Source organism: Pseudomonas sp. NC02 (assembly GCF_002874965.1).
Taxonomy (GTDB): domain Bacteria; phylum Pseudomonadota; class Gammaproteobacteria; order Pseudomonadales; family Pseudomonadaceae; genus Aquipseudomonas.
Map to the genome: position 1 here is coordinate 2,227,896 of NZ_CP025624.1, position 225,930 is coordinate 2,453,825.

Here is a 225,930-nt window from a genome sequence, read left to right on the forward strand (position 1 = left end):
GCGCAGCGGCCCGAAGCTCAGCACGTAAATCACCATCGAAGACCACTTGGGAGCCATGAGAAAGTGGATCCTGCGGGGAGGGCAGGTCTCGTAGACCACCAGGGGGTGACCTGGATTTAGAGAAGTAGGGATGCTCATGGTTACCTTTTGGTACCTACGTTACTAAATAGTGCCTAGTAGACAGAGTTGACCTATTCCCCCAATCTTAACTCATACTTTCCTTTAAGTCCTACCCATCTCAAGGAGGCACTCTCGTGTCCACGCCGCTGACTATGCATGCCCAGGTTCTAAAAGATTACACCGATGGAACCCTACACCTTACATCTGTAGTAAAGCCTACCGCTGGCCCCGGCCAAGTTCTCGTCCGCGTCGTTGCCAGCGGCCTAAATCCAATTGATACCAAGATCAGAGCTGGCGTCGCCCCGTATGCAATGCCCGAATTGCCCGCGATTCTCGGCACGGATTTAGCCGGTGTGGTTGAGCTCGTCGGTGAAGGGGTTAGTCGCTTCAAAGTAGGGGATGAGGTCTATGGGCTGACCGGGGGCGTACGTGGGCTTCCCGGCACATTGGCTGAATATTCAGCGGTAGATGCAGACCTACTGGCGCTCAAACCAGAAAATCTGAGCATGCGTGAAGCTGCTGCTCTGCCACTTGTATTCCTCACCGCCTGGGAAGGCCTCGTAGATCGCGCAAATGTCCAGCGGGGGCAGCGGGTATTTGTGCAAGGTGGCGCAGGTGGCGTTGGGCACGTCGCAGTCCAGATCGCAATCGCTCACGGAGCACACGTCTTCGCAACAGCTTCTTCGCAAAAGGCTGATATCGTTAAAGCATATGGCGCGACCCCCATTGACTACCGCAGCACAACCATCGAACAGATCGTGAGTGAATACGCGGACGGGGTTGGCTTCGATTTGGCATATGACACCGTGGGCGGGTCGAGCCTAGACGATGCTCTGATTAGCGTTAAACCTTATGGACACGTTGTCAGCTGCGCGGCTTTTGGTGTGCATAACCTGGCGGCAGGCTCACTCCGGTGCGTAACCCTTTCAGGAGTGTTCGTCCTTCTACCTATGCTCAGTGGTAATGGCCGCGCACATCATGGTGAAATCCTGGAATTCGCAACCCGCTTGGCGGAGGAGGGCAAACTCAAGCCTTTGGTAGATGAGCACGTCTATTCGCTAGAGGAGGCCCAAAATGCACACTCACTGGTTGAGTCCGGTCAGGCTGTAGGTAAGGTGGTGGTCAACGTAGGGTCTTGAACTCCTACCAAGCAGGCCAGATGGCGACCCTTGAGCCAGATTCGCTCACAAGCGCCAGCCGTTGATCATTCCAAACTAGGTCTGCTCAAACAACATCTGGAGAAGTAGGGCACGCACTGCCGAGCTCTACTTCAAACTTTTGATTTCTTCAGGCTGACTGAGTCGCCCCGGATTTCGTAGCCACTCCTAGTTGTCCGCTTTTGGCCGAAACCAGCCCTTTAATTTCCATACCGGTCTACCATGGCCCCCCCGGCAGTGGTTCCACGCGCTACCGACCTCAATCTCAAGGTATCGCCCATGACCTCGTTCACCCGCACCACCCCATCCCGCATCTCATCCGAGGCATCCCAATGAGCATCGACCAAATCAGCCTCCCAAAAGGCGTAGGCCCGCAGGCCATCAAACTCCTCGACGCCATCACCGGTGCTGACACCAAAGAAGACCTGAACCGCGCAGGCGGCAAGGCCGAAGGTTTTGTATTGGGTCTGGAAAGCGCCAAGGCCATCAAAAGCCAAATCGCCGAGTCGTTGTATGTGGCATACGACGACGCGGCGAGTAATCGGTTGGGTGAGTTGAAGGGCTAGTCCCGCAGGGCCGCGTTGGGCTCTACGCCCGAGGTGTTTCGCGGTCCATCAGTTTGCCGATCAGCAGCACACTCAATTCGCTCAGTTGGTGTATGGCCAATGCCACGTCGCGGTCTTTGCCGGTCAGTTCGTCGGACAGGTCGAGCAGCAGGGCGCTGACGGAGGTAACGGTTTCGTAGCTGTTGGCGATCAGGATTTCGCTGCTGACGCCGGAGGTGACGCTGAAGAGGGCGGTTGCCTCTGGGACTGTCTCGGCATCAGTGCCGGGATTGAGGTAGTGATCAATGGCGCGCTGGGCAGCCTGGTGGAGTTTTTGATCAGGCGTGTTAGGAGGATTCGGCGTTACTTTGAACATGGTGCAATTCCTGAATGGGGCCGACACCCTTTCGCTACTACACAATAGGGTGGCAGCTGTACGCAGGTTAGTAGACCGGGGAATTACACAAAGCCGGCGCACCCGAAGGCGCCCTACGCACAGCCACCATCAAGCACAGACAGGAACGTCTGATAGATGCAGCTCATGCACTATGTGTAATTGACCCTAGGGCTACTAAACCCGATCACTGAGTTTTCAGCGACCGAGCAACCTTAGAGATGGCCACCCAGGTGCACAAGCCGGCGGATTCTGACGTAAGCGTAGGCAATGGAGCAAGGTGGTGTTGTCTTTCAAAATGACGGATTTACCCCGTTGCCCCGCGTTAGCGTTGACGTTTTTCGCGAGCAAGCTTGCTCCTACAGGGCCGTGTGAACTTTTACCGGTGTGTAGGGCGTCCAAGCTGTAACGAACCCTGAGCCAAGGACACGCGATGATCACCTTCCTTATTTTTCTTCTGGCCTGCGGTGCTGCTGCGAGCACCGGCATTATCTTCAAACCGGGCGACTGGTACGCCACCCTGGTCAAACCCAGCTTCACGCCTCCCAACTGGCTGTTCCCGGTCGCCTGGACCATCATCTACCTGCTGCTGGCTTGGGCTGGCTATCGCTTGACCCTGATTCCCGGCAGCGAAATCGTGCTGGCTCTATGGGCCGCACAGATCGCCCTCAACACCCTGTGGACGCCCGTGTTCTTCGGCGCCCACCGGATTTTCGCCGGGATGGTGATCATCACGCTGCTGTGGCTGGTAGTGGCGGCCATGGTGCTGCTGACGGTGCGCCTGGATTTGATCACCGGGCTGATCCTGTTCCCGTACCTGGTGTGGCTCAGCGTTGCGGCTGCGTTGAATTTCTCCATCCTGCGCAATAACCGCTGAGCCTGGCGGCGTGGGCAGAGGGCGGAAACATCATTGCCATGATGCCCACGCACACTGGCCAAGGTGAACATCTCTTTTAGAGATAGAGGGAATATCGAATTGGGAACTCACACGCTGTGGCCTGCTGAAGAACATGAACTGGCGCAAATGCAGCGCTTTAACCAGAAGCTCGCCTGGATGCCGCGCTTTCGCATCCGCAACCGCGTGACGCCCCGGGTGATCCAGGCGCTGTTGCGCTCCAGCCAGATGGTGGCCGGCAACAAGTTGCTCAAGCATGGCCTGCACGCTGAAAGCCGGCGGGTGGGCTCGGTGCCGGTGCGCATCATCCGGCCGAAGGGCAAGGCCAGGGGCGTGGTGCTGGATATCCATGGCGGCGGCTGGGTGATCGGCAATGCGCAGATGAATGACGACCTCAACGTGGCCATGGTGAATGCGTGCGAGGTGGCGGTGGTGTCGGTGGATTACCGGCTGGCGGTGAATACACCGGTCGAAGGGATTCTGGAAGACTGCCTGGCCACGGCGCGCTGGTTGCTGGCGGACTGTGAGGAGTTCGCCGGCCTGCCGGTGATCGTTGTCGGCGAGTCTGCCGGGGGGCATCTGGCGGCGGCCACGCTGCTGGCGCTGAAGCAATCGCCCGAATTGCTGGCGCGGGTGAGCGGGGCGGTGCTGTATTACGGCGTCTACGATTTGACCGGTACACCGAGCGTGCGCACGGCGGGATGCGAAACGCTGTTGCTGGACGGGCCGGGCATGGTGGAGGCGCTGCGCTTGCTGACGCCGGGCCTGAGTGACGAGCAGCGTCGGCAGCCGCCGTTGTCACCGTTGTATGGCGACCTTGCCGGGCTGCCGCCGGCACTGATGTTTGTGGGGGAGCTGGACCCGTTGCTGGACGACACGCTACAGATGGCCGAGCGATGGGCGGGGTCCGAGGTGTTTTTGTTACCGCAGGCGGCTCATGGGTTTATTCATTTTCCGACGGCGATGTCGGGCCGCGTGCTGGCTTACAGTCGCGAGTGGATAACGGGTCGTTTACGCTCGGTTGGTTGATATTGGATTTTTACAACAAGGCCACATGGAAAGATGAAAATAAGAAAGTCGTTCATCGCGTCGCTGGGGATTTTATCGCTGGTTCAAACGTCACTGTCCTTTGCGGACAACGCTAACGGGAAAAACATTTATCTGCAGCGCTGCGCCATGTGCCACGGCGCGGATATCAAAGGCACGGGACCCTTGGCGAATAAAAGCAATCCGCCTACGCCTGACCTGACAACGGCTACTTTCAAAAAACGCTTGAGTGATTATCCGGGCGTTATCGTGTCGTCCGTCATTCTTCGTCCAAATGGCGACCTGATTCCCAGAACGTTGCGGGAGAACGGTGTGAGGTTGTCACCGTTCACCTGGAAAGTTCAGGACTTCCGCGACTTGAATCAGTACATGAGTGGAGTGATTTCAAAAAGCCGATGATGCTGCTCGTTCCCACGCTCTGCGTGGGAATGCATCCCGTGACGCTCCGCGTCACCAACAGCGGGACGCAGAGCGTCCCCGGCGGCATTCCCACGCGGAGTGTGGGAACGATCAGTCAGCAACCGCTCAACGCTACCTGCGGACGCTCACCTGCAAAGAAGAACGGCCGCAACCGCACGCCCACGCTATTGCCGATAAACGCCGCCACCAACCACACCCAGCCATGCAGGCTGCCCGAGGCAATCCCGCTGAAGTACGCGCCGATGTTGCAGCCGTACGCCAGTCGCGAGCCGTAACCCAACAGCAACCCACCGATCACCGCGGCGAACAGCGAGCGTGCCGGAATTTTGAGGCTTGGAGCGAAACGCCCGGCCAATCCCGCAGCCAACAGCGCACCGAGGATGATGCCGACGTCCATCACACTGGTGACGTCTTCCCACACCGGCGCCGCCAGGGCATTGGCATTGCCCGGCATTTGCCAGAACGCCCAGCTGCCTACGTCCACGCCCAACCCGCCGGCAACCTTGGCGCCCCACAGGGCGAACGCCGAAGTGATACCCCATGGCCGCCCGGCCAGTGCCAGGGTGGCGTAGTTGAGCAGGGCCAGGCCAATTGCGCCCCACACCAATGGCCATGGCCCGCGCAGGAAGCGGCGCAGGCCCTGGTGCTGGCTAGTGACGCCGGCTTCGAGTTGCCCGTGACGGCCTTTTTCCAGGCGCACGGTAACTGCTGCGATGACCCCGAACACGGCCAGGCTCGCGAGCAATGCCGGCATTACACCGAAGCTTTTGACGATGGAGATCGCCGGGAACGAGGGCAGGGCAAACCACCATTCGATGTGGTGAGTCGCAATCAACGAACCACAGATAAAGAAGAACAGCGTCACCAGCATGCGCGCGTTACCACCGCCCACAGTGAACAGGGTGCCGGACGCACAACCGCCGCCCAGCTGCATGCCGATGCCGAAAATGAATGCCCCGAACACCACCGAAACCCCGGCCGGTGCCACCAGCCCGACCACGGGCTGGCCGAACAGGGTGCCGGCCCCCAGCGCGGGGAAGAACAGCACCACGGCAATCGCCAGCATCACCATCTGCGCACGCAAGCCCGCGCCACGCCGGTCGGTGATGAACACCCGCCAGGCCGAGGTGAAGCCGAAGGCAGCGTGGTACAGCGTCAGGCCCAGTGCGGCGCCGACCACCAGCAACAGCACCTGGCGCGAGCCGACGCTGTTTTGCAGGAAGACGGCGCCGAACAGCAGGATGGCAAACGCCAGCAATGGCGCGACCGGCTTGCGCGCTGGGGTTGTGGACAGGGAAAGGCTCATCGGGAATCTCGGGTGATGTGGGTTAAGGGCGAGGTGGCGAAGTATAAACCTCGCGCTCCGCCACTGGCGCCTTGAAAAGCAACGCCAGCGCCACGATCACCGACAGCGCCACGGCCACTGCGCCCGCCAGGTACACCGATGCCACTCCGGCCACGCCGGCCAAGGCGCCGATCAGCGGGGTGCTGACCCCCAGCGAAATATCCAGGAACGCCACATACGCACCCATCGCCAGGCTGCGGGATTGGGGCGGCGCGCGCTTTATCGCCTCCACCCCAAAGCCGGGAAACGCCAGGGAGTAGCCGAAACCGGTCAGCGCCGCGCCCAGGTAGGCAGTCAACGCACTGTCCGCGCCCCAGATCAACAGCTGCCCGGCGGCTTCGATTATCACGCACACCAGCGCGACCTTGGCACCGCCGATCTTGTCGGGCAGGTGCCCGAAGAAAATCCGCGCGCCGATAAACGCCAGACCAAAGGCGGTAAACGCCAATGACGCATTGCCCCAGGCCTTGGTGGCAAACAGCAGCGCGATAAACGCGGTAATCACGCCAAACCCGACGCTTGCAAAGGCCAGGCCCAACCCCGGTACCCACACCGAGCGCAGCACCTTGAAAAACGAGGTGCGCCGCTGGCTGGTCGGCGCAACGCCTTGCGCTCCGGCGACGATGGCCAGTGCCAGCAGCGGAATCACCATGGTCCCGACGGCGATCCCGCTGAAACCCCACTGGCTATTCACCGTCACTCCTAGGGGCGCCCCCAGGGCAAACGCGGCGTAGATTGCGATGCCGATCCAGGCCATGACCTTGCCGGTATTTTGCGGCCCCACCAACCCGACACCCCAGCCCATCGAGCCGGTCACGATCAGGCTTTCCCCCAGCGCCAGCACCACGCGCCCGGCGAGCAACACCCACACCGAGACCACCGGTGATGCCACAAACGCCAGGGACGCGAGGTAGATCAAGCCGGAGCTGGCCGCCACCAGCATGCCCACAAGCATGGCGCGCTTGGGGCCGCGCATATCGGCAAAATTGCCGGCCCAGGACCGCGACAACAATGCCCCGGCAAACTGCGCACCGATCACCACGCCCACCACCAGCGGGTCCATGCCCAAGGTGTTGTGCAGGTGCAGCGGCAGCACCGGCAGTTGCATGCCGATGATCAGGAACCCGACAAACACCGCCAGGGTGATAGGCAGTAATTTCAGTACCACTGGGCTTACCAATCCAGACATGAGTTGAATCCTCTGACGGGCATCAGCCCAGGCGAACGGAAAGCTCGACGTCGTCACCGATCGGCACCGACAGGTAGCCGTTTGCTGGCGAACGCACCCGGGCCAGGTAGTCGGGGCAGTAGTCGGTGTTGTCGGCGATGATCAGCGCGCCGGGCTTGAGGCGGCTTTCCACCAGGTTCAACACGTCGCCATACAGCGCCTTGGCGCCGTCGAGCAGCAGCAGGTCGACGCTGTCGGGCAGGCCGGTGGCCAGGGTAACCAGGGCATCGCCTTGGCGGATCTCCACGAGGTCGCTCACGCCGCCTTGTTCCAGGTGTTGCCGGGCGAGGGCGATCTTCGAGGGCTCGAACTCGCTGCTGATCAGCGCGCCGCCGCCGTTGTCCCGCAGGGCGGCCGCCAGGTGCAGGGTGGACAGGCCGAACGAAGTACCGAACTCGACGATGGCCTGCGCTTTGCTGCTGCGTGCGAGCATGTACAGCAGGGTGCCGGTGTCGCGGGAGACGGGCAACCACAGGTCTTTCAGCATTCCGTAGAGTGCCAGGTAGTCGGTCTTGCTGCGCATCAGGCGGTCGCGTTCTTCGTGGGTCACTGTGTTGATGATGGGGCTGGTGGCGGCATCGGCCTGTGTGTACAGCCGTTCAATCAGGGCCGCCATCGGGGCCGAGGTAAGCGTATTCATGGGGATGTCCTGCTGCAGGTTGAGCGCCGTGAGGCGCCGGGCTAGTATGCGAATGATTCGTCGCATTTAAAGTATGCGAACAATTCGTCACATTCGCTATTCGCATTCCAACGGCAGCAGGAACGCCCCATGACCGATCGCCAGACCTCGCAGATTTCCTCACGCAAAGAGCCCAAACAGGCGCGATCCACCGGGTTGGTGTCGGCCATTCTCGAAGCGGCTATTCAGGTTTTGGCCAAGGAAGGTGCCAGCCGTTTCACCACCGCACGAGTCGCGGAAAAGGCCGGTGTCAGCGTGGGGTCGGTGTACCAGTACTTTCCCAACAAGGCGGCCATCCTGTTTCGGCTGCAGACCGATGAGTGGCAGCAAACCTCGCAGATGCTCAGCCGCATTCTGCAGGACGTCAGCCAGCCGGCCCTTGAGCGGTTGCGGGCGTTGGTGCATGCGTTTATTCGTTCGGAATGTGAAGAGGCGCAGATGCGCGTCGCCCTGAGCGACGCCGCGCCGCTGTACCGTGATGCGCCCGAAGCCCATGAGGTTCGCGCAGAAGGGCAACAGATTTTCCAGGCGTTCATGCTGGAACTGCTGCCGCAGGTGCCTGAAGCCACCCGCGCTTTGGCTTGCGATTTGATCGCCACCACCTTCAGTTCGGTGGCAAAGGAATTCTCGGGAAGCCCGCGCACTGAGGCGCAAATCACCGCCTATGCGGATGCCATGGCGGATATGTTCAGTGCCTACGTGACGGTGCTGAACCAGACAGCACGATGACCCGCAGGGCGGGCCATCGCTTGCAGCGCTTGCCTTAGCGGCGGTTCAGCCACACGGTCTGCGCGTTGCAGAATTCCCGCACACCGAAGTGCGACAACTCCCGCCCGAAGCCGCTCTTTTTCACACCACCAAACGAGACCCGGGGATCGGACACGCTGTAGGCGTTGATAAAGATCCCGCCGGTTTCCAGTTGGTTGGCGATGCTGCGTGCCTTCTCTGGGTCGGTGGTGAACACACTGGCGGTCAGGCCGAACTCACTGTCGTTGGCGAGGGCCACGGCGTGGTCCGCATCGCGGGCGGTGATGATGGAGGCGACCGGGCCGAACAGTTCCTGTTTGAACGAGGTCATCTGGTCGGTGACGTTGGCCAGCACGGTGGGGGCGTAGTAGTTGCCCGCGCCTTCGACTTTGCTGCCGCCCAGCAGCAGGGTGGCGCCTTCGGCCAGGGTGGCCTGGACCTGGCCGTCGAGTTCGTCCCGCAGGTCGAAGCGGGCCATCGGCCCGATGTAGGTCTCGGTAGCGGTCGGGTCGCCCATCACCAGGTTGCGGCTGGCTTCGAGGAATTTGGCGGTGAAGGCTTCCACCACGCCTTCTTCGATGATCAGGCGCTTGGCGGCGGCGCACACCTGGCCGGAGTTCTGGAAACGGCCGATCAGGGCGGCTTGCACGGCTTCGTCGAGGTTGGCGTCGTTGAGCACAATGAACGGGTCGGAGCCGCCCAGCTCCAGTACGCATTTTTTCAGCGCGGCCCCGGCCTGGGAACCGATGGCCATGCCGGCGCGCACGCTGCCGGTGAGGGTCACGGCGGCGATGCGCGGGTCGGCGATGGCTTTGGACACGCCGTCCTGGGTGACGTTGATCACTTCGAACAGGCCATCGGCAAAGCCGGCGCGCTGGAAGGCTTGTTTCATCAGGTACGCGCTGCCCATCACGTTAGGCGCGTGCTTGAGCACGTAGGTGTTGCCGCTGAGCATGGTTGGCACCGCGCCGCGCAGCACTTGCCACACCGGGAAGTTCCACGGCATTACAGCGAGGATCGGGCCCAGCGGGCGGTATTCGATCTGGGCGGTGCCGTTGTCCACCAGGGTGGCTTCCGGGGCCAGCATGGCCGGGCCGTGGGCGGCGTACCACTCGGCGAGTTGCGCGCATTTTTCGATTTCGCCACGGGCCTGGGCGATCGGTTTGCCCATTTCCAGGGTGATCATCTGGGCCATTTCTTCGGCTTGGTCGCGCAGGGTGCTGGCCAGGGCCAGCAGTAATTCGGCGCGCTGGGCGACGGGGGTATTGCGCCCGTTGCGGAAGGCGTTGATCGAGCGGGTCAGGGCGGCATCCAGCTGCGCCTCGGTTTCGTACGGGTAGCTGGCGACCGTTTCACCGTTGGCGGGGTTGATCGACAACGCGTGGGTCTGGGAGGAAATGGAGTTCATGGCACCGTCCTGCGCAGTGAATGGGATGGAGGCCAGCGTACGGGGCTGTATCTTTTTCGGAAACTGAATAATATTAAGCAATACGTTCACGTTTGGAGAATGACTTGGATCTGGTCCAGCTGGAAATTTTCAAAGCCGTTGCCGAGCAAGGCAGCATCAGCGCCGCCGCGCAGCTGATCCATCGGGTGCCGTCGAACCTGACCACGCGGATCAAGCAATTGGAGCGGGACCTGGGCGTGGACTTGTTTATTCGCGAGAAGAGCCGGCTGCGGTTATCGCCAGCCGGGTGGAATTTTCTCGGCTATGCCCGGCGCATTCTGGATCTGGTGCAAGAGGCCCGGGCGACGGTGGCGGGGGAGGAACCCCAGGGCGCGTTTGCGTTGGGCTCGCTGGAGAGTACGGCGGCGGTGCGCATCCCGGCGTTGCTCGCGGCGTATAACCAGAAGCACGCCAAGGTCGAGCTGGACCTGACCACCGGGCCGTCCGGCACGATGATCGAGGGTGTGTTGTCGGGGCGGCTGGCAGCGGCGTTTGTCGATGGGCCGGTGCTGCACGCGACGCTGGAGGGCGTGGCGGTGTTCGAGGAGGAGATGGTGGTGATTGCGCCGTTGCATCACGCGCCGATCACCCGGGGGCGGGATGTGAGTGGAGAGAGCATCTACACGTTTCGTTCGAACTGTTCGTACCGGCATCACTTCGAGCGCTGGTTTTCACAGGATGGCGCGGTGCCGGGGAAGATCTTTGAGATGGAGTCCTACCACGGGATGCTCGCGTGTGTGAGTGCCGGTGCCGGGTTGGCGCTGATGCCGCGGAGCATGCTGGAGAGCATGCCGGGGTTTACGGCGGTGAGTGTGTGGCCGCTGACCGATACGTTCCGGATTCTGAATACCTGGCTGATCTGGCGCCGGGGTACGGTGTCGCAGAGTCTGAACAGTTTTGTGCAGTTGCTGGAAGAGCGTGGCCTGGCCCTGGCATCGTCGCCGTAGCAGCTGTCGAGCTTCAGCGAGGCTGCGATGGCGTCGGCACAGTCGACATTTATGGTGCCTGACCCACCGCTATCGCGGCCTCGCTGAAGCTCGACGGCTCCCACATTTGATCTTTGTCAGCCGCCAAATTGCAGGGGGACTGCTTGGATCGAGTTGAACCAGCCACACGAGCGCGGACTGAAGGCGGGAGTAGATCCCCTGTGGGAGCTGTCGAGCTTCAGCGAGGCTGCGAAGGCGTCGGCACAGTCGACATTGAGGGTGCCTGACCCACCGCTATCGCGGCCTCGCTAAAGCTCGACGGCTCCCACATTTGATCTTTGTCAGCCGCCAAATTGCAGGTGTCTGCTTGCACGAGTTGCACCAACCATACGAGCGCGGACTGAAGGCGGGAGTAGATCCCCTGTGGGAGCTGTCGAGCTTCAGCGAGGCTGCGAAGGCGTCGGCACAGTCGACATTTATGGTGCCTGACCCACCGCTATCGCGGCCTCGCTGAAGCTCGACGGCTCCCACATTTGGTCTTTGTCAGCCGCCAAATTGCAGGTGTCTGCTTGCACGAGTTGCACCAACCATACGAGCGCGGACTGAAGGCGGGAGTAGATCTCCTGTGGGAGCTGTCGAGCTTCAGCGAGGCTGCGAAGGCGTCGGCACAGTCGACATTGAGGGTGCCTGACCCACCGCTATCGCGGCCTCGCTAAAGCTCGACGGCCCCCACATTTGATCTTTGTCAGCCGCCAAATTGCAGGGGGACTGCTTGGATCGAGTTGAACCAGCCACACGAGCGCGGACTGAAGGCGGGAGTAGATCTCCTGTGGGAGCTGTCGAGCTTCAGCGAGGCTGCGAAGGCGTCGGCACAGTCGATATTGAGGGTGCCTGACCCACCGCTATCGCGGCCTCGCTGAAGCTCGACGGCTCCCACATTTGGTCTTTGTCAGCCGCCAAATTGCAGGTGTCTGCTTGCACGAGTTGCACCAACCATACGAGCGCGGACTGAAGGCGGGAGTAGATCCCCTGTGGGAGCTGTCGAGCTTCAGCGACGCTGCGAAGGCGTCGGCACAGTCGATATTGAGGGTGCCTGATCCACCGCTATCGCGGCCTCGCTAAAGCTCGACGGCTCCCACATTTGATCTTTGTCAGCCGCCAAATTGCAGGTGTCTGCTTGCACGAGTTGCACCAACCACACGAGCGCGGACTGAAGGCGGGAGTAGATCCCCTGTGGGAGCTGTCGAGCTTCAGCGAGGCTGCGATGACGTCGGCACAGTCGACATTGATGGTGCCTGATCCACCACTATCGCGGCCTCGCTAAAGCTCGACGGCTCCCACATTTGATCTTTGTCAGCCGCCGAACTGGAAGGTGCCCATGGCCAGCTTGGCCATCAGGGCGCCGGCGCCCAGTTGCACCAGCCACAAGGCCAAACCACCGAGGAATACGCCAAGCGCGACTTGCAGCACCAGGCTTTTCTGGCGCTTGACGGGGGGTGGGCGCGGGGTGAAGTGGTCCAGTTCGTCGCGGTCGGCACGCAGGTCCAGGTCGTCGTTTCTCATAGGATACTCAAGGGGAAGGGACTGTCTTGCTGTCAGTCTAGGGGCAGCGGACTGAAAGCAGCGAATTTTTAGGGGCTGAACACCCGCTCTTGAAGGCAAACCACCCACCCTGTGGCGAGGGAGCTTGCTCCCGCTGGGCTGCGCAGCAGCCCCAGTTCAGGCACCGCATTCATTCATAAAGTTCACGGTGGCAGGTTTTGGGGCCGCTTCGCAGCCCAGTGGGAGCAGGCTCCCTCACCACAGGGGGCGCGGTTTTCAGAATGAAAAAGGGGAAGCCATTGGCTTCCCCTTTTTTTGCATCACAACAGGCTTACAGCACCTGAACGATGGCCTTGGTCACGGCATCGATGTTCTTCTGGTTCAACGCCGCCACACAGATACGACCGGTATCCAGCGCGTAGATACCAAACTCGTTGCGCAGGCGTGTCACTTGTTCAACGCTCAGGCCGGAGTAGGAGAACATCCCGCGCTGGCGACCGACGAAGCTGAAGTCGTGGCCCGGAGCAGCCTTGGCCAGGTCAGCCACCATCTGCTCGCGCATGCCGCGAATGCGCAGGCGCATTTCCGCCAGTTCGGCTTCCCACTGGGCACGCAGCTCAGGGTTGTTCAGCACCGCCGCCACAATCGCCGCGCCGTGGGTCGGCGGGTTGGAGTAGTTGGTGCGGATCACGCGCTTGACCTGGGACAGGATGCGGGCGCTTTCTTCCTTGGAGTCGGTGACGATGGACAGGGCGCCCACGCGCTCGCCGTACAGCGAGAACGACTTGGAGAACGAGCTGGACACAAAGAAGGTCAGGCCCGACTCGGCGAACAGGCGCACCGCAGCGGCGTCTTCGTCGATGCCGTCGCCAAAGCCCTGGTAGGCCATGTCGAGGAACGGCACGAGGTTTTTCGCCTTGACCACGTCCAGCACTTGTTGCCAGTCGGCCGGGCTCAGGTCGACGCCGGTCGGGTTGTGGCAGCAGGCGTGCAGCACGACGATGGACTGTGGCGGCAGGGCGTTGAGGTCTTCCAGCAGGCCGGCGCGGTTTACGTCGTGGGTGGCGGCGTCGTAGTAACGATAGGTTTGCACCGGGAAGCCGGCTTTTTCGAACAGCGCCTGGTGGTTTTCCCAGCTCGGGTCGCTGATGGCGACGACGGCGTTGGGCAGCAGTTGCTTGAGGAAGTCAGCGCCGATTTTCAGGGCGCCGGTGCCGCCGACCGCTTGGGCGGTGATGACGCGGCCGGAGCTGATCAGCGGCGATTGCGCGCCGAACAGCAGCTTTTGCACGGCCTGGTCGTAGGCGACAATACCGTCGATCGGCAAGTAGCCACGGGCGGCGTGTTGCGCCACGCGAATGGCTTCCGCTTCGGCAACGGCACGCAAGAGTGGAATCTTCCCCTCCTCGTTGCAGTAAACGCCCACGCCAAGGTTCACCTTGGTGGTTCGGGTATCGGCGTTGAATGCTTCGTTGAGGCCCAGGATTGGATCGCGTGGTGCCATTTCGACAGCGGAGAACAGGCTCATTTTTGCGGCAGCTCTATAGAGAGTGGAGGGACGTGTCGCGCTCCAGCCGAATGCACTAGAGCGGTGCACAAACGGGGAGCTAGTATAGAGGCCATCACTGCTCACGGCGACAGCCGAAACGGCTTTTCGGCCAAGTTTTTCGGTTTATTTACCGACCGTTAGTCTTATTGCAACATGGGTGACCAACGGCATGTAGGACGATTGCCTTGAAACCCGTCACATTCGCCTCCACTTCTACAGCTATCATGGTTTTTTCCTGCAACCTGCGCCGAACAGTCGCGGGTCGCGGTCTTTTTCGTCCCCGTTGCTGTTTCCGGCCCCGGGGTGACTCAAGAGGTACGTTATGTCGGATTTCCAGCTAGTCACCCGCTTCGAGCCCGCCGGCGATCAACCGGAAGCCATCCGCCTGATGGTCGAAGGCATTGAGGCCGGCCTCGCGCACCAGACCTTGCTCGGGGTGACCGGCTCCGGCAAGACTTTCAGCATCGCCAACGTGATCGCCCAGGTGAACCGCCCGACCCTGGTGCTGGCGCCGAACAAGACCCTGGCCGCGCAGTTGTATGGCGAGTTCAAGGCGTTCTTCCCGAACAACGCGGTGGAGTACTTCGTTTCCTACTACGACTACTACCAGCCGGAAGCCTACGTACCGTCGTCCGACACCTTTATCGAGAAAGACGCCTCGATCAACGACCACATCGAGCAGATGCGGCTCTCGGCGACCAAGGCGCTGCTGGAACGTAAAGACGCGATCATCGTCACCACGGTGTCGTGCATCTACGGCCTGGGCAGCCCGGAAACCTATTTGAAGATGGTGCTGCACGTCGACCGCGGCGACAAACTCGACCAGCGCGAACTGTTGCGTCGCCTGACGAGCCTGCAATACACCCGCAACGACATAGATTTCGCCCGGGCGAGCTTCCGCGTGCGCGGCGATGTGATCGACATCTACCCGGCGGAATCCGACCTGGAAGCGATCCGCATCGAGCTGTTCGACGATGAAGTCGAGAGCCTGTCGGCCTTCGACCCGTTGACCGGCGAAGTGATCCGCAAGCTGCCGCGCTTCACCTTCTACCCGAAAAGCCACTACGTGACCCCGCGCGAAACCCTGATGGGCGCCATCGAGGGCATCAAGGCTGAGCTGGTGGAGCGCCTGGAATACCTGCGTTCCAACAACAAGCTGGTGGAAGCCCAGCGCCTGGAACAGCGCACCCGCTTCGACCTGGAGATGATCCTCGAACTGGGCTACTGCAACGGCATCGAAAACTACTCGCGCTACCTCTCGGGCCGCGAGTCCGGGCAGGCGCCACCTACCTTGTTCGATTACCTGCCGGACGATGCCTTGCTGGTGATCGACGAGTCCCACGTCAGCGTGCCGCAGGTGGGCGCGATGTACAAAGGTGACCGTTCCCGTAAAGAGACCCTGGTGGAATACGGCTTCCGCCTGCCATCGGCGCTGGATAACCGGCCGATGCGTTTTGACGAGTTCGAAGGCATCAGCCCGCAGACGATTTTTGTCTCGGCCACGCCGGGTAACTACGAGGCCGAACATGCCGGGCGGGTAGTTGAGCAACTGGTGCGCCCGACCGGCCTGGTGGACCCGCAAATCGAAATCCGCCCGGCGCTGACCCAGGTGGATGACTTGCTCTCGGAAATCACCAAGCGCGTGGCCCTGGAGGAGCGGGTGCTGGTCACCACGCTGACCAAGCGCATGTCCGAAGACTTGACCGATTACCTGGCCGACCACGGCGTGCGCGTGCGTTATTTGCACTCGGACATCGACACCGTGGAGCGCGTGGAAATCATCCGCGACCTGCGCCTGGGCGCCTTTGATGTGCTGGTGGGGATCAACCTGCTGCGTGAAGGCCTGGATATGCCGGAAGTGTCCCTGGTGGCGATTCTGGATGCGGACAAGGAAGGCTTCCTGCGGTCTGAGCGTTCGTTGATCCAGACCATTGGCCGGGCGGCGCGCAACCTGAATGGCCGGGCGATTCTGTATGCGGACCGGATTACCGGTTCCATGGAACGGGCGATTGGCGAGACCGAGCGTCGTCGCGACAAGCAGATTGCCTACAACCTGGAGCATGGCATCACGCCGAAGGGTGTGTTCAAGGACGTGGCCGACATCATGGAAGGCGCCACCGTGCCGGGCTCGCGCAGCAAGAAGCGCAAGGGCATGGCCAAGGCTGCGGAGGAGAATGCCAAGTACGAAGCGGAATTGCGTTCGCCGAGCGAGATCACCAAGCGTATTCGCCAGCTGGAAGAGAAGATGTACCAGTTGGCGCGGGATCTGGAGTTTGAAGCGGCGGCGCAGATGCGCGATGAGATTGGCAAGTTGCGGGAGCGGTTACTGGCTGTGTGATTTGTAGCGACTGCCAAGGCCTCTTCGCGAGCAAGCCCGCTCCCACATTTTGACCGCGTTGATCGTTCCCACGCTCTGCGTGGGAAAGCAGCCCGGGACGCTCTGCGTCCCAAGAGCGGACGCGGAGCGTCCAGTGAGGCATTCCCACGCAGAGCGTGGGAACGATCTTCAAGCTCTTTGTGGCGAGGGAGCTTGCTCCCGCTGGAGTGCGAAGCGCTCCCAGAATTTTGGGGCCGCTTCGCAGCCCAGCGGGAGCAAGCTCCCTCGCCACAGGTTATTTCAGTGGGCTTCCCCAGCCTTAAGCCCCGCCGGCAACGCCTTGGTCAACAAGATCGCCACCATACTGATCCCCAACGCCAACCCTACAAAATGGAACGCATCGTTATAGGCCATGATCTGCGCCTGCTGATGCGCTATCTCACTCAACTTGCCCAACGCCGCCGTCTCACTGCCAAACGTCTCCGTCAGCCTGGCCATGCGCTCTGCCACCTGTGGATTGGTCGGCACAATCGCCTCACGCAGGTAATCAAAGTAGGTCTTGGTGCGTGCATCCAGCAGCGTCGCCAGCAACGCAATCCCGATCGCCCCGCCCAGGTTTCGCAGGATATTGAACAGGCTCGACGCCGACCCCGCGTCCTTCTGCATGATGTATGCCGTGGCAATCAGCGAAATTGTCACCATGATCAACGGCTGCCCCAGCGCACGGATGATCTGGATGCGGTTGAACTGGTCGCCGGCAAAGTCCGGGTTCAGCACCCCCGATGAAAAACTCGCCAACCCGAACAGCCCGAACCCCAGCGTACACAGCCATTTGGGCGACACGTACTTCATCAGCTTGGGCACCAGCGGAATCAAAAACAGCTGCGGAACCCCCATCCACATGATCACTTCGCCGATTTGCAGGGCGTTGTAGTTCTGGATCTGCGCCAGGTACAGCGGCAGCAGATAAATCGAGCCATACAACCCCACGCCCATCCCCAGGCTCGAAATACTCGACAGCCCGAAATTGCGATTGCCGAGGATCCGCAGGTTGATCAGCGGGTTGGGCTTGGACATCTGCACGATCACAAAGGTGATCAAGCTCAACAGGGCGACGGTGCCCAGGCTGACAATCAGGCTGGATTCCAGCCAATCCTTGCGATGGCCTTCTTCCAGAAACACCTGCAAACACCCAAGGCCTACGGCCATGGTTAGGATGCCGAGATAGTCGGTGCTTTTGAGCAAGTCCCAGTTGGAGTCCTTTTTCTCCAGGCCGTACAGCAGCCCGGCGATCATGATCAGGCCCGGTGGGATGTTGATGTAGAAGATGTATTCCCAACCCCAGTTTTCCGTGAGCCAGCCGCCAATGGTCGGGCCGATGGACGGGGCGAAGGTGGCGGTCATGGCGAACATGGCCATGCCTTTGGCGCGGTGATGTTCGGGCAGCTTGATCAGCGTGAGGGTGAACGCCAGGGGGATCAGCGCGCCGCCGGTAAAGCCCTGCAGCGCGCGGAATACGATCATGCTTTCCAGGCTCCAGGCCATGGAGCACATCAGCGAGGCGATCAGGAACCCGCCCGAGACCCACACCGCCAGCCGACGCGCCGACAGCAGCTGCACCAGCCAGGCGGTGAGGGGGATCATGATGATTTCGGCCACAAGGTAGGAGGTGGAAATCCACGAACCTTCTTCCAGGGTGGCCGACAGCGCGCCCTGGATGTCCTTGAGGGACGAGTTGGTGATCTGGATGTCGAGCACTGCCATGAAGGCGCCGAGCATCACGCTCATGACCGCGATCCAGTCGCGCCGGCTCGGTTCGCCTACCGGCGGCAGCAGTTGATCACCGGCCATCGTGCGGGTCTTGGATGTTCACTTTGACCGTCACCGACATGCCCGGGCGGATTTTGCCCTGCAGCGGGTTGTCGGTGGCGAAGGTCAGTTTGACCGGAATCCGTTGTACGACTTTGGTGAAGTTGCCCGTGGCATTGTCCGGCGGCAGCAGGCTGAATTGCGCGCCGGAAGCGCCGAACAGGTTGGCCACGCGGCCTTCGATTGGAGTATCGCTGTAGGCGTCGAATGTCAGCTCGGCTTTTTGCCCAGGCTGCATATGGCCGATCTGGGTTTCCTTGAAGTTGGCCTGCACCCAGATGTCCTGGTCCGGGACGATCGACAGCAGGTAGGCGCCGGCCTGTACGTATTGACCGTTGCGCGCGGCACGCTGGCCGATCAGGCCGCTGATGGGCGCGTGGATTTCGCTGCGGGTCAGGTTCAGTTCGGCCTGGGCCAGGTCAGTCCTGGCGTTGGCGATCATCGCGTCGAGGCGCTTGATCTCGGCGTTCAGGGCGTTGACCTGCTGGCGCTGGCCCTGCAGGTCGGCCTGGGCCATGGTCACCTGGGAGCGGGCGATGTGGTTGTCGGCGTCGAGGGTGGTGACCCGTTCTTCGGAGACATAGCCGGGTTTGCGCAGGGTTTGTGCGCGGTTCAGGTCGATCTGCGAGCGGCCGAGGGTGGCCTGGCTGGACGAGACCTTGGCTGCACCGGCGGCGATCAGGCTGGCTTGCTGGGTCAGTTTGCTCTGGGCCTGCACACGCTCGGCTTCGCGCATGGCCAGGGCGGCGTTGGCGCGGTCGACGGCGAGGTGGAAGTCGTCGCCTTCGAGCTTGACCAGCAGTTGGCCTTTTTCCACGTGCTCGTTGTCGCCCACCAGCACCTCGACGATGCGCGCACCCAGTTGGCTGGAGACCCGGGTGATCTCGCCCTGGACGTAGGCGTTGTCGGTGCTTTCATAAAAACGGCCCTTGAAGAACCACTGGGCGAAAAAGCCCGCGGCGATCAGGACCACGATAAACAGGAAGATAAACAGGCGGCGTTTGAGCGGGGCAGGCATGGCGATGATGTCGTCGACAAAAGGTAATGGAATATAGCCAGCGAACGGTCTGGCAAATAGCCATGTCGAGACTTGAGACCGGAGCTTGTCTCATATGCCCTTTGTTCGCCTCCCCACGCTGGAGCCCAAGGGCTTGGGGCTGTTACCATTCGCCCCTTGTTTCATTTTCAGTTTTATCGCCAATTCGAGACCCGCCATGACCACCGTCCGCACGCGCATCGCGCCATCGCCTACTGGGGATCCCCACGTAGGTACTGCTTACATCGCCTTGTTCAACTACTGCTTTGCCAAGCAGCATGGCGGTGAATTCATCCTGCGGATCGAAGATACCGATCAACTGCGCTCCACGCGCGAGTCGGAACAGCAGATTTTCGATGCCCTGCGCTGGTTGGGCATTACCTGGGCTGAAGGCCCGGACGTCGGCGGCCCCCACGGCCCGTATCGCCAGAGCGAGCGCAGCGACATCTACAAGCAGTACACCCAGCAACTGGTCGACATGGGCCACGCCTTCCCGTGCTTCTGCACCGCCGAAGAGCTGGACCAGATGCGCGCCGAGCAGCAGGCCCGTGGCGAAACCCCGCGCTATGACGGCCGCGCACTGCTGCTGTCGAAGGAGGAAGTGGCCCGGCGCCTGGCTGCCGGCGAGCCGCACGTTATCCGTATGAAGGTGCCGAGCGAAGGCGTGTGCGTGGTGCCGGACATGCTGCGCGGTGACGTCGAGATCCCGTGGGACCGCATGGACATGCAAGTGCTGATGAAGACCGACGGCCTGCCGACGTACTTCCTGGCCAACGTGGTGGACGACCACCTGATGGGCATCACCCACGTACTGCGTGGCGAAGAGTGGCTGCCATCGGCGCCGAAACTGATCCTGCTGTACGAGTACTTCGGCTGGGAACAACCGCAGCTGTGCTACATGCCGCTGCTGCGTAACCCGGACAAGAGCAAGCTGTCCAAGCGCAAGAACCCGACCTCGGTGACCTTCTACGAGCGCATGGGCTTCATGCCCGAAGCGATGCTCAACTACCTGGGCCGCATGGGCTGGTCGATGCCGGACGAGCGCGAGAAGTTCTCGTTGCAGGAAATGGTCGATCACTTCGACCTGTCCCGTGTGTCCCTGGGTGGGCCGATCTTCGACATCGAGAAACTGTCGTGGCTCAACGGCCAGTGGCTGCGTGACCTGCCGGTGGAAGAGTTCGCCAGCCGCGTGCAGCAGTGGGCGTTGAACCCCGAGTACATGATGAAGATCGCGCCGCTGGTGCAGGGCAGGGTGGAGACCTTCAGCCAGGTCGCACCGTTGGCGAGTTTCTTCTTTGCCGGTGGCGTGAACCCGGACGTGAAGCTGTTTGAGTCGAAGAAACTCTCGGGTGACCAGGTTCGCCAGTTGATGCAGTTGATCCTGTGGAAGCTCGAAAGCCTGCGCCAGTGGGAGAAGGATGCGATTACCGCGACTATCCAGGCGGTGGTTGAATCCCTGGAGCTGAAATTGCGCGATGCCATGCCGCTGATGTTTGCCGCGATCACCGGGCAGGCGAGTTCGGTGTCGGTGCTCGATGCGATGGAAATTCTGGGCCCGGACCTGACTCGCTTCCGTCTGCGCCAAGCCCTTGATTTGCTTGGTGGTGTGTCGAAGAAAGAAAACAAGGAATGGGAAAAGCTGCTGGGCGCTATCGCTTAAGCACGCTGTTGTAACGGCCAAACCCCGGTTTTCCGGGGTTTGCTCGGTAAGTGATTGTTATCTCGGCAAAAAATTTTGAAAATTGTTGAAAATAAATTTGACACGTTTCGAATACGCCATTAAGATTCGCCCCGTCCTCACCGACGAGGGGCTATAGCTCAGCTGGGAGAGCGCTTGCATGGCATGCAAGAGGTCAACGGTTCGATCCCGTTTAGCTCCACCAATTTACAGGTTCAAGGTCTGGCCACACCGTCCTTGAATTCGATCAGACTCAGCCTGATCACGTTGTATAGAAGGTTTGTGTCCCCTTCGTCTAGTGGCCTAGGACACCGCCCTTTCACGGCGGTAACAGGGGTTCGAGTCCCCTAGGGGACGCCAGTTTCAACAAGCAGTTCGAAAGGTCTGCTGCGCCGCGAGGCGAAAAATCCGGGGCTATAGCTCAGCTGGGAGAGCGCTTGCATGGCATGCAAGAGGTCAACGGTTCGATCCCGTTTAGCTCCACCAATTTACAGGTTCAAGGTCTGGCCACACCGTCCTTGAATTCGATCAGTCCTCAGCGCTGATCAGTTGTACAGAAGGTTTGTGTCCCCTTCGTCTAGTGGCCTAGGACACCGCCCTTTCACGGCGGTAACAGGGGTTCGAGTCCCCTAGGGGACGCCACGATTACCCGCTCTGCGGGATTTTTAAGGGTCATTCAATTATTGAATGGCCCTTTTGTTTGTCTGGCGTTTGGCCAATCCTCCTTCCTTTTTCCCTGAGTGTTCTTCTGACCAATGGTCATGCCTGTGGCTTGCGAAATATTATTATGGTAATAATATTCGAAGCATGAGATTCGGAGGCAACGATGAACGATAAAAAAGCGCAAACCCGCGAACGCATTCTGCAAGCTGCCGGCGCCGCCCTGGTACAACGCGGCCCGGCCGAGCCGAGTGTGGGCGAAGTCATGGGCGCGGCGGGGCTTACCGTCGGCGGTTTCTACGCGCACTTTGAAAGCAAGGACGCACTGATGCTGGAGGCCTTCACCGAGTTGCTGGCCCGGCGTCGCGCCGCCGTCGATGACATGGACTCCTCGCTGACCGGTGAAGAGCGTCGCGCGCTGGTCGCAGCGTTCTACCTGTCGCGTAAACACCGTGACTCCACCAGCCAGGCGTGCCCGATCCCGTCCACCGTGGGCGAGATGAGCCGCCTGCCGGACGAATTTCGCCAGGCCTTGAACGAACACTGCGAACTGATGGCAGCACAGCTGGCCGCCAGCCCGGAAGACACCGACAAGGCCCTGGCCGACATGGCACTGATGATCGGTGGCTTGTCGCTGGCCCGCGCCCTGGGCCCGGGTGAGTTATCGGATCGTGTATTGCGTGCGGCCAAGTCCGCAGTGCGTTAAGAACGGCTTCTGGCCTGAGGGATGAGCGATGGGCACGTTGAAATGGATTCGTGGCGTCAATGGCACCCTGGGCCGGCTGGCGCCGCAAACGGTGGCCAGCAAGATGCGTCGGGTGTTCATGACGCCTCGCGATTTGCCGCCCCGTGATTGGGAGCTGCCGCTGCTGGCGCAGTCCGAGCGCATCACTTTGCGTTTCGGCCTGTCGGCGCTGAAGTGGGGCCAGGGCCCTGCGGTGCTGTTGATGCACGGCTGGGAAGGGCGCCCGACGCAATTCGCCAGCCTGATCAGCGCATTGGTGGACGCGGGTTATTCGGTGGTTGCGCTGGACGGCCCGGCCCACGGGCGTTCGCCGGGGCGCGAAGCCCATGTGCTGCTGTTTGCCCGTGCCATGCTGGAAGCGGCTGCCGAACTGCCACCGCTGCATGCGGTTGTCGGTCACTCCATGGGTGGGGCCAGCGCGATGTTGGCGGTGCAGTTGGGCTTGCGCACCAAGGCGTTGGTCAGCATCGCCGCACCCTCGCGGTTTCTCGACGTACTGCGCGGCTTTGCCGGCATGGTCGGTTTGCCGGCGCGAGCGCGTTCGGCGTTTATCCAGGAGGTCGAGCTGACGATGGGCATGCCTCTCAAGCACCTCGATGTCGCCCACTATCAAATGAATATCCCGGGCCTGATCGTGCATGCCGAAGACGATACCTTCGTCTCGGTCAAGGCTTGCCAGGTCATCCATGACGCCTGGTTCGACAGCCGCCTGCTGCGCCTGGAGCAGGGCGGGCACCAGAAAGTGCTGGCGGATCCGCGTGTGATCGAAGGCGTGCTGGCGCTGCTGGCCGGCCGCCACGTGCCGGAGCGCCAAACCGCCTGAGCCATGGGTTACACTGCTCGCCGCCGACATTAATCGACCGGGAGCACCCCATGGGCTGGGATTTGGCAACGCCGTTTATCATCGATCTGCAGGTCGGTGCCGACGACATCGACGGTCTGGGGCACGCCAACAACGCCGTTTACGTGTCCTGGCTCGAACGCTGCGCCTGGCGCCATTCTCAGCGCTTGGGGCTGGACCTTAGCGAGTACCGCAGGCTGGATCGCGCGATGGCCGTGGTGCGTCATGAGATCGATTACCTCGCCGCCGGTTACGAGGGCGATGAGCTGCAGTTGGCGACCTGGATCGTCGACTGGGACCAGCGCCTGAAAATGACCCGACGCTTCCAGCTGGTACGCCCGCGTGATGGCGCTACCTTGCTGCGAGCGCAAACCACCTTTGTCTGCATCGAACTGTCCAGCGGCAAGCCCAAGCGCATGCCGTCGGAATTTCTTGAGGGTTATGGCCCTGCGCTGCAAGGCGAATTACCTGCCAGCGTCTGAAACCAGTAAACTGCGCCACGTTTTTCGTTGAGTGTTTTCCATGCAAATTGCTTTGGCGCCCATGGAGGGGTTGGTCGACAACATCCTGCGGGACGTGCTGACCCGGGTCGGTGGTATTGATTGGTGCGTGACCGAGTTCATCCGGGTCAACGACCGCCTGCTGACGCCTGCCTATTTCCACAAACTCGCCCCTGAGTTGCTGCACGGTGCCAAGACCGCTGCCGGCGTGCCGCTGCGTGTGCAGTTACTCGGTTCAGACCCGGTGTGTTTGGCGGAAAACGCCGCCCTGGCGTGTGAGCTGGGCTCTCAGGTGGTTGACCTCAACTTCGGTTGCCCGGCCAAGACCGTGAACAAGTCCCGTGGCGGTGCGGTGCTGCTCAAGGAGCCGGAGCTGCTTAACCAGATCGTCGAACACGTACGGCGTGCGGTGCCGGCACATATTCCCGTCACGGCCAAGATGCGCCTGGGCTTCGACAGCCCCGACGGTGCCCTGGTGTGCGCCACGGCCCTGGCCGAAGGCGGCGCAGCGCATATCGTGGTGCATGCCCGCACCAAGGCTGATGGCTACAAACCTCCGGCGCACTGGGAGTGGATCCCGCGTGTGCAAGAGGTGGTCAAGGTGCCAGTGTTCGCCAACGGTGATATCTGGAGCGTTGAAGACTGGCGGCGGTGTCGCGAAATCAGTGGTGTCGAAGACATCATGCTCGGTCGCGGCCTGGTGGCCCGTCCCGACCTGGCCCGGCAGATTGCTGCCGCGCGGGCCGGGGAAGAGGTGGTCGAGATGACTTGGGCGCAGATGCAACCCATGCTCCAGGAATTCTGGCGGCAATCCGTTGAGCAATTGACCGAGCGCCAGGCGCCGGGACGCTTGAAGCAATGGCTGGCGATGCTGACCCGCAACTATCCCGAAGCAGTTGAACTATTTACGCTGATGCGGCGGGAAACCGACCTGGAGCAGGTAGGACGATTGTTAGGGGTGCCTGATTCGGTTGCGCTGCAAAATTGAGTACATATATATAAGCGTTTCAATCCAGTAGGAAAGGGTGCCGTGGGCGCCCTTTTTTTTGCTTGAAATAAGGCCGCGGATCGTTAACAGCGAGTGTTTGTGGGCACGTGACTAGAGCTTTTTGATTGCTTTATATATGTGAGCAAGTTTCTTGTTTGCTACAGAGTCTTGCGGTGTCAGCGGCGCATATTTTTAAGTTTTGTTAGTTGGAGTATGAGGGGCGCGCGCAATAACACAGATATGAATGACTGGCGTGGGTGAGTGATTTCATCAATTTGCCTTAACGGCTGACTGTTGCCTGATATATCCATTTTGCCCACGGCGACCACCGGGTAAGCATGATGTTTTACGGAAAGTCCATAGGATAAAGTCTCTATTTTCATTTGATTTCCTTATGTGAAGGTCGATTTTCGGAACCCGATGCTCGCAACACCCACGAAAGTAGGGAGTGTGCAGCACTCGGGTTTGTTTCCAGTCCAGAACCTGGACGGTCTGTTTGCAGACCGCTGAAGGAGTTTTGGCAATCACTGAATAAGGATTTGTTTATGTCTAATTTGTCGGTCAATAATTTCCCTCGCTTGACTAATGACTTCAATCAGCAGAATGCAGACCTGCCAAAGTCTGTCGACAAGAGCGCCGGCGAAATCCGGGCGAATACGCCCGGCACAGTATTGAAAAACAATCCCGCCGTGGTGACGGATGGAACCGTCACCTTCAACAAGGATGCACTCGAGAAGTTGTTCGAGTTGTTTGAATATGCATTCAAGGCCATAAGGAACATGCTGTCCGGGCAGGGCGGGATGCCCAAGTTGGTACCCGATGCTGGCCCGCTGCCTAAACCCGAAAAGAGTAGCGATACTCCGGTGAAGGATAAGGCGGACAGTAAATCGAATGTGCCGGACACTGCGACCAAGGACAAGGCGGGGACTGACTCGCAAGTGCCGAACACTGTAGCCAAGGACAAAGCCGAGACCAACTCGCCGGTATTGAACACTGCACTCAAGGACAAGTCCGGGCCCAACCCTGAGGTGTCGGTACAGAAAGACAAGCCAGCAAACAATCCAGCGGTCCCGAGTTCCGAGGTTAAGGTAACGCCTAAACCTCTGCCAGAGCCCCGCAGGCCAGACCCCGCATCGGGCAAGGACGTGCAGCCGAACAGCCGGAGCAGTTCCGACGTGAACGTCACGGTCCAAGTGATGAACTGCCATTGTCCTCACCCGGATGCAACGAAGCCGGTCCCGCCTAAGCCCGATGCACCGGTCCCGCCGAAGCCGGACGTGCCGGTCCCGCCTAAGCCCGATGCACCGGTTCCGCCGAAGCCGGACGTGCCGGTTCCGCCGAAGCCCGATGCACCGGTCCCGCCGAAGCTGGACGTGCCGGTTCCGCCGAAGCCCGATGCACCGGTCCCGCCGAAGCCAGACGTGCCGGTTCCGCCGAAGCCCGATGCACCGGTTCCGCCGAAGCCGGACGTGCCGGTTCCGCCTAAGCCCGATGCACCGGTTCCGCCGAAGGCCGACGTGCCGGTTCCGCCTAAGCCCGATGCACCGGTTCCGCCGAAGGCAGACGTGCCAGTTCCGCCGAAGCCCGATGCACCGGTTCCGCCGAAGGCAGACGTGCCAGTCCCACCGAAGCCCGATGCCCCGGTCCCGCCGAAGCCAGACGCTCCGGTCCCACCGAAGCCGGATGCGCCTAAACCAGATGCTCCGAAGCCGGATAAGCCGGAGCCGGACATCACTTCGCCAGGGCCGTCTGAGGATTTCTTTGAGTTCGAAACCAGCGGCAGGCGTCGAGCGTTCGACAACGACTGGCGGTTTAATCCCGGCCGCCGGATAAGCAGGTAAGTCGGCCACTTCCTCAGTTTTTTTCAACAAGGCGCTCCCGATAAAAACCGTCGGGGGGCCCTTGATGAAGGATGGTTATATGTCTTGTTCAGAAATCAATAATGCGGGCGCGGTCAGAAACTATTATCAACATTCGCAAACCGGCAACACACCAGGACGATCGGTTCCCGTGCAGCCGGTATTCGTTAATAACCAAGTCCTCTCATCGTTCGGTAATAACGATCAAAGTACCGTTGGGAACACAGCCAGCGACACCCCGCTGTTAGCAAAGCTCCTCGAACTGTTCACCCAGTTTTTTACACAGTTGCAAGGCCTGCTGGCGGGCAAGGAACTGGCGAATACAGTGGCGACCAAGGTAACGCCTGCGCCCCCGCCGGCAGTGCTGCCCAAGCCGGATGCACCCCTGCCGGATCCAACACCGCAGCCGCTTCCTGATCTGTCCGATAAGCGCAACGGCGCCAAGCCGGCAAATATATGGAACGGTTTTCGCCAGGGCCCTGACGGTAATTGCGTGACCATTTCGGCGATCAAGGCGGCGATGGCGAAGTTCGGTCAAAGCCCGACCGATATCTTCAAGTCTGTTCAAGCCAAGGGTGATGGCTATCACATTGTCATGCGTGACGGGTACGCGCTGGATTTGAGCAAGGATGAATTGGCCCAAGCCAGGCGTGGCTCGAAGTTTGTCCCGATGCGCGATCCCGGCATGCTCAAGGATGCGCACTTTCTATTTGCCGTCAGCGCCAAGCGAGCGATGCTGGAAAACAATGACGGGACTGCAGGCAGGAGCTTTCAATCCGCGATAAACAGCCTCAACGACGGTGAGGACGAAACGGGGCCCGGGGAAGGCTTCAAGCGTCTGGGCTTGCGCCAGCATATGAAAGAAGTTCCGGTCAGTGCGTTTGCTGATAAATCATTGATCGGTATGGTCAACAGGAGCAGGCACTCTGTAGCAGTGGTTGATGGGTGTGAGGAGATGTATGGGACTAAAGCGGGAAGACCGCGGTTTGGACGGGCTATTGCATTGGTTGGCTAACGGGCCGTCCATAAAACAGTAAGAAGATGATCGTTGCTGCGCAACACGTTAAATCTATAACTAGATCTTGTTGAACTTATTATCTGACTGAGTGCAGTTCATCGCGTGCAGAAAATACTGTATGCCGTGTTCATGCACTTTCTTTTTATGCCTGAACGCAGTGCACAAGTGCCAGGTTACCACGGGCTGTTGTGTGTTCGCCCTTTAAAGGAGTGCTCCATGATTACGATGAATACGGGTTATGCAATGAGTACGGCGGTCCATCATCCTGCGCGTGTATACGGGGGCGAAAATAAATCCGTCGACAGTGTAAGTACTTTGAATTCTACCGAGCGACAGTTCGGTGAACATTTTGATACGAGCAGCCATTCTGCTGTTATCCAGATGATGATATCGACCTTCGGTCCTGCGCGCGCTGATCTATTTGATGAAGTAAAGCGCGTTGGCTCGGGGTATGACGTTACGCTGAAAGACGGTTATAAGTTGCATGTTTCCGATCATGAAGTGCATGGCACTGCGTCAGCGTCGAGATTTGTCGGTGGTGATGCCAGTACAGTGGAAAACGCGAATTTCGCATTGGCTGTCTTCGTCAAGCGCAAACAATTGTCCAGTTCCGACAGCCGTATCAGCAGCAGCTTTAACGCGGCCTTGACCACGTCCTTACAGGGTGAGACTGCATCGAACCTGCTCAAGGGCATGGGCATGGGCCGTTTTATGCAGCAGATCCCTTCGGAGCAACTCGTCGGCAGGAACTCCGTCGGCGTCATGGAGGCGCATAACTTCGGTGCCGCGTTGATTCGGGATGGGGTGGCGCATCGGTTTGACCGTCAATATCGCCCCGACCGTCCCTACGTCTACGTGCTGGACAAGGAGGGGCAAACGGCTAAGCCGGTCGAGCGAGATGTGCCGGTTGCTCCGGTCGATGTTCCCCGCGTCGATACGCCGTCCACCCGGCGTGGCCGCAAGCCCGTTGACATTCTCCGCGGATTTAACGCGGCCGAGCGAGGATTCGGTGAGGTTGTTGATGGCAGCAGCCATGCCTGCGTCATAAAAATGATGATGATGAGGTTTGGTCCAGACGCCACGGATATGTTCGAGAAAGTCAGCCCGGCGGGAGACGGTTATGACATCACGATGAAGGACGGTTTCGAACTGCATTTTTCCCGGCAAGAGTTGCAGCAAGCGACCACGGCCTCGCGTTTCGCTGGGAACAACCCCGACGCGGTGAAGCAGGCCAACTTCATGCTGGCGGCGTACACGAAGCGCAAGCAGATGACCCGCGGTGACCAGGACCCTGGGGCATCGTTTGAAAAGGTTTTATCGAACACGCTCAAAGGCGATACGGAATACCGCGTGTTGAAGGGCTTGGGCATGACTGGCTTCTTGCGCATCGTGCCACCCGCCAAGATGCAGGAGCAGGGCGCGGTGGGGGTGGTCAGTACTTTTGGCTATTCGAGTGCCTTGGTACTGGATGGCCTGCAGCACAGCAATGGTGACAAGCCATCTATCGTCAAATCTTATGGCTACATGCTCGCCGAGGAGGTACCGGACGGAGTGCCCGTTGGTTCAAGCACGCGGCCCCCACCTATTTCCAATGTACCGGTCGGGGTCAAGCCTGGGGATATCTGGCGTGGATTCTATCAAGGCGTCGAGGGGAACTGTGTCACGGTATCGGCGATCAAGGCGGCGATGATGAAGTATGGGCAAAGTCCCCGGGGCATCTATAAAAACATCACCGAGACCCGCGACGGTTACACCGTGACGATGCGCGATTCCAGCAAGGTCAGCTTGACCCATGCAGAACTGAAAACAGCCCGGGAACACTCGAATTTCAAAGGCACCGACGCCGGCCTGCTCAAGGATGCGAATTTCCTGTACGCCGTCAGCGCCAAGCGGGCGCAAATGGAGAACCACGAGTTTCGTGCCGGCGAGAGCTTTGAAGCGGCGATGAGCACGCTCAATGATGGCGAGACCCCTGGTGATGCACTGCGGCGTCTGGGTTTGTTCGCCTTTACCCGAAGCAGCAGCGTCCAGGCGCTGGCAGATGGTGCAACCGGCACGTTGGCGAACTTCATGCATTCTGTTGTCGTCGTTGATGGGGCTTTTGATGATTACGGGTATAAACACCCACTGAAATCATCAAGCTGGATGGATGAAGAGGGCACCGCGCTAACGCTGGTTTAGGTTTAAAGGTGCAGAGTTTGAGAAACACAGGCCACGAGATCTCGTGGTCTTTTTTCTGCGCGCAGAAAAGACAAGTCCGATGGTGGCCGGCTGCATATGCCTTGCAATCTGTGTCCGCATAGGTAGTTGGCCTCGGCTACTCTCATCGACTCTGGAACCTCCTGGTCATGGATGAAATTCAACAGCATTGGCTGTATGCCCTGTCTGCTCCCATGGTGTCCATCAACCCTGGCGCCGGTTATCTCGAGGCGCCGCCCAGCAGCGCCGGGGAGTGCTTTGCATCCTGCATGTTCGGTGCGTCCGAAAATGGAAAGCACTTGAACCTACAGGCTCAAAAAGCAGCTGCCCATCAGGAAAATCCGGTGCAACTTATTCCGATGAAGTGGCCTGGGGCATTCGCTTCAGTACCTGCCTGAACCCTTCCACCGGCAAGGGCCGACTGTGCAGATACCCCTGATACAAATGACACCCAAGCCCCTGCAAAAACGCCAGTTGCTCAGGGGTTTCCACTCCTTCGGCAATGACGTCCAGGTTCAAGCTGCGCGCCATGGCCACAATGGCACGGATGATCTCCGCATCGTTGGGGTCATGGGTGGCGTCGCGCACAAACGACTGGTCGATCTTCAGCGCATCCACCGGCAGGCGCTTGAGGTAGGTCAGCGACGAATAGCCGGTGCCGAAATCATCCATCGCAAAACTCACGCCGAGCTTTTTCAGGCGGCGCATTTTGCTGATGGTGTCGTCCAGATTCTGGATCACGATGCCTTCGGTGATCTCCAGCTTCAGCAGGGTATAAGGCAGGTGGTGGTTGCGCAGGCTGCGTTCTACCCGTTCGACAAAATCATTCTGGCGAAACTGCCGCGGGCTGATGTTGACGCACAGGCTGAAGTTCAGCGGGTCTACCAGCCCCTCGGCAATCAACTGCGCGAAGGTGCTGCAGGCTTCGTCGAGGATCCAGGTGCCCACTTCAAGGATCAGGCCGCTGTCTTCCAGGACCTTGATGAATTCCGTCGGGGACTGTGCGCCCAACTGCGGATGTTGCCAGCGCACCAGGGCCTCGGCGCCGACGATGGTGTTGCCGCGCGCATCCACCTGGGGTTGGTAATGCACGCTGAACTCACCGCGGGACAGGGCCAGGCGCAGGTCGGTTTCCATGCGCAGCCGCTCGCTGGCGGTTTTCTGCATGCTGTTGTGGAACATCTGGATGGTGTTGCGCCCTGAATCCTTGGCCCGGTACAGGGCGATGTCGGCACGCTTGAGCAAATCGGCCGGGGTTGAGCCGTGATCGGGGATCAGCGCCACGCCAATGCTCGGGGTGACTTGCAGGCGGTGGCCATCCAGGAACATCGGTTCGGATAACAGTTCGCGCAGGGTATCGGCCAGCTCCTGGACTTGAGTGCTGACTTGCGGGCGTGTGCCTTCCAGGCCGCTGAGCAGCACCACAAACTCATCGCCGCCCAGGCGTGCCACGGTGTCTTCCATGCGCACACTGGCTTCTAGGCGTGCAGTGACGATCTTCAGCACCGTGTCGCCGACCGGGTGGCCGAGGGAATCGTTGATGTGCTTGAAGTGGTCCAGGTCGAGAAACAGCAGGGCGCCCCGCAGGTTGTGGCGCTTGAGCAGGGCGATCTGCTGGCTCAGGCGGTCCATCAGCAGGGCGCGGTTGGGCAGGTTGGTCAGCGGGTCGTGATAGGCCAGGTGGCGAATCTGCGCCTGGGCGTTTTTCAGCAGGCTGACGTCCCGGGCGGTCAGCAACAGGCAGGGGGTTTCATTGAGGGTGATGGGCTCCACCGACACTTCAACCGCCAGCACTTCGCCGCGCTTGTTGTGCCAGAGCATTTCCAGGTGATGAATGCGGCCCTTGATCTGCAACTCGGCCAATAACGCCGCGCGCTGGTTTTCATCGGCCCAGATGCCGATCTGGTACAGCGTCAGGCCGATCGCTTCTTCGGCGCGGTAGCCGGTGAGGCGGCAGAAGCCGTCATTGACCTCCACGTAGCGCCCGGTATCGCGCTCGGTGATCGACACCGCATCGGGGCTGGAATGAAAGGCCTTGGCGAACTTCTCTTCGCTGGCCTTGAGCGCCGCTTCCGAGCGCTGTTGTTGGGTGATGTCCCGCAGGGTGGTGACGATGCAGGGTTGGTCGCTGACCTGGATCAGGCGGCTGGATATCACACAGTTCAGGGTCTGGCCGTTCTTGTGATGAACGGTGATTGCCACGTTGCTCAGGGATTGTTCGCGGATCACCTGCTCGATGCGCTGCAGGCGTTGGCTGGACTCCTCCCACAAGCCGATCTGCTCGGCGTTGTTGTTGAGCACCTCGGCGGCGGTCCAGCCGAAGGTCTGGGTGAAGGCCGGGTTGATCTCGATAAACTGGCCGGTCTCCAGGCGCGTCACGCAGATTGGGTCGGGGCTGGCGAGGAACAGGCTGGCGAATTTTTCTTCGGATGCGATCAGGCGCTGCTCACGTTCAACCTGGTCGGTGATGTCGAGCAGGGTCCCGGCCATTCGCAACGGTACGCCCGTGTCATCGCGATACAGGCGGGCGCGGCTTTCCAGGTAGCGCGAACTGCCGTCTTCCAGTTGCACGCGGTAGGTCAGTTGGTAGTTGCCCGCCGGGCCTTCGCGCAGGGTGCGGTAGGCGTTGCGCATGCTCTCGCGCTCTTCCTGGGGCATGCCTTCAAAGAAGGCCTCGAAGGATTCGTGGAACGGTTGGGGTTCCAGCCCGTGCAGTTGGGCGGCGCGGGCCGAGCCATAGAGCATGCCGCTGGGGATGTGCCAGTCCCAGGTGCCCAGTTGCGCCGAGTCCAGGGCAAGGTCCAGGCGTTCCTGGCTGTCCTTGAGGGCCTGCTCGGCATTCTTGCGCTCGGTGGTGTCGAGGAAGGTGCTGATCAGGTAGTCCTCGCCGTCCAGCTCGACTTTCTGGGCGCTGAGGGTGCCATCGTGGACCTGCCCGTTGCTGGCGCGAAACTGCACTTCCATGGTGATGGGGGCGCCTTTGCGCTGGGTGGCCTTGACCAGATGCGCGCGTTGTTCCGGGTGTACCCAGAGGCCCAGCTCCAATGTGCTGCGGCCAATGGCATCGGCCAACGGCCAGCCGAACAGGCTTTCGAAATACTGGTTGGCTTCGCTGATCAGGCCGTCCGCCTGGCGGGTCAGCAGGACCATCAGCGGGCACAAATGGAACAGGGTGGCGAAGCGCTTTTCCGAATGGCTGAGGGCGTGTTCGCGCTCGCGCTGGTGGGTGATTTCGCGGATCACCCCGATCATTCGCCGACGCCCGGCCTTGTCCGGTAGCAGGCTGCCGTTGATTTCCAGCCAGTGCAGGCTGCCATCGGGCCATTGGATGCGGTGGTGCATGGCCTGGACAGCGGGTTCGCCGGCCAGCACCGCATGAAAGGCCCGGACCACCTTGGCGCGGTCCTCGGGGGCCAGCAGGTCCAGGTACTCCAGGTCTTCAGGCAGCGGCTGGCGCGGGTCGAAGCCGAACAGGGCCTGAGTGCCTCGGGACCAGCTGATCCGGCCGGTATCGATTTCCCAGCTCCAGGCGCCCAGCCGGGCAGCGTTGAGCGCCGCCAGCAGTTGCGGCGCGCTGTCCCAGCTTTGCTCCGCCTCCTGTGGGTCCAGCGCGTAGATGCGGGGCAGGGGTGGCACGGTATCGACGGGGTTGCGCATTATCAAAGGGCCTTGGCTCGATGGGCGTTCGGCGCGGGTTCCACGGTCTACGGGCCACGGCGATTCAAGCCTGATTCCCTGGCAGATCGACCTGTGCATCCAATAGGCTCATGAAAGCCCGCGCAGCGTTCGACAGCGTCCTTTCGGTGTGCACGATATAGCCTAGCTGGCGACTGAGCTGTATGCCCGGCAAAGCGATGCGTGCCACCTGGTCATCGAGCATGGTGCGCGGCAATACGCTCCAGGCAAGGCCAATGGAGACCATCATCTTGATGGTTTCCAGGTAGTTGGTGCTCATGGCGATGTTTGGCGTCAGGCCCTGGGCCTCGAACAGCCGCTGCACGATATGGTGGGTAAAGGTGTTGCCGCCGGGAAACACCGCCGGGTGCCGGGCGATGTCCGCCAGGCTGACGCTGCCGTTGCTGATCAGGCTGTGTTCCGGCGCCACCACGAAATCCAGTGGGTCGTCCCACACCGGGGTGGCCCGCACCAGCGTGTGGGGTTCCGGCGCCAGGGTGATCACGGCCACTTCGGCGCGGCCATGGAGGATTTCTTCGTAGGCCACTTCCGAATCGAGAAACTGAATGTCCAGCGCGACATTCGGGTATTCCCGGGTGAACGTGCGCAGGACCGGTGGCAAGCGGTGCAGGCCGATGTGATGGCTGGTGGCCAGCGTCAGGCGCCCGCTGACTTCGCCGGTCAGGTTGGTCAGGGCGCGGCGGGTGTCGTCCAGTACATTGAGAATCTGATACGCCCGGGGCAGCAGCGCCCGTCCGGCTTCGGTGAGGCCGACTTCACGCCCCAGCCGGTCGAACAGGCGCACCTTTAATTGTTGCTCCAGGCCGGCGATGCGCTTGCTGATGGCCGGTTGGGTCAGGTGCAGGCGTTCACCGGCACCGGAGAAGCTGCCGGTCTCGGCGATGGCGATAAAGGCATTGAGGTTGGCCAGGTCCATTGTGCTATTCCAGTTGGTAATCCAAAGCATAAAAAATATGAATTTGAGTTATTTAATGTAGCGCCATACCATCAGCCTCACAAGCCAAAGGGTTATTGAATCGTTCAAGGCCCGGGGCATAGAAACACCTGATGAGGACCGCGTGATGGCCGGCAAAACGCTTTACGACAAGCTTTGGGATTCCCATGAAGTGAAACGGCGCGATGATGGGTCGTCGCTGATCTACATCGACCGTCACATCATCCATGAAGTGACCTCGCCCCAAGCGTTCGAAGGCCTGCGACTGGCCGGGCGCAAGCCTTGGCGCGTCGACTCGATCATCGCCACCCCGGACCACAACGTGCCGACCACCCCGGAGCGTAAAGGCGGGATCGACGCCATCGTCGACACCGTGTCGCGCCTCCAGGTGCAGACCCTCGATGATTACTGCGACGAATATGGCATCACCGAATTCAAGATGAATGACGTGCGCCAGGGGATCGTTCACGTGATCGGCCCGGAGCAGGGCGCCACCTTGCCTGGCATGACCGTGGTTTGCGGTGACTCCCACACCTCTACCCACGGGGCGTTTGGCGCCTTGGCTCATGGTATTGGTACCTCCGAGGTGGAGCACGTATTCGCCACCCAGTGCCTCGTCGCCAAGAAGATGAAGAACATGTTGGTGTCGGTGGAAGGTGAATTGCCTTTCGGCGTCACTGCCAAGGACATCGTCCTCGCCGTGATCGGCAAGATCGGCACCGCCGGCGGTAACGGCCACGCCATCGAATTCGCCGGCAGCGCGATTCGCGACCTGTCCATCGAAGGCCGCATGACCATCTGCAACATGTCCATCGAAGCCGGTGCCCGCGTGGGCATGGTGGCGGCGGACGAAAAGACCATTGCCTACGTCAAGGGTCGCCCGTTCGCACCTGCCGGTGCTGATTGGGACGCCGCTGTCGAAGCCTGGAAAGACCTGGTTTCCGACGCCGATGCGGTGTTCGACACCGTGGTTACCCTCGATGCCGCCCAGATCAAGCCGCAAGTCAGCTGGGGCACCTCGCCGGAAATGGTGTTGGCCGTTGACCAGAACGTGCCGGACCCGGCCAAGGAAACCGACCTGGTCAAGCGTGGTTCCATCGAGCGCGCCTTGAAGTACATGGGCTTGAAAGCCAATCAGGCGATTACCGACATCCAGCTGGATCGCGTGTTCATCGGCTCCTGCACCAACTCGCGGATCGAGGATTTGCGCGCTGCGGCGGTGATCGCCAAGGGCCGCAAAGTCGCCTCGACCATCAAGCAGGCGATCGTGGTGCCAGGTTCGGGCCTGGTCAAGGCCCAGGCTGAAGCCGAAGGCCTCGACAAGATTTTCCTCGAGGCCGGTTTTGAATGGCGTGAGCCGGGTTGCTCGATGTGCCTGGCGATGAACCCGGACCGTTTGGAGTCGGGCGAGCACTGCGCGTCCACCTCCAACCGTAACTTCGAAGGGCGTCAGGGCGCCGGTGGCCGTACCCACCTCGTCAGCCCGGCCATGGCTGCTGCGGCTGCCGTCAACGGTCGTTTCATCGACGTTCGCGAATTGATCTGAGGAATACCCGATGAAAGCTTTTACTCAACACACCGGTTTAGTCGCGCCGTTGGACCGTGCCAACGTGGACACCGACCAGATCATTCCCAAGCAGTTCTTGAAATCGATCAAGCGCACCGGTTTTGGTCCGAACCTGTTCGACGAGTGGCGCTACCTGGACGTGGGCTACGCCTACCAGGACAACTCCAAGCGCCCGCTGAACAAGGACTTTGTGCTCAACGCCGAGCGTTACCAGGGCGCCAGTGTATTGCTGGCCCGGGAAAACTTCGGTTGCGGCTCCAGCCGTGAGCACGCGCCGTGGGCCCTGGAAGAATATGGCTTTCGCAGCATCATCGCGCCGAGCTACGCCGACATCTTCTTCAACAACAGCTTCAAGAACGGCTTGCTGCCGATCATCTTGAGCGATGCCGAAGTGGATGAGTTGTTCCAGCAGGTGGAAGCCGATGTGGGCTACCAGTTGACCATCGACCTGGCGGCGCAGACCGTGACCCGTCCGGACGGCAAGGTGTATCACTTTGAAGTGGACGCCTTCCGCAAGCACTGCCTGATCAATGGCCTGGACGACATCGGCCTGACCTTGCAGGACGGCGATGCGATTGCCGCGTTTGAAACCAAACACCGGGCCAGCCAGCCTTGGTTGTTTCGCGACGCTTGATTCCATGTAGACCGGACTGGCCCCTTCGCGAGCAAGCCCGCTCCCACATTTGATTGCATTTCAACTGAAGGAACTCGGTCGAATGTGGGAGCGGGCTTGCTCGCGAAAGGGCCAGCAACAGCAACACAAAAACCAGGGACATCATCATGACCAGCACCGCCCACACCCAAGTCGTGCAAAAACAATTCGGCGAACAGGCCTCGGCCTACCTGAGCAGCGCAGTACATGCTCAAGGCACCGAGTTCGCGCTGCTCCAGGCCGAACTAGCCGGGCAGGGCGCTGCACGACTGCTGGACCTGGGTTGCGGCGCCGGTCACGTGAGTTTCAACGTGGCACCGTTGGTTAAAGAAGTGGTGGCGTACGACCTGTCCCAACAGATGCTTGACGTGGTCGCCGCCGCTGCCGTGGACCGTGGCCTGGACAACATCCGCACTGTGCACGGCGCCGCCGAGCGCCTGCCGTTTGCCGATGGCGAATTCGACTTCGTGTTCAGCCGCTACTCGGCGCACCATTGGAGCGACCTGGGCCTGGCCCTGCGTGAAGTGCGCCGGGTGCTCAAACCGGGTGGCGTGGCCGCTTTCGTGGACGTCTTGTCACCGGGCAGCCCGCTGTTGGACACTTACCTGCAAACCGTCGAAGTGCTGCGCGACACCAGCCACGTGCGTGACTATTCCGCCGGCGAGTGGATGCGCCAGCTCAGCGAAGCCGGTTTGCATGTGCGCAACAGCAGCCGCCAGCGCCTGCGCCTGGAATACACCTCGTGGGTCGAGCGCATGCGCACCCCAGAGGTATTGCGTGCTGCGATCCTGGAGCTGCAAAAGGCGATGGGCCAGGAAGTGCGCGATTACTTCGAGATTCAAGCCGACGGCACCTTCAGCACCGACGTGCTGGTGGTGTGGGCCGAACGCTGATTAATTTTTCCCGACCTGCCCACGGGCGGGTCGCTTGATGAAATGAGGAACGCATGAGCAAGCAGATTCTGATTCTCCCTGGCGACGGCATTGGTCCGGAAATCATGGCCGAAGCGGTCAAGGTGCTGGAAGTGGCTAACGCCAAGTACAGCCTGGGCTTCGAACTGAGCCACGACGTGATCGGCGGCGCGGCCATCGACAAGCACGGCGTGCCTCTGGCCGACGAAACCCTGGAGCGTGCCCGCGCAGCCGACGCCGTGCTGCTGGGCGCCGTGGGTGGCCCGAAGTGGGACAAGATCGAGCGTGACATCCGCCCTGAGCGCGGCCTGCTGAAGATCCGTGCGCAACTGGGCCTGTTCGGCAACCTGCGCCCGGCGATCCTTTACCCGCAACTGGCGGACGCTTCCAGCCTCAAGCCGGAAATCGTCGCGGGCCTGGACATCCTGATCGTCCGCGAACTGACCGGCGGTATCTACTTCGGCTCGCCACGGGGCGTGCGCGAGTTGGAGAATGGCGAGCGTCAGGCCTACGACACCCTGCCGTACAGCGAGAGTGAAATCCGCCGTATCGCCCGTGTCGGTTTCGACATGGCCCGTGTGCGTGGCAAGAAGGTCTGCTCGGTGGACAAGGCCAACGTATTGGCGTCCAGCCAGCTGTGGCGTGAAATCGTCGAGGAAGTCGCCAAGGACTACCCGGACGTCGAGCTGAGCCACATGTACGTCGACAACGCCGCCATGCAGCTGGTGCGTGCACCGAAGCAGTTCGACGTGATCGTCACCGACAACCTGTTCGGCGACATCCTGTCCGACCAGGCCTCGATGCTCACCGGTTCCATCGGCATGCTGCCGTCGGCCTCCCTGGATGCCAACAACAAGGGCATGTACGAGCCGTGCCACGGTTCGGCGCCGGACATCGCCGGGCAGGGCATTGCCAACCCGTTGGCGACCATTTTGTCGGTGTCGATGATGCTGCGTTACAGCTTCAACCTGACCGACGCCGCTGATGCCATCGAGCAGGCCGTGAGCCTGGTGCTCGACCAGGGCCTGCGCACTGGCGACATCTGGTCCCAGGGTTGCACCAAGGTCGGTACGCAAGAAATGGGCGACGCAGTAGTCGCCGCGCTGCGGAATCTGTAATCTCTCGGGCCCGCTTGCAGATGTTGCTGCAAGGCGGCCCACTTTTGAACAAGGTGTAGTTGCGATGAAACGTGTAGGTCTGATCGGTTGGCGCGGTATGGTCGGTTCCGTGCTCATGCAGCGGATGCTGGAAGAGCAGGATTTCGATCTTATTGAGCCGGTGTTTTTCACCACCTCCAATGTAGGTGGTCAAGGGCCGTCCGTGGGCAAGGACATTGCTCCGCTCAAGGACGCCTACAACATTGAAGAACTGAAGACCCTCGACGTCATTCTGACCTGCCAGGGTGGCGACTACACCAGCGAAGTCTTCCCCAAGCTGCGCGAAGCCGGCTGGCAGGGTTACTGGATCGACGCCGCTTCCAGCCTGCGCATGCAGGATGACGCGGTGATCGTGCTGGACCCGGTCAACCGCAAGGTGATCGACCAGCAACTGGACGCGGGCACCAGGAACTACATCGGCGGCAACTGCACCGTCAGCCTGATGCTGATGGGCCTGGGCGGCTTGTTCGAAGCCGGCCTGGTGGAGTGGATGAGCGCCATGACCTATCAGGCGGCCTCTGGTGCCGGCGCGCAGAACATGCGTGAACTGATCAAGCAAATGGGCGCGACTCACGCCGCTGTCGCCGATCAACTGGCTGACCCGGCCAGCGCGATCCTCGACATCGACCGCCGTGTGGCCGAGGCCATGCGCAGCGAGGCCTACCCGACCGAAAACTTCGGTGTGCCATTGGCCGGCAGCCTGATCCCGTGGATCGACAAGGAACTGCCTAACGGCCAGAGCCGTGAAGAGTGGAAGGCCCAGGCCGAGACCAACAAGATCCTCGGTCGCTTCAAGAGCCCGATCCCGGTGGACGGTATCTGCGTGCGCATCGGCGCCATGCGTTGCCACAGCCAGGCGTTGACCATCAAGCTGAACAAAGACGTGCCGATCGCCGATATCGAAGGGCTGATCAGCCAGCACAACCCTTGGGTCAAGCTGGTGCCGAACAACCGTGATATCAGCATCCAGGAACTGAGCCCGAACAAGGTGACCGGTACCCTGAATGTGCCGGTTGGCCGTCTGCGCAAGCTGAACATGGGGACGCAGTACCTGGGCGCGTTCACCGTCGGCGACCAACTGCTGTGGGGCGCGGCTGAGCCGTTGCGTCGCATGCTGCGGATCTTGCTGGAGCGGTAATCGCTGCTGGTCATTGGAAACCCGCGTTCTGGTGACAGGCGCGGGTTTTTTATTGCGCGCTCGGGCCTCTTCGCGAGCAAGCCCGCTCCCACATTCGAGCGAGTTTCTTCAGTTGAAATGCGATCAAATGTGGGAGCGGGCTTGCTCGCGAAGAGGCCATCAGCCACACCACAACCCCCAGGTTAATTGCCTCACCCCCAGCCACCCGGTAAAGTGCCGCTCCCCCCGCAATGCCCGAGGCAGCCCCCATGACCCAGACCTTTGATATTGCCGTGATCGGCGCCACCGGCACCGTTGGCGAAACCCTGGTGCAGATCCTCGAAGAGCAGGACTTCCCGGTAGGCAGCCTGCACCTGTTGGCCAGCAGCGAGTCGGCCGGGCATTCGGTGCCGTTTCGTGGCAAGAACGTGCGGGTGCGGGAAGTCGATGAATTCGATTTCAGCAAAGTCCAACTGGTGTTCTTCGCCGCCGGCCCTGCGGTCACCTTGAGTTTTGCCCCGCGCGCCACCGCTGCGGGCTGCACCCTGATCGACTTGTCCGGCGCCTTGCCGGCCGATCAGGCGCCGCAGGTAGTGCCGGAAGCCAACGCGCAGATCCTCGATGGCCTGAAAAAACCTTATCAGGTCAGCAGCCCAAGCCCGTCGGCGACTGCCCTGGCCGTGGTGCTGGCGCCACTGCGCGGCTTGCTGGACATTCAGCGCGTCAACGTCACCGCCAACCTCGCCGTTTCCGCCCAGGGCCGTGAGGCTGTCAGCGAACTCGCCCGGCAGACCGCCGAGTTGCTGAATGTGCGCCCGCTGGAGCCGAAGTTCTTCGACCGGCAAATGGCCTTTAACCTGCTGGCCCAGGTCGGCAAGCCTGACGCGCAAGGCCACACTGCCCTGGAAAAACGCCTGGTGCACGAATTGCGCGCCGTGCTGGAAATGCCTTTGCTAAAGATTTCCGTCACTTGCGTTCAAGCCCCGGTGTTTTTTGGCGATAGCCTGACTGTGTCACTGCAATTGGGGGCAGCGGTGGATCTCGCTGCCGTCAACCGTGCCCTGGACTCGGCACCGGGTGTCGAGTTGGTGGAAGAGGGCGATTACCCCACGGCTGTGGGCGATGCGGTCGGTCAGGACGTGGTCTACGTGGGCCGGGTTCGTGCCGGTGTTGATGACCCTGCGGAACTAAATATGTGGCTGGCGTCAGATAACGTACGCAAAGGGGCGGCACTGAACGCCGTACAGCTGGCGCAGTTGTTGATAAAAGGCCTTGTGTAAAAGATACTTGGCGGCAATTTGTAGATTGATTCTAGCCAAGCGCTATGCTTGGCCCCAAGCTGGAAAAATTGCGCGTCGGTGACCTATCGGCTCGCCATGCCTAATGGCAGCGGTTACCCACCTTCTCGCCGGCCGGGGAGTGTTCAAAAAGGATGAGGCTATGGTTCAAGTTCGCAAACTGGTGTTAGCAATAGCGGCCGCCTCGGCGCTGTCCTCCGGTATGGCGCAAGCACTGCAGCTTGGGGAGATGACCCTCAAGTCGAAGCTGAACCAGCCGCTGTCGGTGGAAATCGAGTTGCTCGATGTCGGTGGCCTGACCGCCTCCGAGATCACCCCCAGCCTCGCGTCGTCCCAGGCCTTTGTGGATGCGGGCGTCGATCGCCAGGCGTTCCTGAACGACCTGACCTTTACCCCGGTGGTCAATCCCAACGGCCGCAGTGTGGTGCGTGTCACCTCCAGCAAGCCGCTGCCGGATTCCTACGTGCGTTTCCTGCTGCAGGTGCAATGGCCCAACGGTCGCCTGATGCGCGACTACAGCGTGTTGCTGGACCCGGCCAAGTTCGACCAGTCGACCCCGGCCGCCGGTGCACCTGCACCCACGCCACGCTTGAGTGCGCCTGCGACGACGGCTCCGGCAGTCACCAAGGCCAAGGAACACACCACGACTTCCCGTGACACCTTGTGGGAAATCGCCGCGAAAAACCGCAATGGCGCCTCGGTGCAGCAGACCATGCTGGCCATTCAGGCGCTGAACCCTGACGCCTTTATCGACGGCAACATCAACCGCATGAAAACCGGCCAGGTCCTGCGCCTGCCGGATTCGGGGCAAAGCACCAGCCTGCCGCAGCCCGAGGCGATTGCTGAAGTGACGGCGCAAAACGCGGCGTGGCGCGAGGGCCGCCGTGGCGGCAATCAGCTCGCCGGCAAGGCGCAGCTGGATGCGACCAAGCGTACCCAGGCGGGTAATGCACCGTCGCAGACCAATACCAAGGACAATTTGAGCCTGGTCTCGGCCGAAGCGGCCAGGAAAGGCGGGAAGGGCGCGGCGGGCGACAGCCGGGCCTTGAACAACAAGCTGGCGGTGACCCAGGAAAGCCTGGATTCGACCCGTCGCGAGAACGAAGAACTGAAAAGCCGCATGGCTGACCTGCAAAGTCAGCTGGACAAGCTGCAGCGGCTGATCGAGCTCAAGAACAACCAGCTGGCCAAGTTGCAGACCCCGGGTGGCGCTGCGGCGCAGCCTGCTGCAACGGCGGCGATGCCGGCCGAGCTGGCTGCACAACCGGCGGCGCCGGCAACGGCAGCTCCGGCAGCAACCCCTGCGGCTGCGCCGGTCGAGACCCCGGTCAAGCCGGATGCGGCGCCTGCCAGCACTGAAGGTAAATTCAATGACCTGCTGACCAACCCGATCGTGCTGGGGGTGATCGGCGGCGCAGCGGGTTTGCTGGTGCTGTTGCTTCTGCTGCTGTGGGCCCGTCATCGCAATGCGCGCCTTGAAGAAGAAAAGCACCTGCGCATGGCGCGGGCCCTGGCTGAAGAGCCGGAATTTGCGCCGAACATTGATCACGACCTGCCATCTGACAGTTTCGAAGGCCTTGATGTACCGCCGCCGAACGTCAAGCTGGCTCCAGCTCCAGCTCCAGCTCCAGCCCCGGCGGCGGTGGTTGCCCCGGTGATTGCGCCGGTGGTCGCACCTGTTGCTGTGCAGCGTCCGACCGACGCCCTGGCGCAAGCCCAGTCGCATATCGACCGTGGCCACCTGAACCAGGCTGCGGAAGTGCTGGAAGATGCAATCAAGCAAGAGCCCGCCCGCAGTGACCTGCGTCTCAAGCTGATGGAAGTCCACGGCTTGCAGGGTAACAAGGACGGATTTGTCACCCAGGAGCGCCAGTTGGTCGCCAATGGCGACAACCATGCCCAGGTCGAACAGCTGAAAAGCCGCTTCCCGGCCATGGCCGTGTTCGCAGCAGGCGTCAGCGCTGCCGTTGCCGCTGCCGCTCTCGACGCCCAATACGTCAAGGACCTGCTCAAGGACGACCCGGCACCGCCTGCACCTGAGCCTGCGCCGGACGCGTTTGACACTGACTTCGACCTCAGCCTGGACGATCTGGAGGCTGCTTCGCCAGCTGTGGTCCGCCCGACGTCGGACGACGACCTGAGCTTTGAATCGGTGCTGCAACAGCAGACCGAGGCCAAGGCCAGCGCGGAAGACCTCTCGGATTTCGACCTGGACCTGCAACTCGATCCACCCTCGTCGACCCAGTCAGACGACGACTTCCTCTCCGGCCTTGAAGACCAGATGAAGGACCTGCCGCCGGTAGAGCCGCCGACACTGACGCCGGCCGACCTGGATGACCTCGACCTGCCTGAGGATTTCGACCTGTCCCTGGCCGACGAACCCGAGGCGCCTGCAGCGGCCAAGCCGGACGCGTTTGCGTCGGAGCTTGATGATGTCAACGCCGAGCTGGATCGCCTGTCGCAAAGCCTGGAACATCCGCCAATCGAACCGTCCTTCACCGCCGACGACGCGGCGTTGGGTGGCGATGAGCCGGAATTCGACTTCCTCTCGGGTACCGACGAAGTGGCCACCAAGCTCGACCTGGCGCAGGCCTACATCGACATGGGCGATGCCGACGGTGCGCGGGACATTCTTGGCGAGGTGCTCAAGGAAGGCGATGACGGTCAGAAGGGCGAGGCCAAGGAAATGCTCAGCCGGCTGGCTTGATACGCGCGGTAAATACAACGGCAGCCTTCGGGCTGCCGTTTTGCCATCCAGGCACCAAACCCATGGCGTCCCAGGCGCACGGCCTTATAATGGCCGCCTTTGCGCAACTCATCGGGCTCTCAGTTCTTGGCAAATATAGATAACGCGGCCGCCGAAATGGCGGCCGCAGGCTTTTTCAGAATCGCCCTGGGCGTGGAATACAAAGGCTCGCGCTATCGTGGCTGGCAACGCCAGGCCTCCGGTGTGCCGACGGTGCAGGAAACCCTGGAGAAGGCCCTGTCGAAAGTCGCCGACTCACCGGTGTCGCTGATGTGCGCCGGGCGGACCGATGCCGGCGTGCACGCTTGCGGGCAAGTGGTGCACTTTGACACTCAGGCCGAGCGCTCGATGAAGGCATGGGTGATGGGCGCCAATATCAACTTGCCCCACGACGTCAGCGTCAGTTGGGCCAAGGTAATGCCGGCGGACTTTCACGCGCGCTTCAAGGCCATCGCCCGGCGTTATCGCTATGTGATCTACAACGATCAGATCCGCCCGGCCCATCTCAACGAAGAAATCACCTGGAACCACCGCCCGCTGGACGCCGAGCGCATGGCCGAGGCGGCCCAGCATCTTGTAGGTATCCACGATTTCAGCGCGTTCCGTGCCGGCCAGTGCCAGGCCAAGTCGCCGATCAAGGAAGTCCATCACCTGCGGGTGACGCGCCACGGCAAGATGATCGTGCTGGATATCCGCGCCGGCGCGTTCCTGCACCATATGGTGCGCAATATCGCCGGGGTGCTGATGACCATCGGTACCGGCGAACGCCCGGTGGAATGGGCCAGGGAAGTCCTGGAAAGCCGGATTCGCCGTACCGGCGGCGTCACGGCGCATCCGTTCGGCCTGTACCTGGTGGATGTGGAGTACCGCGACGAGTTCGAATTGCCCCAGCGATTCATCGGGCCACACTTCCTCACAGGTTTCAGCGAACTTGGCGGCTGACGCCCTCAAAAGCATTTGTTACCATCCGGGACTTTCCCGGACACGCCCTGAGGTTTCATCGACATGTCTGCCGTTCGCAGCAAGATTTGCGGGATTACCCGCATAGAAGACGCGTTGGCGGCGGTCGAGGCGGGGGCCGATGCCATCGGTTTCGTGTTTTATGCCAAAAGCCCGCGGGCGGTGAATGTGTTGCGGGCGCGGGCGATCATTGCCGCGTTGCCGCCGTTCGTGACCACCGTGGGGTTGTTCGTCAACGCCAGCCGCTGCGAGCTCAATGAAACCCTCGACGCCGTGCAACTGGACATGCTGCAGTTCCATGGCGATGAGAGTCCGGACGAGTGCGAGAGCTACCAGCGCCCGTACATCAAGGCGCTGCGGGTCAAGGCCGGGGACGATATTGCTGCGGCATGCGCTGCCTATGGCGGGGCTCGCGGGATTCTTCTCGACACCTACGTCGAAGGCGTTCCCGGTGGTACGGGCGAGGCGTTTGACTGGTCGTTGATTCCCGAAGGGTTGAGCAAGCCGATTATCCTCGCGGGCGGCCTGAATCCGGACAACGTGGCCAGTGCCATCCAGCAGGTTCGGCCGTATGCCGTGGACGTCAGCGGTGGGGTAGAGCAGGGCAAGGGCATCAAGGATCACGCAAGGATTCGCGCATTCATGCAGGCCGTGCGCGACAGCAGCGGGACGATGTGACGGCTGGCAGTCTGCCGCCGTCCATAACTACCACTGTGTAAAACAGCCCGGCGCCGCCTGTGGGAGGCCCGGAAATGAAGTGGCAACCCTGCACGGCAGGTTGTCTGGAAGGCTGAGGGCACAGGCAGGAAATGGCTGGTCGAACGTCTGACCCCGTCCAGTTTGTGTCATCGCCACATATGAATTTAGCTCAAGGGCATACGCGGGGCTGTGTTCAAGCCACCGGTACTGGAGAAAGAAAGCATGAGCAACTGGTTAGTAGACAAACTGATCCCTTCGATCATGCGTTCCGAGGTGAAGAAAAGCTCGGTTCCTGAAGGTCTTTGGCACAAGTGCCCATCCTGCGACGCGGTGCTGTACCGCCCGGAGCTGGAAAAGACCCTGGACGTTTGCCCCAAGTGCAATCACCACATGCGTATCGGCGCCCGCGCCCGCATTGATATTTTCCTCGACGCCGATGGTCGCTCCGAACTGGGCGCTGACCTGGAGCCGGTTGACCGTTTGAAGTTCCGCGACGGCAAGAAGTACAAGGACCGCCTGACCGCGGCCCAGAAGCAGACCGGTGAAAAGGACGCGCTGATTTCCGTCAGCGGCAAGCTGCTAGGCATGCCGGTGGTGGTTTCGGCCTTCGAATTCTCCTTCATGGGCGGCTCGATGGGCGCCATCGTCGGTGAGCGTTTCGTACGTGCCGCCAACTACGCGCTGGAAAACCGTTGCCCGATGATCTGCTTCGCCGCCTCCGGTGGTGCGCGGATGCAGGAAGCACTGATCTCCCTGATGCAAATGGCCAAGACCTCCGCGGTACTGGCGCGTCTGCGCGAAGAAGGTATTCCGTTCATCTCCGTGCTGACCGACCCGGTCTACGGCGGTGTGTCCGCCAGCCTGGCGATGCTGGGTGACGTGATCGTCGGTGAGCCGAAGGCGCTGATCGGCTTTGCCGGCCCGCGTGTTATCGAGCAGACCGTTCGCGAAAAACTGCCGGAAGGTTTCCAGCGCAGCGAGTTCCTGCTTGAGCACGGCGCGATCGATCTGATCATTCCGCGCGGCGAACTGCGTCCGCGCCTGGGTAGCCTGCTGGCGCAAATGATGGGCCTGCCGACACCTGTGTACGTCGCGCCTAAAATCGAGCCGATTGTCGTGCCACCGGTGCCTGCAAACATATGACCCAACGTACCCTGGGCGAATGGCTCGCCTACCTTGAGCAGTTGCATCCGTCAGCCATCGACATGGGCCTGGAGCGCTCGCAACAGGTAGCGGCCCGCCTCGGGTTGGGCCGGCCGGCGCCGCGTGTGATCACGGTGACCGGCACCAACGGCAAGGGCTCTACCTGCGCCTTTGTCGCGGCCTTGCTGCAAGCCCAGGGCCTGAAGGTCGGCGTGTACAACTCGCCGCACCTGCTGCGCTACAACGAGCGGGTGCAGCTCAATGGCGTCGAAGCCACTGACGAGCAACTCTGCGAAGCCTTCGCCGCACTTGATGCCGGGCGTGGCGAGATTTCCCTGACCTATTTCGAGATGGGCACCCTGGCGGCGTTCTGGCTGTTCGAGCGTGCGCAGCTGGATGTAGTGGTGCTGGAAGTCGGCCTGGGTGGGCGTCTGGACACGGTCAACGTGGTGGATGCCGACCTGGCGCTGATTACCAGTATTGGCGTCGACCATGCGGACTACCTGGGTAACACCCGTGAGTCCGTGGCCTATGAAAAAGCCGGGATCTTCCGCCAGGGCAAGCCTGCACTGTGCGGCGACCTGGACCCGCCGCATACCTTGCTGGACAAGGTGCGCGAGCTGGATTGCCCGTTCTTCCTGCGCGGGCGTGATTTCAATCTCGAGATTGGCGACCAATTCTGGCAATGGCGCGGGCTTGACGCGCGTGGTCAAACTGTTGAGTTGCGCGACTTGCCACTGCTGAACCTGCCGATGGAAAACGCGGCGCTCGCGCTGCAAGCCTACCTGTTGCTGGATTTGCCCTGGCATGCCGAGCAGATTGCCGCTACGTTGCAGGCTACTCGCGTGGTGGGGCGCCTTGACCGGCGCACGTTCGACTGGGAGGGCAAGCGCCTGAACCTGCTGCTGGACGTGGGGCATAACCCTCACGCCGCTGAATACCTGGCCAGGCGCCTGGCACGCACGCCGCCCGCCGGTCGCCGCCTCGCGGTGTTCGGGTTGTTGTCCGACAAGGACCTGGACGGCGTGGTTGCACCCTTGCTGGGCGACGTCCAGGCCTGGGCGGTTGCACCGCTGGATACGTCCCGCAGTCGTCCTGCCATCGAGTTGCAGGTTGCCTTGCAGAACCTTGGCGCGTCCGTGACGTCCCATGCAAGCGTGACAGCCGCCCTGGAAGCCCAGTGCGCGGTTGCGACGCCTGAGGATGAGATTCTGTTGTTCGGATCATTTTATTGTGTTGCCGAGGCGCTCGAATGGTTGGCCCGGCGCTCCACGGAGGAAGCTGCACATGGCATTACTGGATAGCGCATACAAGCAGCGAATGGTTGGAGCCCTGGTCCTGGTGGCGTTGGCGGTGATTTTCCTGCCGATGCTGTTTTCCCGTCAGGATGAGCAGCGCCAAGTGACCGTTGAAGCGCCAGCTGCGCCCCAGGCGCCTGCGGTGCCTCAGGTTCAGGTTGAGCCGGTGGTGGTTCCCGAGCCGCAAGCGCTGCCGGAAGAAGAGCCGGTGCCGACCGATGACGAAGTGGCTGCACAGCAAGCGCCGTCGATGCCGGTGCAGCCGAGCGTGCCGGTGGTTAAGCCTGCGCCTGCTGCTCCTGCAGTTGCTGCGAAGCCTGCGGCGCCGGCGCCAGCACCAAAACCTGTGGCCCCGCAACCTGCGGCACCGGGCAAGCCGGACGTGGGCCAGAGCCGTATTGACCCGAATGGCTTGCCGATCAGCTGGTCGATCCAGCTGGCCAGCCTGGCTAACCGCGAAAGTGCTGATGCGTTGCAGAAGAAGCTGCGCACCCAGGGTTACAACGCCTATATCCGCAGCGCCGATGGCAAGAACCGGGTATTCATCGGGCCGCTGATCGAGCGGGCTGAAGCCGATCGCCTGCGGGACCTGTTGGATCGCCAGCAGAACCTCAAGGGTTTTGTGGTTCGCTTCCAGCCCGAAAAAGGCTGAGGCTGCAAGGATTCAAGCTGGGATGCGGTCAATGTGGGAGCGGGCTTGCTCGCGAAGCGGCGTATCAGTCAGCAGATTTATTGGCTGCCCCACCGCCTTCGCGAGCAGGCCCGCTCCCACAAGTGTTTTGGGTGTGCCGCAACAGGCCGGTTTCCCCTATAACTCATTGATTTCAAATGCACTGCCAATCACAGCTTACCGATAGCCCAGCGCTCTGCTAAAATGCGCCGCCTTATCCGTCTGTAGGCTGAACTGTGCCATTTACCTGGGTTGATTGGGCGATCGTTGCAATCGTCGCCATCTCCGCTTTGATCAGTCTGAGCCGCGGCTTCGTCAAAGAAGCATTGTCGCTGCTGACATGGATCATCGCAGGAGTTGTAGCCTGGATGTTCGGCGGTTCATTGTCTGTCTACCTGGCCGGATACATCGAGACACCTTCGGCTCGCGTCATCGCGGGCTGCGCCATCATGTTCATCGCCACGTTGTTGGTGGGGGCAATGGTCAATTATCTTATCGGCGAATTGATACGCGTCACCGGCCTCTCCGGGACCGATCGATTTCTCGGCATGGCCTTCGGCGCCGCGCGTGGCGGCTTGCTGGTGGTCGTGGCGGTCGGGCTGTTGAGCCTGGGGCCGGTACAGCAGGATTCGTGGTGGCAGGAGTCGGTACTCGTGCCAAAATTTCTATTGGTTGCAGATTGGTCCAAAAACCTCATTTTGGGGTGGAGCAGTCAGTGGCTGGCCAGCGGGATCAGCGTACCCGCTGATCTTCCGTTCAAGGAACACCTCTTGCCGGCCAAAACGCCTCAGTAAGTTGTGTTCAGTCAAGATTCATTAAGTAGGGGTTGCGTCGCATGTGTGGCATCGTCGGTATCGTCGGTAAGTCGAACGTGAATCAGGCGCTGTATGACGCGCTAACCGTCCTCCAGCACCGCGGCCAGGATGCTGCCGGTATTGTGACCAGCCACGACGGCCGGTTATTCCTGCGCAAGGACAATGGTCTGGTGCGTGACGTGTTCCATCAGCGCCACATGCAGCGCCTGGTCGGGCACATGGGCATTGGCCACGTGCGCTACCCGACAGCGGGCAGCTCGACCTCGGCCGAAGCCCAGCCGTTCTACGTCAACTCGCCCTATGGCATCACCCTGGCGCACAACGGCAACCTGACCAACGTTGAACAACTGGCCAAGGAGATTTACGAATCTGACCTGCGCCACGTCAACACCAACTCGGACTCCGAAGTACTGCTGAACGTGTTCGCCCACGAGCTGGCCCAGCGCGGCAAGCTGCAGCCGACCGAAGAAGACGTGTTCGCTGCCGTGACTGACGTGCACAACCGCTGCGTCGGTGGCTATGCGGTAGTGGCGATGGTGACCGGCTACGGTATCGTCGGTTTCCGCGACCCCCACGGCATCCGCCCGATCGTGTTCGGCCAGCGTCATACCGACGAAGGCGTCGAGTACATGATCGCTTCCGAAAGCGTGTCCCTGGACGTGCTGGGCTTTACCCTGATTCGCGACCTGGCGCCGGGCGAAGCGGTCTACATCACTGAAGACGGCAAGCTGCACACCCGTCAGTGCGCACTGAACCCGAAACTTACCCCGTGCATCTTCGAACACGTCTACCTGGCGCGTCCGGATTCGATCATCGACGGTGTTTCGGTGTACAAGGCGCGCCTGCGCATGGGCGAGAAGCTGGCGGACAAGATCCTGCGCGAGCGCCCGGATCACGACATCGACGTGGTTATCCCGATCCCGGACACCAGCCGCACCGCTGCGCTGGAGTTGGCGAACCACCTGGGCGTGAAATTCCGCGAAGGCTTCGTCAAGAACCGTTACATCGGCCGTACCTTCATCATGCCTGGCCAGGCTGCGCGCAAGAAGTCGGTGCGCCAGAAGCTCAACGCGATCGAGCTGGAGTTCCGCGGCAAGAACGTGATGCTGGTGGATGACTCCATCGTACGCGGCACCACCTGCAAGCAGATCATCCAGATGGCCCGCGAAGCCGGTGCGAAGAACGTTTACTTCTGTTCCGCCGCGCCTGCCGTGCGTTACCCGAACGTGTACGGCATCGACATGCCGAGCGCCCACGAACTGATCGCCCACAACCGTTCGACCCAGGACGTTGCGGACCTGATCGGCGCCGACTGGCTGATCTACCAGGACCTGCCGGATCTGATCGAAGCCGTCGGTGGTGGCAAGATCAAGATCGAGGAGTTCGATTGCGCGGTGTTCGACGGCAAGTACGTCACCGGCGATGTCGACGAGGCCTACCTGAACAAGATCGAGCAGGCCCGTAACGATTCCTCGAAGATCAAGACCCAGGCGGTCAGCGCGATCATCGACCTGTACAACAACTGAGTAGACACCGGCCCTGAGGGGCCGGTTTTGTATCTTTGATAAAGCATTCGAGTTGAGGAGTAGAGCATGAGTCAGGAATGGGATGCCGGTCGCTTGGACAGTGACCTCGATGGCGTAGCTTTCGATACCCTGGCTGTGCGCGCCGGCCAGCACCGCACCCCGGAAGGTGAGCACGGTGACCCGATGTTCTTTACCTCCAGCTATGTGTTCCGCACTGCGGCCGACGCCGCTGCGCGTTTTGCCGGTGAAGTGCCGGGCAACGTTTATTCGCGTTACACCAACCCGACCGTGCGCGCGTTCGAAGAGCGTATCGCCGCGCTGGAAGGCGCCGAGCAGGCTGTCGCCACTGCCACGGGCATGGCCGCGATTCTCGCGGTAGTCATGAGCCTGTGCAGTGCCGGCGACCACGTCCTGGTATCGCGCAGCGTGTTTGGTTCGACCATCAGCCTGTTCGAAAAGTACTTCAAGCGTTTTGGTATTGAAGTCGACTACGTGCCGCTGGCGGACCTGTCCGGCTGGGACGCGGCCATCAAGGCCAACACCAAATTGCTGTTCGTCGAGTCGCCGTCCAATCCATTGGCCGAGCTGGTGGACATTGCCGCATTGTCCGAAGTGGCCCACGCCAAGGGCGCGATGCTGATCGTCGACAACTGCTTCTGCACCCCTGCATTGCAGCAGCCGCTGAAGCTGGGCGCAGACATCGTTGTGCACTCGGCCACCAAGTTCATCGACGGCCAGGGCCGTTGCATGGGGGGCGTGGTTGCCGGCCGCAGCGAGCAGATGAAGGAAGTGGTGGGCTTCTTGCGCACCGCCGGCCCGACCCTGAGCCCGTTCAACGCCTGGATCTTCCTTAAAGGCCTGGAGACCTTGAGCCTGCGGATGAAGGCCCATTGTGCCAACGCCCAGGCCCTGGCCGAGTGGCTGGAGCAGCAGGACGGCATCGAGAAAGTCCACTACGCCGGGCTCAAGAGCCACCCGCAACACGAGTTGGCCCAGCGCCAGCAGCGTGGTTTCGGCGCCGTGGTGAGTTTCGAAGTCAAGGGCGGCAAAGAGGGCGCCTGGCGCTTTATCGATGCGACTCGCCTGATCTCCATCACCGCCAACCTGGGTGACAGCAAGACCACTATCACTCACCCGAGCACCACCTCCCACGGCCGCCTGGCGCCGCAGGAGCGTGAAGCTGCCGGGATTCGTGACAGCCTGATCCGCATTGCCGTGGGCCTGGAAGACGTCGCTGACCTGCAGGCCGACCTGGCCCGTGGGTTGGCTGCCCTGTGATCGAGTGGTCCATGGAGGCGGCGAGCGCCAGTAACGGGCGGGTCGCGCTGGTGACCGGCGCGGCGCGGGGCATCGGCCTGGGGATTGCCGCCTGGTTGATCAGCGAAGGCTGGCAGGTGGTATTGACGGACCTGGACCGTGAGCGCGGTTCCAAGGTGTCCAAGGTGCTCGGCGACAACGCCTGGTTTATTACCATGGACGTGGCCGATGAGCGGCAGGTTGCCCAGGGGGTGGCCGAGGTACTTGGCCAGTTCGGGCGCCTGGATGCGCTGGTGTGCAATGCCGCTGTGGCCGACCCGCGCAACATCACCCTGGAAAGTCTCGACCTGGCTTACTGGAATCGTGTACTGGCGGTGAACCTCAGTGGTCCCATGTTGCTGGCCAAGCACTGTGCGCCCTACCTGCGGGCCCACGGCGGCGCCATTGTCAACCTGGCGTCGACCCGGGCACGCCAGTCGGAACCGGACACCGAAGCCTATGCGGCGAGCAAGGGCGGTTTGCTGGCCCTGACCCACGCGTTGGCTATCAGCCTCGGGCCGGAAGTACGGGTCAATGCCGTCAGCCCGGGCTGGATCGATGCCCGTGACCCGGCTGCACGCCGTGCCGAGCCGCTGACGGATGCGGATCACGCCCAGCACCCGGCGGGCAGGGTAGGCACTGTGGAAGACGTAGCGGCGATGGTGGCGTGGTTGCTGTCGCGCAATGCCGGGTTTGTCACCGGGCAAGAGTTCGTCGTCGACGGCGGCATGAGCAAGAAGATGATTTACACCGAGTAGGGCGGGTCGCGGTCCTGAAGCCATTTTGTCTTTTTCAGAAAAACTTCAAGCAGGCTATTGACTTAGGTCCGCTACCTGCGTAAATTTCGCGGCCTCAACGAAGCAAAGGGTGATTAGCTCAGCTGGGAGAGCATCTGCCTTACAAGCAGAGGGTCGGCGGTTCGATCCCGTCATCACCCACCACTTCTTGAGAGTTTTGCCCTAGGGCAAGACGCAACGTTAAAGGTTGCACCGACGCGCAGCGGTAGTTCAGTCGGTTAGAATACCGGCCTGTCACGCCGGGGGTCGCGGGTTCGAGTCCCGTCCGCTGCGCCATATTTTCCAGGTCTGATGTTTCAGATTTGAGATTGAACAGCCAAGGCTGGTCAGTCAGATGTTTGAAGGCGGTTGAAGGTGACACTTCAGCAGTCTGAGCGATACGCAGCGGTAGTTCAGTCGGTTAGAATACCGGCCTGTCACGCCGGGGGTCGCGGGTTCGAGTCCCGTCCGCTGCGCCATATCTGTTCCAGGGCCCACTGAACGCCCTGAGACGCCAAAGCAAGCCGCTGGCTTGGTTGGATCGATAGCAAAGACCCTGGTCGAAAGACCGGGGTTTTTTGTGTCTGCGATTGGGTGCCGGCGCGGCAAGTACAGGGGCCGGCAAGCCAGCCCCGTGGTCCGGGGTCAGAATCCCAGCTTGTCCCGCAACCCGTAATACCAGGCCCCCAGCGCCGCAAACGGCGTGCGCAACAGTTGTCCGCCGGGGAAGGGGTAGTGCGGCAGGCCGGCAAACGCATCAAAACGTTCTGCCTGGCCTCTCAGCGCTTCCGCCAGTACCTTGCCCGCCAAGTGGGTATACGTCACGCCATGGCCGCTACAGCCCTGGGAGTAGTAGATGTTATCCCCCAGGCGACCGACCTGCGGCAGGCGCGACAAGGTCAGCAGGAAATTGCCGGTCCAGGCGTAGTCGATCTTCACGTCCTTGAGCTGCGGGAAGGCCTTGAGCATCTTCGGCCGGATGATCGCCTCGATATTCGCCGGGTCACGCGCGCCGTACACCACGCCACCGCCGAAGATCAGGCGCTTGTCGCTCGTCAGGCGGTAGTAGTCCAGCAGGTAATTGCAGTCCTCGACGCAGTAATCCTGTGGCAGCAGCGTCTTCGCCAGTTCATCGCCCAGTGGTGCGGTGGTAATCACCTGCGTACCACACGGCATCGACTTGGCCGCCAGTTCCGGAACCAGGTTCCCCAGATAGGCGTTGCCCGCGACAATAATGAACTTGGCCCTGACCTTGCCGTGCGCCGTATGCACCACCGGATTGGCGCCGCGCTCGATGCGAGTCGCCGCCGACTGCTCATAAATCGTGCCGCCCAGGGACTCCACGGCTGCCGCTTCGCCCAGCGCCAGGTTCAGCGGGTGAATGTGCCCGCCGCTCATGTCGAGCAGGCCGCCCACATAGTTGTCACAGGCGACCACTTCTCGAATGCGCCGCTCGTCCAGCAGCTCCAGCTGGGTGTGGCCGTAGCGCTCCCACAGGCGCTTCTGCGACTCCAGGTGGCCCATGTGCTTGCTGTTCAGTGCCGCAAATACACCGCCGTCCTTCAGATCGCACTGGATCTGATACTTGGCCACCCGCTCCCGAATGATCCTGCCGCCTTCAAATGCCATGTCGCCGAGTAATTTCGCCTGCTGGGGGCCGACACTGCGCTCGATCACATCGATATCACGGCTGTAGCTGTTGACGATCTGCCCACCATTACGGCCCGACGCGCCAAAGCCTACCTTGGCAGCTTCCAGCACTGTCACGCTAAAGCCGTTTTCCAGCAGGAACAGCGCACTGGACAGGCCGGTATAACCGGCGCCAATCACGCACACATCGGTTTCGACTTCACCTTGCAGCTCTGGGCGAGGAGGTACCGCATTCGCAGACGCGGCGTAATACGACTGGGGGTAGGGGGTGTTCGCCATCCTGGAACCTCTGTTTTATATTTTTTACGAGTGCGCCGATCCTACCTGAGTTGAAAATCCGCTGCCAGCCGCCGGAAAATACGGTTGTGCTGGCCACAAATAAAAAATTCGCATATTCATAGGCTTAGCTGCAAAAAAGGTGTTGACACCCCTCGGGAATTCCGTAGAATGCCGCCTCACAGCAGGCACGTAGCTCAGTTGGTTAGAGCACCACCTTGACATGGTGGGGGTCGTTGGTTCGAGTCCAATCGCGCCTACCAAACAAAATCCGCTCTGCTGGGCGGTCTAGAAGGGCTCACCGAAAGGTGGGCCCTTTTTTGTTGCGATTTGCGAAGCCTTTACAACCTACCCCCTCAGAATGACGATTCGGCGGCTCCTCCTGGCTTGTCGATTTTTGTCCCGTTGCGCCTTTCTGAGCGTGCTTCGGCATCTTCTTTTCCCGTCTCCCATGAGCCTTACTGAACGCGATAACGGCTTGATCACGCGTCCGGCGCGTGTGATGCGTATGTCGGTGTCTGTGGGCAATAAAGTGAGCATTGAGAGTGCTGCTTTTGTAGGATTTTTAGCTGTATGCATGTACAGTTGTTTCGCCGAAAAATGGCCATGGGAAATCAGGAGAAGTCATATGTCAATTTACATCGATACCCCTTATGTTTTTACCCCGAATCCTTCTGCGGATAACGGCCCTCAACTCCAGTCGGTGATGAAGGCCGGATACCGTTGGATTCAAATCAATGGCACTGACTGCCCGATCGGGACAACAGTCCTGCTAAACCGTGATGACAATTGGCCCTACAGTGGGCAGATCATCGAGCCAGCACCAGGGATCGATAAGGTCACTATCGACGTTTCAGGGATCGGTCGTAACCCGCTGGACCCAACAGATCCGAGTTATGCCGCCATCGACTACCAGGGTAATGTTCGCCCGGGCAGTTATCTGACCGCGCCGGCCTACGTCAATACGACCGAAATCTCCGTGGCTGATACCACTCCGTACACAAACGGTTCCTGGATCGTCATCTCGGATGCTTCAACCGATTTTGCAACCTACCCGATGCCACTCGACGGCCCGCTGGAGGTTCGCCAGGTTATTTATGTGCTGGCTAACTCATTGATTGTTAATCGCGTAATCAAACGTGATCATCCCCAGGGCGCAATCGTGGCTTTATGTGACCCGATTAAAAACGTGTACATCCGCAACCTTGAATTCACCGGGGACGCTGCGGTAGGGCTGCATCTGCACTACGCACAACACTGTGTGATCGAGAACATCACGTCGGTCGACTGGACTGGGCGCTGCATGCTGCTGCTGGACAACGGTGGTGAGTACAACACCATTCTTGATAGTTATTGCACGGCTACAGAGCCAGGTGTCGATCCTGAACAGACCGCCTGGGGTGTCGTCATCGAGGGGCAGGACTCTACCCGCGTGATTAATTCAGGTGGTGAAAATTGCGGCTTGGGGATGGGGATGAATTACAGCATTGATTGTGTGTCGATTAACGCAAGGGCTCGCCTCAATACAGTAAACGTTGGGGTCTATACCGCATCCATTCGTACGGGGTTCCTTCGACCTGCGACCGAATCCCCTCTGATCCTGGATAACGTCATCACTTCAGACTGCGTTGATTGCTATATGGTTGAACCCATACCTTTTTCCGGATAATCATGGAAAAAAAGCCCGCATTGAGCGGGCTTTTTTATTGGGAATATTTATTCCCAGGGTATAGGTTCGCGGCCAGCGCCGTTGCGACGCCCAGCAACAGAGCGGCCGCAATTGTCCCTTGGTAATCATTGGCCAACACAGAAGCACGGCCAGGTAGGGCAGATTCGAATGGGCGCTGAGTCGGCAGGATGCCGCGGACCTGTAAAGCGCCCGTCCAGACGCAGTTCTGCAGCCCTTGTCATGCACTCGATTTTCTCGTCTTGCCCCTTCAGATTGCGCTTCGCAAGTCTTTCGCCTGAATGTCCTGGGGATTCCGTTCGGCAACGTTAGGACTTTTCCGAGGTTAAAGATGGCGTCGTACTACTACTCTTCCTGTGTTGTTCCGAAGGATCGATAGGCCTGCCCCGATTCGTCATAAATAACTACAGAGAGCTGCCCCATGCTTCAACTCGACTTCTATTCAACGCTGGTCGCCGCCTCCCTGGTGCTTTTACTTGGGCGCGGGCTGGTCGCTCGAGTCGGTTTCCTGCGCACTTACAATATTCCGGAGCCGGTGGCCGGCGGTTTAGTGGTGGCGGTGCTGCTCCTGGTCCTGCGTATGCTCGCTGGCATTGAGGTCCGGTTTGATTCGTCGCTGCAGACGCCACTGATGTTGGCTTTCTTTGCCACCATTGGTTTGAATGCGGATTTCGCCAGCCTGAAGAAAGGCGGGCGGGTGCTGGGGATTTTCCTGCTGGTGGTGACGGCGCTCCTGGTGGTCCAGAACGCGATGGGGATTGCGCTGGCCAAGGCGCTGGGGCTCGATCCGTTGATGGGGTTGTTGGCGGGCTCCATTACGCTGTCGGGTGGGCACGGGACCGGCGCGGCCTGGGGCGCGGTGTTCAGCGAGAAGTATGGCGTGGCGTCGGCGTCCGAACTGGCCATTGCTTCCGCGACCTTTGGCCTGGTGCTCGGCGGCCTGATTGGCGGCCCGGTCGCTCGCCTGCTGATCAAGCGCGTCCAGACGCCCGCCCTGGCGCCGGTACAACCGCTAGGGCCAAAAGGATTCGAGCAGCCGAATCAAGAGCGCATGATCACCTCCTTCTCGTTTATCGAGACCCTGGCGCTGCTCGCCATCAGCCTGCAAGTGGGCACGTTCCTCAGCGGTTTTATCCAGGGCACGGCCTTTGAGCTGCCGACGTTTGTGTGTGTCTTGTTTGTCGGTGTGGTGTTGCGTAATGGCCTGTCGGCGCTGGGCTGGCACCAGGTATTCGAGCGCGAAGTCTCAGTGCTCGGGAATGTCAGCCTGTCGTTGTTCCTGGCGATTGCATTGATGTCGCTCAAGCTCTGGGACCTCGCCGCGCTGGCCCTGCCGATTTTCATCCTGCTGGCTGCGCAGGCGTTGATGATGGCGCTGTTTGCGATTTTCGTGACGTTCCGGGTGATGGGGAGCAACTATGACGCGGCGGTCCTGGCGGCGGGGCACTGCGGTTTCGGGCTCGGTGCCACGCCAACTGCCATTGCGAACATGCAGGCGGTGACCCAGCGTTTCGGGCCATCGCAGATTGCATTTCTGGTGGTGCCGATGGTGGGCGCCTTTTTCATCGATATCACCAATGCGATCGTGATCAAGTTGTACCTGGCGCTGCCGTTCCTGGGCGTCGCGGGATAAACGCGGTTTACCGGATTTGCCGTTTAATGACTCGCCAGGTCCTGCTTGCCCAGGACCTCGTCAATCACCCCAAGCTGCCAGGTGAAATACGGATTGAACGTCAACCGCGCGTGCATCTTGCCCGGCTCACGGTAGCCCCAGTCCGAATACCACACGTCGGCCCCTTGTTCGCAGGCGCGGGTTGCGTCGTCCGTCTGGCCGTTCCAGCAAAACCGCAGGCTGCCCTGTTCGCCATACAGAGCGTTGTCGGGTGAGAACAGCAACCCCATGTGGGAGAACTGGCTGATCCGCAACTCCGGCAGGTAGTCGGTACGCGCTTTTACACGGCGGGTATCCCAGGCGCTCTCTGGCAATGTGCCGTACCAGGCGAGGCGGCTATGGGGGTTGCTGAAGCGTTGCTGGAAGGTGTCCAGCACGTAGTGCGTATCGAGTACTGAGTCGTGGGCTGCGACGGCAATGAACACCGGCTTGTCATAGGGGCGCCGCTCCAGGTCCTGGCGGGCTAGCCGGCTGCTGCGGTAGAACTGGGCAAAACCGTTGGTGGGCACTGTCATGTAGCGCACCAGGCTCTGTTGTGGCCGGCTGGCGTCTGGCGCCAGCAGCCAGGGGCGCGCCCAACTGATCAGGGGTGTCAGCCAGTCGTAGGTCATGCTGGACTGGAACGCGGGAGAGAACAGCAGCAGCCCCGCGACGTCGTCGTGTTTGTAGGCGTAGTCGAGTACCAGGTTGGCGCCGGTGGAAAAGCCGCCGAGGTAGATTTCTCCTACCTCTGCGCGAAGGATCGCAGCCTGTTCGTCCACCACCCGGCGCCAGTCTTCCATGCGCACCTGCAGCATGTCGGCCGGTTGCGTGCCGTGGCCGGGCAGCAGCACGGTCCTGACCAGGAAGCCGCGGGCGGCCAGTGCGCTGCCGATATCGTGGAAAGACCAGGGTGAGTCGCCCAGGCCATGCACGAGAATGATCCCGCGCTTGGGGGCACCCGCCGGGCGCCATTCCTGCGGGGCGTTCCAGTTGAGTTCGGCAGCCTTGTCGATGCCCTGGAAGTCACGATGGTCCCGCAGCCATTGCAAGGTAGCGGCGCGATACGCTTCGAATGATTTCTGGCCAAGCGGCATGCCCGGTTCTGCGAGGGCTGTCGTGCAGAGCAATAGGGCGAGCATGCCGCAAGCAATGCTTCGGAGCGTTCTGCGCATCGATGGACGGGGCTGCATACAGGTTTGATCGTTCAAGGCAGGTTCTCAACGGAGCGTAACCGTAAGGTCATGCACGATAATGACCTGCCTTGTATCGCCGAAAGTGCGAAACAGTAGCAAGACGTTTCCGATGATCTCAGAATCGATCCAGCCGGTAGGGCCCAAGTGCCGGCAGCCCGTTGGACGCGGCCGCAGGCGATGCCAGCCGTGCAATCAACTCCGCCGTCACCGCAGCCTGCGTCAGGCCCAAATGCTGATGCCCAAAGGCAAGCAGCACCTTGCCCTCGCACACCTTGTCGATAATCGGCAGCGAGTCCGGCAGGGAAGGGCGAAACCCCATCCACGGCGTCGCGTCCTCGGCACTCAAGTCACGACGAAACAGCCCCTGGCTCAGTCGATGCAACTGCCACGCGCGTTCCATGTTCGGTGGGCGATCAAGGCCGGCGAACTCCACGGTACCTGCCAGCCGCAATCCGCCGTCCATGGGCGTCATGATGAACTTGCGCTCCAATGACGTGACCGCAAACGGCAACCGTCCATGCTCATGGGGCAACATCAGGTGATAGCCGCGCTCTGTATCCAGCGGGACCTTTTTGCCAGTCAGTGCGCCGGTCAGGCTGGCTGAGTGCGCACCGCATGCGATCAACACCTGGCGCGCGGCCACGGTGCCTTGGTCGGTCCGCAATGAAACACCGTGCTCGTCCAGCTTCCCGCCCACGACCTGGCGCTTGAGAAATTGCACCCCGCTGGCCTTGGCCGCTTCCATCAGCTCGCAAACCACCCCATAGGGATCGAGAAAATGCCCGGTGCGAGGAAAGAACAACCCGCCCTGAATCCCTTTGCTGAGTTGTGGCGCCGCGTCCTGCACCACGCTGGCGTGCCAGTGGTCCACCGGCACTTCCTGCTGACTCATGCGTGCCTGCAATGCATCAATGGCCTGTCGCGACTCGGCGCGCTCGAAGACCAGCAACGAGCCGTCTTCGCGCATCAGGTGCGGGCGCTCGATGCTGCCCAGCAGCCGGTGCCAGGCGCCCAGGCTGCCTTCATTGAGCGCGCGGATCCCGGCGACGGTGCGCTGGAAGGGCGCCGGGCGCAGGTTCAGCAGCAGCCGGGTAAACCACGGCAGTGCACGCGGCAGGTATTTCCAGTCCAGGCGCAGCGGGCCCATCGGGTCCATGAGCATGGCGGGCAAACGCGACAGGATCGACGCATCCGCGATGGGGAACACTTGCTCGGTCGCCAGGTGGCCGGCATTGCCGAACGAGGCGCCGTGGCCGGGTTCCTGCTGATCGATGATGACCACCCGCCGGCCCTGGCGCGCCAGTTGCAGCGCGCAGGCGACGCCGATGATGCCGGCGCCCACTACGGCGACGTCTGGCATGACGTTATCGGACATGTTCTAGGCTTCCCTCTGACCGTCGAGCAAGCGCCGCAGCAGCAATGGGTTGCCGTGTTGCAGGGCCGTCGGCAGCAAGCTATCCGGGAAATCCTGGTAGCACACCGGCCGCAGGAATCGCAGGATCGCGGCGGTGCCCACCGAGGTGGTGCGTGAGTCCGAGGTGGCCGGGAATGGTCCTCCGTGCACCATCGCATCACACACTTCAACGCCGGTCGGCCAGCCGTTGACCAGCAGGCGGCCGGCCTTGCGTTCCAGGGTCGGCAGCAGCGCGCGGGCAGTTGCCAGGTCGTCGTCATCCAGATGCAGGGTTGCGGTCAGTTGGCCCTCCAGGTGTTCGCTGACCTGGCGGACCTCATCGACGTTGGCACATTGCACGATCAATGACGTGGCGCCGAATATCTCGGCTTGCAGGCTGTGATTGGCGAGAAAGTCCCGGGCCTGGGTCACGAACAAATGGGCCTGTCCCTGGTTCGGCTCTTCTGCCGGCAGACCGGTACCTGCGAGCTGAGCATGCCGGGTCAGGGCGCTGACGCCGTCTTCGTAAGCCTTGAAGATCCCCGGTGTCAGCATGGTCTGGGCAGTGCTGTGTTGAAGCAGGTTGGCAGCCGTGCCGACGAAGTGGTCCAGCGCTTGCCCTGCAACGGCAATCACCAGCCCGGGGTTGGTGCAGAACTGGCCGGCACCCTGGGTCAGGGACGCGACAAAACCTTGTGCCAATGCTTCACCGCGTGCGCTCAACGCAGCGGGAAACAGGTAGACCGGATTGATCGAGCTCATCTCTGCATACACCGGGATCGGCTCGGGGCGCGCCTGGGCCGCCTGGCACAAGGCAATACCGCCGCTGCGCGAGCCGGTGAAACCCACGGCCTTGATGCGCGGATCGCAGACCAGCGCGATACCGACCTCGCGGCCCGAGCCATACAACAGCGAAAACACACCCTCAGGCAGGCCACATTGCTGAACGGCCCGGGCCACCGCGCGGCCCACCAGTTCGCTGGTGCCAGGATGCGCGCCGTGTGCCTTCACGATCACCGGGCAACCGGCCGCCAGTGCCGACGCGGTATCACCGCCCGCCACCGAGAATGCCAGCGGAAAATTGCTCGCGCCGAACACGGCCACCGGCCCCAGCGGTACGTGGCGTTGACGCAGGTCCGAGCGAGGCAGCGGCTGGCGTTCCGGTTGTGCAGTATCCACCCGCACATCCAGCCATTCACCCGCGCGCACGGTGCGGGCAAAGGTGCGCAATTGCTGGCAGGTGCGCCCGCGTTCGCCCTGGATGCGTGGGCGGGGCAGGCCGGTCTCGGCCATCGCCCGTTCAATCAGTTCATCGCCCAGGGCTTCGATTTCGTTGGCGATGGTTTCAAGGAATTCGGCGCGAGCCGCCAACGGCGTTTCGCGATAGTTATCGAAGGCGCTCCAGGCCAACGCACAGGCGTGTTCGACATGTTCGGCGGTGCCGCCGGCGTAGGCGGGTTCCAGCGCAAGGTTGGTGGCAGGATTGATCGCCCGGATGGCCTCGCGGCTGCCTGGAATGGAGTGCTGACCAATCAGCATGGTGCCCGTCAGAGTCATGGCGTAGTCCTGGAAAGTAAAGATTGGCTTGGCGAAGAGAATCCACTGTGGGAGCTGTCGAGCCCCAGCGAGGCTGCGATGCAGGCGCTGCGGTCTGGCAGGTACACCGCAGTGATCCCATCGCAGCCTCGCCGGAGCTCGACAGCTCCCACATTTGATTTTTGCTGCCTTGAATAGTGTTAAGCGACGTTCTGCTCGGCCGACCAGTTGGCGTACCACTGGCGGAACAGCGCGTACTGGTTCTCTGCATAACGACGCTGGGCATCGCTGAGGGCATCGGTCTCGTTGAAGTGCAGGGTGTATTCCTTGTCGCCGTTGAGCACCATCAGATGTTTGTAGAACAGCACCAGGTCGCAGCCTTCGTCGAAGGACGACAGCACCGCCAGCGCCGACTCCAACTCCCGCGCCTGGCGACGTGCAGTGGCGTCGCCCTTGGCGGCTTTCTTGCTCAAGGCCACCAGTTGCAGGACTTCCCGTGGCAGTGCATTGCCGATGCCGGTGATTGCGCCGGTGGCGTTGCAGTTGACGAAGCCGTGCACCACTTGGGTATCCACGCCGACCATCAAGGTCACGTCATCGTCCTTGGAGGTGATGTGTTCGGCCGCGTAGCGCAGGTCTGCAGCACCGCCGAATTCCTTGAAGCCGATCAGGTTCGGGTACTCGCGACGCAGTTCGAAGAATAGGTCGGCGCGGGTGGCGAAGCCGTAGTAAGGGCTGTTGTAGATCACCGCCGGCAGGTTTGGCGCCGCCTTGAGGATGGCTGCAAAGTGATCCTTTTGCGCCGTCGCCGATGCGCCACGGGACAGCACCCGCGGGATGACCATCAAACCATGGGCGCCGACCTTCGCCGCATGCGCTGCATGGGCCACGGCTTCACGGCTGTTGACCGCGCCGGTGCCGACGATGGTCGGCACACCGGCGGCCACCAGGCGCGCCACGCCTTCCTGGCGCTCGGCCTCGGTCAGCAACGGCCAGTCGCCCATGGAGCCGCAGTACACCACCGCGCTCATGCCGATATCGATCAGTTCGCGGCCCTTGGCGACCAGTGCGTCAAAGTCCGGTTTGCGCTGGGCGGTGCACGGCGTCATCAATGCAGGGATGCAACCGGTGAAGATAGTGGTATTCATTGTTTCAGCTCCAGTTTGATTGAAGGGGCGGGGGCGGTTCAGATGCCCCACGCGAAGGGGTCCTGTTCGTCGATCAGCAAGGTGCTGTCGGCGGTCATGTAGGCGCGGCCGGTGATGGAAGGGCGCACACGTTCGCCCTCCCATTCATAGCTGCCTTCGAATTGGCTGCCGGTGATGCTGGCTTGTATCCATGGCTCACCGGCGGCGAGTTTCCCGTCGGCCGCCAGGCATGCGAGCTTGGCGCTGGTGCCGGTGCCGCAGGGCGAGCGGTCGTAGGCCTTGCCTGGGCACATGACAAAGTTGCGGCTGTCGGCCTGGGGGTCGTCGGCGAACAGTTCGATATGGTCGATCAGGGCGCCGTCTTCGCCGTGGATGCCCTGGGCTTCGAGGGCCTTGAGCATTGTCCAGGTGTAGTCGGTCAGGGCTTCGACGTTGTTCATTTCCAGCGCTTGGCCATGATCGGAAACCAGGAAGAACCAATTGCCGCCCCAGGCGATATCGCCGTAGACCAAGCCATGTCCAGGCACTTGCACCGAGACATGCTGGCGATAGCGATAGGCGGGCACATTGCGCAACGTGACCGCGCCGTCGGCGTGCAACGTGGCGCTCACCGGGCCGACCGGCGTGTCGATCTTGTGCACCCCCGGCGCGATCTGCCCCAAGTGGTGCAACGAGGCAACCAGGCCGATGGTGCCGTGGCCGCACATGCCGAGGTAGCCGGCGTTATTGAAGAAAATCACGCCGCAGGTGGCATCGGCCGAGACCGGCGCGCAATACAGCGCGCCCACCAGTACATCGTTGCCACGGGGCTCCAGCAGGCACGCCCTGCGCCATTGGTCATGCCGGGTGCGCAGGTCGTCGAGTTTGTCGACCATGGTCTCGCCGGCCAGCGGCGGGAACCCCGTCATCACCAGGCGCGTGGGCTCGCCGCCGGTGTGGGAATCAATGATGTGCACTCGTTTCATAGAACAATCCATCCAGTGGTTGGCTGAGGCTCAGGAAGCAAGCTGCACTCGGCCGATGTCGGGCTCAGGGGCTTCGCTTTCGTCGTCTTCGGTTTCCAGGCGAACCAGGTGCGCCGGCACGCCGGTGGCCGCGCCCCAGTAATAAATCCCCAGCGCGCAAGCGGCGACGACCACGGTGTCGAAGGGATGGCCGAGGATGCCCAGGCCACCGAAGCTGCCGAGCTTCGACAGGATGATGGTCACGGCGTAGAAGCCGATCAGCCAGGCGGAGGAGCGAACCTGGCGGCCCAGGCTCAGGTGCAGGGTCGGCACAAAACGGCCGCACAGCAGGTACACCACGAACATCAGGATTTGCAGGCCGAGCAGCCACGACACGGTGCTCCAGCCGGACCAGTAGACGATCAGCGCGGCGATGATGAACGACAGGGGGCCGAGCAAGCCCATCCACTTGACCCGGAACGGGCGCGGCAGGTCAGGCGCATTGCGGCGCAGGGCGGCCACGGACACCGGCGCCACGGCGTAGCTCAACACCAGCGCGGCGGACACCACGTTGATCAGCGCTTCCCACGACGGGAAGGGCAGGGTCCAGAACACCGACAGGCCAAAGGTCAGCCACAGCGCCGGGCGCGGGATGCCGGACTTTTCGTCGATGCGGGTGAAGATCTTGAAGAAGGTTCCGGTTTGCGCCCAGCCGTAGATCACCCGTGGCGTGGCGTTCATGTAGATATTGCCGCAGCCGCTGGGGGAGATCACGGCATCGGCGACCACCAGGTACGCCAGCCAGCCCACGCCCAGGGCGAGCGCGATGTCGCGGTACGGCAGGGCCAGTTCCTTGGCGACGCCGGCCCAGCCGTTGGCGAGCATTTCGGTGGGAATGCCGCCGAGGAAAGCGGTCTGCAACAGCACGTAGATTGCAGTGGAGAGCAGCACCGACAGGATCAGTGCAATTGGAATGGTGCGTTGCGGGTTCTTCACTTCGCTGGCCACCGAGATGATCGGCGTCAGACCCAGGTAGGCGAAAATCACCCCGCCGGCAGACACGGCCATTTCAATCCCCGACAGGCCGAACGGCGCGAAGCCCTGGGCGTGGAAATTCTCCGGCTTGAAAAAGGTGAACAGCACGCCGATCACCAGCAGCGGCACGATGAACTTGAACACGCTGACCAGGTTATTGGCCATGGCGAAGGTCTTCACGCTGCGGTAGTTGAGGGCGAAAAACAGCGAGAGCAGCGCAAACTGCACGAACCAGCCGAGGACGGTGGGGTTGCTGGAACCCGCCTGCGTCAACTCGGGAAACCACGCCGCGGCGTATTGGCGCGAGGCGACCACTTCAATTGCCACCAGGCTTGAAAACGCGATCAGCGTGATAAAGCCCATCAGGTAGCCCAGCAGCGGGCCGTGGGAATAGACCGGGTAGCGCACCACGCCGCCGGCGCGGGGCAATGCCGCCCCCAGTTCGCAATACACAATGCCCAGCAGCAACACGGCGAAGCCGCCCAGCAACCAGGAAAAAATCCCCGCCGGTCCGGCGATGGCGGAGACGTGACTGGCCGCGAACAGCCAGCCCGAACCGAAGATCGCTCCCAGTCCGATAAAGGTGAGGTCGATCAATGAAAGCTGTTTCTTGAACTTGCCTTGGGCTGACATGGCGGCGCCTTCTTGTGGGTTATTGGATAGGCATGCAGTGGCCATACAGTGAACCCATCAACGGCGCCGCGATTGATGTTTTGCGCAGGCTGCGATGACGAAATCAGCACAATTGCGAGTGCTCGACAGGGCTACCGCCATGCGGCAATCTGCTCGCCAGGCACCGCCCGCCGGGCGCCTGGCCTGTCCGCAAAATGCAGGAGAGAGCGTCATGATGCAGAGCGCGTTCGCGACCCTATGCCAAGGGAGCGAGTCGAATCGTCCACAGACCATCGAAGAATTACTGGCCGGCGTGGGGTTGCTGTTGCCGATGCTGGACGTGATTCCCAATGCCGCGATCTTTATCAAGGACGTGCAGGCGCGCTACGTATTGGCCAACCGCACCCTGGTGCAGCGGTGCGGCTTGAAGGACTTGCAACCGCTGTTGGGAAAAACCAGCGCCGAGGTATTTCCCGCGCAGTTGGGGCCCGGCTATACCGAGCAGGATCGGCGGGTGCTGGAGCAGGGATTTGTCCTCGAAGACCAGCTGGAATTGCACCTCTACGGTACCCGCGAGCCGGGTTGGTGCCTGACCCACAAATGGCCGCTGTACAGCCGCGACGCTGCAATCATCGGCCTGGCGGGCATCTCGGTCGACCTGCAAACCGCCAGCGAAACCCACCCGGCCTATCAACGGCTGGCGGCGGTGGACGAGCACATCCGGGCGCATTTCAATCGGCGGGTCACGTTGGGTGAACTGACGCGGATCGCCGGGATTTCCGTGGCGCAGCTGGAGCGCTACTGCAAGCGCGTGTTCCACCTGACACCGCGCCAGATGATCCAGAAGGTACGCCTGGAACATGCGCACCGGCTGCTGCATACCGAGCTGCCGATCACTGAGGTGGCGTTGCAGTGCGGGTATACCGACCACAGTGCGTTTACCCGGCAGTTCAAGGCGTTGACCGGGTTTACGCCGCGCCAGTATCGGCAGGCGACCAGTGTGCGGTGATGTCTAATTGGATCTACGTGAATGTCATGAGCAGCGGTGGCGCCAACAAGGAGGGCGCCAACGCTCTTCGCAGTTGCGCAAACCTGGTCAGTTTTATCCCTGCCGTTGGTGCGACTTATCAAGTCGTCCAGTCCGTGCCGGTGAGTGGCTGCGTGGTGGATGTCACCGACAAAAGCACCGGGGGCTCTCCCGATTCGTTCAGAAGAGAAGCGGTTATCGGTGGGTGTTCGCCTTGACTCAGTAGGACGGCGTCACCTGGGTAATCACTGGCCGGCCTTCAACGTTTCAAGCATCGCCTGTGCTGCCAGCGCATGCACCTTGCGCGTCGGATGCCATTCATCCCAGTAGTAATGCGCATCCGGGTTTTCACACACCGGCTTCACGTCCGGATAGGTGTGTTGGCAGGGCGTATCCAGGTCTTTCAACCCCGCCACCTGGGGAGCTGCGCGCAGCTTGTCGCTGAACGCCACGTGGTCGAAGTAGCTGATGCTGACCTGATGCGCCTTAGCCAATGTGCTCAGCACAACCGGCAGTTTTTGTTCCAGTACCTGCTGGTAGTTTTTCGCGTTCTCGACTTGATTGCCCTGCACCACGGCTGGCACATGACTCAAATCCGTGGTGCCCACTACCATCACGTGTTTTGCGCCCGCTGTAATCAGTGTCTCGGTGGCTTTCTGAATATTTGCCACGCTGTTCTGGCTGAGTACGGCAACCGACTCTGGGTGCGAGAAGTCGGCCCATTCAAAAAAGTCGTTGGCCGAGATGAAAATGAAATACAGCGCCTTCGGGTCGGCTTTGTGTGCCTTGGCGGACTTCAGGTAGTCAGCGATCTGGCCTGAAACGCCGGTGTCGCGGGCGGGCTCCATCCAGGCGTAGTAGTTGCCATTGCCACTCTTGGCGCCGCCCACTGCGTAGTCGGTCAAGGGTGTTTTCAAGGCGTGGGCCAGGTTCTCGACGGCAGTCGGGCCATTGCTCCAGCGGCCCTTCCAGTACAACGAGCCGGGCAGTTCCTGGGCATCCTTGACCTTCAGAGTGGCCAGGGTCTTGGTGAAGCGTTCACCCGCACCGTTATCGGAGTAGCTATCGCCGAACGCATAGAGGTGATCGTAGCGGGGAGCGCCAAAGGCGGTGGAGGCGGTCAGTACCAATAGAGCGGCCAAGCAAGCGCGTAGAGTCATTGGAAATCTCCCGGGTGGTGCTCCAAGAGTACTGGCGGTGAAGTGCATGCCCGCGGGCGGTTGCGACCTGTGTGTAGCTGAGGGCGCAAAGACTGTCCTGTATGCGACAGGTGGCTATCGCTGGTAGTGTCCGCAGAATTGGGCATTCACATCAGGAAGATTGAGATGGCATCAGCGATAGAGTTGTCTTTTGAAGTTACGGCGCAAGAGCGCCAGGCCATCCTTCAGCCGCTGAGGGCATACAACATCAGCCAATGCGGCGAGAACCCGTTCGAAACGTTTGGGCTGTTACTGCGCGATCCCGCCAGCCAGGAAGTGGTGGGCGGCCTGTACGGGAAAATTTCCTATGGCTGGATGTTCATTGAGCTGTTGAGCGTGCCTGAGTCAATGCGCACTCAAGGCATGGGGTCGCGGCTGATGCGCGCGGCTGAGGAGCTGGCACGAGAGAAGGGCTGTGCGGGGATCTGGCTGGACACCTTCAGCTTCCAGGCGCCCGGGTTCTACCGGAAGCTGGGTTTCAGCGAGTTCGGGCATATCGCCGAGTACCCGTCAGGGCACACGCGCCACTTTTTCCAGAAGCACCTGGGCTGAGGTCTAGCGGGTCACCGATCGCCACGTGACCAAGCCGTCCAGCCCTTTATCGGACTTCAAGTACCTGAGCACGTTCTGCGCCTGGGCCTTCTCTTCAAACGGTCCGACAAATGCCCTCTAACGCTTCAAACACCCACAAACTTTATTGGATTGCAGCAACAATTTTTCTTGTTGGACACCTCCCTCCCCAAGCAGCAAAGATGCGGCCACTGACGCTCGACCTTCCAGGTCAACAATAAAAAATCGAGCCGGGCTGCACGCCGTTTTCTTGCAGTGAACCCTTTGTTCACTACCTGCTTTACTGGCGCCGCAGCGCGCACTTAAGGACCTCACCACCATGCAAACTGTTGTGAACCTATGGCCGCTGATTGGCGTACTCGTCATCGTGGTCGGCTTTGTGTTGCGCTTCAATCCGCTGCTGGTCGTCACGGCGGCAGCGATTGCCACCGGGTTTGCCGCCCACTTTCCACTGGAAAAGATCCTCGCCACCATGGGCGACGGCTTCCTCCAGACTCGCGCCTTGCAATTGATCCTGTTGTTGCCCCTGGCTGTCATCGGCTTGCTGGAGCGCCATGGCTTGCGCCTGCATGCGCAAAACTGGATCGCGCGCTTTGAGCGGGCCACGGTTGGGCGCTTGCTGATCATCTATCTCTTTGTGCGTGAATCCACAGCGGCCATGGGCCTGACGAGCCTGGGCGGGCACCCGCAGATGGTGCGCCCGTTGCTGGCGCCGATGGCGGAAGGCGCGGCGGAAAAACGCTATGGCAAACTCCCCGACAAGCTTCGCCACAAGGTCCTGGCCATGTGTGCCGCGACCGACAACGTAGGGCTGTTTTTTGGCGAGGATATCTTCGTCGCCTTTGGTGCGATTGCGTTGATGCACACGTTCCTGCTGGGTTCGGGGATTGATGTCGAGCCTCTGCACATTGCGGTCTGGGGCATCCCGACGGCGATCTGCGCCTTCATCATTCACGCGATTCGCTTGCACCGCTTTGACCGAATGCTGACCCGAGAGCTGTTGCCGGCCAACACAGCGGAGGCGGCGCAATGATCATTTCCATTCAATACCTGTACTGGCTGGCCGGCGTTCTGCTGGTGATCACCGCCGGGATGATCCTGATGGATCGCACCCACCCCAAGCGCTGGTCGAGTTCGTTGTTCTGGCTGCTGTTTGCCATTCCGTTCCTGGTGGGGGAGCGCCTGCCCTCGGTGGTGGTCGGCGTGGGCGTGGTGGTGATGGCACTCATCGCGGGCCTGGGCGGCGTAGGCCGCGGCGCGCATGCCCAGTTGCATGACAAGGCCGCACGGGCCAGCGCTGGTCGCCTGGGGCATAAATTGTTTATCCCGGCATTGGCCATTCCGTTGACCACGGTGATCGGCTCGGTATTGCTCAAACACACCGAGATCGGCGGCGTGCCGCTGCTGGACCCGAAGAACACCACCTTTGTTTCCCTGGGTATCGGCTGCCTGATTGCACTGGCGCTGGCCTGCTGGCTGACGCGGGACACCCCGGTGCAAGCCCTTCGCGAATCCCGGCGCCTCACCGAAGCGCTGGGCTGGGCGATGGTGCTGCCGCAGATGCTGGCGATGCTCGGGCTGTTGTTCAACGAAGCGGGCGTGGGCACAGCGGTGGCGCACATCACCACCACCTATATCAACCTGGATTACAAGCTGGTAGCGGTGATGGTGTATGTGTTGGGCATGGCACTGTTTACCGTGATCATGGGCAATGGCTTTGCCGCCTTCCCGGTGATGACCGGCGGCGTTGGCGTACCGGTGCTGGTAGGCATCTACGGCGGCAACCCGGCGGTGATGGCTGCCATCGGCATGTTCTCCGGTTACTGCGGTACGCTGATGACACCCATGGCGGCCAACTTCAATATTGTCCCGGCAGCGTTGCTGGAGCTGCCGGATAAAAACGCGGTCATCAAGGCACAGATGCCGACCGCGTTGATGATGCTGGTGGTCAATATTGTCCTGCTCTACCTGCTGATGTGAGGCTGAAATGCGCACTGTATTGCTGACGGGTTTCGAACCGTTTGACCAAGACCTTGTCAACCCGTCCTGGGAGGCGGTACGTCTGTTGGAGGGTGTGCAGCTGGGCGCTGATGTGCGGATTGTCGCGCGGCAGTTACCCTGTGCCTTTGCCACGGCGGGCGAGCGCCTGGCTCAGCTGTTGGCCGAACACCGCCCGCAGATGGTCATTGCTGTCGGGCTGGGCCCCGGGCGCAGTGATATTTCCATCGAGCGGGTCGCGATCAACCTCAATGACGCGCGGATTCCGGACAACCTGGGTGAGCAACCTGTCGACACGGAAGTGCTGCCCGGCGGCCCTGCGGCCTACTTCGGCACCTTGCCGAGCAAGGCCATGGTAAGGGCCGTGCGCGAGGCCGGCATTGGGGCCAGCGTGTCGCAAACCGCCGGCACTTTCGTGTGCAACCAGGTGTTCTATCTGTTGCAACACGCGCTCGCCGGGTCAGGGGTACGCAGCGGTTTCATCCATGTGCCGTGGCTGCCCGAGCAGGTGGTGGGCCGAATACCCGAGCCGGCCTCGATGGCGTTGCCGATGCAGGTCGAGGGCTTGCGGATTGCGCTGCTGACGGCCTGGAATACCCTGGTGGATATCACTGAAACGGGTGGGCAAGTCAGCTGAGGTTTTCGGCTTCGCGTCCCGGGAAAAACAACGCAAAGCATGTCACACCGTTCTCGCTGCTCACGCTGTATCGGCCGTTATGCAACTGCATGATGGTCGCGACAATCGACAGCCCCAATCCATTGGAATGCGCCGAACGCTCCCGTGATTCATCCACGCGATAAAACCGCTCGAACAACCTGGGCAAGTGCTCCGCCGGGATGGTCGCGCCGTGGTTGGTCACTGTCAGGTTGATGCCTTCGGCGCAGGGTGTGGCCTGGATCAGCAGTTCAGAGGCGGGCGCACCATATTTGATGGCGTTGGCGCACAGGTTGGCCAGGGCACGGCGCAGCAGCATCGGCTCGGCCCAGATCACACCGGCGCCCTGGGCGAGGATGCTGATGTCGACATCGCCCGCCAGGCCTTCGAAGTAGTCGGCCATGCGTTCCACTTCGTCGGCCGCGTCCAGTTCCTGGCGCTGGCGCAGCGCACTGGCCGGGTCGGTGCGGGCTAGGAACAGCATGTTGTCGAGCATGCGCGCCAGGCGTTCGAGTTCTTCGACGTTGGAGGCCAGCAGTTGCTGGTAGGCCTCGATGCTACGGTGTTGCTGCAGCGCCACCTGGGTTTCCCCGAGCAAGTTATTGATCGGCGTGCGCAGTTCGTGGGCCATGTCGGTGGAGACCTGGCCCAGTTGCACAAAACCCTTGGCCAGGCGTTCGAGCATGGTGTTGAACGAATCAATCATCGGCAGCAGTTCTTTGGGGGCGCCGTGGCTGTCGAGGCGCGCGGCGAGGTTGCCGACGCCGATGCCCTGGGCATGCACGGCCAAGCGCCGCAATGGCAGCAGGCCGCGATGCACCATCAGGTAACCGACCACCGCCAGTACCAATGCCGCGATGCTGGCGAGGATATAGACACTCAGCCGGTAGCTGGCGAGCACTGCGGTGCGCTCGGTCATCAACCGCCCGGTAGTGACTTGCAGGCTGCCCAGGTCGCCTGAATCGATGGTGGCGGCGAGGGTGGAGAAGGGGACGCCATTGACGCCGGGTAAATGCTGCACGTCGGCGAATTCCAGGGCGTGGTCCCGGGGCACCGGTGCAACGTCGGGCATGTCGATGTTGCCGGGGTTCACTTCCAGCAGCGGTTTCTGCCCGGGTGCGGCGATGCTCAGTACCGATTCGCGGTTGCCGAGCATATTCTGGAACAGTTCGGGCTTGGTCTTGATCAGGTCCAGGGTGTTGCTGTCGTTCAGCAGGTTGCGCAGTTGGTCGACGCGGTAGATCAGCGCAGCGTCGTCACGGTGGATCAGTTCGCGCTCAAGGTCGCGGTACAGCGCCACGCCGAGGGTTGCCAGCAGGGCGAACGCCAGCAGGGCGAAGATCAGCGCCAGGCGCAGCGTCAGGGAGTAATGCCGGGGCTTGCTCATGGTTGCGTATCGAAGCGATAGCCGATGCCGCGCACGCTATGGATCAGCTTGAGCTGGAACGGGTCGTCGATTTTCAGGCGCAGGCGGCGCACGGCCACGTCGACCACATTGGTGTCGCTGTCGAAATTCATGTCCCACACCCTTGAGGCGATCAGCGAGCGCGAGAGTACCTGGTCCTGATGGGTGGCGAACAAGTGCAACAAGGCGAACTCCTTGTTGGTCAGGGTGATGCGCACGCCGCCACGGCTGACGCGGCGCTTGAGCACGTCGATCTGCAGGTCGGCGATCTGCAAGTGTTCTTCTTCACGGCTTGGCCCGCGCCGGGTCAGGGTGCGCAGGCGCGCCACCAGTTCGGCGAAGGAAAACGGCTTGATCAGGTAATCGTCGGCGCCCAGTTCCAGGCCCTTGATGCGGTCGGCAATATCGTCCCGGGCGGTCAGGAACAGCACCGGCGTGTCGGCTTCCTTGCGCAGGCGACGCAGCACTTCCCAGCCGTCCATCTTCGGCATCATCACGTCCAGCACGATCACGTCGAACGGGGTTTCCAGGGCCTGGTGCAAACCGTCCACGCCATCGCGGGCAAGGCTCACGGAGTAACCCAGTTCCTGCAGGCCGTTAAGCAGGTAGTTGCCCGCCTTGGGCTCGTCTTCGACTACGAGGATATTCATGGGATTCGCCCTGGTGATGTGCAGTTCTTGCGTGGCGCAAGTGTAGCCCGATCAATTGTCATTGGGGCAGCCGATGCCCTGTACTTGATAGTCCAGCACGTGTTCGCGGCCCTGGCTGTCGAGGTAGTCGAGGCGCGCAGGGACAATGCCGCACTGGCCGTAGGTATCGGTGCTCGACAGTACTTTGGCCACGTCCATGTGCATGAAGAAGCCGGGGGTGTCATGGATCACCGAGGTGGTGGCGGTGGTATCGGCAAAGGCCGAGCCGGTGGCGAGGAGGGCAGCAAAGCCGAGGATAAACAGTTTCATGGCGGTATCTCTCTTTAAAGGTTGGCTGCCGGTATCCGGCAGTGAGTTCACAGTAACCAGGCGACACAAACAGCCAGCCAACAGGATGATGACAAGATCGTAATGAAGGGCTTAAGGCTGGCGGCCGGACGCTTCGAGGATCAGGTCGGTGATTTCCTTGGCGTGGGAAACCAGGGACAAGTGGCTCGATGGCACCTCGATGGTGGTGGCGTTCATGCGCTTGGCGAGAAAGCGTTCCAGGTCCGGGTTGATGGTCTGGTCATTGCTGGACACCGCATACCAGGACGGCTTGGTGTGCCACGCGGCGTTGACGGTGCGACCGCTGAACAGGGTCTTGGCGATCGGTTGTTGCACGGCGTACAGCTCCATGGCCTTGGCGTGGGGTACATCGGCGGCAAAGTACTTGAGGAAGGCGTCCTGATTCAGGGTCAGGTAACCGTCGTGCTCCACCACACCGGCCCGCACGGGTGTGCTTGGGTACTTGGCGGACAGGGCGACGAAGTCTTCGTTGGCGTCCGGAGCGCGGGCGGCGACGTATACCAGGGAGCTGACCTTGGGGTTGACCCCGGCGTCGCTGACCACGGTGCCGGCGTAGGAATGGCCGACCAGCACGGTAGGACCGTCCTGTTGATCGAGTACGCGATTGGTGGCAGCGACGTCATCCGCCACCGAGGTCAGCGGGTTTTGCACGGCGGTTACATGCAAGCCGGCGGCCTGCAGGCGGGTAATCACTTCGGACCAGCTGGAACCGTCGGCCCAGGAGCCGTGTACCAGCACTACGTTATTGGCTTTCACCGGTGCAATCGGGCCGGCCACGGCGGCGCCGGTCCCCAGCATCAACAGGCTGGCGGCGATCAGGCAGAGTTTGCTTGCAGGTTTCATGGGCGGGCTCGCTTCATTTTCAGTGGGAAGTTGGGTCACCCGCTGTGGGTGACTGACGACTTCACTGTATGAAGTGAGGGTGAGGGCAACACTGACAGCTTGATGACAAGTTTGTAATGCAATGGGCAGCCGGAAGGCTGCCCTGGTTGGACGGTGACCCATCAGACAGTACGGGCTGCTTGCAGGCGTTCAGCGCCGCCTTCCGCCAGGCCGCGTTCGTGCAGGCGATCTGCGCCGCCCTCGGCGAGCAGGTGGGATGACTGGTCTTTGACCGCGCCAGCGTGGGTGTCGGCCGACGCCATGGATGACAGCCCGAGGCCCGCGATGACAGTCAGGCCGAGTACCAGGGACGAAGCTTTCGAGAGATTGAACATGATGAGGCTCCTACGCGTGAGTCAGCCGGATTGGCTGGTGGTCGTAGTTAATCGCCGGGGTGTATCTGCCATGTGTGCCCAGGCGTGGCGAAATGCGGGTTCGCGTATCCAGGCGGGGTTCCCATACAGTCCGATACAAACCACGGGAAGGTTTACAGCGTTTGGGCCGATCCGTAGATTGCACCAGGCAAGTGGTTCGTCAGCGCCCAAGACCGGGTGACGAAAGCAAGAGGAAGCCGAGCAGTGTCCACCCGCGATTCAGCTGTATTCGCCCACCGTTACCGCGCCTTCCTGTTCGATATGGATGGCACACTCCTGAACTCCATTGCCGCCGCCGAGCGCGTATGGGCCACCTGGGCTGAACGCCATGGGCTGGATGTCGAGGCCTTTCTGAAGACCATCCATGGTGCCCGGGCCATCGATACCATCACCCGCCAGGCGTTGCCCGGTGTGGACGCGCAGGCTGAGGCGCAGTGGATTACCGAGGCTGAACTTGAGGATGTGGAAGGGGTGGTGGCGATTGCGGGCGCGGTGGAATTCCTCAACGCATTGCCCGGCGATCAATGGGCGCTGGTTACGTCTGCCCCCAAGGCACTGGCTCTGCGCCGTATGCAGGCGGCCGGGATCAACCCGCCGGCGGTGCTGGTCACCGCGGAGGATGTCGCCAGCGGCAAGCCGGATCCGGCCTGTTATGTGCTCGGTGCGCAACGGCTGGGAGTACCGGTACAGGACTGCCTGGTGTTTGAGGATGCCAGCGTCGGGATTCGCGCCGGCGAGGCGGCGGGGGCCGATGTGATGGTGGTGACGTCGACCCACCTTGTGCCCATGGTCACCGCGCATCCTTCGATTGACGGGTATGAGCGTCTACAGGTTCAGCGGGACGAAGCCGGGCTGTTGCATCTACAGCGCCTGGCGTAAAAAAAGGCCGACCCGGTTACCCGGATCGGCCTTCTTCGTATAGGGGCGGTTCAACGTTGGAGCCGTTTCCAGTCAGCGTCTGCAGGCGGTTGCCCTTGAGCCCCTGGCGGGACAAGACCATTTCCTTGAGGATTTCGCTGGCAAGCCTGGCAATCGCCTCCGGCCCTCGATGGTGGGCGCGGACGATGCCGGTCACCGCAAAGTGATCAGCTTCCGGGCCGCTGAGAATCGCGGAAAGCGTGCCATCGGCATGCAGGGTGCAGACGATTTTGTAGCTCGGCAGGCGCGCTGCCAGTGCTGATTCGATTTCGCTTTTACTCAGTGTGTCCATCAGCGCTACAACCTTTCACCGACCGTGCATGCCCAAGCATAGGTTGTGTCGCGCAGCTGTAAATACCGGCGATCTGATAGCAACTGCGGCGGCGGTTTCAACCCGCTTGCGGGATACACCGCGCTGGGGCAACGAACTTCAAGATGAAACCCAAAGCCGTCAGGATGAGGCTTTGCGGCGATCACTGTGAGGCGCGCGCCGGCACAGTCTGCGATGGACGGCGACCTGAATGGGCTTGAGGCAGAAGAAAAACAAGTACGCGCTCAGGAACAGCGTCAGGTCCAGCCATGAGTAGGCTTTGTCGGAGGAACCTTCGATTTCGAACTTGAGGCCATACTCCAGCGCCACAAACGCCACGCTGATCAGCGTGACAATCAACCAAGACTTGGATAAGTAAGGCTGTTTAACGGTACGCCTCATCAACGTGCTCCTTGGCGCGCTGCAGACTGTAGGGGATTTGTCACGAGATTCGGCCCTGGAAAACTCCACAAGTTCCCTTTGTTTGCAGGCTGTTTCATGCGTTGAACGCAGCCAGCGACTATTACTGAGAAGTGTTCCTGCCATGTGTCATACAAAAGGGAGTACGCCTTATGTTGGTTCAGTGGTTTCTTGCAGCAGTCCATTTACTGGCATTCGCCATGGCTTTGTCGGCCGTGCTTGCGCGTGGCAAGGCATTGCGCGGTGTATCTGATAGTGACCCATCCACCCTGCGCCGCGTATTGATCGCGGACAACATCTGGGGAATCAGTGCCCTGGTGTTATTGGTAACCGGTGGCCTGCGGGCCTTCGGCGGCTACGAAAAGGGCAGTGATTATTACCTGCACCAGCCGTTGTTTCACGTGAAGATGACGCTGCTTGTATTAATTTTGTTACTGGAGCTCGCGCCGATGATTCGCTTTATCAAATGGCGCATCGCGTTGGCGCGTGGCACGCGCCTCGATTTGCACCAGGCAGGTCTTTTTGCGCGCATCAGCCATGTGCAGGCGTTACTGCTGGTGCTGATGATGATTGCAGCGAGTGGCATGGCACGCGGTATCGGCCTGGGATGACGCTGGCCTGACGCTGGAACAAGGGAATAGGGCGCGCTGGCCGCGGGAAGCCGCGAACAGGCTGAAAGAGGTTTTCGCCAGCCGTTACAGTGAACGAAAGGGCTGGCTACTGGAGGCGCTTCAAGGTGTCTGGTTTTTATCCGGAGCCGTCAGGCCCGCCTGGATACGTTGGTAGATCTCCTCGCGATGCACGGCAACGTCCTTTGGAGCATTGATGCCGATTCTTACTTGCTGGCCGCTAACGCCCAGGATGGTGATCGTGATGTCATCACCGATGTTTATGCTTTCACCGACTTTGCGGGTGAGTATCAGCATGGACTTCTCCTTGATTGCTTTGAAGGACACATGTTTCAGACAGGGCAGATGTCGGATGTGTGTAGCTTACTGCGAAGCGCTTCCCTGTGGCTGCCTCTTTTAGGACGCATAGAGGCGGCATTAATTCCCATGCCGCCATCATACAGGTCTGCGATACATCATTCGCATTGTTTAAGCCAACGTTTATGACGGCCAGAATAGACAGTGAATGATAAAGTCGCCTCTTTGATCCTCTAAGGAGCAGGGTAGTGCGTAAAGTAGCGATGGCAATTGCGGTGTTGGCATTGGCCGGTTGCGGTGAAGGTAAAAGTGTCGACGCCCCCAAGGCCAGGCCTGCCGTTGCCGAGGCGCCCGCCCAGGCGCAACCTGCGGTCGGCGCGATCGCCTCTCAAGAGTGGGATGTATGGGTGGGGCCGCCGGATCACAAGCTGCAGGCGATGACTGACCTGACCGCGTGGTTGCTGGAACACGGTTTCAGTTTCTATCTGGCGAAGGAAGACGGTAAGGACCAGGTGCTGCTGGGCCCATTCAGCACCAAGGCCGAGGCCGAGGCGAAACAAGCGCAGTTGACCGAGAAACTGGCCACTGCGAAGAAGAATGACACGGTGTCCGAGGTCATCGAACACAAGGTTGCGCAGTAAAGAGTCGACAAGCGGGAGGCCATGGCGCTCCCGCTTTTTTCGTTCAGCCGCAGGCTTTCAAGTTCACCGGGCCGACAAATTCATTGCCGCGCCCCATCACGCACGCCACGGTTTGATTGCGCTGGCGTTCCCAGGGCTGTACCGGGTAGGTCTTGTTCCAGGCTTCATACAGCTGGCGATCCTGTTTCGACAAGCGCAGGCCATACTGCTTACTCATATAGAAATAGGTTCGGGCGATCATGCCGCGAATGGAAGGGCGGGGCATGACCTTCTTGGCCTTGAAGTCCACCTGGGTCAGGCATGATCCATATTGGCCGCTTTGTACCGGCAGCCAGCCAAAACTGAAATTGTTTCGGTCGCCATTCACCTCGCCGATGCTCGGCACCAGGTTGTGCAGGTCGGCTTCGGCCCGCTTGTAGACCGCGTCCTTGCGGGTGCAGTTCTTGCGCCCGCCATCCTGCCAGCACTGGCGCTGATGGCCGATCTGCCAGGCCGGAACAATGTGTTCCCATTCAATACGTGCCGCCCGGTTGGCGTTTTTGCGCGGGATATAGCCGCAGGCTTTCAGGTCTACCCGGTTGCCGTTGTATTTGCAGCCGCAATAGAACTCCGTGGATTGCGGTTCATACAGTTTCCAGGCGATTTTCTTGGCTTCGCTGAATGTCCTGGGGGCTTGGGCTTGAGCGGTAACAGCAAAAAACACACACAACAGACTGATAAAACGGACACTCATTGACTCAATCTTCCTTCGGCACAACCCAGAAAATCTGCACGCCACCGTCATCGCGATAGGCGAGGGTGACGTTGTCGTTTTCTGCGATCTCCTCCAGTAGTCGTGCCCACTCGTCTTCCGGTTCCTCCGGCAAACGGAAGATCAACGCCGCCTTGTTCTTCTGGGCGTTGGTGGAATTGATGATTTTTTGCACGCGAACGGCCAGTCGTTGGTAGGCATCAGGAGGTGTTGGTGCTGCGGAAGAGGGCTTTGCCACGGAGTATTCCTTATTAGGCTGTACGTGCATACAGTATTTAACTGTGGGCAATTTCGCAACTGCTTAAAATTCAAGAATTTCTTCTGACAGTGGTTTTGCCGATTTGGTGTAGGAACGCTTTGTTTTTCAAAGGTTTTTTGCGCGGGGGTAAAGCGGAGGAAATCAGACCCGCTCGCGGTACGCCACGAGCGGGATGGCCCAACCGTTGCCGGCCGGGCCCGGGAGCGATCAATATTCCCAGAACATCCGTTGCAGTTCCTTGCTGTCCTGGGTCTTGGTCAGGGCGACCATGGCCAGGATGCGGGCTTTCTGCGGGTTCAGGTCATGGGCAACTACCCAGTCGTATTTGTCGTCTGGTTGTTCGGCGTTACGCAGAACGAAACCACCGGCATTCACGTGGGAAGAGCGAATGATCTGTACGCCTTGCTTGCGCAGTTCCTGCAGGGCAGGCACCACCTTGGACGACACCGAACCATTGCCGGTACCGGCGTGGATGATGGCTTTCGCGCCGGCCTGGGCCAGGGCCTTGTAGGCGGTGTCGCTTACGTTGCCATAGGAATAGGCGATTTCGACGTCCGGCAGGCTTTTGATGGTCTTGATGTCGAATTCCGAGTTCATGGTGTGACGCTTGGCTGGCAGGCGGAACCAGTAGGATTTGCCTTCTACCACCATGCCCAGCGGGCCCCATGGGCTCTTGAACGCTTCAGTCTTGATGTTGATCATCTTGCTGACGTCGCGACCCGACTGGATCTCGTCGTTCATGGTCACCAGTACGCCTTTGCCGCGGGCGTCCTTGCTGCCGGCGACGGCAACGGCGTTGTACAGGTTGAGCATGCCATCAGCCGACATGGCGGTGCCTGGGCGCATCGAGCCGACCACGACGATTGGCTTGTCGGTCTTTTCCACCAGGTTGAGGAAGTAGGCAGTCTCTTCCAGGGTGTCGGTACCGTGGGTGATCACGATGCCGTCGACGTCCTTGCTGTCGGCCAGTTCGGCGACACGACGACCCAGTTGCAGGAGGTTTTCGTTGGTGATGCTTTCGGAGGCAATTTGCAATACTTGTTCGCCGCGGACATTGGCGATCTGGCTAAGCTCAGGAACACCGGCGATCAATTGTTCGATGCCGACCTTGGCGGCCTGGTAGGTCGCACTGTTGGCCGCGCTGGCGCCGGCGCCGGCGATGGTGCCGCCGGTGGCAAGGATCACCACGTTGGACAGTTTTTGCTGGGTTTCAGCTTCTTTTGCCTGAGCGGCAACGGGGAACAACAGCAGGAGGGCTAACGCGCCCGGTACGAAAGTTTTCAACGCAGATTTCATTATTCTTCTCTCTAGTTTTGATGAGTGCTGATGCAGGTTCATCTAGAAACACCCGGGCGGTTCTGAACGCCACGAGGTGCTGAGTAAGAGCAGGATTTGTACCAGCGGGATTTTGTTTGGCAATAGAATTTAACCTATTGATTTATATCTATATTTGTTTGATTTGTAAGTAAATGGCTTGGTCTTCTGTCCGGCTTTCCGAACAAAGCGGTGCGCGGGTGTTCGGTTGTCCGAAAAGGATGACGGAAAAGTTTGGTTTTAAACGCAGGAGGCACGCCGCGACCTGTCGTTTCAGAGAACGATCCAGCAACGCGGATGTTTAAAGGGGGTACCGGATGGCTTCGAGGGCAGGGCGTAAAGCGGATTCAACAAAAGGCTGTTTTCTCCCGTTGACAAATCTCGACAAGCTTCTCATAGTTTGACCTAACGCAAACGTTTGCGAGATGTTTCACGGGGTGCTCTTCGAGTGTCGTGAAAGCTCGTATCAGCCGCCCGGGTGGGTTGGCTGCCGAAGCGTTCTTCGGTGCAAGCGTTGCTCACAATAATCATAAGATCGGAGTGAACCCATGAAGCTGCCATTTGCTGGACGTCTTCTTGCTGTCGCTGTGCTTGCTGCCGCATCCGCTGCGCTGCCTCTTTCCTCTGCATTTGCTGCCGAGACCGCCGCCAAACCCAAGGTCGGCCTGGTCATGAAATCCCTCGCCAACGAATTCTTCGTCACCATGCAGGACGGTGCCAAGGAATACCAGAAAGCCCACGCCGCCGACTTCGACATGATCACCAACGGGATCAAGAACGAAACCGATACCAGTGCACAGATCGATATCGTCAATCAGATGATCCTGTCCAAGGTTGACGCGATCGTCATTGCTCCCGCCGATTCGAAAGCCTTGGTCACCGTGCTGAAAAAGGCCTCCGACAAAGGCATCAAGATCGTCAACATCGACAACCGTCTTGATGTGGATGTACTGAAAAGCAAAAACCTTGATATCCCGTTCGTAGGTCCAGACAACCGCAAGGGCGCGCGCCTGGTCGGTGAAGAACTGGCCAAGCACCTCACCAAGGGTGACCAGGTTGGCATCATCGAAGGTGTGTCCACCACCACCAACGCCCAGCAGCGTACCGCTGGCTTCAAGGACGCGATGGATGCCGCCGGCATGAAGATCGTCTCCACCCAATCCGGTGAGTGGGAAATCGACAAGGGCAACGCGATTGCCGCTGCCATGCTCCAGGCAAACCCGAACATCAAGGCACTGCTGGCCGGTAACGACAACATGGCACTGGGCGCAGTATCCGCCGTACGTGGCGCCGGCAAGGCTGGCAAGGTGCTGGTCGTAGGCTACGACAACATCGAGGCCATCAAGCCGATGCTGCAGGACGGCCGTGTCCTGGCCACCGCCGACCAGGCTGCTGCCCAGCAAGCCGTTTTCGGTATCCAGAACGCTCTGAAGCTGGTCAAGGGTGAAAAAGTCGATGCCGTGGATGGCATGATCGAAACCCCGGTCGAACTCATCCTCAAGAAGTAATTCCCCGGCAGCACAAAACAGCGTCCGCTCACCCGAGCGGACGCCTGGAGACGTTCCTATGTCATCTTCCGCACCGAACGCTGTCCTCTCGGTCAGCGGTATCGGCAAGACCTATGCCCAACCGGTTCTGTCCGACATCACCCTGACGCTCAATCGTGGGGAGGTGTTGGCGCTTACCGGTGAGAATGGCGCGGGGAAAAGCACCCTGTCGAAAATCATCGGCGGGCTGGTCACCCCGACCGACGGCCAGATGCAGTTCAATGGCCAGGCCTACACGCCAGGCAGCCGGACCCAGGCTGAAGAGCAGGGCATCCGCATGGTCATGCAGGAGCTTAACCTGCTGCCAACCCTGACGGTCGCTGAAAACCTGTTCCTCGATAACCTGCCCAGCCACGGTGGCTGGATCAGCCGCAAGCAACTGCGCAAGGCCGCCATTGAAGCCATGGCCCAGGTCGGCCTGGACGCTATCGACCCGGACACCCTGGTCGGCAGCCTCGGCATCGGCCACCAACAGATGGTCGAGATCGCCCGCAACCTGATTGGCGATTGCCACGTACTGATCCTCGACGAACCCACAGCGATGCTGACCGCCCGTGAAGTCGAGATGCTGTTCGAACAAATCACCCGCCTGCAGGCCCGGGGCGTGGCGATTATCTATATTTCCCACCGGCTCGAAGAACTGGCCCGGGTTGCCCAGCGCATTGCGGTGCTGCGCGACGGCAAGCTGGTGTGTGTCGAGCCGATGGCCAACTACAACAGTGAGCAACTGGTCACGCTGATGGTGGGCCGCGAACTGGGCGAGAAAATCGACCTGGGCCCGCGCACCATCGGCGCGCCGCTGTTGACGGTAAAAGGCCTGACCCGCTCGGACAAGGTCCGCGACGTGTCGTTTGAAGTGCGTGCCGGCGAAATCTACGGCATCTCCGGCCTGATCGGTGCGGGTCGTACGGAATTGCTGCGCCTGATCTTCGGCGCCGACCTGGCCGACAGCGGCACCGTGGCCCTGGGCACACCGGCGCAAGTCGTCAGCATTCGCTCGCCCGTCGACGCGGTTAGCCATGGCATCGCCCTGATCACTGAGGACCGCAAGGGCGAAGGCCTGCTGCTGACCCAATCCATCGGCGCCAACATTGCCTTGGGCAACATGCCGAAGGTGTCCAGCGGTGGCCTGGTGAACAGTCGTGACGAAACGGCCTTGGCCAAGCGCCAGGTCGACGCCATGCGTATCCGCAGTTCCAGTCCGGCGCAGCTGGTGTCCGAGCTGTCGGGTGGCAACCAGCAGAAGGTGGTGATTGGCCGCTGGCTGGAGCGCGATTGCGCGGTGATGCTGTTCGATGAACCGACCCGAGGCATCGACGTCGGCGCCAAATTCGATATCTATGCGTTGCTCGGCGACCTGACCCGCCAGGGCAAGGCGCTGGTGGTGGTGTCCAGCGACCTGCGTGAGTTGATGCTGATCTGCGACCGCATCGGTGTACTTTCCGCCGGGCGCCTGATCGAGACCTTCGAGCGCGACAGCTGGACCCAGGACGAATTGCTTGCCGCTGCTTTTGCCGGCTATCAGAAACGTGATGCGCTGCTCAACGACGCAGCGCCTAGGAATACCCCATGAAAACCACTTCCTCCCCCGCAAAACGTGGCGGCAACTTCTATGGCCTGGGCACCTACCTGGGCCTGGCCGGCGCCTTGCTGGCGATGATTGCGCTGTTCTCGTTCCTGAGCGACCACTTCCTCTCGTACGACACCTTCAGCACCCTGGCCAACCAGATTCCCGACCTGATGGTGTTGGCAGTCGGCATGACCTTCGTGCTGATCATCGGCGGCATCGACCTGTCGGTAGGCTCCGTGCTGGCCCTGGCCGCATCGGCCGTCAGCGTGGCGATTCTCGGCTGGGGCTGGAGTGTGTTGCCGGCAGCCGTACTGGGCATGGGCTGCGCCGCGTTGGCCGGGACCATTACCGGTTCGATCACAGTGGCCTGGCGGATCCCGTCGTTCATCGTGTCCCTCGGCGTGCTGGAAATGGCGCGCGGCGTGGCGTACCAGATGACCGGCTCGCGTACCGCATACATCGGTGATTCGTTTGCCTGGCTGTCCAACCCGGTGGCCTTCGGCATTTCACCTTCGTTCATCATCGCGTTGCTGGTGATCATCGCCGCGCAGCTGGTGCTGACCCGTACCGTGTTCGGTCGCTACCTGATCGGCATTGGCACCAACGAAGAGGCCGTGCGCCTGGCGGGTATCAATCCCAAGCCCTACAAGATCCTGGTGTTCAGCCTGATGGGCCTGCTGGCGGGTGTAGCGGCGCTGTTCCAGATTTCGCGCCTGGAAGCGGCCGATCCCAACGCCGGTTCCGGCCTGGAGCTGCAAGTGATCGCTGCGGTAGTGATCGGTGGCACCAGCCTGATGGGCGGGCGTGGCTCGGTCATCAGTACCTTCTTCGGCGTGCTGATCATCTCGGTACTGGCGGCAGGGCTGGCGCAGATTGGCGCCACCGAGCCGACCAAACGTATCATCACCGGTGCCGTGATCGTGATCGCGGTGGTGCTCGATACTTACCGCAGCCAGCGCGCCAGTCGGCGAGCCTGAGCCATGGCAACGATCAAGGATGTGGCCGCGCTGGCGGGGATTTCCTACACCACGGTGTCTCATGTGGTGAACAAGACGCGCCCGGTCAGCGAGCCGGTGCGGATCAAGGTCGAGGCGGCCATCAAGCAGCTCGACTATGTGCCCAGTGCGGTCGCGCGCTCGCTGAAGGCCAAGACCACAGCCACCATCGGCCTGTTGGTGCCCAACAGCCTCAACCCGTATTTTGCGGAACTGGCCCGGGGCATCGAGGATTACTGCGAGCGTAACGGCTATTGCGTGATCCTCTGCAACTCCGACGATAATGCCGAAAAGCAACGCAGCTACCTGAGGGTGCTGCTGGAAAAACGCATCGACGGCTTGATCGTGACCTCGGTGGGCGGCGACGACAGCGGCCTGGCGACAGGCCTCAAGGCGGTACGCACGCCGATGGTCATCGTCGACCGTGCATTGGACGGGATCGATGTCGACCTGGTGCGCATCGACCATGAACAGGGCGCTTACCTGGCGACCCGGCACTTGCTCGATCTGGGTCATCGCGACATTGCCTGCATTGGTGGCCCGAGTCATACCCGCGTGGCGCAAATGCGGATGGCGGGCTACTACCGCGCCCTGGCCGAGGCGGGGCTCGAAGTGCCGGCCGGCCGTGTGCTGGAAAGTGATTTCACCAGTACCGGTGGTTACGCGGCCGCGGCGCAATTGCTGGCGGATAATCCCCCCAGCGCGATTTTTGCCGGCAACGACATGATTGGCTTCGGCGTCTTGCGCGCCGCTGCCGAACGTAATATCCGGGTGCCCGGTGAGCTGTCGGTGATCGGGTTTGATGATATCCAGATGAGCCAGTACGTGTACCCGGCGCTGACCACCGTGGGCCAGTCGATCCTGCAGCTGGGAGAGATGGCGGCCGAGCTTTTACTGCGACGAATTGCGGCACCCCAATTGCCGATTGATCAACGCATCGTGACGCCGAGTATTGTCCTGCGCGAGTCGACGGCGCCGTTGGCCGGTGTGTTTGCCCAATACCGCTGAACCGAATTGATGAGTACTGATGTATGCCAGCAAAAGTAGTGGTAATAGGCAGCCTGAACATGGACCTGGTCACCCGGGCCAGTCGGCTGCCCCGCGCCGGTGAAACCCTGATCGGCCAATCGTTCTCCACCGTTCCCGGCGGCAAGGGCGCGAACCAGGCGGTCGCTTCGGCGCGCCTCGGGGCTGAGGTCGCCATGGTCGGCTGCGTGGGCACCGATGCCTATGGCGCGCAATTGCGCGACGCGCTGCTGGTGGAGGGCATTGATTGCCAGGCCGTCAGCACCGTCGACGGTTCCAGCGGGGTGGCGCTGATCGTGGTGGATGATAGCAGCCAGAATGCGATCGTTATTGTCGCCGGTAGCAATGGCGAGCTGACCCCAGCCAAATTACAGGCATTTGACAGTGTGCTGCAGGCTGCCGACGTGATTGTCTGCCAGCTGGAAACGCCGATGGAGACTGTCGGCCATGCCCTCAAGCGCGGTCGCGAGCTGGGCAAGACGGTGATCCTGAACCCGGCGCCGGCCAGTGGTCCGCTGCCCGAGGATTGGTACGCCGCCATCGACTACCTGATTCCCAATGAAAGCGAAGCCTCGGCCTTGAGCGGCGTGGTGGTCGACTCGCTGGACAGCGCCAAGGCCGCCGCCACACGCCTGATCAAGGCCGGTGCTGGCAAAGTGATCATTACCCTCGGCTCCGAAGGCGCGTTGTTTGCCGATGGCCAAGGCTTCGAGCACCTGGTCGCGCCCAAGGTCAAGGCGGTCGATACCACGGCTGCCGGTGACACCTTCGTCGGCGGTTTCGCAGCCGCGCTGGCCAACGGCAGGAGCGAGGCCGAGGCCATTCGTTTCGGCCAGGTAGCCGCCGCGCTGTCCGTGACCCGCGCGGGTGCGCAACCCTCTATTCCCACATTGCATGACGTCCAAGGTTTTGTGCCCTCATGAAAAAGACTCCCTTGCTCAATATCGCGCTGTCGCGGGTGATCGCATCCCTTGGCCATGGCGACATTCTGGTGATCGGTGATGCCGGCTTGCCGGTGCCGCCGGGTGTCGAGCTGATCGACCTGGCGCTGACCAAAGGCATTCCGGATTTCGTCAGTACCTTGCGCATCGTTCTCAGCGAGATGCAGGTGGAAAGCCACGTGCTCGCGGAAGAAATCCTGCTCAAGCAACCGCCGGCCCTGGCGGATCTCAATACCCTGACCGAACAGGCCGCCCTCGGCGAACGCCGCCTGGTCAGCCATGAAGAGTTCAAGCAGCTCAGCCGCAAGGCGAGGGCGGTGGTGCGCACCGGCGAGTGCCAGCCCTACTGCAATATCGCGCTGGTTTCCGGCGTAACGTTCTAGAATTCCCCAACGACAAGGAGTGCGTCATGCAACGTGGTACCCAAACCCTGCGACACCTGTTCCGGAGTGTGCTGCTTTTGTCCGTGCTAACTGCTGCAAGCGCCCACGCGGCGGAAAAAATCGACCTGATCATCGACACCGACCCCGGTGCCGACGACGTGGTTGCCTTGCTGTTCGCCATGGCTTCGCCCGATGAACTGCAGATCCGCGCGCTGACCACCGTTGCCGGTAACGTGCGCCTCGACAAGACCTCCCGCAACGCACGCCTGGCCCGCGAATGGGCAGGGCGCGAGGACATCCCGGTATATGCCGGTGCACCGAAACCGATGCTGCGCACGCCGATCTACGCTGAAAACATCCATGGCAAGGAAGGTATCTCCGGCGTCACCGTGCATGAGCCGAAAAAAGGCCTGGCCGAAGGCAATGCCGTTGATTACCTGATCAAGACCCTCAGCACCGCCAAGCCCCACAGCATCACCATCGCCATGCTCGGTCCGCAGACCAACCTGGCGCTGGCATTGACCCAGGCGCCGGAGATCACTCAAGGCATCAAGGAAGTGGTGGTGATGGGCGGCGCGCACTTCAACGGCGGCAATATCACGCCGGTGGCCGAGTTCAACCTGTTCGCCGACCCGATCGCGGCCGAGATCGTGCTCAAGAGCGGCGTCAAGCTGACCTACCTGCCGTTGGACGTGACCCACAAGGTCCTGACCAGCGACGCACGCCTGAAGCAAATCGCTGCGCTGAACAACAACGCGAGCAAGGTGGTGGGCGATATTCTCAATGAATACGTCAAGGGCGACATGGAGCACTACGGCATCCCGGGCGGCCCGGTGCATGACGCTACCGTCATTGCCTACCTGCTCAAGCCTGCGCTGTTCAGCGGCCGTGAGGTCAACGTGGTGGTGGACAGCCGTGAAGGCCCGACCTTCGGCCAGACCATCGTCGACTGGTACGATGGCCTGAAACAACCGAAGAACGCGTTCTGGGTTGAAAATGGCGATGCCCAGGGCTTCTTCGATCTGCTGACCGAACGCCTTGGTCGCCTGAAGTAAACAGCCTGCCGGTCGACGTTCGTCGGCCGGGTCTTATTCGCGCTCGGGGTCTGGCGCCCCCATGTGATCGGCCGGGTATTTCTCGAATACCTGGCCGATGAATGCCTGCGCGGCCTGTGTGCCCAGTTCCTTGACCAGCAGGTCGATACCGATGATTGCCAACTCCTCCGGGCTGCCCGGGCTATAGGAGCTTTGCCCTTGGGGCCACTTGGCTTTGATGTCGGCGTGGATCGTGACGATGGTCATGGGTGTCTCGCGAGGCTGAAAGGCGGTTAGTGCGTTCTGCGTGTGGAGTTAACCATTTTGCGCCGTGTTTGGCACTGCTACTTAGGCATGAGGGGAGGGCTGTGCGACACTGTCCGCTTGTTTAATTGCCAGGGCAAACCGCGTGCAGATCGACTTGAACAACCCCGTCAACCTGACGCTGGACGCTGTGCGGCAGCTGCTTGCGTCCGCCAGTGACAACGTTCACACCCAATTGCGCGTTACCAATGCCGGCATTGCCTACATTTCTTCGGGCGTGGTGGGTGGCGTCGATATCGACGGCCTTCTGTTCCGCCTGGAGACCTGGGCGGCGGGTTCGGGTTATGTCGGCAACGTCGCAGCCAGCGACGAGGTGTGGGTGATGCAGATTTTCAACGCGCTCAAGCAGAATTGGCCAACCCCGCCGTTTGATTACATCGACATCTACTGAGTGCGTTCATATCTGGTGACGATTGATTCGCCAGCGCCCGGTGTCGACTCAGGCAGACTGGCCCACAGCCAATTGTGACAATTCTGAAACCAATCGGCCAAACCACGGTCGCACGATCTCTGTCCATTTTTTCTCAAAGGAGGCTTCATGCCTTGGAAGCTCGCATCATTCGGTACTTTGTTGGCTGCGCTCGCCTTGTCGGGTTGCAGCACCCCGGGTACCTCTGAGCCAGCCAAAGACACTGCCGTGACCGATGCTGGTCATAGCCGCTGTGAGGCGAAGGCTGCCGAGTTCGCAATCGGCCAGAAAGCTTCGCCACAATTGCTGGAACAGGCCCGTAGCCGCGCCGGAGCGCAGAACGCACGCATTCTCAAGCCAGATGACATGGTCACGCTGGAATACCGCTCCGATCGCCTGAACCTCAATACCGATGACAACCTTGTGATCAATCGGGTCAATTGCGGCTGATTGCTCCAGCGCTTTTCTCCAGGCCATAAAAAACCCCGTCACATGGACGGGGTTTTTTTAGTTCGGCGCAGAATTACTCTGGGCGAACCTGTGCAGCTTGCATACCCTTTTGGCCTTTCTCAGCCACGAAGGAAACGGTTTGGCCTTCTTTCAGGCTTTTGAAACCGTCGCTTTCGATAGCTTTGAAGTGTACGAACAGGTCGTCACCGCCACCTTGAGGAGTGATGAAGCCGAAGCCTTTTTCATCGTTGAACCATTTAACGGTGCCGGTTTGGCGATTAGACATGGTGTATCTCCAAGAAACATATATTTTCAGTAGTGCTGTGCTGCTCAGGCCAACTGGGCACACCGAGCTATCATAGTCGAAATGTTCGGCTTGGGAGCCCCCCCAAGGCATTGTTTGCTAATCAATCGCGTTGTGTTTCATGCCTTGGTTGGCTGAAAGCCCCGATCTACGGGGCTTTCAGGCGAAATATCAGCTGTTAAAAAAAGCCGTAAAAGCTGCGTAATTTGTGAGAAATGGCAGTTTTCATAGCGATTTCTGGTCCTTCAGCCGGTCTGGCAGGGTGTAAAAATTACTTTTTCTTCACGACTTTGCAGGACGAAATAGCCGTCACAGCTTTGGTCTTGAGCGCAGGATCTGCGTTCTGGTTGGTCATGAGTTCCTTGATTTCGGCACTGCTCAATTCGGCATTGATTTTGTCCGCGCCACATTCACAGTGGTCTTTGGCGGTTTTGGCATCAACACTTTGCTGGGCGGCTGCGCTGCAATCCTTGATGAAGCTGTCCCGCGCACCGGCAGGCCAGTTCGACGGGGCTGCGGCGTGCGCACCCAGGGACATGAGGGTCAGGGATGCAGCAAGGGCGAAAGTCGAGGTAAAACGCATAATCAAATGCTCCTGGAGTCGTGGACGAACGGCGATTCTCGGTGTGTTTGAGGGTTGCCGTACAGTTCAAGTTCACTTTTGCCCTTAAAAGCCGGGAATTTTCGTTTCCTGAAGCGGCTTCGGCGCCATGACCGTTCATCTGTGCTAGCATCTTTCGCTTGGCTATTTTCCGGCGCGCCCTATGCCGCCTTGCCAAGGTCTTTTTTGTTTAACTCCAGTCACTCTGGTTCGATTATCGGTTGGCCGAAAGGCTCCTGCCGCTGTAAGGCAGGCGTTCATCACTGAACGGCCTGGTATTGGATCTTGTACTGGCTCATCCCAACCCACGTGACCTTTGGTAGGGGTCACCACTAGGAGAGGAGGCGCCATGCCAACTATTACTCTTCCCGACGGCAGTCAACGTTCATTCGATCATTCGGTTTCCGTAGCCGAGGTCGCCGCATCCATTGGTGCCGGCCTGGCCAAGGCCACCGTGGCCGGCAAGGTCGACGGCAAACTGGTCGACGCCAGCGACCTGATCACCGGCGATGCCAGCCTGCAAATCATCACGCCCAAGGATCAAGAGGGGCTGGAGATCATTCGCCACTCTTGCGCGCACCTGATTGGCCATGCGGTCAAGCAGCTGTACCCAACCGCGAAAATGGTCATCGGCCCGGTCATCGACGAAGGCTTCTATTACGACATCGCCTACGAGCGTCCTTTTACCCCGGACGATCTGGCGGCTATCGAGCAGCGCATGCAGGCGCTGATCGAAAAAGATTACGACGTCATCAAGAAAGTCACTCCGCGTGCCGAAGTGATCGACGTGTTCACCGCCCGCGGCGAAGACTACAAGCTGCGCCTGGTGGAAGACATGCCGGACGAGCAGGCCATGGGCCTGTATTACCACGAAGAATATGTCGACATGTGCCGTGGCCCGCATGTGCCGAACACACGCTTCCTCAAGTCGTTCAAGCTGACCAAGCTGTCCGGTGCCTACTGGCGCGGTGACGCGAAGAACGAACAACTGCAGCGGATCTACGGCACTGCCTGGGCTGACAAGAAGCAGCTGGCGGCCTACATCCAGCGCATCGAAGAAGCCGAAAAACGCGACCATCGCAAGATCGGCAAGCGCCTGAACCTGTTCCACCTCCAGGAAGAAGCGCCGGGCATGGTGTTCTGGCACCCGAACGGCTGGACCCTGTACCAGGTGCTCGAGCAGTACATGCGCAAGGTTCAGCGCGACAACGGCTACCTGGAGATCAAGACGCCGCAAGTCGTTGACCGCAGCCTGTGGGAGAAATCCGGGCACTGGGCCAACTACGCCGACAACATGTTCACCACCCAGTCGGAAAACCGCGACTACGCCATCAAGCCGATGAACTGCCCGTGCCACGTACAGGTGTTCAACCAGGGCCTGAAGAGCTACCGCGAGTTGCCGATGCGCCTGGCCGAGTTCGGTGCCTGCCACCGTAACGAGCCATCGGGTGCACTGCACGGCATCATGCGCGTGCGCGGCTTCACTCAGGATGACGCCCACATCTTCTGCACCGAAGAGCAGATGCAGGCCGAATCCGCTGCGTTCATCAAGCTGACCATGGACGTGTACCGCGATTTCGGTTTCACCGAAGTCGAGATGAAGCTGTCCACTCGTCCGGAAAAACGCGTCGGTTCCGACGAGCTGTGGGACCGAGCCGAAGCTGCACTGGCCGCAGCGCTGGACAGTGCGGGGCTTGCGTACGACTTGCAGCCGGGCGAGGGCGCGTTCTACGGTCCGAAGATCGAGTTCTCGCTGAAAGATTGCCTTGGTCGCGTCTGGCAGTGTGGTACCCTGCAGCTCGATTTTAACCTGCCGATCCGTCTGGGAGCCGAATACGTCTCCGAAGACAACAGCCGTAAACACCCGGTTATGCTGCACCGGGCGATCCTCGGCTCGTTCGAACGGTTCGTCGGGATCCTGATCGAGCACTACGAGGGTGCATTCCCTGCGTGGCTGGCTCCGACCCAGGCAGTGATCATGAATATCACTGATAAACAGGCAGATTTTGCCGCTGAAGTTGAAAAAACTCTCAATGAAAGCGGATTTCGTGCCAAGTCCGACTTGAGAAATGAAAAGATCGGCTTTAAAATCCGCGAGCATACTTTGCTCAAGGTTCCCTATCTTTTGGTTATCGGAGATCGGGAAGTCGAGATGCAGACTGTCGCTGTGCGTACTCGTGAAGGTGCTGACCTGGGCTCGATGCCCGTCGCCCAGTTCGCTGAGTTCCTCGCGCAAGCGGTTTCCCGGCGTGGTCGCCCAGATTCGGAGTAATTATTATTAAGCGTGAAATGAGACAAGATAAACGAGCTGCACCGAAAGCCCCGATCAACGAGAATATCTCGGCACGCGAGGTTCGGTTAATTGGCGCTGACGGCGAGCAGATTGGCATCGTCTCGATTGATGAAGCGCTTCGTATTGCTGAAGAGTCCAAATTGGACCTGGTGGAAATCTCCGCCGACGCAATCCCACCCGTTTGCCGGGTGATGGACTACGGCAAGTCGATCTTCGAGAAGAAGAAGCAGATTGCCGCGGCGAAGAAGAACCAGAAGCAGATTCAAGTAAAAGAAATCAAGTTTCGTCCAGGGACGGAGGAAGGGGATTACCAGGTAAAACTGCGCAACCTGGTACGTTTCCTGAGTGATGGGGACAGGGCCAAGGTATCCTTGCGATTCCGCGGCCGTGAGATGGCCCACCAGGAGCTGGGGATGGAACTCCTCAAGCGGGTTGAAGCTGACCTGCTCGAGTACGGTTCGGTCGAACAGCATCCTAAGATGGAAGGACGCCAGCTTATTATGGTCATCGCCCCGAAAAAGAAGAAGTAATCAATAGGGCACGGCAGGCCTTCTGATTATGTTTATCAACTGAATGCGGAGTACCGAACATGCCAAAGATGAAAACTAAAAGTGGTGCTGCTAAGCGGTTTCTGAAAACTGCTAACGGTATCAAGCACAAGCACGCTTTCAAGAGCCACATCCTGACTAAAATGTCGACCAAGCGTAAGCGTCAACTGCGCGGTAGCAGCTTGCTGCATCCGTCTGACGTGGCAAAAGTCGAGCGCATGCTGCGCCTTCGTTAATTTTAGTCAAGAATAGAGGAAGTAACTCATGGCTCGTGTAAAGCGTGGCGTCATGGCGCGTAAGCGCCACAAGAAAATTCTGAAACTTGCTAAAGGCTACTACGGCGCGCGTTCACGCGTATTCCGTGTTGCCAAGCAAGCGGTTATCAAGGCTGGCCAATACGCCTACCGTGACCGTCGTCAGAAAAAACGTCAGTTCCGCGCTCTGTGGATCGCTCGTATCAACGCTGGTGCACGTGTTAACGGTCTGTCCTACAGCCGTTTCATCGCTGGCCTGAAAAAAGCGTCCATCGAGATCGACCGTAAGGTTCTGGCTGATCTGGCAGTGAACGAAAAAGCGGCGTTTGCTGCGATTGTCGAGAAAGCTAAAGCCACCTTGGCTTAAGTACCCCCGACAGTCACCCTGGGTCGCTTCCGCGGCCCACGGTGTTAAACGTCTTAAATAGGGGAAGAGCCTTCAAGCTCTTCCCCTATTTTGTATCTGGAGTCTGTACATGGAAAACCTGGATGCGCTGGTCTCTCAAGCACTAGAGGCTGTGCAAAGCGCAGAAGATATCAATGCCCTGGAGCAAATCCGGGTTCACTACCTCGGCAAAAAGGGTGAATTGACTCAGGTGATGAAGACCCTGGGGAATTTGCCGGCTGAAGAGCGTCCGCAAGTCGGTGCGCTGATCAACGTGGCCAAGGAGCGTGTTACAGAGGTTCTCAATGCGCGCAAGGCGTCGCTCGAGGAGGCTGATCTTGCGGCCAAGCTCGCCGCCGAATCCATTGACGTGACCCTGCCTGGCCGTGGCCAGACCTCGGGCGGCCTGCATCCGATTACCCGGACTCTGGAACGTATCGAGCAGTTCTTCACCCACATCGGCTACGGCATTGCCGAAGGCCCTGAGGTCGAAGACGACTATCACAACTTCGAGGCGCTCAACATCCCAGGCCACCACCCGGCCCGGTCGATGCATGACACCTTCTATTTCAACGCGAACATGCTGCTGCGCACCCATACCTCGCCGGTACAGGTCCGCACCATGGAATCGCAGAAGCCGCCGATCCGCATCGTCTGCCCAGGCCGTGTGTATCGCAGCGACTCCGATATCACCCACTCGCCGATGTTCCACCAGGTCGAAGGCCTGCTGGTTGATCGCGACATCAACTTCGCCGACCTCAAAGGCACCATCGAAGAATTCCTGCGGGTGTTCTTCGAGAAGGAGCTGGCGGTACGTTTCCGTCCTTCATTCTTCCCGTTCACCGAGCCATCCGCTGAAGTCGATATGGAATGCGTGATGTGCAGCGGTAAAGGCTGCCGCGTCTGCAAACAGACCGGCTGGCTGGAAGTGATGGGTTGCGGCATGGTTCACCCCAACGTACTGCGCATGTCCGGGATCGACCCGGAAGAATTCTCGGGCTTTGCCTTCGGCATGGGCGTTGAGCGTCTGGCCATGCTGCGTTACGGCGTGAACGACTTGCGTCTGTTCTTCGACAACGACTTGCGGTTCCTCGCGCAATTTCGCTAGTCGTAACGGATCTTTAGGAGAGCAGGATGAAATTCAGTGAACAATGGCTGCGTGGCTGGGTAAGCCCGCAGGTAAGTCGCGACGAGCTGGTTGCTCGTCTGTCGATGGCCGGCCTTGAGGTCGATAGCGTTACGCCGGCCGCCGGTGTTTTCAGTGGTGTGGTTGTGGGTGAGGTGCTGAGCACCGAGCAACACCCGGACGCTGACAAGTTGCGTGTGTGCCAGGTCAGCAACGGCGCGGAAACCTTCCAGGTCGTGTGCGGAGCGCCAAACGTGCGCCCGGGCCTGAAAATCCCGTTCGCCATGATCGGTGCCGAGCTGCCAGGCGACTTCAAGATCAAGAAGGCCAAGCTGCGTGGCGTTGAGTCCAACGGCATGCTGTGCTCCCAGGCGGAACTGCAGGTCGGTGAAGGCAACGATGGCCTGATGGAACTGCCGGCCGATGCGCCAGTGGGCCAGGACATCCGTGTCTATCTGGAACTGGAAGACGCCAGCATCGAGGTCGACCTGACCCCGAACCGTGGCGACTGCCTGTCGCTGGCGGGCCTGGCGCGTGAAGTCGGCGCACTGTACGCCGCGAACGTGACCCGCCCGGTGGTTGCAGCGGTACCTGCCGTGCACGACGAAGTGCGTTCGATCGAAGTGCTCGCCCCCAATGCCTGCCCACGTTACCTGGGTCGCGTGATCCGTAACGTCGACCTGTCCAAGCCAACCCCGCTGTGGATGGTTGAGCGCCTGCGCCGTTCCGAAGTGCGCAGCATCGACGCTGCCGTCGACATCACCAACTACGTGATGCTGGAACTGGGCCAACCGCTGCACGCCTTCGATCTCGCCGAAATCAACGGCGGCATCCGCGTTCGCATGGCCGAAGAAGGCGAGAAGCTGGTACTGCTCGACGGCCAGGAAGTTAGCCTGCGTGCCGACACCCTGGTGATCGCTGACCATTCCCGCGCCCTGGCGATTGCCGGCGTGATGGGGGGTGAGCACAGTGGCGTGTCCGCAACCACTCGCGACATCTTTCTCGAAAGCGCTTTCTTCGATCAGATCGCCATCGCTGGCAAGGCCCGTTCCTATGGCCTGCACACCGACGCCTCGCACCGCTACGAGCGTGGCGTGGACTGGCAGCTGGCCCGTGAAGCCATGGAGCGCGCCACTGGCCTGCTGCTGGAAATCACTGGCGGCGAAGCCGGCCCGATCATCGAAACCGTCAGCGAACAGCACCTGCCGTCGGTTGCACCGATCATCCTGCGCGCCAAGGCCGTTGAGCAAATGCTCGGCCTGGTGATCGAGCCGGTTGAAATCGAGCGCCTGCTGTCGGCACTCGGCCTCGGCATCTCGGCCGGTGAAGCAGGGCAGTGGCACGTAGAAGTGCCAAGCCATCGCTTCGATATCAGCCTGGAAGTCGACCTGATCGAAGAACTGGCCCGCCTGTACGGCTACAACCGCCTGCCGGTTCGTTACCCGCAAGCGCGCCTGGCGCCGCAGCCGAAAGCCGAAGCCCGTGCACACCTGCCGGAACTGCGTCGCCTGCTGGTTGCCCGTGGTTATCAGGAAGCGGTGACCTACAGCTTCATCGATCCAAAGCAATTCGAACTGTTCAACCCGGGTGTCGAGCCGCTGTTGCTGGCTAACCCGATCTCCAACGACATGGCCGCCATGCGCTCGTCGCTGTGGCCGGGTCTGGTGAAGGCGCTGTCCCACAACCTGAACCGTCAGCAAGACCGCGTGCGCATGTTTGAAAGCGGCCTGCGTTTCGTCGGTCAGCTGGATGGCCTGAAGCAAGAGCCGATGCTGGCTGGCGTGGTTTGCGGCAGCCGTCTGCCGGAAGGCTGGGCACAAGGTCGCGACACTGTCGACTTCTTCGACGTCAAGGCCGATGTGGAAGCGGTGCTGGGCTTTGCCGGTGCGCTGGATGCCTTCACTTTCACCCCTGGCAAACACCCGGCGTTGCACCCGGGCCAGACCGCCCGTATCGAACGTGAAGGTCGCCTGGTGGGCTTCGTTGGCGCGATTCACCCCGAACTGTCGAAAACCTTGGGGCTGGACCGTCCAGTCTTCGTTTTTGAGCTAGTCTTGGCTGAAGTGGCCTCGGGCAAAATGCCTAAATTCAGCGAGTTGTCGCGTTTCCCTGAAGTACGACGTGATCTGGCGCTGATTGCCGATCAAGGTGTTGCGGCCAGTGCTGTTCTGGACGTAATCCGTGAAAATGCAGGGGAATGGCTGACAGACCTCAGGCTATTTGACGTCTATCAGGGTAAAGGCATTGATCCGCATAGAAAAAGCCTCGCAGTTGGCTTGACCTGGCAGCATCCATCGCGCACTCTTAATGACGATGAGGTGAATACGACGACGCAAAATATCCTCACCTCGCTCGAACAAAGGTTGAACGCCACGTTAAGGAAGTGACGTATGGGGGCTTTGACGAAAGCTGAGATGGCGGAACGTCTGTATGAAGAGCTGGGCCTGAACAAGCGCGAGGCCAAGGAATTGGTCGAGCTGTTCTTTGAAGAAATCAGGCACGCACTTGAAGACAACGAACAGGTCAAATTGTCCGGTTTCGGCAATTTTGACCTGCGGGACAAACGCCAGCGGCCTGGCCGCAATCCAAAAACGGGAGAAGAAATCCCGATCACGGCTCGCCGTGTGGTCACCTTTCGTCCAGGGCAGAAGTTGAAGGCCCGAGTTGAGGCTTATGCTGGAACCAAGTCATAACGACGAACTGCCCGTCATCCCAGGCAAACGCTACTTCACCATTGGTGAAGTCAGCGAGCTTTGTGCGGTAAAGCCGCACGTGCTGCGCTATTGGGAGCAGGAGTTTCCTCAACTCAACCCCGTCAAACGCACCGGGAACCGTCGGTATTATCAGCGCCAGGATGTGCTGATGATCCGACAGATCCGTGCGTTGCTGTACGACCAGGGGTTCACCATCAGCGGCGCGCGCCAGCGTATGTCCGGTGATGAAGCCAAAGACGACACCACCCAATACAAGCAAATGATCCGCCAGATGATCTCCGAACTCGAAGATGTGCTGGTGGTTTTGAAGAAGTAATTCCGGCTTTTAAAATACTTCCACATTTCAAAAGCTTGCGGTATATTCCTGATCGCTTCGTTGCGAAGCGAACCCAGTAACACGCCTAGTCGGGGCGTAGCGCAGTCCGGTAGCGCACTAGCATGGGGTGCTAGGGGTCGAGTGTTCGAATCACTCCGTCCCGACCATATTTCTCAGTAACTTAGCCGAACTCTAGCCAGTTCGGCTTTTTTACGCGTAGGGACTTTTGCGGGGGATCATCCCGTCTTCCTCCTCAATATCGTCAGCGCCGGCCCGCGAGAGTCAGTTGCCGATACTTTGTTCGCAGCCTCAATCAGGTGCTGCAGCTCCGGGGTAGAATAGTGGCTCGTAATGCTGCCGTTCTTGTGCCCCAACAATGCCTTCCGATCTTCCTCTGTCACACCTGCTGCACGTAGCCTTCTGCCAAAGGTGTGCTTTAGGTCGTGAATCCTGATCGATCTGAGTCCGGGGTGTGCTGGCGCCTGGTGGTCCTTCTCCCACTGGTCTGCAGCGCGCACCCTGGCTTTCTTCCAAGCCGTATCGTTCATCCGGTGGATAGCGGTGGCCCCGAACTGATCGGGCTGCCCATACGGAAAGACAAGCTCCCGGTGTCGACCGCGCTGTCCATCGATAATGGACATGGCCACCTTGTTCAGGATCACCAGGCGATCGTCACCATTCTTCACCCCGGCTTTATCACTTCGCCCGCCGAATCCGGCAGGTATCAGAAACACGCTGGTGTTGAGGTCTGGCACCCGTATCTCCCAATCCCACCGCAATTTGCAAACTTCCTGTTCCCGGCACCCGGTGTTCACCTTGTAGAGGGCCATCCTCAACAGGTGATCCGGTAGTTCAGCAAACAGCATGGATTGCTCTTCCCAGGACAGTGGGTAGGGTTTCCGGCTGGACTTCTTTTCCTCCATCATCGATATCATCGGCACGCTCTCCAGCCATGGCCGCTTTTCAGCATCGCGCCACTTGCGGTGGCACAGGTTCAAGATCCTGACGACGCGCTGCAGGGCGATGTTGACCGTCCTGTTCGATACGCCTGGTTTGGTTTTCCCCTTTGCCGTCTTGCCTGGCCGCTGCCGATCACGAATGAATGGGGCCAAGGCCCCGTCATCGATGTGCGTGATTGGCAGATCGCCAATGTACGGGTCAAGCTGCTCGATGTGCGAAGCGGAAAGACCGATCGATGCTTGGTCCTTGAACTCGACCAGGAACCGGGTGGCAGCTTCGCGCCAGGTCCGCACCTGGCGCACGCCGTAAATCTTTTCCTGCCGCAGCTTTTCCAGCCGATGAATCAGGTACTGCTCGGCTTCCTCCCTTTCGCTTGCTCCAGTGCTTTCTTGAAGTCGGCTACCTCTGACGACTTTGTCGATGTGCCAAATCCCGTTCCTCTGGTAGAGGCCCGACATTGTTTTTCGCGCCATTGTTTTGCTCCTTGGCGCCCACTGCGGGGCGAATTGTTGTCCTGATCGGTATGCTTTTCAATTGCCATGGCTTCGATGTAGGCGTCTGCCCACTGGTCCAGTTCATGACGGTCGAAGGCAACGCCCTGTTTTCCAATGGGGAATTCGCGGACGTGAGGGCGGACGGTGTTCTTGAATTCTTCCCGGCACATGCCGAGGTAAGCGGGTGCATCCGACGCCCGGAGGAAGCGCGGCATGATGTCTGCGGCCGGTGCCGCGTTTGTTCTGGCCATGGGAATGCCTCGCCACGCCGTTGCCGGGTGGATCGATTGGATGGGGTGATGGTTTGCGGTGTGGAGTACGGATGTACTCCTATCGGCACTTGGTATTTATTGTTGAAGCCCATCGTTCTGCATCAGCCATTCAAGACCGCCCGCAGTGAGCGGGTCTTGCCCGCGTGTTCTGCTTCTTGCAGAGCGGTGGGCAACGCAAAACGGCGAATTGGCACGCCTTGCAGAGTCGCAGCCGGGGCAGGCGCAAGGCTTGCCGTCACCATCTGCTGGCTTGAGCGCGCCCAAAAAATCGCGCATATCAGCCAGCACCTGGTCATGTTCCAGATCATTCGGCTCTACGTCTTCGTGATACTCAATCTCGGTGTCGAAGTTGGCAACGATGCGCCTGATCAGCGATGCGGCGGTGTCGGCCCGCTCATCCGCTGCGGTAAGCAGAGCCTGCAGGGCGTCACGCTCTCGGATCGCCTGGGTGTGCTTTCCGCGCCAGTGCAGTACGGCGTCCAGTTCTTCCTTGCCGGTGACGGCTTTTGCCAGTGCATCCAGCAACAGCTGCTGGCGCTGCTGCCCATCCAGGTACTGGCGCACGGCCCGGATAAATACCGTGTTCATGCTGGTGTCGCATTCGCCGGCGGTTCGCTCAATATCGGCGCGCAGGCCGTCTGGCAGGCGCACCACAAACTTGTCGGCGGTGCGCGAATCGTATTGTGTGTTCATTGAGTTTTCTCCCGTGCGCGCAGCTCGGCCATTTCCGCTTGCCGGGCCTTGCTGCATTTGTCGTGGTTGCCGTGGGCGCGGGACTTCCCGCACTGGTCACAGATGGTTTGCAGATCCAGCGGCCGCATCGGGGCGCCGCGGATCTTTACGGTTCGGCGGAGGGTGGTCATGGCTTTGGCTCCGGCAGGAAGCAATAGGCGATCTGCTTTTCCTGGCTGCAATGGCCGGAGAACTTGACCGCCTCGTCAAAGGTGTAGATGCCAGCCTCTGCCACATCGGTGGTGTACCCGCAGCCGTTTGCACGCCACCAGCACTGCCATTCACCAGACCAGATGCGCACAAGGTTTTTGCCTCGTTCGGTGCGCCACTTCGCCAGGGTGCCTTTGCTTTTCAGCCCTTGCAGAGTGCGGCGGAGTGTCATGGCACCACCTTCAGCGCCGACTTCCCCAGCATGCGAAGCGCACGGCGGGCGCTGCCCAGTTCCTGGCGAACGTCGCGACGCTCTTGAATCACCCGCCAGGCCGCATAGCAGTGTTCACAGCCGGTGTCTTCTTGGGCGAGATAGTCTTGCTGCTCTTCGCTATCCATGGATACCTGGTTGCCATAGTCGCTTTCGACCGTCTCGTTGAAGGCTTCCCACAAGTGGGTTTTAACCAGCATCTTTTCGTCGTACAGGTCTTTGGTTTGTTCGGCGCTTAGCGTCCAGTCACCGGCCTTCTTCATCACCGGGCATTCAGCTAGGTGCGCGCCGATCTGCTTCTTCATCTGGCCAACCCGTTGCAACAGGCGTTCGTGGTTGGCCAGGGCTGTGATGACACGAGTTTCAAACGGGATGGCCTGTTTCATCACGCCTCCTTCAGCATGTCGATGACGATCTTCACGCCGCTGGCCACGCTGGATGGCTGCGCGGCGGCGTAGCGGGTCAGGTCTGCGATGGCCTTTGTCCGTACTGGCTCGTGCCGTACTGATGCGCCCAGGCCCTGCACGAAGTCTGTGGCCCAGCGCTTGCCCTCCAGTTCCATGACGCGGTTGATGGGCCCGGTGATGACCAGGTCGGGCAGCGGCTCGTTGGCTAGGGCCGGCGGGAGAAGTTTGGAGGCGCGCGCGGGCGCCTGGCGGGCACGGTCAAGTGCCTGCTGTGCAATTAGGTGCATGTGGAGCCCCTGTTGAAGTAGAGTCAGAAAAAAAGGAGTGCGGCGATGAGCGAAGAAAAGGATCCGGTGAAGGATTTTCAACTAAATGAACTTGAAAGAATTAGGGAGCGCTCTAGGCCAGTGGACGCTTTTTCCATCGCGCTAGTTGGGGTTGTAGTTGTTGCTGTGGTTTTATCTCTGTATTACTACCGCACTGCATTCGCTGGTGGGCTTTCTCATCAAACGGATGATTGGTCCGCATTTGGTACGTTTATCGGTGGTGTGTTTGGCCCTCTTGTCTCATTCGTGACTCTCATTGCGATATTAAGAACTATATGGCTTCAGAGAGAGCTTTTGGAAACACAACGATATGAATTCGACGCGATGCAACAGTTGCAGACTAAGACGCTAGCATCGCAATTGACCCAAATCGAACGGGCGAACGCGGATGCGGATAGACGTGTCGTTGAGGAGACTCGCCTGAATATATTGAAAATTCTGGATAACTTTCATTCCGCATTAAACGCTGAGTACGAGACTAAACGCAGAGGGTACGAACAGTATTACCAATGGATCATGGATAAAAAGACAACCCCAAAAATTGACGAGGTAGAGGGTATGCGAAATAAGCTGCGCGACTATGAGAAGCGATTAGCCTCTCTCACTATGTTGTACAGCGATTTGTGTTTAGAGGAGTTTAGGGATGTCGCTACGATAAAAGCTCGTTATGAATCTGGGTTGCAAAAAATTTGGGCCGAATGGCCATCAAATACTTGTGATGACGTTCAGCCCTGAAGGCATTACTTAGTTGCACATTGTGAAACGCTCAGCGCCACCGCCACGGGTTGAACCCAGATCGGCATGCTGTTGAGCATGAAGGTTTCGCCGGCCTCGGCCAGCAACAGGGTGGTGCCCATCACGTGGGCGATTGCTTCAGCGGCTGCTGGTGGAACTGCGTTCCCGATACGCTCGCGCCACGCTTGGTCGCTCAGGCCATCCAGTTCAAACATTTCCTCTGGCTCGACCAGGCTTTGCAGCGCGGCCAGCTCCAGCGTGGTGAATGGCCGGTGCCAAGTACCGTCGAGGCTCTCGATAACGCAGGTCAGTCGCTCGTTGGCTTCCGGCATACGGGGATCTGCGACAGACCACCGGCCATTGTCCTGGCGGGCGCTGGCGGAAACGGCGCCGCACTGGTCGTTCCAGCGGGTGACGCCGTAGTGCCCGCCAGTGAGGTAGGCATCGCCCTTGGTGCGTTTCATGCCCGGGCGTGGATCCTGAACAGCGAAAGCCCCCTGGCCCGTGGTGCTGCCGGAGATAACTGTGCGTGACACTCCATCCCACTGGGCCACGTTGTACTTGGCGTGCCCAATGCCTGGGTCGCGCGGGTCAGCGATGCACTGGCCGCCGGCACTTGGCGACTGGCCGCCGGTGACGGTGCCCGCTGGGCCATCCATTTTGCACACCCGGTACACGTTGTTGTGGCGGACACCTGCAGGTCGAGGATCAGCAACGCTGAACGTGCCTTGCCCGGGCGACTTGACGCCGATCACTGCGCCGCTGGTTTCGTCCCAGCGCCGGACGCCGTATTGCTGGTATTGCAGGGCTCCAGCCCTGGCCCGTGGATCCGCTACCGAAAACTTGCCATTGGTTGGCCCGCTGCGCGCGGCTACGGTGCCGGCGCTTTCGTTCCAGTCGTGCACGCCAAGGAAGCCGTCCCGGAACTGCGGAACAATGACCAGGTCGCGCAGGTAGCCATCCTCGATCGCTAAATCATTCAGGCAGCGCCAGTCCTTGCCGGCTTCGACCAGGGCGAGTCGTACCCATGTTTTCCATTGCAGCGCCGGCACCCTGTGCATCGGGCCCGCGGCTTCGACGTCGCCGGCCATGGGCATGCGGCCCAGGATCGAACCGACGGACTTGAGGGTTTTCTTTTCCGGCTCGTACAGGAAGGGCGGCACCTTCTCGATGTGCCTGGCCACCAGCAAGAAGCGCTTGCGGCTCTGGGCCAGGCCACCGATGACGCCGCAGTCGTGGGTGGTTTCTGCCACGGCGTAGCCGTAGTGGTTCAGCAGCTTGTTGATCTGGTCCAACAGGTGCCGGCCACGGGTTGCCAGCCGGGGCACGTTCTCGAAAACGATCAACGATACCGGGTCATCCTTCCAGGCTTCGCACATCAGCCACACGCAGCGCAGCGTCAGTTCGTTCAGGGCCTGGTACTTCGGTGTGAGGCTCATTGTTTCAGACAGCAAGCCCGAAGCGCCTTTGCATGGGCTGCTGATGAAGACTGCGTCAGGGCGTTCGTAGCCGGCGGCGCGGCGCACATCGTCAGGGCCAGCCTCAACCCACCCTGGTGGTGGCTGCTTGCCGTGAAACGCGGTGTACATGCCGAGGGTGAACAGGTCCATCAGGGTGCCGGGTACTCCGGACAATCGTTGGAAGTCGCGCAACCCGGCCGGGTCTACGTCGATACCGCCAATGCATTGCCATTCGGCCTGCATGTTGCCCACCACGGGCTTGGCATTGTTGAACCCTTTGGCGCCGCCGCCGAGGCCGCAGCAGAAATGGAAGTGCTTAAAAATTCGCTTGAGCATCATGCGGCGATTCCTTGAAAGAGATGTGCGCCAGCGGACGCCGGCGCAAGGTGTGGCGGGGTCACGCCACCTGGCAGGTGCGTTTATGGGGGGCTTCGGGTTAATCGCCGCAGAAGCAGTCGATTGCCTCGTCGTGGTCGGCGAACATGTCGAATTGGGTGTCGGAGTAGTCAATCATTTGCTGATAGCTTGGGCGGTCGCTGCGGAAGCGGTCGCCGTCGCCGGTGAACTTGCCGCCGGACACCACTGAGCTTTCCATGCGCGCCCACCAATCTCCCTTGCGGATCGGTTCATCGCGGTCGCTGGCGATGATTGAATAGACCTGCTTGGCACCCTTCAGGAAGCAAAGGTCGCAGTTACCTTCGAGCGTGCGTCCGTTGATCGTCGGCAGCATCAGGTCGAATGTTTGGCTAGCCCAGAAGTCGGTCACGTCCTGAACGCCGACACCGGCATCAGCCAGCGGCATGGCCATCGAGGCCCATTTGCTTTCACTGGTGCTTTTGCGGGTTCGAATCTTCGCCACCCTGCGTGGCTCGTCGGCGCGAATGCCGGTCATCATGTCCACCGGCGACTCCTCGGTCGAAAGGCCCAGGCTGCGCAGGTACTTGTGGATGATGCGGATCTTCAGGTCGATGGTGCAGAATCTGGTCACAGGGTTGGGCAAGTACTTCCGTTTTCTGATCAGGGCTTCGAACGGCTCTCCCTGGCGGCTGGCGGTGTGGTAATCCACCACCGCAAACCCTGTGTCATCGTCGCGAAACTCCAGCCAGATAATGCGTACCGCCCACCGATCTGCGCACGCACGGACAAATTCCAGCGTGGCGGGATGCTCTTTGCCGGTGTTGGCAAAAATTATCAGCAGGTATTTAGCAATGTCCTCTGCCGTGTTATGCAGAAGCACCATGAACAGCATGTAGGCACTGGTCCGGCCGCCGGAGAAGCTGACAACGGTAGTCCCCCGAAGTCGGTAGTGATTCATGGGTTTTCTCCAGGCACAAGAAAGGCGCCCGTAGGCGCCTGGTGGTGTTGCTGGTTGCTGTGTCAGCCGGCTTTCTGCAACTGGACGTCGCCGCCGGCGGTGCCGTTCTCGATCCAGACCACCTGGAAGTCGGCGGGCAGCTTGGTGGGCTTCTCTTTCAGTGATCCGCATATGATTGCCTGTATGCCGTGGGCCTTGCTCAGGTTGAGCAGCATCCCCAGCAGTTGGGCGCGAACCGCCGGCAGCAGCACGTCGAAGCGATCCATCAGCACCAGGCTCAAACCGGAAGCCATGGCGATGGTGAGGGCGATCAGCGCGTCACAGCGCCACCGCTCCGACTCCGACAGCAGCGCGTACAGGCGGCCATTGGCGGTGATTGCCATATCGGTGCTGATGGCTACCTTTGGCCAGCCGGCGGTGGCCGACAGGGTGGCCAAGCTGGTGTTGATTGGCTCCAGGGCACCGGCCAGAATTTCGCCGGGGATGCCGTCCGGCGCCAGAGCTGCGGCGATCAGCGTCCAGTCCTTCACGTCCTGGTGGTGCTTGGCCGCCTCGGTACCGCGCTTGTGGGCGCCGGCGATCAAGTCCAGGCGCTCGGCCATCATTTCCACCTTGGCCTTGGCGCTGTCCCGCGTATTGCGCTGCACCAGCAATGCTTTCTCGACACGCTCTACCATGGCGTCGGTCACGTCTTCGCCGGCGGTGGCGTTCAGCGCTTCAAGGTCACGGCCAGCCTGTTCAGCCTTCTGCACCGCCGCCAAGTCGTTGATCTTGGTGCGGTCCATCAGGGCTTTTGCCTCGCGGGCCTTGCTCAGCTCTGACTGGGCTTCCGCCAGTTTCTTGCTGTCTGCCGTCTTTCCGGTGAACAACTCAACCGACTTGCCGGCCACCTTCAACTTGACGTGGCAGCTCGGGCATTCGCAGGACGCTTCACCGTCGTAGGCCTCGACCTTTTCGAACCCTTTCGCAATCGCCTCATCCCACTTTTTAAGCTCGGTTTCGGTGGTATCCAGCTTGGCCTGGGCCCGGGGCAGCAGCGCGAACGCTTCAGCCAGTTCAATTTTCCGCTTTGCCGCGCTGGCGGTGGCCTGGCGCTTGGCGTTCAAGCCACCCAGGTGCTGGTTGCCTTTCTCGATTTCAGCGGCAGCAGCGGCCAGATCCGCCTGGGCCTGGGTCAAATCATCCTGGGTGACTTCGGGCGTACCCTCGGGCAGTGGGTCGATGGTGACCATCCAGCCTTCGGCCTTTTCGCTGCCGTAGTTCTCGCCGGCGATGGCCTTCCAGGCGCCCCGGCTTTCGGCGGTGTAGGTCTTGGCCTCATCCATTGCAGCGCCGAAGCCCCGCAACAACAGGGGCTTGATCTTCTCGACCTTGGCAGCGTCGGCGCCCCGGGCGACCAGTTTTTCCACCACCACCTGCGGCTTGCCGCTGGACTTGGTCAGGGCGAACAGCAGGGACCGGCGCGCCTTATCGTCCAGGTTGGCGAAGGCTTCGGGGTTCAGCACGTAGGGCAGGTAATCCTGGCCCTCGATATCGTTGCGCTCAAGCGTGCCCTTGGGCAGCGTGATGCTGCTGGCCACGCCGTCGTGCCCGATGATGATCTGGGCTTTCTTTTCACCCTCGGTGATCAGTTGGCCGTAGTCCTTCTTGAGGGCGATCCGTGCAGACTCGCCCAGCGCCAGGCCAATGGCCTCTTTCAGGCTGGACTTACCGGCGCCGTTCAGGCCGCACACCATGGTGATGGGCGCGGTAGTCAGGTCCAGGTTTGCGCTGCGCAAGCCCTGGAAGTTCTCGACGTAGATGGTTTCGATACGCATGGCTTACTCCACACTCAGGTTTTGGCCGAGGTCTTCCAGGGAGGCAATGACCTTGTAGGTGTTTTCGGTCCAGGTGTCGCCCTCAGCGACCAGCTCGACCACTTCGTTGTCGATCAGGCGCAGCAGCAGGGTTTCAGCTTGCTGGCTGCTGATAGCGAGGCGGCTTTGCATCCAGTCGATGCCGAAGCCTTCGGCTGCCTTGAGGACGATCAGCTGGGCCGCGTCGTCGTAGGTGAACTCGCCGAATTCTTTTTCAAAGACCGCCGGGTTTTGCCCAACGTCGTGCACTTCGTCGAAGTCGCCGGGCTGGCCCGCATCGACAATATCGTCATCGCTTGGCGCGGCTTTCTGGGCCTGCGCCATTACTTCCCGACTGCCGTTAGAATTCATTTGCGTGACGATGCCCTGGGCTTCCATCCATTCGATCATGCGGGCGGCGCGGTTGTAGCCGATCTTGAGTTGGCGTTGAACCGCGCTGATGCTGGCGCGTCGTGTCTCGGTGACGTATTGCACGGCCTCGACATACAGAGGGTCTTGGTCGTGGCCGACGAACACTTCATCGCCATCCGGTTCATCTGGCCCGGTACCGCCGGCGGGGAACAGGCTGCCGGTCAGGTCACTGACGTGTAGGGGCAGGTCGTGCTGGTCGCGATCCGGCTGGATGAAGTCGAGGCCGTCGTTATAGTCATCCGGGGCCATCACCAACAGGCAGATCCGGCCGGCGCTGTCGATCAGGTCGTGCCGGTTCGGGTCTTTCGCATCAACGATCGATGTCAGCGTCAGCTGTTTGGAGTTGAACTTGACCTCTTTCATCGTGACTTCGATGGTCGAGACGTTGCGAGAGCTGATGATTGAAATGGCGTTGTGCACCGCCTTTTCAGCCGCTTCCGTCAGGCGGTCGATGACTTCCTGCTGCTGGCCTTCGTTCAGCTTGCCGTAAGGTGAGTGCAGGTTTTTCAGTTCAAACAGACCGGCTTCGACCAGGTCATGCACCAGCAGCTCATGCGCCAGGTAGGACGGCGGCAAACCCGCCAGGCGGGCACGGTCAATGATGTCGCGGTGTTCAGTCTTCATTGGAAACCCTCAGTGCTTGGCGATGCGCTCAAGCTTCGATTGTTGAGCGGGGCTCAGATTGGTGTGGGCGCCGTAACGCTTGAAGCTGGCGCGAATGTTCTCGACGAATTCCAGTTCCCAGCCGCCGCTGGCGTGCAGCTCAGCGGAGACCAGGATCGCGGCGAATTCCTCAATGCTGTCGTAGATATCCAGGACTGATTGAGAGGTCATGGTGGTTACTCCACCAGCAGGCCGCTGGTGTCGGCGGGAGTAACGGTTTCAGCGGTTTTTGTTGCGGTTTCGGCCTTATCTGTTGCGGAATCGGCCGGTTCTGTAACGTTTTCGGCGTTATCTGCTACATCGTCCTGGTCATCGTCGTCGTTGATGATCGCGGGCGCTTCGGGTTCTTTGTTGCGTAGGTCGTTCACGTCGACGGTGTAGTTGCCAGCTTCGTCGGGTGTCGCATCGATGAAGTCCCGCACTTCTTCCTGCGTCTGCAAACCCATCAGCAGCTCCGGTGCATACAGGCGTCCGAACAGGCTGGCCGCTCGATATCGCAGCATGATTTCCGGCATGGTCTGCCACTTGCTCCCGTTCTTGGTCAGCCAGCCTTCATCAATGGCCATTTGCATGGACACCGTTGGCCCGTCCAGGCGGTCACCTGTTTCTTTCTCGATCACCCAGGCGCGACAGGTGCGGTGCTGGATAGTGGTTTCGCGCTGTTCCTCGGTCTTTTTGTCGTTCTTCCAGACCACAGCCTTGTACTTCACCACTTCTTCTTTGCTGGGCTCGCTGATATCGAAACGCAGCGGGCTGAAACGGCCGCAACTGTTGATCGCGGCGATGATGAATTGGCTGGACCAGCTCGGCCGACCTTCGATGACGTACAGGTTCTGCATCACCATCAGTGGATCGGCGCCCATGCGCATCGCCATGTTCAGCGCTACCACACAGTTGGGCAGCCCGGCGGGGTTCGGCGTGTGGCCGGTGACCTTGCCGTATGACTTCACCTCAGTGAAAGCCCGGTACTGCGCAGGCACGAGGGTGGAGGCACACAGCGCCTTGGCAACACGCTGCAGTTGATCGAAGCCGGAGCCGGTTAGCAGCGACATAGGGGCGTCGGATTTTGGCGCGGCAACTGCACTGGTCTGCATCTTTGCCAGGGTGGTGGTCTCGCTCATGATTTCACCTTGCGGGAGGCCAGGTATTCGGCCTCGGTAGCGATGGAGACAAGGCGCTTGTCCGCCTCATTCTTGGGGTGTTCGTAGAACTTCACCTGCGCGGCGTGGAATTTCTCCCGGTCGTACACGCGGTGGCAGTTGATGACCGGGTCGTGCTTTCCGGTCGGGTCAGTGAGGCGCAAGTACAGGTCGCGCCCCAGCATCTTGTTGTTCACTGCTGGTGTGGTAGTCATGGTGGTTACTCGTGGTAGGGGCAAACGGACCAGCGCGGGCAGTACTTCGCGCTGCACAGGAAACTCTGCGGGTTGGGTGGGAACAGGCCGGTGCGGAACATTTCGGCGCCGATCTGGATCAGGCCGGGGAATTGCTCATTGCCGACCATCATTTCTTTGGCGCCGCGTATCTCGCCGATGCCTGTCTCGGGCTTGCCCCGGGTTTTCAGGCCGATGATGTGGGCCGGGGCGGTACAGGGCTCCCCGGTGGTGTGTTCTTCAAGGATTTCGTAGGTGCCGATCTGTGGGCTGTGGCCTTTGGTCTTGGCCACACCGTCAACGACCGCGGCGCCGCCGCTCTTTACGTCGGCGATGCCCTTGCCGTCACCGGTCTTGCAGATCCGCGCCCGGTCGAGCTGGCCGGTCAGCCGAATGACGATGCCGCCACCACAGTCGATATCTAGCGGCTTGGCGGTGCGCTCCACGGCAACGAACTCATAGCGCGGGCTGATTTCGTTGCAGTACCTGGTATGCAGGGGCAGGGCGATACGCTCGGCATCGTTCAGCGTCAGGCCGTCTGCCTTCCAGTTCACGTCGTATTCCGGATTGCGCAGCGTATGCAGCAGCATTTCGGCGGTGTCGTAGGCAGAAAGGTCGCTGCCGTTCATGCGGGAAACGTCGAACGCCGCGGTGCCGGCGTGGATCGCGGTGCCGAGGTGGGCACGGCCACTGCTCGGTGACCGGTGCCCGAGGATGTGTATCCACTCCCATTTATAGGCGCAGTCGAACAGCGAACCCCACGATGAGGCCCGCACGGTTGTGACGGACATGGCTTTTACCTATTGAGTGATCAGGCCGCCGATTGCGGGGCCCAAGAGAACGATGGTCAGGAAGGTCAGGCCAACGATGGCCGAGGTCCAGCGGATGGCGCGCCGCCGGTGCCGCTGGCGGGTGGTCACCCCGATGCCCCCATCATGTCGTCACCGAAGCACGCGCCGTTGCATGCCTCGCTGCCGCATTCCGGGCATTGATCAACGGGCTGCACGTCCTCTTGGCAGTTTTCGCCGCCGCAATGAGGGCATTTGGTGCCGGTTAGGTTGCCGTATGGGCCAACCCAGTGGATGCCGAACCTGTTGCACTTGCTGCAAATCATTGTCATGACACCCTCGCTATCAGCATGCCGCGCGGTGTGTGTTCCAGGCGGACGGGTTTAGGTAGATCAGCGACCAAAAAAAAGCCCTGAGCGAGCAGGGCTTTGGCAATGGCGGTGTGGCTGGTGGCGATGACTGCCACACATTTATTGGTCATAACGCTGCTCCAGCATGATTTGGCGTTCGTCTGAGCGGTAATCGCCAACAGGTTCAGGTTCGTAATCGACATCGATGTCGGCATCGATTAGTTCGTCTGGCTCGTCCGGCGGATCAAGCCATATGTCATAGGCGCTCATGCCGCCGATAACCGCTGTTCGCGAATCTCTTTCGCTGTCCGGTTGAGTCGCACAGCCTTGATGCTGTTGTTCAGTCGGGCGAATTCTTCGTGACCGATGTCACCCCGGATCAGCGCGTAACACGCCATCCCCTGGGCGTAGGCAAAGCAGATTTCAGCTTGATCTTTACTGCTGGCCGGCCACTTCTTTGCCGACTCGAGCTGTTCATCGAACATCTCTTTTGCGTGTTTATCGAACATGGCAGGCCTCCAGGGCGGTGATTACATCCGTCTGCCTACCCAGTGGAATGGGCAGAGGTGATGTGGTCAGCCTTCGCAACCCATCTGGTAGTTGCTGCCGTGTTCCTTGCTGCAAAACGGCAATTCGCGGGTGCGAAGCACTTGCCGGTTGCTGAATTGGCAGCGTGTGCGGTCATGAATCTCCCGCTTAACTACGGGATCCGCTGGCTTGCCGCAGTAGGTGCACTTGACTGGTTCTGCTGCTTGTTGCTCGTTCATGGCTATTGCTCCGGTTGATTTCCCAATGCACCCGTCGCCAGGTGCATCAGTGAAAGGTTCCGGTGTTGCTGGCCGCTGTTACACGCCACCTGCGGACTGGGCGATTACTTTCTCGGGGGCCTTCGGGGCCCGACAGTCAGCCTTCACTGACACTCCACTTACCGGCCCTGCCGCGCCGGACTGGGGGAGGCCCCCAGGGATCAGGGCTCGCTGTGCCTGATCGCGTAACAGTTGAAGCGGTGGGACTAAAGAGCGGGGTCGGATATGCAAGCCGACTTGCACTTATAAAAGCATGCTTGTATTCGATATGCAAGTTCACTTGTGTATTTTCCTGTCGGCGAAAAAAAACCCGCTCAGTGGCGGGTTTTTGATTTCGTGCCGTTTAATAGCTCAAATCGAGCAAAATGGCGGCGTCGTAGACGGTCTTTAATGGGTTATCGCGGCAGAATTTTTCAACGAAAGCGGTCATTGACTCGCTGTCTGGCTGAACCTTCATCGCTTTTTGAGATTCGATGTAGCGCTGAGTATTCGTCCCGCTGAGATACCCCTGTAACCAGGTGACGGTCAGAGCGTCTGAAAATTCTTTTTGGCCTTTCGGCGGTTTCATGAATTTCCCACAAGACGATGCACCAATACCGCTGATTGCAAACTTGGTTTCTGCTTGGGACGTTTGGGGGATGAGGGTTGCTGACGACAACGCCAGTGTAATCGCCAGTGGTTTCAATAGTTTTATCTGCATCGAGTTCATTCCATTTTTCGACCAGTGTCTCCAGCAGTTCCTGTTAGAGCTTTCTTGCGTTCCAGGCCAGCAGCACGCGGGCATGAATGATCATGCTTTCCAGTTCGGCGCCCTTGATGTCGTAAGGTGGGAATGTCTCGTTATCCGAAATCATGCGCAGCATCTTCGGCAGGCGTTGCAGGCGCTTGATGTAAAGCATGCCGTCCAGAGTGAACACGTAGACACCGTCAACCACGACTTCATTGATGCCCTGGTCAACGATCAGTGGGTCACCGCTGGAAAAGGTGGCACCCATGCTTTCGCCGAATCCAGTGATCACCGACAGGTTATCGCCATGGGTGTAGGTGATGCCCTGTTCACGTAGGTACTCAGTGCGAACGGTGATGTTGCGGACCGTCTCGATGTATTCCTTTGGCAGGACCTGGCCAGGCCCCATTGATCCCACCACGTCATATTGGGGGATATCAATCTCGTCGTCCCGTTGCTGTCGGGAGAAGTCGCCTATCACTACGTTATCCATGGCACGCCGCCTCGGTGGGTCGCCGGCACCATCCAGCAGCCAATCGACTGTGGTATCCAGTCCACGGGCCAGCGCCAGCAGGTTGTCATTTTTGATATTACCGGTATCCCCGGCGAACCATTGGCGCACAGCCTCGTAACTGACGCCGCAAGTAGTGGATATCAGCCTCTTTACGCCACGTACGCCGGTTTCAGGCTTCCGTGCCAGTACAAGTTTCGTCATTCGATCAGTGATGTTCATTTGCCCAATCTACAAGTTGGCTTGCCAAGCATGCTTGCTTATTAAATACAAGCATGCTTGAATTTGGCGTAAGAGCATTGGAGGTGCCCATGAAACGCCAAACAGCGATTGATTATTACGGCTCCATCCCCAAGCTCGCACGGGCTCTCAAAATCACGTATGAGGCCGTGCGGCAGTGGGGGGATGAAGTCCCCGAGTTGCGCCAGTACCAACTGGAAAAGCTCACAGATGGAGCACTGAAGGCCGGCCAAGAAAGCCGGTCTCAGTCGGTGGCCTAGCTATGTCGACGAGCCCATTGAGCCAAGAACAAACTGTATTGGCCCGCAAGAACAATCACGTCCTCATGCAGCGCCTTGCATCAGTCGGCAATGCGCCTGTTGCGTTTGCAGTAGGTTGCGACGAGGCGACTATCAGCCGCATGAAGCCGGAGAAGTTTGAGCAGTTCGCACTGATCCTTGCAGTCCTGGACTTGAAGATTGTCCCGACCAATATGCGGTGCTTCGACGTGCGCGATATCGAAGCGATCCTCTACCAGGCCAAGCGCTGGATGGAACACATCCAGAACGTTGACCAGTTGCAGGAGGATTGACCGTGGGTATCAAGCCTGAGCCACCAATTTCCGCCGACGTTGATCTTCGCGGCATGCCGTTTATGCCCCTGGACGTCAACAGATTGCGCGATAGCGATCTTGCAATTGAGGCAACTGGAGAAGAATTTCGCGCCGCCGTGATGCTTTGGTGTGCTTCTTGGAACCAAATTCCCGCGGGTTCTCTCCCGAATTCCGACACGGCGCTGGCTGCTTACGCCGGTTTTGGTCGTGATGTTAAGGGGTGGAAGAAGGTAAAAAACGGCGCGCTCCGTGGCTTTGTCGAATGCTCCGATGATCGCCTGTACCACTCTGTGGTGACCGAAAAAGCGATGGATGCTTGGGCCGAGCGAGTCGAGTACCGAGAGGTCAAGGACAACGAGAAGGCCCGCAAACAAAGGGAGAGAGACGACCGCAAGCGCATGTTTGAAGACCTGCGACAGGCTGGAATTGTCCTTCCTTGGAACATTCCAACCTCCGAACTCAGGTCACTGCACCTGTCACTCAACGAAGGTAAAGAGGGTGTGACAAGTCACGAACCTGTCACGGTGACAGGTCACGCACCTGACACGGCTAAGACAGGGACAGGGACAGGGACAGGGATTAAAGATCAAGAACCCCCCGTTACCCCCCTTTCTGAAAAACCGGAGCCGCCTGCACCGGCTCCAGCACCAGAGCCGAAACCCAAGCGCAAAGCCCGTTTGCCTGAACCGTTCAACGTCTCCGGCGACATGCGCAAGTGGGCAGTTGATCGTGCACCCGCCGTACACCTGGTCAACGAAACCGAAAAGTTCGTGAACTACTGGCGCGGTAACGGCGGCACCAAGGCCGATTGGCCAGCCACATGGCGAACCTGGTTTCTCAAGGCCCAGGACGACGCCAACCGCCGCATGACCGGACCGCAACGCCCCAGCAACCAACCGTTGGACATGACCAGCACTGACTGGGCACTGGAGCCGATCCTATGAAAACCGTTCAGGACATCACCAAAGGTCTCGACCCACAGCAGGCACTGGCGGGTGTTCCCGTTGCACAGCCGATCAAGGTCGACAAGCAAACCGCCGACATCGTGAACACCGTGTTCGACAAGCTCCAGGGCATATTCCCGGCATGGCGCCAGGCTTGGACCGACGACAAAGCGCTGTACAACGCCAAGCGCGAGTGGATCGCCGGTTTTATCCAGGGCGGTATCAACTCCGACGCGCAACTGGCCTTCGGCTTCCAGCAGGCCCGAAAGTCCTCCAGTCCGTTCCTGCCCAACGTCGGCCAGTTCGTTGCCTGGTGCAAACCGACCGCCGAAGACATGGGCCTTCCGCATGAGGCCGATGCATGGATTCAAGCCTTGCAGGGCAAGTACAGCCACCCAGCGGTGCGAATCGCTGCCGAGGCCACCAGCACGTTCGACCTGCGCTCAGCCCGGGCAGATGACAAGGCGCTGAAGCAACGCTTTGAGCGCAACTACGCAATCGTGATGCGCCGCGCACAGACCGGCCAGCCGCTGGAAGGGCGCATTTCCAAGGGAATCGGTCACGACAGCATGCGGCCACGTGAGCAGGTCCAGTTGGAACACAGCCGCCAGGAAGCCGAAGCGCTCGTTATCGCCCAAGGCATCCCAGCCAACCCCCAATCCGCCAGGGCAATGCTGCTGGCCAAGCTCGGTATCCGGAGAGACGACCATGTCTGATTTCAAGCCCGTGTCGTTCTTCGTGCCAGGCAAAGCGATAGGCAAGGGCCGCATGCGCCTGAGCACCATGCACGGTTTTGCTCGCATGCACCCAACTGACCAGACGATCAACTACGAGGGGCTTGTCGCCGTCATTGGAACTGAGGCAATGGCAGGGCGTGCGCTTCTGGCCGGCCCCGTGATGGTTGAGATGCGAATCGTCTGCGCCATCCCTCAATCCAAGTCGAAAAAGTGGAAGGCCATGGCGCTTGCCGGCGAGGTTCTGCCAACCAAGAAGCCCGATCTGGACAACGTTGTTAAATCCATATTCGACGGACTTAACGGCATCACCTGGAACGACGACGTGCAGGTTGTCGACCTCCACGTTCGCAAGCGCTTTGGTGAAACGCCGGGTGTTTCCGTACGGATCGTACCGCTGGTGGGGGAGTGCTCATGAACCGCTATCTGATCATCGCCATTGCAGCACTGGGCACCCTGGTGATGCTCGCCGTAAACCTGTACCTGCGACACGGAATGCCGCTGTGCAGCTGAAATACCGAACTACGCAAAACTACGCATCGAGGGGAGAACCATGAAACTGATCAGCGCGAGACAGGCCTGGCGGGACGCACTGCACGAAGGCCGTGATTCGGTTCTGGCGGCGGCGGCCGAGCGGGCAGCACTGGGCAAGAAGGGGCGTGTGGTCGGGGAGACCATGCCCTCGATGCTCGACAGCAACGGCCGGTGTGCGCACATGCTCGCCTCTGGCCTGGTGCAATCCGCCATCGCCACGCTGCCCAAGCCCCTGCAGCACTTCGGGCACGCGCTGTACTCGCCTGTCGCCAACGGTCAGGACATGGGCATAGCGCACGGACTGGTCTGGTTCACCGCTGAGTTGCCGGAGTGTTCCGAAAAGCGCCGGGAAATCGCCTACTGGATGGCCCTGGCCGCGATCAAGAGTCATCAGGCGTTCGTGTACGGGCGCGAAGGCTGGGGGCCTGGTCGCGTCTGTGAGTTCGTCCTCGACTGGTACGGCGCCAAACTCGACGTCAGCCACTGGGCCAGGGACTGGGCGCCGATCTGGTCGGCCATCGCCAAGGCCGTCGACATCCTCGACGCCAAAGCATTGCAGCCCGTCGCCGCCGTCATCGTGCGCATGGATGGCCGGCAGCATGACGGGTGGTGCCGGTGGGACCGCCACGATCGCGATGCAGTCGCCGACGCCCGGGCCGCCAGCTACTCAGCCCGCCGCACTGGTGCCGTCATCGCCCTACAGGTCCGCCTGGGCAAGATGGGAGAGCGGCAGTTGCGCCGCTGGTTCCGTCGAATGCTGGCCTACGCCGCTGCCTACCGGGATGAGTGGGGCCACGACGTGTTCGAGAACAAGCACCGGCACCAGCTCTACCTGGACCGTATCACCGAGTACTGGAGCCAACGCCAGCGGGTCGGTGACGTAACCAAACGCGTGGCGTAGTATTCATGGACTTGAACAGGAGGTGCAGAGTGAGTGACCAAGACGACGTGATCGGCGAGATTCTGGACGAGATAAACCGGATCACCGGCGAAGGAGGGAAGGTTTCAAGCATCGTTATTCATGACGCAGGCTTGTGGACGCGGCTTCAAGACCTGGCCGGGGGGAACCTGGAATATGTTGCTGGAGGCAAGAAGTTGTTTGGCGTTCCAGTAGGTCTTGGCGGTAAGAGCGACTCTGCGAAATTCTCGGTAAAGTCTGACGCTTGACCGTTTGGCGAGTGTTCTGATACCTTTTTCGCAAGTTGCAAAGTTACGCCCGGAGCGTAAATCCTCTCGAAACCCGGCCAAAGCGCCGGGTTTTTTGTGCGTGTCTGGAAGCTTTAGAAATCTTTCCTGGTAGCGGCCAAGAACGCCTTAATTGGAGCTTGATAGTTCGGGTGTTCCATGAAGCTTGTGCCTTCAGGTTTTTCAGGGTGTTTTGCCTGAACCCCCTCAAGGGCAACTTCAAAAAGCTTGGGGTGCAATTTTCCTTCATTCGTTAGCACTGCAATCAGCGCTGCAATAGCGTCCGTATGTGCCAGAAGCGTGGCGCCTAAAGCTAATTCATCCTTAGTCAAAATTGAAACTCCTGCTTGAATTAATTGAGCGCAAGTTATTCCGCTGAGTATTCATGAGCGGCCTTGCGATAACAGCCAAGTGACTTTAATCGCGATGGCGGCTAATAGCCATATATTTGGCCTCCCAACATGCGGCCCTTATTATTCCCCCGGAGTCCTCCAATGGCTGAGCCAGCAAGCACTGCCGCCAGCGTTGTGCTGGTGAAGTATGGCGTGGTCATGGCTGCTTTCATCGGCTCGATTCTGTCCCTCGGTTTCCTGAAAGACCTGACCCGGGGCCAGGCAGCGACCGCTGTAGCCACTGGCTTTCTTTTCTCGGTTTACCTGACTCAGCCGGTAACGATCTGGCTGGCCCCCAAGCTTGAGCTTGCGGTGACTGATGATCTGCTGTGCGGCGTAGCCTTCGTGCTGGGCCTGACGGCAATGAACATCATCCCGGGCATCAAGGCTGCTCTGGGGGCGTTCGTCACAGCGCGAGGTGTGTGACATGAACAGCATCCTTGTTTCCGCGCTGGGCGTCGTGGACGCGCTTCTGTGTGTCCTGGTCGCCCTGGCGGCCTGTGACTACCTTCGCCGCATTCGCCCCGTTGACCAGCCGTTGCTGTGCACCGCGTTTTACCTGGTGGCCATCGGTGCGTTCGGCGCTTTCGTAACTTCAATCCAAGGGCACTGGATCAACCCGTTCGGCGTCGTGTTGCACACAGGTGTGGTGGTTTATGCCTGGGCCAGGCGCGGTCATATCTTCGCTGCCCAGCCACCACAGAATCCTTGAGGTATCCCCATGGCGCTGACAGCTAAGCAGCGTCGATTCGTCGTTGAGTACCTGGTGGACCTGAACGCCACGCAGGCTGCCATCCGGGCCGGATACGCGGTCAAGGGCGCCAAGGACCAGGCCTGGCAGCTCATGCAGCGCCCCGACATCGTCGGCGCCATCGAGCAGGCCAAGGACGAGCGCAACAAGCGCGTGCAGGTCGATGCCGACTACGTGCTGCAGCGCCTCACCGACATTGATCAGATGGACCTGGCCGCGATCCATGGTGATGACGGCAAGCTGTTGCCAATCAGGCAATGGCCGCTGATCTGGCGCCAGATGGTCAAGGAAGTGGACATGAAGTCCGGCAAGGTGAAATTCCACGACAAGCTGCGAGCCCTGGAGCTGATCGGCAAGCACGTCAGTGTGAACGCCTTCCGCGACCAGATCGGAATCGGTGACCCGAGCGGCGGACCGATTCAAACCAACACAACCGTGGACTTGCGGAACCTCTCAGATGACCAACTTGAGCAGCTTGAGCGTATCGCCGCAGCTGCTCGACCTGTCGGCGATCAGAAATGAGCGCGCACGCCGTGGGCTGCTGCATTTCACCATGCGGACAAAACCTGACTTCGTTGAAGGTTGGTTCAACCGCGAGGTGGCCGCAGCGCTGCAACAGTTCTACTACGACGTCGAGCGCGGGCTACAGCCACGGCTGATGATCTTCGCACCACCCCGCAGCGGGAAGTCCGAACTGTTCAGCCGGCGGTTCCCGGCCTGGGCGCTGGGCCGCAATCCAGATTTACAGATGATCGCCTGTTCGTACGCGTCGGACCTGGCCAGCCGGATGAACCGGGATGTACAACGCATCATTGGCGATGACACCTACCACGGTATTTTCCCTGACACCTGCTTGAGCGGTAAGCGCGCGTCGTCAGGCAATGGCACTGCATTGCGCAACAGCGAGATTTTCGAGATTGTCGGCTACGCCGGTTCATACCGTAGCGCCGGCGTCGGCGCGGGCATCACCGGCATGGGTGCCGATATCGGCATCATTGATGACCCGGTAAAGGACGCCAAGGAAGCGAACAGCGAGACCGTCAGGAACGCGATTTGGGACTGGTACACCACCACGTTCTACACGCGGCTTTCGCCCAAGAGCGGGGTTCTTCTCGGCATGACCCGCTGGCACTCCGACGACTTGGCCGGGCGGCTGCTGGCTCAAATGGAAGATGGCGAGGGCGACAACTGGAAGGTTGTGAGCTTCCCGGCCGTTGCTGAAGAAGACGAAGCCTACCGCAAGGTCGGCGAGGCCCTGCACCCGGAACGCTATCCGCTGGAACGCCTGGCCAAGATCAAACAGGCCATTGGCTCGCACGCCTGGAACGCGCTCTACCAGCAGCGGCCAACCACCAAGGGCGGCGGCCTGATCCACTCGGCCTGGTTCATTCGCTACCGCGTCCTGCCACGTATTGAATACCGCGTGATTTATGCGGATACGGCGCAAAAGACCGGTGAGCGAAACGACTACACCGTGTTCCAGTGCTGGGGGCTTGGCGAAGATCGCCGGGTTTACCTGATCGATCAGCTGCGTGGGAAATGGGAAGCGCCGGACCTGCGCAAGCGCGCCACCGAGTTCTGGAACAAGCACAGTGCCGCGCATGACGTCGGCTATCTGCGTTCGTTCATGGTAGAGGACAAGGCCAGCGGCACCGGCCTCATCCAGGACATTCGAAGCCTGGGCGGTATCCCGATATCGGGCATCGAGCGGACCAAGGACAAGCTGACCAGGGTTATGGACGTGCTCGGCTACATCGAGTCCGGCAACGTCTGTATCCCCGAAGACGCACCGTTCACATCCGACTTCATCACCGAATGCGAGGCGTTCACCGCCGACGACAGCCACCTTCATGACGACCAAATAGACCCTATGTGTGACGCCATCAACGACATGCTGGGCAGCCAGAGCAGCCTTGCGATATGGGGACGACTATGAGCAAGCGGCACCAGATCAACGCCAGGGCCGCGAAGGTCAACCAGCAAACAGACGCCGCTCGAAAGTCCTTCATGACCGGCGACAGCTTCCAGAACTTCACCGCCCGGGTCGGCTTGGGCACCGCCAACCAGCATAGCGACAGCAGCTACGGGTTCAACTTCGTCAGTCGTAACCGGATCCGGATGGAGGCCGTGTATCGCTCCAGCTGGTTGGCAGGCCGTGCTGTGGACTGCCGGGCCAAGGACATGACCCGCGAGGGGATTGAATTCAACTCAATCATGCCGCCCGAGGAAAAGGACAAGCTTTCACGCGCATTTGAGCGCCTGCAGATCTGGAAGTCACTTGGCGACAACGAAAAGTGGTCGCGGCTCTATGGTGGTTCCATTGCTGTGATGTTGATCGATGGCCAACGACCTGAAACACCCCTGCGCTTGGATACGATCGGCCCGGGTCAATTCAAGGGGCTGCTGGTGCTGGACCGTTGGCTTGTGCAGCCGTCGCTGGAGAACCTAGTTACAGAATACGGGCCCGATATGGGCAAGCCTAAGTTCTATACCGTGGTGGCGGATGCCCAAGCACTGATCAACCAGAAGATTCACTACACCCGCGTGATCCGCCGCGAAGGCGTTGAACTGCCGTATTGGCAGCGCATTGCCGAAAACGGTTGGGGGCAGTCGGTGCTGGAACGGCTGTGGGATCGCCTGGTTGCGTTCGACAGCGTCACCTCCGGCACGGCCCAGTTGGTCTACAAAGCCCACTTGCGCACGTACAAGGTCGAGAAGCTGCGTGAACTGATCGCCATGGGCGGCAAGGCCCTGGAGGCGCTGCTCAAGAACATCGATATGATCCGCCAGTTCCAGAGCAATGAGGGGCTGACCCTCATGGATGCATCCGACGAGTTCGAAACGCACCAGTACAGTTTCAGCGGCCTGTCTGATGTCATCGATAAGTTCGGTGAGCAGGTGTGCGGCGCCGTAGAGACGCCCGACATCATCCTGTTCGGGCAGTCGCCGGGCGGCATCAGCAACGGCGATGACACGTCCGTGCGCATCTACTACGACAGCGTCAAGAGTGATCAGGATTCCAACCTGCGTCCTGGTGTAACGACGCTCTGCGATGTGATCAGTCGTTCCGAGCTGGGCAAGCCCTTACCCGAAGGCTTTGCGTTCGACTTCGTGCCGCTCTGGCAGCTCAGCGACACCGAAAAGGCCGAGATATCGAGCAAGGACACTACTTCGGTGGTGGAAGCGTTCGATGCGCAGATCATCGACCGCCCAACCGCGCTGAAAGAACTGCGTCAGTCCAGCAACACCACCGGCATGTGGTCGAACATCACCGACGACGACATTGCGGCGGCAGAGGCTGAACCTCCACCTGTTATCGGCGAAAAGGATCTGATTGATGCGCCTGATGACCCGGGACAAAAAGCGAAACCGGAACCCGGTCAGGGCGAGTAGAGCCGAACGGCAATACCAGTCCTCTCTGTCGCAGGTAGCGCGCCAGGTGGGAAGCATCATCAACGGCTTCCCGCCTGGTGATCCTGCAGCTGAACCGACCATCACCACCATGCTCGATCGCTACGCCGATCTGCTGAACGACTGGGCGGTCTCGACGGCAAGCAAGATGCTCGTCGAGGTCAACCAGCAGGACCGAAAGGCCTGGGCGGTGATGACCGAAAACATGTCCAAGGCGCTGCGCGAGGAAATCCGCAATGCGCCCACGGGCCGGGTCATGCAGGGATTGCTCGCCGAGCAGGTGACGTTGATCAAGAGCATCCCCCTCGACGCCGCCAAACGCGTGCACGAACTGACGCTGCAAGGTATTGAGGACGGCACCAGGGCCAGCGAAATCGCCAAGGAAATACAGCGCTCGGGCGAAGTGTCCGAGAGCAAGGCGAAGCTCATCGCTCGTACAGAGGTGGCCCGCACTGCCTCAACCCTTACCGAGGCCCGGGCCAGATCCGTGGGCAGTGAGGGCTATATCTGGCGGACCTCTGGTGACAGCGATGTTCGTCACTCGCACGCGGAAATGAACGGCAAGTTCGTTCGCTGGGACTCGCCGCCGACCCTGGACAAGATGACCGGCCATGCCGGGTGTTTCCCGAACTGCCGCTGCTACCCCGACCCCGTCATTCCCGAGTAACCCAACTATGAAAGTTAGAACCCAGGACGAGGCCGGGCGCTGGTTCGCGCCTGAGCGCTTGAGCGCCCGGCAAAGCATGACCCCTGAAGGCTTCTTGTTGTGCCAGGCGGTACCCATCGCCCGTACCGGCACGCTCGTTTATGACGAAAGCGAGCTGGTCAATGAGGACGGTCCGATAGTTCAGGGCGGCGCCGGTGGCATCGTGACCATCGAGCGTAACCCCGACGAGGTCTTCCGCGCCGAGACGATTGCCAGCTTCGAAGGCAAGCCGGTGACCATGAGTCACCCCGAAGACTTTGTAACCCCCGCCAACTGGCGCGAGCTGTCGATGGGTATCACCCAGAACGTGCGCCAGGGCGACGGTATTGAAAGCGACCTGGTGCTGGCTGATCTGCTGATCACCGATTCGGCGGCAATCGAAGAGGTGCGCAGCGGCTTGCGCCAAGTGTCCTGCGGCTATGACGCCGATTACGAACAACTGGCGGTCGGTCGCGGCCGCCAGATGAACATCGTGGGAAACCACGTAGCCCTGGTAGAGCGTGGCCGCTGTGGCCCGCGATGTGCAATTGGAGATTCTGAAGTGGCCAAGACGACTGATGCAAAAACGAAACGCACCTGGCGCGACCGGGTAATGACCGCATTCCGCGCTAAAGATGAAGCTGCGTTGGAAGAGGCGCTGGAAGGCGCCAAGACCGGCGACGAAGAGGAAGAAGAGGAAGGCAATGAGGGTGGCAAAGGCAAAACTGCCGACTCTGTCGCCCTAGCGTCCATCCTAAAAACCATGCGGTCCATGGATAAACGCATGTCCGATATGGAAGCCTCGGTGAAGAAAATCACCGAGGACGACGATGGCGACGATGAGCCGGGCGGCGAAACCGTCGATAACCTGCTCGAGCCGGAGCCCGTCAACAAGACCCCTGAAGCGTTGGGCACCGCCTACACCGGTGACGCCGCCGTCATGACTGATCTGCGTTCCCGGGCCGAAGTCTTGGTGCCAGGAATTTCGCTCGCCACCCGTGACGCCAAGGTCAAGACCTCTGACCACGTTTGCAACTGCCAGCGCGCTGCACTCACCACCGCCATGCAGACCGCCGACGGCAAGACCATCGTCGAGCCCTTCCTGGTGGGCCGCGATTTGTCGAAGCTCACCGCTGACCAGGTATCGGCAGTGTTCGTTGGTGCTTCCGAACTGGCAAAGGCACGCAATAACAATGTGGGCACCCGAAACTCCCACGTCACCAAAGACTTTGGCCGCGCTCCGCTGAGCGTGGATCAAATCAACAAGGCCAACAAAGAGTTCTGGAACCAAGGCCGCAACTGAGGATTGACCCGATGAGCAATGCATTTTTGTACCGGATGCCTGCGGGCATCCCCGGCGACGTCACGCGTACCAGCCAGGCAACGATTGAACCCGTCTTCCTGAATCCGGCACTGCCGTTCGCCGGTTATGGCCTGTTCGGCAAGATCGCCGGCGGCCAGTTCGTGCCTTTCGGCGCCGGTGATGCTGCTGGTGCTGAGTACGGCCTGTTCGTGCGCCCGTACCCAACAACCGGTGGCGCAGCCTCCGATCCGCTGGGCACTGCAACTCCGTTTACCAAGGGCGTTGCTGACGTTCTGCGTCGCGGCTACATGACCGTGAAGCTCAATGCCGGCACCGCCGCCAAGGATGGCGCCGTGTACGTGCGTGTCGCAGCAGCCGCTGCTGGCAAGCCAATCGGCGGTATCGAAGCAGCCGCAGACAGCACCAACACCGTCGCGATCACTACCGCGTCTTTCATGGGCGCCGCCGATGCCACTGGCGTTGTCGAAATCGCTTACAACATCTAAGGGGAACGCTCGATGAGCAAGTTGATTCTTCCGCGCCATATCAAGCGCGTACACACTCGCGACGGTCTCATGACGTTTGACGCCCAGACCATCGATTCCACTGGCGTGTTCCTGGTAGGCGAGCTGGAACGGCTCGACCAGACGCTGCATGGTCCGCTGGCCACCGTCACTTGGAGCCGCGACATTCAGCTGCGTGAGGACGTCAGCATTGCCGACGAAGTCTCCAGCTTCACCAACAGCACCTTTGCCGCTGTGGGTGGTACCAGCACCACCGGTAAGGCGTGGATCGGCAAGGACTCCACCTCGATCGCCAGCATGGCGCTGGATATCGGCAAGACGCCGAAGCCTTTGACCCTCTGGGGTATGGAAATTTCCTGGACCTTGCCTGAGCTGGCCTCGGCCATGCAGCTGGGCCGCCCGGTGGACAGTCAGAAGTTCACCGGCCTCCAGCTCAAGCACAACATGGACACCGACGAGCAGGTTTACATCGGTGACGCCGAGTTGGGCGAAACCGGCATGGTCAACTCCTCGGTGGTGACCAACGTCAGCAATGCCCTGACCGGTACCTGGTCGACTGCTACCGCGGACCAGATCCTGGCTGACGTGAACGACCTGCTGAACAGCACCTGGGCAGCATCGGCGTTTGCGGTTTGTCCCGCAGAGCTGCGCTTGCCCCCGGTTCAGTTCAGTCAGCTGGTAAGCCGTAAGGTTTCGGACGCCGGCAACATTTCGGTGCTGGAATATCTGCGCATCAACAGCCTGACCAACGCCTTGACCGGTCGCCCACTGAACATCCAGCCCCTGAAATGGCTGACCGGCCGTGGTGCCGCTGGCAAAGACCGCATGATGGCGTACACCAACGAGAAGGACCGCATTCGCTTCCCGCTGGTGCCGCTGCAACGCACGCCGCTGGAATATCGCGGCATTCGCCAGATCACCACCTACTACGGCCGCCTGGGCGTCACCGAAGTGGTTTACCCGGAAACTGTCGGCTACCGCGACGGCATCTAACTGGAGAGCGCCATGAAGTTTCTCAACGTGCTCCAAAGTTTCAAGCTGAACCTGGCCGATGGCATCCGCGACTTCGAAGCCGGCCTGCAAGAGGTCGAAGACGAAATCGCGGAGCACTGGTATGTGAAGGCCAACACCGAGGCGGTAACGGCTAAGCAGGCCAAGGCATTGCAGTCCAGCACCGGCGACGATGACCAGGCCAAAGCCGACGCGGATGCCAAAGCGAAGGCTGATGCCGACGCCAAGGCCAAAGCAGATGCCGATGCAAAAGCCGATGCAGACGCGAAGGCCAAAGCCGACGCGGATGCCAAAGCGAAGGCTTGATCATGGATGCCGCGCAGTTCCGCGCGGACTTCCCGGAGTTCGCCGACACCGCGAAATACCCTGATTCAACCGTGAACCTTTGGCTGAACCTGGGGCTTAAAACACTCGCGCCAGATCGCTGGTGCGACTACCTGGACGTGGGCCTTGAGCTGTTCATTGCCCACAACATCACGCTGGCTGCCAACAACCAGCTGGCGGAAATGGTTGGAGGCACGGCGGGCCAGGTGAAAGGCCCGCTGACCTCCAAGTCGGTGGACAAGGTCAGCGCGGGCTACGACACGGGGGCTGTGGCTCTGAATGACGGTGGGTTCTTCAATCTGACCACCTACGGCATCCAATTCCTGCAACTGGCCCGCATGATCGGTACTGGAGGGATTCAGCTGTGAGCATGAAGATCACCAAGGACGACGTGGCCAAGGTGTTGGCATCTATCCAGGACCTGGCTAAAAAGCAGGTTCTGGTGGGCATCCCGGCATCAAAGGCAGAGCGCCAGGAAGGCGATGAAGAGCCGATCAACAACGCACAGCTGGGTTATATCCACGAATTCGGTGCCCCAGCCTCCAATATCCCGGCGCGACCATTCCTGAACCCTGGGATCGCCCGGACGCAGGAAAGCATCAACAACCACCTCCAGAAGGCAGCCAAGGCTGCCATGGATGGCAACTCGGAAAAAGTGGATGTTGAGCTGAATGCTACGGGATTGATCGCCCAGGCGGGGGCCCGCAACGAAATCAACAGTGGAGCGTTCGAAGCCCTGGCGCCGGCGACCCTTGCTGCACGCCGTAGGCGCGGGCGCACGGGAGATAAGCCGCTGATCGATACAGGTCAGTTGCGCAACTCCATTACCTACGTGATTCGCGAGAAGGACTGACCATGGCCCAGCTCGATGTTTCAGAAATCTTGCTCGACCCCGACTTCATGGATCTCGGCCTGATCTGTACCAGGGCGGTGCAAACCGTCGGGGATAACGGGCGAGCCACCACAGCGGACACCAACACCCCGTTCGCCGGCGTGGTCACCAGTGATAAAGGCGACATCTTGGAGCGGTTGGCGGGGGCCGAGCGCAAAAAAGGCTCGATCACCATTCACACCATCTTCAGGCTGACGGCCGGCGAAGGCGATACCACCGCCGATATCGTCACTTGGAAGGGCAAGCGGTACACCGTATCCAACGTCAACGACTACAAGCACTTCGGGCGCGGCTTTGTCTGTGCCACCTGCGACCTTCTTCCTCTGGCGGGATAAACCATGGCGAACACATCAGCAACCGGCGGCTACCTTGCGCCGGCGGGCTCGCCTGCGCCTGCGGAAGACACCGACCTTGAAGACGTGTTGCAAGCCATGGTGGTCGGCATCAGTGGCTTGGCTGGGAAGTTTGTCCGGCCGCGCTGGCAGATCAAGCCACCAAAGCAGCCAGAACCAGATATCAACTGGTGTGCCGTCGGCGTGCACGAAACCAAGACCGTCGCCAATCCTGTTATCGATCACGACGGATCGAACGACGGGCATGACCAGTACCAGATGCACGAAGAGCTTCAGGTGCTGTGCACGTTCTACGGTCCGCAGGCCCAGGCCTACGCCTCGATCCTGCGCGACGGCATCTTCGTCCCGCAGAACAGCGAAGCGGTGAAGGCCTACCGGATGGCGTTCTACGGCGCTTCCGACATTCGCCCCGTGCCCGAGTTGGTCAACCAGCAATGGGTGCGCCGCTACGACCTCTTCATCTACATGCGCCGCCAAGTGGTGCGTGTTTACCCTGTCCTCAACATCCTGTCGGCGCCGATAACGTTCGTCGACTGATCCACCCCGGAGAAAGCAATGCAGACTCTTGCCATTTCGGACGTCGTGAACGTCCAGATCGTCATGTCTCCGAAGGCAGCTGCTGCGCGCGATTTTGGCGCGCTGCTGGTCCTCGGCTCGTCGCCCGTGATCGATGTCACTGAGCGAATCCGCCAATATTCCAGCCTCGATGGAGTGGTGAGTGACTTTGGCACCACCGCTCCGGAGTACCTGGCCGCCAATCTGTTTTTCAGTCAATCGCCGCAACCAGCCATCATGTTTGCTGGGCGCTGGGCGAAGACCGCGACTTCAGCATTGCTCAAGGGCGCTGTTCTTTCGGCCGCCCAGCAGACTATCGGCAACTTCACGGCGGTGACTGCCGGCGGCATGAAGATCACCATCGACGGCACGCTGAAAACGCTGGCTGCGATCGACCTTTCTGGAACGACCAACCTGAATGGCGTGGCCTCCATCATCACCACCAAGCTAGCCTCCGCTGGTACTTGCGTGTGGAACGCCACGCTCAGTCGATTCGAGGTCACCAGCGCTACCACCGGCGCTACCTCGACCATCAGCTACGCCGAAGCCCCGGCAAGCGGAGTAGATGTTTCCTCACTGCTTGGCCTGGTAACCGGTCAGGCTTCGGTACCGGTGAATGGCGTTGTGGCAGAAAGCCTGGTTGATGCAGTTTCTGCCTTGGCCAGTATCTCCAATGACTGGTACGGCCTTCTGGTTGCTGACGCTGCGCTGGTTGAGGCTGATGTACTGTCCGTGGCTGCGTTCATCGAAGGTTCTGGCCAAAGCCGAATCTTCGGCTACACCACCCAGAACTCGCTTGCTCTCGACCCGACCAGCACCACGGACATTGCCAGCAAGCTGAAAACGGCGAACTACAAGCGCACCTTTACCCAGTTCTCCAGCGCCACACCATTTGCCGCCGCATCTATGTTCGGTCGGGCTTTCACAGTCAACTTCCAAGGTAACAACACGACCATTACCCTCAAGTTCAAGCAGGAACCAGGGATCACCGCCGAAAGCCTGACGGAGGGGCAGGCCGCTGCGCTGAAGGCAAAAAACTGCAACGTGTTCGTCAACTACAACAACGACACGGCGATCATCCAGGAAGGAGTGATGTGTAACGGCTATTTCTTCGACGAGGTGCACGGGCTGGACTGGCTGCAAAACGATGTACAGACCGCCGTCTACAACCTGCTCTACACCGGCGCTACAAAGACCCCGCAAACGGACCCTGGTATTAACCGCATCGTTTCAACCATCGATAGCCGAATGGACCAAGGTGTTACCAACGGCCTGATGGCGCCTGGCCAATGGAATGGCCCGGCATTCGGCGCAATTACTACCGGACAGTTCTTGACCAAGGGCTACTACACCTACGCACCCCCTGTGGCAACCCAGGCCCAGGCAGACCGCGAGGCTCGTAAAGCGCCGGTTATTCAATGCGCCGTCAAGCTGGCGGGCGCCGTCCACTTCGCCGACGTCATCATCAACGTCAATCGCTGATCGGAGCTGATCAATGCCTACTTATAGTTTTCTCGATGTAAACGCCACCCTGGTGGGCGCCGGCGCGGTTATCGACCTTGGCGCAGGGTCTGCCAACGCCGAAGAGGGTATTTCTACCGCGATGGTGGACGACAAAAACACCATGCTCATTGGTGCTGATGGTGAGGGTATGCACTCATTGCACGCAGGCAAGTCCGGCACGGTCACGGTGCGCCTACTCAAGACATCGCCACAGAACGCCAAGCTGATGGCGCTTTATGACGCGCAGGGGCTCAGTTCTTCGCTATGGGGGATGAACGTCATCACCATCACCAACAGCGCGAGTGGCGATGCCATCGGGTGCCGCGGCTGCGCGTTCAAGAAGCGACCTGACCTGAACTACAAGAAGGACGGCGATATTGTTGAATGGGTCTTCGACTCGATCAAAATCGACGCGATCCTGGGGACCTACTGATGAGCGAGTTCGATTTAGGCGCCGATACCTACCGCATCAGCAAGTTGAATACCTTTCAGCAGTTCCACCTGTCGCGCAAGGTGGCACCGGTCATCCCGACGCTGATCCCGGTGTTCCTAAAGCTCAAAGGCTCCGCGAAAGCGTTGGCTGCTGCAGCTTCAGCAGACGACAACACGGAATCGGATGGGGCGCCACTCAGTGGCGATCTGGAGGGCCTTGCATCGCTGATGCAGCCCTTTGCTGACGGCATCGCCAACATGCCCGACGAAACTGCAGAGTTCATCCTTTCCACCTGCCTGGGCGTTGTTCAGCGCAAGCAGGGCACAGCCTGGTTCCCGGTGTGGAACGCCAGCCAGAAAGTCTGCATGTTCGATGACCTCGACCTGGGTGTGATGCTCAAGCTGTCCGTGCGTGTGATCACCGAGTCGCTGGGCCCTTTTTTACGCGGGATGCTTACCGGCCAGGGCACTCCCGTGGCCTGACGGTCGAACTTGAAAAGCTGCCCAACGGCGAGGATTGGCTGCTCATCCCGGTTCATGAGGGTATGTGCCTGTATGAGTCACTGCTGAACGGCACACTCGACCTTTCTGACATCGCAAAAATGAACGATTCACTGCTGATCCGCGCCGAAAACAGGGAGCGGATGCGCCAGGCCCTGGAGAATTAAATGGCTGATCAAGACGTCATCAAGGAGTTCTTGGTTGGCCTGGGCTTCAAGGTTGATCAGAAAGGTGCGAAGGATTTCAGCGCCGGCATCGACACTGCGACCAAGAGCGTCGTGCGCCTGGTGACTGTAATTGCCGGTGCGTCGCTGACAGTGGCGGCGGGGGTATCGGCGTTCGCCTCCAACCTTGAGGGGCTGTATTACGCCTCCCAGCGCGTGGGCTCTTCCGCTGAAAGCCTAAAATCCGCCGAGTATGCTGCCAGGGATCTGGGGGCATCGGCGGATGAAGCCCGTGGCTCCATAGAGGGCATGGCCAAGTTTCTGCGTGACAACCCTGGTGGTGAGGATTTCCTCAAGGGCATCGGGGTACAGACGCGGGACGCAAACGGCAATTTGCGTGACACCGCCGATCTGCTGGCCAACGTTGGGCAAAAACTGAAAGCCATGCCCTGGTACCAGGCAAACCAGTACGCCGGGGTGCTTGGCATTGATGAACGAACCCTGCGGGCGATCCAAGACGACAAGTTCGGCGCGAAGCTGGAGCAGAACCGCAAAAAACTTCGGGATAGCGGGCTGGACCAGGCCACCAAGGACGCCCATGCGTTCATGGAGACGCTGCGCGAAGTCGGGCTGCAGTTCGAAGTTTTTTCCGTTGAGGTTCAGTCGGCGCTCATGCGCAAGCTCGGCCCGGACCTGAAGCGTTTCGCGGAGTGGTTTCAACAGAACGGCCCAATGATCGCCGACCGTATTGCCGATATCGCTGTGAAGCTGATCGACTTCGCGGAGAAGTCCGGCCCATACCTTCAGAAAATATGGGACTTCTTCGTCAAGCTGGATGAGTCCACTGACGGGTGGAGTACGCGAATCATCGTGCTGCTGGGCTTGTTGAATGCGCTGGGCGCACTGTCGCTGGTAAGTGGCATCGCTCGCCTGGCTGGATCGTTCTTTACCTTGGGTGCTTCCATCGCCGGGCTGTCCGGCGCTGCTGCGATCCTGACGCCGCTCGCCGGCGCTACTGCGCTGCTGTACTCGCCAACGCTTAACGATGGTGAGGACGAGATAGTCCGGAAGATCAGGGAGCGGCAAGGGCTTTCGCCTGTTGAAGAGCAGACCCCCGACCAGGCAGCCAGGGAGCGGGCCCGGTCTGATGCCTGGCGCAAGAATCAGGACGTCGACAAGGACAAGTCCAACTTCGTTTCCGACTTTTTCGAGAACATGGGCTGGACCAAGGAGCAGGCCGCCGGTATCACCGCCAACCTGGCGGCAGAGAGCAACTTAGACCCGAAGGCGCGCGGCGACTGGGGGCGGGCTCGTGGCATTGCACAGTGGCACCGGGATCGGCAGGACAAGTTCGAAGAGTGGGCTGGATTCAACCTCATGGATGACCGGGCGGACCTGATCAAGCAGATGGAATTTGTTCAACACGAACTGACCGAGGGTGCTGAGCAGAAGGCGGGCAATCTGCTGAAGGCCACACAGAATGCCCAGGACGCCGGTGCCGTGGTCTCCAAGTACTACGAACGGCCCAGGGATACGGACCGTGAGGCAGCGGTGCGCGGTGAAATGGCCTCGCAGCTCATCCAGACGACCAACATCACGGTCAACGGGGCGACTGATCCTGCTGCAACCGCAAACGCTGTGGGCGGTGCACAGAGCCGGGTAAACCAGGAACTGACCCGCAATATGAATACGGCGGTGAACTGATATGCCCAACTTTGCAGGCTTCATCACCATCGACCCAAAGCGATCGATCGGCAGTATCGTGGCCCACGTCACCATGGAAGAGGTGGCCACGGACGAACTGCAGATCACGGAACACCCTGTTGAACTGGGCGCCAACGTAACTGACCACGCCTTCAAGAAGCCGGCCGACCTGGTGATCAGGTGTGGCTGGAGCAACGCAAGTCTTGGCGGCGTGCTCAATGGCGTCAAAGGCTTGGTATCGGCGCTGACAGGTGGCGATGCCTTCGGGTCCGACTACGTTTCAGGGGTCTATAACCAGCTGCTGGCCCTTCAGGAGTCGCGTATACCGTTCGACGTCTCAACCGGCAAGCGCCTCTACACCAACATGCTGATGCGCAGCTTGAGCCAGACCACGGACGAGAAGAGCGAATACACGCTGATGGTGACGGCCGTTTTCAAACAGGTCCTCATCGTTCAGACACAGGCCACAACCTTGCCGCCCAAGGATGACCAGGCACAGCCCGAATCAACTGCTGAAACCGCAGACGCGGGTACCAAGCAGGCGGTTGTGGGAGTTCCTGCGCCTGGCGGCTGGCAGCCACCAAACGGGTAAGCCCATGGCAAATTTTGAAATTCCGCTGAGTCCGGATCCGCAGACCTTCAGCATATCGCTGTCGGGCATTGATTACCGGCTCACGGTGCAATGGCGCAATGCGGATCAGGCTGGCTGGGTACTGGATATCGCCGACACCAGTGCGAACCCGATCATCCAGGGGATCCCTCTGGTGACCGGGGTCAACCTGTTGCAGCAGTACGCCTACCTTGGGTTCACCGGCGTGTTGTGGGTGCAGACCACAGCGGATCCCGATGCAGTGCCGACCTTCGACAATCTCGGGGTCGGCTCGCACCTTTACTGGTGGACTAGCGATTAGTCGTTCCCGTCGCGGATGAACGTGAATGGGTTGTTGTCCTTGCTTATGGAGCCCCCGCATTCGAAAACAACGCTAAAACTGCCGTTGGAACCTGAAAAGTGTGCTGTCCCAGCAGGTGGTGAAATTCTCGAGTAGTCGATCGAAAGAAAGAGCTTGCCGTCCTTGTTGTAGATGCGGTTAAGCCAGTACCGGATGATTTCATCAATGAAATCGCTAGGTTTTTTGTATCCCATTTCCTTGCCTCAATCCTTGTTGGTGACCCATGAGCGTACCCCAATACCTTCGTCAAATCAGCCTCAAGGTCGGCGATGCCGATGAGGCCCTTGATCTGTCAGACATGCGCATTCGATTCGTGGTGCGCCGTGGCGATATCAGCACACCCAACACCGCTGATATCCGGGTGTACAACCTCAGTGACGATACGATTAAGAAAATTCAAAGGGAGTTTGAGCGGGTCGTTCTCCAGGCTGGATATGCCGGTAACTACGGGACAATTTTCGATGGGACCATTAAGCAGGTCAGGCGTGGACGCGAAAGCCAGACGGACACCTACATCGATATAACTGCCGCCGATGGTGACAGCGCTTATAACTTTGGGGTCATGAACGTGACTCTTGCTGCAGGGTCGACCGCCCAAGATCACCTTGATCAGGCGCTGAAGTCCCTGGCATCTCGCGGTATCACCATGGGGGAAGCCCCGGAACTGTCTGCCGCCAAGCTGCCGCGCGGGAAGGTGTTCTACGGCATGACGCGAGACTTCCTCGATATTTTGGGGAAAACGCAGGACGTCAGCTGGAGCTTTCAGGATGGGAAGCTGACACTTATCCCGAACAACGCCTACCTTCCCGGCGAGGCCGTAGTTGTGACCTCTGCCACAGGGATGGTAGGGCTGCCGGAGCAAAACCAGAACGGAATAAATGTTAAGACGCTACTTAACCCAGGGATAAGAGTAGGGAAGCGGATAAAGCTGGACAATGCCAGCATCCAAAGACTGAGGCTTAACCCAGCGCCATTGGGGCAGGCATCTGTGGATTTAGCTCTTGTCCAGATCAGGACGGATTCGGACGGACTTTATAAGGTGCTTGTTGCCGACCACTATGGTGATAACCGCGGCAATGACTGGTACACCGAGACGATCTGCATTTCGGTTGATGCATCTGTTACAAATGGCTCAATGATAAAGGCCGGCACGGGCATTCCCGGTGTTATCGCTGCACCAGGTCCGGTGAAGCCATTCGGTTAATCTTGGCCTTTGTGGCACCACTGCCCTTTCTGGTAGGCGCGAGTGCAAGGCTCGTAGTTGGCTCTGTTGTAAATCGATTTTGTTACGGTCGCTGCTCCCGACTTGTCCACTTTGGCAGTGACGTATGCGTTCTCCGTGGCTTTTGAAACCAGGCCATTTTCGAATACCCGAACCACGCCCCCGCCAAGCGTCCTGCCCCAGCACGCCTTCATAGGTAACGCCACTCCGGTGGTGGTGTATTCGCGCATGTTCTTTGCCTCCGCAATAGGGAGCTTGCAAGGCCGATCCTCATAAAAGACCTCAATGGCGGATCGCGCATTGAATTGATCGCCCACGAACATGTGGTCGGCACCAGGATCAACAAGAACTGTTTCTGCAAAGGCGTTCGATGCGGAGGCAATAAGGATGACGGCTAGTATTTTTTTCAAGGTGACACCTCCATGAATGTGCTTGAACGGTTCGATGATCTTGTCGCAGCGCAGAAAGTCGCCCTCGGCGGGTGGCAGTCCAAGATACAGACTGCTATCCCCGGAATAATTCAGTCCTTCGACCCACAGTCTATGACCTGCACCGTACAGCCGGCAATCAATGGCCAGGTGCGGGATGAGACGGGCGCGTTGACTGGCGTTGAATTGCCGCTGCTCGTGGACTGCCCGGTGCAGTTCCCGGCCGGAGGCGGCTGCACGCTGACCTTTCCTGTGAAGGCCGGCGATGAGTGCCTGGTGGTGTTCTCGTCTCGCTGCATTGATGCCTGGTGGCAGTCGGGCGGCGTCCAGGTACAGCCCGAGTTGCGTATGCATGATCTGTCGGACGGGTTCGTCCTGCTGGGCTTTCGCTCTCAACCTCGGGTGATTAGCGGCATCAGCACCACTTCGGCGCAACTGCGTACAGACGACGGCGCCGCCTTCGTTGAAGTGAACTCAACCACTCACGCGATCAACGCCACGACTTCGGGGTCGGCTTCGGTCAGCGCCCAGGGTGGCATTACGCTCACTGCTCCGCTGGTGACCATCAATGGCGACGTGCAGGTGAACGGCAAGGTCACCACCAGCGGTGACGTGATGGCTGGAACCATCAGCCTGATGAACCACAAAACCAGCGGCGTGACACCTGGCAGCGGAACAAGCGGAGGACCTGTGCCATGAGATACCGAAAGCTCGACGCCAACGGCGATTACACATTCGGCAACCAGCAGGCGGACTTCCTTCGCGACTCTCCCGAGGCCGTGGCCCAGGCCGTGAATACGCGGCTCAAGCTCGATCAGGGCGAGTGGTTCCTCGACAAAACTGAGGGGATGCCATGGGGTACTGAAGTACTGGGTGAGCGCACCGCGGCGACCCGGGACTCTGCGGTGCAAAAGCGAATCCTCGGAACCCAAGGGATGGCCCAAATCGACAGCTACGAAAGTGTTGTTGATCCAGAAACCCGGAAATTCACACCGACTGCCGAAATCACAACGGTATACGGACAGACAACCATCACCGGGACACCATAAATGGCCTCTCCAACAGCAGCGGTTATCACGCCTACCGGTATCACTGCGCCTTCCTATGCGGAGGTCCTGGCTTACCTACAGTCGCAGTACAGATCAATTTACGGTGCGGACGTCTACCTTGAGCCCGACTCTCAGGATGGACAGTTTTTGGCGGTGCAGGCTCTGGCTATCAGCGATGCCAATGCCGCAACAATCGCCGCATACCTGTCGTTCTCACCGAGTACCGCGCAGAGTGCCGGTCTTTCTAACAACGTGAAGATCAACGGTATCGCCCGGGCTATCCCAACCAACTCACAGGTTGACCTGGTCATCATCGGGCAGGCGGGCACCGTCATCACCAGCGGCCTTGTCGAGGATCAAAACAGCAACAAATGGGCGTTACCGGCCTCAGTGACGATACCGCCCGCGGGAACCATCACGGTGACGGCAACCTGTACCGCACTCGGCGCCGTCTCCGCCGGCGTGGACCAGGTCAACAAAATCGTGACCTCCACCAGGGGCTGGCAAAGCGTCACCAACCCGGACATCGCAACAGTGGGCGCACCGGTCGAAACAGATCCAGCTCTACGCAGCCGGCAGAAGATATCGACAGCATTGCCATCCAGAACCGTGTTGGAAGGGACAATTGGCGCGGTGGCCAGTGTCTCCGGCGTAACGCGATATGTTGCTTACGACAATGACACCAGCGTCACCGACGCGAATGGCATCCCCGCGAACCACTTGGCAATGGTTGTCGAGGGCGGGGATATTTTTGCCATCGCATCAGCTATTGCTGCGAAAAAAGGGCCAGGCGGAGGAACGTACGGTACGACTTCGGCGACCGTGACGAACGTCTACGGCATGCCGATAACAATCAGTTTCTTCAGGCCCATCTATCAAGCAATCACGTCGGCTGCATCCATCAAGGCCTTGCCTGGCTATAACTCAACGATCGGCGAAGCGTTGAAAAAGGCGGTATCGGACTACGTAAACCAAGTGATGATCGGAGGTGGACCAAGCGGCACCGTTGAGTGGGCGGACGCTTTGACCGCTGCCAATAGCGTCCCAGGCAGTGGGACATTCAAGCTTACGGCTCTTTCGATATCAGGCCCTGGCGGCGCTGGAGCCCCCGACGTTCCACTGGCCTTCAACCAGGCCGCATCCTGCACGCCTGCGAGCGTCGTTCTCACGGTGACCTGACATGCCTGATATCACGGATTACACCGGCAAGATCACGAGCCAACACGCGGATAAGCCCAAGTTCATGGCGATGGTGCAAGTCATCGCTCAGTGTTTTCTTGATGCGAATTTGGCGTCCGCTGCACTGCATGCGGCCTTTGATCTGGATAGCGCGCTGGATGCGCAACTCGACAATGTTGGTGAGTGGGTAGGCATCACACGGAATGTCGACACACCGTTGACTAACGTCTATTTCGCCCTGGACACGGTCGGTCTTGGATTTGACCAGGGCGCATGGAAGGGCCCATTTGACCCAGATACCGGAATCACGGTGCTGGACAACGAAACGTACAGGACGTTGATCAGAGCCAAGATAGGCGCCAACAGGTGGGACGGCACCCTCGGGGAGTCAAAGGCCATTCTCGACCTGGTCTTCAACGGTGACACTTTCGTGTTCATCCAAGACAACCAGAACATGACGATAACGATCGGCGTTGTCGGTGATCAGCCCTCGGCGCTGGAGTTGGCGTTACTTACTGGCGGGCATATCCCAATCAAACCGCAAAGTGTCGATGTTGACTACTACATCGTGACTACGGGCGATGGCCCTCTGTTTGGGTTCGACGCAAAAAATCAATATGTCGCCGGCTTCGATGAAGGGAACTGGGGCACCGTATATTCATAAAATGAGGTTCATATGCCAACGAATGACTTCTTACCGTTCGGCTCTGCCGTGGGCGCGAATGTTATGTCCCAATCCGATTATGCCGCTCTCGATGCGCGTTCTGTGGGTTTTTCAGCAGGCACCGCAGTATCCAAACAGCTTAATAAGGCTTGGCGGCAATCGTCCGTAATGGCGGCTTCTTTAGCGCAGTTTATCGCCAACAGAAGTGGCAATGATGTGTTGGATAACGGCAACTTAACTACCATCCAAAACAATTTGGAACTAGCAGTAAAGGCAGCAGTGGCTGTATATGTCCCGTATGCCAGTCAAAGCGGAACGAATGACGGCACAGCCACTAACACAGTTGTATGCCCTGCAACTCTGGCCAGTTCCACAAGAATCCAAGCCCATACGGCATTCACCACAACCGGCACTGCCACTGCTCAAATTCTGACCCCGGCCCCGGGCATTGCTCTGTACGCAGCCAACCAACGTTTCTGCGTCAAGTTCAACGTTAATGCTGGCGCTGATCCCACTATAAACGTGTCGGGTTTGGGGCCAGTGTTCATCAAACAATACAACTCTCTTGGTGCCAAAGTCGCTGCGAAATTCACGGCCAACCAGATCGCCGATATTGTGTTCGACGGCACCGACTTTGTTATGATCGACCAATTGCCGTATGGCGATTTCGGCATGGGCCTGACAGACGGCGGTGCCGTCATCGCCAACGCCAATAACCTCACTGCCACGGGCGTGTATCGGGTCGGCCCTACTTGGGTTGGGTCCCCGTACTCGGGCACGGCCCCCGAAAACCAAGGCTCCATCTTTCACCGTAGTTGCTTTGATGACACGACATATGAACTCCAAATCTTTCAGAGCATGAATACTGATGATTTGCTGTTCCGCAAAAAGGCTTCTAACGTCTGGCAGCCTTGGAACACTGTAATCAGTTCCGCAAATATTCTAGGCAACCTGTATGGCATCGGTCAGACCGGCGGCGGCGTCGTAGTCACCGACGCTGATGTTCTAGTGCCTACCGGGGTATATACAGTCGGCCCATCGTGGACCGGATCGCCGTATTCTGGCGCCAACGGCTTGAACCAAGGGTCGGTGTTCCACCGTAGCAACTTCAGCGGCAACACTTATGCGACACAGATGTTCCAAGGGATGACATCTGATGACATCAAATTCCGCCGGAAGACGGCAGGGGCATGGCAGCCGTGGGTGACGGTATACCACACCGGAAACCTCGGCCCTGCTTTGGTGCCTACAGGTGCCGTGTCGTACATGGCCACCACCACCGTTCCGAACGGTTTCATCAAGCGCAATGGTGCCGCCGTATCCCGCACCACTTATGCGGCGCTGTTTGCAGTTATCGGCACCACTTTCGGCGCAGGCGACGGCTCTACGACGTTCAACGTTCCTGATGCCCGTGGCGAGTTTGACCGTGGCTGGGATGACTCTCGCGGCATTGACCCTGGTCGTGCGCTTGGTTCTTTTCAGGTCGATTCGTTCGCCAGCCACACTCACCCACAGGACAGCCGAACAGTGTTGGGTGTCACCGGCGCTGCTGCCCAACTGGGTGGCACCAACGGTATCAACGGCGGCACCACACAGGCTACTGGCGGAACTGAAACAAGGCCTCGTAACGTGGCCTATATGGCAGTCATTAAATATTAAGGCGGACCCCATGCAGATCTACAACTACAACCCCAATACCGGTGAATTCTTGTGCGTCGGGGAGGCGGATCCGGACCAGCTTGATGAAGGTAACTGGCTGATCCCTGCCTACGCCTGTACTGATGCCCCGCCAAAAACGGGAAAAAACAAAGTAGCTGTGCGCGACGGTGAAGAGTGGAAAGTCGCTGATGATTTTCGTGGCACCGTGTATTACACCGACAGCCCGGAGCCGCACACCATTGAAACCATCGGTGAGCTGGTCCCCGATGGAGCGACATCTACGCCGCCACCGCCTTCAGTCGAAGAGCTGACATTTCTGGCGTTCAACCGCCGTGACGGGCTTCTTACTACTGCTGCCATCCGTATCGACCCCCTGCAGGATGCGGTGGATGAGGAAGAGGCCACAGATGAGGACGTGGCCAGACTCAAGGCGTGGAAGCAATATCGCATTGCCCTGAATCGCATAGATCAACAGGCAGGCTTCCCGGCCACGATTGAGTGGCCTGTTACGCCAAGTTGATCTTTTTTGGAACGTCAGACGGCCGCCATTGAGCGGTATTTTTTTGCCTGGAGAAAAGCATGCCGATCACTGAGCAGCAATTGCTGCAGATCCTCCCGAACGCCGGCCGCCAAGCCGGCGTTTTCGTTCCCGTACTGAATACAGCCATGGCCAAGTACGGAATCGTCACTCGACTGCGAATCGCCGCCTTCATCGCCCAAGTCGGGCATGAGTCGGGGCAGTTCCGCTGGCTGAAAGAGTTGTGGGGCCCCACGCCGCAGCAGGCCGGCTACGAGGGGCGTACCGATCTGGGTAATACGGTGAATGGTGATGGCTTTAAGTATCGTGGCCGCGGCCTGATCCAGATCACCGGCCGGGCGAACTATGCGGCGTGCGGCGATGCGCTGGGACTGGACCTGGTAAACCAGCCAACCCTGCTGGAGCAACCGCAATACGCCGCGCTGTCGGCAGCCTGGTTCTGGTCCTCTCGTGGCCTGAACGCTCTAGCAGACCAGGGTGCATTCGTTACGATCACGCGCCGCATCAATGGTGGCTTGACCGGGCAGGACGACCGACAGGCGCTATACGACAAGGCGCTGGAGGTGCTGGCATGACGACGGTGCAAAAGTTAGCCGTGGTCCTGCTGGCCATGGCCGTGAGCTTCGGGGGCGCCTGGCAGGTGCAGGACTGGCGGATGGGAAAGCAGCTCGCCGAGCAGGCCGGCCTGCACAAGGATGATCTGGCAGCGATCACCAATGCCGCCGCCGCTCAGTCCCGCGCCGAGCAAAACAAGCGCTTGGCCACCGAGCAGCAGCTGGCCATCTCCGACCAACAACACACCAAGGAATTATCCGATGCCCAGCGCAACCAAGCTCAGCTGCGTGATCGCCTTGCTACTGCTGATGTGCGGCTGTCAGTCCTTCTCGACGCCACAGATCCAGCCAGTGGCTGCAACATGCCTGCCACCCCCGGCGCCGTCGGCGTGGTTCATGCAACCCGTAGAGCCCAACTTGACCCAGCGTATGCTCAACGAGTTATCGCCATCACCGACGCAGGCGACCAAGGATTGATCGCGCTGCGGGCGTGCCAGGGCTACATAAAATCTATTAGCCGGTAATCTGTACATATTGCGGGATGACTTGAATGGCTAGTTTGGTTATAGCGATAAGTCCGAGAGCGATTGGAAGCAGTAGTTCAATCACAATCCATCGGATGGATTGCGAGTTATTGAGCCGCGCAAGCCAGGTGTCAAAATTATTTATTGATTTAATTACTTGCGTATCAATAGGTGTCCTCGAAAAATCTTGAATTGATCTTATTCCGGAATCAATATTTTCGAAAATGCGGCGCGTTTCTGTTTCGTCAATATCCCTTTCCTGAAGTCTCAATTTAATGTCTTCAAGATCTGCGACGAAAGACTGTAATGGCTTTTGTCTATAGAAGAGCCATTTCATCATTGTAGCTTGCCTGGATTTCGGTCCAGGATCTTCCTCATAATCATGGTCCCATGTTCCAGGGTTCATCTTTACTTCTGTCAGGCGGAGCCTCCACTCAGTGAAGTAATCTGCTGAGCACCATATGAAATGTATCAGCCAATATGTGGTAAGTATAAGGAGTATAAGCTTTACGGTCTTATCATCTAGCCCAGTAATTTTAAAACCGCTGGTTGCAAAGTCTGAGCTGATTGAAACGCCTGCGAAAACCATCACCAGCGCTATCGCACTTATTGCGACGCTGTTTCTTCTTATTTTTTGTACGTAGTCAGTGAACTCTGGGATGTACGGGTCCGTCATTGATGCTTTAAGCTCGCGATCAAGTTGACTGGAACTTTTTGAGTTTCCACTAAAAAAAGTCAATTGAGTGTCACGTCCATGAATGATTGAATCTAGAGGACTTTTTCAATCAGGTCCTCGCCTTTGTTTTTCACGTTTCCTACATTCATACTAACTTTAAACCATTCAAAGATATCTGTGTCGTCCCCCTGTGCCAACAGCATTTGCTCGGCGCGCTCCTTGGGCGTGGCCGGGTCCAGCCATTCCCGGGCCAGGTCCGGCGTCAGCACCACCGGGCGCCGGTCGTGGATGTCCACCATTCCGCCGGCGCTGTCAGCGGTGATGATCACGAACCCGTCGTGCTCGCCCGGGCCTTCGTCGCTGTCGGGCAGTTGGCCAATGGCGGCGCACAGCACCGGCGAGCCATCCCGCCGGCGGATCAGGTAGGGCTGTTTCTTCGGCCCGCCTTCATCCACCCACTCAAACCAGTTATCGACGGGTGTGATTGCCCGGTGTGGCCAGATCGCGCGGAAGAACGGGCCGTGGGCCACCTTCTCTACGCGGGCATTGATCGGTGCAGCACGGTCCTTGGCCCAGTGCGGTCGCCATCCCCAGCGCACCAGGTCGGCGTGTAGCAGATCGCCCTGCAGGTGGAGCAGGGCGACTTGGGTGGACGGCGCCACGTTGTACCGCTCCAGGGGCAGCTCACCCACGGAGTTCGCCAAGGCATTGGGCATGCTCAGCGCTGCAACGAAGTCGTGAATGCCGCTGTACTGGGAAAGTCTTCCGCACATGGCCAAGCCCTCAATCTGAAATCTGAGCTTAGACGATGGTTTTCGGGCGGGACATCAAGTCGTTCAGCATCCCGCGCAGCCTCTCGACTTCGCGCACGTTGACTCTTTCTGATGTTTTGAGGGTGTCGATCTGCTTGCGCATGACTGCGGCTTCGGCGCCGCGCTGCCTTAGATATGCGGAGAATTCGTCTTTCTTTGCCTGCGCTTCAGCCAGCATCGCGATCAGGCCGAAGATGTCCGCCCTGGCCTTGCGCAGTTGCACGTTCAGTTCCTGGATCTCGTTCTCAAGGAGGCGGGCGTGCTGTTTGTGCATTTCGAGAGGCGTGGGGATGCCAAGCCACCCGCAGGTGTCTTCGTCGATGTTCATGGGGTGTGGTTCCGATTGCTGTATGCACATACAGTAATCGAGGTGCACTAATACGGTAGTCGTCCGCCGACGAACTGCACGGTTACCCGACGATCAGTCAGGCGACATGAGGACCGCCAGAGTCAACTTGATGAACTCCTCGTTCTCATCGATGGTGTGCAGCGCACCGCGCACGTTTTCAGCCACGTCGGCGGAACCACGCTGCTCGACCCAATTCGATAGCTCCATGATGGAAGCCTCAAGGGCCAGCTGGTTTTCGTAGAGCTTGGACAGAAGGGAGGGGAGTAGGTCTGAGTTGGGCATCGGCGTTCCTCTGGTGGAGTGAACAGCTTAGCAGCCGGGGTTATTTGGGAGTTTGTGTTCGGTCGGCAGGATGCCTGGCGCAGGGACTTTCGTGGCGAAAGCCTGTAGGGAGATTTGCGGGGATTCGTGAATCGTTGTCCAACATCGTTAGGCGTCGATTGCAGTGGGCGCCTACGTAAACAGCTGTTGTGTAAAGGTTTTCGGAACGTCCGCCAGCATGGGGTGCTAGGGGTCGAGTGTTCGAATCACTCCGTCCCGACCATATAATTTAAAAAGGCCGCGAGATTTATCTCGCGGCCTTTTTTATTTCCCTGCATTCCCAAAAAACACCAACGCCCGCACCTCGATACTCCTCCTTGGCGGTGCATCCACCGGCGTAGTCGGGTCATCAAACGCCGTATGTGCGCTGCGCCTTGCAACATCGCTACGCGAGTCATGGATCTTCAACAGCAGCACTTCATCCGGCCGCAGTTGCGGGTAGTAATACCAGCGATGTGCGGGATTGGCCTTGACCGAAAAAGTCTCGCCAACCTTGTCCCGATACACCAGGTCGCTGGGCAGCAAGTCGCTCTCGGCCATGCTTTGCGCATCGCACAGGGCGAGTGGGGTACTCAGGACCGGCGCACCAATCGGCCGCCAGACGTTAATAATCGCAAACCGTTCCAGCAGCCGCTGTTCAGCCTCATCCGCAGGCAAATGATCACGTACCCTGCGAATCGCCGAGCGCTCGGTCTGGTCGTTATGCACGTACCGCACCGGCTCACGCAGCCCGCGGTCCTCGCGTCCGTGCTCGTCTACCCGGATGGTGTGGTCGAAGATCACCACTTTCACCGCACCGGTCTGTTGCTTGAGCAAGGCTTCGGTTTCCGGATAGTAGTGTTCACGGACCTGATCATCGTTTTCCAGGTCAGGCACCGAGCTGGTGTGGTCGATTCTTTCGAAACCGTTGCGATCCAGATAAGCCGGTTCGTCGAGCAACCGGGCGTTGTGAATACTCACTTGGGTGGGGTCCAGCACGCCGTTGCGCTTGGGTGTGCCGTCTGGCTGCGGGAAGGTGTAGTTCACCGGTCGCTCGCCGGTGTCCAGCAGGTAGTTGAGTTCGCCGATGACCGATGGCGGGGCGAGATGAGTCTGATGAGTTCCCATGAACAATCCTCCAGGCGTGAGGCGGTTTTCAGAAGGGTTCCTTGAAGGGCCGCAGGTCCAGTTCCTGGGTCCAGGCGCTGCGCGGTTGGGTGTGCAGGTACCAATAGGCGTCGGCGATGTCTTCGAGTTTCAGCGCACCGTCTTCCCCCAGTCGCGCCAAGTAATCCGGGGCCCGGCTTTGCACGCGCTCACCGTCGATGGCGCCATCGATGACCACATGGGCGACGTGCACGTTTTGTGGCCCGAACTCGCGGGCAAATGACTGGCTCAGTGAGCGCAAGCCCGCCTTCGCGGCAGCAAAGGCGGCGAACGGTGGCTTGCCTCGCAATGAAGCGGTAGCCCCGGTGAACAACAGGCTGCCGCCACCACTGTCGAGCAGCAAGCGGGTGGCCTCGCGGGCAAACAGGAAGCCACCCAGGGTCGATGCCCGCCAGGTCTGCTCGAACAACTGCGCGCTCAACTCCAGGGTGGGCGCTGCGACGGAGTTGCCGACATTGAAGATCGCGGCCTTGAGGGGGCCCAACTGGCTGATCTGCTGGCTGGCGGCGATCACCTCGGACTCGATTCCCGAGTCCGCCACGATAGCCACCGCTTCCCCGCCGAGCGCACGGATGCCCTCGACCACGGCCTGCAACTTGTCCGGGCTCCTGCCGCTGACAGCCACCTGCAAACCCTCCCGCGCGAAGCGTCGCGCCAGCGCCGCTCCCAGGCCGGCCACGGCACCCACACCGGCAATCCACACCACAGGCTCGGATCGAGACTCAGACATTAGCCACTTCCTCAATGAGATACGTGGCTAACAATTTACCCATCGCCGGGCGTGAGGAATAAGAACATCGACAGCTAAGGTTATGCGCTGACTCAATAGCGCATTTCCACCGCCACATAAGCCCCAATCCCATCCCCCGGATACAACGACGCCGTATCCTGCCCCTTCGCGTCATACAACGGCTGCACCGCCGTCACGTATTTCTGATTGGTCAGGTTCTTCAAATCCAGCGACACCTTCCAGTCCTTGCTCGGCGTTTCATACCCCACGTTCGCCCCGAAGATTGTGTAGGAGGGCGCATAGAAGCTGTTCGCATAATCCACCGCCGTACGCGAAGCCGATTGCACATTCACCCCGGTATAGAAGCCCGCCGGGTGCTGATACTGCACTTCGCCCTGATAGATATGCTTCGGAATCCCCGGCAGTTGGTTGTCGCCGAAGGTCGGGTCGTGCCGGTAGTAGAAGTCGTTATAGGTGTACACCTGGCGCAGGGTGATTTTTTCACCCGAGGTGTTTTCCCACAGGCGTGTATTCAAGCCGGCCTCGATCCCTTGGTGGATCGTCGGCGTGGCGTTGAATGCACCGGTGACCGCAGCAGCCGTGGAGGTGGCCGGGATGATCTGCACGTTGAGCAATTCATTTTTCACCCACGAGCGGTAGAGCGCCAGGCTGCCGTCGAAGATGCCCGACGAACCCTTGATCCCGACTTCCACGGTATTGGCTTTCTGTTCCACCAGCGGCCGTACGTACGGCGTGGTCGGCCCGGAGCCGGAGTATTCCCACGACGCCGGTGGGTCGACGGAGCGGCTGACGTTGGCAAACACTTGCAGTTGTGGGTTGAACTCGTAACGCACGCCCACTCGCGGTGCCAGGCTCCAGTTGTCGTAGGTCACATCGCTCGGGTAGGTGGTGGTGTTGGCCACCAGGGCTTCCTTGACGTCGGCATGGCGGCGCACGTTGATCGCCGAGACGCCACTGGTCAGCCACAGGCCGTCCACCAGTTCCAGGTCGTTGCCCACGGAGAACACGTGATCAAACGAGGAGCTGTAGTCGACGAACTTGCGCGTCTGTTTGTTGGCGAAGGTGGAGTCGACCTGGCCCTTGAGGTGTTCGGTGGAGGTGAAGGCCAGGCTGGAGCGGCTTTCGTGGCCGAACAGGGTGTCGCGGCGGTCGTAGTTGATCACCGCGCTCAGGTCATGCCAGTCCCAGTAGCTGGGGTTGCTCGGGCTGTTCGGGCTGTTGTTGTGGGCGTACTGGTAGTAGACGAAACCTACCGACAGGGTGGCGTCGTCCTCAAAGGTGTAGGTGGTCTTGCTGCCCAGCCATACGCTGCCGGGGCGACGGCTGCCGGCGCCGCTGCTTTCGGCGGTGGCACTGGCACGGTCGGAATGGTGCTTGACCGCATCCAGAGTGGTAGCGCTCGGGTCGTTGTGGAACTCGTCGCGGTAACGCAGCATCACCCGGGTTTCGAGTTGCGGGCTGAAGCGGTAGCCAAAGTTCGCCACCACGCCCTGGCTTTTCGACAGGCTGTAATCGCGGTAGCCATCGCTGCGGTAGTTGTCGGCATTCAGGTAGTAATCGAACGCTCCCTCGACGCCGCCGACGCTCAGGCTTTGCTTGTTGTAGCCGTAGCTCCCGGTTTCCGCCCGCACCCGCAGGCCGGGTGCGGTGTAGCCGGTCTGGTTGACGAAGTTGATGGCGCCGCCAAGACTCAGTGCGCCGTACTGGAAGGCGTTGGCCCCCCGCAGGATTTCGGTGTAGTTCACCCCCGAGCCGTTGAGGAATTCGTAGGGTGTGCCGCCCGGGCCGGTGATCGGCAGGCCGTCGAACAGGAACTTGATGCCCTCACGGAAATACCCCGGCGAGGTGTTGGCGCCCGAGCCACGAATGGAGATCTTGGCCGCGTCGTTGCCGCCGGTGGACTGCACGAACACGCCCGGCTGATAGGCGAGGGTGTCCTGCAAGGTGGCGGTGCGTCCCTTGGCCACTTGTTCGCTGTCGACCACGCTGGTGCCGCCTGGCACTTCGGACAGCTGACTTTTGGCTGCCTCAACGGGCGTGATTTTTTGTGCCTCTACTGTCACCGTCTTTAGCCGTGTTCCGGTCGTCGGTGTGACCTCATCATCTGCCTGCACACTGGCGGAAAAAACCAGGGCTGAGCCCAGCCCCACCATCGCCAACCAAGTTGCTTGCCGCACGGCAAGTGTCAACTTTTGCAACTCTCCCCGAAAGATTGGATCCATTAAGCGTGTTCCTTGTGAATAGATAAAAGAGCCCCAGCTTTCTATTCGAATAGTCATGCCTGTTTCGCTCTGAGCAGTTTCTATGCCAAGACTATTGGCCAAGGAATACGGGCGCTTAGTTAAGGTTAAGTGTTCTGCGGGATACTTTGTTTTGAGTCGGTGTTTGATTCTCAACAGTCAACTTTAATGGCTGGGATTGCCGCAGCTGTCGCGAACGCAACAGTTGATAAGCAGTGTGTAAGGCTACCAACAATCCCGGGGTGTATAACGGATATAACCATATAAGTGTTTGGCAGTGTTCGCCCCGTTTTACAAGGGTTTTGCGCCGGTTTCGTGGTCAATATGGCGTTTCTTGAAGACTGGCATGCTCACTGCATTACACCCCGTAATTGCAAACTTTCAGTGTTCATCGAGTTCCTCTAAGGAAGTGTCATTGACAACCATCCTGAAACTTTCGGCGGTTATTTCACTGTGCCTGGCAGTCAATGCCTGCTCACCGGCTGCGGCACCGAAACATGAAACGTCTGCGGCTGATGGCACGGTCACCAACGGTGTAGTGACTTATTCGGCGACGGACTTTCATGAGTCGTCACCGGGGCGCAGTGGCGGAACTTTGCGCGTCTCAGCCGCCTCCGACGCCGGCAGTTTCGATGTTCACGCACTGTCTAACGGCAACATCCAGTGGATGGGCCGGATTCTCTTCGATTGCCTGGTGTACCAGGACGAGCAGGGCAATATCAGCCCGTGGCTGGCTCGCTCCTGGGACATCTCCGACGACGGCAAGACCTACACCTTTCACCTGCGCGACGACGTGACCTTCAGCGACGGCGAGAAATTCAATGCCCAGGCGCTGCAAACCAACCTGGACCACATGCGCGACCCGGCGACCAAGTCCCCACTGGCCGCGGCCTATATCGCGCCGTACCTGGATGGCAAGGTCATCGACGACTACACCTTCGAAGCCCATTTGCGCGAACCCTATACGCCTTTCCTGGATGTGCTGGCGCAGTCCTGGCTGAGCATGATCTCCCCCAGGCAGATTCGCGAGGCGCCGAAGACCATCGCCGAGCACCCCATCGGCAGCGGCCCGTTTACGTTGCAGAGCTACACCCGTGACCAGGGCGCGGTGTTCATCAAGCGCCCCGGCTATAACTGGGCGCCACCGGTGACGCGCCACGCGGGCGAGGCCTACCTGGACCGTATCGAACTGAGCTACGTCCCCGAAGCCATGATCCGCTTCACGGCGCTAGAGTCCGGCCAGTCGGATTTCGCGCTTGATGCACCGGCCCAGAATGCCGCCGCCATCCGCGCCAACCCCGACCTGGTGATGCGCAGCCGGATTCGCAAGGGCAACCCGAGCCGTGGCATCGTGTTCAACGTCGAGCAGGCGCCATTCGACGACGTGCGAGTACGTCGCGCCGTGGCCAAAGCCGTCGACCGCGAAGGATTGGCGTGGATTTCCGGCTTCGGCGAATACATCGCCAAAGCCGATTTCCTGGCGGCGAATACCCGGTTTTATCAACCCAACAAAGAGGCCCTGGCCTACGACGTCAAGGCGGCCAATACCTTGCTCGATGATGCCGGTTGGACAGGGCGCGACGCCCAGGGCTATCGGACCAAGGCCGGGCAGCGCCTGAAGGCGACCTTGTTGGCCTATAGCAGCCCGGCCTTTCCCGGCAGCGTTTCGGTGGCCATCCAGGCCGACCTGAAAAAAGTCGGCTTTGAGATGACCGTCGAGATGCTGCCGCTGACCCGGGTGATCGAGAGGCGCTATGCCGGTAAGTTCCAGGCGATGGCGGACGGTTACTGGCACACCAACACACCCGACGGCATGTTCGTGCTTTATCACAGCGAGTCCATCAGCACCGATAAAAGGATCGGCCAGAACGTTGGACGCTTCCGTGATGCCGAACTGGATCGCGTGCTCAGCGCCGCTCGCCAATCCCGCGATCCGGTTGAGTTGCAGGCGCTCTATGGCGAGGCACAAAAGCGCCTGACCGAAACCGTGCCGTCGGTGCCTTCGGTGGAAGCCCAGGTACTCACCGCCTATGGTCGACAAGTCCAGGGCGTGATTTTCGATACCTCCCACAACGTACCGTTCTTCACCAGCATCTGGCTGGACCGGGGGCAACCATGAGCCTGTTCAAATCCATCGCCTGGCGCCTGCTGGCGGGCATTGGCGTGCTGTGGGGCGCGGCGACGCTGACGTTCCTCGCGGTCAATTTCAGCGGCGGTGACACGGCGCTGGCAATCCTCGGCGGGCCGGATTCGATGCCCACCCCGGAGCTGCTGGCCCGGGTACGTGCCGAGTACGGCCTGGACCAACCCCTCATCGTGCAATACGGCAATTACCTGGTGCGCCTGGCCCATGGCGACCTGGGCGAGTCCTATCGCTTGCGCATCCCGGTGCAGCAGGCGATTGCCGAGCAGATCGGTGCAACCATTCAACTGTCCCTGAGCGCGGCGTTGCTGGCGGTGGTATTGGCCCTGGTGTGCGCGATCCTCACCGCCAACCGTTCGCGTTGGGTGCGTTCAGCCGTTTCAGGCAGCGAGCTGGTGCTGTCTTCAGCACCTTCGTTTGTGATCGGGATGCTGTTGTTGCTGGTGTTTTCGTTTCATTGGCACTGGTTGCCGCCCTCCGGTTCCGTTGGCTGGCGCTCATTGATCCTGCCCTCGATCGCGCTGTCGTTGCCGGTGGCGGCAGTGCTGACCCAGCTGTTGCGCCAGTCCCTGGAAGACACCCTCGAACAACCCTTTATTGCCATGGCCCGTGCCCGTGGCTTGTCCGAAACCGCTGTGCGCCTGCGTCATGCCTTGCGCCATGCGCTGGTGCCGTTGGTGACCCTGGCCGGGTTCGTGTTCGCCAGCCTGCTGGGCGGCGCGGTGGTGGTGGAGTTGCTGTTTGCACGCCAGGGCATCGGGCGCTTGATGCTCGATGCCACCAGCAACAAAGATGTGCCGGTGGTGCTGGGCGTGACCTTGCTGGCCGCCACCGTCTATGTGCTGGTGAACCTGGCCGTCGATTTGATCAACCGCTGGATTGACCCTCGGGCCAACCAAGCGTGAGTGCCTTTGAAGAAGGAAAAACCATGAGTGCTTCGATCCCCGCTGAAGTGAGTTATGCCGACTTGCACCAGCGTTTCGCTGACGTATTTGCCCGGATAGCCGACACCGCCGTCGCCCGCGAGCAGCAACGCGAGCTGGCCCATGACGCGGTGGCTTGGCTGCGCGAGGCCGGCTTTGGCGCACTGCGTGTGCCGCAGGCCTTGGGCGGCCTGGGTGCAAGCCTGCCGCAGCTGTTTCGCCTGTTGATTGAACTGGGAGAGGCCGATTCAAACCTGCCGCAGATCGTGCGCGCGCATTTTGGTTTTGTCGAAGGCCGGCTTTCCAGCCGCGACAGCGCTTCCCAGGATTACTGGTTCGCCAAAGTCGTCGACGGCGAGTTGTGGGGCGCCGCGATGGCCGAACGCACCGACACCACCCGCAACTCGGTGACCCTCAGCGCGGTCGATTCCGGCTGGCAGCTGAACGGTGAAAAGTACTACTGCACCGGCACGCTGTACGCCAACTGGATCGCGGCCGTGGCCCTGGACGGCGAAGATTTTGTCAGCCTGGCGGTACGCACCGACGCCCCAGGTGTCACCGTCGAGGATGACTGGGACGGGTTTGGCCAGCGGCTTACCGGCAGCGGCACCACCCGCTTCAAGGCGGTGAACGTACCGGAGCAGCATATTGTGCGGCGCTTCAAGAAAGACGAACTGCGCGCCGAGTCCTACCTGAGCGCTTTCTACCAGTTGTTCCACCTGGCGACCCTGGCCGGCATCGCCAACGCCGTGCTGCGTGACGCCACCGAATTCGTCAAGGGCCGCACCCGCGCGTTTGGTGTGCCGGGGCAATCGAGCCCCAAGGATGACCCGCTGGTGCAGCGGGTGATTGGCCGCTTGTCGAGCCTGGCCTATGCCGCACGCACCCAGGTGCTGGCCGTCGCCGAGGTGCTGCAGGACGTGCACGAAGCGGAGCAGGGCGGGCACGCAACCGAACAGCATTACACCGAGGCCGAGATTCGCGCTTTTCAGGCGCAACAGATCGTGCTGGAACAGGTGCTGGAAGCCACCACGCTGCTGTTCGAAGTCGGCGGCGCCTCCGCCACCAGCGAGTCGCGTCGCTTCGACCGGCATTGGCGCAACGCGCGCACCCTGGCCTCCCACAACCCGGCGATCTTTCGCGAACGGGCACTGGGCAACTACTACCTCAATGACGTCACCCCGAACGCCGCCTGGCGCAGCCTGCAAGCCGCCGACGCCGAGCAGCAGGCCGCCCGCGACGAAGCGAGTGCGGTATGAGCCATCAACCCTTGAAGAAAAAAGGATCACCCATGCGTTACCGCCAACTGGGCAATAGCGACATCCAAGTCAGCGTGCTGGGCCTCGGCACCATGACCTGGGGCCACCAGAACACCGAAAACGATGCCCATCAACAGATCGACCTGGCACTGGCCGAAGGTATCAATTTCATCGACACCGCCGAGATGTACCCCACGCCGACCAAGGCCGAAACCTGGCGCACCACCGAGCGTTACATCGGCAGGTGGCTGGCGGCCAGTGGTCGACGTGACGAGGTGATCCTGGCGAGCAAAATCGCCGGCCCGGCCCGTGACCCCAGCAGCCAGCAGCACATCCGCGACGGCCTCAGCCGCCACGACCGGCGCAACATCGTCGAAGCCCTCGACGGCAGCCTCAAACGCCTGAACACCGACTACCTCGACCTTTACCAATTGCACTGGCCCGACCGCACCACCAACATCTTCGGCCAGCGCGAATACCCGTATCAGGCAGACACCCAGAGCGTCGCCATCGAGGAAACCCTGGCGGTGCTGGCCGATCAGGTCAAGGCCGGCAAGGTGCGCCACATCGGGGTTTCCAATGAAACCCCGTGGGGCGTCGCCGAGTTTCTCAAGCAAAGCGAACGCCTCGGCCTGCCGCGCATTGCCAGTGTGCAAAACCCCTACAGCCTGCTTAACCGCCTGTACGAAGGCGGCCTCTCGGAGTTCACCCATCGCGAAGGCGTCGGGCTGCTGGCGTACTCGCCGCTGGCCTTCGGTGCACTCACCGGCAAGTACCTCGGCGGCGCACGGCCCGAGGGCTCGCGGCTGTCGGCGGTGTACCGCACTTTCAATCGCTACGACAGTGCCTCGGCCCAGGAGGCCATCACCGGCTACGTGGAGATTGCCCGGCAACATGGCCTCACCCCGGCCCAACTGGCCCTGGCCTTCATCATCGAAAAACCCTTCGTCACCAGCGCACTGACCGGGCAAACCAGCCTGGCGCAATTGCGCGACAACCTCGGCGCGCTGGACGTGACGCTCAGCGACGAGATCAAGGCGCAGGTCCAGGCCATCCACCAGCGCATCCCCAACCCCGCGCCCTAGCACCAGGAGCCTGGCATGACGCAAACCATTGAAACGTTGATCGGCAATCGCCCGTTGCGTCTTGTCGGGTTTACCCAACTGCGGCCGGGTCTGTTGCTCGCCGGGGTATTTGTCGGGCTGTTGCTGCTGGCCGCCGTTGTTCCGCAATGGCTGGCCCCGTATGACCCGTTGGAGGCGTCGGCGCGCATGGCGTTCCAGGCGCCGAGCAATGTGCATTGGCTGGGCACTGATGAGAACGGGCGCGATGTGCTCAGCCGATTGATTTATGGCGTGCGTTCGTCGCTGTTCATGGGCCTCGCCGCCACCGCGCTGGGGTTGGCCTGGGGCACCTTGCTCGGCTTGATCGCAGGCCTTGGGCCGCGCTGGCTGGACAGCGCATTGATGCGCGGGATCGACGTGCTGCTGTCCTTTCCCGACCTGTTGCTGGCGCTGGTGATCATCACGTTTTTCGGCCAGGGCACGGCCAACCTGATTCTCGCCATAGGCATCGCTGGCGTGCCGCGTTATGCGCGCCTGGTGCGGGCGCAAACCCTCAGCGTACGCAATGCCGGCTACGTCGAATCCGCCGTCACCCTCGGCCAATCGCAGCTGGCGGTGGTGCTGCGGCACATCCTGCCGAATGCGTTCAAGCCCGTGTTGATCCTCGCCACCATCGGCATCGGCGGCGCGATCACTGCCGGTGCCGCCTTGAGTTTCCTCGGCTTCGGCGCACCGCCGCCTGCGCCGGAGTGGGGCGGGATGATGTCCATCGGGCGCAGCTTCCTGGCCAATGCGCCGTGGCTGGTGGCCTGGCCCGCCCTGATCATCACCCTGACCGTTGTTTCCATCAGTGCCATCGGCCGCGAACTCTTGCGCCGCAGCGAAGGAAAGCCTCTATGACGATGAACATCCATACCCTCGGCCCGCTGGTCGATATCCGCGACCTGACAGTACGTTTCGGCCAGGCCGAGCCAGTGTTGCACGGTGTCAGTCTGCAGTTGAGCCGGGGTGAATGCCTGGCGCTGGTAGGGGAGTCGGGGTCCGGAAAAAGCGTCACCGCCCGCACCCTGGCTGGCCTCACCGGCAAGGACGCCCATGTCCAGGCCGCCAAACTGGCCTTCCAGGGCGTCGACCTGCGCCAGCTCAACGAGCGGGCCTGGCAGCAACTGCGCGGCGCGAGCATCGGCTTTGTGATGCAGGACGCGTTGGGCGCGCTGGACCCGCTGCGCCGCGTCGGTGCCGAGATCGAAGAACCGTTGTACCTGCACACCGCATTGGGCCTGGAAGCGCGCCGCCTGCGGGTGCTGGAACTGCTGCGGGATGTCGGTGTGCCGGAACCGGAACTGCGCGCCAGCCAATACCCCTGGCAACTTTCCGGCGGCTTGCGCCAGCGGGCGCTGATCGCCTCGGCGATTGCCTGCAATCCGCGGTTGATCATTGCCGATGAACCTACCACGGCACTGGATGCCACGGTGCAGGCCCAGGTCATCGCCCTGCTGGAGAGCCTGCGCGGTGAAGACAATGCACTGCTGATGGTCAGCCACGACCTGTCAGTGGTCTCGCGCCTGGCCGATCGCGTGGCCGTGATGCGCCACGGGGTGATCGTGGAGGAGGGCAGCACCGAACAGGTCCTGCAAGACCCGCGTCATCCGTATACCCAACTGCTGCTGCGGGCCGCCAAGGCCGTGCACTTCCAGCCTACGCGCCGGTTGCTCACGGCGGTGGAGCCCGAGCCGGCGCCCCAGGGCGAAATACTGCTTGAAGCACGCGAGCTGTCCAAAACCTTTGTCGGCCCCGACGGCAAAACCCGCACGGTGCTGAACCAGGTGTCGCTACAGCTGCGTCGCGGCGAGACGCTGGGGGTGGTGGGCGAATCCGGTTGCGGCAAGACCACCTTGACCCGGCTGATACTCGGCCTGGAAACCGCCGATGCCGGCGAGGTGTGGATCAATGGCCAGCGCTGGTCCGACCTCGACGCCAGGCAAAAACGCGAAGCCCGGCGTGCGGTGCAAGTGGTGTTCCAGGACCCGCTCAGCTCCTTCGACCCACGCTACACCGTGCAGCGTGTGCTGTTCGAAGCGCTGGTGGTGGCTGGCGTACCGCGTCATGCCCGGCGCGACCGTGCCCTGGAACTGCTGGAACTGGTGCGCCTTGATGCCAGCGTCTTGTCGCGCCGGCCGATCGAACTTTCCGGTGGCCAGCGCCAGCGCATCGCGATTGCCCGAGCGTTGGCTTCCGAGCCGCAGATCCTGATCTGCGATGAACCGGTGTCGGCGCTCGACGTGTCGGTACAGGCACAGATTCTCGAACTGCTCGACGACCTCAAGCGCCGCCTCGGCCTGGCTTGCCTGTTCATTTCCCATGACCTCGGCGTGATCAACCACGTCAGCGAGCGCGTGTTGGTGATGAAGGCCGGTGAAGTGGTGGAGTCCGGCTCGGTACGCGCGGTGTTCGACCGTCCGGCCCATGCCTATACCCGCGCGCTGATCGATGCGATCCCGACCCTTGAAACCGACTACACGCCGATCCCGTTCTACCTGAATGTCGCGATCTGACGTATTGGAAAACGTATCTACGAAAGGAGTGCTCCTGGTGCCCAAGCAACTGCACGTGAATTTGTTTGAAATGAACTGCGTCAGCCACATCGTCCATGGTTTGTGGGTGCACCCGGACAACAACCGGCACCGTTTCAACGACCTGGACTATTGGACCGAGCTGGCGCAGCTGCTGGAATACGGCACCTTTGATGGCGTGTTCCTGGCCGATGTGATTGGCACCTATGACCGCTTTCGCGACGGCCCCGAGACCTCGCTGCGTGAGGGCATGCAGATTCCCAGCAACGACCCGCTGCTGGTGATTCCGGCGATGGCCGGGGTGACCAAGAACCTGGGTTTCGGCGCGACCTTTTCCACCACCTACGAACCGCCGTTCGCCTTTGCGCGGCGCATGAGTACCCTCGATCACCTGACCAAGGGGCGGGTGGGCTGGAACATCGTCACCTCGTATTTGCCGAATGCGGCGCGCAACTTCGGGCATGACACTGAGGTGGTTCACGATCACCGCTACGAGATCGCCGATGAATACCTCGACGTGCTGTACAAGCTTTGGGAGGGTTCCTGGGACGATGACGCGGTGATTGTCGACCGTGAGCGTCGGATCTACACCGATCCGGACAAGGTGCGCTATATCAACCACGTGGGGGAACACTTCAAGGTTGCCGGCCCACACTTGTGCCAGCCTTCGCGGCAGCGTACGCCGGTGTTGTTTCAGGCTACGGGGTCACCGGCCGGGATCGAGTTTGCCGGGCGGCATGCCGAAGTGGTGTTTACCGGTGGTAATGATGCGCCGGCGGTGCGGGCGAATATCCAGGCGATGCGGCAGAAGGCAGTTGAGCATGATCGCGATCCGGCGGGGTTGAAGTTTATTGTGATGGCGGGGGTGATCGTTGGGCGGACGGATGAGGAGGTGAGTGCCAAGCTCGACAGTTATCGCAAGTTGGTGAGTGTCGAGGCGTCGCTGGCTCACGGGCAGTCGGCGATTGATTTGACGGCGTATCCGCGGGATACGTTGATCAGTGATCTGGTGAGTCGGCAGGTCAAGGGGTGGGAGAGTTTGAGCCGGTACAAGGCGGACTCCACTGTTGGGGCGGTATTGGCGCAGCTGGGTGGGTTTAATCGCGAGCGGTTTTTTGTCGCGGGTACGCCGACGGTGGTGGCGGACGCGATTGAGAAATGGCTGGATGAGGATGGGATCGACGGGATTAACCTGAGGCAGTATTTGTCGTTTGAGACGGCGCGGGACTTTATTGAATTGGTGGTGCCGGAGTTGCGTCGTCGGGGGCGGTTTCGTGAGCGGTACAACGAGGGGGAGACGTTGCGGGAGCGGTTGTTTGGGGCTGGGCGGGCGCGGTTGCCGGGGGACCACTTTGGGGCGCGTTATCGGGATCCGGCGGCGTTGCTTCAGGCTGCTTTGCCGTTGCGGTTTCCGGCGTGAGTTGAGAGTACATATCCGTTATTTAGGTAACGGCGGCCTATGGTTTCGCTCTTACAGCGAGTCACTTTGCAAAAGCGGCAAAGTAACCAAAGCGCTCTGCCCCGCCTGTCGGCGCTTCGCTGTGGCTCGGCGTTCCCTCACTCCGGCATTGCTCCGCGGGCCGCCGCGACGGGCCATCCATGGCCCGGCGCGGCTAAACCGGCGTCCTGCCGGTTTACCCGCTGCGCAATACCTGCGTTCGGCCTCGGGCTTATTGGGGCAGTCAGAGCAAGATCAAAAGCAAGAGCACGGCGGCCTGAAAGCCGACCTGAGTGTTAAAAGCCAGATCAAAAGCCAGAGCGAAAGCAGAGCTGCTTTTATGTGGGAGCGGGCTTGCTCGCGAAAAACCTGAGAGCGCCGCGTTGAATCAGGATACCCACGTCATCGTTAACGACCTTCGCGAGCAAGCCCGCTTGTATGCTAGGACTTGAAGGGAGGAGGAGGGACAAAGCCCGATTCTGACTGTTGGCGCAGTACAGACCGTGGGAGATTTCGCCCCTCCTCCTTTCACCCAAGCGCCGATAAAGAATGCATCTGGCTATGACCGACGATAGGAACAAGCCTGCGCCTCTGGGTGAGCCCTTCAAGTGCTCAAAACCATAGCCCGGAGGAAGTCCCATGGCAATGCCAGTTCCTGTCTCAAAGCCGATCGTTGGCGTCGATGTTGCTAAAAATGAGCTGGTGATTTACCACGCCGAACTCGATCTGCTGGAAGTAATCCCGAACAACAAAACCGCCATTAAAAAATGGCTGAAGGCCCTACCGGGCACCGTGGCAGTTGCGATTGAAGCTACCAACATCTATCACTTGGAGTTCGCTGATCTCGCCTATGAAGCTGGCTGCGTGATCTACATGGTGGGTGGATATGAGCTCAGCCATTATCGTAAAGGTGTGAATATCCGGGCTAAAACCGACGCCCAGGATGCCAAATTGCTCGCTCGCTATTTAAAAAACGAAGCCGATGAACTTCGTCCCTGGACGCCGCCATCTCCTCTGTATCGCCAGCTTTTGAGTCTTTTCCGCCGCCGGGCGGCGCTGGTCCAGGCACGCGTCAGCCTGACTCAAAGCTGGGCGAATGAGCCGTTACTGAAGGCCTCTTTTACCGAGCAGGTGAAGTCGATGCAAAAGCTAGAAGGCCTGATTGAAAAGATGATCGGTGATCGCCTGAAAGAAGCTGGACTGTCGGATCAGCTAAAGCGTTGCTTGAAAGTTGAAGGTATCGGTTTTTTGACTGGAGCCCGCTTGGTTACTAGCTTTCAACGAGGTGATTTTAGAAACGCAGACGCTTTCATCGCCTTCTTGGGCATGGATTTACGCGTTTCTAAGTCAGGACAGAAAGATAATCGTCGTAGCTTGAGCAAACGTGGCGACTCAGAAGCTCGGCGTCTTTTGCACAACGCAGCGATGGCAGCTAGCCGAACGGCTGCATGGAAGGAGTTTTATCAAGCGCAACGGGCGCGGGGTTACAGCACCACTCAGGTGCTGGTAATGCTGGCCCGCAAGCTTGCTCGAGTGGTATTTGCCTTGCTAAAAGGACAAAGCGAATACCAACCAAAGGTTGGTTGAGGGTTGCCCCTCAACCATAGAATCTCCCACATTTGAACCGTGCCCGCTTTAGCTTTTGATTTGGCTTTTAAACACTCAAGCCGGCCGGTAGGCCGCTGTGCTCTTGATCTGCTTTTGATCTTGATCTTAGGCGCCCCGTTAAACCACGCTGGCCGAACGCAGGCTTTGGAGCGTGGGTAACCCGGCAGGACGCCGGGTTAGCCGTCCTGGGCCAGGGATGGCCCATGACGGCGGCCCACGGTCCAAAGCCGGAGTGAGGGCACACCGAGCCTAAGCGAGGTGCCGAGTGGTGGGGCAAGAGCGTTTTGCTTACTTTTGCGCTGTTCAAAAGTGAGCCGCTGTAAGAGCGGAACCAATAGCCGCCGTTACCGCAGCAACGGATATGTACTCAAACCTCACGCCCCCCCAAGGCCGAGCTGTTGCCTGACCAACACTTCCCACACACATTGTCGTTTTCAGCAATCCCCCAACCCTCCAATCCCCCCTGTTTACAGGCCCAAAAACCCGGCATGCCTTGTGCAATGACCCAGTTCCCGGACTTTAGGCCTGACCCATCATGCAAGAACCCGCCCCTTACCCGCGACGATCCAGCCCGTTGCTCCTTATCGGCACCGCCACACTCTGCGGCCTGCTCCTGGGCTGCGGCCAAGGCAGCTCCACCGTCACCCGCAGTGACCAGCCGGTAAAGGGCGGCACCCTCGTGTACGCCACCGACCGCGAACCCACCTGCCTCGACCCCCACGTGGCCGGCGACATGCCCCAGGTGTTCGTCGCCCAGCAGTACCTCGACTCCCTGGTCTCGATGGACGCCGACGGCCGCATCGGCCCCTGGCTCGCCAAGACCTGGGAAGTCTCCCCCGACGGCCTGACCTACACCTTCCACCTGCGCAACGACGTGCACTTCACCGACGGCACCCCGTTCAACGCCGCAGCGGTCAAGGCCAACCTCGACCACATGGCCAACCCCAAGACCCAATCCAGCACCGCAGGCGGCTACATCCGCCAATACCGCAGCACCGACGTGCTCGACGAATACACCGCAGTGGTGCACCTCGCCACGCCGTACGCGGCCTTTCTTGAAGTCCTCGCCCAAGGCTTCCTCGGCATCGAGTCCCCCACAGCCCTGCTGCGCTCGCGCGATGTGAACTGCGAAAGCCCGGTCGGCAGCGGCCCGTTCAAGGTCGTGCGCTGGGACCGGCAAAGCCAGGTCGAGCTGGTGCGCAACCCCGACTACAACTGGGCGCCACCCACCGCCAAGCACCAGGGCCCGGCCTGGCTCGACCGGATCGTCTGGAAGTTCATCCAGGAACCTTCCGTGCGCTTCGCCTCGTTGCAGGCTGGCGAGGTCGACGTGATCGAGGCATTGCCCCCCGAATCCCACGAGGCCGCTCGACGCAACCCGGACCTGACCCTGGTGATCGCCCAACGCCCCGGCAACCCCACCAACGGCACGCTGAACATTACCCGTGCGCCGTTCGATGACGTGCGAGTGCGCGAAGCCTTCGTACGCAGTTCCGACATCGAGGGCGCGTTGAAGAGCGTGTACTTCAACGAATTCCCCCGCGCCGGCGGGCCGCTGAGCCCAGCCACGCGCTTCTACAGCCCGGAGTTCCAGCACGCCCAGGATTACGACCCCGCCCGGGCTGCGCAGTTACTCGACCAGTCCGGCTGGACCCAGCGCGACAGCGAGGGCTACCGCACCAAGGACGGCAAGCGCCTGCAAGTTCACGTGGTGATGGGCAACCGCACGCCACCGTCGGAATACACCTTGTGGGAACAGGTGCAGGCCACCACCCGGCAGGTCGGCTTCGAGCTGATCGTCGACCAGATGAGTGACGTACAGGCCACCAAACGCCAGGCCGACTGGGACTACGACATTCGCCTCGGCTACTGGAACACCAACACCGCCGACGTGCTGCGGATCATCTTCGGCAGTGAGTTCATCAGCCCGGCGGGTGTCGGTGGTTACCACCAGAACACCGCAGGCTTCAGTGACCCGGCGTTCGACACGCTGATCCGGCAAGCCCTCACCACCCAGGACAGCGAGCAGCGCCGGGCGCTGTATTACCAGGCGCAGAAAATCGCTTCCGGCCAGTACCTGCAATTGACCACCTACCCGCAAAGCACGCGGCTGGGTATCTACAAGACCACCCAGGGCGTGCGGCTGGAGCCGTCGCTGGCGGTGACTTATCTCTATGACGCATGGGTGAACAAATGAGCGACACATCACTTGCCAACCCACGGCGCGAGCGCCTGGCCCGGCTCGGCAAACGTGCGCTGTGGCGCCTTGCCGGCGGCGTGCTGGTGCTCTGGGCGGTGGCCACGCTGACGTTCTTTGCCTTGCGCCTGATGCCCGGCGATCCGGTGCAGGCGATCCTCGGCGGCCCGAGCGGCAACCCCACCCCCGAGACCATCGCCGAAGCCACCCGCGAGTACGGCCTCGACAAACCACTGGCGGTGCAATACGCGTTGTACCTCGGGCGACTGGTGCAGGGTGACCTGGGGGTTTCCTATTCCCAGCACCTGCCGGTGACCCGAGTGCTCGCCGAGCAATCCTGGCCGACCCTGGAGCTGACCCTGACCTCGCTCGCCCTGGCCTGGATTCTGGTGCTGGCGCTGACGGTGCTGACCGCCGGGCGCCGCCGCTGGGTAGCCAGCCTGGCCTCGCTCGCGGAAACCCTGGCCGCCGCGCTGCCGCACTTCTGGCTGGGGATTCTGCTGCTGGCGGTGTTTGCGTTCGGCCTGCGGCTGTTCCCGCCGGCAGGCAGTGATGGCTGGCGCACCCTGGTGTTGCCGTCATTCGCCCTGGCGATTCCGCTGGCCGGGTTTATCGCGCAGGTCACCCGTGAATCCCTGGATTTGACCCTCGACCAACCCTTCATCCTGACCGCCCGCACCCGTGGCCTGAGTGACTTCAACGTGCGCTTCAAACACGCGTTGCGCCACGCCGTGTTGCCGGGCATCTCGTTGTCGGGCTGGGCCATCGGCGCGCTGATCAGCGGCGCCGTGGTGATCGAAGTGATTTTTTCCCGCAAGGGCCTCGGCCGCCAGTTGTACCAGGCGGTGCAGGCCCAGGACCTGCCGCTGACCATCGGCATCAGCCTGGTGGTCGCCGCCGGTTACGTGCTCGCCAATATTCTGGTCGACCTGCTGTACCTGTGGGTCGACCCTCGCCAACAGGAGCTTCCAGCATGAGTGGCCTGACCCTGGAAACACCGCTGCCCGCGCTGCGGATTCAGCGCACCACTCGCACGCTGCGCCTCGGCCCGCTGTTGGCGATTACCTTTCTGTTGCTGGTGATCGTCGCGGCGCTGGTGCCGCAGTTGTTCGCCTACAGCGACCCGCTGGCCATCGTGCCCCGCGATGCGTTTCATTCGCCGAGCCTGGCCCACTGGTTCGGCACCGATCAGTCGGGGCGGGATATTTTTTCGCGGGTGATCCATGGCACCCGCCAGTCGTTGTTCATCGGCCTGGCAGCCACGGCGATTGCGATGACCATCGCCATTGTGCTTGGCCTGTTGGGCGGGCTGGGCGGCGCGCGGGTGGACCGCGGCGTGGGTTGGTTGCTGGAAGTGCTGTTTGCGTTTCCGAGCCTGATCCTGGCGCTGTTGTTCGTGGCGATTTTCGGCAGCGGCATCGGCCCGCTGATCGTCGCCACCGGGCTGGGCAGTGCACCGGGTTATGCGCGGATGGTCCGTGGCCAGGTGCTGGCGGTGCGCAACGCGGGCTATATCGAAGCCGCCCGGGCCCTCGGGCATCCGCCGCTGCGCATCATCCTGCGCCAGTTGCTGCCGAACGCCATGCGCCCGCTGATCGTGACCCTGACCATGGGCGTGGGCCAGGCGATTGTCTGGGCCTCGGCCCTGAGTTTTCTCGGCCTGGGCGCCCGTCCGCCGGCACCGGAGTGGGGGACCATGTTGTCCATGGGCCGCGACTTCATCGCCAACGCCTGGTGGCTGACGTTCTTCCCCGGGCTGTTCATCGTATTGACCACGCTGTCGACCACGGTCACTGGCCGTTACCTGCAACAACGCCTGGAGGGCCGTCTTTCATGAGCGACCAGAAACGCTTGATCGTTGAAGGGCTGTCCATCGAGTTTGCCGGGCAGTCGGTGGTGCGCAATCTGTCTTTCACCCTGGAGCCTGGCAAGACCCTGGCGCTGGTGGGCGAATCCGGCTCCGGTAAAAGCGTCACCGCCCGCAGCCTGATTGGCCTGGCGGGTGCGGGCGCGAAGGTTACGGCGCGCACCTTGAGCTATGACGGTGTGGATTTGCTCAGCCTGTCGGAACGCGGCTGGCGTCGTTTGCGTGGCAACGGCATCGGCTTCGTGTTGCAGGACGCACTGGTGTCCCTCGACCCGTTGCGGCCGGTGGGCAAGGAAATTCTCGAAGTGCTGGAGACCCATCGCTGGGGCGACCGTCGCAGCCGTGGCGAACGCGTCATCGAACTGCTGGACCTGGTGGGCGTACCCGAGCCGCAACTGCGTGCCCGCCAGCGTCCTGATCAACTCTCCGGCGGCCTGCGCCAGCGTGCGCTGATTGCCAGCGCACTCGCATTGAACCCCGGCCTAGTGATTGCCGATGAACCGACCACGGCGCTGGATGCCACGGTGCAGGCGCAGATCCTGCAGGTATTGCAGCAGATCAAGGCCCGTGGCGATTCGCTGCTGATCATCAGCCATGACCTGGCGGTGGTTGCGCAATTGGCCGATGAGGTACTGGTGCTGCGCCACGGCGAAGTGGTGGAGCAGGGCCCGATGGATCAGGTGCTGCTCAACCCGCGCCACGCCTACACCCGCTCGCTGCTGGATGCGGTGCCCGCCGAACATGCCCGTGGCACACGCCTGTCGCCGGAGCGCAGCAACGCTGTGGCGCAACCACGGCCGGGCGCGGATTCGCCGGTGTTGCTCAAGGCCTCCGGGCTGGGCAAGCGGTATGTCGGCCCCGATCAACAGTCGCGCCAGGTGGTGGATAACGTCAGCTTCGAGCTGCGCGCCGGTCGCACCCTGGGCATCGTCGGTGAATCCGGCTCCGGCAAAACCACCGTGGCACGCATCGCCCTCGGCTTGCTGCAACCGGATGCCGGTGAGGTGCGTTTTCTCGACCAGCCATGGGCCGCGGCAGGTACCGAGCGGGTCGAGGAAAAGACCCGCCGTGTGCATCGCCGGGATATCAGCGTGATTTATCAGGACCCACTGAGTTCGTTCGACCCGCGCTGGACGGTGGGGCAGATCCTCAGTGATGCGCTGGACGTTGCCGGTATCGACGCCGAGCAACAGGCGGCCCGCGTGACACAGTTGCTCGACCAGGTACGCCTGGCGCCGCAATTGGCCGAGCGCCGACCGTTGCAACTGTCGGGTGGGCAGCGCCAGCGCGTGGCGATTGCCCGGGCGATTGCCAGCAACCCCAAAGTGATTATCTGCGACGAGCCGGTGTCGGCGCTGGACGTGTCGGTGCAGGCCCAGGTCCTGGATCTGCTGGCCGACCTGCAAGCCTCGCTGGGCCTGGCCTACCTGTTTATCTCCCACGACCTGGGGGTGATTCGCCACGTCAGCGACGAAGTGTTGGTGATGCGCCACGGCCAGGTGGTGGAAAGCGCCAGCGTCGAGACGTTGTTTGAATCGCCCCAGCACGAATACACCCGGCGCCTGCTGGGCGCGGTGCCACGCCTGCCCGGCAGCGGCACGCAGTTGGTGGTGCCGGCCCTGGAGCCGGAAAACCCCGGCTGGCTGTTTGATGAATCGCGCCTGTGGAAAATCGCCATCTAGACCTGAATCAAGGAAGTGCCATGAGCAAGTTGTCTGCTGTACCCACGCCGCCGGTTGTAACGGTGGCCGAACTGAACGCCCGCGCCGACCGCATCCTGCCGCAGATTGCCGCCGGCGCTGCGCAACGTGAGCGTGACCGCCAACTGCCGTATGAGGCCGTGGCGCAGATCGCCCAGGCCGGGTTGTTTACCGTGCGGATTCCCAAGCGGTTTGGCGGCGCCGGTGGTTCGGTCAAGGACGTGATTGCCTTGCTGATTCGCATCGCCTCGGCCGACTCCAACGTGGCCCAGGCGCTGCGCCCCGGTTTCGGGTTTGTCGAAGGCCTGCTGGCGTCCCGCGCCGAGGGGGCGGAGGAGGAGCGCGAGCATTGGTTCGGGCGCTACCTGCAAGGCGCCGTGATCGGCAATGCCGGCTGGGAAGTCGGCGGTGCCAACGGTTCGATCAGTGCGCGCATCGTGCGTGACGGCGAGCACTTTCGCGCTTGCGGCAGCAAGTACTACAGCACCGGTTCGTTGTATGCCGATTGGGTCAGCGCCGTCGCCCTGGACGAGAATGACCAGCCCGTGTCGTTCATCCTGCCGCGCGACCGCCAGGGCCTGGAGTTGCTGGATGATTTCGACGCCATGGGCCAGCGCCTGACCGCCAGTGGCACCACCCATCTGCATGATGTGCAGGTGTTGGCCAGCGAGATCCGCACCCGCACCGTCGAGGAAGGCAAGCGCACGATTGTCACGCCGTTCCTGCAAGTGTTCCTCGCGGCGGTGCAGGCCGGTATTGCGCGTAATGCGCTGAATGATGCGGTGACCTTTGCCAAGGAGCATGCGCGGCCGATCAAGCACAGCAGCGCCACGCGCTCGGTGGATGACCCGTACGTGGAACTGAGCGTGGGCGACGTCTCGGCCCGGGCCTTTACCGCCGAAGCGGTGGTGTTGCACGCGGCGGACTCCATTGACCGCGCCTGGGCTGCGGATCTTGATGCGGTGGCCGTCGACCAGGCGGCAGTGGACGTGGCCCAGGCGCAATACATCGCGGCGGAGTCGGCGCTCAAGGCCGCCGAGCTGGTGTTCGACGTGGGTGGCGCTTCCACCACCGGCCGCGCGCATAACCTGGACCGGCACTGGCGCAACGCGCGCACCGTGGCCAACCACAATCCCCGGCACTGGAAAGCCGCAGCCGTGGGCGCCTGGCAACTCAAGGGCACGCCGCCTCCGACATCGGGGCTGTTTTGAACAAAGCCCTCGACCTTTCACACCCCTTGGGCGAGGTGGGCTCCGGGCACGCGCGCCGGGTGCCAATGATCATCGGCTGTGCGCTGTTCATGGAATTGATCGACGCCACGGCGGTGCTCACGGCGCTGCCGCAGATGGCCCAGGATTTCGGCGAGCCCAGCGTGCGCATGAACCTGGTGGTGTCACTGTACCTGCTGGCGGTGGCGCTGTTCGTGCCGGTCAGCGGCTGGGCGGCCGACCGGTTCGGGCCGCGTCGGGTGTTTATCAGCGCCATCGTGCTGTTCACCCTCGCGTCGGTGGCCTGTGCCTGCTCGGGCTCGCTGTTGCAACTGTCCCTGGCGCGTTTGGCCCAGGGTGCCTCGGGGGCGATGATGGTGCCGGTGGGGCAGGTGATCCTGCTGCGCTGGTCGGCGCGGGAAAACCTGCTGCGTGCCATGTCGTACCTGACGGTGGCGGCGCTGGTTGGGCCGCTGCTGGGCCCACCGTTGGGCGGGCTGTTGGTGACGGTGCTGTCGTGGCACTGGATCTTCCTGATCAACCTGCCGATCGGCGTGCTTGGGGTGATCCTGGTGCTGCGCTATATCCCGGACTATTCCGGGACACCCGGCCAGCCATTGGACGTTCCCGGCCTGTTGCTCAGCGGCGTGGCATTGGGCGGGCTGGTGTTCGGTTTCGAGGTGCTGGGCCACGGCCTGTTGCCGCGCCAGTGGGCGTTGCTGCTGATTGGCGGCGGGCTGTTGAGTGCCTGGCTGTATGTCCTGCATGCACGGCGGACGGCGTACCCGTTGATCGATTTTTCATTGTTGAAAATCCCGACCTTCGCGGTGAGCTTCTGGGGCGGCAACCTGATGCGCATCGGCAGCGCGTCACAGCCGTTTTTGCTGGTGTTGCTGTTCCAGCTGTGTTTCGGGCTTAACCCGTTGCAGGCGGGGCTGCTGAGCGTTGCCGGTGGCGTGGGGGCGTTGCTGATGAAAATGCTGGCAGTGCGGATTGTCAGCCGCTTCGGTTTCCGGCGCACCTTGATCGGCAATGCGGTGCTCACCGGTGCAACCATCCTGGCGTGCAGCCTGTTCGAGGTATCAACGCCTTACTGGATTGTAATACTGGTGTTATTTGGCAGCGGGATCATTCGCTCGCTGCAATTCAGCACCCTGGGGGCGTTGACCTATGCCGACGTGCCACCGGAGCAATCCAGCCGCGCCAGCAGCCTGTCGGCGATGACCATTCAGTTGACGTTGAGTTTATCGGTGGGCATCGCGGCGGGCCTGCTCGGCTTGATCATGGCCGTGCGCGGGCATGCCACGGTCGAGCAGAGTGATATCGCCTGGATCATGGCGGGTGCCGGATTGCTGTGCGCCTTGTCGGGGCTGGTTTATCGCAGGCTGTCGCCCCAGGCGGGCTCGGCGATTTATGCAAAACGCGCAGAGGGAATTGGATGATTCGTGCAGCACGTATCGAGGACGCAGGTGACATTGCCTGGGTGCATATTCGCAGTTGGCAGCAGGCTTATCGTGAACTGATGCCGGCGGATTACCTGGCTTCGCTGGAGGCGACACAGCCTCGGCGTGAAGCCTTTTGGCGGCAGTCGATTGAGCAGGGGAGCGAAGCTGTGTTTGTCGCGCAGGTCGAGGGGCGTGTGGTGGGCTGGATTGTTGTCAGCTCGAGTCGTGATGAGGATGCTGATCCAGGCGTAACCGGTGAAGTGCAGGCGGTGTATGTGCTGGCCGAGCATTGGGGAACGGGGGTGGGCAGGGCGCTGTGGCTCAGGGGGCTGGAGCATCTCGCGAGCCTGGGCCTGGAGACGGCGACGTTGTGGGTGCTGGCTGAAAACCGGCGGGCAGTGCGCTTTTACCAAAATGCAGGATGGATAGCGCAGCCCGAATCAAGCCGCACCTTTGCTCGGGGCGGTCGTGAATTGGAGGAAATCCGTTACCAATCCCAAAAGTGACGCTGAACCTGTGGCGAGGGAGCTTGCTCCCGCTGGGCTGCGCAGCGGCCCCAAAATCCTGGGAGCGCTTCGCACTCCAGCGGGAGCAAGCTCCCTCGCCACAGGGGAATGTTTGTCTGTTTCATGGGGCACAGTTGCTGTCTATTGAGATCGTTCCCACGCTCTGCGTGGGAATGCCGCTCTGGACGCTCTGCGTCCGCTCTTAAAATCGTGACGCAGAGCGTCACCGGATGCATTCCCACGCAGAGCGTGGGAACGATCACACTCACCATTTTTGCCTGAAAGCTGCGCGGCCACAGGCGTCATTCAGGAATGTCATTGGCCATGAGTTCGTCTTTTTCATTGTTTCGCACCTGGAATGTCCAGCACTTGCCATCGACGCCGGCGGCGTTTGTGCGGCATTTCATCGGGCATTTCAAAGGGTGGTACCTGGCGATCCTGCTGTTGCAGATTGCTGCCGTGGTGTGTTCGATCCTGATTCCCTGGGGCCTTGGGCAAATCACCCGCACCGTCAGCAATGGGCTGGAGGCGGAGCGTGCGTTCGAGGTGCTGCGCTGGCCGTTGACGCTGTTCGCCATACTGCTTGTGTGCGAGGTGTTATTTACCCGCGCGGCGGCGGGCTGCCATATCCACGTGTTGCCGTTGCAGCGGCGTACGGTGACCCATGTGGTGTTCGCCTACCTGCAACAGCATTCCCATCGCTTTATCAGCAACGAATTCGCCGGCGCCCTGGCGCACCGGGTGTCTGAGGTGACCCTTGGGGTGAACCAGACCCTGAGCATCCTGCTGTTCGACCTGATCCCGCTGCTGGTGACGCTGAGCCTGGCCACGGCCTTGCTATGGACCGCTTCGCCGCTGCTGGCGCTGTTCATGGCCGGCTGGTCGGTGGTGTTCATCGCCATCTGTTACCTGCTCGCACGGCGCAGTCATCCGCTGGCCCAGCAGTATTCGGCAGCGCGCAGCACCAGTACCGGCAAAGTGGTGGACGCCGTGTCCAACCTGGCCAATATCCGCCTGTTTGCGCGGCATGCCTTCGAGCACAGTTACCTGGGCACCTTCCTCGACAAGGAGGTGACGGCGGCTTATCGCTCCCTCGGCTATATGGAGCGCATCCGCTGGTTCCAGACCAGCTGTGGCGTGGTGCTCAAGCTGGGCCTGTTGCTGCTCGCCCTGTACTTGTGGCGCAGTCACCGCATCGATATTGCGGCGTTTGTGATGTCCACCAGCTTGTCGCTGTTGATCATCAGTGACGTGGGCAACCTGTCGCGACGCTTTCTCGAATTTTTCGAAGCCACCGGCAACATTGCCAACGGCGTGCGCACCTTGATCCGCCCCCATGAAGTCATCGACCAACCCGGCGCCAAGGCGCTGATGGTCAAGCGCGGCGATATCGAGTTTCGCGACGTGGGCTTCAGCTACAGCGCCGGACGGCCGATTTTCGAACACCTGAATATCGTCATCCCCGCTGGCCAGAAAGTTGGTCTGGTAGGCGCTTCCGGTTCCGGTAAATCGACACTGTTGAGCTTGCTGCTGCGCCTCTACGACGTGCAGCAAGGCCAGGTGCTGGTGGACGGCAAGGACGTGCGCGAGGTGACCCAGCATTCGCTGCACCAGCAGATCGGCCTGATTCCCCAGGAGCCCGGCCTGTTCCACCGCAGCATTCGCGAAAACATCCATTACGGCCGCCTGGATGCCTCGATGGACGAGGTCGCCGAGGCGATCCACCGCGCCGGCGCCAGTGAATTTATCGACAGCATGGAACACGGCTACGAATCGCTGGTGGGCGAGCGTGGGGTCAAATTGTCCGGCGGCCAGCGCCAGCGCATTGCGATTGCCCGGGTGTTGCTGAAAAACGCGCCGATCCTGGTGATGGACGAAGCCACTTCCAGCCTGGACTCGATCACCGAGCGCTTTATCCAGGACAAGCTCGACGAAATCATGGAAGACAAGACCGTGCTGGTGGTCGCGCATCGGCTGTCCACCGTGGCCCACCTGGACCGGATCCTGGTGTTCGACAATGGCCGGGTGATCGAGGACGGCAGCCACGAACAGTTGCTGCGCCAGGGCGGGCAATATGCGCGGTTGTGGAGTCGCCAGTTCAGCGATGCGCTGGATGAAGCGGTGGTGTGACCAAGCGGCGTACCGGGTACGCCGCGCAGTCAGGTCAGATCGAGAGGTGCAGCACCCGGTCATCCTTGGCACCGGCCAGCGGGCGGCGCTTGTTGACCTTCAGCTCACCGAGGTTGATCAGCAACGTGCGGGTCACGTTGCGGCTCAGCCCCAGCAACTCTGCGGTGTGCACCTGGTTGTGCTGGCACAGCCGGTAGGCGGCGGTGAGCAGGCTGCGTTCCACCTGTTCGTGGAGGTTTTCTATCTGCTCCTCGAACAGCCGCTGGAAGGCCTGGTCGAGCAGGTCATGGGCGGTGGTGCTGTCTTCCTGGCGTTCGATACGCAGGTTGGACATGCGCAGGTCATCGGCCTGGATCACGCCGTCGCGGCAGATCAGCAGGGTGTGGTGGATGACGTTTTCCAGCTCGCGGATATTCCCCGGCCAACTGTAGGTGGCCAGGCGTTGCTCGGCTTCCTTGCTCAAGATGATCTCGCCATAGCCGAGGCGGCGGGTGTAGGTGTCGATGAAGTACTGCACCAGCGGCAGGATATCGCCGGGGCGATCCCGCAGCGGGCTGAGTTCCAGGTTGACCACGTTCAGGCGGTAGAACAGGTCCTCGCGGAAATGCCCGGCGTTGATGGCTTTTTCCAGCTGCACGTTGGTCGCCGCCAGTACCCGCACATTGATCGGAATGCTTTTGCGCGAACCCAGGCGCACTACTTCACGCTCCTGCAATACCCGCAGCAGCTTGACCTGGATCGACATGGGCAGGTCGCCGATTTCATCGAGGAACAGCGTGCCGCCGTTGGCTTCTTCAAACCAGCCGGCCTTGGCACCGAGGGCACCGGTGAACGCGCCTTTCTCGTGGCCGAACAGCTCGGCTTCCACCAGTGATTCGGAGAACGCACCGCAATTCACCGCCACGAATGGCTGCTCCTTGCGGCCACTGAGGTTGTGGATATGCCGTGCGACCAACTCTTTGCCGGTGCCGGTTTCACCGATGATCAGCACGCTGGCTTCGCTCGGCGCGACTTGTTGCACATGCTTGAGCAAGGCCTTGGACCTGGGGTCTTCAAACACCTGCGCGGTGGCGCGGATGGAGGTGGCAAGGGCGGGCGAGGGCGGTAGGGTCAGCAGTTGCATGGTTATCCCTTTGAATAAAAGATCAGGAATAAAACGTCGGGATGGGCGCGGTACCGTTCAGTGCCCACTCGCCCAGTTCATGAAGTTTGTAGTCCAGCGGGTCATGCAGGCTCTGGGTGCGCAAGTTGCGCCAGTGCCTGTCGAGGGCCACCGAGGCGTTGGTCGCCCGTGCGCCGGTGACCTCGAAGACCTTGCTACACAACTCCAGGCCATTGCGGCTGGCAGCGACTTTGGCGGTGGCGATGGCAATCGCCGTTTCGCCGCGTTCCTCGCTGGTCAGGGCCGAGCCCTTGGCCCATGCCGCGTCCAGCACCTGGCCTGCGCGCTCCACCAGCAGGCGGGTGCTTTGCAGCGCCACCCAGAAATCGCCGTAGTGGCTGAGGATGTAAGGGTCCTGGGTGCTGTGGCTGGCGCTGGAACGGAACCACGGGCGGGCTTCTTCCAGGGTGTATTGGCGCGCTTCTTCGAACGCGCCTTCGGCGATGCCGAGGAAGATATTCGCGAAGTGCAGTTGCGCAATCAGCGGGCGCAGGCAGGCGAACGGAGTACTCAGGGGGCCCGGGTCCAGCAACAGGTCGGACTCTTCCACGCGCACGCGCTTGAAGGTCACGCTGCCGCTGTCGGTCTGGCGCTGGCCCATGTTGTTCCAGTCGTTGTGCAGGATGATCCCGCTGCGGGCGCTGGGAATCGCCGCGATCAGCAACTTGCCGCCGGCGCTTTCATCGATGGCCGAGGCGATCAGCATTTCCGAGTCGTTGGCCCCGGAGCAGAAGTTCTTCTGTCCCGAGAATTCCCGCCAGCCCGTGTGGCGCTTGACCACCGTGCGTGTGTCCAGGGGGTTCAGGGTGTTGCCCCAGAACCAGTTGTTGCTGGCCGTCAGGCTGAACCAGGTTTGCCATTGTGCGGGCGTGGCGAATAACCGGACGGTGGCGAGCATCAGGTGATGAAAGCCGAATACGTGGGCGATGGAGCTGTCGACCCGGGCGAATTCGCGCACCACCTCGAAGGTTTCCGACCAGTTGGCGTCCAGCCCGCCGAATTGCCCGGGGATGCTCAGGGACAACAGGCCGCTGCTGCGCAGTTTGTCGCGTTCGGCCTTGGGCGTACCGCCGCTGGCGTCGCGGTCGACGGCGGTGCGCGCGAACTCGGTCGCCAGGTCACGGGCAATCTCCAGTGGCGTCCTGCGGGTGCAGAGTAAGTTGACCGTCACGCGTGAATACCTCGTTGCTTAAGTCGAGAATGCTCGAGCTGATTTGTTTCAACAGGCAATGGATAGAGCAAGACCCATACCAAGTAACAATAAGCCGATAACTTGCGACTTCTTACGGGGATGCAGGCGCGGACAGTGTCGAATACGCAACTTTTGTTGGAGGGCTGTTGGGATTTGCACAGTTGCGTCCTGTGCCCGCAGGGCGGGGCTTTCGTTATGCTTTTATTGCTTGAGCATATAAGTGTTTGTGGGTGGTTTTTGTATTGTCCGGAATCGAACATTTCACCAGCAAAGTGTTGCACTTGTGGCGATTAATAAGAGTGGCCGGCCAGTGTTTATTGAGGCTTGGACGTGGCATGAACCCTGCAAAGTTGGAAACAGAGCGCGACTATACGAATAGATGCTCCAACTAATTCGAGACCCCAGGAGTATTTAATTCATGCGGCAACTGTTTGAACCTCGCGCTCGTCGTTTTGAGTCACTGGCCACCGCGTCCAGCCTTGGCGTGCTGTTGATGTTGATACACGGCGCGGCCTTTGCCGCCCAGGCGGACCCGACCCTGGCCACGGTAGTGGTCACCGGTGCCGAAGCCACCGAAGCGCAAAAGGCCGAGAAGCAACTGTCCAAGGTGCCCGGCAAAACCGCAGTGATCGACAACCGCAAGATCGAACAGGGCCGCGCGGCGAACGCCGAGGACGTGCTGGCGTTGCAGCCGGGCGTATTCGCCCAGGCCACCAGCGGCTCGGGCGCGAACAAGATTTCGATCCGCGGTTCGGGCCTCAATACCTTCTATCAAGGCTATGTGCTGGGGATCAAATTCCTTTATGACGGCCTGCCGTTGACCGGCCCGGGCGGCACCCAGGAAGACATGCTGGACATGGCTTCCGTGGACCACACCGAGGTGCTCTACGGCGCCAACGCCTTCCGTTATTCGGCCTTGTCCCTGGGCGGCGCGATCAACTTCGTGAGCAAGACCGGCCGCACCGATCCGGGCAACTACGCGCGTTTCGAAGCCGGCAGCTTCGGCTATCGCAAGGAGCAATTGAGCACGGGTGGTGTGGACGGAGACAATGACTATTACGTCAGCATCCAGCACAACGAGCGTGACGGTTACCAGGACAACACACCGAACAAGGGGCAGGGGATCGTTGCCAACTTCGGCCACGTGTTCAGCCCGCAACTGGAGACGCGCTTCTACATTCGCTACAAGGAAGAAACCCTCAGCCAGGGCAACACCCTGACCAAATACCAGCTCAAGCACGACCCCACGAGCAACCTCGTGCCCATCGGGCGCAAGAAGGACGGCTCGACCCTGCTGGGCAGCACCACCACCTACACCTTCGACGACAATGCCAAGCTCGAAGTCGGCCTGGGCTACAACGATTACCCGCTGGACAACGGCTGGCGCTATTCGCCAACGCCACAGGAATGGCGCTCCCAGGACATCAACCTGACCTTGCGCTACCTGCGCACCGCCGACACCTTCTTCGGCCTGCGCAGCGACAGCAGCGTGACCTTCAGCAATACGCTGGCGTACCTGGCCGATGTGAAATCCCACAGCAAGGCCACCGGCATCACCCAGCAGAAGACCAACTACACCGGCTCGCGGGACACGGTGTTTTCCCTCGGCAACGAACTGCAACTGAATGACCGCACGTGGCTGTCCACCGGGTTGTCATTGATTGATATCAAGCGCAAGGCGCAGATCGAATACAGCACCGCCACCAATACCAGCGCGTTCCCCAGTGGCGTTGAATACGACGAGACCGACGTCGCCCCGCGCATTGGCCTGCGCTATCAGTTGACTCCGGAATTCGAAGTGTTCGGCAACGTCAGCCGCTCGGTGGATCCACCGGTTACCTGGCAGCTGGGCAGCACCGGCACGCCGTACATCCGTGATGTGCGGCCGCAAAAAGCCAACACCGTGGAGTTCGGTATCCGCGGCGGCCACGGTATTTTTGACGGCAGCCTGACGGTCTACCGCTCGTGGGTGCAGAAAGAACTGCTGTCGGTAGTGGTACGCCAGGCGACGGCCACCCAGGACCAATTGGTGGCTACCTCCAACGGCAGCGCGACCATTCACCAGGGCATCGAAGCCGGCTTGAATGCGCAACTGTGGGATGGCGGCAATGGCGACACCGTGACCCTGCGCCAGGCCTATACCTTCAACGACTTCCACTACCGCAACGATGCGGTGTTCGGCGACAACCAGCTGCCGGGCCTGCCGCGCCAGGTCTACCAGGCCGAGCTGGAATATCGCCAAGGCAGCGGTTTCTACGCGCAGCTCAACGCCCGGGCGGCGTCCAGCTATTACGTCGACTTTGCCAACTCCCTGAGTGCGCCGTCGTATACGTTGTGGGGGGCCAAGGTGGGCTACGAGGCCCCTAGCAAGAAGTGGGAAGTGTTCGTCGATGCACGCAACCTGACCAACAAGCGCTATGCCACGGCCACCAACACCGCGTACGACGCCAAGGGCCAGGACTCGGCCAACTTCTATGTGGGGGATGCGTTCAACGTGACCACGGGGGTTTCGTTTCACTTTTGACCGTGACAGATCGTTCCCACGCTCCGCGTGGGAATGCCGCCTTGGACGCTCTGCGTCCGGCCGTCGATGCGAGAGGTGATGGTGACGCAGATCGTCACGGTATGCATTCCCACGCGGAGCGTGGGAACGATCATTTCGAGGAACCTAGTTCTGCGGCCGCTGTTTGGTCGAGTCCAGCTCGGCCTTTTTGCCGGTGCTGATCTCGGTGATCTGCGCCGACTTGGCAATCGCGAAATCAAAGGTGTCCTGCATCTTGGCGATGGCATCGGTCGCCGTGCCGTTGAGCCCACCGTTGGCTGCCCAGTCGAAGTTCCACACCCCGGAAAAGTTATCGGCACCGGCCACATCATGGGTTTCGATCGCGGTGAACACGTCGGGATGGCGCTCCATGTACTGGGCCGCAGCGCTCACATCGGCCGGCACCTTGCCCGAGGCATTGCTGGCCAGTTGCGAAAGCTCTTGCTTGGTAATGGCCGACTTGCCCGACTGGCGCATGTAATCGGCGATCACCTTGCTCGACTTGGAAATATTCAACTTGTCGTCGAATACCGACGTCGAGGCTTTTTGAGTGGTCGGTCCGCCACCGGCGGGTGTTACGGTAGTAGACATCGGCGCTGCTCCCTCAATGAATTGGATGACATCGAAGCCGACGTTAGCATGGGCAATTGGCCATTTATCACAGGCTTCACAACAATTCGCAGCGGCCGGAAAATTTCACAGCGTTTCACCCGCATCCAACTTGGCCAGCAGCCTCTGGCCCCGTTTCCACAGCGCGTCCTGCTTGGATTCAGGCATGCGGTCGAGATTTTTATAGAGCATGGCCATGCGCTGATTGCCCCGCAGCAGGTCGCCGTGGCGCATCAGAAAGTGCCAGTAAAGCGCATTGAACGGGCAGGCATTGTCAGCGGTACTTTCCGTGACTTTGTACGCACAGTCGCGGCAGTAGTCCGACATGCGCTTTATGTATTGGCCGCTCGCGCAATAAGGCTTGGAACCCAGGTAACCGCCATCGGCATGCATCACCATGCCCAGGGTGTTGGGCAGCTCGACCCAGTCGAACGCGTCCATGTAGATCGCCAGGTACCACTCGCATATCTGGCTGGGCACGATGCCGGCCAGCAGGGCGAAATTGCCGGTGACCATCAGCCGCTGGATGTGATGGGCATAGGCATGTTTCAGGCTCTGGCCGATCGCCTGGCGCATGCAGTTCATTTGCGTCTCGCCCGTCCAGTAGAACTCCGGCAGCGGGCGGCTGTTGCCGAATGCATTGCCTGCGGCATAGTCGGGCATCTTCAGCCAGTACACGCCGCGTACATATTCACGCCAGCCAATCAGTTGGCGGATAAACCCTTCGGCAGCGTTCAGCCCGATGCTGCCCGACCAATAAGCCGCCTCTACATCGCTGCACAGCTGGCGCAGGTCCAGCAGGCCGATGTTCAGGGCTGCGCTGATACGGGCGTGAAGCAGGAACGGCTCGTCGCTGGCCATGGCGTCCTGGTAATCACCGAATCCAGCCAGGCCATAATCCAGAAAGTAGTCCCAGAGGGCCTGCGCGTCGGCGTGGGTCACGGGGTAATCGAAGGTGTCGAGGGAACCGTAGTGGCTGCTGAAGTGTTTACCTACCAGCGCCAGCACGTCCTGGGTGATCGAGTCCGAGCTGAAGCGCGCCGGGTAGGGCGCCTTGGTGCCCTTGGGCAATGCCTTGCGGTTGTCCGCATCAAAGTTCCAGGCGCCGCCCACCGGCGTACCGTCACCGTTGAGCAAGAGCCCACTCTTGCGGCGCATCTCCCGGTAGAAGAACTCCATGCGCAGCTGTTTTTTACCGCTGGCCCAAGCGGCGAACGCGTCACGGCTGCACAGGAATCGGTGGTCGGCATGCCACTGGATCGGCAAACCGCAGTCCTTCAGGGATTGCTCCAGACGCCAGTCACCGCATTCGGTCAGGTGTATTTCCCGGGGTTGCATCAGCGATTGCCAGCGCCTTAACTCGCCGGGCACCGAGCCGGTGTTTTGCGGATCGTCCAGGGTGACGTACTGCACCCGCACGCCACGCTGCTGCAACGCCTGGGCAAAATGGCGCATGGCGCTGAAGACCAGGACGATTTTTTGCGGATGGTGGGGCACATGGCTGGCTTCCTCCATGACCTCGACCATCAAGACCGCATCGCGCTGGCTGTCCAGCCCATCCAGTGAGGCCAGGTCAAACGACAACTGGTCGCCCAGCACCAGGCACAGGTTTCGAACTGCCTTGGTCACCACGGCGCTTCCAGGGAAAATGGCGTTCGCAGTGGCTCGATAGCGCCTTCTCGCCGGCCGCACATTTCGTCATGCACGCACTGATGCACCAGGGTGCAGGGAAACGCAGGGACCGCCTGCAACACGTCACGCAAGTGATTGACGGAGCGAAAGTGCAGGGGCTTCGCCGACTCGTCCAGCAGCGTGAACTGGCCGTGGTCCAGCGTTACGCGCGCCAGATAGAAACCACCTTCCAGCGACAGCAGTTCCATTTCGCGTACAGCGCCTTGGGTGGCCAGTCTGGTCAGGGCTTGCAGGTTCATGGTTCACTCCTTACCGGTCAGGGTTGTGAAGACTGGCGACGGAAGAACAACGTCACCTGGCCGACTTCCACACCCAACTTGGACATGCTGGAGCGGTTGATCAACGTGTCTTCGTCCATCAGGTACATCCAATCGTCGAGGCTCACTTCGTAGACGGATCCATCAACCGGCAGGTTCAGGACGTAGCGCCAGCGCAGTGCGTTGCCCGCCACTTCGCCCCTGGCCTCGCCCACCACATCACCGGCCCGTCCGCGCCAGTGGGTGGGGCCGTCCGGGGTGAGGGTCCAGACACGTTGCTGGCGAGTACCATCGCTGTATAGAAAGCGCTCATCGAGAATCAGGTTTTTACCCTCGCGGCGGCTGGCGATATTCACCTCGAAACGCTTGGCCACTTCACCCGAGCGTTTCTCGAAGATGCCCCAGGCCTTGACGGGCTTGCTGAAGAAGCTCACCAGGTCCAGTTGCGGTTGCTGGTCGGCATAGTGTTTTACATCCACGCTGCCACAACTGCTCAGGCCCAACACCAGGGCCAGCGAAACCAATAGACGGGTCATTGCGGTTCTCCCCGAGAGGGCTTGATACTGCTGATACTTGTACAAAATAATAAAATTGTACAGGTATTTGGCGCATTACCAGGATGTTACCGGCTACCGGCCTGCCCATTTATGGCGGGTATATGCAGCCTCAGGGGACCAGGTGCAGATGATCGTTCCCACGCTCTGCGTGGGAATGCCGCCTCGGACGCTCCGCGTCCCGCTGGCACCGCCGCATTGACGCCTCGCGCAATGGTGACGCGGAGCGTCACGGTATGCATTCCCACGCAGAGCGTGGGAACGATCAACAATGGGCATACGCCGGCAGCGGTATCGCCCGTTCCTACGCAGACCGTTCCCACATAGATTTCAGGTTGCTTCCAGACCTTCTCGCCGCTAACCTTCGCGGGTCGCTGCCAATTCAGCGAACGGGTGTGGTAGCCCGGCTATTTCATAGATCCCCAAACGCTCAAGGGCGTTTTTTTGTGCGGGCTGCTTTGTGGCGGCTGTGCATGGGAGGCTTCGGCCTGCCGGGTTTCTATGACCGGTCTACCACCCCGTGTACAGTCGCCTCCTTAATCGTGTGGTAGCGAGCGTGGAGGTGCTTACTCATAGAGGAGCTTCACCATGAAAAAGGTCTCGCCCAACCCGCCGCATTACTTGAGCGACCAGAAATTCCACGATGCTGCCCAGCGCGCATTCAAGCACTACGACCTCAATTCAGAACCTGCCGCTTCGCCTCCGTCCTCCAACAAACTATTCTCCGTACGTGCCGGCCTCAGCACCGAAGTCGCCTTGTGTAATGCCAGCGAGATTCTTGAATCGGCGGCTGTCAGCGCCTATGACTGTGCCGAGCATCTTGATGGGGCCAGCCGCAAGCAAGTGTTGGCAGTGGTGCAATTGGTGGAGATGGCGCAGTTGTTGGTGGATGAGGCGCTGAACCGGGAGTGTCCGGTGGCCTGATCACATCCGAAATCCAACTGGCAACATAAATCCAGTGTGGGAGCGGTTGGTCAGGAGAGCGGGTTTGTCAGCAGGCTCGCGATCACTCCCACGCTGATCGTTCCCACGCTCTGCGTGGGAATGCCGCCTCGGACGCTCCGCGTCCCGCTGGCAATGCACAATGGAAGCCTTGCGCAGTGGTGACGCGGAGCGTCACGGTATGCATTCCCACACGGAGCGTGGGAACGATCGGTCGCCCGGTTTATCAGTAGCGAATCATCACCGACTTGAGCTCGGTGTAATCCTCGATGAACGCCCCGCCAAACTCCCGTCCCACCCCCGAAGACTTGTTGCCGCCAAACGGCACCGCCGGGTCGAGCATCGTGTGCATGTTCACCCACACCGTCCCCGCGTTGATCGCCGGCACCATGCGCAGGGCCTTGCTCAGATCATTGGTCCAGAGACTGGCGCTCAGGCCGTAAGGCGTGTTGTTCATCAGTTCCAGCAGCTCATCCTCGGTGTCGTAGGGGAAAAACGTGGCGATCGGGCCGAAGGTCTCTTCGTTGAGCAGGGTGTCGTGGATCGTGTTGGCGAGAATTACTGTCGGCTCCACATAGCACCCCGGCCCGTCGATCAGCTTGCCGCCGTGGACAATCGTATTGTTCTCGGCCCGGGCCTTGGCGAAAAACCATTCGAGTTTCTGTTGGTGCTGGCGGTTGGTCACCGGGCCGAATTCGGTGCGCTCGTCCAGCGGCGAGCCGATGTTCAACCGGCCCAGGCGTTGCGCCAGTTTGTCCATGATCGGCTCGATCTGCGAGCGGTGGGCGAAGAAGCGTTCGGCGGCCGCGCAGATTTGTCCGGAGTGCAGGAAGCCGGCTTCGATGATGCCGTTGACCGCTTTGTCGAGGTCCACATCCCGCAGGAATCCGGCGGAGTTTTTGCCGCCCAGTTCCAGGGTCGCCCGGGTCAACCCGGCGCCCATGGCACTGCGGCCCACGGCGATGCCGGTGGGCACCGAGCCGGTAAACGAGACCTTGTCGGTGCCCGGGTGCTCCACCAGGCCTTTGCCCACGTGGCCGCCACCGGTCAACACGTTCAGCACGCCCGCCGGCAGGCCGGCGTCGATGGCCAGTTCGGCGATGCGCAGGATGGTCAGCGGGGTGAACTCGCTGGGCTTGATGATGATGCTGCAGCCGGTCACCAGCGCCGAGGCGAGTTTCCAGATGGCGATCATGGTCGAGAAATTCCACGGCACGATGCCCACCACCACGCCCACCGGTTCGCGCAGGGTGAACGCGGTGTAGCGTTCGCCGGCGAAGGAGGGCAGTGACGGGGTAAGGGTCTGGCCGCTGATCTTGGTGGCCCAGCCGGCGTAGTAACGCAGGAAGTGCGCCGCCTGATCGACCTCGAAGGCCCGGGAAATCTGGATGATCTTGCCCGACTGGCAGGTTTCGATCTGCGCCAGTGCTTCGCGATGTTGCTCCAGCAGGTCGGCGAGTTTCAGCAGCACATTGCCGCGAATGGCAGGGGCGACCTGGGCCCATTGCCGGAAGCCACGCCGGGACGATTCCACCGCTGTGTCGATATCGGCCAGGTCCGCATCGGCAACCTGGGCGATCACCTCGCCGGTGGCCGGGTTGATCACTTCCAGAGCCTGGCCGGAATGGCTTTGGACGTACCCGCCGTCGATAAACAAGGCATGGCTTCGACGGAGGAAGGCCTGGACTTCAGGCAGCAGCGCAATATCGCTCATGGGATTTTCCTTGCTCGCAAAAGCCCGAGGGTAACCAGCGCCGCCGGGCCAGGCTTGTCCGTGCCTGCCGGGCGATATGTCTGTGGCTGCCAGGCCTGTGGAAAGTGCAATCTTGGCTGTGGAAGGTGCATTTTCCGGGGGTGTCGCCCGCTCCATACTGGCCCCACATCCAGCGTCGTTCGTTGAGTTTGAACGCCAGCCGGACATCCAATAATAAGCAGGGCCGTCCATGAAAAAGCCAAACCCGCTCCTCGAAGATCTCAAGGCGATTCTGCCGACCATCGCTGCCAACGCCTTCCAGGCCGAGCAGGACCGCAAGGTTCCCGACGAGAACATTGCGCTGCTCAAGAGCATCGGCATGCACCGTGCCTTTCAACCCAAACCCTTTGGCGGCATGGAAATCTCCCTGCCGCAGTTTGCCGACTGCATCGCCTTGTTGGCCGGCGCCTGTGCCAGCACCGCGTGGGCCATGAGCCTGTTGTGCACCCACAGCCATCAACTGGCGTTGTTTCCCGCCAAGCTGCAGCAGGAAGTCTGGGGCGATAACCCGAATGCCACCGCCAGCAGCAGCATCGCGCCGTTTGGCCGCACTGAAGAAGTTGAGGGCGGTGTGCTGTTCAGCGGTGAAATGGGCTGGAGCAGCGGTTGCGATCATGCCGAGTGGGCGATTGTCGGTTTCCGCCGTAAAAACGCCGAGGGCACCCAGGACTATTGCTTCGCGGTACTGCCGCGCAGCGACTATCAGATTCGCGATGACTGGTTCGCCGCCGGCATGAAAGGCAGCGGCACCAAGACCCTGATCATCGACAACGTGCGGGTGCCAGAACACCGCATCCAGAAAGCCAAGGACATGATGGAAGGCAAGTCCGCCGGCTTCGGTCTGTACCCCGACAGCAAGATTTTCTACTCGCCGTACCGCCCGTATTTCGCCAGCGGTTTCTCCACCGTGAGCCTGGGCGTGGCCGAGCGCATGCTCGAAGTATTCCGCGAAAAAACCAGGACCCGCGTACGTGCCTACACCGGCGCGGCAGTGGGGGCGGCGACTCCGGCGTTGATGCGCCTGGCCGAGTCGACACACCAGGTGGCCGCCGCCCGGGCGTTCCTGGAAAAGACCTGGCAGGAACACGCCGAACACAGCGAACAGCACCGTTACCCGAGCCGCGAGACCCTGGCGTTCTGGCGTACCAACCAGGCGTACGCCACCAAGATGTGCATCCAGGCGGTGGACCGCTTGTTCGAGGCCGCCGGTGGCAATGCGTGGTTCGAGCACAACGAGATGCAGCGTCTGTTCCGCGATTCCCATATGACCGGCGCCCATGCGTACACCGATTACGACGTGTGCGCGCAGATCCTGGGGCGTGAGCTGATGGGGCTCGAGCCTGATCCGAGCATGATTTGACGCCGACCCGGCCATCACAACCATCAGGACTGCGCGTTGATGCAGTCCGGGAGTCTTGCATGTCTGATAACAGTTTCGACCCACGGGCCTTTCGCCGGGCCCTGGGCAACTTTGCCACCGGTGTCACGGTGGTCACCGCCGCTGATGCCAGCGGGCGCAAAGTGGGTGTCACCGCCAACAGCTTCAATTCGGTATCCCTGGACCCGCCGCTGGTGCTGTGGAGCATCGACAAACGCTCCAACAGCCACGAGGTGTTCGAGCAGGCCAGCCATTTTGCGGTCAACGTGCTGGCGGCCGACCAGATCCACCTGTCGAACAACTTCGCCCGGCCCAGGGACGATCGCTTTGCCGAAATCGAATTCGAGCCCGGGGAGGGCGGTTCGCCGGTCTTCGCTGATTGCTCGGCGCGGTTTCACTGCGAGAAGTACCAGCAGGTGGATGGTGGCGATCACTGGATCATGATTGGCAAGGTGGTGGCTTTCGATGATTTTGGTCGTGCGCCGTTGCTCTATCACCAGGGGGCGTATGCGCGGATCGAGGAGCGGCAACCGTAGGGCGAACACCTCTATCGAAGGCTGAAGCAGGTTCAATGTGGGAGCGGGCTTGCTCGCGAATGCGGAGTGTCAGCCAATACATCTGGCGACTGACACACCGCTTTCGCGAGCAAGCCCGCTCCCACATGTGATCTCGGTAGCTCATTGCACCTGTGTTAGAACGGCACGGCCACGGTGACTTGGCTATAGAGATTGGTGCCATTGCCACCCACCTGGTTGCCGCCGTTGCTCTCATCCTTGTTGGGCTTGTACAAACCCAGCAGTGGCGTGACGATCAGGTGTTCGTTCACCGCCCACTCCGCGTACAGGTCCAGTTCGCGCCCATCGAGGTTGAGCATGCCGCCCTTGCTCAACGTCTTGTAGTCGAAGAACAGCGCGCCCAGGGTGACGCTGTCCAGCGGCTTGACCTTCAACGCCACATGCTGCACCTCAGTATTGGTATTGAACGGCCCCGAATAATTGCCGGCCACCTCGCCCTGCACCCAGGTGCCGTAGCCACGGTTGAAGCCCGAAAACATCGCATCCCAGTTTTTCGAATAGCGGCTGTAGCGGTAGGTCAGGTCCGGCGACCACGGCAGCGCGGCGAAGGTATAACCGCCTTCGGTGTACCAGGCCTTTTCCGGGCCGGCGTCCTTGTCCTGCCAGGCGTATTCAAAGGAAAAGTGCGCGTTCTCGATCCCGGCATTACCGGCGCCCCGCAGGCTGTAGATGTTCATCCCGGCGCGCTGTTTTTGCAGGTCATTGGCATAACGGTCGTCGACGCTGATGCCGTGGATATAGGTCAACCCCAGGGTGCCGGGCGCGGCGGTGTAGTCCAGGGTGCCGGCAGCCATTTCAGTGTTGGCCTGGGCGCGGTTGTCGGACTTGATCCACATTACGCTGCCATGCACGCCGTCCTTGCCACCCAGGCGTAGCACTGCGGTTTGATCGAAGGCATGCCGAGCGGCGATGTAGTAGGCGCCGCCCCGGTTGAACTTGCCGTCATCCACGCCCTTGCCGAAGTTCGGGCCGTCATCGTTGATGATGAAACCGTCGCCGAGCATGATGACCTGGCGGCCGAACGACAGGTTCACACCCTCCTTGCCCAGTGCCGGAAACAGTTCCCCCGAGCGCCAGCCGGCGAAGGCTTCGTCGAACTTGGTGGTGCGCTCGCTGCCGGTGGTCACGCCCGACGCATCGCCATCACCCCAGGTGCCCGAGCTGACCAGGTTGGCCGTGCCATACACGCTGCCCAGGGCGCCGAAGCGCTGGTCGACGCTCAAGCCATACTTGATAAAACCTTCACGCCAGGTGGAACCGCCGGTGGTGCCGTCGTAGTTCTTGCGGCTGTTGAACATCCCGTACACCGCCAGGAAGTTGCCGGTGACCTGAGTGTCGTCATCGGCATACAGCTCGAACGCCTGGGCCGATGAGTCGATGATCATCAGCGCGATGCCCAGGCTGATGGCCCTGTACAGGTGACGGGTTTGTTGTGTGTGCTGCATTGTTATAGTCCCCAACAAGGTGAATTGAGGGAGCATTAGGGCGAGCGCCACCGGGCCAAGTCTTTCCCCTGCGTGCCAGGAAATTGTCCCAGGCCGCCAGTGGCGCAGCAGTGGCAGGCAGCAACAAAACCGGCGGCAGCCAGGAGCAAGACGATCAGCCAGGGCGGGCGCAGAGTGCCAATACTTCTAAAAATCCGCTTCTTGAGGATCTGCACCATGTCGATCAACGACCGGCTCACCGAACATTTGAAACGCGGCACGGTGGGCTTTCCAACCGCGCTGGCGAGCACCATTGGCTTGATCATGGCCAGCCCGGTGATCCTCACCGCGACCATGGGGTTTGGCATCGGCGGCAGCGCCTTTGCGGTGGCGATGTTGATCGCGGTGGTGATGATGCTGGCCCAGGCGACCACCTTCGCCGAAGCCGCCTCGATCCTGCCCACCACCGGCTCGGTCTACGACTACATCAATTGCGGCATGGGCCGGTTCTTTGCGATCACCGGCACCTTGTCGGCGTACCTGATCGTGCATGTGTTTGCCGGCACCGCCGAAACCATCCTCTCCGGCGTGATGGCGCTGGTGAATTTCGAGCACCTCAACACCCTGGCGGAATCCGCCGGCGGTTCGTGGTTGCTGGGAGTGGGCTTCGTGATTGTGTTCGGGGTGCTCAATGCGTTTGGCGTCAGCGCGTTCGGCCGGGCCGAGATCATCCTCACTTTCGGCATGTGGACCACCTTGATGGTGTTTGGCGTGCTGGGCCTGATCGCAGCCCCAGCGGTGCAGCTGGACGGCTGGTTCGGTGAATCCCTGGTGGGCACCGACCTGATCACCATCCTGTCGCTGGTGGGCATGGCGATGTTCATGTTCGTCGGCTGCGAATTCGTCACGCCGCTGGCGCCGGACCTGCGCAACTCGGCCAAGGTGATGCCCAAGGCGATGGTGCTGGGGCTGCTGGGGGTGGCCACGTGCATGTTCATCTATGGCGCGGCCATGAAACGCCAGGTGGAAAACGTATTGATCGACGCGGCGGGCGGCGTGCACCTGCTGGATACGCCGATGGCCATCCCGAAATTCGCCGAGCAGGTGATGGGCAGCATCGGCCCGATGTGGCTGGGCATCGGCTTCCTGTTTGCCGGTGCTGCGACCATCAACACCTTGATGGCCGGTGTGCCACGGATCCTGTACGGCATGGCGGTCGACGGCGCGTTGCCCAAGGTTTTCACCTACCTGCACCCGCGCTTCAAGACACCGCTGCTGTGCATCCTGGTGGCGATGCTGATTCCGTGCCTGCACGCGCTGTACCTGGGCGGCAACACCGACAACATCATGCACCTGGTGCTGGCGGCCGTGTGTGCCTGGAGCTTTGCTTATCTGCTGGTGACGCTGTCGGTGGTGATCCTGCGGATTCGCCGTCCGGATCTGCCTCGCGCCTACCGTTCGCCGTTCTTTCCGCTGCCGCAGATTCTGTCGAGCATCGGCATCCTGCTGGGCATGTGGTTTATCACCCCGCCGGGCATGAACCCCGCCGACATCTACATTCCCTTTGGCGTAATGCTCGGGTGCACGGCGGCGTACGCGCTGTTCTGGACGCTGGTTGTGCAGAAGGTCAATCCATTCAAGCCCGCCTCGGTGGAAGAGGTGTTGGCCAAGGAGTTCGCCCATGAGCCGGGTCAGCCGCACAACGGGTATATCAGCCATGCTGCAAAAACTGTCTGAGCTGTTCAGCGCCCGGCGCGCGCCTGCCGGGTATCGACCCGGCGTTACGCTGGAACACCTGCGGCGTAACCTCGGCCTGGCCGGTTATGAGGTGTGTGGACCGACAACGGCCCGGGTTTCCCTGGACAATCTCGGGCTGCAACTGGAGATCGTCGAGCGCACCGAGTCGCAGCTGTTGATGCACCTGGTGATGACCGAATTCGTACTGCGCATCCCTGCCTCGCAGCAGGGCACGGCGAGCTTCGAACTGCACCACACCGGGGCCGTTCGACGCACTGGAATCCGCTGTCGGCAGCGCTCGGGAGACAAGGAAGTTTTAGGCATTCTGCAAGCCGAGTTGCAGGAGGGCAGTGCGTTGTATCGCGCCTTGATGCCGCTGGACTTCAAGCGCCTGCGCATCGACCTGGTGGATCACCAATGGTGCGTGCGGCTTGAGCATATGGGCGGCAGCGAGGTGGTCAATCGCATGCCGGCGTTCCGGCGCTATATCGCCTTGAGCAGCGATCAACGTGCCTGGCTGCTGGACGCCTTGAGCGGTTTCCAGCGCGCATTACAGGCCCACTGACCGCAGGATCTGGCATCAATAGTGCAACCACCTTGGCAGACACGTACTTGTTGCGCGCATATAGATAACATGTTAACTATTGCCCGACAAAAACAAAAAGCCAAGGTGGAAACAACCATGAGCATGCAACAGATTGGGCAAGACGGGCTGGACCTCTGGACCCGGGATCTGCGCGCGGTTTGCGGTCACTTCGACACAGAACTGGCCTTCAACCGCTCGCTGTTCATCGGCAGCATCAGCACCTTTTCCCGCGGCGGTTTGCCCCTGGCCAGCCTGCGCACCAACGCCGGCCTGATCAAGCGCCCCAAGGCCCGCGCCGACCACGATGACGACCAACACTGCTTCCTCGTCAGCCAGCGCAGCGGCTACTGCCAGATCACCCAAAACGGCCAGAGCTTCCAGCTTGCCCCCGGCGAACTGTTATTGATGGACTCGGTGGGCTCCATCGACATCACCCCGTTCGGGCTCATCGAACACGCGTCCCTGTCCTTGTCCCGCGCAGAGGTGTGCAAACAGTTCGGCAACCAGCCCAAGACCTTCGGCAAAATCTCCTCGAGCAAAGCCTGCGGGCGCATGTTGCATGTGTTGATGGATCAACTGTGCAAAGACGCACTGAACGGCGAAGGCGCGGTCGGAGAGGGGCAGGCGTTGCAGTCGGCGTTTATCTCGCTGCTGGGGTCGGCGTTTGAGCAGGAAGACGATGAGCGCGATGATTGTGGCGGGTTGCAGGGCAGCAATCTGCGCAGCTATGTGCAGAAGGTGATTGATGAGTCATTGACCCAGCCAGGGCTTAGCCCGGTGGGGTTGGCGAGTCGGTTGAATATCTCGGTGCGGCATTTGTACCGGTTGTTTGAGGAACAGGATGACAGCGTGTGCCGGTATATCCAGCGGGCGCGGTTGAAGCGCAGTGCGGATGATCTGACCAACCCGTTTTTGCGCAGTGAGTCGATTACGTCGATTGCGTATAAGTGGGGGTTTACGGATTCGGCGCACTTTAGTCGCTCGTTCAAGAAGCAGTTTGAAGTGTCGCCGAAGGATTTTCGGGCTGGGCGGTTGCAGCAGGTGGGGTGACTGGGGGTGCAGAAGATTCATTGATGTACACAGTCTAACTGTGGGAGCTGGCTTGCCTGCGATGGCGATTTGGTAGGCGCTAAGCATGCTGGGGTTTACCGAATAGGCTGAACTTTCCAACTGGCTGTTCTTCCGTTATTCGAAAGGTGAGAATGTACTAATCGCTAGTTGAAATCTTCGTATCTTTCAGCGCTTAACGATGCAAGCCAGGTTTTAAAAAAAGTAATTTGCTCTTGTGGGTCATTTGTCAGGTTTTCGTCTTCGTAATCAAAAATGTGAACTATATCCTCTGGAAGGGCGGGCTTGCCCATCGTCATTTGATAAGCGACAAGCCCAGCGCCCATTTGAGATGCCATTCTGGAAGGCATGACGTTTAATTTTGCGCCTTTGCATAGAAAGGTTAGGTGGGGAAAGTCCGATCTGACTTTTGCGAGGCAAACATATATATCTTTTCCAGAGTAGATTTTTTTGAAATTTTCGGCCTCGGAAAAAGTCAAGATAAGCTTTTCATCGTCGTATTTTACAAGTGCTTCTTTTTTTTGATTGTTAGTCAGGATGTATATTTTTTTAGTCTTCATTCTATTTTCCTGTTCGGATTTGGAATTGAATAGCCTACGTAGCTTCCGTCTTTTTTCATAGGGGTAACGCCTAAAATGTCCTCTGTGTGTATTCTGTGGTGAATGGCAAATTCCTTTTCTTTTGGATAGGGGGCTTGCATCCCTAATTCTGTATTTAGGTCGTGACCAGCGATACTTCTTAGAGTGTATAGATAACCTGGTTTTGTTTTGTAGCTGGTGGCGAAATTTATCCCTACCGCCTTTATAGGTGATGTACTAATGAAATTACTTGGAGGGTCGTCGCTATCAATGGCATGCAAGTATAGGTCTTCACTAGCTCCCTTGCTTTTGAAGCCGTCTTTGAACACTACATCTGGCTTGGTTTTATCTCCGCGAAAAAGATACTCCTCGCTTTCATCTGGTGTCGGTTGTTTGGGTTCTGCTTTGTTGACTGACGCTTCTGCCGAAGGCTCAGCGGCGCCAATGGTTGGCTTACAGCCGTCTCCTCCCGGACAGGTATTCAACCCCAACGGATCCACCCACCCCGTCGGGTTGGGCACGTACTGGTATCCGTTCAGCCCGCCCGCCAGTTTCACCGGATCAGGCGTCAGGTAGCGGCCAATGTCCGGATTGTAGTAGCGATGACGGTTGTAGTGCAGCCCGCTTTCCGGGTCGAAGTATTGGCCCTGGAAGCGCAGCGGGTTGGTAACGGTGTTGACGTCCAGCTTCGCGATTTGGCCGTAGGCGCGGTAGTGCGCTGACCAGACAATTTCGCCGTCGGGGGCGGTGAGTTCTTGTGGTGTGCCGAGGTGGTCGAGTTGGTAGTGGACGGGTTTTACGTCTTCCGGGCCGTAGCCTTTCAGCAGCGCTAATGGGCGAAAGCTGTTGGGTTCGTAGATATAGCTTTGGTGGTGATCAGCACTGTGTTCGGCAATCAGCGTGTCGCCTTGCCAGAAGAACTCGGTGGTTTGGCTTTTTATCGTTTTGGCGATACGCCGTCCAAACGGGTCGTAGCGATATGTGGCTTCGGTGCCGTCCGGCTGGGTGACGCTGATCAGTCGGTGCTGGCAGTCGTAACTGTATTCGGTAACTAACTGCTGCGCCCGACCCCGGCGTTCCCGCAGAAGGTTGCCGAAGGCGTCGTAGTCGTAATGGCGGTCACCTTGCATCAACAGGCGATTGCCTTTGACGACGCTCGGACCGACGCGGTCTTGCATCAGCAGGTTGCCCGCCGGGTCGTGGACGAAGCGTTCCTGCAGGTCGTGCGAGTGGTTGGCGCGAGTCAGGCGGTCGAGCGGGTCGTAGTGGTAGTCGTGCTGGCCTTTGCGGGTGTCGAGGATGCGGGTCAGGTTGCCGCGTTTGTCGTAGTCGTATTGGCGGCGCTGGTAGCGTTGTTCCTGTTGAGTGATCGCGTGGGCGTGCAGGCGGCCCTGGTCGTCATAGTGGTAGTGGCTGAGGAGTTGGCCCTGCTGGCGTTGGTGTTCGCGGCCGGATTTGAACAGGTGCGAGGTGAGCAGGTTACCGTTGAGTTCGATGGTGGCGAGGTCGCCACCTTTGTCGTGGTGGAAGGCGAGGCGGTTGTTGTCTGGCAGCCGCAGGTAATTGAGTTGGCCGCATTCGTCGTAGCCATAGCGCAACGTGCCCCAGCCCTGGTGTTCGGCGGTGAGGCGGTTTTGCAGGTCGTATTCGTAGTGGAGCGGCCAGTGGCCGTCGTCGACGCTGAGGAGATTGCCGAGGCGGTCGTAGGTGTAATCGACAATGCTGCGGTCGGGCAGGGTTTTTCTTACCAGGCGACCGGCGCTGTCCCGCTGATAACCAGTAACCAGACGACTGCCATCGTCGCCGTACTCGGTCTTTTCCAGCAGATGCCCGGCGAGGTCGTAGGCATAGGCGGTGCGGCGCCCATCAAACCCGGTTTCCTGCTGGATCAGGCCGTTGGCGTGATAGTCGAGCCGATAGGTTTCGCCGACCTCGTTTTCAATCTCGGTCAGTAACAACCGAACATTGTCATAACGGTATTTAAGCTGCGTGCCGTCCGGATTAATCCGGCGGCTGATCAGGTGCAGACCATCGGCGTATTCGTAGCGGGTGACGCGGCCCAACTCGTCGCGCTCAGCAGTGATTTTTCCGTACGGGTTGTAGCTGAATTCGCGTGTGGCCCCGTCAGGCTGAATCACTTTCAGCAAACGACCTACGGCGTCCCACTGATACTGGGTCAGCGCACCATGCTCATCCTCGCAAGCCACCTGCCGCCCCAGCTCGTCATAGCGATAACGCCGCACACCGCCATTCGCCAGTTTTTCCTCAATGAGCTGGCCGCGTTCGTTCCAGATAAAGCGTTGGCTTCTGTTATCCGGATACCAAACACCCGTGAGCTTTCCGTGTTGGGTGTAGGTGTATTCGGTGTAATTGCCGTCCGGATCAGTCTTGCGAGTGATATCGCCTTGATCGTTACGCTGGTATTTCCACACCGCGTCACCACGGCGCACAACCCGTACGAACCCGTTGTCATGCTCGTAGGACGTCGGCGTATCGTCCCCGGGAAACAGCGCAATCAACCGACCGGCTTCGTCGTACTGATAGGCCGTCACCGCCCCCAGCGGATCCTGCTCGACCGTCAGCCGGCCTTTTTCATCGTAGGATTTGAAGTGCTGCGCGCCGTCCGGATCGATCCGCTGCACCAGCCGAGCGCGCTGGTCGTGGACGTAGACTTCCTGGCTGCCATCGGCGTTGTGTACGGTGACAGTGCCGTTGTCATCCCACACATACCGTGTGTCCATCTGCGAAAAGCTGGCCCAGTGGCGGACGCATCGCGCCGCCTTGCCGGACCGTTCCCACTCCCAGAAGAAACTCGCCCCGCCGGCCAGTTCCCGTTCCAGGATCACCTGCTGATCGTCGTAGCGATAACGCTCGCTTTCGCCTACCGCGTTGGTCGCTTCGATCAACCGCCACGCATCGTCGTACTTGTAGGCAACAACGTTCTGCTCGGTAACCCAGTCCAGTTCCCGCTGCACCTGATAGTCGACGGCAACGATATGTCGGCGGTCATACCGCAGCAGCAATCCTTGACCAACGCCGTTATCAATCCGCTGAATCCGCCCGGAATAGTCACGGGAAATACGCAGCCGGTTGTCATACGCATCGCTGATCGCCGTCAGCACACCGTCACGGAAGTGGTAGAAAAGCGACGCCTGAGCCAGTACCCATTCATCCGGCAAAGCACCCAGATAAATCGCCGCTTCCGCCAGGCTATTGGTGATCGCCGGCCGTGCAGCAGAGGGCAGGGGAAAGGTGGTGCTGCGGTTCTCGTGATCGGTCCACACCACCGATCCGCCGCTCACCACCAAGCGCTGCGCCAGCGCATGACTCCAGCCAAACCCCAACCCGCAATCCACTTCCACGGCACTGCTGCGATACAACCGCGTCCAGGCAAATGGCAGGACACCCTCCAACGAGCCGTCTGTGAGGGTCAGCAGTTCCTCACCAGTAACCATCGAAACCGGGCAGCCATTGGTACAGGTATTCGCCGAACAGACCGAAGCATCTCCATTGGGGTTTTTCGCCGAAGCTGGCGCATCATCCACAGGCTCCTGCTTCACCAACGCCGTGCGCGCCGTCTTCGGCTCCCGCACCATCGGTGCCGGGTTGGATATCTCGTCCACGCCAGCCTTCAACGGCACCGCCGCAGCCTTGACCGGCACTGCATGACTCTGAAGCGATAACGGCTTAAGCACCTCCGCATGCCTATCCAGCGGGGCCGTACCGCCCAACTTGGCAATCTGTTCCAACCACTCCCGTGCCCGCTCGGACCTGACCTTGCCCAGCACCTGCGCGCCTAGCCGTACCGCCACACCCATACCGCCGGTAGCCCACAGCAACAGCAGGTTGAGCAACACCTCGGTGGTGATTTCCCCGAGCAACTCAAACATGTAATGCGGCGGCAGCATGCGCATCCAGCTGACCATCGCGGACAGGTAGATGAACAGCAGCGGCTCGTCGCTGAGAATCAACAATCCCTTGGCAATCGCCTCATGACTGAGCTTCAGGAGCGCTCCAAGCTCGGCTTGGGAGAGGTACTGCAGGAGCTTTTCGCTGTTGGGCTTGATGTCTGCCAACCACTGGTACAGCTGCGCAATACCGTCCCAGAGGCCGTAAAGCACGTTTTCAAAGCCCCGCGCATAAGCCAGTTGCAGCGAGGTGTAGCGCTCGCCATAACCCGCCTTGGCATAGCTCTCCCATATCGGCTTGAACGTGCTCGTCCACTGACCGCGCAAGTTGCCTTCCAGCGAGCTGAGCTCGGACTGATAGGAGGCATACAGTGCCTTGATGTGATCCTGGGAAACGTTGGGATAAAAACTGACCCGGTACTGCCGGTCGACGGTGCACTCGGTGACTTCGAGAATGCCGCTGGGGCCGATGGTTTTATGGATGGGGTCGCCGAGGGCGCCACCGTCTTGCGCGACTTCCTGCAGCATCACCGGCGTATTGCCGATGGGCACGAACCGTGTGCTCTGGAACATGTGCACCAGGGTCAACGGTGAGTTGGCCTTGCAGGTCGCGACGGTGCTGGCGGGATACAGGGAACGGGTGATGGGCGCGACCAGCGAAACCTCGTCGCCGACCTTGAACACCTGCTCGACATCCAGTGCCGAAAAGCTCCAGAAGCTCTCGGCCCACGCGTCGTAGGTGTTCAGGCAATGTGTGAAGTCATTGAGAACCCCATCGACGTCGCGCGTCTTCGGGTCCATCGCCGCCACGACCAGAAAGCCTATGGCGGGATTCAAGAGGCAGCCCCATCGGGCAGGGCATTAATCGAAAAAAACATCGGCGTTCCCTCGCGCTGTGTGATCAGGCGAGGGACTTTGCAGAGGTTCTCAGGGCAGGGGAGTAGAGGTTATCCGGCAGTTCGGTAGGACGTTTCGTTAAACCTCCGGCAAGGTCGAGCCGCCATCCACCACCAGCGTCTGCCCAGTGATATAGCCCGCCAGGTCCGATGCCAGGAACAGCATTGCCCCGGCAATATCCGACGGTGCGCCCAGCCGTCCCAGCGGTACCCGGCTGGCGATCTGTGCATTTACCTGGTCATCCCCCAGGTTGCCCATGGCCGGGGTTGCGATCATGCCGGGCTCCACACCGTTGACTCGCACATTCAAACCGGCCAGTTCCAGCGCCGCATTGCGAATGAACCCGTTGACCCCGGCCTTCGACGCCGCATAGTGACTCAACCCCGGAAACGCAACCCGGGGACCTGTGACAGACGACGTAACCAGCACGCAGCCCCTACCCTGACGGCGGAACATCGGCAGCGCCGCCTGGGTCAGCCAGAACAACGCCGAGAGGTTGACCGCCAAGGTGCGGTCGAGCATCGCGGGAGTGATCTCGGCAAAGGGCGTCAGCGGAAAATACCCGGCGTTATGCACCAGAATATCCAGCCGCCCCCAGTCGTGTTCCACCCCTGCAATCAGCTCGAAAACCGCAGCCGCATCCGCCAGATCCACCGTCACCGCTTCCACCTGGCAGCCGCGCCCGCACAGCTCCAGCGCGAGCGCCTCTGCCAGTTGCAGGTCGGCGATCATCACCCGCGCACCCCGCAGGGCAAACGCTTCGACGATGGCCCGACCAATACCCTGGGCGCCACCCGTTACCAATACGTTGCGACCAGTGAAATCCAGGTCTTCATTCATGACGCTGCTCCATACGCGCATAGGCCAGCGTCGGCACATCGACGATGCTTGAGCCCCCGTCCGCCACCAGCGTCGCACCCGTAATGATCGACGCGTCACTGGATGCCAGGAAGCGGCACACCCTGGCGATTTCTTCAGCGCTGGCCGGCCGGCGCAACGGCACATCGGCGCACACCCGGTCATAGGCGTGCTGCAGCGTCTCGCCATGGAAATCCATCAACGGCTGCATTTCCTCATCCGCCATCGGCGTGCGCACCCAGCCGGGGCACACCGCGTTCACCCGCACCCCGCGCGGGCCATAATCTCGGGCCAGCGAGCGATTGAGCCCGAGCAAGGCATGCTTGGCCGTGGTGTAGCCGCACACCTCGGGCCCGGCAGCCAGTGAGGCAATCGAACCCATCAGCACGATGTTCCCGGCGCTTTCCAGCAGCAGCGGCAAACACGCCCGCGCACTGTAGAAGGCGCTGTCGAGGTTGCTGCGCAGCGCCGCTTCCCAGGTCTGCGGGCTGGTGTCGGTGGCGCTGCCCACGCCATGGCCGCCCGCACAGGCCAGCAGCACGTCGATCCGCTCATAGTGCTGGCGAATCTGCGCAATAAAACCCTCCCAGGTCTGCGGGCAGGCTGCATCACCCACCAACACCAACCTCCCGGTTTCCCGCGCGACCTGCTCCAGCGGCTCGCGGCGACGGCCGATCAGTACCAACTGCGCACCCTCGGCGGCGTACAGCCGGGCGCACGCGGCACCGATGCCCGTGCCGGCCCCGGTGATCACAATCGTGCGCGGCTCAGTCATCAGGATGCTCCGTGCGATTGAGCACCTGGCAGTAGGAGCTGATGGGAAAGTTCGATAGCTCATCGAAGGAGGCGTCGGCATAGCCGAAGATCTTGCCGTCGCTGCGGTGTTGCTGCAGGTCGATCAGCACCAGGCCGAGGGTGGGGATGATTTTTTCGCGCCAGACGAACAGGTAGAGCTGGTCGGCGATCTTGTAGTAATCGCAGCGGTCGGTGTCGCACAGGCCTTGCTCGACACCCTTGAGGCATTGCCAGGCGTAGAACTGGTGGTTGAGGTAGATGTGCTCGTAGACCTCGCTCGGGCTGTAGCGGTACTGGTTGCGCAGGCCGATCAGGTCGGTGGTTGGTGCGTGGGGGCATTGGCCTGGCTGCCACGGGCGGTCGAGATTGCCGTGGAGAAATTCCACTTCCACCGAAGTCAGCGGCTTGCCGGCAAGGGCGCGGCTGTAGAGGCCTTCGCGGGTTTGTTCCTGGGTGGGCATGCGCCCGAGCACAGCGGTGAACGAAGCGCTGGCGGTGTCGAGCACTAGGCTGACCGACCAGGCCTGCGTGCCTTCGCGCTTGATGAAATCCACCAGGTACAGGCCGGGGCGCACCGAGGTCGCACGGTAGGTGGCGCTGCCGCTGGAGTGACCGTCGGCTGCAACCCAGGAGAGGCTGTCGCGCTCGAAACGGTGCTCGATCTGCCAGCCATTGGCGAAGTGCAGGGTGAAGGCCTTGCCGCTCAGGTCGGCCAGGTTCGGCAGGATAAATGCCTCTGGGGCGAAGCCGTCGGCCAGGGCGCCCACGGTGATCCAGTCAGAAGGGGTGGTCATTTGCGAAGCTCCGGTTGGGTGGGTGAACACCACGAATCATCGCGCCCGGGAGCAGGCGCGGGTATCAACCGGATGGTTGAGGCGAACTACAGGAAAAGACTTCCCACCAGTTCTGTGCGACTGCTGACGCCGGCCTTGCGAAACAGGTTGATCAGGTGGGTCTTGATGGTGGGCAGGCCGACATCCAGCTCCTGGGCCAACTGTTTATTGCTGGCGCCCTGGCGCAACAGCAGGGCGATCTGGCGCTCCTTGGGTGTGAGACCGGCCAATGCATCTTCAGTGGGCTGCATGTTGGCCACCGCCAGTTGCAGCAAGGTTTGCAGGGCGTTCAGTTGGGCCAGTTGCTCGCCGGTGAAAGTGCCCTGGTCGGCGGTGCGCAACAGCGAAATCGCCGCCTGGGGCTGGCCGGCGCGCTGGGCGAAAATCTCCACCACATCGACCACGCCATAGCGCCGCAGAAAATCCCCATAGCGCCGGGTATCCCGCGCCGGCTGGCGGGCCATGGCAAGGCCCAGCGGCACCACCGCCAGGCCACTGGACAGGCAGTTGCGCGGTTGCAACGGGTCGAATTGGCGGTAGTTGTCGAGGTAGTCGCGGTGCATTTCGCCGCTCATGCCGTGCAACTGGAAATCCCGGGCTTGCAGCTGGCGGTCGACGCAATAGAACGCGGCCTGGCTGACCGGAATCAAGCGGGTGAAAGCCTGCAGGCACTGGCCGGCGACTTCGTGGGCGGGGAGAGCGTGCATGGGTGGGCACCTGCGCCAAAAGGCTGCCGACGGGTGCCGGCAGCCGGGGCTATCACACCACGGCGAAGTAGTGTTTGACGAAACTTTCGCTGACCACTTCCCATAGCACCGGGGTGCCCTTGGTCACGAACCAGCTGTCACCGGCCTTGTAGCGGGTCCTCTGGCCGGTGGACTCGTCGGTGAGCACCACTTCGCCGGTGACCACGGTGGCTTGTTCGGCAAACGGGTAGACCATGCGGAACTTGCCCTGGGTGGTGCCGAAATAGGCGCTGCTGACCGGGTCGGTGGGGGCACCGAAGGTCATTTTGCCGAAGGCCCGGACTTCGCCTTCGAGGATGGTCGAGCCGAGGTCGGCGACGGTGCCCCAGGCGTCGAGTTCGGATAGCTGGATGTCTTTCTTGAGGGTAACGAGGGTCATGGCAGTTGCTCCTGATGAGAAAAAATTAGTGACCAACTGTAGGAGCGAGCTTGCTCGCGAAGGTCGTCAACGATGACGTTGGCGTCCTGGATTAACGCGGCGCCCTTGGGTTTTTCGCGAGCAAGCTCGCTCCTACAGGTGTCAGGCGTGGGATTTAGCGGCGGCCGTTCCAGTAACCGGAGAGCTGATGCCAGGACTTGCCGGCGGTAAGCAGCAGCGGGCGGATCGCGTCCTTGCCGATGATGGTCGGGCGATGGATCGAGCTGACCAAGTCATACCGCGCCGAGCCTTCGCTCATGCCTTCGGCCAGCACCTTGCAGATGATGTGGCTCGGCGTCACGCCGAAGCCCGAATAGCCCTGCACGTAGAACGCGTTGCTGCGCCCGGGCAAGGTGCCGATCTGTGGGAACAGGTTCGGGCTGCAGGCCATCGGGCCGCCCCAGGCCAGGTCGATCTTCACGTCCTTGAGGTACGGGAAAATCTTCAGCATCAGGTTGCGGTTCCAGGCTTTCAAATCGCCGGGAATGTGCTCCACCAAAGGCGTGGCGGCGCCGAACAGCAGGCGGTTTTCGTTGGTGACGCGGTAGTAGTCGATCACCGGGCGAATGTCGCTGTAGGCCCCGCGAATCGGGCTGATACGGTTGATCAGCTCTTCTGGCAACGGCTCGGTCATCATCTGGAACGCGTAGGTGTTGATGGTCGAGCGGTGCAGTTCCGGCTCCAGCTTGTTGAGGAAACTGTCGCAGGCCCACAGCAGCTTGCTGGCCTTGACCGAACCGCGGCCGGTGCGCACGGTGATGCGCTCGCCATAACTGATTTCCAGCGCCGGGCTGTTCTCGAAAATCCGCACGCCGTGGCCGGCCAGGGCCTTGGCTTCGCCCAGCAGCAGGTTCAACGAGTGCACATGCCCGCCGCCCATGTGCAGCAGGGCGCTGCTGTAGGCGTCGGAGCCGATGATCTGCTTGACGTCGGAGCCGCCAAGAAAGCGGATCTCGTGTTGGGTGTTGATGGATTTGAAGTCTTTCTCCCAGGCGCGCAGGGTCTTTTCCTGGCGGGCGTTGAAGCCCATGTAGCCATAGCCGTGGCAGAAGTCGGCATCGATGTCGTACTTGGCGATGCGGTTCTTGATGATGTCGGCGCCCAGGTCGCTGATCTCGAAGATCTGGCGCAGGCCGTCTTCACCCACGTCCTTCTTGATCTTTTCCAGGTCGTGGCCGATGCCGGCCATGATCTGCCCACCGTTGCGCCCGGTACCGCCAAAACCCAGGTAACGCGCTTCCAGCACGACGATGTTGGTGATGCCTTTTTCGGCGAGCTCCAGGGCGGTGTTGATCCCGGAAAAGCCGCCACCGATGATCACCACGTCGGCTTCCACGTCCTGCTCCAGGGTGGGGAAGCTGAGGTTGTATTTCTTGGTCGCCGTGTAATAGGTCGGCGTTTCGATATTGATCATTGCGCTGCCTGACAGTGAAGAGCTAATGAGTGTATTAAGGCCGTTGGCGCGCTGGATGTCTTGATTCTGTGTGCCGCCGGTTTTGATCCTGCGCGCCAGAGCCTTCGCCGGCTTCACAAGTTATAGCGTGAGGTGGGGAGGAGAGTGTTAGAGTTTCGTTAAAACATTAACTAAATCTATCGTGACCCTGAGCCTATGTTGAAACCCAGACAATCCCTGACCCTGACCTTGCTTCAGGCCCGTGAAGCGGCCATGAGTTTTTTCCGGCCCTCGCTGAATGAGCATGGGCTGACCGAACAGCAATGGCGGGTTATTCGAATTCTCAGCCAGCATGATGAGCTGGAGATTTACCAACTGGCGGAACTGGCGTGCATCCTCAAGCCGAGCATGACCGGCGTGCTGGTGCGCATGGAGGCGGCGGGGATGGTGCACCGGCGCAAGGCCGAGCAGGATCAGCGGCGGGTGCTGGTGACGCTGGCGGAGAAGGGCAAGGCCAGTTTCGAGTCGATGAGCCAGTGCATGGAGGAGAATTACCAGCGGTTGCAGGAGCAGTTCGGGGAGGAGAAGTTGCAGGTGTTGCTGGGGTTGCTGGATGAGTTGAAAACCATCAAGCGCTGACACACCGCCGATCCAAATGTGGGAGCGGGCTTGCTCGCGAATGCGGTGGGTCAGCCAACAAACCTGGCACTGATACACCGCTTTCGCGAGCAAGCCCGCTCCCACATTTTGGATCTTTGTGGTTTCAGAGCGTCAGTACACGCCGCCGGTAATGGCCGGTGTTGCGGTGTCTTTGAATTTCGCCGCCAACCCCTGCAACCCGCGCATCAACACCGTCGTATCCACCCCTACCGCCACAAACGCCGCCCCAAGCTCGATATACCGCCGCGCCAGTTTCTCATCCGCACTCAAGATGCCCGCCGCCTTGCCGGCTTTTTGAATCCGCCCAATCGCGTCCTCAATCGCCGCCTGCACCTCGGGGTGCCCGGGATTCCCCCGGTGCCCCATGGCCGCGCTCAGGTCCGCCGGGCCGATAAACACCCCGTCCACTCCGTCAACCGCCGCAATCGCATCGAGGTTGTCCAGGCCTTCACGGTTCTCGATCTGCACCAGCAGGCACATCTGCGCATCGGCCTCATCCAGGTAACCGGGAATCCTGTTCCAGCGCGACGCCCGCGCCAGTGCGCTGCCCACGCCCCGTACACCACCCGGTGGATAACGCATCGCCCGCACCAGCTGCCGTGCCTGGTCAGCCGTCTCCACCATCGGCACCAACAGCGTCTGCACGCCGATATCCAGCACCTGCTTGATCAACGCCGTATCGCCGATCACCGGGCGAATCACCGGTTGGCTGTCATAAGGCGCGACAGCCTGCAGTTGGCCGAGCATGCCGCGCAGGTCATTGGGCGCGTGCTCGCCGTCGATCAGCAGCCAGTCGAACCCGGCATTCGCCGCCAGTTCGGCGCAATAAGCGTCCGCCAAACCGAGCCACAGGCCGATCTGGGTCTCGCCACGTTGCAGGCGCTGCTTGAAACGGTTGATGGGCATGTCCATGAAACAGTCCTCCAGTATTCAGACAAAGCGGCAGGAGATGGAACCCAGCATGTCGTAGTCGACATGGAAGGTGTCACCCGGATTCGCCGCCACCGGGCGGGTGAAGGAGCCGCCGAGGATGATCTGGCCGGGTTGCAGGGTGACGTCGTACGGCGCCAGTTTGTTCGCCAGCCAGGCCACGCCCTTGGCCGGATGGTTAAGTACCGCAGCCGACACCCCGGACTCTTCGATCACCCCGTTGCGGTATAGCACCGCCGGCACCTTGCGCAGGTCGATCTCGGTGGGGCGCACGGCGCGGCCGCCCATCACCACGCCGGCATTGGCGGCGTTGTCGGAAATGGTGTCGAATACCTTGCGGGTGGCGTTGGTGTGCGGGTCGATCTGCTGGATGCGTGCGTCGATGATTTCCAGCGCCGGGATCACCCATTCCGTGGCATCGAGCACATCGAAAATCGTGCAGTTCGGGCCCTTGAGCGGCTTGCCGAGGATGAACGCCAGTTCCACTTCCACCCTCGGCACGATGAAGCGCTCGAAGGGGATGTCGGTGCCTTCGTCGAAGAACATGTCATCGAGCAGGGCGCCGTAATCCGGCTCGGTGATGTTCGACGACACCTGCATCGCCCGCGACGTCAGGCCGATCTTGTGCCCGACCAGCTTGCGCCCGTCCTTGATTTTCCGGGCCACCCAGGCGCGCTGGATGGCGTAGGCGTCTTCAATCGTGATGTTCGGATGCTCCAGGGAAAACTGGCGCACCTGTTCACGGGAACGCTCGGCCTGGTCGAGGCGGGCGGCGGCTTGCTGAATAAGGGCTTGATCAAGCATGACAAAATCTCTACTGGGGATTGACGATGGCCGCATGGGTGCGCAGCACCAGCAGGCCGCCGAGGGCGATAAGCAGCGCCAGCACGTACAGGGCCAGGCTCGCGCTTTGGGTGGTGTCGCGCATCCAGCCGATCAGGTAGGGCGCGAGGAACGAAGCGATGCTGCCGAACGAGCTGATCAGCGCGATGCCGGCCGCCTGGGTGCTGTTGGACAGGAACGCCGGCGGCAATTGCCAGAACATCGGCAGCGCAGCGCTGGCGCCCATGCCGGCGAGGATCAGGCCGCCCAGCACCAGGGTCGGGTTGGTGGGCGAGAGCCCGGCCACCGCAATACCGATGGCCGACATCAGCAACGGCACGCACAGGTGCCAGCGGCGTTCGCGGTTGCGGTCGGACGAGCGCCCGCAGCCGATCATGAAGAAGCACCCGGCCAGATACGGTACGGCGCTCAGCAAGCCGACCTGGCTGTCGCGGCCGATGCCGGCGCCGTGGATCAGGGTGGGCATCCAGAACGCCAGGGTGTTCACCGCCAGCATCACCGCGAAGTACACCGCCACCAGCAGCCACACCTGCGGGTCACGCAGGATGCCGCCGAAGGAGGTGATGGATTTGCGCTGTTCTTCAGTGCTCAGTTGCTCGCGCAGTTGTTGCTTTTGCGCGGGCTCCAGCCACTTCACGGTTTCGAAGCTGTCGGGCAGGTATTTCAGGACGACCAGGCCGAGCAGCACCACCGGGGCGCCTTCGATCAGGAACATCCACTGCCAGCCCCGCAGCCCGCCGAAATCATGGAAGTTCTCCAGGATCGCACCGGACAACGGGCCACCAATCACACCGGCCATGGGCACGGCAATCGCAAACAGCGCGGTGACTTGCGCCCGGCGGCGGGCCGGGTACCAGCGGTTGAGGAACACCAGGATCCCCGGGAAGAAGCCGGCTTCGGCCACCCCGAGCAAAAAGCGCAGCACGTAGAAGCCGGTGGAGCTTTCGATCCACAGCATGCTGGTGGACAGCACGCCCCACACCACCATCAGGCAGGCGATCCAGCGCCGTGGGCCGACCCGGTCCAGGGCCATGTTGCTGGGTACGCCGAACAGCGCGTAGGCGATGAAAAACAGGCCGGCACCGAGGCCATACACCGTGTCGCTGAAGTGCAGGTCGGTGCTCATCTGCATCTTGGCGAAGCCGATGTTGATGCGGTCCAGGTGGGCAAACAGGTAGCAGATCAGCAGCAACGGCATCAGTCGCCAGGAGACGATGCTGTGGGTGCGCTGATGGTCGATCAGGGTGGTGCTGTCGGCGGTATTGGCTGTGCTCATGATGTTGTTCTTTTTTGTTTGAGTGGCCATGGGCGGAAAGGTGGGCTGTGCTCAGCCCGCCTGGTTCTTCAGGAATGCGTGCACGTTGTTCTGCTTGAAATTCAGCTCGGGGTGCAGCTCGATCATCTCGAACGACAACGCCAGCAACCGCTGGGATTGCAGCGCGGCGAAGTGTTCGGTGATGACCTTGAACAGGGCTTCGGCCACCGTTTTTCGGGTTTCCAGGTCGCGCCCGTGGCCGACCTTGAGGGTCATGTGGACGAAGGCGTAGTCATGCTTGCCGTCGGCCATGCGCCAGGTGTCCAGGCGCACTCCGCGACTGCGGATGCCCCCCAGGGGAAACACGCCGCTGTCCCCCAGCACGGCGTGAACCTGCTCGAACAGGGCCGGCAGGTTGGCCTGCTGCTCGATGTTGTCGGTGTATTCGGCGATGAAGTGCGGCATGTGTATCTCCTCTTGGGGTGAGGTGCAGCGAATTCCTTGTAGGAGCTGGCTTGCCTGCGATGGCATCAACTCGGTGCGACAGATACACCGAGGTGCCTGCATCGCAGGCAAGCCAGCTCCCACATTTGATCCTCACCAATGCTCATAAAGGGAAAATGGCATTGATCTGCCCGGTGCCCGAACTGCCGAACGGCTGGGTGATGATCTCGGCCGGCTGGTTGTAGTCCGGCCCGCCCAGCAGTCCCAGGAGCATCGCGGTGTCGTGCATCTTGCCTTCGCCGAAGCAGTGCTCGGCGTAGTCCGGCAGCATCGCGCAGAACTCCTTGAAGCGGCCTTGCTTCCACATCTCCACCACGTGCAGGTCCATCTGTTTGTCGAATTCACGGGTCCAGTTGTGGATGTTGGCTTCGGCTTCGCGGTCGTCCGAGAAACGGTGGGAGAGGGAGCCCGAGGCCAGCACCAGGACTTTGCGGTCGCTTTTCTCGATCGCCCGGCGCACGGCGGCGCCGAACGCAAAGCTGTCTTCCAGGCGGTGCCAGGCGCACCACGCGGCAATCGAGATCACGTCGAACTTCTGCGCGTCCGGCACGCCCATGTGCATGTAGCGCATCGGCACCAGGGTGCCGTATTCCAGCTCCAGGCTCGGGATGTTGTGGGCCATGGTGCGCACGCCGGCCAGGTTGGCCTCGGCGGCGATCAACTCGCCCAGCTCGGGGCAGCCCGGGTACTCGTACTCCATGTTCTTGATGAAGTGCGGCAGCTCGTTGCTGGTGTAGGTGCCCTTGAAATGCTCGCCGCAGTTGACGTGATAGCCGCTGTTGACCAGCCAGTGCACGTCGAACACCACCGCGGTGTCGGCCCCCAGTTCACGGGCGCGCCGCCCGATTTCCTTGTGCCCGGCGATGGCTGCTTCGCGGCAACCGTGGTGCTTGCCGGGCAGTTCCGACAGGTACATCGAGGGGACGTGGCAGATCTTCGCTGCCAGAACCACTTCGCCCATGATCATTCTCCTGAGTATTTATTCTTTTGTAGGAGCGAGCTTGCTCGCGAAAAACGTCAACGATAACGCAGCACTTCTGTTAGCCCGCGGCGCCTGCGGGTTCTTCGCGAGCAAGCTCGCTCCTACAGGTAGCGTTGTTATATCCGGGTTACACACCCCAGCGCGGGATGTGATGACTGCCCATGGAAATGCACACGTTCTTGATCTCGGCAAACACTTCGAAGCTGTACTGGCCGCCTTCACGGCCGGTGCCGGAACCTTTTACCCCACCAAACGGCTGGCGCAAGTCCCGCACGTTCTGGCTGTTGATGAACACCATGCCGGCTTCGATGCCGTAGGCCAGACGATGCGCCTTGCCGATGTCCTGGGTCCAGATATAGGACGCCAGGCCGTACTCGGTGTCGTTGGCCAGTTGCAGCGCCTCGGCTTCGTCCTTGAACGGGATCAGGCACACCACCGGGCCAAAGATTTCTTCCTGGGCGATGCGCATGTTGTTGTTCACATCGGCAAACACCGTCGGCTGGATAAACTGCCCGCGGCTCAAGTGCGCCGGCAGGTTGGCCGGGCGTTCCAGGCCGCCGGCCAGCAGGGTGGCGCCTTCTTCGAGGCCAATCCTGATGTAGCCGGTGACCTTGTCGTAGTGGGCCTGGGTGATCATCGAGCCAACCTGGGTCTTCGGGTCCTGTGGGTCGCCGACGATCAGGCGTTTGGCGCGGGCGGCAAATTCGGCGACGAACTGCGGGTACACGCTCTCCTGAATGAAGATCCGGCTGCCAGCGGTGCAGCGCTCACCGTTGAGCGAGAAGATGGTGAACAGTGCCGCGTCGAGGGCGCGGTCCAGGTCGGCGTCTTCAAAGATCAGCACCGGCGACTTGCCGCCCAGTTCCATGGAGTACTTTTTCAGCCCGGCGGTCTGCATGATTTTCTTGCCGGTGGCGGTACCGCCGGTGAAGGAAATCGCCCGCACGTCCGGGTGGCGCACCAGCGCATCGCCGGCGGTGGCGCCGTAGCCCTGGATCACGTTCAGCACGCCTTTGGGGAGCCCGGCTTCGACCGCCAGGCGCCCCAGTTCATTGGCCGTCAGCGGCGACAGCTCGGACATCTTCAGCACCGCGGTATTGCCCAGCGCCAGGCACGGCGCAGTCTTCCAGGTGGCGGTCATGAACGGCACGTTCCATGGCGACACCAACGCACACACACCCACCGGCTGGTAAAGCGTGTAGTTGAGCATCTGGTCGTCCACCGGGTAACTGTGGCCGTCCATGCGGGTGCAGACTTCGGCGAAGAAATCGAAGTTGTGGGACGCCCGGGGAATCAGCACGTTCCTGGTCTGGTGGATCGGCAGGCCGGTGTCGAGGGTTTCCAGCTCGGCCAGGTGCGGCACGTTCTGTTCGATCAGCTCACCGAGCTTGCGCATCAAGCGGGCCCGTTCCTTGGCTGGCGTTCCCGCCCACTTCGGAAAGGCTTCCTTGGCTGCTGCAACGGCCTGCGCCACTTCCTCGGCACCGCCGCTGGCCACTTCACCGATGGCTTCGCCGGTGGCCGGGTTGTAGTTGATGAAGGTGTCTTTGCTCTCGACCTCACGGCCGTTGATCCAGTGTTTGATCATATTGCTCAAGCCTCTTTACGGGCGGCGAAAAAGTCCGCCTCGCTGACAATTCGATTGACCAGGCGGCCTACGCCTTCCACTTCCACGACCACTTCATCCCCCGGCACCACATCCGCCAGGCCTTCCGGGGTGCCGGTGGCGATCATGTCGCCGGGCTGCAAGGTCATGAAGCTGGACAGGTACTCGATCAAATACGGGATGTCGAAAATCATGTCTTTCGTACTGCCTTCCTGGCGCAGTTCACCGTTGATCCAGGTGCGCAGCTTCAGGTTGCTCGGGTCCGGCACGTCGGCGACATCCACGATCCATGGGCCCACGGGCGTGGTGGCGTCGCGGTTTTTCACCCGCAGGTTGGGGCGGTAGTAGTTTTCCAGGTAGTCGCGGATCGCGTAGTCGTTGCACACCGTGTAGCCGGCCAGATACTCCAGGGCGTTCTCGCGCTTGACGTTGCGCGCCGGCTTGCCGATGACCGCCACCAGCTCGCACTCGTAGTGCATGTAGGCGACGTTGTCCGGCCGCCAGGTCACCTGGTTGTGGCCGGTGTAGGTGCCGGGAGACTTGATGAACGCCAGCGGTTCGGTCGGCGGCTTGAAGGCCAGTTCGGCGGCGTGGTCGGCGTAGTTCAGGCCCAGGGCAAACATGCTGCCGGTGGCCGGTGGCAGCCATTCGACCTGGTCTTCGGCCAGCAGGCGACCGTCGGCCAGGCGCACGGCGTTTTCAGCTTCTACCAGCACCTGGTGGGCTTCACCTTCAAAGCGAATACGGGCGTGTTTCATGACAGCTCCTCTGCCTTGATGTGGTTGACCAGGCGGCCCAGGCCGCTGATCTCGACTTCAACCGTGTCGCCGGGTTGCACATCCACCCGGCCTTCGGGGGTGCCGGTGATCAGCAGGTCGCCCTCGTGCAGGGTCATGAACTCGCTGATCTCGGCGATCAACTGCGGCAGGCTGCGCACGAAATTGGCGGTGGAGTTTTGCTGGCGCAGTTCACCGTTGACGAACAGCTTCACGCTCAATTGATGCGGATTGGCGACCTGGTCGCGGGCTACCAGTTCCGGGCCCAATGCGCAGAAACCGTCCCGGCACTTGGCTTTCACCGCCGGGCGGTAGTAGCTGTCTTCCGGCAGGCTGAACTCATTGACGATGGTGTATCCCGCCACATGCTCCAGGGCATTTTCGACGCTGACCCGGCTGGCGCTCTTGCCAATCACCACCCCGAGTGCCGGGCCCGGTTGCAGGCGTTCACCCTGTGGGTGCAGCACCACGCCGTCGTGGCCGTTGCGGGTATTGGGCGTCTTGATGAACAGCACCGGCTTCACCGGTGGTTTCTGGTAAGGCGCTTGTTCGAATTCGGCGAGACGTTGATTCAGCAACCCCTGGTAGTTCAGCGCAACGCCGAACAGGGTGCCGTTCGCAACATCATGCAGGGCACGGCTCATGCTTTTCTCCTGGCAGTGGCGGGGCAGGTTCGGACCTGCACCGTGGGAAATTCGTTAACGTGTTAACGTTATAATTAAGATGTTAACTATCGTCAAGCGTGGCAATATTTCAGGGCAGTCAAAACAACAAAGAGAATGCAGTGATGAGCGATCGTCAGCCGATCCCCAACATCAACATCGGGCAGGTCTACGACCAGCGTTACAGCGATGCCGAGGTGCACTACGACCGGCTCGGCAACCTGGCGGGATTTTTTGGCCGCAACATGCCGGTGCATCGCCATGACCGGTTTTTCCAGGTGCATTACGTCAAGACCGGCGCGGTGCGGGTCTACCTGGACGACCAGCAGTACCTCGAATCCGGGCCGATGTTTTTCCTCACGCCGCCGACGGTGGCGCATTCCTTCGTCACCGAAGCCGACGCCGACGGCCATGTGCTGACCGTGCGCCAGCAACTGGTGTGGGCCTTGATTGACGCCGACCCCAGCCTGGCCCCCGGCGCACAATTGCCGGCGGCCTGCGTGGCGTTGGCGCGGCTGGCACCGGAGTTTCAGCCCGAGGTGCGCCGCCTGGAATTCCTGTTTGATGAGCTGTGCAGCGAGATCAACGCCCAGGCCAGCGGACGCGGTTCGGCCCTGGACAGCCTGACGCGGCTGATCATGATCAGCCTGCTGCGGCTCTGCGCCAATTCCCTGGAAGCCCGTCCTGCACGGCACGAAGACCTGCGGATTTTTCACCGCTTCAACGAACTGATCGAAGACCACTACCTGCAACACTGGCCGCTGTCGCGCTACGCCGACGGTATCGGCGTCACTGAAGCGCGGCTCAACGAGGTGTGCCGACGCATCGCCGATCTGCCGTCCAAGCGCCTGATTCTGGAGCGGCTGATGCAGGAGGCCCGGCGCCTGCTGCTGTTCACCGGCAGTTCGGCGAATGAAATCTGCTACCAGCTGGGGTTCAAGGACCCGGCGTATTTCAGCCGGTTCTTCCAGCGCTACGCGCAGATGACGCCGGGGGAATACCGCCAGCGTCAATCGGGGTTGCGTTGAGGCGCCCGGCGTTACCACAGGGCCACGGTGTAGCCGATGATCACCCGGCTTTCGTCGATGTCGCTGGTCAGGCCGTTGCTTGAGCGCAGGGTCGCATTGCGCAGGCGCACGTTGACGTTCTTCAGCGGGCCGCTCTGCACGGTGTAGACCAGGTCGGTGTCGCGCTCCCATTCCCGGCCGTTGCGCACCGTGGCGGTTTGCGCGTGGCTGCCGTCGACGTAGCGGGTCATGAAGGTCAGGCCCGGCAGGCCGAGGGCGGCGAAGTTGTAGTCGTAGCGCGCCTGCCAGGCATCGGTGTTGGCCTTGGTGAAGATATTGATTGTCACCAGGTTGACCGAATACGGATCTTGCCCCGGGAAGGCAAAGTCGCCGTCACCGGAAAGGTTCTGGAAGCCCAGGCCGAATTTGTGTGCGCCCACCGACAAACTGAACATGCCGTTGAAAAAGCGGTTGTCGATCCGCCCGCCGTCGACCCGCGAAGCGTTGCGCAGCAGGGCGCTGCCTTGCTCGCGGGTGTCGAAGTAGCGCAGGTCGGTGCGCAGGTTCACGCCCTGGGCCAGCGGCAGGTCATGCACCAGGCCGATGAAATTCTGGCGGTAGATGTCCTGCATCTGCGCGTAGTAATAGGTCGCGGCCAGGTGCGGGTTGATCGCGTAGGTGCCGCCGGCAAGGTCCAGGTGGCTGCTGTTGACGCCGCCGTAGCTCATGGACTCGTTGTTGGAGGAGTCCCGCAGGTTCTGCTTTTCCAGGCGGCCGACGTTCAACGTCAGGCCGTCGATGTCCTGGGAGGTCACCAGTTCACCGTTGTAGGTCGACGGCAACAGGCGCGTGTCGTTGTAGGCGGCCACCGGCAACAGCGGTTGCAGGGTGCCGAGCTTGAGCACGGTTTTCGACACGCGCAATTTGGCGGTCAGGCCGAGTTCGCTGTAGCTGTCGGCCGGCTCGCCGCTGGCGCCAGACGGCAACAGCCCGGTGCCCCGGCGGTCGCGGCTGGAGTCGAGCTTCAGGCCCATTTCACCCAGGGCGTCCACGCCAAACCCGACCACGCCTTCGGTATAGCCCGACTCCAGGCGCAGCACAAAACCTTGCGCCCATTCGTCTGCCTTGTTCTGCGGCGCGTTGGCCTGGCGAAAGTCGCGGTTCATGTAGAAATTGCGCAGGTCCAGGCTGGCCTTGCTGTCCTGGATGAAGTCGGCGTGGGCGACCAGAGGGCTAAACGCGGCGCACAGGCCAGCGCTTGCCGCCGTGCGAAAGAGGCACGAATGCATGAGGGGCGTTCCTTTTGTTGTTTTTGTTGGTAGAGCCCGCCACCAGGGCAGGGGCGGGCATATTGTTAACATGTTATCTTTAAGCTGAATAGCTGGATTAACAGGTTTTTATGAATTCGTTTCGAAATTAACGACTTGCTGCGTGCGTCGGGTTGCGCACGCGGGACACCGACTCTAAGCTTCGTCGCTTCGACCTCTATTGCGCGTGAACCATGCCCACCCCCAGACCGTCCCTTACGCTCACCTTGCTCCAGGCCCGCGAAGCGACCATGGCGTTCTTCCGGCCGTTGCTCAATGAACATGACCTGACCGAACAGCAGTGGCGGGTGATCCGCATCCTGCGCCAGCAAGGCGAACTCGAAAGCCACCAACTGGCGCACCTCGCATGCATCCTCAAGCCGAGCATGACCGGCGTACTGGGGCGGCTGGAGCGTGACGGCATCGTGCGCCGGCGCAAATCCGCCGAAGACCAGCGCCGGGTGTTCGTCGCCCTGACCGAACAGGGCCAGCAGTGTTTCGTCGACATGAGCGCCGGGATGGAAAGCAATTACCTGAAGATCCAGGAGCAGTTCGGCGAGGAATCCCTGGAGCAATTGATGGAGCTGCTCCAGAAGCTCAAAGGCATCAAACCGTAATAATCAAAAAATAGTGGCTGAAGCCTGTCCCTTTTTTTCACGTGACTGGTCATTCCAGGTAAGTGAACAAAATCGAGAGCTTCTTCCAATGCCCGCAATACGCCCGTTGCTGAACCTCAGCCTCATGCTGAGCCTGAGTGCCAGCCCGTTGTTCGTTCCCATCAGCTATGCCGAAGACGGTGCGTCCCGGCGCAGCTACCAGGTGCCGGCCGGCAGCCTGAGCGCCGCGCTGACCCGTTTCGCCGGGCTGGCCGGGGTCAACCTCTCGGTGGACCCGGCGCTGGTCAGCGGCCGCAACAGCAGCGGGTTGTCCGGCGAATACGGCGTCGAAGAAGGTTTCGCGCGCCTGCTCCAGGGCTCCGGCCTGCAACTGCAGCCAATGGGCGAGCAGGCCTATAGGCTGACCCCGATTCCCGAAGGCGGCAGCCTGCAACTGGCGCCCACCTCGATTCTCGGCACCACCGGCGATGCCGGCAGCGAGTCCTTTGCTGGTGGCCAGGTGGCGCGCCGTGGCTCCCAGGGCCTGCTGGGCTCGAAGGACTTCATGGATACCCCGTTCAGCATGACCACCTACACCAGCGCGGCAGTCAAGAACCAACAGGCGCGTACCCTTGGCGACCTGATTGCCAGCGACCCCTCGGTGCGCGCCACCAACCCGGCCGGCGGGCGCTATGAGCAATTCACCATTCGCGGCTTCAGCCTGTTCAACAGTGATATCGCCTACAACGGCCTCTATGGCGTATTGCCGACCTACACCATCGACATGGAAATGGCCGAGCGCGTCGACATCATCAAAGGCCCCAGCCAGTTGATCAACGGCATCTCGCCACGGGGCAGCGTGGGCGGCGGGATCAACGTGGTGCCCAAGCGTGCCACCGACACACCCATCACCTCGCTCACCGGCAGTTGGGCCTCCGACAGCCAGGCGGGCGGAGCCGTGGATATCGGCCGGCGTTTTGGTGAAGACAACCAGTTCGGCCTGCGTTTCAACGGCGTGAAACAGTCCGGCGACACCGCCTGGGATCACCAGAGTGTCGACCGCGAAATGGCCGTGCTGGGCCTGGATTTTCGCGGTGAACGCCTGCGACTCTCCACCGACATCGGTCGTACCGAGCGCGACACCGACGCCCCCCAGGAACGTGTGCAAGTCGGGCCCGACGCCAGGGTGCCGAGTGCCAACGACGTACGCCACAACTACGCGCAGCCCTGGAGCAAGGCAAGCACCAACGACACCTTCGGCACGGTCAACGGCGAGTTTGATCTCAGCGACAACGTAATGCTCTACGGCGGCGTCGGTGCGCGCAAAAGCAACCATGACTTCCTGCGCCATGCAGTGTCGGTGGCCAACAACGCCGGCGATTTCAGCGTGCAGCCCCGCGACTTCACCCGTGATGAAAACGTGCGCACCGCCACGGCGGGCGTGCGCAACTGGTTCCATACCGGCCCGGTGAGCCATGAGGTCAACCTGGCGGCCAGCTACTTCTACATGGACTTCGAAAACGGCGGCGCGCGATATGCGCAGGGTTCAAGCAATATCTACAACCCTGTTGAAACCCCCGCGCCTGGCCGGCCAACGCGATTTGACTCGAAGGTCTACACCGAAAACCGTTTCAGCGGTGTGGCGTTGTCCGACACCCTGGGTTTTTTCGATGACCGGTTGCTGCTGACCCTCGGTGCGCGCTGGCAGCGGGTCAAGGTCGACGACTGGACCGACAACGTCAAAGGCGACACCGCCTACGACGAGGAAAAAATTTCACCGTCCGGCGGCATCCTGTTCAAGGCCACCGACAAGCTCTCGTTGTACGCCAACTACATGGAAGGCCTGAGCCAGGGCAAGGTCGCGCCGTCGGCGTCGGTCAACGATGACGAAATCTTCCCACCGTTCATCAGCCGTCAGGTCGAAGTCGGCGCCAAGTACGACGCCGGTGCGTTCGCGGTGACGGCCGCTGTATTCCGGATCAAGCAGCCGGCCTACGAGACCAACGCCACCACGCTGGTCTTCGGCCCCAATGGCAAGCGCCAGAACGATGGTGTGGAACTCAGCGTGTTCGGCGAGCCGCTCAAGGGTTTCCGCCTGCTGGGCGGGGTGATGTACATCGACAGCGAACTGACCCACACCACCAACGGCACCTACGACGGCAACCGCGCGCCGGCCACGCCCAAGTACAACGTCAACCTGGGCGCGGAGTGGGACGTGCCGACTGTTGAAGGCCTGACCCTGACCAGCCGCGGGATCTATTCCAGCTCGCAGTACCTGGACCAGTCCAACGTCAAGGAAATCGACGCCTGGACGCGGCTTGATGTCGGCGCACGCTACGCCTTCAAGGTCGACGACAAGCACATCACCCTGCGGGCCAATGTCGAGAACGTGGCCGACCGGCGCTACTGGAGTTCGGCCGGTGCCTCGGATGACAGCGAGCCGGGGTTGACCTTGTCGACGCCGCGCACGTATTTACTGTCGGCGACCGTCGACTTCTAGCGGCAATCGCGCCACAGGGAAGTGGCACTCTTGTGCAGTTCAAAATTAAACGACGAGAAGTTCAATGATTAGTACTGTTGCAGTGGGCTGGCTATTTGCAATCGTGAACTAAGCATCAATATGTTAGTCGATGTGTTTAACAAGATTTTATGAATTGTGGCGAACTAATGGCCTTGGTCAGTAGTTCTAAAAGGCCATGATTTGCCACGGCTGTCCTGCACATCGCTTGTGTGCAGGGTCTTGATCTTGTTCAAGGCGCCGCTGGGACTAGTTGTTGTTTCTGCACCCTTGGAAACAGCCTCTTCAACTAGTTGTTCAGAATGGTGCAGATGTCTCAACCGATACCGTCAATGCCCATCGATGCATGCCGAATGCAGATTCCGGATGCCGAACAAGTGTGCGCGTGGCTGATGCGAAAAGCCGGTCTGAAAACCGTCGACCTGGAACGTGCTCGACGGTTATCCCAGGAATCCGACGACCCCGAACTGCTCGGCCTGCTGACGCGCCTGGGGCTGGTTTCCGAAGTGGAACTGGCGCGGGCCTGGGCCGATTTGCTCGGCGCGCCGTTGCTGCTGGCCGATGCCGCACCGCCCGTGCTCGACCCGCTGCCGGCGCTGACCGAACGCTTCATGCGCCATTACCAGGTGGTGCCGGTAGGCTGGAGCCACGGTGGTGTGCGGGTGTTGGCGGCCAACCCGGCGCTGCTGTATCCGTTCCAGGCCCTGGCGTACGCGTGCGGCGTGCCGGTGTGGCTGGCGGTCGGGCCGCGCAACGAAGTCGAAACCCTGATCGAGCGTTACTACGGCCAGGGCCGTTCCGCCATGGGCACCCTGATCGAAAACCTCGACGAACAAGGCGGCGCCCTGGAAGACATCGAACACCTCAAGGACATGGCCTCCGAAGCCCCGGTGATTCGCCTGGTCAACCTGATCCTGCAACGGGCCGTGGAGCACCGCGCCTCGGACATCCATATCGAACCCTTTGAAAACCAGCTCAAGGTGCGCTACCGCATCGACGGTGTGCTGCATGAAGCGGAAGCGCCGCCGGCGAGTTCCTCGGCGGCGGTGATTTCCCGGGTCAAGATCATGGCGCGCCTCGACATCGCCGAGCGCCGCCTGCCGCAGGACGGCCGGATCATGTTGCGCATCCAGGGCAAGGAACTGGACCTGCGGGTATCTACGGTGCCCACCAGTTTTGGCGAGTCGGTGGTGATGCGCCTGCTGGACCGCCAGACCGTGCAGTTCGATTTCCAGAGCCTGGGCTTTGATGGCCAGCGCCTGGCAACCTTTCTTGAAGTGCTCGAGCGGCCCCACGGCATCCTGCTGGTCACCGGGCCCACCGGCTCGGGTAAAACCACCACGCTCTATACCGCGTTGTCGCGGCTCAATACCGCCGAGCGCAAGATCATCACTGTCGAAGACCCGGTGGAATACCAGCTGGAAGGCATCAACCAGATCCAGGTCAAACCCGCCATTGGGCTGGACTTCGCCGGCGCGCTGCGCTCCATCGTGCGCCAGGACCCGGACGTGATCATGATCGGTGAAATCCGCGACCTCGAAACCTGCCGCATCGCCATCCAGTCTTCCCTGACCGGCCACCTGGTGCTCTCGACCCTGCACACCAACAGTGCCGCAGCAAGTATCACGCGCCTGCTGGACATGGGGGTGGAGAGCTACCTGATCGCCTCGACCGTCAATGGCATCCTCGCGCAGCGCCTGGTGCGCCGCCTCGACCTGGCGACCCGCGAGGCGTTCGAAGCCCCGCCGGAGCTGATCGAGGAACACGGCCTCGACCGCTTCACCGAGCAGCGCCCGATCCTGCTTTACCGGCCTCGCGCCAACGCCGCCGGCGGCGGTTACCACGGCCGCAGTGCAATCACCGAATTGCTGGTGATGAATGACGAACTGCGCAGCTTGTTGATGCGCCAGGCCGACGCCGCGACCCTCGAACAGGCCGCCCGCCGTGGTGGCTTGCGCACCCTGCATGAAGAAGGCCTGCGCCAGGCGGTGGCCGGTGTCACGTCCCTTGAAGAAGTGTTGCGCGTCACCCGTGGAGAGGGCGCGTGAGCCTGTTCAAATACCGTGCCCTGGACAGCCAGGGCGTCGCGCAGAACGGCACCCTCGAAGCGAAGGACCAGGCCGCCGCCGTCGCTGCGCTGCACAAGCGTGGCCTGCTGCTATTGCACATCGATGCCGCCGGTGCCCAAGGGCTGCGCAATGCCTTCGGGCGCGGCCAGTTGAATGGCGCGGCGCTGGTCAGTTTTACCCAGCAACTGGCCACCCTGCTGGGCGCGGGCCAACCGCTGGAGCGCTCGCTGGGCATCCTGCTCAAGCAGCCCGGCCAGCCGCAGACCCGGGCACTGATCGAGCGTATCCGCGAGCACGTCAAGGCCGGCAAGCCATTGTCGGCAGCGCTGGAAGAGGAGGGCAGCCAATTTTCGCCGCTGTACCTGAGCATGGTGCGTGCCGGTGAGGCGGGCGGTGCGCTGGAGAACACCCTGCGCCAACTCAGTGACTACCTGGAACGCAGCCAGTTATTGAGAGGCGAGGTGATCAACGCGCTGATCTATCCCGCCTTCCTGGTGGTGGGCGTGCTCGGTTCCCTGGCGCTGTTGCTGGCTTACGTGGTGCCGCAGTTTGTGCCGATCTTCAAGGATCTGGGCGTGCCGATTCCGTTGATCACCGAAGTGATCCTGGGCCTTGGGCAGTTCCTCGGCGCCCATGGCCTGGCGGTACTCGCCGGGTTGATCGTGACGGTCTGGGCCCTGGCGGCACGCCTGCGCAACCCACGACACCGCGAGCAGTACGACCGGCGCGTGCTGGGTATCCGCGTTATCGGCCCGCTGTTGCAGCGGGTCGAAGCCGCACGCCTGGCACGCATCCTCGGCACCTTGCTGAGCAACGACGTGGCGCTGCTGCAAGCGCTGGTGATCGCGCGCCAGGTCTGCACCAACCGTGCCTTGCAGGCACAAGTGGCCCAGGCCGCCGAGTCGGTGAAAGGCGGCGGCACCCTGGCCAGTGCATTTGGCAGCCAACCGCTGCTGCCGGACCTGGCCCTGCAAATGATTGAAGTCGGCGAACAGGCCGGTGAACTGGACAGCATGCTGCTCAAGGTCGCCGACGTGTTCGACGTCGAAGCCAAGCGCGGCATCGACCGCCTGCTCGCCGCCCTGGTGCCGTCCCTGACGGTGGTCATGGCGGTGCTGGTGGCGGTGATCATGCTCGCGATCATGCTGCCGCTGATGAGCCTGACCAGCAATATATGAAGACCCAAGGAAGCAAGCCGATGCGCCATACCCGTTTCAAACCCGCCCGCCGCCAAGGCGGTTTCACCTTGCTGGAAATGCTCGCGGTGATTGTGTTGCTGGGCATCGTCGCCACCATCGTGGTGCGCCAGGTGGGCGGCAACGTCGACAAGGGCAAATACGGCGCGGGCAAGGCGCAACTGGCCAGCCTGAGCATGAAGATCGAGAGCTACGGCCTGGACGTCGGCTCGCCACCCAAGACCCTCCAGCAATTGGTCGACAAGCCCGGCAACACCGCCGGCTGGGCCGGACCGTACGCCAAGCCCTCAGACCTCAAGGACCCGTTCGGCCATGCCTTCGGCTATCGCTTCCCCGGTGAACATGGCGCCTTCGACCTGATCTTCTACGGTCAGGACGGCCAGCCCGGCGGCGAAGGCTACAGCGCCGACCTGGGCAACTGGGAATAATGCCGGCCCTCCAACGCGGCTTTACCCTGCTGGAGATGCTGGTGGTGATCGTGTTGATCAGCATCGCGGCCGGGTTGGTGGGATTTGGCCTGCAACAAGGCCTGCGGGTAGCGAAAGAGCGCCAGGTGGTCGGGCAGATGGTGGATGCCCTGCGCAGCACACGGGCACGGGCGATTGTCAGCGGCAGGTCGGCCAAGACCGTCTTCGACTTGGCCCGGCTGAGCTTTCAGGCGCCGGGGCAACCCATCAAGCACTGGCCGGCCGATCTGCAAGTGACCCTGCACACCGCCGAACACGCAGGCGCTGCGGTGGAGTTTTACCCCGACGGCAGCTCTACCGGCGGCAACCTGTTATTGGCCAATGGCACGCGACGCTGGCGCATCGACGTCGGCTGGCTGACCGGCAGCGTGCAGTCCAGGGCATTGCCATGAAGCGTCAGTCGGGTTTCACCTTGCTGGAAATGCTCGCAGCGCTGACCCTCATGGCGATCTGCAGCACGGTGTTGCTGGTCGCGTTCGGCCAAAGCGCGCGCTCGTTGTTGCAGGTGGCCCACAGCGACCGCCTGACCCATACCGCCTTGAGCGTGATGGATCAGGAGGCGTCGGGGCCCCTGGCCAGTGGCGTGCGCGAGGGCGAGCTGGACGGCATTGCCTGGCAACTGCGCGTCGCCCAGCAGCCCACCCGCATCGGTCAGCCACATTTGTTTCGCCTTGATCTCAGCGTCAGCGAAGGTCCGCGCCGCGCAAATTTCAGTACCTTGAAACTGCGCGCCAGCCGCGACGGGAGCCTCCAGTGAAGCAGCAGCGGGGCTTCACGTTGCTCGAAATCATGATCGTGCTCAGCCTGCTGGGCGTGTTGTTGGCCCTGGTGGGCGGCGCGCTCCTGGGAGCCAACCGTGCAGTACTCAAGGCGCAGCGCTACACCGTCAACCTGGATGAAAGTCGCGCCGCGCAACAGTTCCTGCGCACTTCCATCAGCGAGGCGCTGCCCCTGGACGTGACCGAGGACGACAGCCAGACCAACGGCTTTTTTGTCGGCGCTCCCCAGCGCCTGCAATACGTCGCGACCTTGCCGGGCGTGCTCGGCGGCGGTATCCAGCGTTTCACCTTGCAGTTGACCGAGCGCGAGTTGCAGGTGGCGTTCGCACGGTTTGAGTCCAATGCCCAAGTGAGCGTGCCGGCCACCCGCAGCGAACCGCAGGTGTTGCTGAAGAACGTCGAGGATCTGCAATTCAGCTATCGCGGCCTGTCGCCCAAGGGCCAGGCCACCGGTTGGATCAGTGACTGGCCGTGGACCAAACGCCTGCCTTATGCGGTACGCATTGCAGCACAAGTCAACGGACCGGTGCCGTGGGTCACCCAAGTGGTTGCCCTGCGGCTGAACCTCTCTAGCGGAGCATCAGGCGAATGAAGCGTCAGCGCGGCGTTGCATTGCTGCTGGTGCTGTGGGTACTGGCGTTGCTCAGCTTGCTGCTGGGCGGCCTGGCCGGTTGGGTACAACTGGAAAGCCGCCAGGCCCTGTGGCATCGCCAGCATACCCAGGCGCTGCTGGCGGCGGAGGCGGGCGTGGCGTTGGCCATGCAGGCCCTGGCCGACCCGCTGCAACGCAAGCAATGGATCGCCGACGGCCGCGAAATGCCCCTGGTATTTGATGACGCACAGCTTCACGTGAGCCTGCACAGCGAGCGCGGCAAGCTGTATTTGAACAGCGCCGAGGCCGCTGACTTTGCCCGCCTGGCCCTGGCCTGCGGCGCCACCCAGGCCCAGGCCAGCCGGCTCGCCAGGGACCTGGAAATGCGGCGCAACGCAGGCCTGGCGCCGTTCCGCGTGGTGGAGGAAGTGCGGCAATTGCCCGGCATGACCCAGGCGCTGTACAGCCGGCTCACCCCGGAAATCAGTTTGTGGAGTGGCCTCGACCGGCCCGATCCCGCCTTCGCCAGCCCCTTGATGCGCCAGGCGCTGAACCTGCCCCGGCAGAGCGCGGTAGGGGCCGACCCCGGTGACGTGCTGGTGATCGACAGCCGCGCACAACGCCCCGGCGGTTACCACGCCCGGTTACGAACCACGGTTTTATTGAGCCCATCGGAGGGAAGCGCACAACCTTATCGGGTGCTGCGTTGGCAAGAATGAATCCAAACCTTTCGGCGCCAGTGGCGCGCCTTCAACAGCTGGCCGAACCGCTCACCCGGCGCTGGCGCGGCAGCTTGCTGCAAGTGGGCTGGCGTCTGTGGCTCAAGGAGCTGCGTGGCTGCCTGCCGGCGTGGCTGTCGGTCCGTGACATCCCCGAGCACCGCTACCACTGGCCGTTGACCGGGCCGGTGGCAAAACCTGCCGACGAGGTGCGCCAGGTGCTGGTGCTCGCGCCCTCGGCGGTGTTGCTGCAAACCCTGCAACTGCCCCTGGCGGCCGCGCGCAACCTGTCGACCGTGGTGGGTTATGAGCTGGACCGCTTTACCCCGTTCGAGGCTGAACAGTTGTACTTCGTGGCCCGTCAGGAACGGCGCACCGCCACGCATGTGCAGGTGACCCTGGTGGCCATCCTGCGGGAGCGCCTGGATCAAGTCCTGTTGGACTGCGCTGCCCTCGGCTTGCAGCCCCATGCGGTGGATGTGGACGGGCCAATGGGCATCGACCTGCTGCCGGCGCCGTTGCGCCCACGCCAGCGCCCGGCCGGGAAGGGCTTGCAACGCAGCCTGCCCTGGCTGTGCGGCGCCTTGCTGATTGCCGCGATGCTGCTGTGGCTCAACGACCGCCAGCGGGTGCTCGACGTCATGCAGGCGCAGGTGCAACAACAGAAAGCCCAGGTCGCCGAGGTCCAGAGCCTGCGCCAGCAACTGCTCAATACCCGTGGCGCCGCGCAGTACCTGATTCGCCGCAAGTCGGCACAACCGCCGTTGGCGGCGTTGCTCAACGAGCTGACCGCCTGCCTGCCCGCCGATACCTGGATCGACCAGTTGGACGTCAACAACGGCGCCGACGTGTCCTTCTCCGGGCAAAGCGCCAAGGCGAGTGCCCTGATCACTCGGATCAAGGCGTGCCACAGCCTGGAAAACCCCCAGTTCGAAGGGGTGATCCAACCCGATGCGCAAACCGGCAAGGATCAGTTTTCCCTGCGCGCCCACTTGCACCAGGAGGCCGCCGATGCGCCGACCACTGACACCCCGTGAGCGTCGCGGCGCCGCCTTGCTGGTCCTGGCGCTGGTGCTGGGCGGCGGTTACTGGCTGCTGATCGACAGCTGGTTCGCCGGGCCATTGCGTGCCATGGGCGAGCAGGCCGAACAGCTGCGCGAACAACAGCAACGCTATGCGGGCCTGCTGCACCAGGGTGCCGCCTTGCGTGAGCAACTGGAGCAAGCCCGCCAGGACCCGGCCAGCAGCACCAGCCTGTTGCCGGGGGATGACCCCAGCGCCGTGGCGGCGGACCTGATGCAGCGCATCGCCGACCTGATCAACAGCCGCGCCGGCCTCGGCGGCGGCTGCAGCCTGACCCAGCGCATGCCCATCACCCCGGAGCAGGACGACACCGAGCCCTATCGCCAGGTCAAAGTCAGCCTGACCCTCAACTGCGCCATCGAACCCTTGACTGCGATCCTGCATGAGCTGGAGTACCAGCGACCGTTCCTGTTCGTGGATGAAATGAGCGTCCGTCGCGGGCCGAATGCCCCCGCCAGCGGCGGTGCCGGAAAGCTGGTGGTGCACCTGTTGGTGCGCGGTTATCTGCAACCGGCAGCCGCCACGCAGGCCCGCCGATGATCAATTCATTGCGCCCCCTCGAGTGGGTGTTGCTCGGTGTGGCCGGGCTGCTGGGCCTGCTGATGGTGGGCATCTTGAGCAGCATCGGCGATGCGCCGCAGTGGCTGGATGAGCCTGCCTCCGCCGTGCGCGCCAATGCTTCGGCGAAGGTTCACGTGGCCCCGAGTGCGACCCTGGAAAGCCTCGCCGGCACCTGGCAGGCGCCGCTGTTCAGCCCCGACCGCAGCCCCGATGCCGCCGTTGGCCAGGCCGAGATTTCCAGCCTGTCGAGCCTGAAGCTGACCGGCGTGCTGCTCGACGGCGACCTGCGCGTCGCGCTGCTCAAGCGTGCCGACGGCCCGCCGCTCAAAATCCATCAAGGCCAGACCCTGCCCAACGGCTGGCGCCTGGAACACCTGACACCGCTGCACGCCCGTTTTGTGCTGGATGGCCGCACGCAAACCCTGAGCCTCAGCGTTCCGCGTTTGCCGCCGCCGTCCACCACACCACCGATTTCCCTTCCTCACGAGCCCGCCCCTTGATCGATACTTCCCCTAGCGCCTTGCGCACCAGTGTGTTTTGCCTGGCCACCGCCGTCGCCTTGGGCGGCTGTGGGTCATTCCCCGATCACCTCGACCCGGACGATGCCTTGCTTCACGAGGCGATGCAGGGCACCGGTTCGCAACGGCCGCCCGTGGACCCGGCCAGCGAGTCGCCTGCGGCCGACAGCCGCCAACCCCAGGCGCCTACGCCGCCCCAGCGCCAGTTGATTCGCGGTAACCAGCAGTTCGTGCGCCAGCCCGCACCTGCGCCGGCGGTCAAGGATGAAGCCAGCGGCGACATCGTGTTCAACTTCGCCGACCAGCCGATTGAGGCGGTGATCAACAGCGTCATGGGCGACCTGCTGCACGAGAACTACAGCATCGCCCAGGGTGTGAAAGGCAACGTAAGCTTCTCCACCTCAAAGCCGGTGAGCAAGCAGCAGGCGCTGTCGATCCTCGAAACCCTGTTGTCCTGGACCGATAACGCGATGATCCGCCAGGGCCAGCGCTACGTGATCCTGCCCGCCAACCAGGCGGTGGCGGGCAAGCTGGTGCCGGAAATGAGCGTGTCGCAACCCTCCAGCGGGCTCTCGGCCCGGCTGTTTCCGCTGCGCTATATCTCGGCCACGGAAATGCAGAAACTGCTCAAGCCGTTCGCCCGGGAAAACGCATTCCTGCTGGTGGACCCGGCGCGCAACGTGCTGAGCCTGGCCGGTACGCCGGATGAGTTGGCTAACTATCAGGACACCATCGACACCTTCGACGTCGATTGGCTCAAGGGGATGTCGGTGGGGGTGTTCGGTTTGCAACGGGCCTCGGTGGCCGAGTTGATGCCCGAGCTGCAAAAAATGTTTGGCCCCGACAGCGGCATGCCCCTGGCGGGCATGGTGCGCTTCCTGCCCATCGAGCGGACCAATTCGGTGGTGGCGATCTCGTCCCAGCCGCAGTACCTCAGTGAAGTTGGCGACTGGATTCACACCATAGATGAAGGCGGCGGCAACGAGCCGCAGATGTACGTCTACGACGTGCGCAACATGAAGGCCACGGACCTCGCCAAATACCTGCGGCAGATCTACGGCACCGGCGCGATCAAGGACGATGCGCCGGCCAAGGTGGCGCCGGGGCTGCGCACGGCGACCTTGTCGTCACTCAACACCAGCGGCGGCACCTCGGGTGGCTTGAACAACAGCAGCAATAGCCCGCCCGTCAGTGACGATGAGGACCAGGCCCCGGCCGCCACTGAAGACACTGAAAACGCCGAGCCAGGCCCCGCCCCCAAAAGCCTCGATGCCGGCACCCGGATCACCGCGCAAAAAAGCAGTAACCAGTTGCTGGTACGCACCCGACCGGTGCAGTGGAAGGAGATCGAATCGGCGATCAAGCGCCTCGACAACCCGCCGCTGCAAGTGCAGATCGAGACGCGCATCCTCGAAGTCAAACTCACCGGCGAACTGGACCTCGGGGTGCAATGGTACCTGGGCCGCCTGGCGGGCAACTCCACCAGCACCACGGTAGCCAATACCCCTGGCAGCCAGGGCGCCCTGGGTGGCGGCGGTGCGGGATTGGGCGCGGATTCGCTGTTCTATTCCTTCGTCAGCTCCAACCTGCAAGTGGCCTTGCACGCCCTGGAAACCAACGGCCGCACCCAGGTGCTGTCGGCGCCATCGCTGGTGGTGATGAACAACCAGCCGGCGCAGATCCAGGTGGGGGACAACATCCCCATCAGCCAGACCACGGTCAACACCGGCAACGCCGACAGCACCTTGAGCAGCGTCGAATACGTGCAGACCGGGGTGATCCTCGACGTGGTGCCGCGCATCAACCCGGGCGGCCTGGTGTACATGGACATCCAGCAACAGGTCAGCGACGCCGAGAACCAAACCACCAACAGCAGTGACACGCCCAACAACCCGCGTATCTCCACGCGCTCGGTGTCGACCCAGGTGGCGGTGCAAAGCGGCCAGACCGTGTTGCTCGGTGGGTTGATCAAGCAGGACAACACGGAGAGCGTCAGCGCCGTGCCGTACCTGGGGAAAATCCCCGGGCTGCGCTGGTTGTTTGGCAACACCAGCAAGTCCAGGGATCGCACCGAGTTGATCGTGCTGATCACGCCGAAGGTGATCACCAGCAGCGGTCAGGCGCGGCAGGTGACGGATGACTACCGCCAGCAGATGCAGCTGTTGCGACCGGCCAACTGAAGGACCTTTCAGCCCTTGCGTTGCAGGGTGTGATAACCCAGCGCCGCCCGTGCTTCACGCAGGGATTTGCCTTCATCGAGCAGCGTCCGGATACGCGCTTCCACCGCTTCAATCGAGCGTGCACAGGCTGCCACTTCATGGGCCCGCTCGCGCGGCACGATCACCACGCCATTGGCGTCGGCGACCACGATGTCCCGGGCGCACACCCGGGCCTGGCCGATGGACACCGGCTGGTTTACTGCTTCCACTTCAACCCGGTCCTTGCCCGTGCGCATGAACCGGCCCTTGGTGAACAGCGGGTAGCCGTCGCCCAGGGCCTTGCTCACGTCGCGGCACACGCCATCGATCACCGTCGCGGCGATCCGCTGGCTGCCGGCGTACTGGGTCATGATGTCGCCCCACACCGTGCAGTCGGTGCGTCCGTCATTGTCGATCACCACCACATCGCCTTCGGCCACGTCATCGATAAAGTCGCCTACGGTGCCCGGCGGGGTGCTGGCGCTGACGTAGCGCACCGTGAAGGCCGGGCCGACCACCACCTGGCGATAGTTGTCCAGGGGCATGATTCCCAGGCATTGGCCGGGCAGGCCTAGCTTGTCCAGGGCGTCGGACACGCCCGGGGTGTCCAGGCCGGCAAACAGGGCAACCAATTCTTGGTCTTGGGGTGACATGGATAACTCCTCGTGGTGGTGACAAATCAGGTCGGGTGGCTGGAGGCCGGGCGGGGCTCGGCAATGGTCAGCAAAATGATGAAGCTGATGAACGAGCCGATCGCCAGCCAGGCAAATACGTAGTTCCAGCCGTAGTTGTCCAGCAGCAGGCCGGTGATGAAGGGTGTGGCGGCGGCGCCCAACTGGCCGATCATGTTCACGATGGCGTTGGAGATCGGGAAGGTCTTCTTGGTGGTCAGGCCCATCGGGTAGACCATGTAGGACGAGAAGCCGAGGCTCAGCACCACGCCGGTCAGCATCAGCAGCAAGCCGTAGGGCAGGGGCTCGGCCGGTGAATTGATCAGCAGGTACATCATCAACGAGGTGCCGACCGCCGACAGCAACATGCCCGGCTTGCGGCGCCCGCCCATCAGGCGGTCCGAGCAGAAACCGCCCAGCAGGTTGCCCAGCACCGCGCCCACCCAGGGCGCTGCCGAGACCAGGCCCATGTTCATGATCGAAAACTGCTTGACGGTCATCAGGTAGGTGGGAATCCACGCCAGCAGCACGCTGGAGACACCGAGCTGGAAGCAGTAGCTGGTGGCGCACCCCCAGATATTCCATGAGGTGAAAACCTGACGGTTGGTTTCCAGGGGCTTTTCATCGCGGGTGCGGATCACCCGGTCGAGCTTTTTCACCCACGCCGGCGTCTTGTGCACACGGGCGGTCTGGGCGATTGCGGTGTCTTCGACGATGTATTGAAGTTCGGCCTGGTTGACGAAGCGGCTGCGGGACGGATGGTCGGTGACCATGAAGTACCAGACCACCGCCAGCACGATGCCCGGGATCGCAAAGAAGTAGAAAATCTCGCGCCAGCCCCATACCGAAATGATCACGGCACACAGCGGCGGCACGATCACCGGTCCGAACTTCACGGCCGACAGAAAGATCCCCGACGCGGTGCCTTTTTCCCGTGCCGGAAACCAGTTATTGATGGTGGTGGTCATGCTGATGGGCAGCGGGCCTTCGGCGATGCCCAGGCCCAGGCGATAGAGTTTCAGCGCCAGCAGTGAGCTGGCGGTGCCTACCAGGCCGGTCAGCAACGAGGTCAGCACCATGGCCCCCGGCAGGATCCGGCTGACGCCAAAGCGCCCGAAGGCAAAGCCCGACGGCAGTTGTGCCAGGGCGTAAGCCAGCAGGAACAGGCTGACCAGGCCACCGGCCTGGGCGTTGCTCATTGCAAATTCCTGGCGAATGAACGGCAGCGCCACGCCGAGGTTGGCCCGGTCGGCGGCGGCCACGGTGTAGATCAGGAAAATCAGCGCAGCAACCACCCAGCGGTATTGGCTGCGCACAGCGGGTTTTATGACTTCAGGCATAGACATGGGGGCGGACCTTGTTGTTGTGAGTGTTGTCCTGTTCGGCCTTAATCTTAAGAAGGGGCGCACGCCACCATTAGCGATATTTATCTATGTGAACTCATCACTTTTATTCTTCTGCCAGCAAGCTGCTGCAGAAGCCGCGGATTGCCTCGCACGCCTGGCGCAACGACTTGTCATCCAGGGCATAGGCGATGCGGATGTACGGCCCCAGGCCAAAGGCGCTGCCATGCACCACGGCTACATTGGCCTCATCCAGCAGCGCCAGGGCCACGTCTTCATCGCTGCGCAGCAGCCGCCCGCCCGCCGAGGTGCGCCCGATCAGCGCGGCGCATGAGGCGAACGCGTAGAACGCGCCGGCGGGGCTGATGCACGTCAGGCCTGGCGTGTCGTTCAGCAACTGGACCATCAAGTCCCGGCGCGCCTGGAACACCCGGCGGCTGTCGCGGATGAAATCCCTGGGGCCTTCCAGTGCAGCGAGGGCCGCCTGTTGCGAGATCGAACAGGCGCCGGAGGTCTGCTGGCCCTGGAGTTTTTCCATGGCCTCCAGCAGCCAGCGTGGGCCGGTGGCGAAACCGATGCGCCAGCCGGTCATGGCGTAGGCCTTGGACACGCCGTTCATGGTCAATGTGCGTGGTGCCAGCCGGGGTTCAACCTGGGCCAGGGTATGGAACACCTGGCCGTCGAAGATCAGGTGCTCGTAGATGTCGTCCGCCAGGATCAGCACCTGCGGGTGGGCCAACAGCACTTCGGCCAGCGCCCGTAGCTCGCCCTCGCTGTACACCGCACCGGTGGGGTTGGACGGTGAGTTGAGGATCAGCCAGCGCGTCTGCGGGGTCATTGCAGCGGCCAGGGCCTCGGGTGTCAGCTTGAAACCGCTGTCGGCATCACAGGTGACGATGCGCGCTTCGCCGCCGCACAGTTGCACCATCTCCGGGTAACTGACCCAGTACGGCGCGGGCACGATCACCTCGTCGCCTTCATTGAGTGTGGCTGCCAGGGCGTTGTAGATCACCTGCTTGCCGCCGTTGCACACGAGGGTGTCCTGCCAGGACACGTCCAGGCCGTTTTCGCGCCGGAACTTCGCCGCCACCGCCTCCCGCAGGGCCCGCGCACCGGCCACCTGGGTGTAGCGGGTATGCCCGGTTTCAATGGCCTGGATCGCGGCTTCGCGGATATGCGCCGGGGTGTCGAAATCCGGTTCGCCGGCGCACAGCGAGATAATCTGCGCGCCTTGCGCCCGGCGTTCGGCGACGCGGTCCATGATGCGATAGGTGGCGGACGGTTGTGCGCTGGCCAGGCGCGGGTTCAGCCGCTGGATATCGGCGCTCATCGGCTGATCGCCTCAAACTGTGCGTCGTGCATCACCTCGACCACCGAACGCCCGCTGCGCACGGCCTGCACCATGCCGTCCTGGCGGCGGGCAATGCGCTCGCCCAGGTCCAGGACCTTTTCGATCACCGCCTGGGCCACGAATACCGTGCCGCAGGTATCGGCAATCACGTAGTCGTCCTCGCTGACGCTTACGCCAGCAACGCTGAGGGTCACGCCGGCGTCGAGCTGCACCACGCGGTTGCGCGCACTGATCATGGTCACGCCGCGTCCGTACACCGGATAGCTGATGGCTTCGCTGCCGTCGATATCGCGGCTGAAACCATCAATCACCGTACCGCGTATGTGTTTGCGCAACGCCGCGTTGGCGATGATGTCGCCCCAGCAGGAAATGCCCTCGATACCGCCGGCAATCACCAGCACCCGGTCGTCTGTCGCGACCTGTTCGATCACCGGGGTGATCAAGTGCACGGTCGGGGCGATGTCGGACTTGGGGCCGAGCAGTACGGTACTGGCGCGGCCAACGATCTTCGGGCAGTTCCACAATGGGCGCAGGCCCACCGTGGCGCCGGGCAGGCCGAGGAAGTCGAGGGCGTCGGACACGGTGTTGGTGTCCAGTGCGGCCAGGCGGTCGAGCAAACGGTCAGGGGTCATGGGCAAGCCTCGGGTGACGGAGGCGGCCAGTGTCAGGCAGTGCCTATGATAGGTATATTACGAAGTACAGAAGCCTTGCATACGCTTAACCTATGGATAAGACCATGATCAACTTTCGCCTGATTCGTCACCTCTGGTTGTTCCTGGCCGTGGCTGAAGAGCAGAACTTTGGCCGTGCGGCCAAGCGCCTCGGCATGTCCCAGCCACCGCTGAGCGAGCAGATCCAGGTGCTGGAGCAGGCGCTCAAGGTCAAGCTGTTCGACCGCTCCCGACGGGGGGCCAAGCTGACTCCGGTGGGCGCGGCGATCCTGCCGGCGGTGCGCAAGTTCGCCGAGCAGCTGGAGCGCCTGGAACTCGCCGTGGAAGAAGCGGTGGCGGGGCAGTCGGGGATGTTGACCATCGGCGCGATCTCCACGGCGATGTTTGATGTGCTGCCGGGGTTGATCGAGCAACTGAAGCTTGATTACCCGCAGCTCACGGTGTCGGTGCGGGAAATCGACAGCGTCGAGGCGTTGCCGGCGCTGGAGGCCGGGGATATCGACCTGGCGTTTGCCCGGCTGGATGGTGACCTTGGGGCTTCGGTGCAGTCATTGCCGCTGACGGAGGACCGGCTGGTGGTGGCGCTGCCGGTGGATCATCCGTTGGCGAGTCGTACGCGGATCAGTTTGTCGAGCCTGGCGAATGAGCCGTTGGTGATGTTTTCGCGCAACGTCAGTCCGGTGTATTTCGACAATTTGATCGCGACCTGTCGTGCCAGCGGGTTTTCGCCTCGGGTGCTGCATGAAGTGCGGTCGGTGGCTTCGCAGATCGCGTTTGTCAGCTATGGGCAGGGCATTGCGTTGGTGCCGGCGTCGTTGAAGAAGCTGGCGCCGGCCAATGTGGTGTTTCGTGGGTTGAGTCAGAAACTCAATGTGGTGACTACGGCTGTCGCGTGGAATACCCAGCGGCCGAATCCGGTGGTGGAGGCGGTGATTGCGCGGTTTCGCTAGGGGTTGGGGTTGAGTACATATCCGTTATTTAGGTAACGGCGGCTTATGGTTACGCTCTTACAGCGGGTCACTTTTGGCAAACGCCCGGAATGCCGGCCCAGCCAAAAGTAACCAAAAGGTCTTTGCCCCACCACTCGGTGCCTCGCCTAGGCTCGGCATGCCCGCACTCCGGCCCGGCTCCGCGGGCCGCCGCGACGGGCCATCCATGGCCCGGCGCGGCTAAACCGGCATCCTTGCCGGTTTACCCGCTCCACCGTGCCTACTTGCGGCCATCGTGGTTGACGGGGCCCGCAGATCAAAATCAGAGCACAGCGGCCTACCGGCCGGCTTGAGTGTTAAAAGCAAAAGCAAAGACCAGAGCGAAAACAGAGCTGCTTTTCTGTGGGAGCGGGCTTGCTCGCGAAAAACCTGAGAGCGCCGCGTTCATCCAGAATGCCCGCGTCATCGTTAACGACCTTCGCGAGCAAGCCCGCTCCCACATTTGGACCGTGCCCGCTTTAGCTTTTGATTTGGCTTTTAAACACTCAAGCCGACCGGTAGGCCGCTGTGCTCTTGATCTGCTTTTGATCTTGATCTTGGGCGCCCCGTTAAACCACGCTGGCCGAACTGGACTTTTGCGCTTTTCAAAAGTGAGCCGCTGTAAGAGCGGAACCAATAGCGGCCATAACCGCAAAAACGGATATGTACCCAGGCAGATCAGAAATTCTGCCCCATGGAGAACTGGAACACCTGCTTGGTCGCATTCTCCG

229 protein-coding genes, 9 tRNA genes and 2 pseudogenes (2 of these 240 running past the window's edge) are annotated in these 225,930 nt (G+C 60.9%); 146 read left to right on the top strand and 94 right to left on the bottom strand.

Going from position 1 to position 225,930, the window contains the following annotated elements:
* On the bottom strand, nt 1-57 hold the 5' end (the start) of the coding sequence (locus C0058_RS10450) for a helix-turn-helix domain-containing protein (protein ID WP_256579566.1). It extends 273 nt beyond the left edge of the window; only the first 57 of its 330 coding nucleotides appear in the window; its start codon is at nt 55-57; its stop codon lies off the left edge, out of view.
* A 215-nt stretch (nt 58-272) separates the two neighbouring features.
* Here C0058_RS10450 and C0058_RS10455 point away from each other — a divergent pair, with 215 nt between their 5' ends.
* Nucleotides 273-1,259 carry a zinc-dependent alcohol dehydrogenase family protein gene (locus C0058_RS10455; protein WP_102368508.1) on the top strand — a complete coding sequence of 329 codons (987 nt, stop codon included), beginning with the start codon at nt 273-275 and terminating at the stop codon, nt 1,257-1,259.
* 350 nt (nt 1,260-1,609) lie between these two features.
* On the top strand, nt 1,610-1,843 hold the full coding sequence (locus C0058_RS10460; RefSeq protein ID WP_003214497.1) for a hypothetical protein: 234 nt from the start codon (nt 1,610-1,612) through the stop codon (nt 1,841-1,843).
* A gap of 22 nt (nt 1,844-1,865) precedes the next feature.
* On the opposite strand, the gene C0058_RS10465 is transcribed toward C0058_RS10460, so the two are convergent.
* Nucleotides 1,866-2,198: a DUF6124 family protein gene (locus C0058_RS10465; protein ID WP_102368509.1), complete on the bottom strand. Its 333-nt coding sequence runs from the start codon at nt 2,196-2,198 to the stop codon at nt 1,866-1,868.
* A gap of 454 nt (nt 2,199-2,652) precedes the next feature.
* Here C0058_RS10465 and C0058_RS10470 point away from each other — a divergent pair, with 454 nt between their 5' ends.
* The 3 genes from C0058_RS10470 to C0058_RS10480 all read left to right on the top strand — a co-directional run bounded on the left by C0058_RS10470 (nt 2,653) and on the right by C0058_RS10480 (nt 4,557).
* Nucleotides 2,653-3,093, top strand: a complete 441-nt coding sequence (locus tag C0058_RS10470) for a TspO/MBR family protein (RefSeq protein WP_087694353.1) — start codon at nt 2,653-2,655, stop codon at nt 3,091-3,093.
* Between the two features lie 147 nt (nt 3,094-3,240).
* The gene (locus C0058_RS10475) at nt 3,241-4,140 is read left to right on the top strand and encodes an alpha/beta hydrolase (protein WP_102368510.1); all 900 of its coding nucleotides are present in this window, start codon (nt 3,241-3,243) and stop codon (nt 4,138-4,140) included.
* Nucleotides 4,141-4,173: 33 nt separating this feature from the next.
* The gene (locus C0058_RS10480) at nt 4,174-4,557 is read left to right on the top strand and encodes a cytochrome c (protein WP_102368511.1); all 384 of its coding nucleotides are present in this window, start codon (nt 4,174-4,176) and stop codon (nt 4,555-4,557) included.
* A 115-nt stretch (nt 4,558-4,672) separates the two neighbouring features.
* Here C0058_RS10480 and C0058_RS10485 read toward each other — a convergent pair whose 3' ends face one another.
* The 3 genes from C0058_RS10485 to C0058_RS10495 are packed head-to-tail and all read right to left on the bottom strand — an operon-like array spanning nt 4,673 to nt 7,791.
* Nucleotides 4,673-5,884 (bottom strand): YeeE/YedE family protein, encoded by a 1,212-nt coding sequence (locus tag C0058_RS10485; protein ID WP_102368512.1) that lies wholly within the window; start codon nt 5,882-5,884, stop codon nt 4,673-4,675.
* 22 nt (nt 5,885-5,906) lie between these two features.
* Nucleotides 5,907-7,112, bottom strand: coding sequence for an arabinose transporter (locus C0058_RS10490; protein WP_102368513.1), 1,206 nt, complete (start codon nt 7,110-7,112; stop codon nt 5,907-5,909).
* A 22-nt stretch (nt 7,113-7,134) separates the two neighbouring features.
* Nucleotides 7,135-7,791, bottom strand: coding sequence for an O-methyltransferase (locus C0058_RS10495; RefSeq protein ID WP_102368514.1), 657 nt, complete (start codon nt 7,789-7,791; stop codon nt 7,135-7,137).
* Nucleotides 7,792-7,920: 129 nt separating this feature from the next.
* Here C0058_RS10495 and C0058_RS10500 point away from each other — a divergent pair, with 129 nt between their 5' ends.
* Nucleotides 7,921-8,559: a TetR family transcriptional regulator gene (locus tag C0058_RS10500; RefSeq protein WP_102368515.1), complete on the top strand. Its 639-nt coding sequence runs from the start codon at nt 7,921-7,923 to the stop codon at nt 8,557-8,559.
* A gap of 34 nt (nt 8,560-8,593) precedes the next feature.
* Here C0058_RS10500 and C0058_RS10505 read toward each other — a convergent pair whose 3' ends face one another.
* The gene (locus C0058_RS10505) at nt 8,594-9,985 is read right to left on the bottom strand and encodes an aldehyde dehydrogenase family protein (RefSeq protein WP_087694345.1); all 1,392 of its coding nucleotides are present in this window, start codon (nt 9,983-9,985) and stop codon (nt 8,594-8,596) included.
* A gap of 104 nt (nt 9,986-10,089) precedes the next feature.
* Here C0058_RS10505 and C0058_RS10510 point away from each other — a divergent pair, with 104 nt between their 5' ends.
* Nucleotides 10,090-10,971 carry a LysR family transcriptional regulator gene (locus tag C0058_RS10510; RefSeq protein ID WP_102368516.1) on the top strand — a complete coding sequence of 294 codons (882 nt, stop codon included), beginning with the start codon at nt 10,090-10,092 and terminating at the stop codon, nt 10,969-10,971.
* A 1,332-nt stretch (nt 10,972-12,303) separates the two neighbouring features.
* Here the strand turns inward: C0058_RS10510 and C0058_RS10515 are convergent.
* Together C0058_RS10515 and C0058_RS10520 are read right to left on the bottom strand one after the other, a co-directional pair.
* Nucleotides 12,304-12,513, bottom strand: a complete 210-nt coding sequence (locus C0058_RS10515) for a hypothetical protein (protein ID WP_003214473.1) — start codon at nt 12,511-12,513, stop codon at nt 12,304-12,306.
* A gap of 310 nt (nt 12,514-12,823) precedes the next feature.
* Nucleotides 12,824-14,020, bottom strand: coding sequence for an amino acid aminotransferase (locus C0058_RS10520; protein ID WP_008438775.1), 1,197 nt, complete (start codon nt 14,018-14,020; stop codon nt 12,824-12,826).
* Nucleotides 14,021-14,363: 343 nt separating this feature from the next.
* Here C0058_RS10520 and uvrB point away from each other — a divergent pair, with 343 nt between their 5' ends.
* The gene (gene uvrB, locus C0058_RS10525) at nt 14,364-16,379 is read left to right on the top strand and encodes an excinuclease ABC subunit UvrB (RefSeq protein WP_003214470.1); all 2,016 of its coding nucleotides are present in this window, start codon (nt 14,364-14,366) and stop codon (nt 16,377-16,379) included.
* 279 nt (nt 16,380-16,658) lie between these two features.
* Here the strand turns inward: uvrB and C0058_RS10530 are convergent, their stop codons facing one another.
* Both C0058_RS10530 and C0058_RS10535 read right to left on the bottom strand, forming a co-directional pair.
* Nucleotides 16,659-18,209, bottom strand: coding sequence for an MDR family MFS transporter (locus C0058_RS10530; RefSeq protein WP_102368517.1), 1,551 nt, complete (start codon nt 18,207-18,209; stop codon nt 16,659-16,661).
* Nucleotides 18,199-19,245 carry an HlyD family secretion protein gene (locus C0058_RS10535; protein ID WP_102368518.1) on the bottom strand — a complete coding sequence of 349 codons (1,047 nt, stop codon included), beginning with the start codon at nt 19,243-19,245 and terminating at the stop codon, nt 18,199-18,201. The genes C0058_RS10530 and C0058_RS10535 overlap by 11 nt, the downstream gene beginning before the upstream one ends.
* 196 nt (nt 19,246-19,441) lie before the next feature.
* Here C0058_RS10535 and gltX point away from each other — a divergent pair, with 196 nt between their 5' ends.
* The 9 genes from gltX (at nt 19,442) to C0058_RS10580 (ending at nt 24,675) form a co-directional block, all read left to right on the top strand.
* Nucleotides 19,442-20,923, top strand: a complete 1,482-nt coding sequence (gene gltX / locus C0058_RS10540; RefSeq protein WP_102368519.1) for a glutamate--tRNA ligase — start codon at nt 19,442-19,444, stop codon at nt 20,921-20,923.
* Between the two features lie 147 nt (nt 20,924-21,070).
* Nucleotides 21,071-21,146, top strand: a tRNA-Ala gene (locus C0058_RS10545).
* Nucleotides 21,147-21,225: 79 nt separating this feature from the next.
* Nucleotides 21,226-21,301 (top strand) — tRNA-Glu (locus C0058_RS10550).
* A 50-nt stretch (nt 21,302-21,351) separates the two neighbouring features.
* Nucleotides 21,352-21,427 (top strand) — tRNA-Ala (locus C0058_RS10555).
* Between the two features lie 80 nt (nt 21,428-21,507).
* A tRNA-Glu gene (locus C0058_RS10560) sits at nt 21,508-21,583 on the top strand.
* A gap of 184 nt (nt 21,584-21,767) precedes the next feature.
* Entirely contained in the window at nt 21,768-22,307 is a 540-nt protein-coding gene (locus C0058_RS10565; RefSeq protein ID WP_003214462.1) for a TetR/AcrR family transcriptional regulator, read from the top strand.
* A gap of 28 nt (nt 22,308-22,335) precedes the next feature.
* Complete coding sequence (locus C0058_RS10570; protein WP_102368520.1) at nt 22,336-23,169, top strand: alpha/beta hydrolase; 834 nt, start codon at nt 22,336-22,338, stop codon at nt 23,167-23,169.
* Nucleotides 23,170-23,219: 50 nt separating this feature from the next.
* Entirely contained in the window at nt 23,220-23,669 is a 450-nt protein-coding gene (locus C0058_RS10575) for a thioesterase family protein (RefSeq protein ID WP_003214456.1), read from the top strand.
* Between the two features lie 40 nt (nt 23,670-23,709).
* The gene (locus tag C0058_RS10580; protein WP_003214454.1) at nt 23,710-24,675 is read left to right on the top strand and encodes a tRNA-dihydrouridine synthase; all 966 of its coding nucleotides are present in this window, start codon (nt 23,710-23,712) and stop codon (nt 24,673-24,675) included.
* Nucleotides 24,676-24,851: 176 nt separating this feature from the next.
* On the opposite strand, the gene C0058_RS32600 is transcribed toward C0058_RS10580, so the two are convergent.
* Complete coding sequence (locus tag C0058_RS32600) at nt 24,852-25,058, bottom strand: hypothetical protein (protein ID WP_134326072.1); 207 nt, start codon at nt 25,056-25,058, stop codon at nt 24,852-24,854.
* Nucleotides 25,059-25,220: 162 nt separating this feature from the next.
* Here C0058_RS32600 and C0058_RS10585 point away from each other — a divergent pair, with 162 nt between their 5' ends.
* From C0058_RS10585 to C0058_RS32605, 4 genes are all read left to right on the top strand, one after another.
* Nucleotides 25,221-26,516: an adhesin gene (locus C0058_RS10585; protein ID WP_174717777.1), complete on the top strand. Its 1,296-nt coding sequence runs from the start codon at nt 25,221-25,223 to the stop codon at nt 26,514-26,516.
* Between the two features lie 64 nt (nt 26,517-26,580).
* Complete coding sequence (locus C0058_RS10590; RefSeq protein ID WP_256344218.1) at nt 26,581-27,549, top strand: hypothetical protein; 969 nt, start codon at nt 26,581-26,583, stop codon at nt 27,547-27,549.
* A gap of 219 nt (nt 27,550-27,768) precedes the next feature.
* Nucleotides 27,769-29,733, top strand: a complete 1,965-nt coding sequence (locus C0058_RS10595) for a hypothetical protein (protein WP_102368521.1) — start codon at nt 27,769-27,771, stop codon at nt 29,731-29,733.
* Between the two features lie 167 nt (nt 29,734-29,900).
* A complete protein-coding gene (locus C0058_RS32605) occupies nt 29,901-30,149 on the top strand; it encodes a hypothetical protein (protein ID WP_158660278.1) in 249 nt (82 codons plus the stop codon).
* Here C0058_RS32605 and C0058_RS10600 read toward each other — a convergent pair.
* Nucleotides 30,103-33,408 carry a bifunctional diguanylate cyclase/phosphodiesterase gene (locus C0058_RS10600; protein ID WP_102368522.1) on the bottom strand — a complete coding sequence of 1,102 codons (3,306 nt, stop codon included), beginning with the start codon at nt 33,406-33,408 and terminating at the stop codon, nt 30,103-30,105. The two genes, C0058_RS32605 and C0058_RS10600, sit on opposite strands and share 47 nt — an antisense overlap.
* A gap of 64 nt (nt 33,409-33,472) precedes the next feature.
* Nucleotides 33,473-34,363 carry a LysR family transcriptional regulator gene (locus C0058_RS10605; RefSeq protein WP_003212656.1) on the bottom strand — a complete coding sequence of 297 codons (891 nt, stop codon included), beginning with the start codon at nt 34,361-34,363 and terminating at the stop codon, nt 33,473-33,475.
* A 145-nt stretch (nt 34,364-34,508) separates the two neighbouring features.
* Between C0058_RS10605 and leuC the strand changes: the two genes are divergently transcribed.
* From leuC to C0058_RS10700, 19 genes are all read left to right on the top strand, one after another.
* The gene (gene leuC / locus C0058_RS10610) at nt 34,509-35,927 is read left to right on the top strand and encodes a 3-isopropylmalate dehydratase large subunit (protein ID WP_008438759.1); all 1,419 of its coding nucleotides are present in this window, start codon (nt 34,509-34,511) and stop codon (nt 35,925-35,927) included.
* 10 nt (nt 35,928-35,937) lie between these two features.
* Nucleotides 35,938-36,582, top strand: coding sequence for a 3-isopropylmalate dehydratase small subunit (gene leuD, locus C0058_RS10615; RefSeq protein WP_003212660.1), 645 nt, complete (start codon nt 35,938-35,940; stop codon nt 36,580-36,582).
* A gap of 146 nt (nt 36,583-36,728) precedes the next feature.
* Nucleotides 36,729-37,493, top strand: coding sequence for a class I SAM-dependent methyltransferase (locus C0058_RS10620; protein WP_003212662.1), 765 nt, complete (start codon nt 36,729-36,731; stop codon nt 37,491-37,493).
* A 53-nt stretch (nt 37,494-37,546) separates the two neighbouring features.
* On the top strand, nt 37,547-38,629 hold the full coding sequence (gene leuB / locus C0058_RS10625; RefSeq protein ID WP_003212664.1) for a 3-isopropylmalate dehydrogenase: 1,083 nt from the start codon (nt 37,547-37,549) through the stop codon (nt 38,627-38,629).
* Between the two features lie 64 nt (nt 38,630-38,693).
* A complete protein-coding gene (gene asd / locus C0058_RS10630; RefSeq protein WP_003212667.1) occupies nt 38,694-39,806 on the top strand; it encodes an aspartate-semialdehyde dehydrogenase in 1,113 nt (370 codons plus the stop codon).
* A 248-nt stretch (nt 39,807-40,054) separates the two neighbouring features.
* Entirely contained in the window at nt 40,055-41,065 is a 1,011-nt protein-coding gene (locus C0058_RS10635) for an aspartate-semialdehyde dehydrogenase (RefSeq protein ID WP_003212668.1), read from the top strand.
* 160 nt (nt 41,066-41,225) lie between these two features.
* Nucleotides 41,226-43,790, top strand: coding sequence for a FimV/HubP family polar landmark protein (locus C0058_RS10640; protein WP_102368523.1), 2,565 nt, complete (start codon nt 41,226-41,228; stop codon nt 43,788-43,790).
* A gap of 156 nt (nt 43,791-43,946) precedes the next feature.
* Nucleotides 43,947-44,771, top strand: coding sequence for a tRNA pseudouridine(38-40) synthase TruA (truA, locus tag C0058_RS10645; RefSeq protein WP_003212671.1), 825 nt, complete (start codon nt 43,947-43,949; stop codon nt 44,769-44,771).
* Between the two features lie 63 nt (nt 44,772-44,834).
* Entirely contained in the window at nt 44,835-45,467 is a 633-nt protein-coding gene (locus C0058_RS10650; protein ID WP_102368524.1) for a phosphoribosylanthranilate isomerase, read from the top strand.
* A gap of 243 nt (nt 45,468-45,710) precedes the next feature.
* On the top strand, nt 45,711-46,631 hold the full coding sequence (gene accD / locus C0058_RS10655; protein WP_003212675.1) for an acetyl-CoA carboxylase, carboxyltransferase subunit beta: 921 nt from the start codon (nt 45,711-45,713) through the stop codon (nt 46,629-46,631).
* Nucleotides 46,628-47,935 (top strand): bifunctional tetrahydrofolate synthase/dihydrofolate synthase, encoded by a 1,308-nt coding sequence (folC, locus tag C0058_RS10660; RefSeq protein WP_008438745.1) that lies wholly within the window; start codon nt 46,628-46,630, stop codon nt 47,933-47,935. Before accD ends, folC begins: the two co-directional genes overlap by 4 nt.
* On the top strand, nt 47,919-48,581 hold the full coding sequence (locus tag C0058_RS10665) for an SPOR domain-containing protein (protein WP_087693954.1): 663 nt from the start codon (nt 47,919-47,921) through the stop codon (nt 48,579-48,581). The genes folC and C0058_RS10665 overlap by 17 nt, the downstream gene beginning before the upstream one ends.
* A 254-nt stretch (nt 48,582-48,835) precedes the next feature.
* The gene (locus tag C0058_RS10670) at nt 48,836-49,393 is read left to right on the top strand and encodes a CvpA family protein (protein ID WP_003212681.1); all 558 of its coding nucleotides are present in this window, start codon (nt 48,836-48,838) and stop codon (nt 49,391-49,393) included.
* A 41-nt stretch (nt 49,394-49,434) separates the two neighbouring features.
* The gene (gene purF / locus C0058_RS10675) at nt 49,435-50,940 is read left to right on the top strand and encodes an amidophosphoribosyltransferase (protein ID WP_003212683.1); all 1,506 of its coding nucleotides are present in this window, start codon (nt 49,435-49,437) and stop codon (nt 50,938-50,940) included.
* Nucleotides 50,941-51,006: 66 nt separating this feature from the next.
* Entirely contained in the window at nt 51,007-52,218 is a 1,212-nt protein-coding gene (locus C0058_RS10680) for an O-succinylhomoserine sulfhydrylase (RefSeq protein WP_008438742.1), read from the top strand.
* 11 nt (nt 52,219-52,229) lie between these two features.
* Nucleotides 52,230-52,994: an SDR family oxidoreductase gene (locus C0058_RS10685; RefSeq protein ID WP_003212687.1), complete on the top strand. Its 765-nt coding sequence runs from the start codon at nt 52,230-52,232 to the stop codon at nt 52,992-52,994.
* A 107-nt stretch (nt 52,995-53,101) separates the two neighbouring features.
* Nucleotides 53,102-53,177, top strand: a tRNA-Val gene (locus C0058_RS10690).
* A gap of 55 nt (nt 53,178-53,232) precedes the next feature.
* Nucleotides 53,233-53,309: transfer RNA gene (locus C0058_RS10695), tRNA-Asp, on the top strand.
* Between the two features lie 105 nt (nt 53,310-53,414).
* A tRNA-Asp gene (locus C0058_RS10700) sits at nt 53,415-53,491 on the top strand.
* Nucleotides 53,492-53,657: 166 nt separating this feature from the next.
* On the opposite strand, the gene C0058_RS10705 is transcribed toward C0058_RS10700, so the two are convergent.
* Entirely contained in the window at nt 53,658-54,941 is a 1,284-nt protein-coding gene (locus tag C0058_RS10705; protein ID WP_008438740.1) for an FAD-binding oxidoreductase, read from the bottom strand.
* A 183-nt stretch (nt 54,942-55,124) separates the two neighbouring features.
* Here C0058_RS10705 and C0058_RS10710 point away from each other — a divergent pair.
* The 3 genes from C0058_RS10710 (at nt 55,125) to gltS (ending at nt 58,258) form a co-directional block, all read left to right on the top strand.
* A tRNA-Val gene (locus C0058_RS10710) sits at nt 55,125-55,201 on the top strand.
* A gap of 365 nt (nt 55,202-55,566) precedes the next feature.
* On the top strand, nt 55,567-56,607 hold the full coding sequence (locus C0058_RS10715; protein ID WP_102368525.1) for a hypothetical protein: 1,041 nt from the start codon (nt 55,567-55,569) through the stop codon (nt 56,605-56,607).
* Nucleotides 56,608-57,046: 439 nt separating this feature from the next.
* A complete protein-coding gene (gene gltS, locus C0058_RS10720) occupies nt 57,047-58,258 on the top strand; it encodes a sodium/glutamate symporter (protein WP_102368526.1) in 1,212 nt (403 codons plus the stop codon).
* A gap of 23 nt (nt 58,259-58,281) precedes the next feature.
* On the opposite strand, the gene C0058_RS10725 is transcribed toward gltS, so the two are convergent.
* The 6 genes from C0058_RS10725 to C0058_RS10750 all read right to left on the bottom strand — a co-directional run bounded on the left by C0058_RS10725 (nt 58,282) and on the right by C0058_RS10750 (nt 66,161).
* Nucleotides 58,282-59,418, bottom strand: a complete 1,137-nt coding sequence (locus C0058_RS10725) for an alpha/beta fold hydrolase (RefSeq protein WP_174717778.1) — start codon at nt 59,416-59,418, stop codon at nt 58,282-58,284.
* 169 nt (nt 59,419-59,587) lie between these two features.
* On the bottom strand, nt 59,588-60,847 hold the full coding sequence (locus tag C0058_RS10730; protein ID WP_102368528.1) for an FAD-binding oxidoreductase: 1,260 nt from the start codon (nt 60,845-60,847) through the stop codon (nt 59,588-59,590).
* 3 nt (nt 60,848-60,850) lie between these two features.
* Nucleotides 60,851-62,422, bottom strand: a complete 1,572-nt coding sequence (locus C0058_RS10735) for an aldehyde dehydrogenase (NADP(+)) (protein WP_102368529.1) — start codon at nt 62,420-62,422, stop codon at nt 60,851-60,853.
* A 179-nt stretch (nt 62,423-62,601) separates the two neighbouring features.
* On the bottom strand, nt 62,602-63,549 hold the full coding sequence (locus C0058_RS10740) for a dihydrodipicolinate synthase family protein (RefSeq protein WP_087693960.1): 948 nt from the start codon (nt 63,547-63,549) through the stop codon (nt 62,602-62,604).
* A gap of 38 nt (nt 63,550-63,587) precedes the next feature.
* Nucleotides 63,588-64,514, bottom strand: a complete 927-nt coding sequence (locus C0058_RS10745) for a 4-hydroxyproline epimerase (RefSeq protein ID WP_102368530.1) — start codon at nt 64,512-64,514, stop codon at nt 63,588-63,590.
* Between the two features lie 30 nt (nt 64,515-64,544).
* Nucleotides 64,545-66,161 carry an APC family permease gene (locus C0058_RS10750; protein WP_008438731.1) on the bottom strand — a complete coding sequence of 539 codons (1,617 nt, stop codon included), beginning with the start codon at nt 66,159-66,161 and terminating at the stop codon, nt 64,545-64,547.
* Nucleotides 66,162-66,372: 211 nt separating this feature from the next.
* On the opposite strand from C0058_RS10750, the gene C0058_RS10755 reads away from it, so the two are divergent.
* Complete coding sequence (locus C0058_RS10755) at nt 66,373-67,149, top strand: AraC family transcriptional regulator (RefSeq protein ID WP_174717779.1); 777 nt, start codon at nt 66,373-66,375, stop codon at nt 67,147-67,149.
* A gap of 263 nt (nt 67,150-67,412) precedes the next feature.
* Here the strand turns inward: C0058_RS10755 and C0058_RS10760 are convergent, their stop codons facing one another.
* Nucleotides 67,413-68,327: an SGNH/GDSL hydrolase family protein gene (locus C0058_RS10760; protein WP_102368531.1), complete on the bottom strand. Its 915-nt coding sequence runs from the start codon at nt 68,325-68,327 to the stop codon at nt 67,413-67,415.
* 165 nt (nt 68,328-68,492) lie between these two features.
* On the opposite strand from C0058_RS10760, the gene C0058_RS10765 reads away from it, so the two are divergent.
* The 4 genes from C0058_RS10765 to pcp all read left to right on the top strand — a co-directional run bounded on the left by C0058_RS10765 (nt 68,493) and on the right by pcp (nt 71,571).
* A complete protein-coding gene (locus C0058_RS10765; protein WP_102368532.1) occupies nt 68,493-68,918 on the top strand; it encodes a GNAT family N-acetyltransferase in 426 nt (141 codons plus the stop codon).
* A gap of 337 nt (nt 68,919-69,255) precedes the next feature.
* Nucleotides 69,256-69,969: a DUF969 domain-containing protein gene (locus C0058_RS10775; protein WP_003219990.1), complete on the top strand. Its 714-nt coding sequence runs from the start codon at nt 69,256-69,258 to the stop codon at nt 69,967-69,969.
* Nucleotides 69,966-70,916 carry a DUF979 domain-containing protein gene (locus C0058_RS10780; RefSeq protein ID WP_003219989.1) on the top strand — a complete coding sequence of 317 codons (951 nt, stop codon included), beginning with the start codon at nt 69,966-69,968 and terminating at the stop codon, nt 70,914-70,916. Before C0058_RS10775 ends, C0058_RS10780 begins: the two co-directional genes overlap by 4 nt.
* Nucleotides 70,917-70,923: 7 nt before the next feature.
* Nucleotides 70,924-71,571, top strand: a complete 648-nt coding sequence (gene pcp, locus C0058_RS10785; protein ID WP_008438704.1) for a pyroglutamyl-peptidase I — start codon at nt 70,924-70,926, stop codon at nt 71,569-71,571.
* Here the strand turns inward: pcp and C0058_RS10790 are convergent.
* The 5 genes from C0058_RS10790 to C0058_RS10810 all read right to left on the bottom strand — a co-directional run bounded on the left by C0058_RS10790 (nt 71,564) and on the right by C0058_RS10810 (nt 75,209).
* A complete protein-coding gene (locus tag C0058_RS10790; protein WP_003219987.1) occupies nt 71,564-72,976 on the bottom strand; it encodes a heavy metal sensor histidine kinase in 1,413 nt (470 codons plus the stop codon). The genes pcp and C0058_RS10790 overlap by 8 nt on opposite strands.
* On the bottom strand, nt 72,973-73,644 hold the full coding sequence (locus C0058_RS10795; protein ID WP_003219986.1) for a heavy metal response regulator transcription factor: 672 nt from the start codon (nt 73,642-73,644) through the stop codon (nt 72,973-72,975). Before C0058_RS10795 ends, C0058_RS10790 begins: the two co-directional genes overlap by 4 nt.
* 51 nt (nt 73,645-73,695) lie before the next feature.
* Complete coding sequence (locus C0058_RS10800; protein WP_003219985.1) at nt 73,696-73,953, bottom strand: DUF2790 domain-containing protein; 258 nt, start codon at nt 73,951-73,953, stop codon at nt 73,696-73,698.
* 111 nt (nt 73,954-74,064) lie between these two features.
* On the bottom strand, nt 74,065-74,835 hold the full coding sequence (locus C0058_RS10805) for an alpha/beta fold hydrolase (RefSeq protein WP_102368533.1): 771 nt from the start codon (nt 74,833-74,835) through the stop codon (nt 74,065-74,067).
* Between the two features lie 161 nt (nt 74,836-74,996).
* Nucleotides 74,997-75,209 (bottom strand): phage infection protein, encoded by a 213-nt coding sequence (locus C0058_RS10810; RefSeq protein ID WP_102368534.1) that lies wholly within the window; start codon nt 75,207-75,209, stop codon nt 74,997-74,999.
* 243 nt (nt 75,210-75,452) lie between these two features.
* Between C0058_RS10810 and C0058_RS10815 the strand changes: the two genes are divergently transcribed.
* On the top strand, nt 75,453-76,127 hold the full coding sequence (locus tag C0058_RS10815; protein WP_003219982.1) for an HAD-IA family hydrolase: 675 nt from the start codon (nt 75,453-75,455) through the stop codon (nt 76,125-76,127).
* A gap of 16 nt (nt 76,128-76,143) precedes the next feature.
* Here C0058_RS10815 and C0058_RS10820 read toward each other — a convergent pair whose 3' ends face one another.
* Complete coding sequence (locus tag C0058_RS10820; RefSeq protein WP_008438700.1) at nt 76,144-76,458, bottom strand: hypothetical protein; 315 nt, start codon at nt 76,456-76,458, stop codon at nt 76,144-76,146.
* A gap of 159 nt (nt 76,459-76,617) precedes the next feature.
* A complete protein-coding gene (locus C0058_RS10825) occupies nt 76,618-76,878 on the bottom strand; it encodes a hypothetical protein (RefSeq protein WP_003219977.1) in 261 nt (86 codons plus the stop codon).
* Between the two features lie 170 nt (nt 76,879-77,048).
* On the opposite strand from C0058_RS10825, the gene C0058_RS10830 reads away from it, so the two are divergent.
* Nucleotides 77,049-77,507: a DUF2214 family protein gene (locus tag C0058_RS10830; RefSeq protein WP_102368535.1), complete on the top strand. Its 459-nt coding sequence runs from the start codon at nt 77,049-77,051 to the stop codon at nt 77,505-77,507.
* 120 nt (nt 77,508-77,627) lie between these two features.
* On the opposite strand, the gene csrA is transcribed toward C0058_RS10830, so the two are convergent.
* Nucleotides 77,628-77,822 (bottom strand): carbon storage regulator CsrA, encoded by a 195-nt coding sequence (gene csrA, locus C0058_RS10835; protein WP_003192511.1) that lies wholly within the window; start codon nt 77,820-77,822, stop codon nt 77,628-77,630.
* Nucleotides 77,823-78,085: 263 nt separating this feature from the next.
* Between csrA and C0058_RS10840 the strand changes: the two genes are divergently transcribed.
* Nucleotides 78,086-78,463, top strand: a complete 378-nt coding sequence (locus tag C0058_RS10840; protein WP_032899812.1) for a hypothetical protein — start codon at nt 78,086-78,088, stop codon at nt 78,461-78,463.
* 43 nt (nt 78,464-78,506) lie between these two features.
* Here C0058_RS10840 and C0058_RS10845 read toward each other — a convergent pair whose 3' ends face one another.
* The 3 genes from C0058_RS10845 to C0058_RS10855 all read right to left on the bottom strand — a co-directional run bounded on the left by C0058_RS10845 (nt 78,507) and on the right by C0058_RS10855 (nt 80,769).
* On the bottom strand, nt 78,507-79,196 hold the full coding sequence (locus C0058_RS10845; RefSeq protein WP_008438696.1) for an endonuclease: 690 nt from the start codon (nt 79,194-79,196) through the stop codon (nt 78,507-78,509).
* A gap of 4 nt (nt 79,197-79,200) precedes the next feature.
* Nucleotides 79,201-79,452 (bottom strand): DUF1654 domain-containing protein, encoded by a 252-nt coding sequence (locus C0058_RS10850; RefSeq protein WP_023659007.1) that lies wholly within the window; start codon nt 79,450-79,452, stop codon nt 79,201-79,203.
* Between the two features lie 228 nt (nt 79,453-79,680).
* On the bottom strand, nt 79,681-80,769 hold the full coding sequence (locus C0058_RS10855; protein WP_003219965.1) for an asparaginase: 1,089 nt from the start codon (nt 80,767-80,769) through the stop codon (nt 79,681-79,683).
* Nucleotides 80,770-81,335: 566 nt separating this feature from the next.
* On the opposite strand from C0058_RS10855, the gene C0058_RS10860 reads away from it, so the two are divergent.
* From C0058_RS10860 to C0058_RS10890, 7 genes are read left to right on the top strand one after another with little or no spacing between them, the layout of a single operon-like run.
* On the top strand, nt 81,336-82,295 hold the full coding sequence (locus tag C0058_RS10860; protein ID WP_003219963.1) for a sugar ABC transporter substrate-binding protein: 960 nt from the start codon (nt 81,336-81,338) through the stop codon (nt 82,293-82,295).
* Nucleotides 82,296-82,353: 58 nt separating this feature from the next.
* Entirely contained in the window at nt 82,354-83,907 is a 1,554-nt protein-coding gene (locus C0058_RS10865) for a sugar ABC transporter ATP-binding protein (RefSeq protein WP_003219961.1), read from the top strand.
* A complete protein-coding gene (locus C0058_RS10870; RefSeq protein WP_003219960.1) occupies nt 83,904-84,881 on the top strand; it encodes an ABC transporter permease in 978 nt (325 codons plus the stop codon). The genes C0058_RS10865 and C0058_RS10870 overlap by 4 nt, the downstream gene beginning before the upstream one ends.
* A 3-nt stretch (nt 84,882-84,884) precedes the next feature.
* Complete coding sequence (locus C0058_RS10875; RefSeq protein WP_102368536.1) at nt 84,885-85,907, top strand: LacI family DNA-binding transcriptional regulator; 1,023 nt, start codon at nt 84,885-84,887, stop codon at nt 85,905-85,907.
* 23 nt (nt 85,908-85,930) lie between these two features.
* A complete protein-coding gene (rbsK, locus tag C0058_RS10880; RefSeq protein ID WP_008438691.1) occupies nt 85,931-86,848 on the top strand; it encodes a ribokinase in 918 nt (305 codons plus the stop codon).
* Entirely contained in the window at nt 86,845-87,249 is a 405-nt protein-coding gene (rbsD, locus tag C0058_RS10885) for a D-ribose pyranase (protein ID WP_008438690.1), read from the top strand. The genes rbsK and rbsD overlap by 4 nt, the downstream gene beginning before the upstream one ends.
* 26 nt (nt 87,250-87,275) lie before the next feature.
* A complete protein-coding gene (locus C0058_RS10890; RefSeq protein WP_003219953.1) occupies nt 87,276-88,304 on the top strand; it encodes a nucleoside hydrolase in 1,029 nt (342 codons plus the stop codon).
* Between the two features lie 33 nt (nt 88,305-88,337).
* Here the strand turns inward: C0058_RS10890 and C0058_RS10895 are convergent, their stop codons facing one another.
* Entirely contained in the window at nt 88,338-88,550 is a 213-nt protein-coding gene (locus C0058_RS10895) for a hypothetical protein (RefSeq protein ID WP_076014608.1), read from the bottom strand.
* Between the two features lie 142 nt (nt 88,551-88,692).
* On the opposite strand from C0058_RS10895, the gene C0058_RS10900 reads away from it, so the two are divergent.
* Both C0058_RS10900 and C0058_RS10905 read left to right on the top strand, forming a co-directional pair.
* Nucleotides 88,693-88,998 carry a hypothetical protein gene (locus C0058_RS10900; RefSeq protein ID WP_102368537.1) on the top strand — a complete coding sequence of 102 codons (306 nt, stop codon included), beginning with the start codon at nt 88,693-88,695 and terminating at the stop codon, nt 88,996-88,998.
* 147 nt (nt 88,999-89,145) lie between these two features.
* The gene (locus tag C0058_RS10905; protein ID WP_008438688.1) at nt 89,146-89,466 is read left to right on the top strand and encodes an I78 family peptidase inhibitor; all 321 of its coding nucleotides are present in this window, start codon (nt 89,146-89,148) and stop codon (nt 89,464-89,466) included.
* Between the two features lie 73 nt (nt 89,467-89,539).
* Here C0058_RS10905 and C0058_RS10910 read toward each other — a convergent pair whose 3' ends face one another.
* Both C0058_RS10910 and C0058_RS10915 read right to left on the bottom strand, forming a co-directional pair.
* Nucleotides 89,540-89,752, bottom strand: a complete 213-nt coding sequence (locus C0058_RS10910) for a cold-shock protein (protein WP_003179963.1) — start codon at nt 89,750-89,752, stop codon at nt 89,540-89,542.
* Between the two features lie 289 nt (nt 89,753-90,041).
* A complete protein-coding gene (locus C0058_RS10915) occupies nt 90,042-90,356 on the bottom strand; it encodes a hypothetical protein (protein ID WP_080673250.1) in 315 nt (104 codons plus the stop codon).
* A gap of 364 nt (nt 90,357-90,720) precedes the next feature.
* Between C0058_RS10915 and thrS the strand changes: the two genes are divergently transcribed.
* The 9 genes from thrS to C0058_RS10960 all read left to right on the top strand — a co-directional run bounded on the left by thrS (nt 90,721) and on the right by C0058_RS10960 (nt 98,174).
* On the top strand, nt 90,721-92,643 hold the full coding sequence (gene thrS, locus C0058_RS10920; RefSeq protein ID WP_102368538.1) for a threonine--tRNA ligase: 1,923 nt from the start codon (nt 90,721-90,723) through the stop codon (nt 92,641-92,643).
* Complete coding sequence (infC, locus tag C0058_RS10925; RefSeq protein ID WP_169875357.1) at nt 92,643-93,194, top strand: translation initiation factor IF-3; 552 nt, start codon at nt 92,643-92,645, stop codon at nt 93,192-93,194. Before thrS ends, infC begins: the two co-directional genes overlap by 1 nt.
* 59 nt (nt 93,195-93,253) lie before the next feature.
* The gene (gene rpmI, locus C0058_RS10930; RefSeq protein ID WP_002553160.1) at nt 93,254-93,448 is read left to right on the top strand and encodes a 50S ribosomal protein L35; all 195 of its coding nucleotides are present in this window, start codon (nt 93,254-93,256) and stop codon (nt 93,446-93,448) included.
* A 28-nt stretch (nt 93,449-93,476) separates the two neighbouring features.
* Nucleotides 93,477-93,833, top strand: coding sequence for a 50S ribosomal protein L20 (rplT, locus tag C0058_RS10935; RefSeq protein WP_003219940.1), 357 nt, complete (start codon nt 93,477-93,479; stop codon nt 93,831-93,833).
* 109 nt (nt 93,834-93,942) lie between these two features.
* On the top strand, nt 93,943-94,959 hold the full coding sequence (gene pheS / locus C0058_RS10940) for a phenylalanine--tRNA ligase subunit alpha (RefSeq protein ID WP_003219939.1): 1,017 nt from the start codon (nt 93,943-93,945) through the stop codon (nt 94,957-94,959).
* A 26-nt stretch (nt 94,960-94,985) separates the two neighbouring features.
* On the top strand, nt 94,986-97,364 hold the full coding sequence (gene pheT / locus C0058_RS10945) for a phenylalanine--tRNA ligase subunit beta (protein ID WP_008438687.1): 2,379 nt from the start codon (nt 94,986-94,988) through the stop codon (nt 97,362-97,364).
* A gap of 3 nt (nt 97,365-97,367) precedes the next feature.
* On the top strand, nt 97,368-97,670 hold the full coding sequence (gene ihfA / locus C0058_RS10950; protein ID WP_002553164.1) for an integration host factor subunit alpha: 303 nt from the start codon (nt 97,368-97,370) through the stop codon (nt 97,668-97,670).
* Complete coding sequence (locus C0058_RS10955; RefSeq protein ID WP_003219935.1) at nt 97,651-98,007, top strand: MerR family transcriptional regulator; 357 nt, start codon at nt 97,651-97,653, stop codon at nt 98,005-98,007. The genes ihfA and C0058_RS10955 overlap by 20 nt, the downstream gene beginning before the upstream one ends.
* A 90-nt stretch (nt 98,008-98,097) precedes the next feature.
* Nucleotides 98,098-98,174 (top strand) — tRNA-Pro (locus C0058_RS10960).
* A 69-nt stretch (nt 98,175-98,243) separates the two neighbouring features.
* Here C0058_RS10960 and C0058_RS10965 read toward each other — a convergent pair.
* From C0058_RS10965 to C0058_RS10990, 6 genes are all read right to left on the bottom strand, one after another.
* Entirely contained in the window at nt 98,244-99,440 is a 1,197-nt protein-coding gene (locus C0058_RS10965) for a tyrosine-type recombinase/integrase (protein ID WP_102368539.1), read from the bottom strand.
* A 368-nt stretch (nt 99,441-99,808) separates the two neighbouring features.
* Nucleotides 99,809-100,426, bottom strand: a complete 618-nt coding sequence (locus tag C0058_RS32885; RefSeq protein WP_174717780.1) for an Arc family DNA-binding protein — start codon at nt 100,424-100,426, stop codon at nt 99,809-99,811.
* Nucleotides 100,423-100,596 (bottom strand): hypothetical protein, encoded by a 174-nt coding sequence (locus tag C0058_RS32610; RefSeq protein WP_158660279.1) that lies wholly within the window; start codon nt 100,594-100,596, stop codon nt 100,423-100,425. Before C0058_RS32610 ends, C0058_RS32885 begins: the two co-directional genes overlap by 4 nt.
* Nucleotides 100,593-100,847: a hypothetical protein gene (locus C0058_RS10980; protein ID WP_102368540.1), complete on the bottom strand. Its 255-nt coding sequence runs from the start codon at nt 100,845-100,847 to the stop codon at nt 100,593-100,595. The genes C0058_RS32610 and C0058_RS10980 overlap by 4 nt, the downstream gene beginning before the upstream one ends.
* Nucleotides 100,844-101,272, bottom strand: a complete 429-nt coding sequence (locus C0058_RS10985; RefSeq protein WP_102368541.1) for a hypothetical protein — start codon at nt 101,270-101,272, stop codon at nt 100,844-100,846. The genes C0058_RS10980 and C0058_RS10985 overlap by 4 nt, the downstream gene beginning before the upstream one ends.
* Entirely contained in the window at nt 101,272-101,580 is a 309-nt protein-coding gene (locus C0058_RS10990) for a hypothetical protein (RefSeq protein ID WP_102368542.1), read from the bottom strand. Before C0058_RS10990 ends, C0058_RS10985 begins: the two co-directional genes overlap by 1 nt.
* A 45-nt stretch (nt 101,581-101,625) precedes the next feature.
* Here C0058_RS10990 and C0058_RS10995 point away from each other — a divergent pair, with 45 nt between their 5' ends.
* Nucleotides 101,626-102,354, top strand: a complete 729-nt coding sequence (locus tag C0058_RS10995; protein WP_102368543.1) for a hypothetical protein — start codon at nt 101,626-101,628, stop codon at nt 102,352-102,354.
* 5 nt (nt 102,355-102,359) lie between these two features.
* On the opposite strand, the gene C0058_RS11000 is transcribed toward C0058_RS10995, so the two are convergent.
* The 14 genes and pseudogenes from C0058_RS11000 to C0058_RS11055 form a co-directional block, all read right to left on the bottom strand.
* Entirely contained in the window at nt 102,360-104,150 is a 1,791-nt protein-coding gene (locus C0058_RS11000) for a DNA cytosine methyltransferase (protein WP_168197527.1), read from the bottom strand.
* A 100-nt stretch (nt 104,151-104,250) separates the two neighbouring features.
* Nucleotides 104,251-105,129 (bottom strand): phosphoadenosine phosphosulfate reductase family protein, encoded by an 879-nt coding sequence (locus tag C0058_RS11005; protein ID WP_102368545.1) that lies wholly within the window; start codon nt 105,127-105,129, stop codon nt 104,251-104,253.
* A 62-nt stretch (nt 105,130-105,191) separates the two neighbouring features.
* Nucleotides 105,192-106,946 (bottom strand): AAA family ATPase, encoded by a 1,755-nt coding sequence (locus C0058_RS11010; protein ID WP_102368546.1) that lies wholly within the window; start codon nt 106,944-106,946, stop codon nt 105,192-105,194.
* Between the two features lie 351 nt (nt 106,947-107,297).
* Nucleotides 107,298-107,486 (bottom strand): annotated as a pseudogene (locus tag C0058_RS33015) (DNA translocase FtsK); the annotation flags it as partial.
* Between the two features lie 543 nt (nt 107,487-108,029).
* Nucleotides 108,030-108,230: a hypothetical protein gene (locus tag C0058_RS11020; protein ID WP_102368548.1), complete on the bottom strand. Its 201-nt coding sequence runs from the start codon at nt 108,228-108,230 to the stop codon at nt 108,030-108,032.
* 5 nt (nt 108,231-108,235) lie between these two features.
* Nucleotides 108,236-109,180, bottom strand: a complete 945-nt coding sequence (locus C0058_RS11025) for a hypothetical protein (RefSeq protein ID WP_102368549.1) — start codon at nt 109,178-109,180, stop codon at nt 108,236-108,238.
* Nucleotides 109,177-109,413 (bottom strand): hypothetical protein, encoded by a 237-nt coding sequence (locus C0058_RS11030; RefSeq protein ID WP_256579570.1) that lies wholly within the window; start codon nt 109,411-109,413, stop codon nt 109,177-109,179. The genes C0058_RS11025 and C0058_RS11030 overlap by 4 nt, the downstream gene beginning before the upstream one ends.
* A gap of 5 nt (nt 109,414-109,418) precedes the next feature.
* Nucleotides 109,419-110,222 (bottom strand): PD-(D/E)XK nuclease family protein, encoded by an 804-nt coding sequence (locus C0058_RS11035; protein ID WP_102368550.1) that lies wholly within the window; start codon nt 110,220-110,222, stop codon nt 109,419-109,421.
* Between the two features lie 325 nt (nt 110,223-110,547).
* A complete protein-coding gene (locus tag C0058_RS32775; RefSeq protein WP_168197502.1) occupies nt 110,548-110,700 on the bottom strand; it encodes a hypothetical protein in 153 nt (50 codons plus the stop codon).
* The gene (locus C0058_RS32615; protein WP_158660280.1) at nt 110,690-110,839 is read right to left on the bottom strand and encodes a hypothetical protein; all 150 of its coding nucleotides are present in this window, start codon (nt 110,837-110,839) and stop codon (nt 110,690-110,692) included. Before C0058_RS32615 ends, C0058_RS32775 begins: the two co-directional genes overlap by 11 nt.
* Nucleotides 110,836-111,078 (bottom strand): hypothetical protein, encoded by a 243-nt coding sequence (locus C0058_RS11040; protein WP_102368551.1) that lies wholly within the window; start codon nt 111,076-111,078, stop codon nt 110,836-110,838. The genes C0058_RS32615 and C0058_RS11040 overlap by 4 nt, the downstream gene beginning before the upstream one ends.
* A gap of 66 nt (nt 111,079-111,144) precedes the next feature.
* On the bottom strand, nt 111,145-111,336 hold the full coding sequence (locus C0058_RS11045; RefSeq protein WP_102368552.1) for a hypothetical protein: 192 nt from the start codon (nt 111,334-111,336) through the stop codon (nt 111,145-111,147).
* Between the two features lie 382 nt (nt 111,337-111,718).
* Entirely contained in the window at nt 111,719-112,075 is a 357-nt protein-coding gene (locus tag C0058_RS11050; protein ID WP_102368553.1) for a hypothetical protein, read from the bottom strand.
* 43 nt (nt 112,076-112,118) lie between these two features.
* Complete coding sequence (locus C0058_RS11055) at nt 112,119-112,835, bottom strand: S24 family peptidase (RefSeq protein ID WP_102368554.1); 717 nt, start codon at nt 112,833-112,835, stop codon at nt 112,119-112,121.
* Between the two features lie 89 nt (nt 112,836-112,924).
* Between C0058_RS11055 and C0058_RS11060 the strand changes: the two genes are divergently transcribed.
* The 7 genes from C0058_RS11060 (at nt 112,925) to C0058_RS11090 (ending at nt 116,824) form a co-directional block, all read left to right on the top strand.
* Nucleotides 112,925-113,113: a Cro/CI family transcriptional regulator gene (locus C0058_RS11060; protein WP_102368555.1), complete on the top strand. Its 189-nt coding sequence runs from the start codon at nt 112,925-112,927 to the stop codon at nt 113,111-113,113.
* A 17-nt stretch (nt 113,114-113,130) separates the two neighbouring features.
* A complete protein-coding gene (locus C0058_RS11065) occupies nt 113,131-113,424 on the top strand; it encodes a CII family transcriptional regulator (RefSeq protein ID WP_256579571.1) in 294 nt (97 codons plus the stop codon).
* 2 nt (nt 113,425-113,426) lie between these two features.
* Nucleotides 113,427-114,389: a DUF1376 domain-containing protein gene (locus C0058_RS11070; RefSeq protein WP_256579572.1), complete on the top strand. Its 963-nt coding sequence runs from the start codon at nt 113,427-113,429 to the stop codon at nt 114,387-114,389.
* Nucleotides 114,386-115,105 (top strand): replication protein P, encoded by a 720-nt coding sequence (locus C0058_RS11075; RefSeq protein WP_102368557.1) that lies wholly within the window; start codon nt 114,386-114,388, stop codon nt 115,103-115,105. The genes C0058_RS11070 and C0058_RS11075 overlap by 4 nt, the downstream gene beginning before the upstream one ends.
* Entirely contained in the window at nt 115,098-115,541 is a 444-nt protein-coding gene (locus C0058_RS11080) for a RusA family crossover junction endodeoxyribonuclease (RefSeq protein ID WP_102368558.1), read from the top strand. Before C0058_RS11075 ends, C0058_RS11080 begins: the two co-directional genes overlap by 8 nt.
* Before the next feature lie 135 nt (nt 115,542-115,676).
* On the top strand, nt 115,677-116,558 hold the full coding sequence (locus C0058_RS11085; protein WP_102368559.1) for a hypothetical protein: 882 nt from the start codon (nt 115,677-115,679) through the stop codon (nt 116,556-116,558).
* 29 nt (nt 116,559-116,587) lie between these two features.
* On the top strand, nt 116,588-116,824 hold the full coding sequence (locus C0058_RS11090; protein WP_102368560.1) for a hypothetical protein: 237 nt from the start codon (nt 116,588-116,590) through the stop codon (nt 116,822-116,824).
* Nucleotides 116,825-116,937: 113 nt separating this feature from the next.
* On the opposite strand, the gene C0058_RS11095 is transcribed toward C0058_RS11090, so the two are convergent.
* Entirely contained in the window at nt 116,938-117,174 is a 237-nt protein-coding gene (locus tag C0058_RS11095; protein ID WP_102368561.1) for a hypothetical protein, read from the bottom strand.
* A 162-nt stretch (nt 117,175-117,336) separates the two neighbouring features.
* Between C0058_RS11095 and C0058_RS11100 the strand changes: the two genes are divergently transcribed.
* The 22 genes from C0058_RS11100 (at nt 117,337) to C0058_RS11205 (ending at nt 133,501) form a co-directional block, all read left to right on the top strand.
* Nucleotides 117,337-117,660: a peptidase M48, Ste24p gene (locus C0058_RS11100; RefSeq protein ID WP_102368562.1), complete on the top strand. Its 324-nt coding sequence runs from the start codon at nt 117,337-117,339 to the stop codon at nt 117,658-117,660.
* 1 nt (nt 117,661) lies between these two features.
* Entirely contained in the window at nt 117,662-117,946 is a 285-nt protein-coding gene (locus C0058_RS11105) for a hypothetical protein (RefSeq protein WP_102368563.1), read from the top strand.
* A gap of 9 nt (nt 117,947-117,955) precedes the next feature.
* Nucleotides 117,956-118,507, top strand: coding sequence for a terminase small subunit (locus tag C0058_RS11110; protein WP_102368564.1), 552 nt, complete (start codon nt 117,956-117,958; stop codon nt 118,505-118,507).
* Nucleotides 118,443-119,921, top strand: a complete 1,479-nt coding sequence (gene terL / locus C0058_RS11115; RefSeq protein ID WP_218274256.1) for a phage terminase large subunit — start codon at nt 118,443-118,445, stop codon at nt 119,919-119,921. Before C0058_RS11110 ends, terL begins: the two co-directional genes overlap by 65 nt.
* On the top strand, nt 119,918-121,378 hold the full coding sequence (locus tag C0058_RS11120) for a DUF1073 domain-containing protein (RefSeq protein ID WP_102368565.1): 1,461 nt from the start codon (nt 119,918-119,920) through the stop codon (nt 121,376-121,378). The genes terL and C0058_RS11120 overlap by 4 nt, the downstream gene beginning before the upstream one ends.
* On the top strand, nt 121,323-122,063 hold the full coding sequence (locus C0058_RS11125) for a phage minor head protein (protein WP_256579573.1): 741 nt from the start codon (nt 121,323-121,325) through the stop codon (nt 122,061-122,063). The genes C0058_RS11120 and C0058_RS11125 overlap by 56 nt, the downstream gene beginning before the upstream one ends.
* Nucleotides 122,064-122,070: 7 nt before the next feature.
* Entirely contained in the window at nt 122,071-123,384 is a 1,314-nt protein-coding gene (locus C0058_RS11130) for a DUF2213 domain-containing protein (RefSeq protein WP_102368566.1), read from the top strand.
* Nucleotides 123,385-123,395: 11 nt separating this feature from the next.
* Nucleotides 123,396-123,890, top strand: a complete 495-nt coding sequence (locus C0058_RS11135) for a hypothetical protein (RefSeq protein WP_102368567.1) — start codon at nt 123,396-123,398, stop codon at nt 123,888-123,890.
* A gap of 12 nt (nt 123,891-123,902) precedes the next feature.
* Complete coding sequence (locus C0058_RS11140; protein WP_102368568.1) at nt 123,903-124,901, top strand: DUF2184 domain-containing protein; 999 nt, start codon at nt 123,903-123,905, stop codon at nt 124,899-124,901.
* 12 nt (nt 124,902-124,913) lie between these two features.
* Nucleotides 124,914-125,225: a hypothetical protein gene (locus C0058_RS32920; protein WP_177428364.1), complete on the top strand. Its 312-nt coding sequence runs from the start codon at nt 124,914-124,916 to the stop codon at nt 125,223-125,225.
* Between the two features lie 2 nt (nt 125,226-125,227).
* The gene (locus tag C0058_RS11150; RefSeq protein ID WP_102368569.1) at nt 125,228-125,611 is read left to right on the top strand and encodes a DUF4054 domain-containing protein; all 384 of its coding nucleotides are present in this window, start codon (nt 125,228-125,230) and stop codon (nt 125,609-125,611) included.
* A gap of 2 nt (nt 125,612-125,613) precedes the next feature.
* A complete protein-coding gene (locus tag C0058_RS11155) occupies nt 125,614-126,096 on the top strand; it encodes a hypothetical protein (protein ID WP_102368570.1) in 483 nt (160 codons plus the stop codon).
* 2 nt (nt 126,097-126,098) lie between these two features.
* A complete protein-coding gene (locus tag C0058_RS11160) occupies nt 126,099-126,470 on the top strand; it encodes a hypothetical protein (protein ID WP_102368571.1) in 372 nt (123 codons plus the stop codon).
* Between the two features lie 3 nt (nt 126,471-126,473).
* On the top strand, nt 126,474-127,025 hold the full coding sequence (locus C0058_RS11165) for a hypothetical protein (protein ID WP_102368572.1): 552 nt from the start codon (nt 126,474-126,476) through the stop codon (nt 127,023-127,025).
* An 18-nt stretch (nt 127,026-127,043) separates the two neighbouring features.
* Entirely contained in the window at nt 127,044-128,525 is a 1,482-nt protein-coding gene (locus C0058_RS11170) for a DUF3383 domain-containing protein (protein ID WP_102368573.1), read from the top strand.
* A gap of 13 nt (nt 128,526-128,538) precedes the next feature.
* Nucleotides 128,539-128,979 carry a phage protein gene (locus C0058_RS11175; protein ID WP_102368574.1) on the top strand — a complete coding sequence of 147 codons (441 nt, stop codon included), beginning with the start codon at nt 128,539-128,541 and terminating at the stop codon, nt 128,977-128,979.
* A complete protein-coding gene (locus C0058_RS11180; protein ID WP_102368575.1) occupies nt 128,979-129,461 on the top strand; it encodes a phage tail assembly chaperone in 483 nt (160 codons plus the stop codon). The genes C0058_RS11175 and C0058_RS11180 overlap by 1 nt, the downstream gene beginning before the upstream one ends.
* 62 nt (nt 129,462-129,523) lie before the next feature.
* The gene (locus tag C0058_RS33220) at nt 129,524-129,646 is read left to right on the top strand and encodes a hypothetical protein (RefSeq protein ID WP_371857016.1); all 123 of its coding nucleotides are present in this window, start codon (nt 129,524-129,526) and stop codon (nt 129,644-129,646) included.
* A complete protein-coding gene (locus C0058_RS11185) occupies nt 129,647-131,347 on the top strand; it encodes a phage tail tip lysozyme (RefSeq protein WP_102368576.1) in 1,701 nt (566 codons plus the stop codon).
* 1 nt (nt 131,348) lies between these two features.
* Complete coding sequence (locus C0058_RS11190) at nt 131,349-131,939, top strand: phage baseplate protein (RefSeq protein ID WP_102368577.1); 591 nt, start codon at nt 131,349-131,351, stop codon at nt 131,937-131,939.
* 4 nt (nt 131,940-131,943) lie between these two features.
* Nucleotides 131,944-132,258, top strand: a complete 315-nt coding sequence (locus C0058_RS11195) for a hypothetical protein (protein WP_102368578.1) — start codon at nt 131,944-131,946, stop codon at nt 132,256-132,258.
* A gap of 262 nt (nt 132,259-132,520) precedes the next feature.
* A complete protein-coding gene (locus C0058_RS11205) occupies nt 132,521-133,501 on the top strand; it encodes a hypothetical protein (RefSeq protein ID WP_102368580.1) in 981 nt (326 codons plus the stop codon).
* Here C0058_RS11205 and C0058_RS11210 read toward each other — a convergent pair.
* Nucleotides 133,498-133,929, bottom strand: coding sequence for a hypothetical protein (locus C0058_RS11210; protein ID WP_102368581.1), 432 nt, complete (start codon nt 133,927-133,929; stop codon nt 133,498-133,500). The genes C0058_RS11205 and C0058_RS11210 overlap by 4 nt on opposite strands.
* A 12-nt stretch (nt 133,930-133,941) precedes the next feature.
* Between C0058_RS11210 and C0058_RS11215 the strand changes: the two genes are divergently transcribed.
* The 8 genes from C0058_RS11215 to C0058_RS11250 are packed head-to-tail and all read left to right on the top strand — an operon-like array spanning nt 133,942 to nt 140,114.
* Nucleotides 133,942-134,646: a Gp138 family membrane-puncturing spike protein gene (locus C0058_RS11215; protein ID WP_158660281.1), complete on the top strand. Its 705-nt coding sequence runs from the start codon at nt 133,942-133,944 to the stop codon at nt 134,644-134,646.
* Nucleotides 134,643-134,996, top strand: a complete 354-nt coding sequence (locus C0058_RS11220; RefSeq protein ID WP_102368583.1) for a hypothetical protein — start codon at nt 134,643-134,645, stop codon at nt 134,994-134,996. The genes C0058_RS11215 and C0058_RS11220 overlap by 4 nt, the downstream gene beginning before the upstream one ends.
* Nucleotides 134,997-136,175 (top strand): baseplate J/gp47 family protein, encoded by a 1,179-nt coding sequence (locus C0058_RS11225; RefSeq protein WP_102368584.1) that lies wholly within the window; start codon nt 134,997-134,999, stop codon nt 136,173-136,175.
* Between the two features lies 1 nt (nt 136,176).
* Nucleotides 136,177-136,839 carry a DUF2612 domain-containing protein gene (locus tag C0058_RS11230; protein WP_102368585.1) on the top strand — a complete coding sequence of 221 codons (663 nt, stop codon included), beginning with the start codon at nt 136,177-136,179 and terminating at the stop codon, nt 136,837-136,839.
* Between the two features lie 12 nt (nt 136,840-136,851).
* Complete coding sequence (locus C0058_RS32950; RefSeq protein WP_218274257.1) at nt 136,852-138,498, top strand: phage tail protein; 1,647 nt, start codon at nt 136,852-136,854, stop codon at nt 138,496-138,498.
* A gap of 10 nt (nt 138,499-138,508) precedes the next feature.
* Nucleotides 138,509-139,018 carry a tail fiber assembly protein gene (locus C0058_RS11240; protein WP_102368586.1) on the top strand — a complete coding sequence of 170 codons (510 nt, stop codon included), beginning with the start codon at nt 138,509-138,511 and terminating at the stop codon, nt 139,016-139,018.
* Between the two features lie 59 nt (nt 139,019-139,077).
* On the top strand, nt 139,078-139,611 hold the full coding sequence (locus C0058_RS11245; protein WP_102368587.1) for a glycoside hydrolase family 19 protein: 534 nt from the start codon (nt 139,078-139,080) through the stop codon (nt 139,609-139,611).
* Nucleotides 139,608-140,114: a lysis system i-spanin subunit Rz gene (locus C0058_RS11250; protein WP_102368588.1), complete on the top strand. Its 507-nt coding sequence runs from the start codon at nt 139,608-139,610 to the stop codon at nt 140,112-140,114. The genes C0058_RS11245 and C0058_RS11250 overlap by 4 nt, the downstream gene beginning before the upstream one ends.
* Here C0058_RS11250 and C0058_RS11255 read toward each other — a convergent pair.
* The 7 genes from C0058_RS11255 to C0058_RS11285 all read right to left on the bottom strand — a co-directional run bounded on the left by C0058_RS11255 (nt 140,104) and on the right by C0058_RS11285 (nt 146,391).
* Nucleotides 140,104-140,853: a hypothetical protein gene (locus C0058_RS11255; RefSeq protein WP_158660282.1), complete on the bottom strand. Its 750-nt coding sequence runs from the start codon at nt 140,851-140,853 to the stop codon at nt 140,104-140,106. The two genes, C0058_RS11250 and C0058_RS11255, sit on opposite strands and share 11 nt — an antisense overlap.
* Before the next feature lie 29 nt (nt 140,854-140,882).
* Nucleotides 140,883-141,563, bottom strand: a complete 681-nt coding sequence (locus tag C0058_RS11260) for an SOS response-associated peptidase (protein ID WP_102368590.1) — start codon at nt 141,561-141,563, stop codon at nt 140,883-140,885.
* Nucleotides 141,564-141,591: 28 nt separating this feature from the next.
* Nucleotides 141,592-141,930 carry a hypothetical protein gene (locus C0058_RS11265; protein ID WP_102368591.1) on the bottom strand — a complete coding sequence of 113 codons (339 nt, stop codon included), beginning with the start codon at nt 141,928-141,930 and terminating at the stop codon, nt 141,592-141,594.
* A 93-nt stretch (nt 141,931-142,023) separates the two neighbouring features.
* A complete protein-coding gene (locus C0058_RS11270; protein WP_102368592.1) occupies nt 142,024-142,233 on the bottom strand; it encodes a hypothetical protein in 210 nt (69 codons plus the stop codon).
* Between the two features lie 303 nt (nt 142,234-142,536).
* Complete coding sequence (locus tag C0058_RS11275; protein ID WP_102368593.1) at nt 142,537-143,379, bottom strand: CmcJ/NvfI family oxidoreductase; 843 nt, start codon at nt 143,377-143,379, stop codon at nt 142,537-142,539.
* Nucleotides 143,380-143,407: 28 nt separating this feature from the next.
* Nucleotides 143,408-144,148 carry an SDR family NAD(P)-dependent oxidoreductase gene (locus tag C0058_RS11280; protein WP_087694254.1) on the bottom strand — a complete coding sequence of 247 codons (741 nt, stop codon included), beginning with the start codon at nt 144,146-144,148 and terminating at the stop codon, nt 143,408-143,410.
* Nucleotides 144,149-144,240: 92 nt separating this feature from the next.
* A complete protein-coding gene (locus C0058_RS11285; RefSeq protein ID WP_008431769.1) occupies nt 144,241-146,391 on the bottom strand; it encodes a TonB-dependent receptor in 2,151 nt (716 codons plus the stop codon).
* 433 nt (nt 146,392-146,824) lie between these two features.
* Here C0058_RS11285 and C0058_RS11290 point away from each other — a divergent pair, with 433 nt between their 5' ends.
* From C0058_RS11290 to C0058_RS11380, 16 genes are all read left to right on the top strand, one after another.
* The gene (locus C0058_RS11290) at nt 146,825-148,528 is read left to right on the top strand and encodes an ABC transporter substrate-binding protein (protein ID WP_087694255.1); all 1,704 of its coding nucleotides are present in this window, start codon (nt 146,825-146,827) and stop codon (nt 148,526-148,528) included.
* Entirely contained in the window at nt 148,525-149,457 is a 933-nt protein-coding gene (locus C0058_RS11295) for an ABC transporter permease (protein ID WP_087694256.1), read from the top strand. Before C0058_RS11290 ends, C0058_RS11295 begins: the two co-directional genes overlap by 4 nt.
* 23 nt (nt 149,458-149,480) lie before the next feature.
* The gene (locus C0058_RS11300) at nt 149,481-150,734 is read left to right on the top strand and encodes an acyl-CoA dehydrogenase family protein (RefSeq protein ID WP_102368594.1); all 1,254 of its coding nucleotides are present in this window, start codon (nt 149,481-149,483) and stop codon (nt 150,732-150,734) included.
* A gap of 32 nt (nt 150,735-150,766) precedes the next feature.
* Complete coding sequence (locus C0058_RS11305; protein WP_102368595.1) at nt 150,767-151,819, top strand: NADP(H)-dependent aldo-keto reductase; 1,053 nt, start codon at nt 150,767-150,769, stop codon at nt 151,817-151,819.
* A gap of 15 nt (nt 151,820-151,834) precedes the next feature.
* Nucleotides 151,835-152,698: an ABC transporter permease gene (locus tag C0058_RS11310; protein ID WP_102368596.1), complete on the top strand. Its 864-nt coding sequence runs from the start codon at nt 151,835-151,837 to the stop codon at nt 152,696-152,698.
* Nucleotides 152,695-154,353 (top strand): ABC transporter ATP-binding protein, encoded by a 1,659-nt coding sequence (locus C0058_RS11315; RefSeq protein ID WP_102368597.1) that lies wholly within the window; start codon nt 152,695-152,697, stop codon nt 154,351-154,353. The genes C0058_RS11310 and C0058_RS11315 overlap by 4 nt, the downstream gene beginning before the upstream one ends.
* Before the next feature lie 37 nt (nt 154,354-154,390).
* A complete protein-coding gene (locus C0058_RS11320) occupies nt 154,391-155,791 on the top strand; it encodes an LLM class flavin-dependent oxidoreductase (RefSeq protein WP_102368598.1) in 1,401 nt (466 codons plus the stop codon).
* Nucleotides 155,792-156,454: 663 nt separating this feature from the next.
* The gene (locus tag C0058_RS11335; protein WP_371316509.1) at nt 156,455-157,396 is read left to right on the top strand and encodes an IS110 family transposase; all 942 of its coding nucleotides are present in this window, start codon (nt 156,455-156,457) and stop codon (nt 157,394-157,396) included.
* Nucleotides 157,397-157,952: 556 nt separating this feature from the next.
* Complete coding sequence (locus tag C0058_RS11345; protein WP_102368600.1) at nt 157,953-159,614, top strand: ABC transporter substrate-binding protein; 1,662 nt, start codon at nt 157,953-157,955, stop codon at nt 159,612-159,614.
* The gene (locus tag C0058_RS11350; RefSeq protein WP_102370239.1) at nt 159,611-160,591 is read left to right on the top strand and encodes an ABC transporter permease; all 981 of its coding nucleotides are present in this window, start codon (nt 159,611-159,613) and stop codon (nt 160,589-160,591) included. Before C0058_RS11345 ends, C0058_RS11350 begins: the two co-directional genes overlap by 4 nt.
* Entirely contained in the window at nt 160,588-161,451 is an 864-nt protein-coding gene (locus tag C0058_RS11355) for an ABC transporter permease (protein ID WP_003219852.1), read from the top strand. The genes C0058_RS11350 and C0058_RS11355 overlap by 4 nt, the downstream gene beginning before the upstream one ends.
* The gene (locus C0058_RS11360; RefSeq protein ID WP_102368601.1) at nt 161,448-163,163 is read left to right on the top strand and encodes an ABC transporter ATP-binding protein; all 1,716 of its coding nucleotides are present in this window, start codon (nt 161,448-161,450) and stop codon (nt 163,161-163,163) included. The genes C0058_RS11355 and C0058_RS11360 overlap by 4 nt, the downstream gene beginning before the upstream one ends.
* A 20-nt stretch (nt 163,164-163,183) precedes the next feature.
* On the top strand, nt 163,184-164,392 hold the full coding sequence (locus C0058_RS11365; RefSeq protein ID WP_102368602.1) for an acyl-CoA dehydrogenase family protein: 1,209 nt from the start codon (nt 163,184-163,186) through the stop codon (nt 164,390-164,392).
* On the top strand, nt 164,389-165,831 hold the full coding sequence (locus tag C0058_RS11370) for an MFS transporter (protein ID WP_102368603.1): 1,443 nt from the start codon (nt 164,389-164,391) through the stop codon (nt 165,829-165,831). Before C0058_RS11365 ends, C0058_RS11370 begins: the two co-directional genes overlap by 4 nt.
* The gene (locus tag C0058_RS11375) at nt 165,828-166,340 is read left to right on the top strand and encodes a GNAT family N-acetyltransferase (RefSeq protein WP_102368604.1); all 513 of its coding nucleotides are present in this window, start codon (nt 165,828-165,830) and stop codon (nt 166,338-166,340) included. Before C0058_RS11370 ends, C0058_RS11375 begins: the two co-directional genes overlap by 4 nt.
* A gap of 324 nt (nt 166,341-166,664) precedes the next feature.
* Complete coding sequence (locus C0058_RS11380; protein ID WP_102368605.1) at nt 166,665-168,470, top strand: ABC transporter ATP-binding protein; 1,806 nt, start codon at nt 166,665-166,667, stop codon at nt 168,468-168,470.
* Nucleotides 168,471-168,504: 34 nt separating this feature from the next.
* Here the strand turns inward: C0058_RS11380 and C0058_RS11385 are convergent, their stop codons facing one another.
* Both C0058_RS11385 and C0058_RS11390 read right to left on the bottom strand, forming a co-directional pair.
* A complete protein-coding gene (locus tag C0058_RS11385) occupies nt 168,505-169,593 on the bottom strand; it encodes a sigma-54-dependent Fis family transcriptional regulator (protein WP_003219869.1) in 1,089 nt (362 codons plus the stop codon).
* Between the two features lie 22 nt (nt 169,594-169,615).
* Nucleotides 169,616-170,803, bottom strand: a complete 1,188-nt coding sequence (locus C0058_RS11390) for an acyl-CoA dehydrogenase family protein (protein ID WP_003219870.1) — start codon at nt 170,801-170,803, stop codon at nt 169,616-169,618.
* 439 nt (nt 170,804-171,242) lie between these two features.
* On the opposite strand from C0058_RS11390, the gene C0058_RS11395 reads away from it, so the two are divergent.
* Nucleotides 171,243-173,348, top strand: coding sequence for a TonB-dependent receptor domain-containing protein (locus C0058_RS11395; RefSeq protein WP_102368606.1), 2,106 nt, complete (start codon nt 171,243-171,245; stop codon nt 173,346-173,348).
* Nucleotides 173,349-173,492: 144 nt separating this feature from the next.
* Here C0058_RS11395 and C0058_RS11400 read toward each other — a convergent pair whose 3' ends face one another.
* From C0058_RS11400 to C0058_RS11415, 4 genes are all read right to left on the bottom strand, one after another.
* Entirely contained in the window at nt 173,493-173,957 is a 465-nt protein-coding gene (locus tag C0058_RS11400; RefSeq protein ID WP_008431185.1) for a hypothetical protein, read from the bottom strand.
* Between the two features lie 105 nt (nt 173,958-174,062).
* Nucleotides 174,063-175,604 (bottom strand): cryptochrome/photolyase family protein, encoded by a 1,542-nt coding sequence (locus tag C0058_RS11405; protein ID WP_168197503.1) that lies wholly within the window; start codon nt 175,602-175,604, stop codon nt 174,063-174,065.
* Nucleotides 175,601-175,906, bottom strand: coding sequence for a DUF6482 family protein (locus C0058_RS11410; protein WP_008431191.1), 306 nt, complete (start codon nt 175,904-175,906; stop codon nt 175,601-175,603). Before C0058_RS11410 ends, C0058_RS11405 begins: the two co-directional genes overlap by 4 nt.
* Before the next feature lie 17 nt (nt 175,907-175,923).
* Entirely contained in the window at nt 175,924-176,460 is a 537-nt protein-coding gene (locus tag C0058_RS11415; RefSeq protein ID WP_102368607.1) for a DUF3833 domain-containing protein, read from the bottom strand.
* Between the two features lie 606 nt (nt 176,461-177,066).
* Between C0058_RS11415 and C0058_RS11420 the strand changes: the two genes are divergently transcribed.
* Nucleotides 177,067-177,402: a DUF6124 family protein gene (locus C0058_RS11420; protein WP_003219885.1), complete on the top strand. Its 336-nt coding sequence runs from the start codon at nt 177,067-177,069 to the stop codon at nt 177,400-177,402.
* A gap of 244 nt (nt 177,403-177,646) precedes the next feature.
* Here the strand turns inward: C0058_RS11420 and C0058_RS11425 are convergent, their stop codons facing one another.
* Nucleotides 177,647-179,134, bottom strand: a complete 1,488-nt coding sequence (locus C0058_RS11425) for an aldehyde dehydrogenase family protein (protein ID WP_102368608.1) — start codon at nt 179,132-179,134, stop codon at nt 177,647-177,649.
* Nucleotides 179,135-179,363: 229 nt separating this feature from the next.
* On the opposite strand from C0058_RS11425, the gene C0058_RS11435 reads away from it, so the two are divergent.
* On the top strand, nt 179,364-180,533 hold the full coding sequence (locus C0058_RS11435) for a p-hydroxyphenylacetate 3-hydroxylase oxygenase component (RefSeq protein WP_087694959.1): 1,170 nt from the start codon (nt 179,364-179,366) through the stop codon (nt 180,531-180,533).
* A gap of 59 nt (nt 180,534-180,592) precedes the next feature.
* Nucleotides 180,593-181,069: pseudogene (locus tag C0058_RS11440) on the top strand (flavin reductase family protein); the annotation flags it as partial.
* A gap of 173 nt (nt 181,070-181,242) precedes the next feature.
* Here the strand turns inward: C0058_RS11440 and C0058_RS11445 are convergent.
* Complete coding sequence (locus tag C0058_RS11445; RefSeq protein WP_102368610.1) at nt 181,243-182,571, bottom strand: hypothetical protein; 1,329 nt, start codon at nt 182,569-182,571, stop codon at nt 181,243-181,245.
* A 216-nt stretch (nt 182,572-182,787) separates the two neighbouring features.
* On the opposite strand from C0058_RS11445, the gene C0058_RS11455 reads away from it, so the two are divergent.
* From C0058_RS11455 to feaR, 3 genes are all read left to right on the top strand, one after another.
* Nucleotides 182,788-184,287 carry an APC family permease gene (locus C0058_RS11455; RefSeq protein WP_003219898.1) on the top strand — a complete coding sequence of 500 codons (1,500 nt, stop codon included), beginning with the start codon at nt 182,788-182,790 and terminating at the stop codon, nt 184,285-184,287.
* On the top strand, nt 184,268-184,852 hold the full coding sequence (locus tag C0058_RS11460) for a DUF3156 family protein (RefSeq protein WP_102368611.1): 585 nt from the start codon (nt 184,268-184,270) through the stop codon (nt 184,850-184,852). Before C0058_RS11455 ends, C0058_RS11460 begins: the two co-directional genes overlap by 20 nt.
* Before the next feature lie 117 nt (nt 184,853-184,969).
* The gene (gene feaR, locus C0058_RS11465; protein WP_102368612.1) at nt 184,970-185,923 is read left to right on the top strand and encodes a transcriptional regulator FeaR; all 954 of its coding nucleotides are present in this window, start codon (nt 184,970-184,972) and stop codon (nt 185,921-185,923) included.
* Between the two features lie 164 nt (nt 185,924-186,087).
* Here feaR and C0058_RS11470 read toward each other — a convergent pair whose 3' ends face one another.
* The 8 genes from C0058_RS11470 to C0058_RS11505 form a co-directional block, all read right to left on the bottom strand.
* Complete coding sequence (locus tag C0058_RS11470) at nt 186,088-186,501, bottom strand: hypothetical protein (RefSeq protein ID WP_102368613.1); 414 nt, start codon at nt 186,499-186,501, stop codon at nt 186,088-186,090.
* Nucleotides 186,498-191,228 (bottom strand): RHS repeat-associated core domain-containing protein, encoded by a 4,731-nt coding sequence (locus tag C0058_RS11475; protein ID WP_102368614.1) that lies wholly within the window; start codon nt 191,226-191,228, stop codon nt 186,498-186,500. The genes C0058_RS11470 and C0058_RS11475 overlap by 4 nt, the downstream gene beginning before the upstream one ends.
* Nucleotides 191,229-191,402: 174 nt before the next feature.
* Nucleotides 191,403-192,164 (bottom strand): SDR family oxidoreductase, encoded by a 762-nt coding sequence (locus C0058_RS11480; RefSeq protein ID WP_102368615.1) that lies wholly within the window; start codon nt 192,162-192,164, stop codon nt 191,403-191,405.
* Nucleotides 192,157-192,957 (bottom strand): SDR family NAD(P)-dependent oxidoreductase, encoded by an 801-nt coding sequence (locus tag C0058_RS11485; protein WP_102368616.1) that lies wholly within the window; start codon nt 192,955-192,957, stop codon nt 192,157-192,159. The genes C0058_RS11480 and C0058_RS11485 overlap by 8 nt, the downstream gene beginning before the upstream one ends.
* Entirely contained in the window at nt 192,950-193,771 is an 822-nt protein-coding gene (locus C0058_RS11490) for a molybdenum cofactor biosynthesis F family protein (protein WP_102368617.1), read from the bottom strand. Before C0058_RS11490 ends, C0058_RS11485 begins: the two co-directional genes overlap by 8 nt.
* Nucleotides 193,772-193,857: 86 nt before the next feature.
* Entirely contained in the window at nt 193,858-194,517 is a 660-nt protein-coding gene (locus C0058_RS11495) for a LuxR C-terminal-related transcriptional regulator (RefSeq protein WP_102368618.1), read from the bottom strand.
* A 52-nt stretch (nt 194,518-194,569) separates the two neighbouring features.
* Complete coding sequence (locus C0058_RS11500; protein ID WP_087694950.1) at nt 194,570-194,935, bottom strand: cupin domain-containing protein; 366 nt, start codon at nt 194,933-194,935, stop codon at nt 194,570-194,572.
* Between the two features lie 154 nt (nt 194,936-195,089).
* On the bottom strand, nt 195,090-196,388 hold the full coding sequence (locus tag C0058_RS11505) for an FAD-binding oxidoreductase (RefSeq protein ID WP_102368619.1): 1,299 nt from the start codon (nt 196,386-196,388) through the stop codon (nt 195,090-195,092).
* A 195-nt stretch (nt 196,389-196,583) separates the two neighbouring features.
* On the opposite strand from C0058_RS11505, the gene hpaR (C0058_RS11510) reads away from it, so the two are divergent.
* Nucleotides 196,584-197,006: a homoprotocatechuate degradation operon regulator HpaR gene (gene hpaR / locus C0058_RS11510; protein WP_003209875.1), complete on the top strand. Its 423-nt coding sequence runs from the start codon at nt 196,584-196,586 to the stop codon at nt 197,004-197,006.
* A gap of 132 nt (nt 197,007-197,138) precedes the next feature.
* Here the strand turns inward: hpaR (C0058_RS11510) and hpaI are convergent, their stop codons facing one another.
* The 8 genes from hpaI to C0058_RS11555 all read right to left on the bottom strand — a co-directional run bounded on the left by hpaI (nt 197,139) and on the right by C0058_RS11555 (nt 204,567).
* Nucleotides 197,139-197,939, bottom strand: coding sequence for a 4-hydroxy-2-oxoheptanedioate aldolase (hpaI, locus tag C0058_RS11515; protein WP_102368620.1), 801 nt, complete (start codon nt 197,937-197,939; stop codon nt 197,139-197,141).
* 18 nt (nt 197,940-197,957) lie between these two features.
* Nucleotides 197,958-198,761: a 2-oxo-hept-4-ene-1,7-dioate hydratase gene (gene hpaH / locus C0058_RS11520; RefSeq protein WP_008437182.1), complete on the bottom strand. Its 804-nt coding sequence runs from the start codon at nt 198,759-198,761 to the stop codon at nt 197,958-197,960.
* A 10-nt stretch (nt 198,762-198,771) separates the two neighbouring features.
* The gene (locus tag C0058_RS11525; protein ID WP_102368621.1) at nt 198,772-200,076 is read right to left on the bottom strand and encodes an MFS transporter; all 1,305 of its coding nucleotides are present in this window, start codon (nt 200,074-200,076) and stop codon (nt 198,772-198,774) included.
* A 51-nt stretch (nt 200,077-200,127) separates the two neighbouring features.
* The gene (locus tag C0058_RS11530) at nt 200,128-200,520 is read right to left on the bottom strand and encodes a 5-carboxymethyl-2-hydroxymuconate Delta-isomerase (RefSeq protein WP_008437184.1); all 393 of its coding nucleotides are present in this window, start codon (nt 200,518-200,520) and stop codon (nt 200,128-200,130) included.
* A gap of 142 nt (nt 200,521-200,662) precedes the next feature.
* Nucleotides 200,663-201,520 (bottom strand): 3,4-dihydroxyphenylacetate 2,3-dioxygenase, encoded by an 858-nt coding sequence (gene hpaD / locus C0058_RS11540; RefSeq protein WP_003209884.1) that lies wholly within the window; start codon nt 201,518-201,520, stop codon nt 200,663-200,665.
* A 148-nt stretch (nt 201,521-201,668) separates the two neighbouring features.
* A complete protein-coding gene (gene hpaE, locus C0058_RS11545; RefSeq protein ID WP_102368623.1) occupies nt 201,669-203,129 on the bottom strand; it encodes a 5-carboxymethyl-2-hydroxymuconate semialdehyde dehydrogenase in 1,461 nt (486 codons plus the stop codon).
* Nucleotides 203,130-203,134: 5 nt separating this feature from the next.
* On the bottom strand, nt 203,135-203,905 hold the full coding sequence (locus tag C0058_RS11550; protein ID WP_003209888.1) for a fumarylacetoacetate hydrolase family protein: 771 nt from the start codon (nt 203,903-203,905) through the stop codon (nt 203,135-203,137).
* Nucleotides 203,902-204,567 carry a fumarylacetoacetate hydrolase family protein gene (locus tag C0058_RS11555; RefSeq protein ID WP_102368624.1) on the bottom strand — a complete coding sequence of 222 codons (666 nt, stop codon included), beginning with the start codon at nt 204,565-204,567 and terminating at the stop codon, nt 203,902-203,904. The genes C0058_RS11550 and C0058_RS11555 overlap by 4 nt, the downstream gene beginning before the upstream one ends.
* Nucleotides 204,568-204,710: 143 nt before the next feature.
* Here C0058_RS11555 and hpaA point away from each other — a divergent pair, with 143 nt between their 5' ends.
* Nucleotides 204,711-205,613 (top strand): 4-hydroxyphenylacetate catabolism regulatory protein HpaA, encoded by a 903-nt coding sequence (gene hpaA, locus C0058_RS11560; RefSeq protein WP_003209891.1) that lies wholly within the window; start codon nt 204,711-204,713, stop codon nt 205,611-205,613.
* Nucleotides 205,614-205,624: 11 nt separating this feature from the next.
* Here the strand turns inward: hpaA and C0058_RS11565 are convergent, their stop codons facing one another.
* Nucleotides 205,625-206,881, bottom strand: coding sequence for an OprD family porin (locus C0058_RS11565; RefSeq protein ID WP_102368625.1), 1,257 nt, complete (start codon nt 206,879-206,881; stop codon nt 205,625-205,627).
* A 212-nt stretch (nt 206,882-207,093) separates the two neighbouring features.
* Here C0058_RS11565 and hpaR (C0058_RS11570) point away from each other — a divergent pair, with 212 nt between their 5' ends.
* The 13 genes from hpaR (C0058_RS11570) (at nt 207,094) to gspD (ending at nt 220,177) form a co-directional block, all read left to right on the top strand.
* Nucleotides 207,094-207,516, top strand: a complete 423-nt coding sequence (gene hpaR, locus C0058_RS11570; protein ID WP_008437189.1) for a homoprotocatechuate degradation operon regulator HpaR — start codon at nt 207,094-207,096, stop codon at nt 207,514-207,516.
* Between the two features lie 88 nt (nt 207,517-207,604).
* The gene (locus C0058_RS11575) at nt 207,605-209,995 is read left to right on the top strand and encodes a TonB-dependent receptor (RefSeq protein WP_102368626.1); all 2,391 of its coding nucleotides are present in this window, start codon (nt 207,605-207,607) and stop codon (nt 209,993-209,995) included.
* A 371-nt stretch (nt 209,996-210,366) separates the two neighbouring features.
* Entirely contained in the window at nt 210,367-212,061 is a 1,695-nt protein-coding gene (gene gspE, locus C0058_RS11580) for a type II secretion system ATPase GspE (protein WP_168197528.1), read from the top strand.
* Nucleotides 212,058-213,260 carry a type II secretion system inner membrane protein GspF gene (gene gspF, locus C0058_RS11585; RefSeq protein WP_102368628.1) on the top strand — a complete coding sequence of 401 codons (1,203 nt, stop codon included), beginning with the start codon at nt 212,058-212,060 and terminating at the stop codon, nt 213,258-213,260. The genes gspE and gspF overlap by 4 nt, the downstream gene beginning before the upstream one ends.
* Before the next feature lie 20 nt (nt 213,261-213,280).
* Entirely contained in the window at nt 213,281-213,706 is a 426-nt protein-coding gene (gspG, locus tag C0058_RS11590; RefSeq protein ID WP_003209911.1) for a type II secretion system major pseudopilin GspG, read from the top strand.
* Complete coding sequence (locus tag C0058_RS11595; protein WP_003209913.1) at nt 213,706-214,137, top strand: type II secretion system protein; 432 nt, start codon at nt 213,706-213,708, stop codon at nt 214,135-214,137. The genes gspG and C0058_RS11595 overlap by 1 nt, the downstream gene beginning before the upstream one ends.
* Entirely contained in the window at nt 214,134-214,502 is a 369-nt protein-coding gene (locus C0058_RS11600) for a type II secretion system protein (RefSeq protein WP_008437204.1), read from the top strand. The genes C0058_RS11595 and C0058_RS11600 overlap by 4 nt, the downstream gene beginning before the upstream one ends.
* Nucleotides 214,499-215,116 (top strand): prepilin-type N-terminal cleavage/methylation domain-containing protein, encoded by a 618-nt coding sequence (locus C0058_RS11605; protein ID WP_102368629.1) that lies wholly within the window; start codon nt 214,499-214,501, stop codon nt 215,114-215,116. Before C0058_RS11600 ends, C0058_RS11605 begins: the two co-directional genes overlap by 4 nt.
* The gene (locus C0058_RS11610) at nt 215,113-215,835 is read left to right on the top strand and encodes a general secretion pathway protein GspK (RefSeq protein WP_102368630.1); all 723 of its coding nucleotides are present in this window, start codon (nt 215,113-215,115) and stop codon (nt 215,833-215,835) included. The genes C0058_RS11605 and C0058_RS11610 overlap by 4 nt, the downstream gene beginning before the upstream one ends.
* Entirely contained in the window at nt 215,832-216,872 is a 1,041-nt protein-coding gene (locus C0058_RS11615; protein WP_102368631.1) for a PilN domain-containing protein, read from the top strand. Before C0058_RS11610 ends, C0058_RS11615 begins: the two co-directional genes overlap by 4 nt.
* Complete coding sequence (gene gspM, locus C0058_RS11620) at nt 216,847-217,458, top strand: type II secretion system protein GspM (protein ID WP_023659000.1); 612 nt, start codon at nt 216,847-216,849, stop codon at nt 217,456-217,458. The genes C0058_RS11615 and gspM overlap by 26 nt, the downstream gene beginning before the upstream one ends.
* Nucleotides 217,455-217,979, top strand: coding sequence for a general secretion pathway protein GspN (locus tag C0058_RS11625; RefSeq protein ID WP_102368632.1), 525 nt, complete (start codon nt 217,455-217,457; stop codon nt 217,977-217,979). Before gspM ends, C0058_RS11625 begins: the two co-directional genes overlap by 4 nt.
* Nucleotides 217,976-220,177 (top strand): type II secretion system secretin GspD, encoded by a 2,202-nt coding sequence (gene gspD, locus C0058_RS11630; protein WP_102368633.1) that lies wholly within the window; start codon nt 217,976-217,978, stop codon nt 220,175-220,177. The genes C0058_RS11625 and gspD overlap by 4 nt, the downstream gene beginning before the upstream one ends.
* An 8-nt stretch (nt 220,178-220,185) precedes the next feature.
* Here gspD and C0058_RS11635 read toward each other — a convergent pair whose 3' ends face one another.
* From C0058_RS11635 to C0058_RS11650, 4 genes are all read right to left on the bottom strand, one after another.
* Nucleotides 220,186-220,848 carry an RraA family protein gene (locus C0058_RS11635; protein WP_102368634.1) on the bottom strand — a complete coding sequence of 221 codons (663 nt, stop codon included), beginning with the start codon at nt 220,846-220,848 and terminating at the stop codon, nt 220,186-220,188.
* 26 nt (nt 220,849-220,874) lie between these two features.
* Nucleotides 220,875-222,212, bottom strand: coding sequence for an MFS transporter (locus C0058_RS11640; RefSeq protein ID WP_256344175.1), 1,338 nt, complete (start codon nt 222,210-222,212; stop codon nt 220,875-220,877).
* Between the two features lie 103 nt (nt 222,213-222,315).
* Nucleotides 222,316-223,539: a pyridoxal phosphate-dependent aminotransferase gene (locus C0058_RS11645; protein ID WP_102368636.1), complete on the bottom strand. Its 1,224-nt coding sequence runs from the start codon at nt 223,537-223,539 to the stop codon at nt 222,316-222,318.
* Nucleotides 223,536-224,192: an RraA family protein gene (locus C0058_RS11650; protein ID WP_008437212.1), complete on the bottom strand. Its 657-nt coding sequence runs from the start codon at nt 224,190-224,192 to the stop codon at nt 223,536-223,538. Before C0058_RS11650 ends, C0058_RS11645 begins: the two co-directional genes overlap by 4 nt.
* Before the next feature lie 104 nt (nt 224,193-224,296).
* Between C0058_RS11650 and C0058_RS11655 the strand changes: the two genes are divergently transcribed.
* Nucleotides 224,297-225,181 (top strand): LysR family transcriptional regulator, encoded by an 885-nt coding sequence (locus C0058_RS11655; protein WP_102368637.1) that lies wholly within the window; start codon nt 224,297-224,299, stop codon nt 225,179-225,181.
* Between the two features lie 696 nt (nt 225,182-225,877).
* On the opposite strand, the gene bamA is transcribed toward C0058_RS11655, so the two are convergent.
* Nucleotides 225,878-225,930, bottom strand: the end of a protein-coding gene (gene bamA / locus C0058_RS11660; protein WP_102368638.1) for an outer membrane protein assembly factor BamA. Its footprint extends 2,320 nt past the window's final position; 53 of the gene's 2,373 nt are visible here — the last part of the coding sequence; its start codon lies off the right edge, out of view — the gene reads right to left on this strand; the stop codon is at nt 225,878-225,880.

Coding starts and splice junctions, on each gene's coding strand:
- pheS (WP_003219939.1), top strand. CDS start 93,943: ATGGAAAACCTGGATGCGCTGGTCTCTCAAGCACTAGAGGCTGTGCAA.
- C0058_RS10455 (WP_102368508.1), top strand. CDS start 273: ATGCATGCCCAGGTTCTAAAAGATTACACCGATGGAACCCTACACCTT.
- C0058_RS11460 (WP_102368611.1), top strand. CDS start 184,268: ATGCTGCAAAAACTGTCTGAGCTGTTCAGCGCCCGGCGCGCGCCTGCC.
- gspM (WP_023659000.1), top strand. CDS start 216,847: ATGCGCCGACCACTGACACCCCGTGAGCGTCGCGGCGCCGCCTTGCTG.
- C0058_RS11185 (WP_102368576.1), top strand. CDS start 129,647: ATGGCTGATCAAGACGTCATCAAGGAGTTCTTGGTTGGCCTGGGCTTC.
- C0058_RS11355 (WP_003219852.1), top strand. CDS start 160,588: ATGAGTGGCCTGACCCTGGAAACACCGCTGCCCGCGCTGCGGATTCAG.
- C0058_RS32605 (WP_158660278.1), top strand. CDS start 29,901: ATGGATGAAATTCAACAGCATTGGCTGTATGCCCTGTCTGCTCCCATG.
- C0058_RS11245 (WP_102368587.1), top strand. CDS start 139,078: ATGCCGATCACTGAGCAGCAATTGCTGCAGATCCTCCCGAACGCCGGC.
- hpaR (WP_008437189.1), top strand. CDS start 207,094: ATGCCCACCCCCAGACCGTCCCTTACGCTCACCTTGCTCCAGGCCCGC.
- C0058_RS10820 (WP_008438700.1), bottom strand. CDS start 76,458: ATGGACACACTGAGTAAAAGCGAAATCGAATCAGCACTGGCAGCGCGC.
- C0058_RS10905 (WP_008438688.1), top strand. CDS start 89,146: ATGCCTTGGAAGCTCGCATCATTCGGTACTTTGTTGGCTGCGCTCGCC.
- C0058_RS10830 (WP_102368535.1), top strand. CDS start 77,049: ATGTTGGTTCAGTGGTTTCTTGCAGCAGTCCATTTACTGGCATTCGCC.
- rplT (WP_003219940.1), top strand. CDS start 93,477: ATGGCTCGTGTAAAGCGTGGCGTCATGGCGCGTAAGCGCCACAAGAAA.
- C0058_RS11635 (WP_102368634.1), bottom strand. CDS start 220,848: ATGTCACCCCAAGACCAAGAATTGGTTGCCCTGTTTGCCGGCCTGGAC.
- C0058_RS33220 (WP_371857016.1), top strand. CDS start 129,524: ATGTGCCTGTATGAGTCACTGCTGAACGGCACACTCGACCTTTCTGAC.
- C0058_RS11050 (WP_102368553.1), bottom strand. CDS start 112,075: ATGCAGATAAAACTATTGAAACCACTGGCGATTACACTGGCGTTGTCG.
- C0058_RS11360 (WP_102368601.1), top strand. CDS start 161,448: ATGAGCGACCAGAAACGCTTGATCGTTGAAGGGCTGTCCATCGAGTTT.
- C0058_RS10730 (WP_102368528.1), bottom strand. CDS start 60,847: ATGTCCGATAACGTCATGCCAGACGTCGCCGTAGTGGGCGCCGGCATC.
- C0058_RS10755 (WP_174717779.1), top strand. CDS start 66,373: ATGATGCAGAGCGCGTTCGCGACCCTATGCCAAGGGAGCGAGTCGAAT.
- C0058_RS10500 (WP_102368515.1), top strand. CDS start 7,921: ATGACCGATCGCCAGACCTCGCAGATTTCCTCACGCAAAGAGCCCAAA.
- C0058_RS10475 (WP_102368510.1), top strand. CDS start 3,241: ATGCAGCGCTTTAACCAGAAGCTCGCCTGGATGCCGCGCTTTCGCATC.
- C0058_RS10515 (WP_003214473.1), bottom strand. CDS start 12,513: ATGAGAAACGACGACCTGGACCTGCGTGCCGACCGCGACGAACTGGAC.
- C0058_RS11280 (WP_087694254.1), bottom strand. CDS start 144,148: ATGTCTGAGTCTCGATCCGAGCCTGTGGTGTGGATTGCCGGTGTGGGT.
- C0058_RS11500 (WP_087694950.1), bottom strand. CDS start 194,935: ATGACCCTCGTTACCCTCAAGAAAGACATCCAGCTATCCGAACTCGAC.
- C0058_RS11265 (WP_102368591.1), bottom strand. CDS start 141,930: ATGAACATCGACGAAGACACCTGCGGGTGGCTTGGCATCCCCACGCCT.
- C0058_RS11425 (WP_102368608.1), bottom strand. CDS start 179,134: ATGAGCGATATTGCGCTGCTGCCTGAAGTCCAGGCCTTCCTCCGTCGA.
- hpaA (WP_003209891.1), top strand. CDS start 204,711: ATGAGCGATCGTCAGCCGATCCCCAACATCAACATCGGGCAGGTCTAC.
- C0058_RS11180 (WP_102368575.1), top strand. CDS start 128,979: ATGAGCGAGTTCGATTTAGGCGCCGATACCTACCGCATCAGCAAGTTG.
- C0058_RS10535 (WP_102368518.1), bottom strand. CDS start 19,245: ATGCCTGCCCCGCTCAAACGCCGCCTGTTTATCTTCCTGTTTATCGTG.
- C0058_RS10980 (WP_102368540.1), bottom strand. CDS start 100,847: ATGACACTCCGCCGCACTCTGCAAGGGCTGAAAAGCAAAGGCACCCTG.
- C0058_RS10705 (WP_008438740.1), bottom strand. CDS start 54,941: ATGGCGAACACCCCCTACCCCCAGTCGTATTACGCCGCGTCTGCGAAT.
- accD (WP_003212675.1), top strand. CDS start 45,711: ATGAGCAACTGGTTAGTAGACAAACTGATCCCTTCGATCATGCGTTCC.
- C0058_RS11420 (WP_003219885.1), top strand. CDS start 177,067: ATGAAAAAGGTCTCGCCCAACCCGCCGCATTACTTGAGCGACCAGAAA.
- C0058_RS11030 (WP_256579570.1), bottom strand. CDS start 109,413: ATGACTACCACACCAGCAGTGAACAACAAGATGCTGGGGCGCGACCTG.
- C0058_RS11045 (WP_102368552.1), bottom strand. CDS start 111,336: ATGAACGAGCAACAAGCAGCAGAACCAGTCAAGTGCACCTACTGCGGC.
- hpaD (WP_003209884.1), bottom strand. CDS start 201,520: ATGGGCGAAGTGGTTCTGGCAGCGAAGATCTGCCACGTCCCCTCGATG.
- C0058_RS10465 (WP_102368509.1), bottom strand. CDS start 2,198: ATGTTCAAAGTAACGCCGAATCCTCCTAACACGCCTGATCAAAAACTC.
- thrS (WP_102368538.1), top strand. CDS start 90,721: ATGCCAACTATTACTCTTCCCGACGGCAGTCAACGTTCATTCGATCAT.
- C0058_RS10740 (WP_087693960.1), bottom strand. CDS start 63,549: ATGAATACCACTATCTTCACCGGTTGCATCCCTGCATTGATGACGCCG.
- C0058_RS10590 (WP_256344218.1), top strand. CDS start 26,581: ATGAAGGATGGTTATATGTCTTGTTCAGAAATCAATAATGCGGGCGCG.
- C0058_RS10495 (WP_102368514.1), bottom strand. CDS start 7,791: ATGAATACGCTTACCTCGGCCCCGATGGCGGCCCTGATTGAACGGCTG.
- C0058_RS11555 (WP_102368624.1), bottom strand. CDS start 204,567: ATGAGCCGTGCCCTGCATGATGTTGCGAACGGCACCCTGTTCGGCGTT.
- C0058_RS10575 (WP_003214456.1), top strand. CDS start 23,220: ATGGGCTGGGATTTGGCAACGCCGTTTATCATCGATCTGCAGGTCGGT.
- gltS (WP_102368526.1), top strand. CDS start 57,047: ATGCTTCAACTCGACTTCTATTCAACGCTGGTCGCCGCCTCCCTGGTG.
- C0058_RS11240 (WP_102368586.1), top strand. CDS start 138,509: ATGCAGATCTACAACTACAACCCCAATACCGGTGAATTCTTGTGCGTC.
- C0058_RS11060 (WP_102368555.1), top strand. CDS start 112,925: ATGAAACGCCAAACAGCGATTGATTATTACGGCTCCATCCCCAAGCTC.
- C0058_RS10735 (WP_102368529.1), bottom strand. CDS start 62,422: ATGACTCTGACGGGCACCATGCTGATTGGTCAGCACTCCATTCCAGGC.
- C0058_RS10800 (WP_003219985.1), bottom strand. CDS start 73,953: ATGAAACTGTTTATCCTCGGCTTTGCTGCCCTCCTCGCCACCGGCTCG.
- C0058_RS10990 (WP_102368542.1), bottom strand. CDS start 101,580: ATGCACCTAATTGCACAGCAGGCACTTGACCGTGCCCGCCAGGCGCCC.
- C0058_RS11205 (WP_102368580.1), top strand. CDS start 132,521: ATGAGCGTACCCCAATACCTTCGTCAAATCAGCCTCAAGGTCGGCGAT.
- C0058_RS10565 (WP_003214462.1), top strand. CDS start 21,768: ATGAACGATAAAAAAGCGCAAACCCGCGAACGCATTCTGCAAGCTGCC.
- C0058_RS11655 (WP_102368637.1), top strand. CDS start 224,297: ATGATCAACTTTCGCCTGATTCGTCACCTCTGGTTGTTCCTGGCCGTG.
- C0058_RS11110 (WP_102368564.1), top strand. CDS start 117,956: ATGGCGCTGACAGCTAAGCAGCGTCGATTCGTCGTTGAGTACCTGGTG.
- hpaE (WP_102368623.1), bottom strand. CDS start 203,129: ATGATCAAACACTGGATCAACGGCCGTGAGGTCGAGAGCAAAGACACC.
- C0058_RS10640 (WP_102368523.1), top strand. CDS start 41,226: ATGGTTCAAGTTCGCAAACTGGTGTTAGCAATAGCGGCCGCCTCGGCG.
- leuC (WP_008438759.1), top strand. CDS start 34,509: ATGGCCGGCAAAACGCTTTACGACAAGCTTTGGGATTCCCATGAAGTG.
- C0058_RS10460 (WP_003214497.1), top strand. CDS start 1,610: ATGAGCATCGACCAAATCAGCCTCCCAAAAGGCGTAGGCCCGCAGGCC.
- C0058_RS11490 (WP_102368617.1), bottom strand. CDS start 193,771: ATGACCACCCCTTCTGACTGGATCACCGTGGGCGCCCTGGCCGACGGC.
- C0058_RS10725 (WP_174717778.1), bottom strand. CDS start 59,418: ATGCTCGCCCTATTGCTCTGCACGACAGCCCTCGCAGAACCGGGCATG.
- C0058_RS11190 (WP_102368577.1), top strand. CDS start 131,349: ATGCCCAACTTTGCAGGCTTCATCACCATCGACCCAAAGCGATCGATC.
- gspG (WP_003209911.1), top strand. CDS start 213,281: ATGCGCCATACCCGTTTCAAACCCGCCCGCCGCCAAGGCGGTTTCACC.
- C0058_RS11480 (WP_102368615.1), bottom strand. CDS start 192,164: ATGAATGAAGACCTGGATTTCACTGGTCGCAACGTATTGGTAACGGGT.
- C0058_RS11380 (WP_102368605.1), top strand. CDS start 166,665: ATGAGTTCGTCTTTTTCATTGTTTCGCACCTGGAATGTCCAGCACTTG.
- folC (WP_008438745.1), top strand. CDS start 46,628: ATGACCCAACGTACCCTGGGCGAATGGCTCGCCTACCTTGAGCAGTTG.
- truA (WP_003212671.1), top strand. CDS start 43,947: ATGGCGGCCGCAGGCTTTTTCAGAATCGCCCTGGGCGTGGAATACAAA.
- rbsK (WP_008438691.1), top strand. CDS start 85,931: ATGCCAGCAAAAGTAGTGGTAATAGGCAGCCTGAACATGGACCTGGTC.
- C0058_RS11270 (WP_102368592.1), bottom strand. CDS start 142,233: ATGCCCAACTCAGACCTACTCCCCTCCCTTCTGTCCAAGCTCTACGAA.
- C0058_RS11220 (WP_102368583.1), top strand. CDS start 134,643: ATGAGATACCGAAAGCTCGACGCCAACGGCGATTACACATTCGGCAAC.
- C0058_RS11105 (WP_102368563.1), top strand. CDS start 117,662: ATGAACAGCATCCTTGTTTCCGCGCTGGGCGTCGTGGACGCGCTTCTG.
- C0058_RS11175 (WP_102368574.1), top strand. CDS start 128,539: ATGCCTACTTATAGTTTTCTCGATGTAAACGCCACCCTGGTGGGCGCC.
- C0058_RS11025 (WP_102368549.1), bottom strand. CDS start 109,180: ATGAGCGAGACCACCACCCTGGCAAAGATGCAGACCAGTGCAGTTGCC.
- C0058_RS11225 (WP_102368584.1), top strand. CDS start 134,997: ATGGCCTCTCCAACAGCAGCGGTTATCACGCCTACCGGTATCACTGCG.
- C0058_RS11020 (WP_102368548.1), bottom strand. CDS start 108,230: ATGACCTCTCAATCAGTCCTGGATATCTACGACAGCATTGAGGAATTC.
- csrA (WP_003192511.1), bottom strand. CDS start 77,822: ATGCTGATACTCACCCGCAAAGTCGGTGAAAGCATAAACATCGGTGAT.
- C0058_RS10715 (WP_102368525.1), top strand. CDS start 55,567: ATGTCAATTTACATCGATACCCCTTATGTTTTTACCCCGAATCCTTCT.
- C0058_RS10870 (WP_003219960.1), top strand. CDS start 83,904: ATGAAAACCACTTCCTCCCCCGCAAAACGTGGCGGCAACTTCTATGGC.
- C0058_RS10875 (WP_102368536.1), top strand. CDS start 84,885: ATGGCAACGATCAAGGATGTGGCCGCGCTGGCGGGGATTTCCTACACC.
- C0058_RS10890 (WP_003219953.1), top strand. CDS start 87,276: ATGCAACGTGGTACCCAAACCCTGCGACACCTGTTCCGGAGTGTGCTG.
- C0058_RS10520 (WP_008438775.1), bottom strand. CDS start 14,020: ATGAGCCTGTTCTCCGCTGTCGAAATGGCACCACGCGATCCAATCCTG.
- C0058_RS11130 (WP_102368566.1), top strand. CDS start 122,071: ATGAAAGTTAGAACCCAGGACGAGGCCGGGCGCTGGTTCGCGCCTGAG.
- C0058_RS11495 (WP_102368618.1), bottom strand. CDS start 194,517: ATGCACGCTCTCCCCGCCCACGAAGTCGCCGGCCAGTGCCTGCAGGCT.
- pcp (WP_008438704.1), top strand. CDS start 70,924: ATGCGCACTGTATTGCTGACGGGTTTCGAACCGTTTGACCAAGACCTT.
- C0058_RS10775 (WP_003219990.1), top strand. CDS start 69,256: ATGCAAACTGTTGTGAACCTATGGCCGCTGATTGGCGTACTCGTCATC.
- C0058_RS10485 (WP_102368512.1), bottom strand. CDS start 5,884: ATGAGCCTTTCCCTGTCCACAACCCCAGCGCGCAAGCCGGTCGCGCCA.
- C0058_RS10600 (WP_102368522.1), bottom strand. CDS start 33,408: ATGCGCAACCCCGTCGATACCGTGCCACCCCTGCCCCGCATCTACGCG.
- C0058_RS10765 (WP_102368532.1), top strand. CDS start 68,493: ATGGCATCAGCGATAGAGTTGTCTTTTGAAGTTACGGCGCAAGAGCGC.
- C0058_RS32920 (WP_177428364.1), top strand. CDS start 124,914: ATGAAGTTTCTCAACGTGCTCCAAAGTTTCAAGCTGAACCTGGCCGAT.
- C0058_RS11005 (WP_102368545.1), bottom strand. CDS start 105,129: ATGAATCACTACCGACTTCGGGGGACTACCGTTGTCAGCTTCTCCGGC.
- C0058_RS11410 (WP_008431191.1), bottom strand. CDS start 175,906: ATGAACCTGCAAGCCCTGACCAGACTGGCCACCCAAGGCGCTGTACGC.
- C0058_RS10580 (WP_003214454.1), top strand. CDS start 23,710: ATGCAAATTGCTTTGGCGCCCATGGAGGGGTTGGTCGACAACATCCTG.
- C0058_RS10595 (WP_102368521.1), top strand. CDS start 27,769: ATGATTACGATGAATACGGGTTATGCAATGAGTACGGCGGTCCATCAT.
- C0058_RS11565 (WP_102368625.1), bottom strand. CDS start 206,881: ATGCATTCGTGCCTCTTTCGCACGGCGGCAAGCGCTGGCCTGTGCGCC.
- C0058_RS11250 (WP_102368588.1), top strand. CDS start 139,608: ATGACGACGGTGCAAAAGTTAGCCGTGGTCCTGCTGGCCATGGCCGTG.
- C0058_RS11120 (WP_102368565.1), top strand. CDS start 119,918: ATGAGCAAGCGGCACCAGATCAACGCCAGGGCCGCGAAGGTCAACCAG.
- C0058_RS11575 (WP_102368626.1), top strand. CDS start 207,605: ATGCCCGCAATACGCCCGTTGCTGAACCTCAGCCTCATGCTGAGCCTG.
- C0058_RS10620 (WP_003212662.1), top strand. CDS start 36,729: ATGACCAGCACCGCCCACACCCAAGTCGTGCAAAAACAATTCGGCGAA.
- C0058_RS11415 (WP_102368607.1), bottom strand. CDS start 176,460: ATGACCCGTCTATTGGTTTCGCTGGCCCTGGTGTTGGGCCTGAGCAGT.
- C0058_RS11150 (WP_102368569.1), top strand. CDS start 125,228: ATGGATGCCGCGCAGTTCCGCGCGGACTTCCCGGAGTTCGCCGACACC.
- ihfA (WP_002553164.1), top strand. CDS start 97,368: ATGGGGGCTTTGACGAAAGCTGAGATGGCGGAACGTCTGTATGAAGAG.
- C0058_RS10480 (WP_102368511.1), top strand. CDS start 4,174: ATGAAAATAAGAAAGTCGTTCATCGCGTCGCTGGGGATTTTATCGCTG.
- C0058_RS10955 (WP_003219935.1), top strand. CDS start 97,651: ATGCTGGAACCAAGTCATAACGACGAACTGCCCGTCATCCCAGGCAAA.
- C0058_RS11100 (WP_102368562.1), top strand. CDS start 117,337: ATGGCTGAGCCAGCAAGCACTGCCGCCAGCGTTGTGCTGGTGAAGTAT.
- C0058_RS11305 (WP_102368595.1), top strand. CDS start 150,767: ATGCGTTACCGCCAACTGGGCAATAGCGACATCCAAGTCAGCGTGCTG.
- C0058_RS10810 (WP_102368534.1), bottom strand. CDS start 75,209: ATGTTCAATCTCTCGAAAGCTTCGTCCCTGGTACTCGGCCTGACTGTC.
- C0058_RS10585 (WP_174717777.1), top strand. CDS start 25,221: ATGTCTAATTTGTCGGTCAATAATTTCCCTCGCTTGACTAATGACTTC.
- C0058_RS11135 (WP_102368567.1), top strand. CDS start 123,396: ATGAGCAATGCATTTTTGTACCGGATGCCTGCGGGCATCCCCGGCGAC.
- C0058_RS11485 (WP_102368616.1), bottom strand. CDS start 192,957: ATGACTGAGCCGCGCACGATTGTGATCACCGGGGCCGGCACGGGCATC.
- C0058_RS11260 (WP_102368590.1), bottom strand. CDS start 141,563: ATGTGCGGAAGACTTTCCCAGTACAGCGGCATTCACGACTTCGTTGCA.
- C0058_RS11650 (WP_008437212.1), bottom strand. CDS start 224,192: ATGACCCCTGACCGTTTGCTCGACCGCCTGGCCGCACTGGACACCAAC.
- C0058_RS11395 (WP_102368606.1), top strand. CDS start 171,243: ATGCGGCAACTGTTTGAACCTCGCGCTCGTCGTTTTGAGTCACTGGCC.
- C0058_RS10570 (WP_102368520.1), top strand. CDS start 22,336: ATGGGCACGTTGAAATGGATTCGTGGCGTCAATGGCACCCTGGGCCGG.
- C0058_RS10965 (WP_102368539.1), bottom strand. CDS start 99,440: ATGGCGCGAAAAACAATGTCGGGCCTCTACCAGAGGAACGGGATTTGG.
- C0058_RS11035 (WP_102368550.1), bottom strand. CDS start 110,222: ATGTCCGTCACAACCGTGCGGGCCTCATCGTGGGGTTCGCTGTTCGAC.
- C0058_RS11000 (WP_168197527.1), bottom strand. CDS start 104,150: ATGCTCAAGCGAATTTTTAAGCACTTCCATTTCTGCTGCGGCCTCGGC.
- C0058_RS11525 (WP_102368621.1), bottom strand. CDS start 200,076: ATGAGCACAGCCAATACCGCCGACAGCACCACCCTGATCGACCATCAG.
- C0058_RS11550 (WP_003209888.1), bottom strand. CDS start 203,905: ATGAAACACGCCCGTATTCGCTTTGAAGGTGAAGCCCACCAGGTGCTG.
- rbsD (WP_008438690.1), top strand. CDS start 86,845: ATGAAAAAGACTCCCTTGCTCAATATCGCGCTGTCGCGGGTGATCGCA.
- C0058_RS11055 (WP_102368554.1), bottom strand. CDS start 112,835: ATGAACATCACTGATCGAATGACGAAACTTGTACTGGCACGGAAGCCT.
- C0058_RS32775 (WP_168197502.1), bottom strand. CDS start 110,700: ATGACCAATAAATGTGTGGCAGTCATCGCCACCAGCCACACCGCCATT.
- C0058_RS32615 (WP_158660280.1), bottom strand. CDS start 110,839: ATGAGCGCCTATGACATATGGCTTGATCCGCCGGACGAGCCAGACGAA.
- C0058_RS11075 (WP_102368557.1), top strand. CDS start 114,386: ATGAAAACCGTTCAGGACATCACCAAAGGTCTCGACCCACAGCAGGCA.
- hpaR (WP_003209875.1), top strand. CDS start 196,584: ATGTTGAAACCCAGACAATCCCTGACCCTGACCTTGCTTCAGGCCCGT.
- C0058_RS10845 (WP_008438696.1), bottom strand. CDS start 79,196: ATGAGTGTCCGTTTTATCAGTCTGTTGTGTGTGTTTTTTGCTGTTACC.
- C0058_RS11080 (WP_102368558.1), top strand. CDS start 115,098: ATGTCTGATTTCAAGCCCGTGTCGTTCTTCGTGCCAGGCAAAGCGATA.
- C0058_RS11160 (WP_102368571.1), top strand. CDS start 126,099: ATGGCCCAGCTCGATGTTTCAGAAATCTTGCTCGACCCCGACTTCATG.
- C0058_RS10985 (WP_102368541.1), bottom strand. CDS start 101,272: ATGAAACAGGCCATCCCGTTTGAAACTCGTGTCATCACAGCCCTGGCC.
- C0058_RS10605 (WP_003212656.1), bottom strand. CDS start 34,363: ATGGACCTGGCCAACCTCAATGCCTTTATCGCCATCGCCGAGACCGGC.
- C0058_RS11040 (WP_102368551.1), bottom strand. CDS start 111,078: ATGTTCGATAAACACGCAAAAGAGATGTTCGATGAACAGCTCGAGTCG.
- C0058_RS11315 (WP_102368597.1), top strand. CDS start 152,695: ATGACGATGAACATCCATACCCTCGGCCCGCTGGTCGATATCCGCGAC.
- C0058_RS32950 (WP_218274257.1), top strand. CDS start 136,852: ATGCCAACGAATGACTTCTTACCGTTCGGCTCTGCCGTGGGCGCGAAT.
- C0058_RS10685 (WP_003212687.1), top strand. CDS start 52,230: ATGGAGGCGGCGAGCGCCAGTAACGGGCGGGTCGCGCTGGTGACCGGC.
- C0058_RS10825 (WP_003219977.1), bottom strand. CDS start 76,878: ATGAGGCGTACCGTTAAACAGCCTTACTTATCCAAGTCTTGGTTGATT.
- C0058_RS32610 (WP_158660279.1), bottom strand. CDS start 100,596: ATGACCACCCTCCGCCGAACCGTAAAGATCCGCGGCGCCCCGATGCGG.
- C0058_RS10505 (WP_087694345.1), bottom strand. CDS start 9,985: ATGAACTCCATTTCCTCCCAGACCCACGCGTTGTCGATCAACCCCGCC.
- leuD (WP_003212660.1), top strand. CDS start 35,938: ATGAAAGCTTTTACTCAACACACCGGTTTAGTCGCGCCGTTGGACCGT.
- pheT (WP_008438687.1), top strand. CDS start 94,986: ATGAAATTCAGTGAACAATGGCTGCGTGGCTGGGTAAGCCCGCAGGTA.
- C0058_RS10665 (WP_087693954.1), top strand. CDS start 47,919: ATGGCATTACTGGATAGCGCATACAAGCAGCGAATGGTTGGAGCCCTG.
- C0058_RS10490 (WP_102368513.1), bottom strand. CDS start 7,112: ATGTCTGGATTGGTAAGCCCAGTGGTACTGAAATTACTGCCTATCACC.
- C0058_RS11505 (WP_102368619.1), bottom strand. CDS start 196,388: ATGATCAATATCGAAACGCCGACCTATTACACGGCGACCAAGAAATAC.
- C0058_RS11375 (WP_102368604.1), top strand. CDS start 165,828: ATGATTCGTGCAGCACGTATCGAGGACGCAGGTGACATTGCCTGGGTG.
- gltX (WP_102368519.1), top strand. CDS start 19,442: ATGACCACCGTCCGCACGCGCATCGCGCCATCGCCTACTGGGGATCCC.
- C0058_RS11365 (WP_102368602.1), top strand. CDS start 163,184: ATGAGCAAGTTGTCTGCTGTACCCACGCCGCCGGTTGTAACGGTGGCC.
- C0058_RS11600 (WP_008437204.1), top strand. CDS start 214,134: ATGAAGCGTCAGTCGGGTTTCACCTTGCTGGAAATGCTCGCAGCGCTG.
- terL (WP_218274256.1), top strand. CDS start 118,443: ATGACCAACTTGAGCAGCTTGAGCGTATCGCCGCAGCTGCTCGACCTG.
- rpmI (WP_002553160.1), top strand. CDS start 93,254: ATGCCAAAGATGAAAACTAAAAGTGGTGCTGCTAAGCGGTTTCTGAAA.
- C0058_RS10635 (WP_003212668.1), top strand. CDS start 40,055: ATGACCCAGACCTTTGATATTGCCGTGATCGGCGCCACCGGCACCGTT.
- C0058_RS32600 (WP_134326072.1), bottom strand. CDS start 25,058: ATGAAAATAGAGACTTTATCCTATGGACTTTCCGTAAAACATCATGCT.
- hpaI (WP_102368620.1), bottom strand. CDS start 197,939: ATGGACATGCCCATCAACCGTTTCAAGCAGCGCCTGCAACGTGGCGAG.
- C0058_RS11610 (WP_102368630.1), top strand. CDS start 215,113: ATGAAGCGTCAGCGCGGCGTTGCATTGCTGCTGGTGCTGTGGGTACTG.
- C0058_RS11625 (WP_102368632.1), top strand. CDS start 217,455: ATGATCAATTCATTGCGCCCCCTCGAGTGGGTGTTGCTCGGTGTGGCC.
- C0058_RS11530 (WP_008437184.1), bottom strand. CDS start 200,520: ATGCCGCACTTCATCGCCGAATACACCGACAACATCGAGCAGCAGGCC.
- C0058_RS11435 (WP_087694959.1), top strand. CDS start 179,364: ATGAAAAAGCCAAACCCGCTCCTCGAAGATCTCAAGGCGATTCTGCCG.
- C0058_RS11230 (WP_102368585.1), top strand. CDS start 136,177: ATGCCTGATATCACGGATTACACCGGCAAGATCACGAGCCAACACGCG.
- hpaH (WP_008437182.1), bottom strand. CDS start 198,761: ATGCTTGATCAAGCCCTTATTCAGCAAGCCGCCGCCCGCCTCGACCAG.
- C0058_RS11170 (WP_102368573.1), top strand. CDS start 127,044: ATGCAGACTCTTGCCATTTCGGACGTCGTGAACGTCCAGATCGTCATG.
- C0058_RS11640 (WP_256344175.1), bottom strand. CDS start 222,212: ATGTCTATGCCTGAAGTCATAAAACCCGCTGTGCGCAGCCAATACCGC.
- C0058_RS11445 (WP_102368610.1), bottom strand. CDS start 182,571: ATGCAGCACACACAACAAACCCGTCACCTGTACAGGGCCATCAGCCTG.
- C0058_RS10530 (WP_102368517.1), bottom strand. CDS start 18,209: ATGGCCGGTGATCAACTGCTGCCGCCGGTAGGCGAACCGAGCCGGCGC.
- C0058_RS11350 (WP_102370239.1), top strand. CDS start 159,611: ATGAGCGACACATCACTTGCCAACCCACGGCGCGAGCGCCTGGCCCGG.
- C0058_RS11345 (WP_102368600.1), top strand. CDS start 157,953: ATGCAAGAACCCGCCCCTTACCCGCGACGATCCAGCCCGTTGCTCCTT.
- C0058_RS11455 (WP_003219898.1), top strand. CDS start 182,788: ATGTCGATCAACGACCGGCTCACCGAACATTTGAAACGCGGCACGGTG.
- C0058_RS10865 (WP_003219961.1), top strand. CDS start 82,354: ATGTCATCTTCCGCACCGAACGCTGTCCTCTCGGTCAGCGGTATCGGC.
- C0058_RS11615 (WP_102368631.1), top strand. CDS start 215,832: ATGAATCCAAACCTTTCGGCGCCAGTGGCGCGCCTTCAACAGCTGGCC.
- C0058_RS10895 (WP_076014608.1), bottom strand. CDS start 88,550: ATGACCATCGTCACGATCCACGCCGACATCAAAGCCAAGTGGCCCCAA.
- feaR (WP_102368612.1), top strand. CDS start 184,970: ATGAGCATGCAACAGATTGGGCAAGACGGGCTGGACCTCTGGACCCGG.
- C0058_RS11300 (WP_102368594.1), top strand. CDS start 149,481: ATGAGTGCTTCGATCCCCGCTGAAGTGAGTTATGCCGACTTGCACCAG.
- C0058_RS11165 (WP_102368572.1), top strand. CDS start 126,474: ATGGCGAACACATCAGCAACCGGCGGCTACCTTGCGCCGGCGGGCTCG.
- C0058_RS10840 (WP_032899812.1), top strand. CDS start 78,086: ATGGCAATTGCGGTGTTGGCATTGGCCGGTTGCGGTGAAGGTAAAAGT.
- C0058_RS11295 (WP_087694256.1), top strand. CDS start 148,525: ATGAGCCTGTTCAAATCCATCGCCTGGCGCCTGCTGGCGGGCATTGGC.
- C0058_RS11335 (WP_371316509.1), top strand. CDS start 156,455: ATGCCAGTTCCTGTCTCAAAGCCGATCGTTGGCGTCGATGTTGCTAAA.
- C0058_RS10995 (WP_102368543.1), top strand. CDS start 101,626: ATGAGCGAAGAAAAGGATCCGGTGAAGGATTTTCAACTAAATGAACTT.
- gspE (WP_168197528.1), top strand. CDS start 210,367: ATGCAGATTCCGGATGCCGAACAAGTGTGCGCGTGGCTGATGCGAAAA.
- C0058_RS11140 (WP_102368568.1), top strand. CDS start 123,903: ATGAGCAAGTTGATTCTTCCGCGCCATATCAAGCGCGTACACACTCGC.
- C0058_RS11285 (WP_008431769.1), bottom strand. CDS start 146,391: ATGGATCCAATCTTTCGGGGAGAGTTGCAAAAGTTGACACTTGCCGTG.
- C0058_RS10910 (WP_003179963.1), bottom strand. CDS start 89,752: ATGTCTAATCGCCAAACCGGCACCGTTAAATGGTTCAACGATGAAAAA.
- C0058_RS11470 (WP_102368613.1), bottom strand. CDS start 186,501: ATGAAGACTAAAAAAATATACATCCTGACTAACAATCAAAAAAAAGAA.
- C0058_RS10805 (WP_102368533.1), bottom strand. CDS start 74,835: ATGAAACCTGCAAGCAAACTCTGCCTGATCGCCGCCAGCCTGTTGATG.
- C0058_RS11085 (WP_102368559.1), top strand. CDS start 115,677: ATGAAACTGATCAGCGCGAGACAGGCCTGGCGGGACGCACTGCACGAA.
- C0058_RS10780 (WP_003219989.1), top strand. CDS start 69,966: ATGATCATTTCCATTCAATACCTGTACTGGCTGGCCGGCGTTCTGCTG.
- C0058_RS10795 (WP_003219986.1), bottom strand. CDS start 73,644: ATGAATATCCTCGTAGTCGAAGACGAGCCCAAGGCGGGCAACTACCTG.
- C0058_RS11645 (WP_102368636.1), bottom strand. CDS start 223,539: ATGAGCGCCGATATCCAGCGGCTGAACCCGCGCCTGGCCAGCGCACAA.
- C0058_RS10750 (WP_008438731.1), bottom strand. CDS start 66,161: ATGTCAGCCCAAGGCAAGTTCAAGAAACAGCTTTCATTGATCGACCTC.
- C0058_RS10650 (WP_102368524.1), top strand. CDS start 44,835: ATGTCTGCCGTTCGCAGCAAGATTTGCGGGATTACCCGCATAGAAGAC.
- C0058_RS11310 (WP_102368596.1), top strand. CDS start 151,835: ATGACGCAAACCATTGAAACGTTGATCGGCAATCGCCCGTTGCGTCTT.
- C0058_RS11475 (WP_102368614.1), bottom strand. CDS start 191,228: ATGGACCCGAAGACGCGCGACGTCGATGGGGTTCTCAATGACTTCACA.
- asd (WP_003212667.1), top strand. CDS start 38,694: ATGAAACGTGTAGGTCTGATCGGTTGGCGCGGTATGGTCGGTTCCGTG.
- C0058_RS10680 (WP_008438742.1), top strand. CDS start 51,007: ATGAGTCAGGAATGGGATGCCGGTCGCTTGGACAGTGACCTCGATGGC.
- C0058_RS32885 (WP_174717780.1), bottom strand. CDS start 100,426: ATGAACACACAATACGATTCGCGCACCGCCGACAAGTTTGTGGTGCGC.
- C0058_RS10760 (WP_102368531.1), bottom strand. CDS start 68,327: ATGACTCTACGCGCTTGCTTGGCCGCTCTATTGGTACTGACCGCCTCC.
- C0058_RS10860 (WP_003219963.1), top strand. CDS start 81,336: ATGAAGCTGCCATTTGCTGGACGTCTTCTTGCTGTCGCTGTGCTTGCT.
- C0058_RS10745 (WP_102368530.1), bottom strand. CDS start 64,514: ATGAAACGAGTGCACATCATTGATTCCCACACCGGCGGCGAGCCCACG.
- C0058_RS11275 (WP_102368593.1), bottom strand. CDS start 143,379: ATGGGAACTCATCAGACTCATCTCGCCCCGCCATCGGTCATCGGCGAA.
- C0058_RS11385 (WP_003219869.1), bottom strand. CDS start 169,593: ATGCAACTGCTGACCCTACCGCCCTCGCCCGCCCTTGCCACCTCCATC.
- purF (WP_003212683.1), top strand. CDS start 49,435: ATGTGTGGCATCGTCGGTATCGTCGGTAAGTCGAACGTGAATCAGGCG.
- C0058_RS10790 (WP_003219987.1), bottom strand. CDS start 72,976: ATGAGCAAGCCCCGGCATTACTCCCTGACGCTGCGCCTGGCGCTGATC.
- C0058_RS11010 (WP_102368546.1), bottom strand. CDS start 106,946: ATGCGTATCGAAACCATCTACGTCGAGAACTTCCAGGGCTTGCGCAGC.
- C0058_RS11215 (WP_158660281.1), top strand. CDS start 133,942: ATGAATGTGCTTGAACGGTTCGATGATCTTGTCGCAGCGCAGAAAGTC.
- uvrB (WP_003214470.1), top strand. CDS start 14,364: ATGTCGGATTTCCAGCTAGTCACCCGCTTCGAGCCCGCCGGCGATCAA.
- C0058_RS11595 (WP_003209913.1), top strand. CDS start 213,706: ATGCCGGCCCTCCAACGCGGCTTTACCCTGCTGGAGATGCTGGTGGTG.
- leuB (WP_003212664.1), top strand. CDS start 37,547: ATGAGCAAGCAGATTCTGATTCTCCCTGGCGACGGCATTGGTCCGGAA.
- C0058_RS10855 (WP_003219965.1), bottom strand. CDS start 80,769: ATGAAATCTGCGTTGAAAACTTTCGTACCGGGCGCGTTAGCCCTCCTG.
- C0058_RS11125 (WP_256579573.1), top strand. CDS start 121,323: ATGCGCCTGATGACCCGGGACAAAAAGCGAAACCGGAACCCGGTCAGG.
- C0058_RS11400 (WP_008431185.1), bottom strand. CDS start 173,957: ATGTCTACTACCGTAACACCCGCCGGTGGCGGACCGACCACTCAAAAA.
- C0058_RS11195 (WP_102368578.1), top strand. CDS start 131,944: ATGGCAAATTTTGAAATTCCGCTGAGTCCGGATCCGCAGACCTTCAGC.
- C0058_RS11155 (WP_102368570.1), top strand. CDS start 125,614: ATGAAGATCACCAAGGACGACGTGGCCAAGGTGTTGGCATCTATCCAG.